We start from the raw sequence: 226,599 nt of genomic DNA, 5'->3' as shown, positions 1-226,599 counted from the left end.
ACCCCCGAGCAGCCCGCGCCGTTGCGCAGCGGCTACACCACCGGCAGTTGCGCCACCGCCACCAGCCTGGCGGCGGCGCGCCTGCTGCTGGGCGGCACGATCAGCGACGCGGTGCAGATCGTCCTGCCCAAGGGCCAGCAGGTGCTGATGCGCCTGGAATTCTGCCGCGCCTGGGAAAGCGGCGCGGAAGCCGGCACCCTCAAGGATGCCGGCGACGATCCCGACGTCACCCACGGCGCCCTGGTGTTCGCCCGGGTGCGCCTGAGCGCCGAGCCTGGCGTGCGCTTCCATGCCGGCCCCGGGGTCGGCACGGTGACCCGCCCGGGGCTGACCCTGGCGGTCGGCGAGCCGGCGATCAATCCGGTACCGCGGCAGATGATCGAACGCCACCTCGCCCAGCTCGCCGCCGAACGGGGCTACGCCGGCGGCTTCGAGGTCGCCATCGGCGTGGAGGGCGGCGCCGAGCTGGCGCTGAAGACCATGAACCCGCGCCTGGGCATCCTCGGCGGGCTGTCGATCCTCGGCACCAGCGGCATCGTCCGGCCGTTCTCCTGCTCGGCCTATATCGCCTCGATCCATCAGGGCATCGATGTCGCTCGCGCCAACGGCGTCCGTCACATCGCCGCCTGTACCGGCAACGCCAGCGAGGACGCCATGCGCCGGCGCTATGCGCTACCGGAGATCGCCCTGATCGAGATGGGCGACTTCGCCGGCGCGGTGCTCAAGCACCTGCGCAGGGCGCCGGTGGAAAAGCTCAGCCTGTGCGGCGGCTTCGGCAAGATCAGCAAGCTCGCCGGCGGCCACCTCGACCTGCACAGCCGCCATTCCAGCATCGACCTGCCGCAACTGGCCGGTTGGGCCGCCGCGCTCGGTGCCGGCACCGCGCTACAGGACAGCATGCGCGCCGCCAATACCAGCCAGCAGGCGCTGGCCCAGGCACACGCCGAAGGCGTGGCCCTGGGCGATGCGGTCTGCGCCCACGCCCTGCGCTTCGCCCGCGGCATCGTGCCCGCCGAGGTGGCGCTGGAAGTCTTCGCCATCGACCGCCAGGGCAACCTGGTCGGCCAGGCCTGCGAGGAGCGCCGATGAAGCGCCTGTTGCTGCTCGGCGGGATCGGTGAGGCCCTGGCCCTCGCCCGCCAGCTCGGTCCGGCGCATCTCTACAGCCTCGCCGGGCTGGGCAAGGTGCCCGGCGACCTGGCCTGCCGGGTCCGGGTCGGCGGCTACGGCGGCGCCGAAGGGCTGGCGGCGTTCATCGACGAGCAGGGCTTCGACCTGCTGGTGGACGCCACCCACCCCTACGCCGCACGGATCAGCCGGAACGCCGTGCGCGCCGCGCGACTGGCCGGAGTGCCCTGCTGGGCGCTGCGCCGGCCCGGCTGGCAGGCCGGGCCCGGCGACGACTGGCGCGAGGTAGCCGACTGGCGCGAACTGATCGCCGCCCTCGCACCCTTCCGCCGTCCGCTGTTCACCCTCGGCCGCGAACCGCTGGAGCATCTCGGCCAGGTCCCGCCGCACCAGCACTGGACCGTGCGCTGCCTGCAAGGCCAGCCGGCCGCGCCGCGCGCCGAGGTGATCGGCGCGCGCGGGCCGTTCAGCCTGGATGGCGAACGGGCGTTGTTCGAGCGCCTCGCCTGCGACGTACTGGTGAGCAAGAACAGCGGTAGCCAGGCCACCGAGCCGAAGCTCCAGGTGGCGCGGGAAATGGGCCTGCCGGTGCTGGTCCTGGCGCGTCCGGCGCTGCCGCCGGCGGACCGCGAGTTCGCCGACGGCGAGGCGCTGCTGACGGCGATCCGCGATTGGGAAAGCGCCTGAAGCGAACGCCCACCCACTCGCCGCGACCTGTCCCGCCTCCGTCTCCGGCGCCGCTCACGCCGCGCCGAGATGCTCGTAGAGAATGGTCGCGCCGACCAGGATCAGCACCAGCCCGCCGACCATCTCCGCGCGCTTGCCGGTCACCGCGCCGAGCGCCCGGCCGAGCATGGTGCCGAGGGTGACCATGGTCATGGTGGCCAGGCCGATGGCACCGGCGGCGAGGAAGATATTGACGTCGACGAAAGCCAGGCCGACGCCCACCGCCAGCGCGTCGATGCTGGTGGCCAGCGCCGTCACCGCGAGAATCCAGAACGAATGCTGGCCGGGCTTTTCCTGTTCCGTCGCATGATCCGCGCGCAGGCCGTTGTGGATCATGTGCAGGCCGAGCAGCACCAGCAGGACGAAGGCGATCCAGTGGTCCCAGTCGGCGACGAACTGGCTGGCGGCCTGGCCAAGCAGCCAGCCGACCAGAGGGGTGATCGCCTCGATCACGCCGAAGATTATCCCGGTGCGCAGCGCCTCCGACAGGCGCGGCCGATCCAGGCTGGAGCCCTTGCCGATGGCTGCGGCGAAGGCATCGGTGGACATGGCGAAGGCGAGGAAGATCAGGGAAACGGGATTCACGCGGATACTCCAGCCGGGCATGAGTCAACGACATGACCCCGCGGCCCGGCTTCGGCGCAGGAATGTCGTTGGTCTCACCAATCCGGTTGGATGCGCTGGCCATGGCAGGTTGCCAAGAATGTTGACCAGCGCGCCGTCAACGGGTGACGGCAGGCTACTCCCCAAGGAAGGCCGGCAGCATAGCAGGCCGGCGTGAAGAAAATGTGATGACCCGGGAAGCCACGCCAGGGCGCGGGGAAGAAAAATTGCACGGACGAATTGTTATACTATAACATTTCATCCAATCCAGATCGTTCAAGGCTTGACTGGAAACGGTGCGGATGTTCCCATCCGGCCCGTTCCAGGTGCCTCCTGCCGCCGCGCAGGAGGTGAAACGGGAAGCCGGTGCGTCACTTCGGTGATCAGTCCGGCGCTGCCCCCGCAACGGTAAGCGAGCGAAATCCTCTTCAGGCCACTGTGCTCCGGCATGGGAAGGCGAGGATTTCACGACCCTCGCAAGCCCGGAGACCGGCCTGCAACGCCCTGTTGGCACACCCGCGGTGGGCGGGAGCGAGCCGGTTGTTCGAGGCGCTGTCGCGCCTGCGATTTCCTGCGCGTTCCGTCCTGCCCGGTCATGAGATGGAACGCCCATGCCCCGCTTCAGCCGTTTGCGCACCGAGCCTTTCGCCCTCGGCCTCTCCACCAGCCTGCTTCTGGTGCCGCCTGCCTTCGCCGAAACCGAAGAAGCCGCCCTTGCCCTGCCCAGCCAGTTGGTCAGCGTTCGCCAGGACCCCGCCGAACTCGACCACATCGACCTCGCCACTCCGGTCGGCGCCGGTTCGCGCCTGGGCCTCAGCGCCCTGGACACCCCGGCGAGCACCAGCAGCATCAGCGGCGAGGAAGTTCGCCGACGCAACAACCCCAGCGTCCAGGCCGCCGTTACCCGCAGCCCCGGTATCAGCTTCATCGGCACCCCCGGAGATGGCGGTACCGGCCTCTCGGCGCGCGGCTTCAGCGGCCATGCGTCGGTGATGCAACTGTTCGACGGCACGCGCCTGTACACCGGCATGGGCACGGTGAACTTCCCCAGCGATCCGTGGATGGTCGAGCGCATCGACGTGATCCGTGGCCCGGCCTCGGTGCTGTACGGCGAAGGCGCCACCGGCGCGGTGATCAACGTAGTGCCGAAGAAGCCTTTCGCCGGCGAGATCCGCAACCACCTGCACCTCGGCTACGGTTCCTACGACAACCGCCAGTTGGCCCTGGACAGCGGCGGCTCGCTGACCGACAGCCTCAGCTACCGGCTCAACCTGAACCAGCAGCAGAGCCACGGCTGGATCGACCGTGGCGACTCGCGCAACCTGGGCATCAGCGCTGCGCTGCGCTGGCAGGCCAGCGACGATCTGGCCTTCACCCTCGCCCACGACTATGGCGACCAGGAGCCGATGAACGACTTCGGCACCCCGCTGGTCGGCGGCAAGTACCACAAGCGCCTGCGCGAGAAGAACTACAACGTGCGCAACGACGTGCAGCGCTACAACGACCAGTGGACCCGCCTGAGCAGCGACTGGAGCCTTTCCGACAACGTCACCGCGAGCAACCAGCTGTACTACATCAAGGCCCGCCGCCACTGGCGCAACGCCGAAACCTACGAATGGGACGTCCCGCGCGAAGAGCTGTTGCGCAGGGACTACCTGCGCATCAGCCACGAGCAGGAGCAGATCGGCGACCGCCAGACCTTCGCCTTCCAGCACGCCCTGTTCGGCCTCGACAGCCGCACCCTGGTCGGCGCCGAGTACAACCGCATCCGCTTCCGCCTGACCAACAACTCACCATACGAGGACGTTGTCGACGGCGGCGAAAGCATCGACCCCTGGCATCCCGCGCCCGGCTATTTCGAAAGCCGCTCGCCCTACCGGCCGCACTCGCGCAGCCAGACCCGCACCTTCGCCCTGTTCGCCGAGAACCGCCTGCAACTCAACGAGCGCCTGTCGCTGGTGACCGGGGTGCGCCGCGACCAGAACCATATCGACCGCGACGACCTGCGCGCCGGCACCCGCAGCGACCGCAGCCTGCGGGGCGGCAACTGGCGCGCCGGGCTGGTCTTCGCGCTGACCCCGGAACTGTCGCTGTACGGCCAGTACTCCACCAGCGAGGACGGTGTGAGCAACCTGATCACCCTCAACGCGGCCCAGCAGCAGATGGACCTGACCCACTCGAAGCAGACCGAGGTCGGCCTCAAGCAGCTGTTCCCGGACGGTCGCGGCGAATGGACCCTGGCCGCCTACCATATCGTCAAGAAGAAGCTGCTCAGCGCCAACCCGCTGCCGCCGCACGACGCGCAGCAGGTCGGCCAGCAGAGTTCGGACGGCCTGGAGGCCAGCCTGGAACTGAACCTGGCCCAGGACTGGCGGCTGTCGGCGAACGCCGCGCTGGTGCGTGCCGAATACGACGACTTCGACGAATCGATCGCCGGGCAGACCTACTCGCGCAACGGCAACCGCCCCAGGAACGTGCCACGGCGCACCGCCAACCTCTGGCTGGACAAGTCCTTCGCCGATACCCTGCGCGTCGGCGCCGGGCTGCGCTACGTCGACCGGCGCTACGCCGACGCCGCCAACCAGGCCAGCCTGCCCGGCTACACGGTGGTCGACGCCAACCTGGGCTGGCGGGTACGGCCGGACCTGACCCTCGGCCTTGAGCTGTACAACCTGTTCGACCGCCAATACGCCCTGGCTGACAACAACAACGGCCAGCAATGGATCATGGGCCAGCCGCGCTCGTTCAACGTCACCGCCGACTTCAGTTTCTGAAGCCGGCGCCGCGGCAATCGTCTCTGTTGAACCACCGGACCTGCGAGTAGCCATGTCGTCCCTTCACCTCGATGCCCTGCACTGGTCGCCCGACGCCTCCACCGAGCTGCTGCGCGGCGTGCACCTGGAAGTCCCGGCCGGCAGTTTCGTCGGCCTGATCGGCCCCAACGGCAGCGGCAAGACCAGCCTGCTGCGCTGCGCCTTCCGCTATGCGCGACCGCAGCGCGGTCGGGTGGTGCTCGACGGCGACGACCTCTGGCGCCAGCCGCCGCGCTGGGCCGCACGGCGTATCGCGGTGGTGTTGCAGGAATTCCCCGAGGACTTCGGCCTCGCCGTCGAGGACGTGGTCGCCATGGGCCGCACGCCGCACAAGGGCCTGTTCGACGGCCACGGCGCGGACGACCGCCAGCGGGTCCGCCAGGCGCTGCTCCAGGTCGGTCTCGAAGGGCGTGCAGCGAGCCCCTTCGCCAGCCTCTCCGGTGGCGAGAAGCAGCGTGCCCTGCTGGCTCGCGCGCTGGTCCAGGAGCCGCGCCTGCTGATCCTCGACGAACCGACCAACCACCTCGACCCGCGCTACCAGCTGGAGCTTCTGCACCTGCTGCGCGGCCTCGGCCTGAGCACCCTGGCGAGCTTCCACGACCTCAACCTGGCGGCAGCCTTCTGCGACCGCCTCTACGTGCTCGACGGCGGCCGCATCGTCGCCCAGGGTACGCCGGCCGAGGTGCTCGACGCCGACCTGTTATTGCGGGTGTTCGGCGTCCGCGCCCTGGTCGACCGCCACCCCCTCGCCGACCACCCACGCCTGACCTGGATTACCCAAGCATGAAGCACCCGATCCTGCACCACCTGCTGCTCGGCGCCCTGCTCGCCTGCACCGATGCCGCGCTGGCCGAGCGCTACCCGCTCAGCGTGCGCAGCTGCGAGCGCGAGGTGACGTTCGAGCGCGCGCCGTCGCGCGCGGTCAGTCACGACATCAACCTCACCGAGATGATGGTCGCCCTCGGCCTGCAGACGCGCATGGTCGGCTATACCGGCATCAGCGGCTGGTGGAAGAATGCCGATCCCGGACTGATCGCCGCGCTCAAGCCGCTGCCCGAGCTGGTGGCGCGCTACCCCACGGCGGAAACCCTGCTCGATGTCGACGCCGACTTCTTCTTCGCCGGCTGGGGCTACGGCATGCGCGTCGGCGGCGACCTCACTCCGGCCAGCCTGGAGCCGCTGGGGGTGAAGGTCTACGAGCTGAGCGAATCCTGCGCACAGATCGCCGCGCCGCGCCGCGCCAGCCTCGACGAGCTGTACCGCGACCTGCGCAACCTGGGACGGATCTTCGACGTCGAATCGCGCGCCGAGCGCCTGGTCGCCAGTCTCCAGGCACGCATCGAGCGCGCCCGCGCCGGCATCCCGGCGAACGCCGAGGCGCCGCGGGTGTTCCTCTACGACAGCGGCGAGGACCGCCCCTTCACCTCTGGCCGCCTGGGCATGCCGCAGGCGCTGATCGAGGCCGCCGGCGGTCGCAGCGTGACCGACGACGTGGCGGCCAGTTGGACCCAGGTCAACTGGGAAAGCGTGGTCGCCCGCGATCCGCAGGTCATCGTCATCGTCGACTACGGCGAGACCAGCGCCGCGCAGAAACAGCGCTTCCTCGAAGAGAACCCGGCGCTGCGCAGCCTGACCGCGATCCGCGAGCGACGCTTCATCGTCCTGCCCTATAACCAGGCCACGCCCGGCATCGGCAACGCCGCGGCGATAGAAACCCTGGTCGCCGGCCTCCACCCTCGGGCGCCACGTCCATGACCCTGTTCCGCAGCCCCCGCGCCTATTGCCTGCTGCTGGGCGGCCTGGTCATGTTGCTCGGCCTGTCCTGCGTGGTCGCCCTCGGCTTCGGTCCGGCGCGACTCGACAGCGGCCTGGTCGGCCGCATCGTCCTCCAGCGCCTGTTCGGCGTGGCGGCGGAGCCCGGCGCCTGGAGCGCCGGCCAGGAGCACATCGTCTGGCTGATCCGCGCCCCGCGGGTACTGCTCGGCGCCTGCGTCGGCGCCGGCTTGGCGCTGGCGGGAGCGGCGCTGCAGGCGGTCACGCGCAATCCGCTGGCCGATCCGCACCTGCTCGGCGCCACCTCCGGCGCGACCCTCGGCGCGGTGTTGGTGGTGCTCTACATCGGCGAGGTAATCGGCCTGCTGACCCTGCCGCTGGCGGCCTTCCTCGGCGCCCTCGGCAGCATGCTGCTGGTGCTCGGCGTGGCCAGCCGCGGCGGCCGCCTGGGCAGCGACCGGCTGCTGCTGGCGGGGGTCGCGGTGTCCTTCGTGCTCCTGGCGCTGGCCAACCTGCTGCTGTTCCTCGGCGACCACCGCGCCGCCTCCTCGGTGCTGTTCTGGATGCTCGGCGGCCTCGGCCTGGCGCGCTGGTCGTTGATCTGGCTGCCGGCGCTGTGCGTGGCCGGCGGCCTGCTGGTGCTGCTCGGGCTGGGCCGTGCGCTGAACGCGCTGATGGCCGGCGAACAGACCGCCGTGACCCTCGGCCTGGACGCCCGCCGCGTACGCCTGTGGGTCTTCGTCTGCTGCTCGCTGCTGACCGGCGTGCTGGTCTCGGTGAGCGGCGCCATCGGCTTCGTCGGTCTCATGCTGCCGCACGCCGCGCGCCTGCTGGTGGGTGCCGAGCACCGCCGACTGCTGCCGGTGTGCGCCCTGCTCGGCGCGCTGTTCCTGGTCTGGATGGATGTCGCCGCGCGCACCCTGATCGCCCCCCAGGATCTGCCCATCGGCATCGCCACCGCGGCCATCGGCGGGCTGTTCTTCATTCTCCTGCTGCGTCGCCGCAACTGATCAGAACAGATCCAGCGGGATCTTCAGGTAGCGCACCCCGTTGCTTTCCACCGGCGGCAGGTTGCCGCCGCGCATGTTGACCTGGATCGCCGGCAGCATCAGGGTCGGCATGCCGAGGGTGGCATCGCGCTGCTGGCGCATGGCGACGAACGCCTCCTCGTCGACGCCTTCGCGGACGTGCACGTTGTGCCGACGCTGCTCGCCGACGCTGGTTTCGCAGCGGTGCTCGTCGCGGCCGGGAGCCGTGTAGTCGTGGCACATGAACAGGCGGGTCGCGTCGGGTAGTGCGAACAGGCGCTGGATCGAGCGATAAAGCTGGCGCGCGTCGCCGCCGGGGAAATCGCAGCGGGCGGTGCCGTAGTCGGGCATGAACAGGGTATCGCCGACGAAGGCACTGTCGCCGACCAGGTAGGTCATGCACGCCGGGGTATGCCCCGGGGTATGCAGCGCGCGGCATGCCAGGGCACCGATGCGGAACGACTCGCCGTCCTCGAACAGGTGCTCGAACTGGCGGCCGTCCACCGGGAACGCCTCGCCGAGGTTGAACAGGCCGGAGAATTTCGCCTGCACCTGGGTGATTCGCGCGCCGATGGCCAGGCGCCCGCCCAGTTCGCGCTGCAGGAAGATGGCCGCCGACAGGTGGTCGGCGTGCACGTGGGTCTCCAGCAGCCACTCCACCTGCAGGTCGTGCTGGCGAACGTGGGCGATCAGGCGTTCGGCGCTGGCATGGCTGGTACGCCCGGCGGCCGGGTCGTAGTCCAGCACCGGGTCGACGATGGCGCAGGCGCGGCTGGACGGGTCGCGCACCACATAGCTGTAAGTGGAGGTGGCCGGATCGAAGAAGGCGGTGATATCGGGTTTCAGCATGGGGGTTCCTTGCGCGGCGTGCTGACGGCGGCCGCGCCATGGCTACGGATCGTCCCACCATAGCCAACCCGGGCCTCGCGTACCAACCCACAGGTTTGTCAGGAAGCTACCGGACCGCCTCAGAGCAGCAGGGCGGCCCAGGCCGATGCCAGCAACAACAGCGCCATGCCCTGGTTGAAGCGCTTCATCAGCGACGGCGAGCGCAGCAGCCGCGCGCTGCCGACGCCGAGCAAGGCCCAACTGGCCAGGCACGGCAACGAAACCAGGAAGAACAGCAATGCCAGCAGGCCGATCCGCCCGGCCTGTCCGGCCCCCTCCCCGGCGAACAGCGCCAGCGCGGCCAGGGCCATCATCCAGGCCTTGGGATTGACCAGTTGCAACGCCGCGCCGCCGAACACGCCGAGGCGCCGCGGCGGCTCCGTGCCGTCGATGCCGCCAGCGCTGCGGAACAGGCTCCAGGCCAGGTAGCTGAGCCAGCCGACGCCGAGCCAGGCGAGCCCCTGCTGGAGCAGCGGGTGGCGTCGCAGCAGCTCGCCCAGGCCGAGCCCGAGCAGCAGGATCAGCGCCGCCACCGCCGCGCAGGCGCCGAGTACGATCGGCCAGGCGGCAGCCAGGCCGTGGCGCTGGCTGTTGCTCAGGACCAGGATGTTGGTCGGTCCGGGGGTGATCGAGGCAACGACGGCGAACAGCAGGAAAGGAACGAGGGATTGCATGGACAGGCTCCTGTGGCGGGGGAAGCCTTCATCCTGGCGGCGCGCCGGGCCTCAGTCTGGAAGCTGGGTGCACTGCCTGCGGTAGGCCGCCGGGGTCATCCCGTAGGCGCGCCGGAACCAGCGGCCGAGATGGCTCTGGTCGGCGAAGCCGAGGGCGCCGGCGAGGTCCGCCGGTTGTCCGCCGACAGCGAGCATCTGCCGCGCCTTGGCCAGGCGCAGCTGGACCAGGTAGGCGTAGGGCGGCAAGCCGTAGGCGGCCTTGAATGCACGGTTCAGGCGGAAGCGGTCGGTGCCGCAGGCACTGGCCAGTTCGTCCAGGCCGATGTCCTGGTAGAAGTGCGCGTGCAGGTAGTCGCGGGCTTTCTGCGCTACCAGCGGCAGGCGCGGATCGAACGGCTTCGCCTCGCGCCAGCCCAGGTGCACGCGCAGCCGCTCCAGCACCAGCTCCAGGGCGGTCTGCCGCAGCAGCCGCAGCTCGCGGCCATGCAGGACGCGGAAGGCCTGGGCGATAGCCAGGGTCAGGCGCGGGTCTTCGGTGAGGTTGGCGTGGAAGCCGGGGTCACGGTCGCTGGGCGCGTCGTCGAAGGTCGCCCGCAGTTCGCGCCGCAGCCAGTCAGGTTGCAGGTACAGCATCGAGTAGGTGAAGCCGCCGGCGATCGGCGCGCGGCCGTCGTGGATCTCTCCCGGTTCGACCAGGAATACCTGGCCGGCGGTGCTGTCGTGTCGGCGTCGGCGACAGTTGAATTGCTGCACGCCGATCTCGGTGTAGCCGATCAGGTAGCTGTCGTGCCAGTGCGGATCGTAGGCGTGGCCCTCGAAATGGGCGCGCAGGGTCTCGATCCCGGTCTCGGCGTCGCGGGCCAGGTCGATCCAGTCTCGGCTGCCCATCGTGCGTCAGGTCTTCCCACTCGTTGGTTTCGTCGCCGCGACTATAACGCGCCCGCCCCGGGGTTCTAGAAGATTCGTGCAGTTGGCTGCGCTCCTCCGGAGGCGGGAATTGATCGGCGTTTCTGGACAATCTATCCAGGTCGCCGCGATTACTCCGCAAGGCCGCCCTCCCTAGACTGGGTTCTCCACTCACCGCAGGAGAACCACCCCATGGTCGACCACTCCATCCAAGGCAAGACCGTCCTCATCACCGGCGGCGCCAAGAACCTGGGCGGGCTGATCGCCCGTGATCTCGCCGCCCACGGAGCGAAGGCGATCGCCATCCACTACAACAGCGCCGCGAGCAAGGCCGATGCCGACGCCACCGTCGCCGCGCTGCAGGCAGCCGGAGCCAAGGCAGTAGCGCTGCAGGGCGATCTCACCAGCGCCGCAGCCATGGAAAAGCTGTTCGCCGACGCCATCGCCGCGGTGGGCAAGCCGGACATCGCCATCAACACCGTTGGCAAGGTGCTGAAGAAACCCATCACCGAGATCAGCGAGACCGAATACGACGAGATGAGCGCGGTCAACTCCAAGTCTGCGTTCTTCTTCCTGCGCGAAGCCGGCAAGCACGTCAACGACAACGGCAAGATCTGCACCCTGGTGACCTCCCTGCTCGGCGCCTATACCCCGTACTACGCCGCCTACGCCGGCACCAAGGCGCCGGTGGAACACTTCACCCGCGCCGCCTCCAAGGAATTCGGCGCGCGCGGCATCTCGGTCACCGCGGTCGGCCCGGGCCCCATGGACACGCCGTTCTTCTATCCCGCCGAGGGCGCCGACGCGGTGGCCTACCACAAGACCGCAGCGGCGCTGTCGCCCTTCTCCAGGACCGGCCTGACCGACATCGAAGACGTGGTGCCGTTCATCCGCCACCTGGTCAGCGAAGGCTGGTGGATCACCGGCCAGACCATCCTCATCAACGGCGGCTACACCACCAAGTGACCCAGGTGCCGGTCGCCGCCACGGCGACCGGCACCTACCCGGGAAGTCTCCATGCACGTGACCCTGGTAATCGCCGGCGGCATCGTCCTGCTCGGCCTGTTCCTGCTCTTCGGCAAACTCTGGGATGCCGGGCCGGCGCTCGCAGCCGGCCTGTTCCTGCCGACCTGGCTGGCCGTCGCGCTGGTCAACCTGTGGGTCGGCGTCCAGCACGCCGGCTATGGCTTGCGCGAAGAACTGCCGATCCTGCTGCTGGTCTTCCTGGTCCCGGCGGCCCTGGCCGGCGTGGCGATCTGGCTGGCGCCGCGCTAGGCGGCGGCGCTTCAGACGCGGAAACGCCCGACCAGCCGCGCCAGTTCCGAGGACAGCTCGGACAGCCGACGACTGGCCCCGGTACCCTGCTCCGAATGTTCCGCCGCCTGGGCGGAAAGCTCGCGCACCTCGCTGATGTTGCGGGCGATTTCGTCGATCACCCGGCTCTGCTCCTCGCAGGCCGAGGCGATCTGCGCGGCGAGGTCGTTGATCCGCCCCACCGCGTCGCCGGTGGCGGCCAGCACACCGTCGACCCCGGCGGCGCGCTCGACGCTGTCGCGCGCCTTGAGACTGCCCGACTGCATGGCCCGCACGGCGTTCTGCACCCCGGCCTGGAGGCGCTCGATGCGCGCCTGGATGTCCTTGGTCGAATCCTGGGTGCGCGCCGCCAGCGCCCGTACCTCGTCGGCCACCACGGCGAAACCGCGACCCTGCTCGCCAGCCCGAGCGGCTTCGATGGCGGCGTTGAGGGCAAGCAGGTTGGTCTGTTCGGCGATGCCCTTGATCACCGTCAGCACCGCGTCGATGCTGGCGGTTTCCTGGGCCAGTTGCTGGATGCTCTCGGAACTGCTCTCCACTTCCTGCGCCAACTGGCGGATCACCTCGATGGTCGCTTCCACCACGTTGGCGCCCTCGCGCGCCTGCCGGCGAGCGTCATGGGCCACCTGCGCGGCGCTCTGGGCGTTGCGCGCCACTTCGTGGACGGCGCTGCTCATCTGCGTCGCGGCGGTGCTGACCTGGTCCACCGACGCGTGCTCGCTGTTGATCAGACGATCGTTGGCGGCGGTCATGCCGGCCAGCGAACCGGCGGAATCGGCGACCTCGCCGGTGACCCGGCCGACCTCGCGGATCAGCGGCTGCAACTTGTCGAGGAAGGCGTTGAAGGCGCTGCCGAGGCGGCCGGGTTCGTCGCGCGAAGTGACCTCCAGGCGCACGCGCAGGTCGCCATCGCCGTTGGCGATCTCTTCCAGGCGTTGCAACAGGCGCTGCAACGGACGGGTCACCAGGCCGGGGAACATCAGCACCAGCGACAGGCAGACCAGCAGGCCGAACGCCACCAGCGCCACCTGCTGCCAGCGGTGGCGCTCGCCCAGCGCGGAGGATGCCTCGCCGTCGGCGGCCGCGGCCGCCTCTTCCATTTCGTCGAGCTGGTTGATCACCTCGCGCATCGCCCCGAACTGGCGATCGCTGTCACCGTAGCTGAGCTGCGCCGCGGCGCTCGGATCGCTGGCCGCCAGGCTCAGCACCCGCGCCGAGGTCGCGCTCCAGAGGGCATAGCCGCGCTCGAACTCGGCGACCTTGGCCAGTTCCGCCTCGCCCGGCTGCATCGCCGCGTACTGGCGCACCCGATCCAGGGCCTGCTGCAGGTTTTCCGCGTGATCGTTCCTCAGGCCGGCGATCTGCTCGGCGCTCAGGTGACCCTCGAGCAGGCTGCGCTCGGCGACGAAGGCCTGGTAGAGATCGCGGTCGGCGTTGAGCAGCAGGGCGATGCCGGGGAGAAAACGCTTGCCCAGGCGCTGGTTGGATTCGTTCAGCTGGGCGATGCCATGCACGCCGAGCGCGCCCACCAGCAGCAGAAGCACCGCCAGCAAGAGGATAGGCAGGGCGATTTTCCTGCGGAACGACAGGTTAGCGAACCATTGCAGCATGCCGGCATCCTCGCTCGTGGCTTTCCAGGCTATCGGTCGCAGCACGACCGATCTTGAGCGACCGTACATCCGTGCCAGTAGGAATCAGACTAGCAGGCGCAGGGTTTCGAACAGGCACCGGTCATCCTTCTTCGCCGAACGGGCGCGGCGCCGGATTGCTGAGGGCGCCGCCGCGCCGGGTAACGCCGGACCAGGTGTTCGGCGCGCCGCGCAGCGAGCGCCTGCGCCAGTTCCTCGCCGGCAACCTGACATGAGCCCGGGCTCAGCGCGACGGCGCGAGGAAACGCACGAAGACCAGCTCCGGATCGCCTTCGTCGAGGTTGTCGATCACCCCGCTCGGCTGGAATCCCTCGCGCTCCAGCAGGCGCCGCATCGGCAGGTTGGAGCGGTTGCAGGAAGTGAACAGGCGGTCGCCGCGACAGTCGTCCCGCGCCTGCCGCAGCAACGCGCTGGCGATGCCGCGCCGGCGGCAGTCGGGCGCGACCATCAGCAGGGAAACGAAGTCGCGGCCGAAGAAGCTCCGCTCCAGCACCGCGTAACCGAGCAGCCGCCCGTCCTCCTCCGCCACGCGGCACTGCTCCTGGGCGAGCCGCTCGACCAGAAAGCCACGGCGCCCGGCCTGCTCGCGGGCGATCGGGTCGATGGCCAACAACCCGGCGAAGTCGGCCGGGCGGCCCGTACGGATGGAAAGCGCTGACGACGACATGCGACCTCCGGATGGCGACCGCCGCATCCTAGACGTTTTCACAGGTCAGGGCACGTCGCCGCGGCGCATGATCTATAGTCGCCCGGATCAGCCCCAGAGGATGCCGGACATGCCCCGTTCGATCGTCATCATCCACGGCTGGAGCGACGATTCGAAGTCGTTCCGCCGCCTCGCCGAACAGCTGGAAGCCTGGTTCGGCAGCGCGCCGACGCAGATCCGCCTCGCCGACTGGATCTCCCTGCAGGACGACGTCACCTACGCCGACCTCGCCGCCGCCCTGGATCGCGCCTGGACCGCCCAGGGACTGTCGCGGGCGCCGCGCACGGTTGACGTGGTGGTGCACAGCACCGGCGCCCTGGTGCTGCGCGACTGGCTGACCCGCCATTTCGACCCCGCCAGCGCGCCGGTCAAGCGCTTCCTGATGCTCGCCCCGGCCAACTTCGGCTCGCCGCTGGCGCACAAGGGACGCTCCTTCATCGGTCGCGTGCTGAAAGGCTGGAACCGCTTCGTCGGGCAGACCGGCACCCAGGTGCTGAAGGGACTGGAACTGGGCTCGCCGTACTCCTGGCAACTCGCCGAGCGCGACCTGTTCGGCGCCGAGGCCTGGTACGGCGCCGGCCGCCTGCTCGCCACGGTGCTGGTGGGCAATGTCGGCTACAACGGCGTCGAAGCCATCGCCAACGAGGCCGGCGGCGACGGCACGGTGCGGATCGCCACGGCGAACCTCAACGCCTGCCGCCTGAGCCTCGAACTGGATGTCCGCCAGCGCGCCAGGCCCGGCTGGCGCCTGGAAGAATCGCGCGGCGAGATCGCCTTCGCCATCGTCGATGGCGAGAACCACGCCAGCGTGGCGCTGAAGGACCGCGGGCCGAAGAACCCGCATACCCTGGAGCTGATCCGCGCCGCGCTGGAGGTCGAGGACGCCGATTACCGGAGCAGCGGCGCAAGCTTCCCCTGGCAGCGCCGCATCGATCAGCTCGACCCCGGCATCGAGCGCCGCTCGCCGCGCTACCTGAACCTGGTCAGCCATGTCTGCGACGACCTCGACCAGGAGGTGCGCGACTACTTCATCCAGTTCTTCCGCAAGCTGAACAGCGACCGGCGTTTCGAACAGCGCTTCTACGAGCAGGTCATCGCCGACGTCCATCCCTACGAAGACAACCCCGCCTACCGCTCGCTGTACCTGTCGATCGAGTCCCTCGACGACCTGCTCGCCGGCTTCGCCGTGGACACCCTGTCGCTCAGCGTTTCGGCCCAGCCGCCGTTCGATCCGCCGCGCCAGCCGGTCGGCTATACCGCGGTGGGCCCCGGCGACAGCGAAGGCCTGGCAATTCCGCTGGCGCAGGTGCCGCGCTTCCTCGCAGCCCACCGCACCCTGCTGCTGCGCATCCGCCTGACGCGCCTGGTGGACAGTGGCGTATTCGTCTTCAGGAACCCCTGAGTCGGCGCCCGGCCCTCGCCGCTGGGCAGCCACCCAGGCCGGGCGCAGGCGATCACGGTTGGCCTTCGGGCCACTCGACCCGCTGCAATGGCGCGCCGCCGCGCCCGAGGCGATGGACGATGCCGCTGCCCCGGCGCAGATCGACCCGCACCAACCGCCCGCCTTCCTCTCCACGGCCGCTGAGAAGCAGGTTGTGGGCATCCAGGCGGAACAGCCGTTCCGGACGCTCGATGGGCAGCCCCAGGGTCCAGAGCAAGCTGCCATCGGCGGAAACCGAGCTGAGCAGCAGCTCGCTACGCTCGGCCAGGCTGCGCCGGTGCAGCACCAGCCAGTTGCCGTCGACTCGCCAGGGCCGGCGCGCCAACCTGGAATCGCCGCCCGGCAGCGCCGAGGCATAGCGACGGTACAACGCCTCCTCGCGCGTCTGCTCGTCGCGCCGGCGACGGTACTCGGCATCCGCCGCCGCCTCCAGGTCGGCGACCCGCTCCCGCCAGGCATCGTGCGCGGCGATCCAGCGTCGCCGTTCCTGGCGGTAGGCGTCGCGCGCCGCAAGGAACGCACGGGTACTGGGAAAACGCTCCACGCGCTCGTCGAACTCTTCCGGCGGCTGCGGCTCGGGCGGCAGCGACGGACGCTGGCGCTGCCGCTCGGACGGTCGCTCGAGCAGCCGCTGCGGCTCTTCGGCAGCGGCTGGATCGGGCAGCAGGCCAGCCTGCAGGAAGGCCGCGTCGAGCAGCGGACGCAGTCGGTTCTCCGCCGGCGACCGCCAATCCAGGGTGCCCAGTGACAGGCGCTGGCGTCGCGCCCGTTGGTTCGCTGCCGGCAGCGCCTCGCCACGCTCCAGCGCGCGGGCTTCGTGATCGCTGGCGAGGATCAGCAGGCGTCCGTCGGGCAGGCGCGTCAGGCCCGGCGCCTGCCAGTCGATCCCGGCATTCGCCGGCATCGGGTCGCCGTGGAAATACCGCGCGGCATCGACTTCCGGAGCTTCGCGCAGGGCCAGGCTGTCGCCGTCGAGGAACCAGACGCGACCGTCCAGGGCGAGCATCAGCAATCCGCCCCGGCCTTCGTCGTAGCGATAGGCGTCCTTCCCCCAGGGCGCCGACTTCAACGGCAGGCCGCCAGTGCGCTGCTCCAGATCGTCGAACGCCAGCGCAGGGGCGGCGTCGCGCCGGTCGAGTACGTAGAGTTCGTTGCGCAGGAAGAACAGGTAGCGCGACGACTGGCCCAGCAGTTCGCCGGAGCCCCAGTCGTCGCCGCGCTCGTTGTCGGCATCCAGGCGCGTGCTCCAGCGCAGGCTGCCGTCCTCCAGGTCGACCACCTGGGCATAGCTGCGGCTGCTGCCGTGTACCACGCCGTTGTCCACTTCGTTGGCGCGATAGTCGTCGAGGGTGAACGCCAGGTAGGAATGGCCCTGTTCCTCGAAGACCAGTTGCGGCCCGCTGAACCCGGCCTCGTCGTACTGGCCGAGAACGAAATGGATGGCCACCGGCAAACCGACCAGCAGGCCCACGCCGAGTACCGCCCAGAGTACGGCGAAAAGCATCGCTCCCTTCTTCATGCAACTCCCGTGCGTCCCGCGATCCTGGGACCGTCGCCCACAGGCAACGGCATGAACGGCGCATTCTAGGGAGCCGCCGGCCTCGCTTCAAAGGCGGCAAGCGGCCATCAGTGCCCCATGCTCACGGGCTTTTCGCCCCCAGCAGGACGCCGAAACCGACCAGCAGGGCGCCGAAGAACTGGTCGATGCGCCGACGGAAACGCAGGAGCCGGCCGCGCACCGCCGGGCTCGAGAGAAAGCAGGCGACCAGGCCGAACCAGGCCACGTGGGCGACCGCGATGAAGACCCCGTAGCCCAATTGCGCCGGCAACGCGGTATGCGGATCGATCACCTGCATGAAGAGGCTGACCACGAACAGGCAGGTCTTCGGATTGAGCGCATTGGTCAGGAAGCCACTGCGCAACATCGCCCAGGACGAAACCCCGGCGCCGCCCGCCACCTCGTCCGCCACCGCAACCTCCCGCGCCAGCAGCATGCGCAGGCCGAGGAACACCAGGTAGGCGGCGCCCGCCAGCTTCAGCGCGGTGAACAGCGCCAGCGACTCGCGCACCAGCACGCCGACGCCGAGGATGCTGTAGCCGACATGTACCGTTACCCCCGCGCCGATGCCCAGCGCGGTGAGCAGGCCGGCGCGGCGGGAATACAGCAGGCTGTTGCGCGAGACCATGGCGAAATCGGCGCCGGGGCTGATCACCGCGAGTACGGTGATGGTCAGGAAAGCTAGCAACTCTGTCATGCCTGGAAGGCTCCAAGGTAGAATGGACGACACAATCTACCGGTCTCCAGCGCCGAGCGAGAACGATGAATACTGACAATCATGGTGAGGAAAACTCACCATTCAGGCGCCGTCGCCTGCCCTCGCTGAACGCCCTGCGCTGCTTCGAGGCCGCCGCCCGCCTGGAGAACTTTTCCCGTGCCGCCGAGGCCCTGTGCCTGACCCACGGTGCCATCAGCCGCGCCGTGCGGACCCTGGAGGAGGAACTCGGTTGTGCGCTCTTCGAACGCCGCGGCCAGCGGGTTTTCCTCAGCGAGGCCGGCAGGCGCCTGCTCGCCGGCACCGGCCCGGCCCTCGACCTGATCGAGCGCACCGGCGAGACCCTGCGCGCGGAGGCCGGCCCCACCGCGCTGGTGCTGTCCTGCGAACCGACCTTGCTGATGCGCTGGCTGATCCCGCGGATCGCCGGATTCATGCAGGAACAGCCACGACTGTCGATCCAGCTGGTCGCCGGCGGCGGGCCGTTCGCCTTCGGCCGCGGCATCGACCTGGCGATCCGCCGCAACGACTTCCCCTGGCCGCCCGGCAGCCATGCCCACTGGTTGTTCGACGAGCAGGTCGGGCCGGTCTGCCGGGCGAGCGACGTCGAACGGCATTTCCACCTCGATGCAGGCCCGCCCGGGCTTCGCGCCGTCGCACCGCGCCTGCACACGGCGACCCGCCCGCAAGCCTGGAACACCTGGACCCGTCTCGCCGGACAGGCGCCGGCGACGACCGAAGGGCAGCGCTTCGAGCACTTCTACCTGAGCCTGCAGGCGGCCGGCGCCGGACTCGGCGTGGCCATCGGTCCCTGGCAACTGGTGCGCGACGATCTGGCCGCCGGCCTGCTGGCGGCGCCACTGGGATTCCTCGCCGACGGCAGCAGCTATCACCTGCTGACCCCGCGACCGTTGCAGGCCGGAGAGCCTGCCACGCTGCTGCTGGAATGGCTGCGCCGCAGCGCGGCGGCCTGATGCGGCCCGCTCAGGGCCAGGCGCGTAGCGCCCGTTCGACCACCGCCAGCAGGCGCTCGCAAGGAACCCGGTCCTTGGCCTGCACACTGAGGCCGAACAGCACGGTGGCATAGAAGGTCGCCAACTCCTCCACGTCGGTGTCCGCCGCCAGGTCGCCGTCAGCGATGCCGCGCCGCCGGCGACGAGGCGCCGATCGCGCCCTCGCCGATCCAGGCCAAGGCCCAGGTGTTCATCGCCGCACTGGCGAGCGTCGAACGCAAGCGGCTGTTCGTCGCCTGCCTGCTGCTGTTCGCCGCGGCCAATGCGCTGGCCGGCCCCTCGCGCGAAGGACGCGCCGTGGCGCTGGTGTTCTTCGACATCGTCGCCGCCACCGTGCTCGGCATTCCCATCGGCACGCTGATCGCCGACGCCTGGGGTTGGCGCCTGGCATTCGCCGCACTCGCCGCGCTGGCCCTGGCCAAGGCGCTGCTGCTGGCCGCCCGGCTGCCGCGCATTCCCGGACGGCCGGGCATCTCGCTGCGCAGCCAGGCGAGCGTGTTGCGCCAACCGCTGGTGCTCGGCCACCTGTTGCTGTCGCTGCTGGTCTTCACCGGCATGTTCACCCGCTACACCTACCTGGCCGACATCCTCCAGCGCCTGGCCGGCTTCAGCGGTTCGCTGGTCGGCTGGACGCTGATGGGCTTCGGCGCGGTAGGCCTGCTCGGCAACTGGCTCGGAGGGCGCCTGGTGGATCGCAGCCCGCTGGGCGCAACCCTGCTGTTCGTCCTGCTGATGGCGCTGGGCATGCTCGCCCTGGTGCCGCCCCTCGGCAACGCCTGGCTGCTCGCCGCCGCCCTGGCGACCTGGGGCGTGGCCCAGGCAGCACTGTTCATCGTCGGCCAGGTGCGGGTGATGAAGTCCGCGCCACGGGCCCCGGCGTTCGCCGCCTCGCTGAACATCTCCGCCTGCAACGCCGGGATCGGCATCGGCGCCCTCGCCGGCAGCCTGGTGATCGACTTCCTCAGCCGCGTTCGCTGAGTCGTGCCGGTCCGGGCGATCAGAACTGCTCGCCCGGGCAGAACAGGCAGCGCAGCAGCAGGGTCATGAGCACGACAGCGCCGGAAACCAGCAGGTAAGGCAACGGGGAGAACAGGTCGTCCTGGTCCTGGCCATCGTGCTCACTACTCATGCTCACCTCGAGAATCGTCATGGCGGAAAAGACACAGGATATGCACTTGCCGTCCTTGCAAGTGCACGGCGAAGTGTTCGAAGACTATAGAAACGAAGCGATCGAGTTCAATTACATCTGTGTCAGCTTGCTGTCGGTAAAACGTCAGCGGAAAGACAACGGAATATATTTCCGATAATGCTTGCGAGGTCTGCCGCGCCCCGCTCCAGGCTCTGCCGGCGTGGCGCGAGCGCTGCGGCGAAGGAAAAACCAACTTATAATGATCCCGACCCGGAATTATTCCGCCAAGTGGCTTCCGTTTCGGGAAAAAGCCACTCGCAGCACTGTTTCGGTGCAATAACGTCACATTTGAAAGTTTCGATTAAGTGCTCCGTTATCGATTAGCCATAAATACGTTTGATCGCTCTCCGGACGCTTCATAATTGCACGCCTTCACTCTCTGCGAGGCATCCCGTGAGGCATCCAGCGACCGTCTACAGCCCGCCTGCCCACCGACTTCGGCCTGTTCGTGGTACCCAGCTTCAAGGACACCGCGCTGTTCGCCTGGATTTCGCAAACCTGGAACCTGAGCTGGGAGGCATTCGAGAAGCCCTTCGACGCCGTTCACCGCGTGGTCGGCCTGTGGCTGAGCACCTCGGTGGTGCTGCTCCATGCGCTCGCCGCCGGCTACCACCAGTGGGTCCGCCGCGACGGCACCCTGGAGCGCATGCTCGGCCGTCGCCAGCGCCGCTGAGCGGGGCCCTTCGTCGGCTCTCGCGGCGGACCGGCGACGATCTGCTATAGGGATAGGGACACGCAGGAAAAACCTCGCCGCCCCGAGGCTCCTCCGTGGCAACCACAGGCGTCGCGCAGGTAGCCGGGTCGGCCTCCGACAGAGAGGAGCATGCCATGGCCAGCCTGCACTGCCAGCACCGCAGCTACACCATCACCGCCGACGTCGTCGAGCATCCGGGCATCCCTACGCCCTGGGCCGGTGGCTGCCACATCACCGATCCCGAAGGCCACACCAGCAAGCGCATCGCCCTGCCCGTGCGCTTCGCCTTCCTCGCCGACCTGGAAAACGCCCAGCGCGCCTCCATCGCCCACGGCAAATGGCTGGTGGACCAGCGCCTGGACCGCGGCAAGGCGCTGTTCTGAAGCGCACAACGAAAACGGCCCTCGCGAGGAGGGCCGTCGTTCAGCACGGCGCGGCTCAGGCGCTGCCGGCTTCAGCGGTTTCGCTGCGCCGTCGCGACGGCGCGCCATGGCTGTCGTCGCCGGCCAGCGGCACTTCGTTGCCCTGGGCGTCGTACAGCTTGCCGTCGAGGAAATAGTCGCCTTCGTGCAGGGCGGCGATGTCCTGGTAGCGCAGGGTCCGCTCGCTGGCGGCGACGAACACCGACTGCTGGTCGGAGTTGCCGGCGGTGAAGTGGTTGAACGCCAGGTTGAGCAGGATCGCCATGATCGCCGAGGAACTGATGCCGGAATGGAAGATGGTGGCGAACCAGCTGGGGAAGTGATCATAGAAGGTCGGCGCGGCGATCGGGATCATGCCGAAGCCGATCGAAGTGGCGACGATGATCAGGTTCATGTTGTTGCGGTAGTCCACCTTCGACAGGGTGCGGATGCCGCTGGCGGCGACCGTGCCGAACAACACGATGCCGGCGCCGCCGAGCACGGCGGTGGGTACCGCGGCGATCACCCGGCCCATCACCGGCAGCAGGCCGAGGATCACCAGGAACAACCCGCCGGTGGCGACCACGTAGCGGCTCTTGATCCCGGTCACCGCCACCAGGCCGACGTTCTGGGCAAAGGCGCTCTGGGTGAAGGAGCCGAAGATCGGCGCCAGCATGCTGGAGAACATGTCCGCGCGCAGGCCGTTGCCCAGGCGCCGCGAGTCGACCTTGGTGTCGATGATCTCGCCTACCGCGAGGATGTCCGCCGAGGTTTCCACCAGGGTCACCATGATCACGATGCACATCGAGATGATCGCGGCGACCTGGAAGGTCGGCATGCCGAAGTGGAACGGCGTGGGAAACGCCACCAGCGGGCCTTCGGTGACCTTGGAGAAGTCGGCCATGCCGAGGAACACCGCGATGACGGTGCCGATGACCATCGCCAGGAGGATCGACAGGCGCGAGATCGAGGCGCTGCCGAGCTTGCTCAGCAGCAGCACGATGACCAGGGTGATCGCCGCCAGGCCGATGTTGGCCATGCTGCCGAAGTCCGGCGCGTGGCTGTTGCCGCCCATCGCCCAGCGCGCGGCGACCGGCATCAGGGTCAGGCCGATGGTGGTGATGACGATGCCGGTCACCAGCGGCGGGAAGAACTTGGTGATGCGCGAGAAGATCGGCGTGATCAGCAGCCCGATCAGCGAGGCCGCCATCACCGCGCCGAGCACCGCGGGAATGCCGCCGCTGCCACCGCTGCCGATGATCGCCACCATGGTCGCCACGCCAGCGAAGGACACCCCCTGGACCAACGGCAACTGGCAACCGAAGAACGGCACGCCGAGCGTTTGCAACAGGGTCGCCAGGCCGCCGGCGAACAGCGAAGCGGCAATCAGCAGGCCGATGTCGCCGGGCGCGAGGCCGGCGGCCTGGCCGAGGATCAGGGGGACCGCGACGATACCGCCATACATGGTCAGCACATGTTGCAGGCCGTAGGCCATGTTGGCGCCGACACCGAGGTTCTCGTCTTCAGGCCGTGGAACGGGTGGGGTTCCGGAGGACGTCGTTTTCATGGTGCGCTGTTCTCGCTTTTATTGTTGTGCGCACACTGTAGACAATTCGATCCGAAAATATCCAGACAAATGTATACAAAATTTCCGACAAATCTGTGACAGCGCTGGTGCCAGCCACTTCCGCTCGCGCGCTTATCCGCGCGCCAGAGGGTTTCCTTCCTGCTGCACCATCCTCCCAGCCCCGACCAACGGCCATGGGCCCGAGCCGAAGGGCATTAACGATAGAAAGCCGCCCTCCATCCCGCCAGCGAGCTATCAGCAACTCTTCCGCAAAAAGTTGATGAAATTCACATTTCAGGAATTACGCCAGGACAGCCCGGAAAGCGCTCCTAGTCTGGCAGTCAGGCCGTGCCCGAGGCGGCATTTCGGGCAATAGCGCCATGCCATCAACGGCTTATCGATCATCGCCTCACAAGGAACGGAGTCTCATGAGCAACAAGAACAATCTCAGATACGCACTCGGCGCCCTCGCCCTCTCGGTTTCCGCCGCATCCCTGGCGGCACCTTCGGAAGCGCAACAGTTCACCGAGTTCTGGACCCCCGGCAAACCCAACCCGTCGATCTGCAAATCGCCGTTGCTGGTCAGCACCCCGCTCGGCCTGCCGCGTTGCCTGCAGGCCAGCAACGTGGTCAAGCGCCTGCAGAAGCTGGAGGACATCGCCAGTCTCAACGACGGCAATCGCGCCGCCGCCACGCCGGGCTACCAGGCCTCCGTCGACTACGTGAAGCAGACCCTGCAGAAAGCCGGCTACAAGGTCAGCGTGCAGCCCTTCCCGTTCACCGCCTATTACCCGAAGGGCCCGGGTAGCCTGAGCGCCACCGTGCCGCAGCCGGTCAGCTACGAATGGGAGAAGGATTTCACCTACCTGTCGCAGACCGAGGCAGGCGACGTCACCGCCAAGGTGGTCCCGGTGGACCTGTCCCTCGGCGCCGGCAACACCTCCACCAGCGGTTGCGAGGCGGAAGACTTCGCCAACTTCCCGGCCGGCTCGATCGCGCTGATCCAGCGCGGCACCTGCAACTTCGAGCAGAAGGCCGAGAACGCCGCGGCCGCCGGCGCCGCCGGGGTGATCATCTTCAACCAGGGCAACACCGACGACCGCAAGGGCCTGGAGAACGTCACCGTGGGCGAATCCTACGAGGGCGGCATCCCGGTGATCTTCGCCACCTACGACAACGGCGTGGCCTGGTCGCAGACCCCGGACCTGCAGTTGCACCTGGTGGTCGATGTGGTACGCAAGAAGACCGAGACCTACAACGTGGTCGCCGAGACTCGTCGCGGCAACCCGAACAACGTGGTGATGGTCGGCGCGCACCTCGACTCGGTGTTCGAAGGCCCCGGTATCAACGACAACGGTTCGGGCAGCGCCGCCCAACTGGAGATGGCCGTGCTGCTGGCCAAGGCGCTGCCGGTCAACAAGGTGCGCTTCGCCTGGTGGGGCGCCGAGGAAGCCGGCCTGGTGGGCTCGACCCACTACGTGCAGAACCTCGCCCCGGAAGAGAAGAAGAAGATCAAGGCCTACCTGAACTTCGACATGATCGGCTCGCCGAACTTCGGCAACTTCATCTATGACGGCGACGGTTCCGACTTCGGCCTCCAGGGTCCGCCCGGCTCGGCCGCCATCGAGCGCCTGTTCGAAGCCTACTTCCGCCTGCGCGGCCAGCAATCGGAAGGCACCGAGATCGACTTCCGCTCCGACTACGCCGAGTTCTTCAACAGCGGCATCGCCTTCGGCGGCCTGTTCACCGGCGCCGAGGGCCTGAAGACCGAAGAGCAGGCGCAGAAGTACGGCGGCACCGCCGGCAAGGCCTACGACGAGTGCTACCACAGCAAGTGCGACGGCATCGCCAACATCAACCAGGACGCCCTGGAGATCCACAGCGACGCCATGGCCTTCGTGACCAGTTGGCTGTCGCTGTCGACCAAGGTGGTCGACGACGAGATCGCCGCTGCCGGCCAGAAAGCACAATCGCGGTCGCTGCAGATGCAGAAGAGCGCCAGCCAGATCGAACGCTGGGGTCACGACTTCATCAAGTAACCGCGACTACCCTGCGCCGGGCCGCCGGCGCAGGTTCCCCATCCAGGCCCGGCTCATCCACCGGGCCTTTTTCATCGGCGCGCGATCACTCCGCCGCTTCCAGCAGGGTCGCCACGCCCTGGCCGCCGGCGATGCACTGGGTGGCGATGGCATAGCGCCCGCCGGTGCGCCGCAGCAACGCGGCGGCCTTGCCGGTGATCCGCGCGCCGGTGGCGCCCAGCGGATGGCCGAGGGCCAGGGCGCCGCCATCCAGGTTGATCCTGTCCATGTCCAGCCCCAGTTCGCGGATGCAGGCGATGGATTGGCTGGCGAAGGCCTCGTTGATCTCCACCAGGTCGATGTCGGCGATGCCCAGCCCGGCCCGCTGCAAGACCTTGCGCGTCGCCTGCACCGGGCCCATGCCCATGATTTCCGGCGCACAGCCGGCCACCGCCACCGCCTTGATCCGCGCCAGGATCGCCAGCCCATGACGGCGGGCGAATTCCTCGCTACAGACCAGCAGCGCGGCGCTGCCATCGGTGAGCGGCGACGAGGTGGCGGCGGTGACACTGCCGCCGAACGCCGGCTTCAGCTGGGCCAGGCTCTCCAGGTTGGTACCCGGGCGGATGCAACCATCCTCGGCGACCCGGCCGGCGGGGGTGTCGATGGCGACGATCTCCTCGCGCAGCAAGCCGGCCTCGCGCGCGGCGACTGCCTTGGCGTGGGAGCGTACGGCCATCTCTTCCTGTTCGAGGCGGCTGACGGCGTAGCGCTCGGCGACATTCTCGGCGGTCTGCCCCATGCTCATGTACACCGCCGGATAGTCTTGCAGCAACGCGGGATTGGGCGACAGGTTGAAACCGCCCATAGGCACCCGGGTCATCGACTCCACCCCGGCGGCGATGAAGGCTTCCCCGGCGCCCAACAGGACTTGTCCGGCGGCGTAGTGGACGGCGCTCATGGACGAACCGCAGAAACGGTTGAGTGTCGCGCCGCCGAGGCTCTGCGGGAAGCCGGCGCGGAAACTGGCGATGCGCGCGATGTTCATGCCCTGTTCCGCTTCCGGATAGGCGCAGCCCATGACCACGTCCTCCAGCAGCGCAGGGTCGAGATCGAGTTTCTCCACCAGGCCCCTGAGCACCGCGGCGGCCAGGTCATCCGGGCGGATATCGACCAGCGCGCCTTTCCTGGCGAAGTGGAACGGCGAACGGGCGTAACCGGCGATAACGACTGAAATCGGCGACATGAGGATATCTCCGTGAGAGGGATTGGCTGGATCGCAGGAACATATTACGCGCATAATATTTATTGAATTACAGTCGAAATACAATTTGACCGAAAAAGCCGCAGGGCTCGCCGAAACGCCCTCAGACTTCGTTCAATTCACTGATATGCCGATACTCGGCCCCCAGCTCCCGGGCCAGGCGCTCGGCCTTGCCCAGGCGCAGCGGGCCGCTTTCGAGGTCGATCAGCAGGCTCGGGCAGGCAGCCTCCGGCAGCGCCGGCCAGTCGCGCAGGCGGCCGTCGGTAAGCACCAGCAGACGCTGATGCTCGGCGGGTTTCTGCCGCTGTCGGCGCGCCAGCCAGCCAGCGGCCTGGTGCAAGGCGTCGAGCAGCGGCGTACCGCCGCCGGCGCCCAGCTGGCGCAGCCAGTCCTGCAACTCCCGCGAGGCCTTCTGCCCCTGCCAGAGCCATTGCGCCTGCTGCCCGGTGGCGTGCAGCACGGCCAGGCGGATGCGTTGCCGATAGGCCTCCTCGAACAGCGTCGCCAACACCCCCTTGGCCTGGGCCAGGGCGCCGTACCGGCGGGTGCTGGCGGAGGCATCGACGATCACCAGCCAGAGTTCGCCCGGGCGCCGGCTGCGCGGCTGGCGCAGCAGGTCGCGGCGCTGTCGGGGACGTCCGCGCAGCAGGGTCGGCAACCATTGGATGGCGCCCTCCGCGCCCTGGCTCAGGGCGCCGCCAAGACCGCCGCGCAGGGCCCCGGGTCTGCTCCTGGCATCCGCACCCATGACCGAGCGCGGGCGGATGCTCAGGGCTTTTTTGGCCAGCGCGGCAGCTCGCGGGCGGTCCCCATGGCCACCGGCCGGGCCGGCAATTCGCCCCACTGCCCTTCGCCGTCGCCGGTGCGCTCCGGGAGCGCGGCAGGGGCCGCCGCGGGCGGTGGCGGTGGATTGGCCGCCGATGGGGGCGGGCTCGACCGGCGACGGCGATGCAGCAGGGCGAAATGTTCCACCGCGTCGATGTCCTCCGCCTCGATCCGCTCGCCGCCGCGCCAGGCCGCATGGGCGCGCGCCGCGCGCAGCCAGACCAGGTCGGCACGCAGGCCGTCGACAGCCGCCTCGAAGCAGCGTCGGGCGATGCTGTCCAGCGCCGCATCGTCCAGGGGAATCCGCGCCAGTTGCCGGCGTGCCTCGGCGCAACGGCGGCGCAGGGTGTCCTGCTGGCCTTCCCAGCGTTCGACGAAGGCCTGCGGGTCGGCATCGAAGGCCAGCCGGCGACGGATGATCTCTGCCCGCTCGGCCGGCGGCGGCTGGGTGTCGAGGCGCACGTTGAGGCCGAAACGGTCGAGCAGTTGCGGGCGCAGTTCGCCCTCTTCCGGATTCATCGTGCCGATCAGCACGAAACGCGCCGGATGCCGGTGGGAAATGCCATCGCGCTCGACCAGGTTGACGCCACTGGCGGCGACGTCGAGCAACAAATCCACCAGGTGGTCCGGCAGCAGGTTCACTTCGTCGACGTAGAGCACGCCGCCGTCGGCCTTGGCCAGCACGCCCGGGGAGAACCGCGCGCGACCTTCGCCGAGGGCGGCGTCCAGGTCGAGGCTGCCGACGATGCGCTCCTCGCTGGCGCCCAGCGGCAGGGTAACGAACTCGCCCGCCGGCAGCAGTTCGGCGACGCCCCGCGCCAGGGTCGACTTGGCCATTCCGCGCGGCCCCTCGATCAGTACCCCGCCGATCGCCGGATCGACCGCGGCCAGGCACAGCGCCAGCTTCAGTTCGTCGGCGGCGACCACGGCGGACAGGGGGTAATGCACGGTAGCGCTCATGGGGATTCCTGCGGCGGACGGACGGAAATACGGACCGCCAAGTCTATCAGGCCGGCGGCGCCGGTATCGAACCGTGAAACAGTCGTTGAACCGGCCGCCTCGCTTGCAGTAAGCTCGGAACTCGTTCACGGGAGAAACCCATGCCGCACACTCGCCATCCGCACCTGCACTCCAGCGCCTCGCGCCCTGGCCTGTCGTTGCGCGCGCGTGCGCCGCAGGCACCCCGTGCCGCGTATTTCTTCGGGTATTGGTTTAGCCACTCCGGCGCCTGATACCCCAACGGCGCCCACGGTATACGGGACGCCTACCCTGCACACGCAAACCCCCGGTCGGCTCCCCGACCGGGGGTTTTGTTTTTCCGGCCCACAAGGCCACAACCACAGACCAACGCACAGGACATCGATCATGACCGCATACCGCTACCGCACTGGCTACCCGCTCAACACCTGGCGATTTAGCGACGGCCGCCAGCCGCTCGCCAACCCACGACATTGCCGAACACCTCGATAGGGCACGACGCGCGCGGGACACCCGCCGCCAGCCCAGGAAGCCAGACCATGAACTCATCCGTATCCGCACTGACCGCCCTTTCGCCGAACGTCCAGGCCGTCGCCCTGCCCAGCGCCACCGCCCGTACCGCCCTGGAACGCCTGCCCAGCCCGCTCGAACTCAAGGCCCGCCAGCCGTTGCCGCTGGAGCTGGCCAGCCAGGTCGCCGCCAGCCGCGACGCCATCCGCGCCATCCTCGACGGCGACGACCCGCGCCTGCTGGTGGTAGTCGGTCCCTGTTCGATCCACGATCCCCGCTCCGCCCTCGAATACGCCGAACGCCTCGCCGCGCTGAGCGACGAACTCGACGGCCAGTTGCTGCTGGTGATGCGCGCCTACGTGGAAAAGCCACGCACCACGGTGGGCTGGAAGGGCCTCGCCTACGACCCGCACCTGGATGGCAGCGACGACATGGCCGCCGGCCTGGCGCTGTCCCGGCAACTGATGCTGGACATGCTGCGCCTCGGCCTGCCGCTGGCCACCGAATTCCTGCAACCGCTGGCCGCCGGCTACTTCGACGACCTGCTGAGCTGGGCGGCGATCGGCGCGCGCACCAGCGAGTCGCAGATCCACCGCGAGCTGGTCAGCGGCCTCGGCCTGCCGGTGGGCTTCAAGAACGGCACCGACGGCGGCGTCGGCATCGCCTGCGACGCGATCCGTTCGGCGGCCCACGGCCACCGCCATTTCGGCCTCGACCCGCACGGTCACCCGGCGCTGATCGAGACCCGCGGCAATCCGGACACCCATGTGGTGCTGCGCGGCGGCCGCCACGGTTCGAACTACGGCCCCGAGCAGGTGCAGGCCGTACGCCAGGCCCTGGAAAGCCAGGGCATCGCCACGCGGATGATGGTCGATTGCAGTCACGCCAACAGCGGCAAGAACCCGCTGAACCAGCCCGGCGTCCTCGCCAGCGTGCTGGAGCAGCGCCTGGCCGGCGCCAGCGACCTGGTCGGGGTAATGCTGGAAAGCCACCTGTTCGACGGCTGCCAGGCGCTCGGCGGCGAACTGCGCTACGGCGTCTCGATCACCGACGGCTGCCTCGGCTGGGAAGGCACCGAGCGGATTCTCCGCGACGCCGCCCGGCGGCTCGCCGAGGGGCGCTGAAAGCGGCGCGAGCGGCCATGCCGCTCCGCTATTCCTCTTCGACGTCCAGCAGCAGGTTCTCCAGGGCCTCGCGATAGGCCCCCGGCTCCTGCCAGAGCCCGCGCCGCTGCGCCTCCACCAGGCGCTCGGCCATGTCGCGCAAGGCTTGCGGATTGTGCTGGCGGACGAACTCGCGGGTCTCCGCGTCGAGCAGGTAGGCGTCGGCCAGCAGCGCGTACTGGTGGTCGTCGATCAACTCGCTGGTGGCATCGAAGGCGCACAGGTAGTCCACCGTCGCCGCCAGTTCGAAGGCGCCCTTGTAGCCGTGGCGCTTCATCCCGGCGATCCACTTCGGATTCACCGCCCGCGCCCGCACCACCCGGTTGAGTTCTTCCTTGAGCGTGCGGATGCGCGGGTTGTCCGGCTGGCTGTGGTCGCCGTGGTAACTGGCCACCGGCGCGCCACGCAGGGTTTCCACCGCCGCCAGCATGCCGCCCTGGAACTGGTAGTAGTCGTTGGAATCGAGCAGATCGTGCTCGCGGTTGTCCTGGTTGTGCAGCACCGCCTGCAGGCGCTCCAGGCGCTGGGCGAAGCGTTCCCGCGCCGGCGTACCGTCGTCGGCGGCACCGTAGGCGTAGCCGCCCCAGTTCAGATAGACCTCGGCAAGGTCGGCGCGGGTCTCCCACAGCCGCTCTTCGATTGCGCCCTGCACGCCGGCGCCGTAGGCCCCCGGCTTGGCGCCGAAGATCCGCCAGCCGGCCTGTCGGCGCGCCTCCGCCGGCGCCGTGCCCTGCGCCTCGAGGCGCTGGCGCTCCAGGCGCACGCGAGCGGCCAGCGGGTTCAGCTCCTCCGCCTCGTCCAGCTCGGCGACCGCCTGCACCGCCGCATCGAACAGGCGGATCAGGTTGGCGAAGGCGTCGCGGAAGAACCCGGAGACCCGCAACGTCACGTCGACCCGCGGGCGGTCCAGCAGGGAAACCGGAAGGATCTCGAAATCGGCGACGCGCTGGCTGCCGGCCTGCCAGACCGGTCGCACGCCGAGCAGGGCCAGGGCCTGGGCGATGTCGTCGCCGCCGGTGCGCATGGTCGCCGTGCCCCACACCGATAGGCCGAGCTGGCGCAGGTGATCGCCATGCTCCTGCAGGTGACGCTCGAGCAGCAGGTTGGCCGACTGGAAGCCGATGCGCCAGGCGGTCGGGGTCGGCAGGTTGCGCACGTCCACCGAGAAGAAGTTGCGTCCGGTGGGCAGCACGTCGAGTCGCCCGCGACTCGGCGCGCCGCTCGGACCGGCCGGCACGAAGCGCCCTTCGAGGGCAGCCAGCAGCCCGTCGATCTCGGCCGCGCCACAGGCATCCAGGGTCGGCGCCACCTGTTCGCACAAGCCGCGCAACACCTCGCCGCTGGCACGCCAGGCGGCAGGCGGCGGCTCGCCGCCCAGGCAGCGTTCTATCCAGTGCAACGCCAGCAATTCCAGGCGTTCGCGGGTATCCCCGAGGGTGCGCCAGGGCTCCCCGCCCCGCTCTTCCAGGCAGGCCGGCCGCGCGCCCTGCCAGGCCTCGCCCATGTCGCAGGCCAGCGGATCGAAGCCCAGGCCAAGGTCGTCCGCCAGGCTCTTCAGCAACCCGGCGTTGGCGCCCTTGCCATCGCCGCGCGGAACCCGCAGCAGGGCCAGCAGGGTATCCAGGCGCAATCGGCCGCTCGGCGATTCGCCGAATACATGCAGGCCGTCGCGGATCTGCGACTCCTTCAGGTCGCAGAGATAGGCGTCCAGCTGCGGCAGCCAGCTGTCCGGATCGTCGCTGAGCTGCAAGCCGATCTCGCGGTCGAGACGGTTGTCGCGCAGGAGGACGAGAATCTCGCCGCGCAACTGTTCGGCGCGGCGCGGGTCGAGCAGCGAAGCATCGTAGAACTCGTCGGCCAGGCGCTCCAGGTCGCGCAGCGGGCCGTAGCTCTCGGCGCGGGTCAGCGGCGGCATCAGGTGGTCGATGATCACCGCCTGGGTGCGGCGCTTGGCCTGGGCGCCCTCCCCCGGATCGTTGACGATGAACGGATAGATGTTCGGCAGCGGACCGAGCAACGCGTCCGGCCAGCATTCGGCGGACAGGCCGACTCCCTTGCCCGGCAGCCATTCCAGGTTGCCGTGCTTGCCGACGTGCAGCAGGGCATCGGCGCGGTAGGCGTGGCGCAGCCAGAAGTAGAACGCCAGGTAGCCGTGCGGCGGCACCAGGTCGGGATCGTGGTAGACCGCCGCCGGATCGAGCTGATAGCCACGCGCCGGCTGGATGCCGACGAAGGTCAGGCCATAGCGCAGGCCGGCGACCATCATCCGCCCGTCGCGGAACATCGGGTCCTGTTGCGGCTCGCCCCAGCGCGCCAGTACCGCCTGGCGATTACGCTCCGGCAGGCGTGCGAAGCAGGCCAGGTAGTCGTCCAGCGCCAGGCTCTGGGCGCAGGGCCGCAGGTCGAGATGCTCCAGGTCGTTGCTGACGCCGCCTAGCAACTGGCGGATCAGCTCGGTTCCGCTGGCGGGCAGTCCGTCGACCGGGTAGCCCTGCTGGCGCAGGGCGCGAAGGATGTTCAGCGCCGCCGCCGGGGTGTCCAGGCCGACGCCATTGCCGATCCGGCCATCACGGGTCGGGTAGTTGGCCAGCACCAGCGCCACCCGCTTTTCCGCGCTTGGCTTGCGCGCCAGCTCGGCCCAGCGCCGCGCCAGTTCGGCGACGAAATCCATGCGCTCGTCGTCGGCGAGATAGCAGACCACGTCGCTCTCGCTGCGTTCGCTGCGCCAGGCCAGGCCCTTGAAACTGATCGGCCGGGTGACGATGCGTCCGTCCAGCTCCGGCAGCGCCACGTGCATGGCCAGGTCGCGCGGCCCCAGGCCTTGCGGGTTGTCCAGCCAGAGCGGGCGGTTGTCCAGCGAGCAGATCGCCTGCAACACCGGCACGTCGCGACGGAACGGACGCAACTCGGGCGCCTCCGGATTGGACTGGGCGAAACCGGTGGTATTGACGATCAGCGCGGCGTCGCTGCGCTCCAGCCAGTCTTCCACCTGCGCCAGACAGGCGCTTTCCTTGAGGCTGGCCAGCGCGATCGGCAACGGGTTGAGCCCCTGCGCCGCGAGGCGTTCGCAGAAGCGTGCGATGAAGGCGGTGTTGGCTGCCTGCAGGTGGGTGCGATAGAACAGCAACGCGACCACCGGACGCCCGGCCTGCCAGTCGGCACGCCAGTGTTCCAGGGTCGCCTCGGTATGCCGTGGATGGAACAGCGCCACCCGCGGCAGCGCCTGCGGTTCGCGCCAGGCGTAGTCGCGGCCGAGGCACTGGCTGGCCAGGCAGCGGTAGAACTGCCCGGCGTTCTCCAGACCGCCCTGGCGCAAGTATTGCCAGAAGCGCTCGGCCTGCTCCGCCGGCAGGTTGCCGAGGGCGCTCAGCTCCGGGTCGGGGCGGTCGTCGCCGGGCACCGGGATCAGCAGCGCGCCGCACTCGGCCAGCGCCACCAGCTGCTCCACGCCGTAGCGCCAGTAGCCGATGCCGCCGTGCAGCGAAAGCAGGATCACCCGCGCGTGCCGCAGCACTTCGTCGACGTAGAGGTCCACCGAGGCGTGGCTCTGCAACTGCATGGGGTTGGCCAGGCGCAGGCTCGGATAGTCGTCCGGCAGAGCGCGGGCGGCCTCGGCCAGCAATGCGAGGTGCGAATCGCCGCTGCAGAGGATCACCAGCTCGGCGGGAGTCTGGGCCAGGTGGGCGATGCCGTCGTCGGGAACGAAGCCGCCGGGTTGGGTGCGCAACAGGTGCATGGACGCTCTACCGGTAGGACGCAAGAAGCTGGGTGCCGGCGAATCGCCATCGCCGGCACCCAGCCAGGGATCACGGATCAGGCAAGCGCTGTGCGCAGCTGGTTGGCGATGACGGCCTGGTCCAGCTCCTGGCCGATCACCACCAGCCGGGTACTGCGGGCTTCGTCGGCCAGCCACTTGCGGTCGAAATGCCTGTCGAAGCGCTTGCCGACGCCCTGTACCAAGAGGCGCATGGGCTTGCCCGGAATGGCGGCGAAACCCTTGATGCGAAGTATGTCGTGACGCTCCACCAGCTCGCCGAGGGCCTCGAGCAGCGCAGCTTCCTCCACCTCGGGGAGATCGACGTGGAAGGAGTCGAACTCGTCGTGGTCGTGGTCCTCGTGGCCTTCGTGGTCGTGGTGGGTCGGCCGGCCGTCGATGTGCAGCTCGGCCTCGGCGTTGAGTCCCAGCAAGACCGGGAGCGGCAGCTCGCCCCGGCTCGCCTCGACGATCTTCACCGCCGCCGGCAGCTCCCCGGCGATCTCCGCGCGGACCCGTGCCAGGGCCTCGGCGTCGAGCTGGTCGGCCTTGTTCAGGATCACCAGGTCGGCACTGGCCAACTGGTCCTCGAACAGTTCGTGCAGCGGCGATTCATGGTCGAGGTTGGGGTCCTGGCGGCGTTGCTGGTCCACCTGCTCGGGATGGGCGGCGAAGGTGCCGGCCGCCACCGCCGGGCTGTCGACCACGGTGATCACCGCGTCGACCGTACAGGCGTTGCGGATTTCCGGCCACTGGAAAGCCTGCACCAGCGGCTTGGGCAGGGCCAGGCCGCTGGTCTCGATGAGGATCTGGTCAAGGTCGCCGCGGCGCGCCACCAGCTCGCGCATCACCGGGAAGAACTCTTCCTGCACGGTGCAGCACAGGCAACCGTTGGCCAGCTCGAAGACCCGCCCCTGCGCCTCTTCTTCGCTGCAGCCAATGGAACATTGCTTGAGGATCTCGCCATCGATACCGAGTTCGCCGAACTCGTTGACGATCACCGCGATGCGCCGGCCTTCGGCGTTGTCCAGCATGTGCCGGAGCAAGGTGGTCTTGCCGGCGCCGAGGAAGCCGGTGACGATGGTGACGGGGAGTTTCGCCAGGGTTTTCATGGGCAGCCCTTGTTCAGCTCGGCGGGCATGCGGACGAGTGGCGCGGACGCAGGGGCCGCGCAACGGATTCGCCACCGGATCACCCCGCCCGGTTGTATGGAAGTCTTGTCCCCGGGTATCGCGCCACGGGATCGACGAGGCAGGTCTCCTGGCTCACGGTCTGGCGTCTCCGCCGGTTCCCCGCCTTCCCGCGTCACGCAGTGGCATTGGGGAACGATCGCCGTTCACAGTTGCGGGGGCAGCCGCGGCATCGACCGCGTTCCCTCTTAGCCCCGCCGTCGCCGGCGAGGAACCTCGAACCGGCAAGGCTACGCAGTGCGCGGGCCAGGGTCAATCGGGCCGGTTGACGCCCGGCGGTCCTTCATGCTGTCCTAGGCAGGTTGTCCCAGGTGTCTCGTGCCGGCGCGCACGAGGTGAAACGGGAAGCCGGTGACGCTCTCCGAGCCAGTCCGGCGCTGCCCCCGCAACGGTAAGCGCATCGCGCGCGAGCCCGGAGACCGGCCTGGAACCTTTCGTTTGATTCACCCGCGGTGGGCGGGCGCAAGCGTGAAGCGGGCCGTCCGGGCCCGTTCCTCGTGCGTACTCCTCTGCCACGCCCATGCCAATCCAGAGGGAACGCACCATGTCCAGCAGCACCCTGGCGCACGCCAGCTCCACCACCTCCCTGTCGAAGCGACTGAGCCTGGCCATCGGCGCCGGCCTGCTCGGCGCGCTGCTGGTCTATTTCGCCGGTTTCTCGCACATCGACGCGGTACACAACGCCGCCCACGATACCCGGCACAGCTCCGGCTTCCCCTGCCACTGAGTCGCGAGGGAACCAGGATGATCAAGCGCATCGCCCAGACCGCCGGCTTCGCCGGCCTGCTCGCCGCCCTGCTGCTGACCCTGCTGCAGATTCTCTGGGTCACCCCGCTGATCCTCGAGGCGGAGACCTACGAGAAGAGCGAGCCGGTCGCGACCCAGCCCCACGAACACGCCCCCGGCGTCGCCGCCCATGTCCACGACGAGGAGGCCTGGGAGCCGGAGGACGGCTGGCAGCGTACCCTCTCCACCACCGGCGGCAATCTGGTGGTGGCGGTCGGCTTCGCCCTGATGCTCGCCGGCCTCTTCACCCTGCGCGCGCCGGGCCAGACCTGGCAGGGCCTGCTCTGGGGCCTGGCCGGCTACGCGGTGTTCTGCCTTGCGCCGTCGCTGGGCCTGCCGCCGGAGCTGCCGGGTACCGCCGCGGCCGACCTGGTGCAACGCCAGTACTGGTGGATCGCCACCGCCGCCGCCACCGCGGTGGGCCTGGCCCTGCTGGTGTTCGGCGGCAACTGGCCGCTGAAGCTGGTCGGCGCCGTCCTGCTGGCGCTGCCGCACCTGTTCGGCGCGCCGCAGCCCGAGATCCATGCCAGCCTGGCGCCGGAAGCCCTGGCCCAGCGTTTCGTGGTCGCCTCGCTGGTCAGCAATGCGCTGTTCTGGGCCGCCCTCGGCCTGGCCGCTGCCTGGCTGTTCCGGCGCAACCGTGCCGGCGTCGACGCCTGACCCCTTCCGCCCGCGACCAATGCCGGTCGCGGGTCCATAGTGTCTCTCCTTCCATCTCCTCCGGTCCGCGCATGCCCCTGCCCATCCCCAGTCTGCTGATCGCCGGCATCGGCTGCCGCCGAGGCTGTAGCGCCGAGCATCTGCGCGCGCTGCTGGAGCGAACGCTGGGCGAACACGGGCGCGACCTGGCCGAGCTGGACGCCCTCGCCAGCATCGACGGCAAACGCGACGAACCCGGCCTGCGGCAACTGGCCACGCTGCTCGAACGCCCCGTGCATTTCCTGGCGCCCGCCGTCCTGCACGACTACGAGCCGCGCCTGCTCAGTCCCTCCGCCGTCGCGCTGCGCGAAACCGGCTGCTCCAGCGTCGCCGAGGCCGCCGCCCTGGCCCTGGCCGAACGCCTGGGCGGCGGTCGCGCCGATCTGCTCGGGGCGAAACGCAGCGACGACCGGGCGAGCATTGCCCTGGCACGTCTTCTCACCGAACGAGAACTCCCATGACCGTCTATTTCATCGGCGCCGGTCCCGGCGACCCCGACCTGATCACCGTCAAGGGGCAGCGCCTGATCCGCCAGTGCCCGGTGATCCTCTACGCCGGCTCACTGGTTCCGCAGGCGCTGCTCGAGGGGCACCAGGCCGGCCAGGTGGTGAACACCGCCGAGCTGGACCTCGAACAGATCGTCGAGTTACTCGCGCAAGCCCATCGCCGCGGCCTCGACGTAGCCCGCGTGCATTCCGGCGATCCCTCCCTGTACGGCGCCATCGGCGAGCAGATCCGCCACCTGCGCGAACTCGGCATCCCCTACGAGATCGTCCCCGGGGTCACCGCCACCGCCGCCTGCGCCGCCCTGCTCGGCTGCGAGCTGACCCTGCCCGAAGTGTCCCAGACGCTGATCCTGACCCGCTACGCCGCACGCACGAAGATGCCGGAAGGCGAGAGCCTGGGCGACCTGGCGCGGCACCGGGCGACCCTGGCGATCCACCTGGGCGTCGCCCACCTGGCGAAGATCGTCGAGGAACTGCTGCCGCACTACGGCGCCGACTGCCCGGTCGCGGTGATCCACCGGGCCAGTTGGCCGGACCAGGAACAGGTTCGCGGCACCCTCGGCGACATCCTGCCCAAGGTCGCCGCCAGGAATTTCCGCCGCACCGCGCTGATCCTGGTCGGCGAGGTGCTGGCCGCCGAAGGCTTCGCCGATTCTTCGCTGTACCGCGCCGAGCATCGACACCTCTATCGACCCGGCGAATGAACCGCCGTCCTTAGGTTCGGCGCCGACCACCGGCAGCACGCCTAGACTCGTCGCAAGGCTTGCGACAGCGGGCCGGCACGGCTAGCGTACAGCGCTGGCCCCTTTTTCCCCGAAAGCCTTCGGACACCCATGAAACGATTCCTCCTCGCTCTGGTTCTGCTGCTGGCGGTCGCCTCCGGCGTCCTCTACTTCGTCCCGGCTACCCTCCTCGCCAGCGTACGCACCGTCGAGCGCGGTCTCGCTGGTCTCAGCGAGCACAGCGTGCAGGTCGACAACCTGGAGATCGCCTACCTGGAAGGTGGCTCGGAAAAGAACCCGACCCTGATGCTGATCCACGGCTTCGGCGCCGACAAGGACAACTGGCTGCGCTTCGCCCGGCCGCTGACCGAGCGCTACCATGTGGTCGCCCTCGATCTGCCCGGCTTCGGCGACAGCAGCAAGCCGCAACAGGCCAGCTACGACGTCGGCACCCAGGCCGAGCGAGTCGCCAACTTCGCCGCCGCCATCGGCGTGCGCCGCCTGCACCTGGCCGGCAACTCCATGGGCGGGCACATTGCCGCGCTCTACGCGGCGCGCCATCCGGAACAGGTGCTATCGCTGGCGCTGATCGACAACGCCGGGGTGATGCCGGCACGCAAGAGCGAACTGTTCGAGGACCTGGAGCGCGGCGAGAATCCCCTGGTGGTGCGCCAGCCGGAAGACTTCCAGAAGCTGCTCGACTTCGTGTTCGTCCAGCAACCGCCGCTGCCGGCGCCGCTCAAGCGCTACCTCGGTGAACGCGCGGTAGCCGCGTCGGCGTTCAACGCGCAGATATTCGAACAACTGCGCCAGCGCTACATCCCGCTGGAGCCGGAACTGCCGAAGATCGAGGTACCGACCCTGCTGCTGTGGGGCGACCGCGACCGCGTGCTGGACGTCTCCAGCATCGAGGTGATGCGTCCGCTGCTGAAGCGGCCCAGCGTGGTGATCATGGAAAACTGCGGACACGTGCCGATGGTCGAACGCCCGGAGGAAACCGCGCAGCACTACCAGGCCTTCCTCGACGGCGTACGGAACGCCCAGGTGGCCGGTCGCTGAAAACGCAAACCGGCGCCTGGGCGCCGGTTCGGGGGAGCGGGAGCCGTCGCGAGGGCGGCTCGGATACAGGCCTCAGGCCTGGATCAGGTTGGCGATCTGCACGTCCGGGTTGACGTCCTGCTCGTAGTCGACCCCAGCGACCTCGAAACCGAACAGGTTGAGGAACTCGCTCTTGTAGCCGGCGAAGTCGGTCAACTCGTAAAGGTTCTCGTTGGTTACCTTGTCCCACAGCTCCTCGACACGGGACTGCACTTCCGGCTGCAGTTCCTTGTAGTCGGCACGCAGGCGGCCTTCCTCGTCGAGGCGCGGCTCGGCGCCGTACAGGCTCTCCCGGTACAGGCCGTCGACCTGCTCGATGCAACCTTCGTGGGTACCCTGCTCCTTCATCACCTTGAACAGCAGCGACAGGTACAGCGGCATCATCGGGATCGCCGAGCTGGCCTGGGTCACCACCGCCTTGAGCACCGAGACGCGCGCGTCGCCGCCCAGCGGGGCGAGCTTGTCGCGGATACCGAGGACCTTCTGGTCGAGATCCTTCTTGGCCGCGCCGATGGAACCGTTCCAGTAGATGTCGTGGGTGATCTTCTCGCCCAGGTAGGTGAACGCGGTGGTCTTCGCGCCGTCGGCCAGCACGTCGGCCTCCAGCAGCGCGTCGATCCACATCTGCCAGTCTTCGCCGCCCATCACCGCAACGGTATCGGCGACTTCCTGGTCGCTGGCCGCCTCCAGGACCACGTCCTTGATCACTTCCTTGTCGGTGTCCAGGCCACGGAAGCTGACCGACTTGCCGATCGGCTTGAGGGTCGAGGAGAACACTTCGCCGCTCTTCGGATGGGTACGGCGCGGCGCGGCCAGGCTGTAGACCACCAGGTCGACCTTGCCGAGATCGCGCTTGATGGTCTCGATGGTCAGCCGCTTCACCTCGTCGGAGAAAGCGTCGCCATTGATGCTGCGGGCATACAGGCCTTTCTCGTGGGCGAACTTCTCGAAAGCCGCCGAGTTGTACCAGCCGGCGGTGCCCGGCTTGCTCTCGCTGCCCGGACGCTCGAAGAACACCCCGAGGGTATCGGCGCCGGAACCGAACGCGGCGGTGATGCGGGCAGCCAGGCCATAGCCGGTGGAGGAACCGATGACCAGGACCTTCTTCGGTCCGTTGACGACGGGGCCCTTGGCCTCGACGTAGTCGATCTGTTGCTTGACGTTGGCCTCGCAGCCTGCCGGATGGGTAGTGACGCAGATGAAGCCACGCACGCGCGGTTTGATGATCATGAAAACCTCGGTTGCTAGATGCCGGAAAAGCACATTCAGGAGCTAGAGACGTCGCGCATTGTAAATGAGACACCTCCGCTTGGGCGGACCGAAGGCAGGAATCGTGACCAAAGGGTCACGCGTCGCAGCCCGGACATAAAAAAACCCGCTCCGGGGAGCGGGTCTTGTCGGCTTGGAATCAGGCTCAGACAGCCTTTTCCAGCTCCGGTATGGCGTCGAACAGGTCGGCGACCAGGCCGTAGTCGGCGACCTGGAAGATCGGCGCCTCTTCGTCCTTGTTGATCGCGACGATCACCTTCGAGTCCTTCATGCCCGCCAGGTGCTGGATGGCACCGGAGATGCCCACCGCGATGTACAGCTGCGGGGCGACGATCTTGCCGGTCTGGCCGACCTGCATGTCGTTCGGCACGAAACCGGCGTCGACCGCGGCGCGGGAGGCGCCGACTGCGGCACCCAGCTTGTCGGCCAGGGCGTAGAGGATCTTGAAGTTGTCGCCGTTCTGCATGCCGCGGCCGCCGGAGACCACGATCTTGGCAGCGGTCAGTTCCGGACGGTCGGACTTGGCCAGCTCTTCGCCGACGAAGGCGGACTTGCCGGCATCGGCCGGGCCGGAAACCTGCTCGACGGCAGCCGAACCGCCTTCGGCGGCGGCGGCGTCGAAGCCGGTGGTACGCACGGTGATCACCTTGACCGCAGCCGAGGACTGCACGGTAGCGATGGCGTTGCCGGCGTAGATCGGACGCTTGAAGGTGTCGGGGCTGACCACTTCGACGATCTCGGAGATCTGGTCGACGTCCAGCAGCGCGGCGACGCGCGGCAGGAAGTTCTTGCCGTTGGTGGTAGCCGGGGCCAGCACGTGGCTGTAGTTCTTGCCCAGCTCGGCGATCAGCGGTGCGACGTTTTCCGGCAGTTGGTGGGCGTAGGCGGCGTTGTCGGCGACCAGCACCTTGGAGACGCCCTCGATCTTGGCGGCGGCGTCGGCCACGGCGGCAACGTTCTGTCCGGCGACCAGCACGTGGATGTCGCCGCCAATGGCCTTGGCAGCGGCAACGGTGTTCAGGGTGGCAGCCGCCAGGGCCGCGTTGTTGTGCTCAGCGATAACCAGGATAGCCATTAGATTACCTTCGCCTCGTTCTTCAGTTTCTCTACCAGTTCAGCCACGGACTTGACCTTGATGCCAGCGGAGCGCGCAGCCGGCGCCTCGACCTTCAGGGTCTTCACGGTGGAAGCGGTGGAAACGCCCAGGGCGTCCGGGGTCACCACATCCAGCGGCTTCTTCTTGGCTTTCATGATGTTCGGCAGCGACGCGTAGCGCGGCTCGTTCAGGCGCAGGTCGGTGGTGACGATGGCCGGCAGGTTCAGCGCGACGGTCTGCAGACCGCCATCGATCTCGCGGGTCACGTTGACCTTGTCGCCAGCGACCTCGACCTTGGAGGCGAAGGTGCCCTGGGCGTAGCCGGTCAGCGCGGCGAGCATCTGGCCGGTCTGGTTGTTGTCGCTGTCGATGGCCTGCTTGCCGAGGATCACCAGCTGCGGCTGCTCCTTGTCGACCACGGCCTTGAGCAGCTTGGCCACGGCCAGGGAGTTCAGATCGTCGTTGCTCTCCACCAGGATCGCACGGTCAGCGCCCAGCGCCAGCGCGGTGCGCAGTTGCTCCTGGGCGGCGGTCGGGCCGACGGAGACAGCGACGATCTCGGTAGCCACGCCCTTCTCTTTCAGGCGCACGGCTTCTTCCACGGCGATTTCGCAGAAGGGGTTCATGGACATCTTGACGTTGGCGAGGTCGACGCCGGAGTTGTCCGCCTTGACGCGGACCTTGACGTTGTAGTCGACCACTCGTTTGACTGCTACAAGAACCTTCATGGATTCCTCGTTATTCTCCGGTGAATAAGGATGTCGCCAGACAGGCCTGGCCGGTGATGCTCGCCGGCCGGAAACCGACACTCTGCTAGACAGCGACCGCAAAACCGCCCGTATCTTGACCGGATCACCCTTTTCGGTCAATACGGCAAAAGGGTGGTTTTCCCCCCTCGAATGCCGATTCTATCAGGCTTCCAAAGAATTCAAACAAACGTTTGTATTGGACCTGCCCATGCAGCTATATATAATGCGCCCGCTCTGATCAGGGAAAGATCTCAGCCACCAATAAACAGATACCGTGAGCCTTGAGTAGGAGATCGATAGTGGAACGCGAATACATGGAATTCGACGTCGTCATCGTCGGCGCCGGCCCCGCCGGTCTGTCCGCCGCATGCCGACTGAAGCAGAAGGCCGCCGAAGCCGGTCAAGAGATCAGCGTCTGCGTGGTCGAGAAGGGTTCCGAAGTGGGCGCCCACATCCTCTCCGGCGCGGTGTTCGAGCCGCGCGCGCTGAACGAGCTGTTCCCCGACTGGAAGGAACTCGGCGCGCCGCTCAATACTCCGGTGACCGGCGACGACATCTACGTCCTGAAGAGCGCCGAGAGCGCTACCAAGGTGCCCAACTTCTTCGTGCCCAAGACCATGCACAACGAGGGCAACTATATCATCTCCCTGGGCAACCTCTGCCGCTGGCTGGCCCAGCAGGCCGAAGGACTGGGCGTGGAGATCTACCCGGGCTTCGCCGCCCAGGAAGCGCTGATCGACGAGAACGGCGTGGTCCGCGGCATCGTCACCGGCGACCTCGGCGTCGACCGCGAAGGCAACCCGAAAGAAGGCTACTACACCCCCGGCATGGAGCTGCGGGCCAAGTACACCCTGTTCGCCGAAGGCTGCCGCGGGCACATCGGCAAGCAACTGATCAAGAAATACAACCTGGACAGCGAGGCCGATGCCCAGCACTACGGTATCGGCATCAAGGAAATCTGGGATATCGACCCGTCCAAGCACAAGCCCGGCCTGGTGGTCCATACCGCCGGCTGGCCGCTGAACGACGAAAATACCGGCGGCTCGTTCCTCTACCACCTGGAGAACAACCAGGTGTTCGTCGGCCTGATCATCGACCTGTCCTACAGCAACCCGCACCTGTCGCCGTTCGACGAGTTCCAGCGCTACAAGCACCACCCGGTGGTCAGGCAGTACCTGGAAGGCGGCAAGCGCGTGGCCTACGGCGCCCGGGCCATCTGCAAGGGCGGCCTGAATTCGCTGCCGAAGATCGTCTTCCCCGGCGGCGCGCTGATCGGTTGCGACCTCGGCACCCTGAACTTCGCCAAGATCAAGGGCAGCCACACCGCGATGAAGTCCGGCATGCTCGCCGCCGACGCGATCGCCGAGGCCCTGGCCGCCGGCCGCGAAGGCGGCGACGAGCTGTCCAACTACGTCGATGCGTTCAAGGCCAGCTGGTTGTACGACGAACTGTTCCGCAGCCGCAACTTCGGCGCGGCCATCCACAAGTTCGGCGCTATCGGCGGCGGCGCGTTCAACTTCATCGACCAGAACATCTTCGGCGGCAAGATCCCCGTCACCCTGCATGACGACAAGCCGGACTACGCCTGCCTGAAAAAGGCCAGCGAAGCGCCGAAGATCGACTACCCGAAGCCGGACGGCAAGCTCAGCTTCGACAAGCTGTCCTCGGTGTTCCTCTCCAATACCAACCACGAGGAAGACCAGCCGATCCACCTCAAGCTGGCCGATGCGAGCATTCCGATCGAGAAGAACCTGCCGCTCTACGACGAGCCGGCCCAGCGCTACTGCCCGGCAGGCGTGTACGAAGTGGTGGCCAACGACGACGGCAGCAAGCGCTTCCAGATCAACGCGCAGAACTGCGTGCACTGCAAGACCTGCGACATCAAGGACCCGGCGCAGAACATCACCTGGGTGGCGCCGGAAGGTACCGGCGGGCCGAACTACCCCAACATGTAAGGCAAACGAAAAAGGCTCCCTCGGGAGCCTTTTTTCATGCTGCGCCTGTCAGTCCGGCTGCGGACCGATGGGAAAGAACTCGCCGTGGCTCCAGACGCCGAGCCATTCGATGCCGTCGATCCGGCGCGGCACCGCCAGCTCGACCAGCTGGTAGAACACGTTGCGATGCACCAGCGCCTCGAGGTTGTCGCGCACCCGCAGGTAGGGCGTGGGCTCCTGGGTGCGGGGGTCGATCTCGACGCGCAGCGGATGCCCGGCGTCCGCCTCGACCTCGTCCTCGACGTTGGTGGCGAAGCGCAGCACCTGCGCCCCACCCTCGCCCTGCACCTGCAGGGTCACCGCGACGAAGGGCGCGTCGTCGACGCGGATACCGACCTTTTCCACCGGAGTCACCAGGAAATAGTCGTCGCCGTCGCGGCGAATGATGCTGGAGAACAGCTTCACCATCGGCTTGCGTCCGATCGGCGTGCCCAGGTAGAACCAGGTGCCGTCGCGGGCGATGCGCATGTCGATGTCGCCGCAGAACGGCGGATTCCACAGGTGCACGGGCGGCAGGCCCTTCTTTTCGTCCCTGGGGATCTGCGCCAGCAGGTCGTTGGCCTTGCCGGTATCACTCATAGCCTGTTCCTCGACTGTTCAGGCCCAGCAATTCCTGGGCGTACTGCTCCAGCGGCGGACGCAGCAGGTCTTCCGGGGTGGCATCGTAGAACGTCAGGAAACCGCCGCGGCTGCGGATGGTCGCGCTGTCCACCAGGAAACGGGTGCTGGTCTCGATCAGCATGACCTGGATGACACTGCGATCGCGCCCGACCCGGCCGAGTTCCTCTTCGTCTTCCCACTCCTCCCAGTTGCCGATCCTGTTGTCGCCCCGGGCGAAACGGCAGTACAGCAGGTAGTGGGCGCCGGCGGCACGCGCCTCGCGCATCGCGTCGTCCAGGCCGAGCGGCGCCTTGGCGCGGCGCACCAGCGGGAAATACTCGACGAAACCTTCGAAGGCCTGCTCGGCCACCACGTTCGGCCGCGCGTACCGGTAGCCCGGCGGCACGAACGGGCCCTGGCCGATGTAGATGAAGGAGTCGGCCTGGATCCGCCGGTTGTTGCTGCGCTGGCTGGCGCTGTGATCGAGCACCCCGGCGTCGCGCAGGTAGTAGTCGGCGCCGTCGGCCAGGTCGCTGGGCTTCATGCAGGCGGACAGGCTGCCCAAGAGGAGCATCGCCAGGGCGATACGGAACAGGTGCAACATCGGTCATCTCCCCTGCCGGCGTCGGAAAACCGGCGAATGACGAGCCGATGCAGCTTCCGCGCCATCACAGACCACGCTGCCACTCCTGGCGCAGGGCAGCGTGCTGCGGCTGCTCGATGGCCTGGCGGACCTCGGCCAGCAGGCGCGCCTTGTCGGCACCCAGTTCGCCCTTGAGCACCAGATAGTTGGAAGCGTGGTCGCTGCGAAATACCGTGTCTTCGAGCTCCAACCCTTGCAACAGGCGTTCGACCTCGACGAACAGGGCACGCCGATCCAGCGCCTCGAAATCGGCGAAGCCAGCACGGAAACGCTGCTCGCCGGTAGGGAAACTCACCACCAGGGTCGACAGATACTCCGGCTGGGCGGCGTTCATCAGGCGCGCGGAGTTGTCCGCGTGCTGCGCGCTCAGGGTCATTCCGCCAAGACCGTTGAGGATCATCACCGAACGACTGATCCCCGCCTCGCCAAGCTTTTCCAGCGCATCCAGGGTAGAGGAATAGGTCTCGCCCTTGTTCACCCGCGCCAGCACTTCGTCGTCGCCGGACTCGGCGCCGACATAGGCCATTCGTAGCCCGGCGTCGGCCAGTTCGCGCAACTCGTCGACCGACTTCCTGCGCAGGTTGCGCGGCAGGCAGTAGCTGGATACCCGCTCCACCTCCGGCAAGTGCTCGCGAATCGCCTGCAGCACCGCGAGCAGCCGGCGGGTCGGCAATACCAGGGCGTCGCCATCGGCGAGAAACACCCGCTTGACGATCAGGCGCTCGCCGCAGCGGCGGATCTCCTCCAGTACCTCGTTCTCGTCGCGGGCGCGAAATTTCTTTTGCGGCTGGGTATACATCTCGCAAAAGCCGCATTTGTTCCAGGAACAGCCATTGGTCACCGGGAGGATCAGCGAATGCGCCTCGCTCGGGGGCCGGAACACCGGTTCGATGTAGTGGATAGGGAATTCACGGACACTCATCGGAGAACTCCTGAACGAACGTGGAGCCGCCACCGGGACGGTGCCACCGGCGGATTCGCCGGAAATGGACAGCCGACGTCCCGCCGGCGGATCGATGGGCGACGAGTATATCCCTGCCGGCAAAGAGTGCGCGGGGCGCAGTGACTGCGTCCCGGCACCACAGGCATCAGGCGCTGGGAGCGTCGCCTTCGCGCTTGCGCTTGTTGCCCATGCGCACGCCGATATCCATCAGGAAGTGGAAGAAACCTTCCTGGTCTTCCAGCACCTCGCGCCAGAACGGCGAGTGGTACAGCGCCACGGCGCCATGCACCAACGCCCAGGCAGCGCAATAATGGAAGTACGGCGGAACGTTCTCCAGCTTGCCGTCGGCGATACGCTCCTTGATCAGCTGGGTCAGGCGTTCGAAGTTGGAGGCGCGGATCTTGTGCAGTTCCTCGACCATCTCCGGCACCTGGCTGGTCTTCACCACCTTCTCTTCCAGGCGGTCGAACAGGCGGTAGCGCTGCGGATCGCGCATGCGGAACTCGAAGTAGGCGCGCGACAGGGCTTCCTTGTCGCGGGCTACGTCTTCGGAATGGAACAGGGCGGCGAGATCGCGCTCGTAGTCCAGCATCAGGCGCAGGTAGATCTCCGCCTTGGACTTGAAGTGCTTGTAGATCGTGCCTTTGCCGATGCCGACGGCATCCGCGATCATCTCGACCGTTACGCTGTCTTCCCCCTGTTCGAGGAACAGCTTGAGGGCGGTATCGAGAATCTCCTGTTCACGGCGACGAAATTCACGAACTTTGCGAGGCTCTTTCTGCATAAAAAGACTGTCAGGTCAAAATGAGTCAAAAATCGAAGCCGCGTATTATGCCTATTCAGCACGAAAATGCACGGAACATCCGACGATGAATTGTTACCAGGACGAATTCGACCAGACCAACGGTCTGCGCTACCTCAACCACGCAGCGGTCGCACCCTGGCCTAGACGCGCCGCCGACGCGGTGAGCGCCTTCGCCCGGGAGAACGTCGCCCACGGCGCCAGCGACTATCCGGAATGGCTGAAGATAGAACATCGCCTGCGCGAGCGCCTTGCCCGACTGCTCAATGCGCGCGCCGGCAGCGACCTCGCACTGGTCAAGAACACCTCCGAGGCGCTTTCCTTCGTAGCCTTCGGCCTGGATTGGCGAGAGGGAGACCAGGTCGTCATCGGCAACGAGGAGTTCCCCTCCAATAGAGTGGTCTGGGAAGCCTTGCGTCCGCGCGGCGTCGAAGTGGTCGAGGTCGGTCTCGCCGGCGACGATCCCGAGGGCGCCCTCCTCGCCGCCTGCGGCCCGCGCACCCGCCTGCTGTCGATCAGCGCGGTGCAGTACGCCAGCGGCCTGCGCCTTGACCTGGAGCGCATCGGCGCGGAATGTCGCCGCCGCGGCGTGCTGTTCTGCATCGACGCGATCCAGCAGCTCGGCGCCCTGCCCTTCGACGTACAGGCCTACGATTGTGCCTTCGCCATGGCCGATGGGCACAAGTGGATGCTCGGCCCCGAAGGGCTGGGCGTCTTCTATTGCCATCCCGAGCAGCGCGAGCGCCTGGCGCTGCACGAATATGGCTGGCACATGCTGGAACATGCCCTCGATTACGAGCGTCGCGACTGGCGGCCGGCGCGCAGCGCCCGGCGCTTCGAATGCGGCAGCCCGAACATGCTCGGCGCGATGGCCCTGGAGGCCAGCCTGGGGCTGTTGGAGGAGGTCGGCATGGAGCGGGTCGGCAGAGACATCGCCGAGCGCGTCCAGTGGCTACAGGACGGTCTGTCGGGAATTCCCGGGGTACGCCTGCACAGCCCGCGGAACCCGAGCCGACGCGCGGGCATTCTGACCTTCAGCCTGGACGGCCGGGACAGCCGGACACTCTTCGAAACGCTTCGCCAGGAGCGGGTCATTTGCGCCCAGCGTGGCGGAGGTATCCGTTTTTCCCCGCACTTCTACACGAGTTCGACGGTGATCGACGACACCCTGGCGATCTTGCGCCAGGTCGCAGGCACCTAGGTACTCAAGGACGGCAAGGGTATTCCAAATCTGTTTAAAAAACCGCCAGCCCTGTCTGGACGCCCCACGAACATGACCAATACTGAAAGGTACTGGCGCGTGGTATCTCCCCCCAAGTACCCAGCCAGTGAAGGTACCGAGGAATGCGTACCTTTGTTCCACTCCTAATGGTCTTGACCCGGATTCATCCCCCAGAACCCGGGTTTTTTTTATCCGTGCGCCGGCCTAGCGGGCCAACGGAAACAGCCGATGGAAATTGGCGGTAGTCTGCTCCGCCAGGGTTTCCAGGCTGACGCCACGCAACGTCGCGAGGAATTCGGCGACATCGCGCACGTATTCCGGCAGGTTCGGCTTGCCGCGATGGGGAATCGGCGCCAGGTAGGGCGAGTCGGTCTCCACCAGCAGCCGGTCGGCCGGTACCTGGCGAGCCACCTCGCGCAGGGCATCGGCATTGCGGAAGGTGACGATGCCGGACAGGGAAATGTAGAAGCCCAGGTCCAGCGCCGATCGCGCCATTTCCCAGTCCTCGGTGAAGCAATGCAGCACGCCGGCCTGCGGCAACGCCGCCTCGCGCAGCAGCGCCAGCGTGTCGGCGCGCGCCTCGCGGGTGTGCACGATCACTGGCTTGGCGGTGATTCGCGCGGCTTCCAGGTGCAGGCGAAACGCCTCCTGCTGCAACTCGGCGGCTTCCGGTTCGTAGTGGTAGTCGAGGCCGGTCTCGCCGATCGCCACCACCCGCGGATGCGCCAGTTCGCCCAGCAGCCAGTCCAGCGCTGGCGCGCTTCCAGGCTCCAGGTCCAGCGGGTGCACGCCGACCGAACAGTGCACGTCGGCATAGCGCTCGGCCAGGGCCTTCACCGCCTGGGCATTGTCGGCGCTGACGCCGATGCAGAGGAATTGAACGACGCCACGCGCTCGCGCGGCATCCAGCGCCGCATCGAGCGAGCCACCATGGGCGGCCAGGTCGAGGCGATCGAGGTGGCAGTGGGAATCGACCAGCATGATCCTGTCTAGCGTTACATCGTGTGGGTCGGCCGATCCGACTTCAGCGCCCCGGCCAGGTAGGTTTCGATCTTGTTGCGGGCGGTGTTGTCACCGTCGTTGAACTGCACGCCGATGCCCGCCGCACGGTTGCCCTGGGCGCCCTTCGGGGTGATCCAGACGACCTTGCCGGCCACCGGGATCTTCTCCGGCTCTTCCATCAGGTTGAGCAGCATGAAGACTTCGTCGCCGAGCTTGTAGTTCTTGTTGGTGGGAATGAACAGCCCGCCGTTCCTGATGAACGGCATGTAGGCGGCGTACAGCACGGACTTGTCCTTGATGGTCAAGGACAGGATGCCGTTACGCGGCCCCAGATTGGGTGGCAAACTCATGCAGGTTCCTGCCAGTCGAATATCAGCGGGATTCTAGCCCGGCCCGGGCAGGCTTGCCCACTGCACCAGCAGGGCTTCGAGAAGCAGGACACGGTTGAGGTTGGCCTTGTTCAACACTTTCTGCCGCTGTTGCAGCAGCCAGTCCTGCATGGCCAGCACCTTGGCCTGCCCGGATTTGTCGCCCAGGTACTGGATCACCTTGCGCATGTCGGCCAGCCCCAGCCCCTCCTCGTCGTGGGTCAACTGGTAGCGCAGGATGCCCAGCGTCCAGTCGCAGAACCAGTCGAACAGCAATGGCAACGGCACGCTGTTCCAGCTTTCGGCCAGTGGGCTGGCGGCGATCTGCTGCTTGAGCAGCTTCTTCACCCCCTCGACCACCTGCGCGCGCTGCTCGCGCACGCCCTGGCCGTGCAGGCGCTGGGCGGTGAGCGGCGAGCCGCCGGAAAGCGCCAACAGTTCCTCCAGGGCCTCGGCCGGCTCGTCGGGCAGGGCCCGCGCCAGCCATTCCAGACTCGCCGCCGCGCCCGGCAAAGGGCAGGCCTGCTGCACGCAGCGGCTCTTGATGGTCGGCAACAGGCGGCTGGGCTGGTGGCTGATCAGCAGCAGCACGGTATCGCCCGACGGCTCTTCGAGGCTTTTCAACAGGGCGTTGGCGGCGTTCACGTTCATCGCCTCGGCGGGCTCGAGCAACACGACCTTGCGCCCGCCCAGTTGCGCGGTCTGCACCACGAAGCCAACCAGGTCGCGGACCTGATCGACCCGGATCGGTTTCTCCGCCTCCTCCGGCTCCAGCACGAAGTAGTCCGGATGGGTACCGGCGGCGAGCAACTGGCAGGCCTTGCACTCGCCGCATGCGCCAGCGGCGGCGGGCCGCTGGCAGAGCAGTTGGGCGGCCCGATGCTCGGCCAGGGCACGCTTGCCGATCCCGGCGGGACCGTAGAGCAGATAGGCGTGGGCGTGCTGGGCGCGGCCGCCCAGTTGGCTCCAGAGCGCCTGCTGCCAGGGATAGATATCAGCCATTCAGACGCTCCAGCAGATTCGGCAGCAGCCGATCCAGGCCAGCCTGCACCTCGGCCAGCGGCAACCCGGCGTCGAGCACCTGGTAACGCTCCGGGGCCTGCGCGGCGCGCTGCAGGTAGGTCTGACGCACGGCCTCGAAGAAGCGTCGGTCCTCCTGCTCGAAACGGTCGAGCCGGCCACGCGCCGCCGCCCGCGCCAGGCCGATTTCCACCGGCAGGTCGAAGACCAGCGTGAGGTCGGGCCGCAGGTCGCCCTGGACGAAGCTTTCCAGCGCGGCGATGCGCGCCTCCGGCAAACCGCGCCCGCCGCCCTGGTAGGCATAGGTGGCATCGGTGAAGCGATCGCAGAGCACCACGGCCCCGCGCGCCAGCGCCGGGCGGATGACCCCGGCGATATGCTGGGCCCGCGCGGCGAACATCAGCAACAGCTCAGTATCGGCGGCCATCGGCTCGTCGCTGGGCGCCAGCAGCAGTTCACGGATGCGCTCGGCGAGAGGCGTGCCGCCAGGCTCGCGGGTCAACTGCACCTCGATGCCGCGCTCGCGCAGACGCTCGGCCAGGTAGTCGCGGTTGGTGCTCTTGCCGGCCCCTTCCGGGCCCTCCAGGGTGACGAACAGGCCGGTCACACGGCACTCCTTATCTTGGCTGCGCCGCTCATTGTGGCGGCGTGGTAATGGGCGCGGGGCTGGAGCGATAGTCCGAGCGACGCTTCAACTGGTACTCGCGGACCGCCTTGTTGTGTTCGTCCAGGCTGCTGGAGAACACATGGCTGCCATCGCCGCGCGCCACGAAATACAGGGTCTCGCCCTCGGCCGGATGCAGCGCGGCGCGAATCGCCTCGCGCCCGGCCAGGGCGATCGGGGTCGGCGGCATGCCCGGCACCACATAGGTATTGTAAGGGGTCGGTTCGCGCAGGTCGGCGCGGGTGATCTTGCCGTTGTAGCGCTCGCCCATGCCATAGATCACCGTCGGATCGGTCTGCAACAGCATGCCGCGCTGCAGGCGGCGGACGAAGACGCCGGCGATCTGCGAACGCTCTTCCGGCACGCCGGTTTCCTTTTCCACCAGCGAGGCCATGATCAGCGCCTGGTAGGCGTCGCGATAAGGCAGGTCCTGGCTGCGGCCATCCCATTCCTTGGCGAGGATGGTCTGCATGCGCTGGTAGGCCTTGCGCAGTATGTCGATGTCGCGCATGCCACGGGTGTAGCGGTAGGTATCGGGGAAGAAGCGCCCTTCGGCCACTTCGTCGGGCTTGCCGAGGCGTTGCATGATCTCGCCGTCGCTCAGGCCGGCCAGGGTCTGCTCCAGCTTGCCCTGCCTGGCGAGCGCTTCGCGCACCTGGCGGAAACTCCAGCCCTCGACCAGGGTCAGGCTGTACTGCACCACCTCGCCTTCACGCCAGAGTTCCAGCAGGTCGGCGCCCTTCATCCCCGGCAAGAGGCGGTATTCGCCGCTGTGCAGGGCCTGGCCCGGCAGGTTGAAACGCCAGTAGAGGCGCAGCCAGAACGCGCCATGGAGCACCTCTTCCTGCTCCAGACGCGCGAGCATGCCGCCCGGCGTGGAGCCCGAGGAAACGTCCAGCAGGCGCTCCTCGGTCAATTGCAGGGGCTGCTCCAGCGCCCGCTGCTGCTGCCATGCAGCCAGGCCGACGCAGAGGCCAACGAACAACAGGCCACTCTCCAGCAGCACCAGCAGTTTGCGCATCAAAGTCAGAAATCCAGGTCGTCGCGAAGTTGGTCTTGCAGTTTACGGGTCAGCTCGCCGACCGGCCAGACGTGCTCGTCCAATGCCCGGACCGGCCAGATGCCGAACTGGCTGTTGCACAGAAAGACCTCGTCGGCCGTCGCCAGTTCAGCCATGGAAACATCCCGTATCGCCAGCGGGACGCCGATTCCTTCGGCGCGTTCGAGCAATTCCGCGCGCATCACTCCCGCGACGCCGCAGCGCCGCAGGTCAGGCGCCACGAGGGTGCCGTCGAGAACCAGCAGCAGGTTGCTGAACACGCCCTCCACTACCCGCTCGTGCACGTCCAGCATGAGCCCTTCGGCATGCCCGGCGTCGCTCCACTCGGCACGGGCGAGAACCTGCTCCAGGCGATTGAGGTGCTTGAGGCCGGCCAGCAGGGGCTGCTCGGCCAGGCGCGTACGACAGGCGAACAGGCGCACGCCTTGCTGCCAGTGGCGCTCGGGATAGGCCGGAGGCGGCGATCCGGAGAGGATTCGCCGCGGCGAGGCCTCGGCAGGCGGCGCGTAGCCACGCAAACCCTCGCCGCGGGTGACGATCAGCTTGGCGACACCGTCGCCCAGCGCCGCGCAGAACGCCAGCAACTCCTGGCGCAACGCCGCGGCGTCGAGAGGGATCGCCAGGCGCCGACACCCCTCTTCCAGGCGCGCCAGGTGGCGTTCCAGGAGACGCGGCGTGCCGGCGCGCACCGCCAGGGTCTCGAACAGCCCGTCGCCATAGGCCAGTCCGCGATCGCGCACGGACAGCTCGGCGGCGGGCCGGCCGTCGACCCAGTCCAGCATCAGTCGGCGAACCTGCGGAACACCAGAGTGCCGTTGGTCCCGCCGAAACCGAACGAGTTCGACAGGGCCACGTCGATCTTGCGCGGCTTGGCTTCGTGGGCCACCAGGTCGAGGTCGCAACCTTCGTCCGGGTTATCCAGGTTGATGGTCGGCGGGGCGACCTGATCGCGCAGGGCCAGCACGCTGAAGATCGCCTCCACCGCACCGGCGGCCCCCAACAGGTGGCCGGTCATCGACTTGGTCGAGCTCATCGACAGCGCATGGGCATGCTCGCCGAACACGCTCTTCACCGCGGCGATCTCGGCGATGTCGCCGGCCGGGGTGGAGGTGCCATGGGCGTTGATGTAATCGACCTGGCGAGGATCCAGGCCGGCATCGCGCAGAGCGTTCTTCATGCAGCGGGCGGCACCGGCACCGTCTTCCGGCGGCGCGGTCATGTGGAAGGCGTCGCCGCTCATGCCGAAGCCAACCAGCTCGGCATAGATGCGCGCGCCGCGGGCACGGGCGTGCTCCAGTTCTTCGAGCACCAGGGCGCCGGAACCGTCGGACAGGACGAAGCCGTCGCGATCCCGGTCCCACGGACGGCTGGCACGGGTCGGCTCGTCGTTGCGAGTGGAGAGCGCGCGAGCCGCGCCGAAACCGCCCAGGCCGAGACCGCAGGCAGCCATTTCGGAACCGCCGGCGACCATCACGTCGGCTTCGCCATAGGCGATGTTGCGAGCAGCCATGCCGATGCTGTGGGTACCGGTGGTGCAGGCGGTGGTGAGGGCGTAGTTGGGCCCCTGCAGACCCAGGTGGATCGACAGGAAGCCGGAAACCATGTTGATGATCGAACCGGGCACGAAGAACGGCGAGATGCGCCGCGGCCCCTGCTCGAACAGGGATCGGCAGTTGTTCTCGATATTGGTCAGGCCGCCGATACCGGAACCCATGGATACGCCGATACGCTCACGATTGGCGTCGGTGACCTCCAGGCCGGAATCGCGAACGGCCTGGAAGCTGGCGGCGAGACCGTACTGGATGAACAGGTCGAGCTTGCGGGCTTCCTTGGCGGACAGGTATTCCTCGACATTGAAACCCTTGACCGAACCACCGAAGCGGGTGGAATAGGCGGACAGGTCCATATGCTCGATCGGGGCGATACCGCTGCGACCGGCGAGGATACCTTCCCAACTGCTCGGGACATCCAGGCCCAGCGGCGACAGCATGCCCATGCCAGTAATGACGACGCGTCTACGCGACACTACGACTTCCTCTTTCTCATTTCACGGGGTTGCGCCGAAAGACTACCAGAGTAGGTAAGGCGCTAAAGAAAAGCCGCACGCCCTTACAGGCTGTGCGGCTTTTCCACGTCGGAAAATCCGACGACTACTTATTGCTGGTGAGCAACGATGTAGTCGATGGCTTCCTGAACGGTGGTGATCTTTTCAGCTTTCTCGTCAGGGATTTCGGTCTCGAATTCCTCTTCCAGAGCCATCACCAGCTCGACGGTGTCAAGGGAGTCGGCGCCCAGGTCTTCGACGAAGGAAGCGCTGTTGGTGACTTCTTCTTCCTTCACGCCGAGTTGTTCAGCGACGATCTTCTTAACGCGTTCTTCGATGGTGCTCATACCTTGTTTTCACTCCTATGGAAAATCCGAGCAGCTGGGCTGCGGGTAAGTGTATAGAAAGGGTTTTCTGCTTTTCAAGCTGAACGCCTCACCTTCCCACGGCCACTTCGATAATTCTATCTAATAACCCGGCTGCAATTCCGCAACGAATTCTAGACAGCGCTTATGACAGACCCGAGAAAGGTAACGTCACATTCAGCTCATGTACATCCCACCATTGACCGGCACGGTGGCCCCGGTCACATAGGCTGCGCCGTCCGAAGCGAGGAAGCCGACCACCTTGGCGATCTCTTCCGCCTGCCCCAGGCGACCCAGCGGAATCTGGCCCAGCAGCGCTTCGCGCTGGGCTTCCGGCAGCTCGCGGGTCATGTCGGTGTCGATGAAGCCCGGTGCCACCGCATTCACGGTAATGGCACGCGAACCGACTTCCCGGGCCAGCGCACGGGTGAAGCCCTCCAGGCCGGCCTTCGCCGCGGCATAGTTGGTTTGCCCGGCATTGCCCATGGCGCCGACCACGGAACCGATGTTGATGATGCGCCCCCAGCGGGCCTTGGTCATACCGCGCAGAACGGCTTTCGACAGACGGTAGAGACTGTTCAGGTTGGTGTTGACCACATCGAACCACTCGTCGTCTTTCATGCGCACCAGCAGATTATCGCGGGTGATGCCGGCGTTATTGACCACGATCAGCGGTTGGCCGAGATGCTGCTGGATGTGCTCCAGGGTCGCGGCTACGGATTCGTCGCTGGAAACGTCCAGGACCAGGCCCGCACCCTCGACGCCATTGGCCTTGAGGGTTTCGGCGATCTTCTCGGCGCCGGACGCGCTGGTCGCGGTGCCGATGACCACGGCACCCAGGCGCCCCAGTTCCAGCGCAATCGCCTGGCCGATGCCACGGCTGGCGCCGGTTACCAATGCGACCTTACCTTGCAGACTCATGGGATTCTCTCCTTTCTCTCTCTCAGGCCAGGGCGGCGCGCGTGGCGGCGAACGCCTCGACGCCATCCAGGCCATGGGTATTGATGCCCTTCGCACAGCGCCTGTTGAGGCCTGCCAGGACCTTGCCCGGCCCGCACTCGACCAGCTCGGTGACACCCTTTTCCGCCAGCAGCTGGACGCTCTCCACCCAGCGAACCGGGCTGTACAGCTGCGCCAGCAGGTCGCGGCGCAGCGTATCGAGATCAGCCGGCACGGCGGCGCTGACGTTCTGCACCAGCGCAATCTTCGGCGCCTGCCACTGCAGGCTTTCGACCGAGGCGGCGAACTGCTCGGCGGCCGGACGCATCAGTTCGCAATGCGACGGCACGCTGACCGGCAGCGCCACCGCGCGCTTGGCGCCGCGTGCCTTGCATGCCTCGATGGCACGCTCAACGGCAGCCGCGGCACCGGCGATCACTACCTGCCCCGGCGCGTTGAAGTTGACCGCGCTGACCACTTCGCCCTGGGCCGCCTCGGCACAGGCCGCCAATACATCGGCGTCTTCCAGGCCAAGGATCGCGGCCATGCCGCCCTGCCCCGCCGGAACCGCCTGCTGCATCAGTTGGCCCCTACGCTCGACCAGCTTGACCGCATCGGCGAACGCCAGGCTTTCCGCCGCGACCAATGCGGAATATTCGCCCAGGCTGTGCCCGGCGACGAACGCCGGGCGCGCCCCGCCCTCGGCCAGCCAGAGGCGCCAGAGCGCGATCGAAACCGTGAGGATGGCCGGCTGGGTCTTGTCGGTCTGGTTCAGGCGCTCTTCAGGTCCATTCTGGACCAGCGCCCAAAGGTCGTAACCGAGCGCCTCGGAGGCCTCGGCGAAGGTATCGCGCACCAGCGCCTGCTGGGCGCCCAACTCGGCCAGCATGCCGAGGGATTGCGAACCCTGGCCGGGGAAGACGAATGCGAGGGATGCAGACATTGAATAGGTCCCTTGTGGTCTTTTGCTCGTCGGAGATAACGCGCCAGCCGCGACTGGCGCAGGAAACTGAGTGTTGGATGGCTGCCTGGACCGCCCGGTCACACATTAGAGCAGCAGATGCTCCAGACGGCCATGCAATCGTTGCGGCAGGTTTTCCCGGACTTCCAGTGCCGCGCGACGCAAGGCGCTCTGGAAACCCTCCTCGGCGGCAGACCCATGGCTTTTCACCACTATCCCCTGCAATCCGAGGAAACTGGCGCCGTTATAACGTGCCGGAGCGATGTCGCCGCGCAGCCGGCGCAGCAGCGGCAACGCCAGCGCACCGACCAGCTTCGCCGCCAGTCCATCGCGGAAGCGCTGTTCGATCCGCGCCGACACCATGGCCGCCAGGCCTTCGCTGGCCTTCAGCAGGATGTTGCCGACGAAACCGTCGCAGACCACCACGTCGGCCTCGCCGCGATACAGGCCATCGCCTTCTATATATCCGCTGAAATTCAACCCCTGGGCCTTCTGCAACAGGCTCGCCGCCAGCTTGACCTGCTGGTTGCCCTTGATCTCCTCGACTCCCACGTTGAGCAGGGCGACCCGGGGCGAGACGCAGCCCAACGCCTCTGCCGCCACCGCGCCCATCACCGCGAACTGGTAGAGATGCTCGGCACTGCAATCCACGTTGGCGCCGAGGTCGAGCAGATGACAATGCCCCTTCTCGGTCGGAACCGCCGTCACCATCGCAGGGCGGTCGATACCGGGCAGGGTCTTCAGCAGGTGCCGGGACAGCGCCATCAACGCCCCGGTATTGCCGGCACTGACGCACGCGTGCGCCCGGCCGTCGCGGACCAGCTCCAGCGCCACGCGCATGGAAGCGTCCGGCTTGCCACGCAAGGCCTGGGAGGGACGTTCGTCAGAACCTATCACTTCGCTGGCCGCATGCACGCGCAGGCGCTGCCGGTCGAGCGACGGATAGCGGGAAAGGAGTTCTTCGAGGAGGGCAGGCTGACCGACGAGGATCAGTTGCGAAGAGGAATTCTCGGCCAGGAAGGCAATAGAGGCCGGAACAACGCAGTGGGGACCGAAGTCCCCACCCATTGCATCAATCGCGATGATTGGTGCGGACAAGGATTACTCGTCGGAACCCTTGTCTACTACCTTACGGCCGCGATAGAAGCCGTCCGGGGATACGTGGTGGCGCAGGTGGACTTCACCGGTGCTCTTTTCCACGGACAGAGCATTGGACTCGAGCGCATCGTGGGAACGACGCATGTCACGAGCGGAACGAGACTTTTTGTTCTGCTGAACAGCCATGATTGATTAACTCCTAAACGTTTGGGTCACGCTTCAACTGTGCCAGTACGCTGAACGGATTAGGACGCTTGTCCTCGACTTCGCTCGACTCCGGCTCGTCTTCGACGACGAATCCAGCCGGGTGCTGACATACTTCGGGGTCATGGGCCGGAACGATGGGTAAGGCGAGCAACAGCTCGTCCTCGACCAGCGCCAGCAGGTCCAGGGGTTCCTCCCCCACTTCCAGCGCATCGTACCCCTTCGGCAGACCGTCGGCGGACTGACCTTCCCGAAGAATGGCGTAGGTATATTCGCCATGCACGGGAATGGCCGCCGCATCCAGGCAGCGTTGGCATACCATGCTCACCTCGGTATCGAGCTGCATATGCATGACCGCCAGCTTCTGGTGGTCGCGCTCGAAGGAAACCTTCACGCGCACCTCACCGGCATCGCTGATCAGTTGCTCGCATACACGCGGCATATCGGCGAGCGCGTACACACCCTCGAGGGTGGCGCCGCGGTCGACCAACTTGCGCGGATCGATATGAGGTGGAATCGGCCCATTCAACATAAGCGCGCCATTATAGGGACGCCCCCGCGCCTGTCAAAGGAAATTAGCCATAAACCGCTGTAAGGACGAGTCTTTTCGTTAAAATCGGCCGCTCGCCATGGAGAACCTCATGCCCGACCTGATCCTCGCCTCCAGCTCCCCCTACCGACGCGAACTCCTGACCCGCCTGCGCCTTCCCTTCGAAAGCGCCAGCCCCGATATCGACGAAAGCCATCGCCCCAAAGAAAGTGCCGAGGAACTGGTGCGCCGCCTTTCCGCCAGCAAGGCCGAAGCGCTGGCCGGACACTATCCGCAACACCTGGTGATCGGCTCCGACCAGGTCGCCGTGCTCGACGGCGACATCCTCGGCAAGCCGCATACCCCCGAACGCGCCATCCAGCAGCTACGGAACGCCAGCGGCAAGAGCGTGACCTTCCTCACCGGACTGGCCCTTCTCAACAGCGCCAGCCGGCACATCCAGGTGGCGTGCGTGCCGTTCACCGTGCACTTCCGCCACCTCGACGAGAGCCGCATCCGCCGCTACGTCGAAGCGGAACGCCCGCTGGACTGCGCCGGCAGCTTCAAGGCGGAAGGCCTGGGCGTCAGCCTGTTCCGCGCCACCGAAGGAGAGGACGCCACCAGCCTGGTGGGACTACCCCTGATCCGCCTGGTCGACATGCTCCTCGAGGAAGGCGTCGAAATCCCCTGAGCCGGCATTCCCATATTAAAGAAGCCCGGCTTCGGCCGGGCTTCTTTATATAAGGAAGGGAAACGCTCCGCTCTCAGCGCAATACCGGGCCCTGCCAACCCATCCACAGCGCGAGGCGCTCCGCCACACTGGCACCGAACTTCTTGGCGAAGCGATCGAACGGCGACTCCTGCACGGTGTAGTCCTCGATCTTCTTCTCCTTCACCACTTCGCGCGCCACATAGCTGGCATTGCCCAGGCCGTCGATCAAACCCAACTGCAATGCCTGCTCGCCGGACCAGACCAGACCCGAGAACAGCTCCGGGTGCCCCTCGACCTTGAGCCGGTCGCCGCGCCCTTTTTTCACGCTGTCGATGAACTGCTTGTGGGTAGTATCCAGCACCTGCTGCCAGAACTGAGTCTCCTCGGGCTTTTGCGGCTGGAAAGGATCGAGGAACGACTTGTGCTCGCCGGAGGTATAGACGCGCCGCTCGACACCGAGCTTCTCCATGGTGCCGACGAAACCGAAGCTGGCCGCCGTCACGCCGATGGAGCCGACCAGGCTGGCCTTGTCGGCGTAGATCTGGTCGGCGGCGCTGGCGATGTAGTAGGCGCCGGAGGCACCCAGGTCGCTGATCACCGCATAGACCTTGACGTTCGGGTGCTCGCCGCGCAGGCGACGAATCTCGTCATAGATATAGCCCGACTGCACCGGACTGCCGCCCGGACTGTTGATCCGCAGGACGATCCCCTTGGTACCCTCGTCCTTGAACGCCGCGCGCAGGGCCGTGACGATATTGTCGGCACTGGCCGGCTCATCGTCGGCGATCATGCCCTTCACCTCGATCAATGCCGTGTGGCTACCGCTGCGCGAGGCCGACTTCTCCAGGCTGCCGAACGGACTGAAGGCCAGCAGCACGACAAAGAGATAGATGAAGGTCAGCGACTTGAAAAATATCCCCCAGCGCCGCGCCCGCCGCTGCTCCTGGACCCCGGCGAGGACCGCCTTTTCCAGCAGCTTCCAGCTCTTGTCGTCATTCGCCTTCGGCGTTTCCGACTTCCACTCGTCAGACATGCTCAACCACTCCTGAAACCGCCTCACGTCGAGCACCGCCCAACCAGGCGCGCAACTCGGTGAAATGCTCAACTTCCAGCCGCGGCGCATAAGGCCGCAACTGCTCCAGCGATTGGGCGCCATAGGCCACCGCAACCGAATCCATCCCCGCCCGTCGCGCCATTTCCAGATCGAACGGCGAATCACCGATCATTAGCGCCCGCCCCGGCTCGACCCGGCAGTGCGCCAGGATCTCGTGGAGCATCAACGGGTCCGGCTTGCTGGCCGTTTCGTCGGCGCAGCGGGTGATATCGAAGAAATCGCTCCAGCCATGCCCCGCCAGCACCCGGTCCAGGCCGCGCCGACTCTTGCCGGTGGCGACCGCCAGGCGGAACCCGGCCTCGCGAAAATGCATCATGGCTTCGGCCACGCCGGGGAACAACCGCGACGGCTGCGCCTCCTGCGCCAGGTAATGCTCGCTGTAGGCGCGCCGGAAACGCTCGACCAGGGCAGGATCGCCAACCTCCGGATAGAGCGAAGCGATCGCCTCGGGCAAGCCGAGGCCGATGATGCCCTTGATCCGGGTATCGTCCCGCTCCGGCAGAGCGGTTTCCCGCGCCGCCGCCTTCATCGAATCGACGATGCGCGCGATCGAGTCGACCAGGGTGCCGTCCCAATCGAATACCAGCAACGCATAGTCAGTCATTCAAACGCTCCAGCGAACGCTGCCACATCTCGTCCACCGACGCCTCCAACTCCAGCACCTGCCCGTCGGGCAGCGGCACGCGCAACTGCGCGGCATGCAGGAACAGGCGCTTGCCGCCCAGCTCGCGGATCTCGCGGGAGAAATCCTCGTCGCCATACTTCGGGTCACCGGCGATGGCATGCCCGGCATGCTTGGCATGCACGCGGATCTGGTGGGTCCGCCCGGTGATCGGGCGCGCTTCCACCAGGGTGGCGAAATCGCCGAAGCGACGCAGCACCCGGAACTCGGTCAGCGCGTCCTTGCCCTCGACGTTCACCTCCACCATCCGCTCGCCCGAACGCAGGTTGTTCTTCAGCAGCGGCGCGCGCACGTTCTTCTTGCCAGCCGGCCAGTGGCCACGGACCAGGGCGTGATAGCGCTTGTCGACGATCTTCTCGCCCCGCAGGGCCTCATGCAGGTGACGCAACATGCTGCGCTTCTTGGCGATCATCAGCAGACCGGAGGTATCGCGATCGAGACGATGCACCAATTCGATATCCTTGGCATCGGGGCGCAACTGGCGAAACACCTCGATGACCCCGGCGCTCACGCCACTGCCGCCATGCACGGCGATCCCGGCGGGCTTGTTGAGCACGATCAGCGCCTTGTCCTCGTAGACGATCGCCGCTTCCATCCGCTCCAGCAGCCCCTGCGCCAGGGGCGCAGGCTCATCGCGCTCGGCCAGGCGCAGCGGTGGCACGCGCACCTGGTCTCCGGCCTGGAGCCGATAGTCGGGCTTGATCCGCCCCTTGTTCACGCGCACTTCGCCCTTACGCAGGATGCGATAGATCAGGGTCTTGGGCGCACCCTTGAGACGGGCGATAAGGAAATTGTCGATACGTTGACCAGCCAGTTCCGGCGGCACATCGAGCAGCTGGACACCGGTGGTCGGAGAGGCGGGAGTAGTCATCCGTACATCATAACAATTTTTCATTCAATTGAAGCACTTAATCATTGCTGCTATAGTCGGGAAGCCGCCATAAGCGGCCTGGCCTGCGGATGATTGCCAACCTGCATTTCCCCCTCGCCTGCAAACACTTTGAACGGACGTCAGGCCGTCCTACAGAGGCGTTTCAGCGGAAATACGAAAATTTCCAACCCGCTAACGACTCGAAACCAAAGCCTTGAAACATGAGCCGCGACCACTTCGGTGAGCGCGAGATGCCAACCCGCTCCGGATACTGCGAGCGGCGCCCGATTCTTAAGGAACATGTGTAGGGTGGAGATGTACGGCTGTTGGACTGCGTAGCTTCTAGCTTGATCGAGACGCATTTTTCGTCCGCCTCCGACAGCCGATTCCTCCTCCTGACTCAAGTGCTTCTGAAACACAGGAAGCAGGAGACGTAGTCGCGGACCGGCACCCAGTGCCGAGCGCCGCTGGACACGGGAATGGCCCGCCATTCCTGAATACGCGCCCGAGCACCGACCGTGAGAGTCGTGTGTGCCGATCGCCGTTTCCGGTAGCCCCGGAAACCATTGGTACTACATGAAAAGAATGCTGATCAACGCGACTCAACCCGAGGAGTTGCGTGTTGCACTGGTCGACGGCCAACGCCTGTTCGACCTCGACATCGAGTCGGGCGCCCGCGAGCAGAAGAAGGCCAACATCTACAAAGGCCGCATCACTCGCGTCGAACCCAGCCTCGAAGCCGCCTTCGTCGACTTCGGCGCCGAACGCCACGGCTTCCTCCCCCTCAAAGAAATCTCCCGCGAATACTTCAAGAAATCCCCCGAAGGCCGGATCAACATCAAGGAAGTCCTGAGCGAAGGCCAGGAAGTCATCGTCCAGGTCGAGAAGGAAGAGCGCGGCAACAAGGGCGCCGCCCTGACCACCTTCATCAGCCTGGCCGGCCGTTACCTGGTGCTGATGCCGAACAACCCGCGCGCCGGTGGCATTTCCCGCCGCATCGAAGGCGAAGAGCGCAACGAGCTGCGCGAGGCCCTGAACGGCCTCAACGCACCGGCCGACATGGGCCTGATCGTGCGCACCGCCGGCCTCGGCCGCAGCACCGAGGAACTGCAGTGGGACCTCGACTACCTGCTGCAACTGTGGAGCGCGATCAAGGAAGCTTCCGGCGAACGTGGCGCACCCTTCCTGATCTACCAGGAAAGCAACGTCATCATCCGCGCCATCCGCGACTACCTGCGCCAGGACATCGGCGAAGTGCTGATCGACAGCATCGACGCCCAGGAAGAAGCCCTGAACTTCATCCGCCAGGTGATGCCGCAGTACGCCAGCAAGGTGAAGCTGTACCAGGACAGCGTTCCGCTGTTCAATCGCTTCCAGATCGAGAGCCAGATCGAGACCGCCTTCCAGCGCGAAGTGAAGCTGCCGTCCGGCGGCTCCATCGTCATCGACCCGACCGAGGCCCTGGTTTCCATCGACATCAACTCGGCGCGCGCCACCAAGGGCGGCGACATCGAGGAAACCGCCCTGCAGACCAACCTGGAAGCGGCCGAGGAAATCGCCCGCCAGCTACGCCTGCGTGATATCGGCGGCCTGATCGTCATCGACTTCATCGACATGACCCCGGCGAAGAACCAGCGCGCCGTGGAAGAGCGTGTCCGCGAAGCCCTCGAGGCCGACCGCGCGCGCGTCCAGGTCGGTCGCATCTCGCGCTTCGGCCTGCTGGAAATGTCCCGCCAGCGCCTGCGTCCGTCCCTCGGCGAGACCAGCGGCATCGTCTGCCCGCGCTGCAACGGCCAGGGCATCATCCGCGACGTCGAGTCGCTGTCGCTGGCCATCCTGCGCCTGATCGAGGAAGAAGCCCTGAAGGACCGCACCGCGGAAGTCCGCGCCCGCGTGCCCTTCCAGGTCGCCGCCTTCCTGCTCAACGAGAAGCGCAACGCCATCACCAAGATCGAACTGCGTACCCGCGCGCGCATCTTCATCCTGCCGGACGATCATCTGGAAACCCCGCATTTCGAAGTCCAGCGTCTGCGCGATGACAGCCCCGAACTGGTTGCCGGCCAGACCAGCTACGAAATGGCCGCCGTCGAGCACGAAGAAGCCCAGCCGGTCAGTTCGACCCGCACCCTGGTCCGCCAGGAAGCAGCAGTCAAGACCGTCGCTCCCCAGCAGCCCGCACCGCAACACACCGAAGCACCGGTCGAGCCGGCCAAGCCGATGCCCGAGCCGAGCCTGTTCCAGGGCCTGGTGAAGTCCCTGGTCGGCCTGTTCGCAGGCAAGGATCAACCTGCCGCCAAGCCTGCTGAAACCAGCAAGCCGGCTGCCGAGCGCCAAACCCGCCAGGACGAGCGTCGCAACGGCCGCCAGCAGAACCGCCGCCGCGATGGCCGCGATGGCAATCGCCGCGACGAAGAGCGCAAGCCCCGCGAGGAACGCGCAGAGCGTCAACCGCGCGAAGAGCGCGCCGAACGCCCGAACCGCGAAGAGCGCAGCGAACGCCGCCGCGAAGAGCGCGCCGAGCGCCCGGCTCGAGAGGAGCGCCAGCCGCGCGAAGGCCGTGAAGAGCGCGCCGAGCGGACGCCCCGCGAAGAACGCCAGCCGCGCGAAGGCCGCGAAGGTCGCGAGGAACGCAGCGAACGCCGCCGCGAAGAGCGCGCCGAACGCCCGGCTCGCGAAGAGCGCCAACCCCGCGAAGGCCGTGAAGAACGCGCCGAGCGCCCGGCCCGCGAAGAGCGCCAGCCGCGAGAGGATCGCCAGGCTCGCGACGCCGCGGCCCTGGAAGCCGAGGCGCTGCCGAACGACGAGAGCCTGGAGCAGGACGAGCAGGACGATACCGATGGCGAGCGCCCGCGCCGCCGCTCCCGCGGCCAGCGTCGTCGCAGCAACCGCCGCGAACGCCAGCGCGAGGTCAGCGGTGAGCTGGAAGGCAGCGAGGCGACCGATAACGCCGCCGCGCCGCTGAACACCGTCGCAGCCGCCGCCGCTGCCGGTATCGCTGTCGCCAGCGAAGCCGTAGAAGCAAACGTGGAGCAAACCCCGGCCACTACCAGCGAGGCTGCCAGCGAAACCACGGCAAGCGATGAAACCGACGCGCCGACCAGCGAAGCCGTCGAAACCCAGGGCGCGGACACCGAGGCCAATGCCGGCGAAACCGCCGACATCGAAGCGCCGGTGACCGTCAGCGTGGTCCGGGACGAAGCCGACCAGAGCACTCTGCTGGTCGCGCAAGCCACTGAAGAAGCTCCCTTCGCCAGCGAAAGCGTGGAAAGCCGCGAAGACGCCGAGAGCGCCGTGCAACCGGCAACGGAAGCGGCCGAAGAAGTTGCCGCCCCGGTGACCGTCGAAGCAGCAGCCCCTAGCGAGCCCGCAGCCACCGAGGAGCCGACCCCGGCCATCGCGGCGGTGCCGGCCAACGCGACCGGCCGCGCCCTCAACGACCCAAGGGAAAAACGTCGCCTGCAACGCGAAGCCGAGCGTCTGGCACGCGAAGCCGCAGCAGCAGCCGAAGCGGCAGCTCAGGCCGCTCCCGCTGCCGAGGAGATCCCGGCTGTAGCGAGCGAGGAAGCGTCGACCCAGGAGGAACCTGCCGCACCCCAGGTTGAAGAAACCGCCCAGGCCGACGCTCCGTCCCAGGCGGACGAAGCCCAGGAAGCGGTACAGGCCGAGCCTGAAGCTTCCGGCGAAGATGCCGCCGACACGGAGCACGCGAAAAAGACCGAGGAAAGCGAAACCTCGCGCCCGCATGCCTGAGTGACAGGCTGAAAAAAGGGATGCCATGGCATCCCCTTTTTTTTGCGCGCCATTCCGCGCCCGTCATGACCAGAGCCGCCGAACACGCACAATGAAAAAGGGATGCCGCCGGCATCCCTTTTTCATTCTCCAGCCGCACCCTCAGTAGAGATTGGGCTCAGGCTCCAATTCGACACCGAAACGCCGACGGACGTCCTCCTGGATACGCTCCGCCAATGCCTGGACCTGAGCACCGGTGGCGCCGCCATGGTTGACCAGGACCAGCGCCTGCTGCGCGTGCACCCCCACCGGGCCATCGCGGAAACCCTTCCAGCCGCCCTTATCGATCAGCCAGCCTGCAGCCAGCTTCAGCCGACCGTCCGCCTGCGGATAGCCGACCAGATCCGGGAAGGCCTGACGCAAGCGTTCGGCCTGCGCCGCATCCACCAGCGGGTTCTTGAAGAAGCTGCCGGCATTGCCCAACACGGCGGGGTCGGGCAGCTTCTCCCGGCGAATGGCGCAGATTACCCGGCTTACGTCCCTGGCCGTCGGACTGGCGATGCCCTCCTCCTCCAGGCGCTGGCGTACCGGCCCGTAGTCCAGGTGCAGCCTCTCCCGCCGCGTCAGGCGCAGGCGCACGCGGAGGATCAGCCAGCGATCCGGCTCCTGCTTGAACAAGCTGTCGCGGTAGCCGAAACGGCAGGCCTGGCGATCGAACTCACGCAGGGTTCCACCCTGGCGATCCAGCGCCGTCAGGCTGTCGAAGACATCCTTCAGCTCCACGCCATAGGCGCCGATGTTCTGCATCGGCGCCGCACCCACGGTGCCGGGAATCAGGCTGAGATTTTCCAGACCGGCCAGGCCCTGTTCCAGGCTCCATTGCACGAATGGGTCCCAGGCCTCGCCCGCCTCCGCCTCGACCAGCACCGAATCCGCGGCATCGGAAACAATTCGCCGCCCCTGGCTGGCCATGCGCAATACCAGCGCCTCGACGTCACGGGTCAGCAGCAGGTTGCTACCACCACCGATCACCAGCAGCGGCAATCCACGCGCCCGAGCCAGGGCCAGGGCTTCGCGCACATCGGCCTCGTCCCGGGCGTGAGCCAGCAGGCGGGCGCGCACGTCGATGCCGAAGGTGTTATAGGGCTTCAGCGAGCAATGCTCTTGCAGTTCCAGGCTCACAGTCGCCCCTTGGCTTCGATCAACAGACGGTCGCAGGCATGTTCGATCAGGTCGAGGACCTGCTCGAAGCCTTCTTCGCCGCCATAGTAGGGATCGGGTACTTCGTCCCGCTCGGATCCGTAGCGACGCAGGAACAGATCCAGTTCGGCGGCACCGCGCCCGGCACGCAGGATCTCGAGGTCGGCCAGGTTGGACAGGTCCATGGCCAGGATCAGGTCATGGCAGGAGAAATCCTCGATGCCGACCTGGCGTCCACGCAGTGCCGACAGATCGTAGCCGCGCCTTTGCGCGGCCAGGCGGGTGCGCTGGTCAGGTGCCTTGCCGACATGCCAGCCGGCGGTGCCGGCGGAATCGACATGGATACGGGAGGCCAGACCGGCCTCCTCGACCTTGCGCCGGAACACGCCTTCGGCGGTGGGCGACCGGCAGATGTTGCCCAGGCAGACGAACAGGACGCGCATCAGCCCCCCAGCACGCGGCGAACGCGTTCGAGGTCTTCCACCGTATCCACGCCCGGAAGCATGGTTTCGCGGGCATCGGCCACATGGATTCGCACCCCGTGCCAGAGAGCGCGCAACTGCTCGAGGCTCTCGGCGTTCTCCAGCCAGCACGGTCCCCAGGCGACGAAATCGGCAAGGAACCCCACGCGGTAGGCATAGATGCCGATATGGCGACGATAGGGCACGCCCTCCGGCAGGCTGTCGCGATCGCGGGCGAAGGCGTCGCGAGCCCAGGGCAAGGGCGCACGACTGAAAGTCAGGGCCAGGCCGTCGATGTCGGTGGCGACCTTGACCACGTTCGGATTGAACAGCGCGGAGACCTCATGGATCGGCTCGGCCAGGGTAGCGATGGCAGCTTCCGGGTGCGCAGCCAGGTTGGCCGCCACCTGGTCGATGAGCGCTGGAGGGATCAGCGGCTCGTCGCCCTGGACGTTGACCACGATGGCATCGCTGGCCAGGCCGAGCCGGGAAGCGACTTCCTCCAGGCGATCGGTGCCGGAGTTGTGCTCGGCACGTGTCAGCAGCGCCTCGGCGCCGAACCCCTGGCACGCCGCCAGGATGCGTTCGTCGTCGGTGGCGACGACCACGCGGCTGGCGGCGCTCTTGCGGGCCTGGTTCCAGACGCGCTGGATCATTGGCTGGCCGGCGATATCCTGCAATGGCTTGCCGGGCAGGCGAGTGGAGGCGTAGCGGGCGGGAATGACGACAGTGAACGCCTGGGTCATTACTTGTCCAGCCGCTCGTCCACGTTCAGGGAGCGAGCCTCGCTCTCCAGCATCACCGGGATGCCGTCGCGGATCGGATAGGCCAGGCCGGCCTGCTTGCTGATCAGTTCGGTCTTGTCTTCGCTGAGCACCAGCGGGCCCTTGGTCAACGGGCAGGCAAGGATATCGAGGAGTTTCGGGTCCATGGCGGAGTCCTTCATACAATGGCGGCACGGCCGCCGGTCAGCGCGCCAGGAGATGCTCGAGTCGGGCGTCGAACCAGGCGACGAATGCTGGGGAAGGCACCGCATCGACCGCCAGGTACCACCAGTCGGCCGCTGCGAAAGCCCGGCATTTAACGGCATCCTTCTCGGTCATCAGCAGCGGCAGTGGCGGGCTGAACGCCAGTTCGGCCGCCGTGTAGGTCGCGTGATCCGGGAAGGCATGCGGAATCGCCCGCCAGTGTAGCGCCTCGAGCGTCCTGAAGAAACGCTGCGGATTGCCGATCCCGGCCAGGGCATGGACCTCCTGGCCCGCGGGAAAATGCTCCAGCGGTCGGCGCTCGCCGCTCTGCAGGTTGATCAGCGCGGTAGGCTGCAAACGGAATGCGTAACCGCCGTCGGGATCCTCGTCGGCGCCGTTGTAAAGCAGCGCGTCGACGCTTTCCAGACGCTCCGCCGGTTCGCGCAACGGACCGGCCGGCAGGCAACGACCATTGCCGAGACCGCGCGCGGCATCGATCAGCACCAGCTCCAGATCGCGCGCCAGGCGATAGTGCTGCAAGCCATCGTCGCAGAGGACCAGGTCCAACTGCTCTTCGGCGAGCAGCGCCTGCAGGGCGCGCGGACGATCCGGGTCGATCATCAGCGGCACGCCGCTGCGCCGGACGATCATCAGCGGTTCGTCGCCGGCCTCCGCGGCGTCCTGCTCGGCCCGCACCCGCCACGGCGTGGTGGGCGGCCGGGCACCATAGCCGCGGCTGATCACGCCAACCCGCAAGCCACGAGCCCTGCAGTGCTCGATCATCCAGAGGATCATCGGCGTCTTGCCGGTTCCGCCGACGGTGATGTTGCCTACCACCAGCACCGGCAGCGGTGCCCGGTAAGCGGGCTTGCGCCCGGACAGGAAGTCCGCCCGGCGGCCGTTCGCCACCCGGCGATAGAGAGCCTCCAGCGGACGCAGCAGCGCCAGCGCCGGATGCCCCTGGTACCAGGCGGCGAGCAGTCGCTCGGAGAACGACATCAGGGCTTGGCCGCCGTGTTCTCGACCGTGGTGATGCGCAGGTGGACGAAGCCCAGCTTACCCGCTGCGTCCATCGCCGTGACCACCGACTGGTGGGTGGACTTGGCATCGGCGCTGATCACCACCGGCAGGTTGTTGTCGCCCGCCGATTCACGCTGCATCGCCGCCATCAGGGTGGCTAGGTCGCTCTTGGCCAGCGCCTGCCCGTTCAGGGCGTAGTGCCCCTCGGCATCCACCGAGAGTTCCAGTTGCTTCTGCTCGGTGCCGGCGGTTTCGCCGCTCTCCGCCGATGGCAGCTCGATGTTGAGCTGCTCGGGGCGGGTGAAGGTGGTACTGACCACGAAGAACAGCAGCAGGACGAAGATCACGTCGATCAGCGACGCCAGGTTGATGAAGACGTCTTCACGGGCGGCACCCGCCCGTCTGCGGCGGAATTTCACGCTTTGCCTTCCTCGACGTAGTCGACTTCACGATCGCCCTGCACCACTTCCACCAGCTTGATGGCCTCCTGCTCCATGGCGATCACCAGTTCGTCGACCCGCCGCAGCAGGTAGCGATGGAAGAACACCGCCGGAATCGCCACCAGCAGGCCGGCGGCGGTGGTGATCAATGCCTTGGAGATGCCCGCGGCGAGCATCGGCGAGTTGGCCATGCCGTTGTCCATGAAGGCGCCGAAGATCTGGATCATGCCGAACACCGTACCCAGCAGGCCCAGCAGCGGCGCCATCGCGGCGATGGTGCCGAGGGCGTTGAGGTAGCGCTCCAGCTCGTGGATGACACCGGAAGCAGCCTCCTCGATGCACTCCTTCATGATCTCGCGACCGTGCTTGGAGTTGGCCAGGCCGGCGGCGAGGATCTCTCCCAGCGGCGAGTTGGCGCGCAGGTCCTTGAGCTTCTGGGCGCTCAGTTGCTTGCCCTTGATCTGCTTCCACACCTGGCCGAGCAGCTCGGGCGGCGCGACGCGGCTCTTGCGCAGCGTCCACAGGCGCTCCGCGACGATGGCGGTGGCGGCGATCGAACTCAGAATGATCGGCAGCATCATCCAGCCGCCGGCTTGAACCAGTTCCCACACAGTGGCATATCCCCGAAAAAAAAGTGGCGCCACTCTAGCACAGCGACCCTTTTCCGCCGACCGCCACGGTTCTCATTTTTCCCGCCAGAAGTGCGCCGAATCACGCTCCCGGCGTGCACCGCCACGGCTTCCGAGGAGAAACGTCAGGGCACCGTCGCGTGCCGTGTCGTGGACCTGCGCGGCGACCCTCGCGTAACGCTCCATCACTTCGCCATGGGGATGGCCGAAGGCGTTACGCCAACCTCGCGAGACCAGCACATGGCGAGGCCGCGTACGCAACACGAAGGCGACTCCGGAGGAGCTGCGGCTGCCGTGGTGCGGCGCCAGCAACCAGTCGACCCGCGGATCGGCCTGTCGCGCCAGCCAGGCATGCTCGGCCGCACGCGACATGTCCCCGGTCAGCAGCAGGACTTCGCCATCGGCCTCGACCCTCAGCACGCAGGAGCGGTCGTTGCTGTCGCCGGCCTGCGCCCATGCCCACTGTTCGAAAACCACGCCATCCCAGGACCAGCTCCGCTCGTCGCAGCTGTCCGCGAACAACGGCGAAGGCAGGCGCGCGGGTTCGCCGCTGACCAGCCAACCCGGCGGGAATCGGGAAGCGACCGTAGGAGCACCGCCTGCATGGTCGCTGTCGGCATGGCTCAGCAACAGGCCGTCCAGGCGTCGCAAGTCCAGGCTACGCAGCACCGGCACCACCACCCGCTCGCCCATGTCTAATGCCCCCTGCCGCGCACCGCTGTCATAGAGCAAGGCATGCTCCCGGGTACGCACCAGCACGGCCAGCCCCTGGCCGACGTCCAGCACCCGCACTTCCGCCCGCCCCCATTCGACAGGCGGCGATGACGGCAACAACGCCGGCAGTAACAACGCGGCACCGAGGGCACGCAACGGCAAGCCAGCCGGCGCCAGCCAGCAGAGCGCGCCGAGCATGCCCAGCGCTACGCTCCAGGCCGCTGCGGCGGGTGGCTGCCAGGCCTCGGCCAGGCCCGCCAGCAGGCCAAGCGCACGAAACAGCAGGTCCAGCGAAACGCCAGCGGCGCGAAGCAGCCCCTCGCCCAGCCCGGGTACCCACAGCAGCAGGCTCCCCGCCAGGGCCGGGGGCACTACCAGCAGTTCGATCCAAGGTACCGCCAGCAGGTTGGCCAGCGCTCCGCTCAGGCTCAACGGCAGGCCCAGCGCCAGCAGCGGCATCGCCAGCCCCAGCGCCATCCCCCACTGCGCACGCCCCCAGGCCGCCCACCAGCGCCAGCGCCCAAGGCGCCCGGCGAACAGCCAGAGCAGCAGGGCAACCGCCAGGAACGACAGCCAGAACCCCGCCTGCAGGCTGGCCAGCGGCTCGACCAGCAAGACCAGCACCAGCGTTCCCAGCAGCGGGGTCAGCAAGCCCAGGTGGCGGAAACGCAGGCGCCAGACCAGCGCCAGGCTGACCATCAGGCAGGCACGCCGCACCGGGACCTCGAAACCCGCCATCAACCCGTAGCTCCAGGCACCAAGCAAACCCAGGGCGCAGGCACAGGGCAGCCAGGGCAGGCGCCGCGGCCAGCAGCCCAGGCGATGCAAGGCCGCCACCAGGCCATAGAGCATCCCCGCCAGCAACGAGATATGCGAACCGGAGATGACCATCAGATGCACGGTGCCGGTGTCCTGGAACATGCGCCACTCGGCCGCGCTCAATCCAGAGCCATCCCCCAGCACCAGCGCCGCCAGGGCGGCGCCGCGCCCCTGCGCGTCGACCGCCAGGAGGCGCTGGCGCCAGGCGTCGCGCCAGGCATCCAGGCCACTGGCCGGCTGCAGGCGCTGGCCCGCCTTCACCATTCCAACGGCACCGACCCGCTGCCCCAACAACCAGGCTTCGTAGTCGAAACCCGCCGCGTTCACCAGGCCGCGAGGGCGTTTCAGGGTCACCGCCAGGCGCCAGCGTTCGCCGCCCATCAGCGGCGGCGCACCACGCCAGCTCAGGCGCAGACGCTCGGGAAGAAGGACGCCCCGCGCGCCACTGACCTCCTCCAGCCGGAAGCGCGTGATGCCCTCGCCGCTCGCCGGCAGATCGACCACACGCCCCTCCAGCCAAAGGGTGCGACCATCCAGCTCGGCGGCCAGGCGTCCGTCCAGGGCGACTTGCGCCGAGCCGCAGGCCCAGGCGAACCCGAGCAGGAACAACCCCAGCCAGTACAGCCGGCCGAACAGCAGCAACAGTCCGGCGGCGGCCATGCCCAGCAGCCAGCCGAGCGACGGCAATTCCACCAGGAAGCGCAGGGCCAGCAGCCCCGCGGCGAGGGCTGGCAATCCCAGGCGCATGAACGGTTCCTCCCATCCCCGTGACGTGCCCTCCGCTCCCCGACATGTCACATGGGGTCATACAATGGGCAACGAAATCCTGTCATCTTGCTTGGCATAATACGCAAGCCTATATCCACCGAGAGCCCACATGCCGCGTCGCCTGTTCAAGCGCTACATGCCCGATCCGGAAAGCATCCGCTCGCAGAAGTCGCTGCGCTTTCTCGGCAAATTGACGCACGATCCCAACCTTTGGCATCTCAATCGCCATTCGGTATCGCGCGCCATGGCCGCCGGGCTGTTCGCCGCCTTCATCCCGATGCCGATGCAGATGCTGCTGGCGGCCGGTCTGGCGGTGTGGATTCGGAGCAATCTGCCAATCTCCGTCGGATTGGTCTGGCTGACCAATCCGATCACGATGCCCCCGGTCTTCTATTGCACCTACAAGCTGGGCGCCTGGTTGATGCAGGTGCCGCCGCGCACCCTGCCGGACCATCTCACCTGGGAATGGATCAGCCAGGAGTTGTCCAGCCTCTGGCAGCCCTTCCTGCTCGGTTCGGTGGTCTGCGGCATCATCGCCGCCATCCTCGGCTACGCGCTGACGATGCTCTACTGGCGCTGGTGGGTGCAGCGCAGTTGGAGCCGACGCTGCCGGCAACGTCGCGAACGGGTCGCCGCGAAGTGATCCGCCGGACATGAAAAAGCCGCCTCGAAGGCGGCTTTTTCATGGGCCTTGTCCGCTCCGTGCAGGGACTGGCGCAGGCCTTCTCGCTCACTCGTAGCGCAGCGACTCGGCCGGTTGTGTCCGCGCCGCGCGCCAGGATGGGTACAGGGTGGCGAGGAAGCTCATCAGCAATGCAGCGCTGCAGATCAGCACCACGTCCAGCACCTGCAGATCGGAAGGCAGGTAGTTGATGAAGTACACATCCGAGCTGAAGACCTTGTGCCCGACCAACCGCTCGATGCGGTCGATCATCCCGGTGATGTTCAACGCCGCGAACACCCCGAGCACCCCGCCGATGACCGTCCCGATCACGCCGATGACGGTGCCCTGGACCATGAAGATCGCCATGATCTGCCGCGGCGTGGCGCCGAGGGTACGAAGAATCGCGATGTCGGTGCGCTTGTCGGCGACCACCATGATCAGGGTGGCGATGATGTTGAAGGCGGCGACCGCGATGATCAGCAGCAGGAGCAGGCCGATCATGGTCTTTTCCATCTTCATCGCGTTGAACAGGCTGCCCTGGGTCCTGGTCCAGTCGCTGGACCTGAAGCCCTGCCCCAACTCCTTGACCACCTTGGCGGCGACCTGCGGCGACTGGTAGAGATCCTTCAGCTCCAGGCGCACGCTCGGCACCTGGCCCGGTTGCAGGCGCAGCAACTGGCCGGCATCGGCGATGTCGACCAGCGCCAGCGAGTTGTCCAGTTCGGCGCCGACCTTGAACAGGGCGACTATGGTGAAGCGCTGCATGCGCGGAGTGATGCCGCCCGGCGCACTGGTGGCCTCCGGGACGATCAGGGTCAGCTTGTCGCCGACATTGACATGGAAGCGCCGCGCGGTGATCTCGCCGAGGACGATGCCGAACTCGCCAGGCTTGAGGTCGTCCAGGCTGCCCTGGACGATGTGTTCGCCGACGATGGAGACCTTGCGCTCCTCCTGCGGATCGATGCCGTTGACCAGCACCGGCAGCATGTTGCCCTTGTACGACAGCATGCCCTGCAGTTCGGCGAACGGCGCCGCGCCGACCACCTCGCGGTGCCGCAGCGCCGCGTTGGCGACGGTCTGCCAGTCGTCCAGCGGCTGCGCCGCGCTGATGGTGGCATGCGGCACCATGCCGAGGATCCGCGTGCGCATTTCCTTCTGGAAGCCGTTCATCACCGAGAGCACGATGATCATCGCCAGCACGCCCAGCGCCAGGCCGATCATCGAGGTCAGCGAGATGAACGAGATGTAGTGGTTGCGGCGTTTGGCGCGGGTGTAGCGCAGGCCTATGAAGAACGGTAACGGTCTGAACATGTCGCGGATGCACCGAGTCGATGGGGGATTCGCCGGACGGGAGCGGACGGCGGGCACGCCGTCGCCCCGCTACGCGGCGATCAGTCGGCCTTCTTCCAGGCGCAGGATGCGATCCATGTGCCCGGCCAGCTGGAGATCGTGGGTTACCACCAGGAACGAGGTCTGCAACGAACGGCTCAGTTCCAGCATCAGTTCCTGGATACCCTGGGCGGTATGCTGGTCGAGGTTGCCGGTGGGCTCGTCGAGCAGTACCAACTGCGGACGGTTGACCAGCGCGCGGGCGATCGCCACCCGCTGGCGCTCGCCGCCGGACAGCTCGGCCGGCTTGTGCGACAGGCGATGCCCCAGCCCGACCCGTTCCAGCAGCTCGGCCGCCCGCTGGCGGGCTTCCGCGATCGGCGTGCGGCCGATCAACAGCGGCATGCAGACGTTCTCCAGGGCGGTGAACTCCGGCAACAGGTGGTGGAACTGGTAGACGAAGCCCAGCGCGCGGTTGCGCAGCAGCCCGCGGGCCGTCTCGTTCAGCGCCGAGAGCTCCTCGCCGGCGAGCCAGACGCTGCCGGCGGAGGGCGTATCCAGGCCGCCGAGCATGTTCAGCAAGGTGCTCTTGCCCGAACCGGAGCTGCCGACGATAGCCACCCGCTCCCCAGGCAGCAGGTTCAACTCGACGCCGGACAGCACCTGCACCGATTGCGGCCCCTCGTCGTAGCTCTTGCTCAGGTTGCGGCAACTCAGCACCGACTTGTCATTCATAACGCAAAGCCTCCGCAGGCTGGGTGCGCGCCGCACGCCAGGCTGGATACAAAGTGGCGAAGAAGCTGAGGACCAGGGCCGCGCCGCAGACCAGCACGACATCGTCGAGCATCAGCTGCGACGGCAGGTAATCGATGAAGTACACGTCGGACGCGAGGAACTGGTGGCCCAGCAGCTTTTCCAGGGCGGAAATCCAGGCGCTGACGTTGAGCGCCGCGACCACCCCGAGGACCCCGCCGACCAGCGTGCCGATCACCCCGATCACCGTACCCTGGACCATGAAGGTAGCCATGATCTGCCCCGGCGTGGCGCCGAGGGTACGAAGGATGGCGATGTCCGACTTCTTGTCGGTGACCACCATCACCAGGGTGGAAATGATGTTGAACGCGGCGACCGCGACGATCAGCAGCAGCAACAGCCCGATCATGGTCTTTTCCATGCGGATGGCCTGGTACAGGTTGCCGTGGCTGCGCGTCCAGTCGCGGGCGTAGAAGTCGTTGTCGGTCAGGGTCCGGGCGATCTCCCAGGCCACCCGCGGCGCCTGGAACAGGTCGTCGAGCTTCAGGCGCAGCCCCTGTACCTGATTGGTCTTCCAGTGCTGCAGGCGCGCGGCGTCTTCCAGGTGGATCAGCGACAGGCCGCCATCCAGTTCGCCGGCACCGACGCGGAAGGTGCCGACCACGGTGAAGCGCTTCATCCGCGGGAACACCCCGGCCGGGGTGACCGCCACCTCGGGGAGGATCAGGGTGACCTTGTCGCCGATGCCGACGCCGAGCTTCTGCGCCGCCAGTTGGCCGATGACGATGCCGAAGCCGCCGGCCTTGAGTTCCGCCAGCGAGCCCTGCTTGAAGAAATCGGGAATGATCGAGACCTTGGCCTCTTCCAGCGGATCGACCGCATCGACCATCACCGTCTGCACCGCGCCATTGGCGCTGAGCATGCCCTGCATCTGGGTGAACGGCGCTACCGCGGTGACATGCTCGTGGGCCTTGACCTTCTCGGCCAGGGCGCGCCAGTCATCGATGGGCTGGTACGACTCGACGGTGGCCTGCGGCACCATACCGAGGATGCGGGTACGCATTTCGCGATCGAAGCCGTTCATCACCGAGAGCACCACGATCATCACCAGCACGCCCAGTGCCAGGCCGATCATCGAGGTCAGCGAAATGAAGGAGACGAAATGGCTGCGACGTTTGGCCCGCGTATAGCGCGTGCCGATGAAAACGGACAGGGGTCTGAACATGTCGCCCTTAGCTGGCAGAAAATGGATGCGTCGGGATGGCGAAGTGGCGAGGCATCGCCGGCGGCCTTACACTCTGACCATCACTGCCGCCGTGGGTTCGCCATGTCCACTCGTGACGCGGATGACCGCCGCGAATACTACCGTATCGAAGATACCCTCGCACTGGAATTTCGCCCTGCCGGGGCCGTCGAAGACGGCCTGGAGAGCGAGCCGGGGGCCACCCTGTTCAGCCTGCTCAGCGACCTCCACCTGATGGATTACGAGTCGCAGCACCTGCTGCGCCACATCAGCGAACGCGACCGCTCGCTGGCCAACTACCTGAAGGTGATGAACAAGCGCATCGACCTGCTTGGCCAGGTCATGGTGCAGAGCCTGCTCAAGGAGATCGGCGAACCGCGCAAGGTCAGCCTGTCCGAGGGGGGCGTCAGCTTCCGCCACGACCGCGCATTGCCGGTCGGCCAGTTGCTCGTCCTGCGCATGGTCCTGTTGCCGCAGGGTTTCGGCCTCGAACTGCGGGCCCGGGTAATCCACGCCCAGCCACACGACGACGAATTCGAGATCGGTACCGAGTTCGAAGCGTTGAGCGACGCACAGCGCCAGTTGCTGGCCCGGCATATCCTCCAGAAGCAGGCCCAGCAGCGCCGCCTGGCACGGGCCGGACAGGGCCCGCTCGGCGAGCCGGGCCAACCTTCTTCGACCTGAGATGTGCCGATGCTTCGTTCGCTACTGCTGTGCTCCCTCCTCCTCGCCCCGCCGCTGTTCGCCGACACCCTGAGCATTCCGCTGGGCGCCCAGGGCGATACCCGGGTCGCCCTGCCCGCGCGCGGCGAAAGCCGCGAAGCCGTGCTGCAACGCTTCGGCCTGGCCGACGAGGAACATCCCGCGGTCGGCCAGCCTCCCATCGTGCGCTGGGATTACCGCGACTTCTCGGTATATTTCGAAAGCGGTCGGGTGCTCGACAGCGTTCGCCATCATCGGCCGCGGAATCCCGCGCAACCCTCGAACAAGGAGCCACAGTGACTCTCATCTATGGACATCGCGGCGCCAAGGGCGAAGCGCCGGAAAACACCCTGGCCAGCTTCCAGCGCTGCCTGGAGCATGGCGTCAAGCATTGCGAACTGGACCTGCACCTGTCGCGCGACGGCGAACTGATGGTGATCCACGACCCGACCCTGAAGCGCACCACCGGCCGCCGCGGCAAGGTCGCCGAACACGACGCGGCCACCCTGGTCACCTACGACGCGCGCGAGGGCGGCCCCGGCTGGGTACGGCCGACGCCGATCCCGCGGCTGGAGGAGTTGTTCGAGAAGTGCCCGTTCGAGCACTGGCAACTGGAAGTGAAGAGCGCCTCGCGCGAACGCGCGGCGCGGACGGTAACGCGGATCAGGGAGCTGACCGAGCGCTTCGGCAACCGCGACAAGGTCACCGTCACCAGCGGTTCGCGGACCGTGCTCAAGGCCCTCAACGAACTGACCCCGGAACTGTCGCGCGGGCTGGTCGCCGAATACGCCTGGCTCGACCCGCTGAAGGTCGCCCAGCACTATGGCTGTGCCCTGCTCGCCCTGAACTGGACCCTATGCACCCCGGAGCGCCTGCTCAAGGCCCAGCGCCTGGGGCTTCACGTCTCGGTGTGGACGGTCAACGAACCGGCTCTGATGCGCCGGCTCGCCGACTTCGGCGTGGACAGCCTGATCACAGACTTTCCCGGTTTGGCCAGCGCCACCCTCGGGAATCGCTGAGCACATCCCCTCCGGCCGGCTCAGGCCGCCGGCCGGAGTCCTTCAAAAAAGCCGGTTGAGGCCGTCGAACGCCGCCACCCGATAGGCTTCCGCCATGGTCGGGTAGTTGAAGGTGGTGTTGACGAAGTACTTCAGGGTATTCAGCTCGCCCGGCTGGTTCATGATCGCCTGGCCGATGTGGACGATTTCCGAGGCCTGGTCGCCGAAGCAATGCACGCCGAGGATTTCCAGGGTCTCGCGATGGAACAGGATCTTCAGCATGCCCACCGGCTCGTTGGAAATCTGCGCCCGGGCCATGCCCTTGAAGAACGCCTTGCCCACTTCGTAGGGAATCTTCGCCGCGGTCAGTTCGCTTTCGTTCTTGCCGATCGAACTGATCTCCGGAATGGTGTAGATGCCGGTCGGCACGTCGTTGACGAAGCGCCAGCTGTCGCTCTCGACGATGTTGCCGGCGGCCGAGCGGCCCTGGTCGTAGGCAGCGCTGGCCAGGCTCGGCCAGCCGATCACGTCGCCGGCGGCGAAGATGTTGCTCACCGAAGTGCGGTAGTTCTCGTCCACCTCGATCTGGCCACGGCTGTTGACCTTGATGCCGACGTTCTCCAGGCCGAGCTTGTCGGTGTTGCCGGTCCGGCCGTTGCACCAGAGCAGCGCGTCCGCCTTGATCTTCTTGCCCGACTTCAGGTGCAGGATGACGCCGTTGTCCAGCCCCTCGACGCGCTCGTACTCCTCGTTGTGGCGGATCAGCACGTTGTTGTTGCGCAGGTGGTAGCTCAGCGCATCGGAAATCTCGTCATCGAGGAAGCTGAGCAACTGGTCGCGCGTATCGATCAGATCCACCAGCACGCCCAGACCGCTGAAGATCGACGCGTATTCGCAGCCGATCACCCCGGCTCCGTAGATGATCAGCCGGCGCGGGGTGTGGCTCAGGGACAGGATGGTGTCGCTGTCGTAGACCCGTGGGTGGTTGAAATTGATGTCCGAAGGACGATACGGGCGCGAGCCGGTGGCGATCACGAACTGGTCGGCGACCAGGCGTTCCACCGCGCCGCTCGGCGTCACCACTTCGACGGTGCGTTCGTCGACGAAGCTGGCGGTGCCGGTGAACATGTCGATGCGATTGCGCGCGTAGTAGCCGGTGCGCGAGGCGACCTGCTTGGAGATCACCCGGTCGGCGCTCTTCAGCACGTCGGGGAAGGAGAACCAGCGCGGCTCGCCGATCTGGCGGAACATCGGGTTGGTGTTGAACTCGATGATCTGCTTCACCGAGTGGCGCAGGGCCTTGGAAGGAATGGTGCCGAGGTGCGTGCAGTTGCCTCCGACCACGCGACGGCTGTCGACTACCGCCAGCTTGCGTCCGTACTTGGAGGCGTTCATCGCCGCCCCTTCGCCCGCCGGACCCGTGCCCAAAATCACCACGTCGTAGTTGTAGACAGCCATGCGTACTCCTCAGAACAGGCCGAGGCGCCCACTGGCGCCTCCGGCAAAGCCGCTGCACAACATGTGCGCGGCGGATCGATTCGATCATCGGGTCGGTGCGAACGACGGCATTCGCCGGGCAAGGCTCGGTCCGACCTCGAGGCGGGCATATGTTACGCCCTGTGCGAAATGTCGCACATTAGCGTTTGGTCGCGTCGTAGGCGAGTTTTCCGGGCACTACAGATTCGTCGCGGTTCGCCTCCTCGCATTTCTGCCGATCGCCGCCGCAGATCGAGCATTCCTTCTCGATCCCCAGGTTGGCGATGCCGCCGCAGGAACCGGCGATCGGCTTGCGGCCCATGATGACGCCGATGGACATGCCGAAGACCACCAGCAGCATGATGACGAAGACCAGTAGCCAGGTCATGGACGTTCTCCTTGGTTGCCGAACAGTTGCTCGTAGCGTGGCGTGGTGCGGCTGTCGAAACCGTTGCCCTGGCGACTGACGAACAGCGCCGCCAGTCGGTGCTTCTCGGCGAAACGGTAGCCTTCCTCCGGGCCGAGCACCATCAGCAGGGTCGACAGGCCGTCGGCGTTGCGCGTCGATGGATCGATCACCGTGACCGAAGCCAGGTGATGGTCGATCGGCGCACCGGTGCGCGGGTCGAAGGTGTGCGAATAGCGCTGGCCGTTCTCTTCGAAATAGTTGCGGTAATCGCCCGAGGTCGAGACGCCGTAGCCGTCCAGCGCCAGCACCTGCTGGGCGACCCGCTGGCCCTCGCGCGGCGCTTCGATAGCGATGCGCCAGGGCGTGCCGTCCGGCTTGCGCCCTTCGGCTTTCAACTCGCCGGTGATTTCCGCCAGGTAGCTGCGCACGCCGAGCTCCTTCAGGCGTTCGCCTACCGCGTCCACCGTATAGCCAGCGGCGATGCTGTCGAAGTCCAGCTGTACGGCGGCGTCCTTGCACAGGCGCTGGCCGTCGATGCGCAGGTGTCGATGGCCGACGTCACGGCGCACCGCGGCGATCTGCTCGGCGCTGGGAACCTTCTCCACCCGCGCCTGCGGACCGAAGCCCCAGAGGTTCATCAGCGGCTCGACGGTCATGTCGAAGGCGCCCTGGCTCTGTTCCGACAACTCGCCGCCGTAGCGCAGCAACTCCAGCATCGGTGGCGGCAGCTCCATGCAGGACTGCGCCGGCAGCGCATTGAAACGCGAGACCAGGGAGTCGTCGCGGTAGGTGGACATCTGCCGGTCGACCTCGGAGAGGATCGCTTCCACCGCCGCTCTCGCCGTCTGGACGTCGGGCGCCGAGGCGCCGCGCACGTACTTGATCGAATAGGTGCTGCCCATGGTCGGGCCGCTGAAGCTTTCCAGGGTGTCGCCGCAACCGGCCAGGACCAGCGCCAGCGCTGCCAGTCCGGCCATGGCAAGCGGCCGGAAACGCTCAGCCACCGAAATCGTCCAGCAGGATATTCTCGCGCTCCACGCCCAGGTCGGTGAGCATCTTGATCACCGCGGCATTCATCATCGGCGGGCCACACATGTAGAACTCGCAGTCCTCGGGCGCCGGGTGGTCCTTCAGGTAGTTCTCGAACAGCACGTTGTGGATGAAACCGGTCAGGCCGGTCCAGTTGTCCTCCGGCTGCGGGTCGGACAGCGCCAGGTGCCACTGGAAGTTGGGATTCTCCGCCTGCAGCTGGCCGTACTCCTCGGTATAGAAGGCCTCGCGCAGCGAGCGCGCGCCGTACCAGAAGCTGATCTTTCGGTTCGACTTGAGCCGGCGCAACTGGTCGAAGATGTGCGAACGCATCGGCGCCATGCCGGCGCCGCCACCGATGAAGACCATCTCGGCCTCGGTGTCCTTGGCGAAGAACTCGCCGAACGGTCCGTACACGGTGACCTTGTCGCCCGGCTTGAGGTTGAACACCCAGGACGACATCTGCCCCGGCGGCAGGTCGCTGCCTGGCGGTGGCGAGGCGATGCGGATGTTGAACTTGACCACGCCCTTCTCTTCCGGGTAGTTGGCCATCGAGTAGGCGCGGATCACCGTCTCGTCGACCTTCGACACGTAGCGCCACATGTTGAACTTGTCCCAGTCGCCGCGATATTCCGGCTGGATATCGAAGTCCTTGTACTCGACCACGTGCGGCGGGCATTCCAGCTGCACGTAGCCGCCGGCACGAAAGTCCACGCTCTCGCCGTCCGGCAGGCGCAGGGTGAGTTCCTTGATGAAGGTGGCGACGTTGGGGTTGGACTCCACCGTGCACTCCCATTTCTTCACCCCGAAGACCTCTTCAGGCACACGGATCTGCATGTCCTGCTTGACCGGCGTCTGGCACGACAGGCGCCAGCCTTCCTTCGCCTGGCGCCGGGTGAAGTGCGACTCCTCGGTGGGCAGCATCTCGCCGCCGCCCTCGACCACCACGCACTTGCACTGCGCGCAGGTGCCGCCGCCGCCGCAGGCGGAAGACAGGAACACGTTGTTCGCCGCCAGGGTTTGCAGCAACTTGCCGCCGGCCGGCACGGTCAGGCTGTGCTCGCCGTTGATCTGGATGGTCACGTCGCCACTCGACACCAGCTTGGCGCGGGCGACCAGGATGATCGCCACCAGGCCCAGGACGATGGCGGTGAACATGCCGATGGCCAGGAAAATCTCGAATCCGATCACGGGCCTCTCCTTACAACTGCACGCCGGAGAACGACATGAAGCCCAACGACATCAGGCCGATGGTGATGAAGGTGATCCCCAGGCCCTGCAGGCCCTCGGGGACGTCGCTGTACTTGAGCTTCTCGCGGATACCCGCCAGCGCGGCGATCGCCAGCGCCCAGGAAAAGCCCGAGCCGACGCCGTACACCGTGCTCTCGGCAAGGTTGTAGTCGCGCTCGACCATGAACAGCGAGCCGGCCATGATCGCGCAGTTCACCGTGATCAGCGGCAGGAACACGCCCAGCGCGTTGTAGAGGCTGGGCACGTACTTGTCGAGGAGCATCTCGAGGATCTGCACGATGGCGGCGATCACCCCGATGTAGCTGAGCAGGCCGAGGAAGCTCAGGTCCACCTCGGGCAGCCCGGCCCAGGCCAGCGCGCCGTCCTTGAGCAGGTAGGTGTAGATCAGGTTGTTGGCCGGCACCGTGATGGTCTGCACCACGATCACCGCGATACCCAGGCCGATGGCGGTCTCCACCTTCTTCGAGATGGCGATGAAGGTACACATGCCGAGGAAGAACGCCAGCGCCATGTTCTCGACGAACACGGCCTTCACGAACAGGCTGATGTAGTGCTCCATCAGTAAGCCTCCTTGCTGGATACCTGCGGGGCCATCTTGTAGGCCGGGGCCTCGACCTGGTCTTTCTTCCAGGTTCGCAGGGCCCAGATGATCAGGCCGATCAGGAAGAACGCCGAAGGCGGCAGCAGGAGCAGGCCGTTCGGCTGGTACCAGCCACCATCGTTGACCGTCGGCAACACGCTGATGCCGTAGAGCTTGCCGGCGCCGAACAGCTCGCGGACGAAGCCCAGCACCAGCAGCATGACGCTGTAGCCGAGACCGTTGCCGATGCCGTCGAAGAACGACACGAGCGGCGGGTTGGCCATGGCGAAGGCTTCGGCGCGGCCCATCACGATGCAGTTGGTGATGATCAGCCCGACGAACACCGAGAGCTGCTTGCTCAGGCTATAGGCATAGGCCTTGAGCACCTGGTCGACGACGATCACCAGCGAGGCGATGATCACCATCTGCACGATCATCCGGATCGAGCTGGGAATCTGCCGGCGGATCATCGAGATGAACAGGTTGGAGAAGCCGGTCACCAGGGTCAGGGCGATGGCCATGACGGTAGCGGTCTTCAGGTTCGAGGTTACCGCCAGCGCCGAGCAGATCCCGAGGATCTGCAGGCCGATCGGATTGTTCTGGAAGACCGGATTGAACAGGACTTCGCGGATCGTGGGTTGAGCAGCCATCACGCCTCCCCTTTGCGCAGATTGGCGAGGAAGGCGTCGAAACCGTCCTTGCCGAGCCAGAAATGCAGCAGGTTGTCGACCCCCTTGCTGGTCAGGGTGGCGCCGGCCAGGCCGTCGACCTGGTGGGTCGCCTTCGCCGACTGCGGGTCCACCGAGCCCTTGATGATCTGTACGGCAAGATCGCCCTGGGCGTCGTAGAGGGTCTTGCCGACCCACAGCGCCTTCCATTTCGGATTGTCGACCTCGCCGCCGAGACCGGGGGTCTCGCCATGCTGGTAGAAGCCGAAGCCGGCGACCGTATTGAGGTCGCCCTTGAGCGCCAGGAAGCCGTACAGGGTCGACCACAGACCGTAGCCGCGCACCGGCAGGATCAGGGTGTCGAGCTTGCCGTCGGTCTCCACCAGGTAGACCGTGGTATAGCGCTCGCGGCGCTTGATCGAGGCGATGTCCTCGGCGGCGGGCAGCGCGTCCGACAGCGCCGGGTCCTTGGCCGCTTTCAGCGGGTCGTAGCCGAGCGGGTCCTGGGCATCGCTGAAGGTGCCGCTCTGCAGGTCGACCACCTTGGCGGTGATGCGACTGTCGAACAGCGCCTTGACCTCTTTGCCGGACATGCCCGGCTCGCCGAGACCGGCGATGGCGAGGATGCTGCGCTGCTTGTCGAGCAGGCGGTTTTCCGCCTGGGTCGGCTTCAGCGCCACCGCCGCGCCAGCGACGAACACCGAGCTGACCAGGCACACCACCAGGGCTACCAGCAGTGTGCGGGTGGTGGATTCTTGATTAGCCATTGCGCGCCAGCCTCCGCTTGATGTTGGCCTGAACGACGAAATGGTCGATCAGCGGTGCGAACAGGTTGGCGAACAGGATCGCCAGCATCATGCCTTCCGGGAACGCCGGGTTGACCACCCGGATCAGCATGACCATCACGCCGATCAGGGCGCCGAAAAGCCACTTGCCGGTATCGGTCATGGACGCCGAGACCGGGTCGGTGGCCATGAAGATCATGCCGAAGGCGAAGCCGCCGGTGACCAGGTGCCAATACCAGGGCATGGCGAACATCGGGTTGCTGGCCGAGCCGATGGCGTTGAACAGGTAGCTCATGGCGACCATCCCCAGCATCACCCCGGCGACGATGCGCCAGGAGGCGATGCGGGTCAGCAGCAGCACGGCGCCGCCGATGAAGATCGCCAGGGTGCTGGTCTCGCCCATCGAACCCTGCATGTGGCCGAGGAAGGCATCCATCCAGGTCAGGCCGTGGCCGAGGATGTTGTCCACCCCGCCGGCGGCGGCCAGGCTCAGCGAGGTGGCGCCGGCGAAGCCGTCCACCGAGGTCCATACCGCGTCGCCGGACATCTGTGCCGGATAGGCGAAGAACAGGAAGGCCCGGCCGACCAATGCCGGATTGAGGAAGTTCTTCCCGGTGCCGCCGAACACTTCCTTGCCCAGCACCACGCCGAAGCTGATCCCCAGGGCTACCTGCCACAGCGGGACGGAAGGCGGCAGGGTCAGGGCGAACAGCACCGAGGTGACGAAGAAGCCTTCGTTGACCTCGTGGCGGCGGATGCTGGCGAACAGCACCTCCCAGAAACCGCCGACGATGAAGGTGGTCAGGTACACCGGCAGGAAATACGCGGCGCCCTGGACCAGGCAATCCCACAGGCTGTTCGGGTCGAACCCGGCCAGCGCGCCGATCAGGGCGAAGCGCCAGCCATCCTGGGCGCTCAGCAGGTCGGGGCTCTGGGCGAAGATCAGGTTGGCCTGGTGGCCGACGTTGTACATGCCGAAGAACATCGCCGGGAAGGTGCACAGCCAGACGATGATCATCATGCGCTTCAGGTCGATGCCGTCGCGCACGTGTGCAGTGGTGCGGGTGACGCTGCCGGGACGATAGAGGAAGGTGTCCACGGCTTCGTACAGTGGGTACCACTTCTCGTAGCGCCCGCCCTTCTCGAAATGATGCTCGACCTTGTCGAGCAGGTTACGCAAACCCATGGCTCAGCCCTCCTGCTCGATGCGTGCCAGATTGTCCCGCAGAATCGGGCCGTATTCGTACTTGCCGGCGCAGACGTAGCTGCACAGCGCCAGGTCCTCTTCGTCGAGCTCCAGGGCGCCGAGCTTCTGGGCCATTTCCGTGTCGCCGACGATCAGGTAGCGCAGCAGTTGGGTCGGCAGGATATCCAGCGGCATCACCGCCTCGTAGTTGCCTACCGGCACCATCGCTCGTGGGCTGCCGTTGGTGCTGGTGGTGAAGGCGAAGCGCTTGCCGCCGAGCAGCCTGGAGACGAACACGTTGAGCAGCGAATGCTTTTCCACCCCGGCGCGCAGGTAGTGGAGGAACTCGCGCTGGTCGCCCTCCTTGAGGCAGGACAACTGCAGGTGGTAGCGCCCCAGGTAGGCGTAGGCGCCATGGGCGGTGCGACCGCCCAGCACGGAGCCGGAGATCAGCCGGTTGTTGCCCGGCTGCAACTGGCCGGCGGCCAGTTCGTCGAGGCTGGCGCCCAAGCGGGTGCGCACCAGACGCGGCTTTTCCACCACCGGACCGGCCAGGGCGATCACCCGCTCGGTCCACAATTGCCCGGTCGTGAACAGCTTGCCGATGGCGATCACGTCCTGGTAGTTCAGGTTCCACACGCTCTTGCCGGCACCCACCGGGTCGAGGAAATGGATATGGGTGCCGGGCAGGCCCGCCGGATGCGGACCGGCGAAGGCTTGCGCGGTCACGCCGGAGAGCGCCTCGCCGGGTAGCGAAACGCCTTCCGCCTTGCACAGGAACACCCGGGCCAGGCGCCCGAGCACTGTCAGTCCGGCCTGGAAGGCCTCGCCCTGCTCCGCGATAACCACCTGCGGATCGGCGGCCAGCGGCTGGGTATCGATGGCAGTGACGAAAATCGAACTGGGGCTGGACTCGGGATCGGGCACCTTGCTGAACGGCCGGGTCCGCAGCGCGGTCCACAGGCCCGACTGCAACAGGTTGTCGCGGACCTGCTCGGCGCTCAGCGTGGCGAGTTGGTCAGCGGGGTAACGGGCGAACTCCAGTTGCTCGTCGCCGTCGAGATCGATGACCACCGATTGCAGGACGCGCTTCTCGCCACGATGGATGGCACTGACCACACCGGCGCCGGGTGCGGTATAGCTGACGGAGGGATTCTTCTTGTCGGTGAACAGCACCTGCCCCAGCTTCACCCGGTCGCCTACCTGCACCGCCATGGTCGGCTTCATGCCGTGGTAGTCGAAACCGATCAACGCCACGCTGCGTACCGGACGTGCTGCCTCGATGCGCTGTTCGGGGGCGCCGCTGATGGGCAGGTCCAGGCCACGTTTTATCTTGATCATGTCTAGTGCCTAGTGGTCGTGGACAGAAAAGACGAGGCCCAAGTCAGAAAATGACCATCATCGCGCGCAACGTACTGAATTGGCACGATTGATGAATGGCCCCGCAAGGTAACCCCGGGATTATAAAGAGCCACCTCCCCGGGAGCCACCCAAGCCGCACACCGGGTCTTGAAACGCGTAACAGAACACGACAGAAAAACATGCCCGTGCGAAATGAAAAACGGGAGCCGAAGCCCCGTCCCGCGCCACCCGCAGGCTCAGGCCTGCTGGCCGAGCCCGCGCCTTTCCGCCAGCGACAGCTTGACCCGGTAGCACAACCACATCAGCAGCAGCCAGAATGGAATGGCGTACACCGAGATGTTGATCCCGGGGATCATCAGCATGATGCCAAGGATGAACACCACGAAGGCCAGGCACAGGTAGTTGCTGAACGGCGACCAGAGCGCCTTGAAGAAGGTGTCCACGCCCTGGCGCTTCATCGCCGCGCGGAACTTCAGGTGCGACAGGCTGATCATCGCCCAGTTGATCACCAGCGCCGCCACCACCAGCGACATCAGCAGTTCCAGCGCCTTGTGCGGCAATACGTAATTGACGATCACGCAGAGGAAGGTGATCAGCGCCGAGACCAGGATCGAGAGCACCGGCACGCCCCGGCGGTCCACCGACATCAGCGCCTTCGGCGCGTCACCCTGGGCGGCCAGGCCGTAGAGCATCCGGCTATTGCAGTAGACGCCGCTGTTGTAGACCGACAATGCCGCGGTGAGTACTACGAAGTTGAGGATGTTGGCCGCGGTACCGCTGCCGATCAACGAGAAGATCTGCACGAACGGGCTGCCGCTGTAGTCATCGCCGGAAGCGTTGATGGTCTCCACCAACTGGTCCCATGGATACAGCGAGAGCAGCACCGCCAGGGCGCCGATATAGAAGATCAGGATCCGGTAGATCACCTGGTTGATCGCCTTCGGGATCACCTTCCGCGGCTCGGACGCCTCGGCGGCGGTGATACCCACCAGCTCCAGCCCCCCGAAGGAGAACATGATGATCGCCAGGGTCATCACCAGGCCGCTGAGACCGTTGGGGAAGAAGCCGCCGCGGTCCCACAGGTTGCTCACCGAGGCTTGCGGCCCGCCACCACCGCCGACCAGCAGGTAGACACCGAGCAGGATCATGCCGATGATCGCCGCTACCTTGATGATCGCGAACCAGAACTCGGTCTCGCCGAAGGCTTTCACGTTGGCCAGGTTGATCGCGTTGATCAGCACGAAGAACGCCGCCGCCGTCGCCCAGGTCGGCACGTCCGGCCACCAATACTGGATGTACTTGCCCACCGCCGTCAGCTCCGACATGCCCACCAGGATGTACAGCACCCAGTAGTTCCAGCCGGAGAGGAAACCGGCGAAGCCGCCCCAGTACTTGTGTGCGAAGTGACTGAAGGAGCCGGCCACCGGCTCCTCGACGATCATCTCGCCGAGCTGGCGCATGATCAGGAAGGCGATGAAGCCGCCAATGGCGTAACCGAGGATCATCGACGGGCCGGCCGTCTTGATGACGCCCGCCGAGCCGAGGAACAGCCCGGTGCCGATCGCCCCGCCCAGCGCGATCAACTGGATGTGGCGATTCTTCAGGCCACGCTTCAGCTCGCCCTGGTGCAGATGTTGACCATCCATTGAAAAACCCTAAATCGAAGTGAGTAGTTTCTTGTTCTGGTTATCCACAGAAATGAAAAACGGGAGCCCGAGAGCTCCCGTTTTCCTCTACGCCTTGCGCATCAACGCGGGAAGGCCGGCGGGTTGACCCCAGCCATGTCTTCCATCACGCGCACTACCTGGCAGCTGTAGCCGAACTCGTTGTCGTACCACACGTACAGGACGACACGGTTGTCGTTGCAGATGGTCGCCTCGGCGTCCACCACGCCGGCATGGCGCGAACCGACGAAGTCGGTGGAAACCACTTCCTGGGAACTGACGAAGTCGATCTGCTTCTGCAGGTCCGAGTGCATGGCCATCTGGCGCAGGTACTCGTTGATCTCTTCGCGGGTGGTGGACTTTTCCAGGTTCAGGTTGAGGATCGCCATGGACACGTTCGGCGTCGGCACGCGGATCGCATTGCCGGTCAGCTTGCCTTTCAGCACCGGCAGGGCCTTGGCCGCGGCGGTGGCGGCACCGGTCTCGGTGATCACCATGTTCAGCGGCGCGCTGCGGCCACGACGACTGCCCTTGTGGAAGTTGTCGATCAGGTTCTGGTCGTTGGTGTACGAGTGGACGGTCTCGACGTGACCGTTGACGATGCCGTACTGGTCGTTGACGGCCTTCAGCACCGGCACGATGGCGTTGGTGGTGCAGGAGGCGGCAGAGATGATCTTGTCGTCGGCGCCGATGTCGGTGTGGTTGATACCGTGCACGATGTTCTTCAGCGCACCCTTGCCCGGAGCGGTAAGGACCACGCGATCGATCCCCGGGCACTTCAGGTGCTGGCCGAGGCCTTCGGCGTCGCGCCACTTGCCGGTGTTGTCGACCAGTAGGGCGTTCTTGATGCCGTACTGGGTGTAGTCGATCGACGCCGGATCGTTGGAGTAGATCACCTGGATCAGGTTGCCGTTGGCCGTCAGCGTGTTGTTTTCTTCGTCGATGGTGATGGTGCCGTCGAACGGACCGTGCACCGAGTCCCGACGCAGCAGGCTGGCCCGCTTGACCAGGTCGTTCTCGGCGCCCTTGCGCACGACGATCGCGCGCAGGCGCAGGCCGTCGCCGCCGCCGGTCTTCTCGATCAGGATGCGCGCCAGCAGGCGGCCGATGCGGCCGAAGCCGTAGAGCACGACGTCGGTGCCTTCGCGGGCATCGCCGTTCTGCTTGCCGACCACCTCGGCCAGCTCGGCCTTGACGAAGTCCTCGATGCTGCGGCCATTACCTTCTGCCTTGAACTTGGCGACCATCTTGCCCAGATCGACGGAAGCGGCGCCCAGCTTGAGCTCGCTCATCGCCTTGAGGATCGGGAACGTCTCGTGAACCGACAGCTCGGCGTCATCAGCCATGCGATGACGGGCGAAACGATGCGCCTTCATGATCGCGATCACCGAGCGGTTGATCAGACCACGGCCATGGATCGAGGTCACCACATTGTTATTGCGGTAGAGCTGGCCAATCAGCGGGATCATGGCTTCCGCGATGGCTTCACGATCGATCCATTCACCGAGACACTGGTCGGGCTTCTGAGTCACGGGCAATACCTTCCACATGTAGGGGATGAAAAAAGGGGCTACATTATGACCGTGCCGGCCAGGCTCGGCAATCTGCAGCAGTCGGAAGACTGACATCCAGCAGTCGGGAAAGTTACAATCCGGCGGGTCAAATTCCCGACCGGAGCCCAGCTTGCCCGTGTCCGTACTGCGTCTTCCCAGCCTGCCGGCCAGCGCCGGCAAGCAACACTGGGGCAACCTCCCCGGTGCCGCGCTGAGCCTGGCTGTCGCCGAGGCCGCCAGTTCCGCCAAGCGCTTCACCCTGCTGCTGACCGCCGACAGCCAGAATGCCGAACGCCTGGAACAGGAACTGCGGTTCTTCGCCCCCGACCTGCCGGTACTGCATTTCCCCGATTGGGAAACCCTGCCCTACGACGTCTTTTCGCCGCACCAGGACATCATTTCCCAGCGCATCGCCGCCCTCTACCAGTTGCCGCAGCTCAAGCACGGCGTGCTGGTGGTGCCGATCTCCACCGCCCTGCACCGCCTGGCGCCGACCCGCTTCCTGCTCGGCAGCAGCCTGGTCCTCGACGTCGGCCAGAAACTCGATGTCGAGCGGATGCGCTTGCGCCTGGAAGGCGCCGGCTACCGCTGCGTCGACACGGTCTACGAGCACGGCGAGTTCGCCGTCCGCGGCGCGCTGATCGACCTGTTCCCGATGGGCAGCGAGTTGCCCTTCCGTATCGACCTGTTCGACGACGAGATCGAGACCCTGCGCACCTTCGACCCGGAGACCCAACGCTCCATCGACAAGGTCGAGTCGATCCGCCTGCTGCCGGCGCGCGAATTCCCCCTGAACAAGGAAGCGGTCACCGGTTTCCGCGGCCGCTTCCGCGAGCGCTTCGACGTCGACTACCGGCGCTGCCCGATCTACCAGGACCTCGCCAGCGGTTTGACACCCTCGGGAATCGAGTACTACCTGCCACTGTTCTTCGAGGAAACCGCGACGCTCTTCGACTACCTGCCGCAAGACACCCAGGTGTTCTCCCTGCCCGGCATCGAACAGGCCGCCGAGCAGTTCTGGAACGACGTACGCAGCCGCTACGAGGACCGCCGGGTCGATCCGGAACGACCATTGCTGCCGCCGGCGGAAGTGTTCCTTCCGGTGGAAGACTGCTTCGCCCGGCTGAAGAACTGGCCCCGGGTGGTCGCCAGCCAGGAGGACGTCGAGCCGGGCGTCGGGCGCGAGCGCTTCCCGGCCCTGCCGCTGCCGAACCTGGCGATCGAAGCCAAGGCCGCCGAGCCGCTGGCCGCGCTGCGCCGGTTCGTCGAAGAGTTCCCCGGCCGCGTACTGTTCTGCGCCGAATCGGCCGGACGCCGGGAAGTCCTGCTGGAACTGCTGGCCCGACTGAAGCTGCGCCCTGAGGAAGTCGACGGCTGGCCGGCCTTCCTCGCCAGCCAGGCACGCCTGGCGATCAGCATCGCGCCGCTGGACGAGGGCCTGCTGCTGGACCACCCGGCACTCGCCCTGGTCGCCGAAAGCCCGCTGTTCGGCCAGCGCGTCATGCAGCGCCGGCGCCGGGAAAAGACCCGCGACGGCGGCGACGCGGTGATCAAGAACCTCACCGAGCTGCGCGAAGGCGCGCCGGTGGTGCACATCGACCATGGCGTCGGCCGCTACCTGGGCCTGATCACCCTCGAGGTGGACAACCAGCAGGCGGAATTCCTCATGCTGCAATACGCCGAGGACGCCAAACTCTACGTGCCGGTCGCCAACCTGCACCTGATCGCCCGCTACACCGGCGCCGACGACGCCCTGGCGCCGCTGCACCGACTCGGCTCGGAAACCTGGCAGAAGGCCAAGCGCAAGGCCGCCGAACAGGTTCGCGACGTCGCCGCCGAACTGCTCGACATCTACGCCCGCCGAGCCGCCCGCGAAGGCTTCGCGTTCAAGGATCCGCAGGCCGACTACGCGACCTTCTCGGCCGGCTTCCCGTTCGAGGAGACGCCGGACCAGCAAGGCGCCATCGAGGCGGTGGTCGCCGACATGCTCGCGCCCAGGCCCATGGACCGCCTGGTCTGCGGCGACGTCGGTTTCGGCAAGACCGAAGTGGCGATGCGCGCGGCGTTCGTCGCCGTGCATAGCGGCAAGCAGGTGGCGGTGCTGGTGCCCACCACCCTGCTCGCCCAGCAGCACTACAACAGCTTCCGCGACCGCTTCGCCGACTGGCCGGTAAGCGTCGAGGTGATGAGCCGCTTCAAGAGCGCCAAGGAAGTCGAGAACGCCGCGCGGCTATTGGCCGAAGGCAAGATCGACATCCTCATCGGAACCCACAAGCTGCTCCAGGAAGACGTGAAGTTCGCCAACCTGGGGTTGGTCGTGATCGACGAGGAACACCGCTTCGGAGTGCGCCAGAAGGAGCAGCTCAAGGCCCTGCGCAGCGAAGTGGACATCCTCACCCTCACCGCCACGCCGATCCCGCGGACCCTGAACATGGCCGTCTCCGGCATGCGCGACCTGTCGATCATCGCCACGCCGCCGGCACGCCGCCTGTCGGTGCGCACCTTCGTCATGGAGCAGCAGAACGCGGTGATCAAGGAAGCGCTGCTCCGCGAACTGCTGCGCGGCGGCCAGGTGTACTACCTGCACAACGAAGTGAAGACCATCGAGAAGTGCGCCCGCGACCTCGCCGAACTGGTCCCGGAGGCGCGCATCGGCATCGGCCACGGACAGATGCACGAGCGCGAGCTGGAACAGGTGATGAGCGACTTCTACCACAAGCGCTTCAACGTGCTGGTGGCCTCGACCATCATCGAGACCGGCATCGACGTGCCCAGCGCCAACACCATTCTCATCGAGCGCGCCGACAAGTTCGGCCTGGCCCAGTTGCACCAGTTGCGCGGGCGCGTCGGTCGCAGCCACCACCAGGCCTACGCCTACCTGCTGACGCCGCCGCGCCGGCAGATGACCCCGGACGCGGAGAAGCGCCTGGAAGCCATCGCCAACGCCCAGGATCTGGGCGCCGGCTTCGTCCTCGCCACCCACGACCTGGAGATCCGCGGCGCCGGCGAGTTGCTCGGCGACGGCCAGAGCGGGCAGATCCAGGCGGTCGGCTTCACCCTCTACATGGAAATGCTCGAACGGGCGGTGAAGGCCATCCGCAAGGGCGAGCAACCGAACCTCGAGCAGCCGCTGGGCGGCGGGCCGGAGGTCAACCTGCGGGTGCCTGCGCTGATCCCCGAGGATTACCTGCCCGACGTACATGCCCGGCTGATCCTCTACAAGCGCATCGCCAACGCCCCTGACGAGGAAGGTTTGCGTGAGTTGCAGGTGGAAATGATCGACCGCTTCGGGCTCCTGCCCGATCCGGCGAAGAACCTGATGCGCCTGACCCTTCTGAAGCTGCAGGCGGAAAAACTTGGAATACTCAAGGTCGATGCCGGACCGCAGGGCGGTCGTATAGAATTCGCCGCCGATACCCAGGTCGACCCGCTGGTATTGATCAAGCTGATCCAGGGCCAGCCGAACCGCTACAAGTTCGAAGGCGCAACCCTGTTCCGCTTCCAGGTGCCCATGGAACGACCGGAAGAACGCTTCAATACCCTGGAGGCGCTGTTCGAGCGCCTGACACCGCAAACCACCTAAGGATTAGCCTATGCGCTTGTTCCGTTGCCTTGCCCTGCTGCTCTCACTGGCCGCCCCCGCGGCATTCGCCGGCGGTCCCTACCAGGTGGAACTGGTGGTGTTCCGCCAGGCCGGCGATGCCGTGCCGTCCAGCCAGCCGGCGCCGGACGACTGGGCCACCGGCGCACAGCCGCTGGCCAGCGACGCCCTGCGTGCCACCGCGCTCGACAACCAGCTCGCCAAGCTCAGCCAGGACAACGGCTACACCGTGCTGCTGCACAAGGCCTGGCGCCAGGACATCGGCGAAACCCCGGTGAAGATCGCCCTCAGCGAAGGCCAGGAACAGGATCATCATTTCCCGGTGGAAGGTACGCTGACCCTCAGCCAGGTGCGTTTCGTCGACATGGAGGCCGACTTCTGGGTCAATCGCTTCGGCGACGACGGTTTCCTCGCCGGCAGCCAGCACATCAGACAGGGCACGCGGCTGAAGAATGGCGAACTGACCTATCTCGACCATCCGAGCCTGGGCATCCTGATCAAGGTAGTGCCGGTCGGCGCCCGTCCCGCCGCCCCCAATCCCATGGAAATGGAAGAACAGCAGGCACCGGCGGACGCGCCTCCCGTCGAAGGCGGCTTCGACGCCGCACCTCCTGCGCAATAGCGAAAAAGGCCGCAATAGCGGCCTTTTTTTTCGTTGCGATGACCGCCTAGCCGGCCAGGACCCGCGCCAGCACCTCGCGCACCTTGCCGATGCCATCGTGCAACGCCTGTTCGATTTCGGCCATGGTGATGATCCCCGCAGTCTTGCCCGCCGCGGGATTGACCACCAGCGCCAGGCAGGCGTAGGGCAGGTCCAGCTCGCGGGCCAGTGCCGCCTCGGGCATGCCGGTCATACCGACGATATCGTTGCCGTCCCGCTCCAGCCGAGCGATTTCCGCCACCGTTTCCAGGCGCGGCCCTTGGGTGCAGGCGTAGACCCCATGGCTGCTGTGCGCCAGCCCCAACGCACGCAACGCCTCGATCAGGCGCTGGCGCAACGGCTCGTCATAGGGGTGGCTGAAGTCGATATGGGTGACATGCTCGATATCGCCGGCGAAATAGGTGTGCTCGCGTCCGGAGCTGTAGTCGATCAGTTGGTGCGGCACGCACAGGTGCCCCGTTCCCATCGCCGCATGGATGCCACCCACCGCGTTCACCGCGATCACCGCCTCGGCACCCGCCTGCTTCAGCGCCCAGAGATTGGCCCGGTAGTTCACCTGGTGCGGCGGGAAGCGGTGCGGATGACCGTGACGTGCCAGGAACAGCACCTCGCGCCCGGCGTAGCGGCCACGCTGGAGCGGCGCGGACGGCGCGCCATACGGCGTTTCGATCGGCAGGGACTCGCTCAGGGTCAGCCCATCCAGCTGGGTCAGGCCGGTTCCTCCGATAATCGCGTAGACACTCATCGACAGCTCCCTCAATCAATCAGTTGCGCGGCGCGCAACGCGGACAGTGCTTCCAGCCAGCGCGGCTGCTGGCGATAGTCGGTATTCGCATAGCCCTTGCCGCGCATGCGTTGCAGGCGCGACGGCGGCGTCACCTTCAGGCGTTGCAGGGCTGCCAGGGCCAGCTCGGCCGAAGCCCGGTCGTTGCACACCAGGCCCATGTCGCAGCCCGCGGCCAGGGCGGCCTCGATGCGGCTGGCGGCGTCGCCGACCACATGGGCGCCGGCCATCGACAGGTCGTCGCTGAAGATCACCCCGTCGAACTTCAGCTCGCCGCGCAGGATCTCCTGCAACCAGCGCCGGGAAAAGCCGGCGGGCTGCGGGTCGACCTGCGGATAGATCACATGGGCCGGCATCAGCGCGTCGAGCTGTCCGGCCAGGCGGGCGAACGGAACCAGATCGCTGCGCCGGATTTCCTCGAGGCTGCGCTCGTCTTCGGGAATCGCCACATGGGAATCGGCCTCGGCCCAGCCGTGACCGGGAAAATGCTTGCCGGTGGCGGCCATCCCGGCGGCATGCATGCCGCGAATGAAGGCGCCGGCGAGCAACGCGGCACGCTCCGGGTCGCCCTCGAAGGCGCGGCTACCGACCACGGCGCTGCGCTGGTGATCGAGATCCAGCACCGGCGCGAAACTCAGGTCGAGGCCGACCGACTGCACCTCGGTCGCCATCAGCCAGCCACAGTGCTCGGCCAGCTCTTCGGCATTGGGGTTGTCGGCGATCGCGCGCATCGCCGGCAAGCGCACGAATCCCTGGCGCAGGCGCTGCACGCGCCCTCCTTCCTGGTCGACGGCCAGCAACAGGTCGGGACGGATGGCGCGAATGGCCGCACACAGTTCGCGAACCTGGGCAGGATGCTCGATGTTGCGAGCGAAGATGATCAGTCCGCCCACCTCGGGGTGGCGCAGGATTTGGCGGTCCTCGGCGGTCAGCCAGGTGCCGCCGATGTCGAGCATCAGAGAGCCTTGCATGAAAAGTCCTATGGCCTGGAAATCAGCGAAGCCCGCCGTCACGGGCCTCAGACAGCGCACACTGTACTGCACCCGGCAGAAAGACTTAAGTCCCGGGGCAGTACCACGCGCCTGCCAATGGAGCCGGCCCGGCGCATGGAGTTCCGCCCGGAACATAGAGAAAGGAGGAAGGAAAACGGCGCCCTGGGGCGCCGTCTGCGATCAGGCCTTGGCGGGCGTCTTGTTCCGCGGGCGCAGTTGCGCCCCGGCCAGCAGCGGATCGTCGATACCGCTCTCGGCGCGCATGCCGGCAGCGAAGAACGGCACCATCAGGTGCATCACCTGCTCGGTGGAAGTGTTCACGCCGAAATCGGTTTCCGCCATCGCCCGCAGGGCCTTGATCCCCGACATGCTGAAGGCGGCCGCGCCGAGCATGAAGTGCACGCGCCAGAACAGCTCGATGGGCGGCAGCTTCGGCGCCGCCTCGTTGACCAGCAGCATGTAGCGCCGGAAAACCTTGCCGTAGACCTCTTCCAGGTACTTGCGCAGGTGCCCCTGGCTCTGGCTGAAGGCCAGGCCGAGCAAGCGCATGAAGATCGACAGGTCGTTGCCGCTGCGCGGCTTCACCGCCATCGCCTGGGACACCAGCAGGTGCAGGAGGTCCTCCAGGGTGGCGTGCTGGGCTTCGGGCTTGGCCTGGCGACGATCCAGTTCCTTTTCCAGACTGGCGCAGAATGGCCCGAGGAAGCGCGAGAACACCGCCTGGATCAGCGCCTTCTTCGAACCGAAGTGATAATTCACCGCCGCCAGGTTGACCCCGGCCTTGCTGGTGATCAGACGCAACGAGGTTTCGGCGAAGCCTTTTTCCGCGAACAGCTGTTCCGCCGCATCGAGAATGCGTTCGACGGTTTCCGACTGGGCCATGGTTTCTCCGCCTGACAAACACTTGTTTGAAACATACGTTTCAGCCACATCCCTTGTCAAGCGGCAGATGACGCACCAGTCAGGAAAATTACAGAGAAGTCCCGAAAAACGGAAGCAAGACACTGGCCAACTTCATCGTGACGCAGGGCGAAATGTCATGCGGAAAATCATTGCCACGCCTCGCTCACTGTATATAATCCCAGTCACTGGATAAAAACACAGAGCGACGACATGCAGAAGCTGACGCCCCGCCAAGCCGAGATCCTCTCCTTCATCAAGCGCTGCCTGGAAGACCACGGCTTTCCGCCGACCCGGGCGGAAATCGCCCAGGAACTCGGCTTCAAGTCGCCGAACGCCGCCGAGGAGCACCTCAAGGCGCTCGCGCGCAAGGGTGCCATCGAAATGACTCCGGGCGCCTCTCGCGGCATCCGCATTCCCGGCTTCGAACCGCATGCCGCCAACGACGATGAGGGCCTGCCGGTGATCGGACGCGTCGCCGCCGGCGCACCGATCCTCGCCGAACAGAACATCGAGGAATCCTGCCGGATCAATCCCGCCTTCTTCAATCCTCGCGCCGACTACCTGTTGCGCGTGCGCGGCATGAGCATGAAGGACATCGGCATCCTCGACGGCGACCTGCTGGCTGTCCACGTCACCCGCGAAGCGCGCAACGGCCAGGTGGTAGTCGCGCGGATCGGCGAGGAGGTCACAGTGAAACGTTTCAAGCGCGAAGGCAGCAAGGTCTGGCTGCTGGCGGAAAACCCTGAGTTCGCTCCGATCGAAGTCGATCTGAAGGAGCAGGAACTGATCATCGAAGGCTTGAGCGTCGGCGTGATCCGGCGCTGACAGGAGATACCATGCAGACCTCCCACTCGCTGCCCAGCGCCCAGTTGCCACTGTTCCAGGAAGCGTTCTGGGCCAGCAACGGCGCTCCCTTGCTCGACGATGTCATCGACAGCCCTTCCAGCTCCATCGAGGAACCCGCTGCCTTTAGCGAACTTTCGCTCAGCGGCCTGCCGGGGCACTGCCTGACCCTGCTCGCGCCGATTCTCCGCGAGCTCAGCGAGGAACAGGATGCCCGCTGGCTGACCCTGATCGCTCCGCCGGCGAGCCTGACCCATGAGTGGCTGCGCCGCGCCGGCCTGAACCGCGAGCGCATCCTGCTACTACAGGCGAAGGACAACGCCGCTGCCCTGGCGCTCAGTTGCGAGGCCTTGCGCCTGGGCCGCAGCCACACCGTGGTCAGTTGGCTGGAACCGCTGAGCCGGGCGGCGCGCAAGCAACTGTCCCGCGCCGCCCAACTGGGCCAAGCACAGAGCCTGAATATTCGTCTGGGTTGAAAAACGGCGGGGGACAGCGTTCAGTGCAGGACGCGGGGGCCTTCGTCGTGCTCCATCTCGCCCTCGGCAAGACGACCGGCCATTTGCACGCCGACATTGAACATGGCCTTGGCCACTTCGACATGCTGGCCTTGCAGGAAATTCTTCGCGTCCCCGGAGAACTCCAGGGTCACCAACGCCTCCTCGTCATCGGCGCGACGCAGCACGATGCGCCCGTCGGGCATTTCTACGATTTCAAGGAAGGATGTTGGCATGACAGACGCTCTCTACGAAGACGCGACATTGTAACAGCCCATCCAGTGCATCCCTAGCCCGCAACCGCCTTCCGGTTCCGCTCTCGCGCCTGTAACGGCGGTTCCAGAGCGCCCGGACGGCATCCGCTAAATTTTTTTGCTGGCAAATCAACCGAGTGGAACGGTAGGAAAATTTCCTACCGCTGATCGGCGAATGACGACGGCGTTACAGCTCCGTCAGGCTCTCGCGAAAACGCAGGACCAGTTGCTTCAACGACTGCCGCCATTCCTCGAGGGTCTCGCGAGAAAGCAAGGGAGCGTCTTCGTCGATACTCACGGCAACGATCAACGGTGTGCTGGGGTCGATCTTCGCTGCCTTGGTCGGTCGCGGCGGCAGGAACAGCTCGGAGTAGGCGCCCAGCAACTGGCCCAGCCAGGTTTCCGGCTGCGACGCCAACTCCACCAGTTCAGCCAGCTCGGGGCTGGGCGCGGCCGCCAGCACTTCGGCATTCAGCAATGCATCCACGCGAGGAGCGGCAGCCTGCGGCAGACGGTAGTAACCGGCGATCTCATGGCATACGCCGAGCACTGCGCCATAAAGGTGAAACAGCGCCGACTCGCGCTCCGCCTGAATGATCGCCTGGGCATTCATCGCCCGCTCGGCATCGGCTCGCTTCCAGGCCTCCAGAGCCAACCCGGCGAAATACAGCTTCTGGTTGGTGCGGGTATAAAGCTCTTGGGCCATGCCGGTACTCCCGGTTAAAACTGGAAGGAATGCGGAGCGCAGGCCAGGTCAGCGCCCGGCCTTCGCGCAGTATAAGCGCGCCCCATGCAAGCGGGCGCGCCATCCATCAGCGCTTGTCTTCGACCTTCCACTTGCCTCCATCGTAGAAGGCGCGCCAGCCGGTGGGCTTGCCATCGACCTCGGACTGCACGTACTGCTCCTTGGTCTTGCGGCTGAAACGGATCACCGCGGGACGGCCGTCCGGGTCTTTCTGCGGGGCGTCGCAGAGGTAATGGTACTTGGGATCCAGCTCGGCCTTGTGCGGGATGATCTCGCTCACCAACGGCGCGCGGGTCTCGCGGTTCTTCGGGAACTGGCTGGCGGCCAGGAACATGCCCGAAGCGCCGTCGCGCAACACGTAGATATCGTCCACCTTCTCGCACTTCAATTCAGGCATGCGGATGGCGTCCATCTTCGGCGGCGCCGCCTCGCCATTCTTCAGCAGCTTGCGGGTGTTCTTGCAGGTCGGATTGGTGCAACCGAAGAACTTGCCGAAACGGCCGGTCTTCAACTGCATCTCGCTGCCACACTTGTCGCATTCCAGGCTCGGCCCTTCGTAGCCCTTGATCCGGTACTGGCCTTCCTCGATCTCGTAGCCCGGACAGTCGGGGTTGTTGCCGCAGATATGCAGCTTGTGTTTCTCGTCCAGCAGGTAGGCGTCCATCGCGGTACTGCAGATCGGGCAGCGATGCTTGCCACGCAACACCCGCGACTCGGACTCGCCCTCGTCGTCCGCGGCGATCTCGTCGCCGGGAATCAGATTAACGGTCGCCTTGCAACGCTCCTTCGGCGGCAGGCTGTAGCCCGAGCAGCCGAGGAACACGCCGGTGGAGGCGGTACGAATCATCATCGGCCGGCCGCACTCGCGGCAGGGAATGTTGGTCAGGGTCGGCTGGTTGGCGCGCATCCCCTTCTCGCTGACTTCGGCCACCTCGAGCTTCTTCTTGAAATCGCCGTAGAACTCGTCGAGCAGGTGCTTCCAGTCGCGCTCGCCCTGGGCCACGTCGTCGAGATGCTCCTCCATCCCGGCGGTGAAGCCGTAGTCCATCAGGTTGGCGAAGCTCTCGTTGAGCCGATCGGTGACGATGTCGCCCATCTTCTCCGCATAGAAGCGGCGGTTGTGGGTGGTTACGTAGCCGCGCTCCTGGATGGTGGAGATGATCGCCGCGTAGGTCGAGGGGCGGCCGATACCGCGCTTCTCCAGTTCCTTGACCAGGCTCGCTTCGGAGTAGCGCGCCGGCGGCTTGGTGAAGTGCTGGCTCGGATCGAGCTTGATCAGTTTGAGGTTCTCGCCTTCCTTCATTTCCGGCAGGACGTCGTCCTCGCCCGGCTTGCTCTGCTGCGGCAGTACCCGGGTATAACCGTCGAACTTGAGGATGCGGCCCTTGGCGCGCAGCTCGAAATCGCCGGCGGTGACGCTCACGCTGGTCGAAAGGTATTCGGCCGGGGTCATCTGGCACGCCACGAACTGGCGCCAGATCAGGTCGTACAGGCGCTCGGCGTCGCGCTCCATGCCGGACAGCTGGGTCGGCTTGAGGTTGACATCGGAAGGACGGATCGCCTCGTGCGCTTCCTGGGCGCCCTCCTTGCTCGAGTAGACGTTGGCCTTGCCCGGCAGGTACTTCTGGCCGAACTCGTCTTCGATGAAACCGCGGACCATGCCAATGGCATCGGCCGACAGGTTGGTCGAGTCGGTACGCATGTAGGTGATGTAGCCGGCCTCGTAGAGACGCTGGGCCATCATCATGGTCTTCTTCACCCCGAAACCCAGGCGGTTGCTCGCCGCCTGCTGCAGGGTGGAAGTGATGAACGGCGCCGAGGGACGGCTGGAGGTCGGCCGGTCCTCGCGCTTGGCGACGCTATAGGCCGACGCCTTGAGCTTTTCCAGGGCCGCCATGGCCTGGGCTTCGTTGAGCGGCTTGAAGGCCTCGCCCTTCTCGCGGGTAACCTCGAAGCGCACGTTGGCGCCCTTGGCGGTACCGAGGTCGGCATGCACTTCCCAGTACTCTTCCGGGACGAAGGCGCGGATCTCGCGCTCGCGCTCCACCACCAGCTTCACCGCCACCGACTGCACGCGGCCGGCGGACAACCCGCGGGCAATCTTCTGCCAGAGCAGCGGCGAGACCATGTAGCCGACCACGCGGTCGAGGAAACGCCGCGCCTGCTGGGCGTTCACCCGGTTGATATCGAGCTCGCCGGGCTGGGAAAAGGCCTCCTGGATGGCCTTCTTGGTGATTTCGTTGAACACCACGCGCTTGTAGCGGCTTTCGTCGCCGCCGATGGCTTCCCGCAGGTGCCAGGCGATGGCCTCCCCTTCGCGGTCCAAGTCGGTCGCGAGATAGACGGTGTCGGCGTCCTTGGCCAGGCGGCGCAGCTCGTCGATGACCTTTTCCTTCCCCGGCAGGATCTCGTACTTGGCCTTCCAGCCATGCTCGGGGTCGACCCCCATGCGCGAGACCAGTTGGCGCCTGGCCTTCTCCTTCGGTGACAGCGCCGGCGCCTCGGAGGCGCTCTTGCGGCCCTTGGCCGCCGGCTCCTTGGAACTCGACGAACCACTGGTGGGCAGGTCACGGATGTGGCCGATGCTCGACTTCACCACGTACTGGCTGCCCAGGTACTTGTTGATGGTCTTGGCCTTGGCCGGGGATTCCACGATGACCAGCGATTTACCCATGGATCGGAAGGTTCCTGCGTCGAAAAGATGAATATAAAGGAGGGAGCGACTAGCGCGGCACCGCTATATATAGTGGCGAACGAGCCAAGGTCAAGCGCGGTCTTCCCCGTCGGGAGCTTTCTGCAAGCCCAGGGGATCGGCCTCGGGACTCACCAGGACGAAGCGCGGCACCCACTCACCATCGACCTCCACGGCCTCGGTGAACATCTCCAGCGGACGCACCCAGAGACCGAATTCGCCGTACAGCGCCTGGTAGATCACCAGCGCCTCTTCCGTCTCCGAATGTCGAGCGACACCCAGGACCCGGTAGTTCTGTCCCTTGTAATGACGATAGAGCCCAGCCTGCAGGTCCATGTTCCTTACCTTGTCTCGAAAATCGGAAAACAACGGCACAATGCCGACATACAACAGCCCGGTATAGGCACGGATCGCACAATAGGCAAACCCGCGCTCCCGGGGCGTCATTTGCTCGATGCAGCCGGAAACGGCTGACACTGAAAAACGAAAGCCGGGGCACGAGGCCCCGGCTTTCCCCTTCTACGAACGCTTAGATGCGCTCGAAGACGGTGGTGATACCCTGTCCCAGGCCCACGCACATGGTGGACACGCCAAGGGTACCGCCGTTCTGCTTCATCACGTTCAACAGGGTGCCGGAAATGCGCGCACCGGAGCAACCGAACGGGTGACCCAGGGCGATGGCGCCGCCGTGGAGGTTGACCTTCTCGTCCATCTTGTCGAGCAGCTTGAGGTCCTTCAGCACAGGCAGGGCCTGGGCGGCGAAGGCTTCGTTGAGTTCGACGAAGTCGATGTCGGCGATGGTCAGGCCGGCGCGCTTGAGCGCCTTGTTGGTCGACGGCACCGGGCCGTAGCCCATGATCGCCGGATCGACACCCGCCACGGCCATGGAGCGGATCACCGCCATCGGCTGGATGCCCAGATCCTGGGCGCGCTGGGCCGACATCACGATCATGCAGGAGGCGCCGTCGGTGATCTGCGAGGAGGTCCCCGCGGTCACGGTGCCGCCTTTCGGATTGAACGCCGGCTTCAACTCGGCCAGGGTCTCGACGGTGGTTTCCGGACGAATGGTCTCATCGAAGTCGAAGACTTTCAGGAAACCGTTCTCGTCATACCCTTCCATCGGGATGATCTCGTCCTTGAACTTGCCTTCCTGGGTGGCTTTCCACGCCAGTTGGTGCGAACGCGCGCCGAACTTGTCCTGCGCCTCACGGCTGATACCGTGCATCTTGCCGAGCATTTCCGCGGTCAGGCCCATCATGCCCGAGGCCTTGGCCGCGTACAGGGACAGGTGCGGGTTCGGGTCGACGCCATGCATCATGCCGACGTGGCCCATGTGCTCCACGCCGCCGATGACGAATACATCGCCATTGCCGGTCTGGATCGCCTGGGCGGCGGTGTGCAGCGCGCTCATCGACGAACCGCACAGGCGGCTGACGGTCTGCGCGGCGCTGGTGTGCGGGATCTGGGTCATCAGCGACGCCATGCGCGCGATGTTCCAGCCCTGCTCCAGGGTCTGGTTGACGCAGCCCCAGATCACGTCTTCCACTTCGGCCGGGTCGACCTTCGGGTTGCGCTCCAGCAGCTTGCTGATCAGGTGCGCCGACATGGTCTCGGCGCGGGTGTTGCGGTGCATGCCACCCTTGGAACGACCCATCGGGGTGCGGCCGAAGTCGACAATGACGACGTCTCTCGGATTCAGGCTCATAAATTCACTCTCGCTCTAGTCGTTCCGCGATTAACCGAAGAATTTCTGACCGTTCTTGGCCATTTCACGCAGCTTCGCGGTCGGGTGGTACAGCGCGCCCAGCTCGGCGTACTTGTCGGCCAGGGCCACGAACTCGGCGACACCGATCGAATCGATGTAGCGCAGAGCACCACCACGGAAGGGCGGGAAGCCGATGCCGTAGATCAGGCCCATATCGGCCTCGGCAGCGGTCTCGACGATGCCGTCTTCCAGGCAACGCACGGTTTCCAGGCACAGCGGGATCATCATGAAGTTGACGATGTCCTCGTCGGTCACTTCGCGCTGCTCGACCACGATCGGCTTGAGCACTTCGTAGGCTTGCGGATCGGTGACCTTCTTCGGCTTGCCGCGCTTGTCGGTCTCGTAGGCGTAGAAGCCCTTGCCGTTCTTCTGGCCCAGGCGGTTGGCCTCGTACATCACGTCGACGGCGGTCTTGCCCTCGACCGCCATGCGGTCCGGGAAGCCCTCGGCCATGACGTCGCGGCCATGGTGGCCGGTGTCGATGCCGACCACGTCGGACAGGTAGGCCGGGCCCATGGGCCAGCCGAACTTCTCCATCACCTTGTCGATGCGCACGAAGTCGACGCCGAAGCTCAGCAGCTTGGCGAAGCCGCCGAAGTACGGGAACAGCACACGGTTGACCAGGAAGCCAGGGCAATCGTTGACCACGATCGGGCTCTTGCCCATCTTCTTGGCGTAGGCGACGGTGGTGGCGATGGCGGTTTCACCGGTCTTCTCGCCACGGATCACTTCCACCAGCGGCATCATGTGCACCGGGTTGAAGAAATGCATGCCGCAGAAGTTTTCCGGACGCTTCAGCGCCTGGGCCAGCAGGCTGATGGAGATGGTCGAGGTGTTGGAGGCGATGATCGCGTCTTCCTTCACCGCGCCTTCCACTTCGGCGAGTACGGCTTGCTTGACCTTGGGGTTCTCGACGACGGCTTCGACGACGATGTCGACGTTGCCGAAGTCGCCATAGGACATGGTCGGACGGATGCCATTGAGCGCCTCGGCCATCTTCGCCGGGGTCAGGCGACCCTTCTCGACGCGCTTGCCGAGCAACTTGGCGGCCTCGTTCAGGCCCATCTGGATACCCTCTTCGCGGATATCCTTCATCAGGATCGGGGTGCCCTTGAGCGCCGACTGATAGGCGATGCCGCCGCCCATGATGCCGGCGCCGAGCACGGCGGCCAGTTTCACGTCCTTGGCGACTTCGTCGTATTTCTTGGCTTTCTTCTTCAGTTCCTGGTCATTCAGGAACAGGCCGATCAGGCTCTGCGCGACCGAGGTCTTGGCCAGCTTGACGAAGCCGGCGGCTTCGACTTCCAGCGCCTTGTCGCGGCCGAAGTTGGCGGCCTTCTGGATGCTCTTGATGGCTTCCACCGGCGCCGGGTAGTTCGGACCGGCCTGGCCGGCGACGAAGCCCTTGGCGGTTTCGAAGGCCATCATCTGCTCGATTGCATTCAGCTTCAGCTTTTCCAGCTTCGGCTGGCGCCGTGCCTTGTGGTCCAGCTCGCCGGCGACGGCGCGCTTGGCCAGGTCGAGGGCAGCGGCCTGCAGTTGCTCGGGAGCGACCACGGCGTCGACGGCGCCGACCTTCAGGGCGTCCTCCGCCTTGTTTTCCTTGCCCGAGGCGATCCACTCGACGGCGTTATCGCAGCCGATCAGGCGCGGCAGGCGGACGGTGCCGCCGAAGCCCGGGTAGATGCCCAGCTTGACTTCCGGCAGGCCGACCTTGGCGGTCGCGCTCATCACGCGGAAGTCCGCGGCCAGGCACATCTCCAGGCCGCCGCCGAGGGCGATGCCGTTGATCGCGGCAACGGTGGGTACGTCCAGGTCTTCGAAGTCGCTGAAGATCTTGTTGGCTTCGAGGTTGCCCGCCATCAGTTCCTCGTCGGGCAGCTGGAAGTTGTCAACGAACTCGGTGATGTCGGCACCAACGATGAACACGTCCTTGCCGCTGGTCACGATCACGCCCTTGACCGATGCATCGGCCTTGATCGCATCGACTGCCGCACGCAACTCACTGAGGGTGAGACGGTTGAACTTGTTGACGGACTCGCCCTTGAGATCGAAATTCAACTCGACGATGCCGCCCTCAAGAGGCTTAACCGTGATGGCTTTACCTTGGTAAATCATCAACTGATCTCCACGCTATTATGGAAGCTTGAACTTACACATCGGACGCCGTGTCGGGACCCTTTCGGCAACCGCCGAGCATAGTCCCAAACCCTTCGGCACACCCGCCGACGCGATAACCGGGTCTCTATTGTCGAGGCCTGCGCGAGGCAAACGCTCGATTCATACGCCCGTTTGACTTGGGTGCGCACACATTCCGGCAAAAGCCGGGAATTGTCAATCAGCCATCCGGAAAACACCTGCCCTCCTCCAGACCCTCTGCGCAGGGCCATTCAGCCAGCCTCTGTCGGACCATTCAGATGTTCGATGATCGGTGCCGTGGGCGCTTGTCCCGGCGCGGAAAGGCAGGCTAGAGTCGCCGCAGATCGCCATGCATGATCGACCACGGGCCGTTACAAAAGAACAACAAGAAGGCCTCCAGGGCCACATGGAGATGGAACCCATGACCTGCCGTCCGTTCACTCTTTGTCTGGCCCTGCTCGGCCTGCTCAGCCTGCCCGCCTTCGCGGCAGGGACCGCCGATGACCTGCTCGCCCTGCACCAGATGCGGCTCGCCACGCAGAAATCCCTGAACGCCTTCTTCATGTACGTCGGCCAGGAAGGCGATCAGCGCTACGCCAGCCTGATCGAAAGCTCGGCGCATACGGCGCAGGCCCGCCTGCAGCGACTCGACGGCGTGAACGGCAGCGAATCCCGGCGCCTGCTGGGCCAGCTTCGCGAGCAATGGCAGGACTATGCGCGAGACCTCGACAAGCTGACCGGCGCGGTGCGCAACAAGGGCTACAGCGACCTGCAACCGGTCGCCGACCTGGCACGGCGCAACCAGCAACTGATGGACCTCGGCGGCCAGCTGTATCGCAGCCTGCAACGGGAAAACGCCGCCACGGTGCCGACGCTCACCGAGCAGAGCCGCGAACAGAGCCTGCTGATGCAGGGCATTGCCTTGGACTATGCCTCGCGCAACGCGTCGGTGGGTGCCAGCTTCTTCGGCGGCGGCGAGGAGCGTCCACTGGACGACCTGGCCAGCCGCTTTTCGGTCAACCTGTTGAAGCTGCAGCAGGCGCCGCAGAACGACGAGGAGATCGCCAGGGCGCTGCGCAGCGTGGCGATCAAGTGGCACTACATCGAGAAATCCCTGCGCAACTACAACCAGAACAGCGTGCCGTTCCTGGTCAACAAGAATGCAGACCGGATCATCGATGGCCTGGAGAAGGTCGCCGCGCTGTATGCCGCGCGCAACCAATGAACCTCGGCGCGCAGCCTCAGGCGCGCTGGCGGAGAAATTCGGCGATGCGCCCGAGGTCGGCGCTATCGCCGCCCTCGCCCCAATACAGGGCAAGGAACTGGGCGGTCGCCTCCACCTTGTAGACATCCCCGGGGAGGCTGTGCAGGGCGTCCAGCAACTCATCGTCCGCGCACGGCTCGCGCCACTGGTTCAGCCACTGGCCCGGGGTATTCTGCCAATAGCACCAGGCCTCCCGGCCGCGTCGGCGCGGGCAGTGGAACTGCGCGCAGGACGTCGGCGGAGAGCTCTCGAGCCAATGCGGCCAATCCTGGCGCGCGAGCTGCATGGCCAGGCCGAGACGGCGCGCCTCGAGGCGCAGGGCCATCTTGCCGCGCTGCCTGTTGGACGGCATCAGCCAGGCCAGGGGACTGAGCATGACAGCCAGCAGCAGGATCACCAGCCAAGTGGTCATAAGGAACGGACACTCGAAAAACGGTTAAGGCATTTGCCTCGATCCGCGCGCACAGGCAGGATCGGTCGCAGTCGCCAAGGGAGGCGCAGTTTACAGGCGAATGCAGCCACGGCGGAGCAGCTTTTTGCCCAGCGCAACGGAACAGGTTCCACGCGCGGCGCGAAAGTCCATAATGAAAACACTATCCCCTTCTGGGAGGAGACGTTCATGCCCTATCAACACATTCTGGTCGCCGTCGACCTGACCGACGAATGCGACCCGGTGATGAAGCGTGCGGCGGCCCTGGCCACCAGCAACCAGGCCCGGCTCTCGGTGGTGCATGTGGTCGAGCCCATGGCCATGGCTTTCGGTGGGGACGTGCCGATGGACCTGTCGATGTTGCAACAGCAGCAGTTCGACCAGGCCCGTGAACGCCTGGATGCCTTCGCCGTGCGCTATCCGAACCTCGGCAGCGAGCAGCGCCACCTGGTCTACGGGCAACCGCGCCAGGAAATCCACCGCCTCGCCGCGGAGCAGGCCTGCGACCTGATCGTGGTCGGCAGCCACGGTCGCCATGGCCTGGCGCTGCTGCTCGGCTCCACTGCCAACGACGTGCTGCACGGCGCGCCCTGCGACGTGCTCGCGGTGCACCTGAAGAAAGCCTGATCTCTCCCGCTCGGCCGGGGCTTGCGCCTCAGCCGAGCGTTTCCTCGGCGCTCATCACCAGCGGGCGGATCTTCTGCAACTGGGTTTCCAGCGAATAGCTGATGCTCGACGACAGCGAGAAGAAGGTCAGGAACGCCTTCAGGTTGGAATCGCTGACACAGGTGTCGTGGATTCGCTGCCAGAACGCCTGGTTAACCAGTTGCAACTGCTGGAACAGCCGCACCAGCCCTTTCAGTTCCCAATCGGCATGCCGCCCCTCGCGGAAATTGAAATACTGGCGCATCAGGTACAGCGGCACCACCCGCAGCACGAACTCCTGGTTGCTGGCGAACGGCAGGTGCTGCATGGCCATCGGCCTCAGCGGCGCCAGCAGCGGACAGGCGCTGCTGGCCATGATCAAGCCGATCAGCGCGCGCAGTCCTTCCTCCAGGCCCGCCTGCTTGATGTACTCGCGCTCCGGCGTGCGCACGCAAATGCCGGCCTTGCGGAACGCCGGCAGGTTGCGGAAATCCTCGATCACCCCGTGCAGGTCGACCGCCGCCGGACAATGGCTGTAGCGTTCGCGATCGAGCGGGCAGTTGCTGCAGCGATTGTGCTCCAGGCGCGTCCAGCGCGGCGCCGCGGCCGCCGCCTGCGGGTCGTAGTGCCGCTCCAGCTCGATGCGATAGTTGAGCTGATGCTGGTCGTCCAGCGTGATGCGGTACTCGATTGCCATGGACTGATCCTTTCTCGGGAGACGGCCGGCCCGTCAATGACGCCAGCCAGAGGAACCGGCGGGAGACTGCACCCACCGCCGGCAAGGCCCGCAAGGATCATCGAGATGAGCCGCTATCACATTGATGCAGCTCACTTTTTCGAAATGGATCAGTCTTCCAGTTCGGCCCAGCGCTCGAGCAAGGCATCGAGTTCCTGCTGCAACGCGTCCAGCCGCGCCAGGGTTTCGCGCTGCTCGTCCTGCGGGCGCAGATAGAAATCCTGCTGCGCGATGGCTTCCTGGACACCCGCCAGCTCCGCCTCGACCGCGTCGATCTGCCCGGGCAAGGCCTCCAGCTCGCGCTGCAACTTGTAGCTGAGCTTTTTCTTCACCGGCGCCTCGCTCGGCGCCGCGGCAGCCGGCACGGGTTCGGCGGCGGGCGCCAGCGCGGTATTCAGCTCGGCCTTGCCGCTCTTCGACTCGCTCACGCCGAGCAGGCGCGGCGTGCCCCCTTGGCGCAGCCAGTCCTGGTAGCCGCCGACGAATTCGCGAACCTTGCCCTCGCCCTCGAAGACCAGGGTGCTGGTCACCACGTTGTCGAGGAAGGCCCGATCGTGGCTGACCATCAGCACGGTGCCCTGGAAACCGAGCAGGACTTCCTCCAGCAGTTCCAGGGTTTCCACGTCGAGGTCGTTGGTCGGTTCGTCGAGCACCAGCAGGTTGGCCGGCTTGCTGAACAGCTTGGCCAGCAGCAGGCGCGCGCGCTCGCCGCCGGACAACGCCTTCACCGGGGTGCGGGCGCGCTGCGGACTGAACAGGAAGTCGCCGAGATAACTGAGCACATGCCGGTTCTGGCCGTCGATGGTGATGAACTCGCGGCCTTCGGAGATATTGTCGATCACCGTCTGCTCGGGTTCGAGCTGATGGCGCAACTGGTCGAAGTAGGCCACTTCCAGCTTGGTGCCCACCTCGATCTTGCCCGAGGTCGGCTGCAGGTCGCCAAGCAGCAGCTTGAGCAAGGTGGTCTTGCCGGTACCGTTGGCGCCGAGCAGGCCGATACGGTCGCCGCGCTGCAGAACCATGGAAAAGTCGCGTACCAGCGGCTGGCCGCCGGGATGGGCGAAGCTGACGTGCTCCACCACGATCACCTGCTTGCCGGACTTGTCCGCGCTTTCCAACTGGAAGCTGGCCTTGCCCTGGCGCTCGCGGCGCTCGGCGCGTTCGCGACGCATTTCCTTCAGCGCCCGAACCCGCCCTTCGTTGCGCGTGCGGCGGGCCTTGATGCCCTGGCGGATCCACACTTCTTCCTGGGCCAGGCGCTTGTCGAACAATGCGTTGGCAGCTTCTTCGGCGGCCAGTTGCTGTTCCTTGTGCACCAGGAAACTGGCGTAGTCGCCGTTCCAGTCGATCAAGTGGCCACGATCCAGCTCGAGGATGCGGGTCGCCAGGGATTGCAGGAAGGCGCGGTCGTGGGTAATGAACAGCACCGCGCCGTTGAAGCCCAGCAGCGCTTCCTCGAGCCAGGCGATGGCGCCGATGTCCAGGTGGTTGGTCGGTTCGTCCAGCAGCAGCAGGTCCGGCTCGGCGACCAGCGCCTGGGCCAGCAGCACGCGCCGACGCCAGCCGCCGGAGAGTTCGGCGAGGGTCTTGTCGGCCGGCAACTGCAGGCGGCTGAGGGTGCTGTCCACCAGTTGCTGCAGGCGCCAGCCATCGCGCGCCTCGAGTTCCTGCTGGACCCGCGAGAGGCGCGCCAGGTCGTCGTCGGTATGGATGTTCAGGCTCAGGTGGTGGTACTCGGCGAGCAGCTTGCCGACTTCCGCCAGGCCTTCGGCCACCACGTCGAACACTGTCCGCTCGTCGGCACGCGGCAGTTCCTGGGGCAATTCGCCGATCTTCAGCGCCGGTGCGCGCCAGACTTCGCCGTCGTCGGCCTGCTGTTCGCCCTTGACCACCTTGAACAGGCTGGACTTGCCGGTACCGTTGCGCCCGATCACGCAGACCCGCTCGCCACGGCCGATCTGCCACGACACCTTGTCCAGCAAGGGAGTGGTGCCAAAGGCAAGGGATACATCGGTGAACTTGAGCAGGGTCATGGGCGCCTCCGGAAACAGGGCGCGCATTTTACGCCGGATAGGCATCGGATGGCACGGCGCTTTCACCGCCATGCCGCAACGGCTAAGCTTAGGCGAGCCATCCGCCCGGCTTCGGGCGCGCCCCGCGACAGCGGTCGCGCGCCAGTCCCGCGAGCGGTCGAAACGCCCGTAGGCAGCCGTTGCGGACCTGCCGACGTTACCCGACATCACCTGCCCGGATAAGTCATGCGCGGTCGCCTGTTCACTCTCGTTTCCTGCTTTTTGCTCGGTATTTCCTCCGTCGACGCGGTCCACGCCGCTTCCCTGACCGAACAACGCCGTCTCTACGACCAGGCCAAGGCCGCCCTGGCCAAGGGCAACAGCGCGCCCTACATGGCCTCGCGCAGCGCCCTGCGCGATTACCCGCTGGAACCCTACCTGGCCTACGACGAACTGACCCATCGGCTGAAGTCCGCCAGCAACGAGGAGGTCGAGCGCTTCCTCACCGAACACGGCGACCTGCCGCAGATCGGCTGGCTGAAACTGCGCTGGCTGCGCTTGCTGGCCGATCGCGGCGACTGGAAGACCTTCGTCAACTACTACGACCCGAAACTGAACTTCACCGAGCTCGACTGCCTGTATGGCCAGTACCAGTTGGGCCACGGCCAGAAGGCCGAAGGCTATGCCACCAGCGAACGCCTGTGGCTGGTCGGCAAGTCGCAGCCGGCTGCCTGCGACACCCTGTTCGGCCTCTGGCAGGGCGAAGGCCAGCTCACCGAGGAAAAGGTCTGGAAACGCCTCAAGCTGGCCGCCGAAGCCCGCAACTACAGCCTCGCCTCGCACCTCGCGCAGCGCCTGCCGACCCTCGGCAACCAGGGCGCGCTGATGGTCAGCGTGGCGCAGAACCCCGCACAGCTGAGCCAGACCGGCCGCTTCAGCCAGCGCGACCATGCCACCGCCGACGTGGTCGGTCTCGGCCTGCGCCGCCTGGCGCGGCAGGACCCGGAAAAGGCCCTGAGCCTGCTCGACTACTACAGCTCGGCGCTACCCTTCTCCAGCGACGAGAAGGTCGCCATCGCCCGCGAGATCGGTCTCAGCCTGGCCAAGCGCTTCGATCCGCGCGCACTGCCGCTGATGACCCAGTACGATCCCGGTCTGCGCGACAACACCGTCACCGAATGGCGCACCCGCCTGCTGCTGCGCCTGGGCCGCTGGGACGAAGCCTATGCGCTGACCCGCAAGCTGCCCCAGGATCTCGCCGCCACCAGCCGCTGGCGCTATTGGCAGGCACGCACCCTGCAACTGGCACAGCCGAACAGCAAGGAGCCGATCGCGCTGTACCAGAAGCTCGCCGGCGAGCGCGACTTCTACGGCTTCCTCGCCGCCGACCGCCTGAGCGTGCCGTACAAGCTCGGCAACCGCCCTGCACACATCGACCCGCGCGTCCTGCAACGCGTACGCAACGCCGCCAGCACACGCCGGGCCATGGAGTTCTTCAACCGTGGCGAAGTGATCAACGCCCGCCGCGAGTGGTACCACGCCGCGCGCCTGTTCGACCGCGACGAGCTGATCGCCCAGGCCAGGCTGGCCTACGACATGCAGTGGTATTTCCCGGCGATCCGCTCGATCAGCCAGGCGCAGTACTGGGACGACCTGGACATTCGCTTCCCGATGGCGCATCGCGCCACCCTGGTGCGCGAAGCGAAGAACCGCGGCCTGCACTCCAGCTGGATCTTCGCCATCACCCGGCAGGAAAGCGCGTTCATGTCAGATGCCCGTTCCGGAGTCGGCGCCACCGGGCTGATGCAGCTGATGCCCGGCACCGCCAAGGAGACCTCGCGCAAGTTCGGCATCCCGCTGGCCTCGACCCAGCAACTGATCGTGCCCGACGTCAACATCCGCCTCGGCGCCGCCTACCTGAGCCAGGTGCATGGCCAGTTCAACGGCAACCGGGTACTCGCCTCGGCCGCCTACAACGCCGGTCCGGGTCGCGTCCGCCAGTGGCTGAAAGATACCCGCCACCTGGCCTTCGACGTGTGGATCGAAACCATTCCGTTCGACGAGACTCGCCAGTACGTGCAGAACGTGCTGTCCTATGCGGTGATCTACGGGCAGAAGCTCAATGCGCCGCAGCCCATCGTCGACTGGCACGAACGCTACTTCGACGATTTCTGACCCCCACCCGGCCCGGACACCCGGGCCTTTCCAGTACCTTGAAAAGGACCTCAAGATGAACAAGCCCCTCGCCACCGCCCTGCTCGCCGCCTCCAGCCTGCTGCTCGCCGACGGCGCCCTGGCCGCCGACGCCTGCGGTACGCCGCGCAACGCCTTCGACAGCGTGTACTGCCGCAGCGGCGAGTTTTCCCAGGCCGACCGCGAGCTGAACCAGCAGTTCGGCACCCTGCGCAAGCACCTGAACGACGGCCAGAAAGCACTGCTGAAGAAAAGCCAGATCGCCTGGATCAAGGAGCGCGACGCGGCCTGCAGCGAAAGCAAGGACAACGGTTATTTCGTCAACCTCGACTGCGCCACCGAGAAGACCCGCCAGCGCCTCGACTTCCTCCGCGAACGCGAGCGCGAGTGCCTGAGCACCGGCTGCGTCGACGCCAAGCTCTGATCGCCGGCAATGGTCGCCCGCCGCAACGGCGGGCGACCGTTCCTCAGTCTAGGATTTCCACCGGCATCCCCACCTCCAGGCTGCCCTGTCCCAGCGCAATCAGGTTCTGCCCGAACAGCACCGCGCCATCCTTTTCCCGGTAGGTCTTCAGGGTCGTCAGCGGCTCGCGGTCCTCGTTGCGCTCGCCGGTCGCCGGATCCAGGGTGGTGAGGATGCAGCGGGAACAGGGCTTGGCCACGACGAACTCGACCGAGCCGATGCGGATGCGTTTCCAGCCGTCCTCGGCGAACGCGGCGCTGCCTTCCACCACCAGGTTGGGACGGAAGCGTAGCATCTCCAGCGGCCGACCGACCCGCTGGCTGAGGTCGTCGAGCGAAGCCTGGCCGATCAGCAGCAGCGGGAAACCGTCGGCGAAATGCACCTTCTGCCCCGGCTCGGCATAGCCGGTATCGACCTGCCGCGCGCGCGCCTCGGGAATGTGCACCAGGCGCGTCGGGCGGCCGAGGAAGCGTGTCAGCCAGTCCGCTGCGGCGTCGCCGGCATCCGGCGCCTGCAAGGTATCGCGCCAGACCGTGACGCCACGCAGGTTGGCGTCGGGTGCCGGTACTTCGAGGCTCAGCTCGGACATTCCCGGCGCATTCAGCCGCAGGACCTCCGGCGCCGCCCAGCGTGCCTGGATACGCCCCAGCTGCGGCAGCAGGCGCTGGGTGAAGAAACGTCCGGTTTCGGTGTCCACCGCCATCCAGCGTCGGTCGCCGACCACGCCCAGCGCATCGAGCGCGACGCGCTCCAGGGACTCGGCGGCGGAAGACTTGATCGGATAGCGGTACAGCGCGGAGAGACGGAACATGGAACCAGCATCCTTGGTGGAAAGATGCTGTTATACGGTGTCGCGGGAAAGGCCGACAAGACACAGACGCCACTCCAGGCAGCGGATCAGTCGGCTCCGCCCTCAGTCCTCGCGCGGCGGCTCGCACAACAACGGCGAATCGGCCGGCAAGTGCACGCGCAGCGCGCCCGGGGAAACCGAGAAACGCAGCTTGCGTCCTTCCAGCGGCTCGCCGTCGAGATTGACGTCGAGACCTTCCGCCGCCTCCACTTCCAGCCATGGCACCCGCGCGCGGACGAACAGGCTTTCCACTCCGTTGCCACCGCCGAGCAGGGTGCCCAGGGTACCGACCATGTCCTGCGGCGTCGGCAGGATGCTCACGTCGAGCAGGCCGTCGTCCACTCGCGCTTGCGGACACAGTACGTGCCCACCGCCGGCCTGGCGCCCGTTACCGATGCCCAGGGCGAGGAACTCGCCTTCCCACTGGAAGTCCGGGGCGCTGAAACGGCCCTGGGCGGCATGCACTTCGGAAAAACGGGTCAACCCGGTCAACAGGTAGGCGGCACCGCCGAGAACCTTCTTCAGGTCCTCCGAGGTATTCGCCGTGACCTTCGAACCGAAGCCGCCAGTGGCCATGTTGAGGAACAGCTTGTCGTTCACCTCGCCCAGGTCGATCGGCCGCGCCGTCTGATCGAGCAGCGCCAGCGCCGCGGCCGGCTCCAGGGGAATCCCGGCGGCGCGGGCGAAGTCGTTGGCGGTGCCCAGCGGCAGGATCGCCAGGCTCGCCTCGCCTCGCCCGCGCGCCAGCGCTTCGGCCACCTCGCGCAGCGTGCCGTCGCCACCGCCGGCGACCAGCGTCGCATACCCGGCCGCCAGCGCCTCTTCGACGATGCGCCGGGCGTCGCCGTCCTCCCAGGTTAGCCGCACCGCCAGCTCCCGTCCGGCCTCGCGCTGCGCCGCAACCGCGGCACGAACCTCTTCGTTGCCCGCCTGCTTGCCGTGCAGGACCAGCAGAACCTTGCCCTTGTCCATCGAACCGCCCCCCTCGTCGTGGCCTTGTCTTTGCCTATTGACCGCGCATCCGGGACGGAAGTGCGGCGCCCGGTTCAGGCAGGGTAGCCGGTAATCTCGCGAATGCTGCGGTAGAGCGGGCGCAACTGGCGATACATCCGCAGGTAGACCTCGCCATAGAGCCGCTGGTAGATCTGCCGGGCCTCCGCCTGGGGCAGGAAAACCCGGCCGACGCGGGTCATCCCGGCCACCGCGCTGGCGACGTCCGGATAGAGACCGAGCCCCACCGCACAGTCGATCGCCGCACCCAGGCCGGACGCCTCGTAGACGTGCGGGCGCTCGGCCGGCAGGCCGAAGATGTCGGCGGTGAGCTGCATCGCCGCGTCGCTCTGCGAGCCGCCGCCGGCCACGCGCAGGCGCACGATCGGCGTGCCCGAACGCTTCTCGATGCGCTCCTTGCCCTGGCGCAGGGCATAGGCCAGGCCCTCGAGGATGGCCCGGTAGATGTGCGCCCGGGTATGCACGTCGCCGAAACCGATCATCGCTCCCTTGGCCTCCAGTCCCGGTTCGCGGATTCCCGGCGACCAGTAGGGTTGCAGGGTCAGGCCCATCGAGCCGGGCGGCACGCCGTTGACCAGTTCGTCGAACAGTTGCTCCGGCTCGACCCCCTGCTCGCGCGCCTGCTGCATCTCGCGCAAGCCGAACTCGCGCTTGAACCAGCTGACCATCCAGTAGCCGCGATAGATCATCACCTCGGTATTGAAATGATCGGGAATCGCCGCCGGATAGGGTGGAATCAGCGGCACGGTTTCCAGGTAGCGGGCGCGAGTGGTGTTGATGGTCGCCGTGGTGCCGTAGGAGAGGCAGGCGATGGTGGGCTCCAGCGCACCTGCGCCGAGCACCTCGCAGGCCTTGTCGGCCCCCGCGGCGATCAACGGCAGGCCTTGCGGAATGCCGGTGTGCCGGCTGGCTTCGGCGCTGATCTCGCCGAGCCGCTCACCCGGCTTGAACAGCTCCGGCAACTGCTCGCGGCGTACCGCCAGTGCCTGCCATTTCCAGTCCCGCGGCGCGGCCCAGCGCAGGCGCTTGTAGTCGAACGGCAGGTAGGCAACGCAGCACCCCACCGAGTCGACGAAACGGCCGGTCAGGCGGTGGCTGAGAAAGCCGGAAAGCAGCAACACCTTGTCGGTCTTCGCGGCGATCTCCGGCTGCTCCTGGGCCACCCAGTTGACCTCGGCCTGGGCGCGGAAATGCTCCACCGCACCCTCGGCGCCGACCAGCTTGAACAGCCAGCCCCACGGCCCCCTGATACGCTCGCGGACCTCCGCCCGGCGCTGGTCGAGCCAGAGGATCGCCGGACGCAACGGCCTGCCCTCGGCATCGACATGGATCACCGTGCCGCGCTGGGTGGTCAGCGACACCCCGCGGATGAGCCCGCGATCGATGTCCACTTGTGCCCAGAGCCGCCGACAGGCCTCGCCGAGCATCGCCCAGTAGTACTCGGGGTCCTGTTCGGCCCAGCCCGGATGTTTCGAGTAGTAGGCCTCCAGCTCCACCTTGCCCTTGCCCAGCAGGTTGCCCTGCAGGTCGAACAGCAGGGCGCGCACGCTCTGGGTGCCATTGTCGATCGCCAGCAGATAGTTCTTGTCGTTCATCTCGTTCTCGTCTCGGCTGGTCAGACGGGCAGGCTGTAGTGCCGGCGCCAGAGGTCCAGATAGGCCTGTTGCTCACGTTCCCAGCGCGGGTCGTCCCAGCCCAGTCGCGCTTGGCAGAGCGCGCGGATACGCGGCAGGTATGCCGCGCCGCCTCCGGGCAACAGCAGGCCGAGGCGGGTACGGCGCAACAGCAGGTCGTCGAGATGCAGCACCATTTCCGCCTCGGCGGCGAACGCCAGTTCGGCCCAGAGCGTTTCGCTGGCACCCACGCAGTCCGTTCCGAGGGTGTCCACCAGCCGCTTGAGGCGGACCAGGTCGCGTCCGTAGCGACCGGCCAGGCGGCGTCGCTGGCCGCAGCCGAGCCCGTCGATGAGCGGGTCTTCACAGGCGCCGAAGACCGCCGCGCCATCGTCCGTGACCGTGCGCCCGAGCAGCGGCGCGCAGGCTTTTAGCACCTCCACCGCCAGCGGACGGAAGGTGGTCAGCTTGCCACCGGCCAGGGTCACGCAGCCCGGCTCGCGCCAGAGCACATGCTCGCGTTTCTCGTCGGAAGGCTTGCCGCTGTCGTCGCCGCTGCTGACCACCGGTCGCACGCCGGCCCAGGTCGACAGCACGTCGCGCGCCTCGATGGCCGCGGCGGGAAACTGCTGGGCGCAGGCCGCCAGCAGGTAGTCGAGTTCGGCGCGGCTGATCCGCGCATCCTCCCCAAGGCCGTCGCGATGGTCGAGATCGGTGGTGCCGACCACCGTCGCGCCCTCCCAGGGGAACACGAACACCGGTCGCCGGTCCGTGGCGTGCATGAAGCTGAAGGCATGGGCTACCGGCAGGCGCCAGGCCGGCAGCAACAGATGGCTGCCGCGCAGCGGGCGGATGTGTTCGCTTCCGCCGGGCTGGCGCAACTCATCGGCCCAGGCCCCGGTGGCCACCGCCAGGGCGCGGCAGCGAAAGTCGAGAAGCTCGCCGCTCTCGCGGTCCTCGGCACGCAGGCCGACCACCTGGCCGCCCTCGCGCAGCAATTCGCGCACGCGCATGCCGTTGAATGCCTCGCCGCCGTCGTGACGCGCCTCGGCCAGCACCCGCAGCACCAGGCGCGCATCGTCGGTCACCGCATCGAAGAATCGCGTGCCGCCGAGCAGCCGTTGTTCCTTCAGGCCCGGCGCCAGGTAGCGCAACGCGGCGGCGTCGTAGAAACGGTGGTTGCGCCGCCCGGCAAGGGCGTCGTAGACGCTCAGCAGGCCGCCGAATACCCGCGGGCCGGGAAAGCCGCCGCGGTAGTGGGCCATCACGAAGCTCAACGGCTCCACCAGTCCAGGCGCCTCGCCGAGCAGGCGCTGGCGCTCGCGCACCGAGTCGCGGGTCAGCCGCCACTGGCCCTTGGCGATGTAGCGCAGGCCGCCATGGACCATCTTCGACGAGCGGCTCGAGGTGCCCCAGGCGAAGTCCCGCTGCTCCAGCAGCAGGCAGCGCCAGCCGCGCCGTGCGGCTTCGCGGAGGATGCCGGCACCGCTGATGCCGCCGCCGACCACGATCAGGTCCCACTCCTGCCCCACCAGCGCCGGCAGGCGGCGGCGACGCCACTCCTCGTTCCAGGCTGAAGTCATTCCGCTCAGTCCTGCAGCAAGGTGCCGCGATTGAGCCGTCCAGCCGGATCGAAGTGACCGGCCATGGCACGCAGCGCGGCGACGCCCAGTTCGCCCTTCTCGCGGGGCAGGTAGGGTGCATGGTCCTTGCCGACGCCATGCTGGTGGCTGATGGTGCCGCGATTGTCGACGATCGCCTGGCTGGCCGCATGCTTGAGACGCTTCCAGCGTTCCAGCGTCGCCGCATAGCTCGCGGCCGGACGGAACACGTAGGTGGTATAGATGCTCGACCCCTCGCCATAGACATGCGAGAGGTGGGTGAACACATGGACCTTCTCGCCCTCGGCGGCCAGGCCGTCGCGCAGGCTGGCCTCGATCTTCTGCAGCAGGCCGTCGACGTTGCTCCAGTCGGTGGCGGTCTCCAGGGTGTCCACGGCGTAGCCCGCCTGCCACAGGGCCTCGCGCAGGTAGGGGAAGCGGAAGCGATTCTGCGCCCACTTGCGCCCCAGCAGGGTGCCGGTGAAGACCCCGCCGAAGCGTTTCAGCAAGGCCTTCGCCTGGCTCAGCGATAATCCGTTCTGCCGGCGGTTGCCGGTCACGCCGAAGGTCAGCATGCACTTGCCCTCGCCCGCGCCGCGCAGCGCCAGGTATTTCTCCAGCCAGGCGATCTGTCCGGGATGGCCGGCCAGGGCCAGTTGGGTCATGGTTTCCACGGCGTTGGACAGGCGCAGCATCGACAGCGGCACGCGCGCCTGGGCCAGCTCGCGGGTGGCTTGCAGGGCCTGCTGCCAGTTCGGCAGGAAGACGCTGTAGAAGCGCTCGTCCTCGGCCAGCGGCGAGACCCGCACCTTCACCGAGGAAATGATCCCGAAGCGCCCCTCAGAGCCCAGCACCAGTTCGCGCAGGTCCGGTCCCGCCGCGGATGCCGGGAAGGTGGCGATCTCAAGCGGCCCGGCGAAGGTCTCCAGGGTCCCGCCGGCGAAAAGTTGTTCGATCCGCCCGTAGCGCAGCGACTGCTGGCCGCTGGAGCGGCTGGCGACCCAGCCACCGAGGGTCGACAACTCCCAGGACTGCGGGAAATGCCCGAGCGTGTAGCCCAGCGCACGCAACTGGCTCTCCACCTGCGGGCCGGCGGCGCCGGGGCCGAAGGTCGCGACCAGGCTCTCGCGGTCCAGGTCGAGCAGGCGGTTCATGCGCTCCAGCGAGACCGTCAGTACCGGCCGCCGCGAGGCTTGCGGATTGATATGGCCGGCCACGGAAGTACCGCCGCCATAGGGAATCAGTTGCAGGTCGCGGGAGTCGGCCAGGGCCAGCAACTCACGGATCTGCTCGGCGGTTTCCGGATAGGCCACGGCGTCCGGGTAGACGCCGAAGTCGCCCTCGCGCATCGCCAGCCAGTCCGGCAGGCTCTGCCCGCGGGCATGCAGCAGCCGCTCATGGGGGTCGATACTGTAGCGCGGATCGGCCTCCAGGCGTGACGCCGGGACCTTCGCCAGCGCCGCCTCCAGGCTGGCGTCCGGCAAGCGTGCGCCCTGCCCGACCAGTTCCGCCAGGAACCCACGGGCGCTGTCCGGCAATTCGACCACGGTGCTTTCTTCGCCCCAGCCATTCCAACGGCGCATGAACCTCTCCCCTCGCTTGTCGCGGCAACCTGTTTATCGGAACCTTTCTGGCTGCCTATACTAGCCAGCCGCCCTCGCCTGTCACTGTCGGATCGAGACACTCCCTGTGACCGATCAAGACAGCCGGCACGCACGCCGGACGGCCTGTTCCACCCGCCACGACAAGAACAACGACCATGCAGACCCTTGGCTCCACCTCGGTTCCGGCCCTGCTGAAATACCTGCGCCACGCCGAACGGCTCGGCCTGGACATCGCCCCTGCCCTGGCCGCCGCAGGCCTCCAGGCCGACCAGCTCAACGACAATCGCCAGCGCCTGCCGGGCGAAGCCCACGAGCGCCTGCTCGGCTATTTCTGCGAACATTCCGGCGACCCCCTGTTCGGCCTGCATTCGGCGCGCTTCGTCCAGCCCGGCTCCTGGAGCGTGCTCGGCTACATCACGATGAACTGCGCCACCCTGGGCGAGGCCATGAGTCGCATCACGCCCTACGAGAAGCTGGTCGGCGACATGGGCACCAGCCGCATCGAGGCGGCCGGCGGGCAGGTCCGGCTGATCTGGAACTGCCGCCACCAGACACCCCTGGTACGGCGCCACATGGTCGAGCACGTCCTGGCTTCCTGGGTCCTCTACGCGCGCTGGATCGCCGACCTGGAAGGTTCGCCGGACGAGGTCTGGCTGGAACACGAACTGCCGGACGGAACCCGCGTGGAAGACTACGAGACCTTCTTCGGTTGTCCGGTGCGCTTCGCCCGACCCTGCTCCGCGCTGCTGGTACCGCTGGACTACCTGGCGCTGCCGCTGCGCCAGGCCGACGCGACGCTGCTGCGCACCCTGGAGGAACATGCCCTGGCGCTGATGGCCGAGCTGGACGATGACGAGCCACTGCCGCTGCGGGTGAAGAACGCCCTGCGCCAGCTACTCAAGGACGGCCTGCCGCGCAAGGAACGGGTGGCGGAAAAGTTCGGCATGACCGTACGCACCCTGCAACGCCACCTGCAGCAAGCCGGCAGCAGCTACCAGCAGACCCTCGACGAACTGCGCCGCGAACTGGCCGAGCACTACCTTCTGCATAGCGAGCTGCCGATCCAGGACATCGCCCAGTACCTGGGCTTTACCGAGTCCCGCTCGTTCCATCGCAGTTTCAAGGGCTGGACCGGGCAGACGCCCGGCGAGTACCGGCAACGGCGGCGCAAGGAGCCGGCGGCGCAATGAGAACGGCGGCCATCCGGCCGCCGTCGGCTCAATCGAGCAATTCGCTCAGCGGAATGAACGCCACGCCCTCGCCCTCCACGAGGGTACGCCCCTCGCGGACCTCCACCAGCCCCTCGGCCCAGGAAGCGCTGCGCAGTACCCCGGAACTCTGGTTCGGATAGAGCACCGCGCGGCCCAGCTCCAGACGGCCACGCAGGTACTCGCGACGCTGCCCCGCCTTGGTCCAGGCGAAGCCGGCCGGTACCTCCACCCGCAGCGGCGCGACCTGCGCCACGCCGAGCCGGCGCAGCAGGTAGGGACGCGCCAGCAGGGCGAAGGTGACCAGGGTCGAAGCCGGATTGCCCGGCAGGCCGATCACCGGAATATCCTGGAACTGGCCGACGGTCAGCGGCTTGCCGGGTTTTATCGCCAGCTTCCAGAGGGTCAGCTCGCCGGCTTCGCGCAGCGCCATGCCGAGGAAGTCGGCCTCGCCCACCGATACGCCGCCAGTGGACAGGATAAGGTCAACCCCGGCCAACCCGGCCAGGCGCTCGCGGGTACGTGCCAGATCGTCGGGAAGGATGCCAGCGTCGATCACGTCGCAGCCCAGGCGTTGCAGCCAATCCTTGAGCAACGGACGGTTGCTGTTGTAGATCTGCCCGGCCTGCAGCGGCTGGCCCGCCTCGACCAGCTCGTCGCCGGTGGACAGCAGCGCCACCCGCGGCTTGCGTCGCACCTCCAGGGCCGCGCAACCGAGCGAAGCCGCCAGCCCCAGTTCGATGGAGCGCAGGCGCGTGCCGGCCGGCAGGACAAGGTCGCCCTGGCGGGTTTCCTGGCCACGCGGGCGCACATGCTGGCCCGCGCGCAACGGCTGGGTGAAGCGCACGCGGCCATCGTCGAGCGCTTCGGCGTTTTCCTGCATCTCTACCAGATCGGCGCCTTCCGGCAGCGGCGCACCGGTGAAGATCCGCGCACAGGTACCCGCTTGCAGCGGCTCCGGCGCCTGTCCGGCAAAGATCTTCTGGCTGACCGGCAATGGCTCGCCGCTCCAGTCGGCGAGGCGCAAGGCGTAGCCGTCCATGGCGCTGTTCGGCCACGGTGGCAGGTCCAGGCCGGCCAGCAGGTCGACCGCCAGCACGCGGCCGCCAGCACGCTCCAGGGGCACCTGCTCACACATATCGATAGGCGTTTGCGAAGCCAGTTCGAGGAGCCGTTCCAGCGCCGTCTCGACCGGCATCAGCCCGGGATGTTCGCAGCAGCCGCTCACCCGCGGCTCTCGCAGGGCGCCGCCTGTTTCAGGTGCGGGACGAAGTTGCACGGGCGATGACGGGCGTCCAGTTGCTCGACGAGGATGCCTTCCCAGGCAGTGCGGCAGGCGTTGGTGGAACCCGGCAGGCAACAGACCAGGGTACCGTTGGAAAGCCCGGCCAGGGCCCGCGACTGGATGGTGGAGGTACCGATGTCGGCCAGCGAAATCTGCCGGAACAGCTCGCCGAAGCCGTCCACCTGCTTGTCCAGCAGGCAGGCCACCGCTTCCGGGGTGCTGTCGCGGCCGGTGAAACCGGTGCCGCCGGTGATCAGCACGACCTGCACGCTATCCTCGGCGATCCAGGTCGCGACCTGTGCGCGGATCCGGTACAGGTCATCCTTCAGCAGCACGCGAGCGGCCAGGTTGTGCCCGGCCTCGGTCAGGCGGTCGACGAACAACTGGCCTGAGGTATCGGTTTCCAGGGTACGGGTATCGCTGACGGTCAGGACGGCGATGTTCAACGGCACGAATACCGTTTCGGCCTTGTGGCTCATGGGGTTGGCCCTTGCTTGTGGACGTGATCGCGGTGTTATATCACAGGCCCGACACGGAGACCCCAGATGCCCGATAGCGCCCTGCCCCCCTGCTCCATCCTTCTCCTGGCGGGAGGCCGCGGCCAGCGCATGGGCGGTCGCGACAAGGGCCTGATCGAGTGGCAGGGCCTGCCCCTGATCGCCCACCTGCATCGCCTGGTACGCCCGCTCACCGATGACCTGATCGTCTCCTGCAACCGCAACCAGGAACACTATGCGGTATATGCCGACCGCCTGGTGAGCGACGACAGCCGGGACTTCCCCGGCCCGCTCGCCGGCATCCGCGCCGGCCTGGCGGTGGCCCGGCATCCCTGGCTGCTGGTGCTGCCCTGCGACGCGCCGCGCATCGACCGCGCCTTGCTGGAAACCCTGCTGCAGGCCGCCGGCCGCACACCGGCGCGCCCCTGGATGCTGCGCTGCGGCGGTCAGTGGGAACCGCTGTTCAGCCTGATCCCGACGCACCTGGCCGAAGAGATAGAACACGCCTGGCGCCAGGGCGACCGTAGCCCACGCCACGTCCTGTTGCCGCTTGGCGCGGAGGCCATCGAGCTGGCCGCGGGCGATCCGCGGCTGGCCAACCTGAACACCCCCGAGCTGTTGGCTAATCACCGCGAACTGAAGTAAAACGGAAGAGACGTCGAGTCGAATTTTCTCGAAGGTGGGGGGAACACTCGTTTTTAGGGGGAACTCTTCCTAGAACTCGTCTGTCAGAAACTCGTAACTTCAAAGTCTGACCGCACAGGAGAACTGCGCAATGATCAAGCGGATGCTACCCGCCTTCCTCCTCGCCGTAGGCCTCGGCGCCCTCGCGGGTTGTTCCAGCCCTACCGTGATCACCCTCAACGACGGACGTGAAATCCAGGCCGTAGACACTCCTTCCTATGACGAGGATTCCGGCTTCTACGAGTTCGAACAGCTCGACGGCAAGCGCGCCCGCGTGAACAAGGACCAGGTCCGCACCGTCAAGGAACTCTGATACCGTCGCGTAACAGGTTTTCCTGAAGACCCCGTCGACTCGAACGAGCGACGGGGTCTTTGCTTTTCCGCCCGAGAAAACCGGGGCTCGAAAAAAAATTCATCTAACCCCTTGTGTACCAAAACTTTTTCTGTAGAATGCGCCCCAACAAAACGGAGCGTAGCGCAGCTTGGTAGCGCGTCTCGTTCGGGACGAGAAGGTCGCTGGTTCGAATCCAGTCGCTCCGACCATATCCCGAAAAACCCGCCTCAACGGCGGGTTTTTTATTGCCTGCGATCCGGTCTTTCTCACAGGGTACGCAGGTAGGCCACCAGGTCGCCCTTCTCTTCCGCGGACAGCTTGCGGTCCAGCACCAGGTTGAAGAACTCCACCGTGTCCTCCAGGGTCAGCAGGCGGTCGTCGTGCAGGTACGGCGGCGAATCCTTGATCCCGCGCAACGGGAAGGTCTTGATCGGCCCGTCGGCGGACGCCATCACGCCATTGACCAGTTTCGGATCGTAGAAGCGCTCCACCTTCAGGTTGTGCATCAGGTTGTCGGTGAAGTAAGGCGGCGCATGGCACCCGGCGCAGGCCGCCTTGCCGTAGAACAGCTTTTCGCCACGCAATTCCTGCTCGCTGGCCTTGCGCGGATCGAGCCGCCCCTCCACATCCAGCTTCGGTGCCGGCGGGAAGTCCAGCAGCGCCTGGAACTCACCCATGAAATGCACCTGACTGCCACGCTCGAGCACGTTCACGCCCTTCTTGGTGGCGATTACCGGATCGCCGTCGAAGTAGGCGGCGCGCTGCTCGAACTCGGTGAAGTCCTCGACGGTCTTCAGGGCCCTCTGCGAGCCGAACAGCCGCTGGATGTTCACGCCGCGCAGCGTCGGCGTGTCGATGCGGTGGCGGAACGGTTGCGGGCGCACGTCGCCGGCAAGGTGGGTAGCGGCATTGGTGTGGCCGTTCGCATGGCAGTCGAAGCAGGCCACGCCGCGGCTCGGATGCTCGCTACGGCGATCGTCGGTGAGGTTGAACTGCTGCTGCGGAAAGGCCGTTAGCAGCAGGCGCAGCCCTTCCAGCTGCTTGGGATTGAGAATCCCGTTGAACAACTCGAAATAGTTGTCGATGGTCACCAGCTTGCCCTTGGACACATCGCCCAGGTCAGGCCGGGTGGTAAGGAACATCGGTGCCGGGAATTCCGGCAGGAAGTGGTCCGGCAGGTCGTAGTCGAGGTCGAAACGGGTCAGGTCGCGGCTTTCCTGGCGCTTGATCTCGTCGATGAGGAACTTGGGAAAGACCATCCCGCCTTCGGCATGGTTGGGGTGCGGCAGCGGCAGGAAGCCGCCGGGGAACAGCCCCTGCTTGCGGATTTCCTCGGGGCTCAGCCTGGCCAGTTCCTCCCAGTTGGTGCCGGCCGGTAGCTTCACCCGGACCCCTTCCTGCAGCGGCTTGCCGCGCGTCATGCTGGCGCCCTTGGCCGGCCTGTCGCTGAGATCGTAACGCTGTTCGAGAAGCGTCTTGTGGGCCTGCTCGATCGACGGCTTGTTCGCTGTCATGCGCTTCATGATGGTGGCGAAGTCCTCGTTGATCACCACCGGCGAATAGCTGGAAGTCTTGCTTGGCTGCTCATCCCCCGCGACCACGGCGGATTGCAGCCCCAGGGCGAACGGCATGACCCAGAGGGCATGGCGCGTCCAGGCGGGCGTTTTCATCAGGCGTCCTCTTTCGTTATGAGGAAACGCCGAGCCTCGTCGTCCCGACCCCACACCCCGGCGGTCCGCGACAGCGGACCGAACGACCTGCAACGCGTCCTGCGCCACGCGGGTTCCCGGCTGTTTCCAGTCAGTCCTGAAGGGAACTCAGGGTTTATCCATCGCCCTTCAGGCCTAGCCGAGCGCAGCCTGCCGAGCCAATAGGCTCAGGCTATGAAAACCATTGAGAAATACCTATGCATCGCTTCGCCAGCATCGCCGAAGCCAGGTATCGCGCGGCATGAGGGAAGGAGGCGGAACGCAGCCCGGTTTGCGCATAGAGCGCGGGGTTACCAGCAGTGCCGCGCTTAGCGCGAATGAATAGGCATCAGCGGCTGAGGAAGGCTGCGACCTGCTCGGCCTCGAACGGCCAGTTCAGCTCGGCGCCATTGTCGCAGCGGCGCAGCACCGGGATCCGCAGACCATAGCGCTCGACCCAGGCTTCGTCGTCGGCGATCTCCACCAGCTCGACCAGCAGGCCATGTTCGACGAAGGGCATCAGCACCGCCTCCGCGACTTCGCAGAGGTGGCAACCGAGGGTTCCGAAGAGTTGGCATTCCGGTGGCATCGAAAGGACCTGTGCAGTGTTTCGCGGCGATGGTAGCACCCGCGCTCAGATGCCAGCGACCTGCAACAGACTTTCGGCCGCCTGCCGGGCCTCGCGAGCCTGCTCCGCCGGCCCGTGGATGTGCGCCATCACCAGGGCGCCCTCCATCAGGTATTGCAACTGCCGCGCAAGCAGTGCCGCCGAACGCACGCCCAGTCGCTCCAGCTGGCGCTGGAAATAGGCTTCGACGAAGGCCTTTTGCTCGGCCGCCTGGCGATGGATCGGATGCGAGCGCTCATGGAACTCGGCGGCGGCATGGATGAAGGCACAGCCACGGAACGCCTCGTCCTGGAGGAACTCCTCCAGTCCATCGAACACAGCCAGGATCGCCGCGCGCGGCTGCAACCGCGCCTCGGCTTCGAGCATGCGTTCGGCGGTGCGCTGCCGACGCACCTCCAGGGCGGCCATGATCAGTTCGTCCTTCGAGCGAAAATGCTTGTACAGAGTCATCTTCGCCACCCCGGATTCGGCCAGGATGCGGTCGATGCCGGTGGCGTGGTAACCCTCGCGATAGAACAGGTCGACGGCGGTGCTGAGCAGTTGCTCGCGTTTGCGGGATGTCATGGAAAGCCTCCTGAGCGGTCCATTATGCGCGACCCTGCCGCCCCCTTGAACCGCTCTGCGTCGCTCCCCGGACGAATACCGACGGAAAAGGGCGAACGCACCCCTTGAAATATACAGACCTGTCTGTCTAATATCCAGACACCCACTCCCCTGCCAGGAACCCTCAGATGAAACTCCATGACCTGGATCTCTCCGGCAACGCCTACAAGGTCCGTCTGTTCCTCTCCCTCATCGGCCGCGAGGCGACGCTGCGGCCGGTCGATTTCCTCAACCGCGAGCACAAGACCCAGGCCTTCCTCCGCATGAATCCCCGCGGGCAGGTCCCGGTGCTGGAAGACGGCGATCTGCAACTGGGCGACTCCCACGCCATTCTCGTCTATCTGGCGCGACGCCATGCCGGCCCCGAGTGGTATCCGCTCGACCCCGTCAGCCAGGGCCGCATCGCCTACTGGCTCAGCTATTCGGCCAACGAGGTGCAGAACGGCCCGGCCAGCGCCCGGCTGATCACTCGCTTCAACCTGCCGCTGGATCGCGAGCAAACCCACCAGCGAGGCCTGGAAGTGCTGCGCCTGGTCGACCGGCACCTGGCCGAGCATCGCTGGCTGGCCCAGGGCGAACAGCCGAGCATCGCCGACGTGGCCCTCTACCCCTACCTGGCCCTGGCCCCCGAGGGCGGCCTGGCGCTGGACCACTACCCGGCGCTGAACGCCTGGATCGCCCGCATCCGCGCGCTGCCCGGCTACATCCCGATGCCCGGCCTGTAGCTCGGCAGGAGGCAGCATGAGCCAGGAACAGAGTCCCTTCCACGCCGGCGAACTGGCGATCCAGGAACGCGCCGGCGTTCGCGAACAGGTCGCCGGCTTCGGCAGCCGCGCGATCCGCGCCTTCATGCCGGACCAGCACCGGGAGTTCTTCGCCCTGCTATCGCTGTTGCTGGTGGGCAGCCTCGACGCCGACGGCTACCCCTGCGCCTCGGTGCTCTGGGGCCCCCCCGGCTTCGCCCGTTCGCCGGAACCGACCCGCCTGCGCATCGACAGCCTGCCGCAAGCGGACGATCCGCTGGCGGCCAATCTCGAGGCCGGCAACCGCCTCGGCATCCTCGGCCTGGAATGGCCAACCCGCCGCCGCAACCGCATGAATGGACGGGTCCTGGCGTGGGACGGAAAGGGTTTCACGGTCGGCGTCGAGCAATCCTTCGGTAACTGTCCCAAGTACATCCAGGCGCGCAGCCATCAGCCCGTCTCCAGGGTCGCAAGTCCCGCGTTGCAGGGCGAAGGACTCGATCCGCGCTGGCTGTCGCTGGTCTCGCGCAGCGATACGCTGTTCATCGCCAGCCAGCATGCCGACCCGCTCAGAGGCGGCGTCGACGTCTCCCACCGCGGCGGGCCGCCGGGCTTTCTCCGGCTCGGCGCGGATGGCCGCCTGTGGTTGCCCGACTACGCCGGCAACCGCCTGTTCAATACCCTCGGCAACCTGCTCCAGGAGCCTCGCTGCGGCCTGCTGTTCATCGACTTCGACAACGGCGACTTGCTGCACCTGCACGCCGAGGCCGAGCTGTTCTGGCCGGGTTCGCAGCCATCCATCCCCTGGCCCGTCGGCGCCGAGCGCCTGCTGGCGTTGCGCCCCGCAGGCTGGCGCTGGCGGCGCGGCCGCCTGCCGCTGGCATTCGGCGAGTCCCAGCCATCCCCTTTCCTTCCTGCCGGTGAATCTTGATGCCTTTCCTGTATCGCCTTGCCTCGTTGTTGATCGCCCTCCTCGTCCTGCCGGTGCAGGCGGCGGAAATGCGAGTCGCCCTGCTGCGCACCTCGGGAGTGGAAACCCTCGATGCGCTCACCGTCGACGGCGGCTCCTGGGTACGCCGGGTGCCGCTCAGCCATACCGCGGTGCTGATCGAGCACCATGCCGCCACCCTACTCTTCGACACTGGCCTGGGGCGCGACATCGACGCCCAGTTCCGCGCCGACATGCCCTGGTGGGCGGCGCCGCTGTTCGCTTACCAGAAAGTCGTCCCGGCGCGCGACCAACTGGACGCCGCCGGTATCCGCGTCGATCGCATCCTGCTGTCCCACGCACACTGGGATCATGCCTCGGGCCTGGTCGACTTCCCCGAAGTACCGGTCTGGGCACCCTACGAGGAGATCGCCTTCAGCCGCATCGCCACCCCGCCGGCCGCCTTCCCCAGCCAATTCCGCCATGGCGTGCGCTGGCGACCTTACAGCTTCGATCCGCAGCCGTTCATGGGCTTCGACGAAAGCCTCGACCTGTTTGGCGACGGCCGCCTGGTGCTGGTCCCCCTGCCCGGCCATACGCCCGGCTCGGTCGGTCTGTTCGTCACCCTCGACAGCGGGCGTCGGCTGTTCTTCAGCGGCGACACCAGTTGGCGACTCGAAGGCGTCGAAGGCCCGCGGCAGAAATTCTTCGCCGGCCGCGCCCTGGTCGATCGCGATCCCGCGCGCACCCTCGCGCAACTGGCGAAGATCCGCCTGCTGCTCCGCAGCGACCCGCGCCTGAGCGTGATTCCGGCGCACGATGCGCGGGTCCAGGCCGCCCTGGGCTACTTCCCGCACTGGTTGGAATAGCGGGAAAGCCCGTCCTAGACAGGGTTCGTGCCAATTCTCGGCCACCCTCGACTAATGTCTAACAGTGACCGTCTTCCCGTAGTGCTTAAGTAACCGGGCTGTCACAGGCCGACGTGGCGTCACGCCGCCGCCATCGGCCTGCCCCAAGCGCTCGAGGAGACAATAACAATGAGCATGACCCCGATCGCCCGTGCCGTGGCTTTTGCCACGCTGGGTTCCAGCATTACCGTCCCAACCCTGGCCCATGCCGAGTTCATCAAGGACAGCAAGGCCAGCATCGAACTCCGCAACTTCTACTTCAACCGTGATTTCCGCCAGGAAGGCGCCAGCCAGTCCAAGGCCGAGGAATGGGCCCAGGGCTTCCTCCTGCGCTACGAGTCCGGCTACACCGAGGGCACCATCGGTTTCGGCGTCGACGCCATCGGCCTGCTCGGGGTGAAGCTCGACTCCAGCCCCGACCGCAGCGGCACCGGCCTGCTCAAGCGCGACCGCGAAACCGGCCGCGCCCAGGACGACTATGGCGAGGCAGGGATCACCGCCAAGCTGCGGGCGTCGAAGAGCACCCTGAAGATCGGCACCCTGACCCCCAAGCTGCCGGTGATCATGCCCAACGACATCCGCCTGCTGCCGCAGACCTTCCAGGGTGGCGCGCTGAACTCCATGGAGATCGACGGCCTGACCCTCGACGCCGGGCGCCTGAAGAAGGTCAACCAGCGCGACTCCTCGGACAACGAGGACATGACCATCACCGGTGGCGGCAAGCGCAACATCGTGGTCCGTTCCGGGCTGACTTCGGACAAGTTCGACTTCGCCGGCGGCAGCTACAAGTGGACCGACAACCTCAGCACCAGCTACCACTACGGCAAGCTCGACAACTTCTACAAGCAGCATTACCTCGGCCTGGTGCACACCCTGCCGATCGCCGACAAGCAGTCGCTGAAATCCGACATCCGCTGGGCGCGCTCCACCGACGACGGCTCCAGCAACGTCGACAACAAGGCGCTCAACGCCATGTTCACCTATAGCCTCGGCTACCACGCCTTCGGCGTCGGCTACCAGAAGATGAGCGGCGACACCGGCTTCGCCTACATCAACGGCGCCGACCCCTACCTGGTGAACTTCATCCAGATCGGCGACTTCGCCAACAAGGACGAGAAATCCTGGCAGGCGCGCTACGACTACAATTTCGCCGGCGTCGGCATTCCCGGCCTGACCTTCATGACCCGCTACGTCAAGGGCGACAACATCGACCTGCTGACCACCTCGGGCGAAGGCAAGGAATGGGAACGCGACATGGACATCGCCTACGTGTTCCAGAGCGGCCCGTTGAAGAACCTCGGGGTGAAGTGGCGCAACGCGACCATGCGCACCAACTACACCAACGACTACGACGAAAATCGCCTGATCGTCAGCTACACGCTGCCGCTCTGGTAACGGCAGGACCGGCGGATAGCCGCGGTACGGCCATCCGCCCCTCCCCAGGGCCCCGCGGCAGAACGAAGAGGCCACCCTTGGGTGGCCTCTTTCATGACGGGATGCCTCGCTCGCAACGTGCAGGACGGATAGCGCCTGGGGCGTTATCCGCCGATACCCCACCGGACCAAGGAAGTCCGCCCTCTCATTCGTGGCTGATCGCGCCGATCTTGTGGATCGACAGGTCCGCGCCGTAGTACTCCTCCTCCTGGCTCAAGCGGATGCCCAGCAGCGCCTTCATCAGCCCATAGACCAACAGGCCGCCGGCGAAAGCCACCGTCACCCCCAGCAGGCTGCCGAGCGCCTGGCTGGCCAGGCTCACCCCGCCGAGCCCCCCCAATGCCTGCTGGCCAAAGATGCCGCAGGCGATCCCGCCCCAGACCCCGCAAAGGCCGTGCAACGGCCAGACACCGAGGACGTCGTCGATCTTCCAGCGCACCTGGGTCGCGGTGAACGCCCAGACGAACAGGGCCCCCGCCACCAGGCCGGTGGCCAGCGCGCCGATCGGATGCATCAGGTCGGAACCGGCGCACACCGCCACCAACCCGGCCAGCGGACCGTTGTGCAGGAAGCCCGGGTCGTTGCGGCCGATCAGCAGCGACGCCATGGTGCCGCCAACCATCGCCAGCAAGGAGTTGACCGCCACCAGCCCGCTGACCCCGGCGAGGGTCTGGGCGCTCATCACGTTGAAGCCGAACCAGCCGATGATCAGGATCCACGACCCCAGCGCCAGGAACGGGATGCTCGACGGCGCCATCGCCACCAGCTTGCCGTCGCGATAGCGACCGTTGCGGCTGCCCAGCAATAGCACCGCCGCCAATGCCAGCCAGCCGCCCAGCGCATGCACCACCACGGAGCCGGCGAAATCGTGGAAAGGTGCGCCGAACTCCAGCTTCAGCCATTCCTGCAAACCGAAATTGCCGTTCCACACCAAGCCTTCGAAGAACGGGTACACGAAGGCCACGATCAGCGCCGTGGCGCACAACTGCGGACCGAACCGGGCACGCTCGGCGATGCCACCGGAAATGATCGCCGGGATCGCCGCGGCGAAGGTCAGCAGGAAGAAGAACTTCACCAGCGCATAGCCACTGTCCACGGTCAGCGCCGCCGCCGGGTGGAAGAAGGTCACGCCATAGGCAATCCAGTAGCCGACGAAGAAATAGGCCAGCGCCGAGATGGCGAAGTCGGACAGGATCTTCGACAGGGCGTTGACCTGGTTCTTCAGGCGCACGGTGCCCACCTCGAGGAAGGCGAAGCCGGCGTGCATCGCCAGCACCATCACCGCTCCGAGCAGGATGAACAGGGTATTGGAGCCGTGGATCAGGACTTGCACCGCACTATTCAGGTTATCCATGGATTGAGGCAGCCTTCGCGCATAGAGAGAGAAAGCACCAGAAACGCCCACGCCCCTCCTTCAACGCACCAAGACGAAGCAGTAGTCGTCGTGCGAACCGCCGCTTTTCTTCGGCGGACGTTTCGCAAGGTGCCTGAGGCAGCATGGAAAGCTCACGGACTTTCCTTGGTTTTCATTGGGTTGGACGTTCATCCCGAAGTACCCTCCGGGAGCGCCTGGCGCCCTCGCAAGGGGCATTCCGGCCGACGTGCGCACCAGGGAATTGCAAGCGCCATACCAGTTCGCGCCCCGTTGCGAGGCAGCCGGATGGGCGTCATCTCGCCGCAGCCGCGCCGACAGGCACGCTGTGGCAGTCTTTAATGAAAGGAGCGCCGGGAGCGACCGGCAATGCGCGGAAATTACCCACCGGTTGAACCTTCCGCCCCGCGCTCGGCTCGAAAAAACACACCCCATGACCAGAGGAGCTCGTCATGCCCCGCAAGACCACTGCAAACGCTGCAAAGGATGAACTGTTGGCTGAATTCCAGGCACTGGTCGCCGATACCGAGAAACTGCTGCAAAGCACCGCCGACGTGGCGGGCGACCAGGCGGAGGAAATCCGCGGCAAGATCCACGACAGCCTCAAGCGCGCTCGCGACACCTTGCGCGACACCAAGGACTCGCTGAAGGACAACGTCCGCGAACGCAGCCAGGCCGCGGTGGACGCCACCGAGGTGTACGTCGGCGAACACCCCTGGCAGAGCATCGGCATCGCCGCCGGCGTCGGCTTCCTGCTTGGCCTGTTGGTCAGCCGGCGCTGAGCCATGAGCGAAGGAAAGGACCCGGCGGACGGCCGCCCCTCCCTGCGGCGCTTCGGCGCCGCCTTCCTCGGCCTGTTGCACGGTCACGTCGAGCTGTTCGGCATCGAGCTGCAGGAACAGAAGGCCAACACCCTGCGCCTGCTGCTGTTCGCCGGGCTGGCCCTGGTATTCGCCCTGCTCCTGCTGGTCGGCCTGTCGCTGCTGGTGCTGATCGTGTTCTGGGACACCAACCGGCTCGCAGCGGCGCTCGGGTTGTGCCTGTTCTACGTGATCGGCTCGCTGTTCTGCGGCTGGCGCCTGTACCAGTCGATCAACGACGAAAGCTCGCCGTTCAGCGCCACCCTGGAAGAACTGGCCAACGACCGCGAGCGACTGCTGCCATGACAAGGAAACGCGCATGAGCCAACTACCGGTGAACGCGACCGGCCTGTCGCGTCGCGAATTGCGCAAGGCGGTGATCCGCCTGCGCCTGGAAATGCAGCGCCAGCAATTGCGCCGCGAAAGCCAACTGCTGGTGCAGCCCTTCCGCCAGGCCCAGGGGCTGGGCCACAACCTCAGCCAGCAACTGTTCGGCGGTGGCAATGCGGCGCTCTGGGGCGCCGGCGGAGCCGCACTGCTGGGCGTACTGCTTGGCAAGGGCGGACGCTGGCAGCGTCTGCTGCGCCTGGGCGTCGCCCTGGCCCCGCTGTTGCTCGGCCTGCGCAAGCAGAAAGGCCGTTGAAGGATGCGCCGACCGGCAACGGTCGGCGCCCTCCGTTTCCCCAACGCGACGATTGAGCTTGCCGAGGCAAACCGTTAGCGTGTCCGCATCGCCTCAGCGCATCCCTGGAATTCCCGATGGACTGGCAGACCCTGCTCACCCGCGAACGGCTCGGAAAGCCGGTACACAGCAACGATGAACTGGGCCGCAGCGCCTTCCACAAGGACCATGACCGGATCATCTTCTCCGGCGCGTTTCGCCGCCTCGGACGCAAGACCCAGGTCCATCCGGTCTCCAGCAACGATCACATCCACACCCGCCTGACCCACTCCCTGGAAGTCGCCTGCGTCGGCCGCTCGCTGGGCATGCGGGTCGGCGAGATCCTCCGCGAGGAACTACCCGAGTGGTGCGACCCCAGCGACCTCGGGGTCATCGTCCAGTCGGCCTGCCTGGCCCACGACATCGGCAACCCACCGTTCGGGCACTCCGGCGAAGACGCGATCCGCAACTGGTTCCAGCAAGCCGCCGGACGTGGCTGGCTGGACGAGATGAGCGACGCCGAGCGTTCCGACTTTCTCCACTTCGAAGGCAACGCCCAGGGCTTCCGGGTCCTCACCCAACTGGAATACCACCAGTTCGACGGCGGCACGCGGTTGACCTACGCAACCCTGGGCACCTACCTGAAGTACCCCTGGACCTCGCGCCACGCCGAAGCGCTGGGCTACAAGAAGCACAAGTTCGGCTGCTACCAGAGCGAACTGCCGCTGCTCGAGCAGATCACCCATAAGCTCGGCATGCCGCAACTCGACGACGAGCGCTGGGCTCGCCATCCGCTGGTCTACCTGATGGAAGCGGCGGACGACATCTGCTATGGCCTGATCGACCTCGAAGACGGCCTGGAAATGGAGCTGCTCGAATACAGCGAGGTCGAGGCGCTGCTGCTCGGCCTGGTCGGCGACGACCTGCCCGACACCTATCGCCAACTCGGCCCCAGGGACTCCCGCCGGCGTAAACTGGCGATCCTCCGCGGCAAGGCCATCGAGCACCTGACCAATGCCGCCGCCCGTGCCTTCGTCGACCAGCAGCAGGCCCTGCTCGCCGGGCAGCTTGCCGGCGACCTGGTGGAACACATGCACGGCCCGGCCAAGCTCTGCGTGCAGCGGGCCAAGGCCATCGCCCGGGAAAAGATCTTCCAGGACAAGCGCAAGACCCTCCACGAGATCGGCGCCTACACCACTCTGGAGATCCTCCTCAACGCCTTCTGTGGCGCCGCGCTGGAGCAATACGGCGGGCATGCGCCGTCGTTCAAGAACCGGCGCATCCTCGACCTGCTCGGACGCAACGCGCCCGACCCGCAGTGGCCGCTGTACCGCGCCTTCCTCCAGGTGATCGATTTCATCGCCGGCATGACCGACAGCTACGCCACGGAAATGGCCCGGGAAATGACCGGACGCTCGAGCCCCTCCTGAACGGAAGGGCTCATACCGCAGCGGCCGCCAATTGCTCCTGGAGTTCCTCCTGCAACGCCTCCAGGGCCAGCCGGAGTCTTTCGCCAAGCGCCTGCAGGCACTCCCCGTCGCCACTTCGCCGGCAGGCGTCCTCCAAGACCTCGCAGGCCTCCAGCAGGGTACGCGCCCCGATCATCCGCGCGGCGCCCTTGATGCGGTGTGCATGCTCGGCGAGCCGGGTCCTGTCACCCTCGCGCAGGAGGATGGCAAGGCGCTGGAGGTCCTGACGGTTGCTGCCTAGCAGGGTCTCCAGCAGTTCGCGCAGCCGTTCCGGGCGGCCGCCGCCGAGGCTGCTGAGGGCGTCCGCGTCATAGAGCCCCCGGGGCTGCGCGGCGTCGCGGCCGAAAGAAGTCGCGAGGTAGTTGCGCAGGGTCTCCAGGCCGAGCGGCTTGAACAGGCAATCATCCATGCCCGCGTCGCGGCAGCGCTGTACCTCGTCCGGCTCGGCATCGGCGGTATAGCCGAGGATCAGGATCGGCGCGCGCCGCTCGCACCGTTCCTGGATGCGTATCCTGCGTGCCAGCTGATAGCCGTTCAGGCGCGGCATGTTGCAGTCGCTGATCAGCACCTCGAAGCGCTCGTCGGCCCAGAGTTCCAGAGCCACCTGGCCATCCTCCGCTTCCGCCACCCGATGGCCGAGAAACTCCAGTTGCTGGCGCAGCAGTACCCGGTTGGGCGGATAGTCGTCGGCGATGAGGATATGCAGGCGGCGAGACGGCTCCATGGATGCTGCCAGTGGGTCCTGGCCGGATTCAGGCATTTTCGGCCCGCACTGGCGCAATAGCAGGTCGAGCGACACCCGGGTGCCTTTGCCCGGCTCGCTGTGCATCTCGACATCGCCACCCATGAGGTCCACCAGCTTGCGACAGATCGCCAGCCCGAGGCCGGTCCCGCCCTGCACCGTGCGTCCCTTGGCCACCTGGATGAAAGGCTGGAACAGGCGCGCCTGGTCCGCCGGAGCGATACCGATACCGGAATCCTCCACGGCCACCCGGACGATCGCCCTCCCCTCGTCCAGGCTCCTTTCCTGGAGACGGATCGTCACCTGTCCCCGCTCGGTGAACTTGATCGCATTGCTCACCAGGTTGGAGAGCACCTGCTTGAAACGCAGGGGATCGATCAGCACGTCCCGTCCCGGGGCATCGTCCAGCTCCACAACGAGTCTCAGGCCTTTCTGCCGGGCCAGGCCTTCGAACATACGGCGCACCGATTCCACGACATGGCGCAGGCGAACCCGCTCGGGCGTGAGGGTCAGGTGGCCGGACTCGATCTTGGCGACGTCGAGGATGTCGCCGATAAGCAGTTGCAGCGACCCCGCAGCCTCGTAGGCGACCTCCAGCGAGGCGCGTTCGCGCTGCTCCGGCGCCAGGCGCTGCAGGACCAGTTCGAGGATGCCGATGACCGCATTCATCGGCGTACGGATCTCGTGGCTCATGGTCGCCAGGAAGACGCTCTTCGCCCGATTCGCCTCGTCCGCCTGGCGCATCGCCTCGCGCAACTGGCGGGCCAGGCGCTCCCGTTCGGTGATGTCGATCCAGCCGTTCATCAGGCCGAGCACCCGTCCCTGGCGATCCCTGTAGGGCGTGACCCAATGGTGGATCTCCAGCAATTGCCCACCGATGCGCACCGCCATGTCGGTGAAGCTCGCCGTTCCTCCCCGAGCCACCGCCAGGCACTGCTGGTGCATGAGCCGTGCCTTGCTGCCCTCGACCCAGTCGGAATCGGTCAACAGGGTGCCGCGGGCCTGCTCACGGGTCATCCGCAGGCTTTCCAGGTAATTGCGGTTGCAGGCCAGCAGGCGACCGTCGAGCGTGCGGATGCTCACCGGGTAGGGAATCCCGTCGACCAGCGCCTGCTTCAATGCCAGGCGGCCGCTCAGGTCGGCTTCGGTACGTTGCCAGCGCCTGAGCTTGAGCTGCAGGACGGTATTCCAGCCCAGGCATCCGACGCAGACCAGGCAGGCTACCAGCAGGCCGAGCACAAGGCTGGAAGGGGATGGCGAGCGCAGCCCGTCGGCAGCCTGGCGTAGTGGCGCTTCGACGACCGCATCGGCGTCCTCCGCACGATCCGGAGCGGGAATCCGGGGCATGGAAGAATATTCGCCACCCGTCGCCCTCGCCGGAACGGCATATCCCGCCATGCAGGCGAATATAAGAAGCAGGCCGAGCATGCACGCACTGCGTTTCTGGAACTTCATTCGGTTCCGGCCCTTAGATAAGCGTATTGCGTTTGGCGAACTCGATGAGATCCACCAGCGAACCGGCGTTCAACTTCAACAACAAGCGCGCCTTGTAAGTGCTGACGGTCTTGTTGCTGATAAACATCTGCTCGGATATCTGCTTGTTCGAATAACCCTGGCTGAGATATTGCAATACCGATACTTCGCGATCGGACAGGCGTCCGAGCAATTCCACATCGTCGGAATAGGCGCCCTGTTGCACAGGACGCATGGCCGAGCTGGGAAAGTAACTGTATCCCGAGGCGACCGCATTCACCGCCGTCACCAGTTCGGCCAGTCCGCCCTGCTTGCAGACGAACCCGGCGGCGCCCGCCTGCATGCTGCGCAGGGCGAAGAGCGAGGCGCTCTGGCCGGTCAGGACGAGGATCTTCAGGGGCAACGCCAGCACCATCAGGCGGCTGATGACCTCGAGGCCGTCCAGCCTGGGAATGCCGATATCGAGGATGACCAGGTCCGGCTTCAGCTCCCGCCCGAGGCTGATGGCATCCACGCCATTATCGGTATCGCCGACGATCTGGTGCCCTTCGGCTTCCAGCAACATCTTCATGGCCATGCGAATCACGGGATGATCGTCGACTATCAGAATACGGCTCATTGTCTGATTTCCTTGCCAATAAAAATTCAGAAAAAATTCCTCCTGAGCAAGATATAGACGGGAGCCATATTGTCGAGATATTCGATGGCAACTCATATGCTTTAAGGAATATTCTCACGGAAACTTAATTTATTTCTTACGGCGAATTCAAAACCTCGTATATTGCCAAGCAATTGCCCTGGTTATCTGCATGAAAAACACCCGCATATATACGCGCCCTCCCGGCTCGTTATCTGCCAGAGCGAGTTGAATAGTTCGTCAGGGGCTTCGAAGTATTGCTATCCGCATGTACGGCCACAAGCCGCGACATGCCTTGGGCTGGGCAAAGGAAAGCACGACGGGCGCCAGGCCAGATGGCGCCGGGGCAGGATTGAAGAGAGGGAAAACGCGACCGCCATCCTCGGGCGGGATGGCGGCGCTATCGCTTAGAGCTTCGGCAGGACAGGCTGTTCCGGGTACCAGGCGTCGACCAACGCGCCGACCTCGACGCTGGCCAGTTCCGGTTGCTGCTTCAACCAGGCCTCGATCAGGGTCCGCTGCTCTTCATTGACCGAGCCACGGCGCGCCAGGCAGACGAAACCGAATTCGTCACAGCCGCCATAGGTCAGTTCGTTGGCTTCGATCGCCTGATCGATGAAGCGCAACATGAAAGCGTTCACCGCATCGGCATCCACGCCTTCCTTGTAGTGGAAGTTCAATTCGAAACCCAGCTCCTGGAATTCATCGACGCACAATTTCTTGCGCAGGCGGCGGGAACGATTAGTAGCCATGGCGGCATCTCCTGGATTGACGCTCCATTGGCGGAGCCTCGCATTACAGACAGTAGCCGACGCCGCTGGAGCCGCGGGCGAACCCCGGCAAGCTCCGCGCGGCGCGGCCGGATTGCCGGCGCACTCTACCAGTTCCGACCATTCGGCGATATGACGGCGAACTCCGCGAAACTCCAGCGCATCGTTATCCGCCTTGCGGCATAATGAGCAAGACGGCCTCTTCGCGTGATGCCCGTCTCTTTTTTCAGGTTCGCTTCGTTTTTCATCTTCATTTCATTTTCTACCCTCCGTCTTCAAGGGTTCTTCATTAATGTTCAAGTCGCTGCGTACTCTTGCCTTCGCCACGCTCCTGCCTTTTGCCCTTCCCACCCTCGCCCAGGTCAACGCCACCCTGCCGGCCAACGTGCAGAAAGCCCTGCAGACCAACAAGCTGACCGGCAACGATCTGTCGCTGGTGCTGATTCCGCTCGACGGCCCGGGCAACCCCACCTACTACAACGCCGACGTATCGGTGAACCCGGCCTCGACCATGAAGCTGTTCACCACCTATGCCGCCCTGGAAATGCTCGGCCCGACCTACCAGTGGAAGACCGAGTTCTACACCGACGGCCAGCTCAAGAACGGAGTGCTCAACGGCAACCTCTACCTCAAGGGCGGCGGCGATCCGAAACTGAACATGGAGAAGCTCTGGCTGCTGATGCGCGACCTGCGCGCCAATGGCGTGACCAAGGTCACCGGTGACCTGGTACTCGACCGCAGCTACTTCAACATCCCGCAGTTGCCGGTATTCAACGACGACGGCGGCGACGACACCAAGCCGTTCCTGGTCGGTCCGGACTCGCTGCTGGTCAACCTGAAGAGCGTGCGCATGGTGGTGCGCACCGACGGCAACAAGGTCAACGTGCAGATGGACCCGCCGCTGGCCAACGTACGCATCGACAACCAGGTGAAGATGACCGCGCCGGCCACCTGCCCGGCCTGGCCGAAGCTGCGCTTCAGCCCGGTGACCCAGTTCGACGGCACCACCCTGCTGGCCACCGGACAGATTCCCCAGGGCTGTAGCGCGCAGACCTACATGTCGCTGCTCGACCACCCCGGCTACACCGCCGGCGCGGTGCGCGGCATCTGGCAGGAACTGGGCGGCAGCATCCTCGGCAAGGATCGCCAGGGCAGCGTACCGCGCAACGCCACGCTGATCGCCAAGGCCTTCTCGCCAGACCTGGTCGAAATCATCCGCGACATCAACAAATACAGTAACAACACCATGGCCCGGCAGTTGTTCCTCTCCATCGGCGCGCAGTTCCGCAACAGTGCCGACGGCGACGACGCCCAGGCCGCGCAGCGGGTGGTGCGGCAGTGGCTGGCGCGCAAGGGCATCACCGCGCCGCGCCTGGTGATGGAGAACGGCTCGGGACTGTCGCGCCAGGAACGGGTCAGCGCCCGTGAGATGGCGGCGATGCTGCAAGCCGCCTGGCACAGCCCCTATGCACCGGAGTACATCTCCTCGCTGCCGCTGGCCGGCCTCGACGGCACCATGCGCAAACGCCTGCGGCGCACCGCACTGGTCGGCGAGGCGCACGTGAAGACCGGCACCCTCAACACCGTGCGCGCCCTCGCCGGCTTCAGCCGCGACGCCAGCGGCCACAACTGGGTGGTGGTGGCGATCCTCAACAGCCCGCGGCCGTGGGGCGCTTCGGCGATCCTCGACCAGGTACTGCTGAGCCTGCACGCGCGGAAATAAGGCGCAGCACGAAAAAAGGCCGCCAGCGGTTGTCCGCCGGCGGCCTTTTTCATGAATACCGCTCGCCTCAGCGAACGGTGATTCTCCAGGCCCGATGGATCTTCGGATTACGCGCGAAATCCGGATCGAGGGTTTCGCCAGTGATCTCTTCGACCGCATAGCGGGCCTGCACGCTCTCGTCCAGTTCGAACTTGCGGAAGTTGTTGGAGAAATACAGCACCCCGCCTGGCGCCAGCCGCGCCATGGCCAGGTCGAGCAGCTCGACGTGGTCGCGCTGCACATCGAATACGCCTTCCATGCGCTTGGAGTTGGAGAAGGTCGGCGGGTCGATGAAGATCAGTTCGTACTGGCCATCGTCTTCCCGCAACCACTCCATCACGTCGCCGTGCACCAGGCGCTGCTTGTCGGAAAAGCCGTTGAGCGACAGGTTGCGCCGCGCCCAGTCCAGATAGGTCTTCGACAGGTCGACGCTGGTGGTGCTGCGCGCGCCGCCCCTGGCCGCATGCACGGTGGCCGTGGCGGTATAGCAGAACAGGTTGAGGAAGCGCTTGCCGGCCGCCTCCTTCTGGATGCGCAGGCGCATCGGCCGGTGATCGAGGAACAGCCCGGTATCCAGGTAATCGGTCAGGTTCACCAGCAGGCGCACATCGCCCTCGCCCACCTCGAGGAACTTGCCCTCGCTGCTCTGCCGTTCGTACTGCTTCTTGCCGGCCTGGCGCTCGCGGCGCTTGACCACCACCCGCTCCTGGGCAACGCCCAGGGTCTGCGGAATAGCCGCCAGGGCGTCGAACAGGCGCGCCTGGGCTTTTGCCGGATCGATCGACTTGGGCGCGGCGTATTCCTGGACGTGAACCCAATCGCCGTAGATATCCACCGCCAGGGCATACTCCGGCATGTCGGCGTCATACAGGCGATAGCACTCGATCTTGTCGCGGCGCGCCCATTTGCCCAGTTGCCGGAGGTTCTTCTGCAGGCGATTGGCGAACATCTGCCCGCCCTCGCTCAGCCGTGCCGGCTCGCTCGGCGCCCGCGCCAGGCCTTCGTCGTTGCGTTCGCCACGCTCGCCGGTGACGAACTGGCGCGGCTCGACCTGGATCATCAGCAGCTTGCAGGCCAACGCGCCGTTCCAGAACGCGTATTGCTTATGGCTGCGGATACCCATGCGCTTGCCCAGTTCCGGCGCCCCGGTGAACACCCCGGCGCTCCAGCCGATGCAGCTCTGGCGCAGGCGCTCGCCGAGGTTCTGGTAGAGATACAGCAGGCTGGCTTCGTCGCCGAGGCGCTCGCCATAGGGCGGGTTGCAGATCACCAGGCCGGTCTGGCCCTTGTCCGGGCGCGGCTCGAAAGTCGCCAGTTCGCCCTGGTAGATCTTCACCCAGTCGGCCACTCCGGCACGCTCGATATTGTTGCGCGCCGGCTGGATCAGGCGCGGGTCGGCCTCGTAGCCGCGAATCCACAACGGCGGCCTGGCCAGGCCGGCCGCCGCGCGCTGCTGGGCTTCCTCGTGGAGCTTGCGCCACAGCGCCGGCACGTGACCCAGCCAATTGCTGAAGCCCCAGCGCTCGCGCCTGAGGTTCGGCGCGATATCGGCAGCCATCAGCGCCGCCTCGACCAGGAAGGTGCCGACGCCGCACATCGGGTCGGCCAGGGCACCGCCCTCGGCGGCGATCTTCGGCCAGCCGGCACGGATCAGCACCGCCGCCGCCAGGTTCTCCTTCAGCGGCGCGGCGCCCTGCTGCAGACGATAGCCACGCTGGTGCAGGCTATGCCCGGAGAGGTCCACGGAGAGGGTCGCCTGGCCGCGGTCGAGGTGCAGGTGGACGCGCACGTCCGGATTGACCTTGTCCACCGACGGGCGCCGGCCGGAGCGCTCGCGCAGGTTGTCGACGATCGCATCCTTGACCTTCAGCGCCCCGAAATGGGTGTTGTCGATGCCCGAGCCCTTGCCGCTGAACTCCACCGCCAGCGTGCCGCCGGCGTCCAGGTGGTCTTCCCAGTTCACCGCGTGGACCGCCATGTACATGGACTCGGCGTTCTCCACCGGGAATCGCGCCAGCACCAGCAAGACCCGGTTGGCCAGGCGCGACCACAGGCAGAGGCGATAGGCCACCTCCAGGCTGCCCTGCCCGCGCACCGCCGACACCTGGGCGCGCGCCTCGTCCAGGCCGAGCCCCTGCGCCTCTTCGAGAAGCAGGCTTTCCAGGCCTTTCGGGCAGGTCAGAAACAATTCGTAAACATCAGCCATATCGCCTTCCCGGGCCGTAGCCCTTGTCAGTGGAAGCACCCTCATGGGCACTTCTTTGGCACCAGGTGCCGTGGTTCGATTGCCGGAACGCTCCCGGCGTTGCTCGCTGCGACCCCGAGTCGCAGTCTGGGCGACCCTTCGTCGGAATGCGAGGAAATCTCAATTGGTGGGGGTGCAAAACGTTATAAGGCGCAACCCCGCGACCCTACGGCGTTAGCGCCGGAAACCAGGCGTCATGAGCCTGCAACATATGGCCCTATCGACGAAAGCGTTAAGTCTTTATGACAAATCGGTCATTCACACACCTGAACGCTTTGGTTAGAACTCCAGTTAATCCGCCACCGCAACGGTGTCGGGCGAGGGTCGTCACGCCGGCAACGACCCCTTTCGGCGAAAGCTTCGCCAGGCCTCCCCTGGGGGCCAACGGGACATAACAGTCAACAAGTGAGGGCAACACCCTATGAGAAGACTTAAGCGTGATCCGTTGGAAAGAGCCTTCTTGCGTGGTTATCAGAACGGCATAACCGGTAAATCTCGTGATCTTTGTCCGTTCACCCATCCTACGACGCGGCAGTCCTGGCTCAACGGCTGGCGCGAGGGCCGCGGCGACAACTGGGACGGTCTCACTGGTACGGCCGGCTTACAACGTCTCAATCAACTCCAGCACGTGTAAGCGACAACACGGATAGCACCGATTTCCCCAAGGCACGCCCCATCCGGGCGGCGGGCGCAAGCCCAAGGGCTCCGCAAGGAGCCCTTTTCAATTCCGCCGCGGCAATGCGGCGATGGCGTCCACCGCTTCGCGGATCAACGCCGGCCCCTTGTAGATGAAACCCGAATAGATCTGCACCAGGCTCGCCCCGGCAGCGATCTTCTCCGCCGCGTGCGCGCCCTCGGTGATACCGCCGGCGGCAATGATCGGCAGCCGTCCGCCCAGCTCGCCGGCCAGCACCTTCACCGTGTGCGTGCTCTTTTCCCGCACCGGCGCGCCGGACAAGCCACCCGCCTCGTCGCCATGCGGCAGGCCTTCCACGCCTTCGCGGCCGAGAGTGGTATTGGTCGCGATCACTGCGTCCATCCCCGCCTCGACCAGCGCCGCGGCGACCAGCGCGGTCTCTTCGTCGGTCATGTCCGGGGCGATCTTGATCGCCAGCGGTACCCGCCGGCCATGCCGCAGCGCCAGCGCTTCCTGGCGCTGGCGCAGTGCCTCCAGCAGTTGCTTGAGCGAATCGCCGAATTGCAGGCTGCGCAGGCCGGGTGTGTTCGGCGAGCTGACGTTGACGGTGACGTAGCTGGCGTCGGCGTAGACCTTGTCCAGGCAGGTCAGGTAGTCGTCGACCGCACGCTCCACCGGGGTATCGAAGTTCTTGCCGATGTTGATCCCCAGCACGCCGCGATACTTCGCCGCGCGCACCCGCGCCAGCAGGTGGTCGACGCCGTGGTTGTTGAAGCCCATGCGATTGATGATCGCGTTGGCTTGCGGCAGGCGGAACAGGCGCGGCTTGGGATTGCCCGGCTGCGGTCGCGGAGTGACGGTGCCGATCTCGATGAAGCCGAAGCCGAGCTGGCCGAACCCGTCGATGGCGTCGCCGTTCTTGTCCAGGCCCGCGGCCAGCCCCACCGGGTTGGGAAACTCCAGGCCCAGCACAGAGACCGGTAGACTGGCCGGCTTGGGCGTCAGCAGGCGGTTCAGGCCCAGGCGGCCGCCGGCCCCGATCAGGTCGATGGACAGTTCGTGGGAGGTTTCCGGGGACAGTTTGAACAGCAGCTGGCGGGCCAGGGTGTACATGGTCGGGTATCGGTCGGCAGAATGAAGGGTGCCGATTATAGCCGTCGAGCGCCCGCTCAGGCGAGGCGTTGCAGCGCCAGCAGGCGGCCATCCTCGCTGAAATCGAGGCGGAACGTGCCATGTACGCCATCGTGGCCGATGAACGGACGCAGGTGATGGGCCGGCAGGTTCACCCGGCGACCGTCGCGACTGCGCAGCAGGACCCGATTGGCCCTGCCGCCGTAGATGGCCTGCAGGCGTTCGCCGGACAGGGCGATATCCATGATGAGACTGGGCATGGAGCCCCCCGCTTGAATGAACCACGACAGCTTGCCACAAACCACGCGGTTGAATGTCACGCCCGAACCTGTGCTTCAATGGACGGACCGTCGCCGTCCCCTCCCGCCCCTTTCCGCGTCGGTCGCCGAGCCCGAGGAGCCCTCCGTCGATCATGAGTTCCAACTCGCGTAGCAACAGTACCTTCACCGGTCGCCTTTCCGCACTCGCCAATCGCCTGCGCCTGGGTGCCGCGCGAAGCGATGGCCGGGAGCTGCGCGAACGGGCAGCCGCCCTCGAGCTGCCGTTCCAACCATTGCGACGGCCGGAGCCGAGCGTCTGGTGGCAGGCCGGACCGCCCCTGCACACCCTGGTCGACCTGCCGCGCGGCGCGCTGTCCGGCCCGGTCCAGGAAGACAAGGCGGAAGCCCACGCGGTCCTCAAGCGCCTGGTGCGGGTCAGCCACTCCACCCTGGAGTCGGTCGACCTGAAGACCATCGAAGGCGTATGCAGCCGCGAGATCCTCGTCCAGGCACCTTGCCCACGCCTGGAGGACCTGGCCACGGCCGAGGTCTGCCGGGGCGTACGGATCATCAGCTACAAGGATTTCGTCAAGGCCCTGAGCCTGGCCCTGCCGCGTTTCACCAACGGCGACAGCATCCGCCTGCGCCAGGCCGCCTGGCATGGCGAACGCCTGTTCTGGGCGGGCGAACGCCAGGCCTGCGCCTTCGCCGCGGCGATCGTCTACGCCCGCCGCCGCGAACTGGACCTGAAGCTGCCGGCCCACCTGGAACACTACGAACTGGAGCCCGGCGCGCTGGACGAACTGGAACAGCGCTACCACATGCTGCGGATTCCGAGCGAGGCCTGGTCCGAACCGACCTTCATGAGCCTGCTGCTGGATACCGGCCTGCCCTATGCGCGACTCGCCCTGTTCACCCCGGAAACCCCGGAATGCCTGTTGCTGCCCCGCAACGACGAACGCGCCGATGCCCTCGGCGAAGGTCTGCGGGCGGCTGGCGCGGCAGACGTGGTGAAGTATCTGAAGCAACTGTAGGCAACCGGCCAGGACTGGCCAGCTCGCGCCCTGACGTGCATCCTCCGGCAGACCCACACAGGAGCGATCGCATGTCCCTACCCCGCCTCAGTCTCTGTCTCGCCCTCGCCTGCGGGCCGGCGCTGGCCAGCCAGGCGCCGGTCTACGGCGAACGCCTGGAAGGCTTCGACTACGCCTATCCGGTGCATTATCTGGACTTCACCTCCCAGGGACAGCCGCTGAGCATGGCCTACCTCGACGTCGCGCCGGAGAAAGCCAACGGCCGCACCATCCTGCTCATGCACGGCAAGAATTTCTGCGCCGGGACCTGGGAGCGCACCATCGACGTGCTCGCCGATGCCGGCTACCGGGTGATCGCCGTCGACCAGGTCGGTTTCTGCAAGTCGAGCAAGCCGGCCCATTACCAGTACAGCTTCCAGCAACTGGCAGCCAACACCCACGCCCTGCTGGAACGGCTCGGCGTCGCCCGGGCCAGCGTGATCGGCCACTCCATGGGCGGCATGCTCGCTACCCGCTACGCCCTGCTCTATCCGCGGCAGGTCGAACGACTGGTGCTGGTCAACCCCATCGGCCTGGAGGACTGGAAGGCCCTGGGCGTGCCCTGGCGCAGCGTCGACGACTGGTACAGGCGCGACTTGCAGACCAGCGCCGAAGGCATTCGCCAATACCAGCAAGCCACCTACTACGCCGGCGAATGGCGCCCCGAATTCGATCGCTGGGTACGGATGCAGGCCGGTATGTATCGCGGCAAGGGGCGCGAGTCGGTGGCCTGGAACTCGGCGCTGACCTACGACATGATCTTCACCCAGCCGGTGGTCTACGAACTGGATCGGTTGCAGATGCCGACCCTGCTGCTGATCGGCGAGAAAGACAACACCGCCATCGGCAAGGACGCCGCGCCGGCGGAACTGAAAGCCAGGCTGGGCAACTACGCGCAACTGGGCAAGGACGCCGCCCGACGGATTCCCCAGGCGACCCTGGTGGAATTCCCCGACCTTGGCCATACCCCGCAGATACAGGCTCCGGAACGCTTCCACCAGGCACTGCTGAAGGGTCTGCAAACCCAGCCCTGAACCATCCACCGGCGGCGCTCTCGCCATCGGCTTCGCCGCGCCTTGCCCGGCGTCAACACCGATGCCTGCCGTCGGCGTTTCACTGCACTGGCTGCGCGACGACGCGTGGCTCGCGTCGCGCAAGCTCGCCCACGCCGCGGCCGTTCCCATCCACATGGAGGTTCATCGTGTTCCCTTGCCAACCCCGTTCGCTACTCGCCGGCGTCCTGCTGGCGAGCGTCCTGCCCGCTCACGCGGAGCTGCCCCACGCGCCCGCCTATATCGATGACAGCGCCTACCCGGCCGCGGCCCGCCAGCGCATCCTGCCGCCGATGTTCGAGCAGAGGCTGGGCAGCCTGCGCTACCTCGCCAAGCCCGGCGACCCTTTGATCACCCAGGCCGAGAGCAGCGACTTCCAGCGCACCAGCGACTACCGCGAGACCCGCGCCTACCTGGAGAAACTGGTGGCCGCCTCCTCCGGCCGCATCGCCCTGCGCGAGTTGCCCGAGCGCAGCGCCGAGGGCCATCCGATGCTGCTGGTGACCGCCTCCACCGAGGCCGACAAGTCCGCCGCCGGCCTGAAGCGCTCCGCCAAGCCGACCTTGCTGGTGGAAGCCGAGATCCATCCCGGCGAGGCCAACGGCAAGGACGCCATGTTCATGCTGCTGCGCGACATGAGCGCTGCCGATCGTCCGCTCGCCGGGCTGCTGGAGAAGATCAACCTGCTGTTCATTCCGGTGGTCAACGTCGACGGCGACCTGCGCCGCAGCGCCTACGGGCGGATCAACCAGAACGGCCCGCGGGAAACCGGCTGGCGGGTGAACGGCCGCAATCTCAACCTCAACCGCGACTTCACCAAGCTCGACAGCGCGGAGATCCGCAACGTCGCCTGGGTGTTCAACCACTACGAACTGAGCTTCTTCGCCGACACCCACTCCACCGACGGCGCCATGTATCCCTACGACAGCTCCTACTGCCACAATGGCAACGGCTGGTCACCGGCGAGCAGCGCCTGGATGGACCAGGTCATGCGCAAGCCGGTGTACCAGGCGCTGGAAAGCCTCGGGCACATGGTCCATGAATGCATCAGCCTGAACGACAACCAGGATCCGACCCAGGGCTACTACCCCTACCGCACCGATCTGGCGCGCTTCTCCAACCAGTACGGCGACATCCGCAACGTGCCGTCGATCCTCATCGAGCAACACGCCCTGCATCCGTACAAGACCCAGGTGCTGGGCAACTACGTGATGCTCAAGGCGATGTTCGAGGTGATCGGCGAGCAGGCCGCCAGCCTGCGCCAGGCCATCGCCAGGGACCGCGAGCGCCTGCTGCGGCAGAAGGAGGTGATCCTCACCTGGAAGCCGGGCGAGGCCGCCGAGACGCCGTTCGTGGTGGGCGACTACCGCTACGAGCAATCGCCGGTCACCGGGGCCCGTACAATCGTCTGGAGCAACCGGCCGAAGACGCTGAAACTACCGGTGACCGACAACGGCGTACCCGACCTGGTGGTGCCGCGTCCCCAGCGTTTCATCGTCCCGGCGCAGTGGCACGAGGTGATCGCCCGGATCAAGGCCCACGGCATCCGCTATACCACCCTGGAGCGTCCGACCGAAATCGCCGTGACCCTGTACCGCATGGACGACATCAAGCTCGCCGATGGCTTCGAACCGGATCGCGTGCAAGGCAACCGGATTCCGGGCTACGAAGGTCGCCTGCTGGTCAGCGGCACGCCGAAGCCGTTCCAGCGCCTGCAGACCTTCCCGGCCGGCTCGCTGTCGATCGACACCGCCCAGCCGCTGGGCGTCCTGGCCATCGACCTGCTGCAACCGCAGAGTCCGGATTCCTTCTGGTCCTGGGGCTTCTTCAATTCCACCCTGGTGGCCGCCGAGGAGCCGGAGGAATACGTGATGGAGCCGATGGCGCGCAAGATGCTGGCGGAAGACCCGGCGCTGAAGGCCGCCTTCGACAAACGCCTGCGCGAGGACAAGGCCTTCGCCGCCGATCCGCAGGCGCGCCTGCAATGGTTCTACCAGCGCACGCCGTTCTACGACGTGAACGCCTTCGTCTATCCGGTAGGAGTGGTGTTCTGAGGCCCACCTGGGGCTGACGGCGGATAACGCGGGGCTTCGGGAGCCCCGTTCCCTCTCCCGCTTGCGGGAGAGGGCTGGGGAGAGGGGGCCGGTCTCAGGTACCGTCGGTGGGTATGGGCAGGTTGCTTCTCGGCTTGCGCTTGCGCCTGGGTTTCAGCGGTTTTTCAGGTGGTGGCGACAGCTCCCGCTTGCGCACCTTCTTGAGGATTTCCCGATGCTTCTCGCGCCAGGCCGGCACGTCGAGACCGTGGAGCTCGAGCAGCTCGGGGTTGCGCTCCACCAGATAGACCGCCGCTTCCTGGGCGGCCTCGGCGATCTTCCAGGCGATCGACTGCGGTTCGATGCTGCCTTCATAGGCGATCCAGTCGCTGAACTCCGGGAAGGTCCCGCAGACCTTCTCGAAATCCTCGTCGTGCATGCGCTGCCGGCCACTCTCGATGTTCTCCAGGCGCTTGGGGTCCATGCCGACCACCTCGGAAAACTGCGGTCGGTTCAAGCCCGTCAGCCCGCGCAACCCGAACAGGCGCTCGCCGGCGCGAAACAGGCAGCGCTTCCTCACTACATAGACCATGTACAGATACTTCCCTTCGTTTCTGGCGCGATGCGCCTCAGTCGCCCTTGCCGCTCGCGGGCGTTTTCCTCTTCCGCTGGCGCCTGGGTTCCGGCGGCTCTTCCAGGGGCGCCGGCTCCGCCTCCGGCGCCTGTTCCGCCGCCAGCAGCGCCTCGCGTATCTCGCGGTGGCGTTCGCGCCAGGCCTGCATGTCGATGCCGTGCTGCTCAAGCAGCACCGGGTTGCGCTCCACCAGGTAGACCGCGGCCGCCTGCGCCGAATCGGCGACCTTCCAGGCGATCGACTGCGGCTCGATGCTGCCTTCATAGGCGATCCAGTCGCTGAACTCCGGGAAGGTTCCGCAGACCTTCTCGAAGTCCTCGTCATGCATGCGCTGCAGCTCGTTCTCGATGTTCTCCAGGCGCTTGGCCGTCATCCCCACCAACTCGGCGAACTGCGGACGGCTCAAGCCCATCAGCTCGCGCAGGGCGCGCAAGCGCTTGCCAGCAGTGAACAAACGTCGATTCTTTACCATGTGTAGTCCGCGTCTGATGGTTCCCTACTCATATTGATTCACTAACTGTTAGTAGATCAATATGAATCCAAGCCCTCTAGACCGAGGGTGCCCCTCCAACATCGGACCATGGTGCAGGACGCCTGATGAAAGTGGAAGAACTCCCCCAAGAGGGTTTCGCCGAGTGCCCCCGCTATATAACCCTGATGCGTTTCGCCTTCCTGACCGGCCTCAGCGAGCGGCCGGACCTGCTCTATGCCTGGATAGAGAGCGGCGACCTGCCGATGCGAACCTTCGGCACGCAACGCCTGGTGGATATGCAGAAGCTGCAAAAACGCATCGAGGAAGCAAAAAAAGGGGCCGATTCAACCGGGTGAATCGGCCCTTTCTGAAAGACCCTGCCGCCGGCGAAACCCTTCAGCGATTGAGCATGAAGGTCTCGTACTCCAGGTCGTCCAGCGCGGTGGTCAGGCGGTACAGCCCGACCAGCACGCAGACCAGCAGCGACAGGGTGAAGCCGTAGCCGAAGAAGCTCGGCCCGAGCAGCAGGCTGACGAAGGTCAGGGCGCCGTTGACGATCACGAACAGCACGCAGAGTTCGAGGACGATGCGGCGCTTGTCCAGGTAGAAGAAGACGTTGAGCAAGGCCATGAACACTACCTGGATGCTCACCCCGATCAGGTCGATGTAGAACAGCGGCAGGTAGTAGCGGGAAATTCCCAGCCAGCCGAGCAGTTGTGGCGCCAGCAGGAACAGCAGGACCACCGCCAGCCCCTGCACCTTGCAGATTTCCAGCAGGCCCTGGCGGATGGCGAGGATCATCTGCTCCTTGAGCAGGCCGATGTGCTGCAGGGTTTCGCCACCGCGGATCGCCTCGTAGACCCGCTCGTACCATTCGGCGAAGTCGGCCTCGATGCGCACCAGGAACACCGCCATGCCGGGAATGATCGACAGGTAGGCGAGGAAGATCGGCAGGTCGTAGAGGATCGAGGCGCGCAGCGGGCCGATCACCAGGTCCGAGGTGGATGGGTTGAACCAGAAGATGAACTTGTCGATCCAGATTCCCAGGTTGTAGCAGAGGCCGGTCAGCAGCAGACTGACGAAGACCTGCCGGCGGTCGAGGAAGTCGAAGGCCACCATGCGCCTGGCCGGGTACTCGCGGAGGATGTCGTAGAGGAAGACGAACAGCAGGCTGGCGTGGCCGATCAGCAACGCCAGCAGCAGGCCGTCCATCTGCATGAAGCGCAGCAGGTAGGCACAGGCGACCATCAGCGCGTAGCCGATCAGCATCACCAGCAGGATGCGCTTGTAGGCCTTCATTCCCGACAGGAAGATGATCACCAGCCACAGGTTGCAGAGCACCACGAAGTTGGCCATCACCAGCAGGCGGTAGGCGAACGGCTCATCGAACAGGGTCGCCAGCAATATCGCCGAGAGCAGGCCCGCCGCCAGTGTCACCAGCAACAGCACGCCCACCAGGTTGGGCAGGATCGCCTCGTGCTTGCGCTCGAACAGGCGATCGGAAATGAAGCGGGTGAAGAACAGTTGCAGGCCCCCGGTGAAGATCAGCGACAGCGCCATCAGGTAGGTCACCGTGATCAGGAACTGCCGGACCAGCACGTCCGGCACCACCACGCCGAGGCTCAGCACGCCGATCAGCATCACGCTGACGATCGACAGCACCCAGGGACCGGAGCTGATCAGCCCGGCGTAGAGGTAGGCGCGCAGGGTCGCCGTATAGGAATCGCGGGAAAGGATCTTCCGCAGTTCGAAGCCGATGCCGGCCATGTCATGCAATCTCCGTGGCTTCGCGGTACAGCCCGCGGTAACGTCCGAGCATCAGCGCCTCGGTGTAGTAGCGTTCGACCCGTTGCAGGCCGACCGCCTGGGCCGCCTGCCAGCGCTGCGGATTGCGCAGCAGGGCGAGGATCGCCCGCGAAGTGGCCTGCGGGTCGGCGATCGCCACCACCTCCCCGGCGCGGCCCAGGACGCGATCTTCGGCGCCGGCGCCTTCGATCAGTTCGCGGCAGGAACCGACGTCGCTGCTCACCACCGGCGCGCCGGCTGCCCAGGCCTCGAGGATCACCAGCGGCTGCGCTTCGCTGATCGAGGTGAGGACCATCAGGCCGAGTTGCGGCAGGACCTCGCCGATCCGACGAAAACCCAGGAACTTCACCTTGTCCTGCAGGCCGAGACTGGCCACCAGGCTGCGGCATTCGCTGGCATAGTCCGGGTCTTCCTCCTCCGGACCGACGATCCAGCCCTCCGCCTCCGGCATCGCGCTGACCACCCCGCGCATGGCGCGGATGAAGGTCTTCACGTCCTTGATCGGCACTACCCGGCCGACCAGCCCGACCACCGGCGGAATCCCCGGCGGCCGCCGTTCGAGGGCACCGGCCCAGGCATCGAGGTCGATGCCGTTGGGAATCACCCGGGTGCGCCGTGGCTCGGCGCCATCGAGCACCTGGCGCTGGCGGTTGCCTTCGTAGAGGGCGACGATCGGATCGGCGGCGCGATAGGTGAGCAGGCCGACACGCTCGAAGAAGCGGATCCACAAGCGACGGATGTAGCTGACCTCGGCATCCAGTCCGGTACTCAGTTGCTCGTCGGGGTTCTCCGCGATCCAGTTGGCCTGGGCCAGGTCGATCTTGCGCTCCTTGGTGTAGATGCCGTGCTCGCTCAGCAGGTAGCGGCAGCCCCAGCGACGTTGCAGGATGCAGCCCAGCAGGCCGGCGTAGCCGGTAGAGATCGAGTGCAGCATGCGCGCCCGCGGCATCCGCCGGGCCGCCTCGGCGAGCATGAACACCGGCGCCTGCATCGAGCGCAGGGTCCAGAAGTAATTGACGAAGGACGGATCGGTGCAATAGCGCTCGTAGCCTGCGGTGATCGCCTCCCAGCTGGCCTTGCTGTGGAGAAAGTCCTCGCGGCCGATGCGGCCCTCGGCGAGCAGGTCGAGCAGCGCGTCGCCCTCCTCCACGTCCGGCGTCTCCGGGTAGTGGAAGAAACGGTGCAGGTCGCGCAACGCCTTTTCGGTCTCGCCACTGCCCTGTCGCGTCTGCGGGTTCGGCGAACTCCAGGCGGTTTCCAGGAAGTGTTCCTCGATGTGCAGCACATTGTCCGGGATCGGGTAGTGGCGCTTGCCGTAGGCATCCTTCTGGCCGCCGATGAAGAACACCGAGAAGGTCAGGTCGGGGAGACCGAGGATCAATTGGTTGACCCAGCTGGAGACGCCGCCGCGGACATAGGGCCAGGTGCCCTCCAGCAGCAGGCAGACATCGGCGACGGGCGCCGTCGGAGCGGTGTGTTCGGTCATGTCCAGTATCTCGCCAGGGCCGCGAAGGGCGGCCGTTGCAGCATGTCGTCGGGCATTCCGGCGAGAAGCCGGGGGATGTCCCGGTAACGCCGCTGGAAGAACGCCACCTCGGCGCGGAACGGCGCCAGCTGGGCGCTGTCGATTCCCGCCTCCTCGGCGGCCTGGAGGGCGCGCCCGGCATCCTCCAGGCGGCCTTGTTCGAGGGCGATGCGCCCGGCCAGCAGGTGCAGGTCGGCCGAGGGTGTGCCGCGCAGCGCCTGGTCGGTATGCTCGCGCGCCTGCTCGAGGATGTGCTCCAGTACGCTGCCCTGGGCCAACCCCAGGTAGGCCAGTTCCCAGTACCAGCGCGCCAGGGTCCCGTGCAGCGCGCCGCGTTGCGTCGGCGTGGCGCCGGCGAGGCGGCCGAGGGCGGCTTCGATGCGCTGGTTGATCCGGCTTTCCTTCTGGTCGAGCATCGAGTAGGCCAGCAGGCGGACGTCGTCGGCGGGGTCGCACAGGGCCAGCTTGAGGATCGGGATCGCCTCCTTGCCGGGCATCCGCCGGGTGGCGAAGATCGCCGTGAGTCGCTGGTTCGGGTCCGGCGCATGGCGCAGGACATCCTGCAGGCCGCCGTCGCTGAACATCATGTCGAGGCGCTTTTCCTTCGGCCGGAACGGCAACTCGGGGACGCCCATCGCCTGCCAGGCCTGCTCGCCACGCTGGCGCGGCAGGTATAGCGCCGGGAACACCGCCGCAGCGACGCCGACCGCTCCGATCAACGGCACGAAGAAGGCCAGGCTGAAGAGGAACAACGGGCTCCACGGCAGCGGAAACTTGTAGCGCCGTGGCAACAGCAGCCATACGCCGACGCACAGCAGCGCGCTGCCCAGGCCGTGGGCGAACAGGTAGAGCGCCAGCGCCTGGCCGAACGGCAGGTCGGCGAAGACGCTCGCCCAACTGCTCAGCTCGAACAGGAAGGCGCCGCTAAACAGCCACTTGCTGATCATTCAGGCCGCACTCGTTGAAAAGGAAATGTCCCAGCGCCTGCCGATCGTTGCCGGCGTCCAGTTCGTACTGGCGGATGCGCACGCCCAGCGACTCCAGCTCGCTGGCCTGGCCGAAGCGTTCGGCGAAGAGAATCCTCAGGCGCTGCAGATACCCCTGGGAGCCTTCGGCGGAAGTCAGCGGCAACAACACCAGCAGGACCCGCCGGCCCTCGTCGTTGCGCAGTCGCAACTGCACGTCGAGGCCACGCTGGCTGCCTTCCAGCAGACGCTGGACCTCTTCGCCGTAGCGCGCATCGGTCAGCTCGAAGGCATACAGGCAGGCCGGCAACCCATGGTCGCGGGCGTCCAGCAGGGAGCGCTTGAGGTACTGGGAGAAGCGCTGGGCGTCGATGTCGGCCAGTTGCAGTGCGCGACGGTCGCTCTGCAGCAAGTCGGCGACGTGCCCGGCGAGGATCGCCAGCAGGCTGAAGGTACGTTCGTTGAAGACGAAGAACGGCATCTGCTCCACCGCCAGCAGGGCAAGGATCCGCCCATCGGTGTCGACCAGCGGCACGCACACCTGCAGCGCGCTGTGCGCACGCTGCTCGCCGCGCTCCAGCAGTTCCTGGCGCACGCTGACCAGTTCGCCGCGCTCCAGGCAGGTGCGCACCAGCAGATCGTCGCCGTCCAGCGCCTGCATCTCGCCGAGCGTCGCCAAGGGTTGCGGCTCCGGGGTCCGGTCGTGGCGCACCCGGTAGAGTCCGGCGATGCGCAGCGAACCGTACTGGGCCAGCAGCGCCAACACGGTTTCCGCCAGCGCATCGAGCGGTGCCTCCTCGCCCGGCAGCTCGCGCAGCAGTTGTCGCAGACCGAGCAGCGAACTGCGCAGGCTCTGGTCGTTGCCGGCGACCCGCTGTTCCAGGCGATCGTGGGAGATGCGCAGGATGTGATGGGCGCGGGTGAATTCGTCGAGGCGCAACTGGCGGTACTCGTTCGCCAGCTCCAGGCGCTCCAGGCGGCGTTCCCAGATGTCGCGGAACTCGCCCACCAACATGGCGCAGAGCAGCACGCCGACGATGAAGGCCGCCGGTACCTGGGCATAGGCCTCGACGCCCTGGACGCGGAACGCGAACAGCGCCGCCACCAGCAGCGCCGCGCTGGCCAACCCGCGGACGAAGCCGTAGCGCATGCCCAGCAACAGGGGCGCGAGGATCACCCAGGGAAAGGTGGCGTTGACCTGCAGCGGGTCGTCCGGGCTGAACCACCAGCCCAGGCCCAGCGCGAGCGCGCTGATGACCAGCGTCTCGACCCAGGAGACACTGCCGCTGGCGCGCGGTGCGAGGGCGAAATCCTTGTGCGCGGACATCGCCGTCACTCGAGCCGCAGGTCGCCGACCAGCTCGCGCAGGACTTTCTGCGCGGCGCCCGCCAGGCTTTCCCGGGACCAGCCGGCGCGCGCCCCGCTGGTGCTCCAGAGCACCCGCCCGGAGGCCGGCTCCAGCACCTGCAGGCTGACGCCCACCGCCGGCTCGCCGTCCAGGCCGTTCTTGTACTGCCACTCCTCGACGCTGCCGGTGACCACGTAGGCCAGCTTCTGCTGGCGTGCCCAGACCAGCGCGCGCTGCTGGCGCTCGCGGTCGTCGACCAGTTGCAGGTCGCCTTGCGGCTGCGCCGGGTACAGGCGCGGCCGCACGCCCTCCTCGGCCAGCACGCTGAGCAGGATCTGCTCGGCACGCTCGCCGGCCTGCGGCGCCTGGGAATAATTGAGCAGCGGCACCAGGCCCCACTGCGCGCCACGCGCCAGCGGTGTAGCGCTTTCGCTGGTGAAGCTGGAGCAGCCCGCCATGAACAGGGCGACGGCCGCGAGAGCCAGGCAGCGGATGGATTGCATGTTGTGTTCCTCCTGTTGAATTCCGTATCCGGGCCGCGTTCAGCGGCCGAAGCGCGTGCTGTAGGTCACCCCGAGCGTGCCGCCGGCATCGCCGCCCCCGCCCTGGGGAGCCGACTGGTAGCCGAAGGTGAACGCCAGTTCGTCGTCGCCCAGCAGTTCCATGCCGATGCCGAGATCGATGCCGTAGTTGAACTCCTTCTCTGTCCACTGCCAGCCGGCCAGGGTGTCGACGATCCAGGTGTATTGCGGACGGCTGCGGTTCAGCGCGCCAGGGAAGCCACGGCGCCAGGTGCTGCCGAGGTAGACCTGGCCATAGCGGTCCTGCAGCAGGTCCTGGCTGCGCGCGCCATCGAGCGCCAGCGCACCGCCATGGGCCGCCAGCAGGTCGTCCGGCACGCGGTTCTCCAGGCGATTGCGCTGGTAGTCGATGCCGCCGCGCAGTTGCCAGGCCGGGCCGTCGAAGAACAGTGTGTGGGCCCACTCCAGGGACAGCGCCTCGCCGTTGCCGAGGTCGTCGCCCTGGCGGGTGGAGAAGCGGTTGTGCGCCAGCGACCAGCTCAGCTGGTCGCGCCCGCTGAGGGTGTGGCGGCCGCCGAGCCGCAGGCTGTCGCGCATGCCGAGGGCACGCATCAGGCCGGTCTCGTCGGTCTCGCGGTGCCAGTCGAGGCCCGCTTCCAGTTCGTCGCGCGAGCTCAGCCGCCAATTGCGCAGCAGCCCCAGGCCGTGGCGGTCCTCGTCGTCGCGCCAGCTACCATCGAACGTCGCCGCGGCGAAGCCATCGGCCAGTTCGCGCCGCAACGTCAGCCTGGCGTTGCGTTCGCTACCGAGGAGCGAACTATCCAGGGCGTCGCCGCGATAGCGACCGCTGCCCAGTGCCAGGTCGGCGTACCAGTCGTCGCCAAGATGGCGTGCCGCGCGCAGCGTCGGTCCCTTGAAGTCGAGACCGCCGAAGTCGCGCTTGTTCCAACCCAGTTGCAGGCCCTGGGGCGTGCGTTCGAGGATTTCCGCCGCCTGCCGCCGCAGTTGCTCGCGGTTGTCGCGCGAGTGGCCGTCACCCAGTGCGCCCAGGGCCTCGCCCAGCGCTTCGCCGCCATGGCCGAGACGCACCAGCGCCTCGACCCGCTGCGCCGGGTCCAGCTCGCCGCGCTCCAGCAGGCGTTGCAGGGCGGCGCGATTCTGGCTGCGCAGGGCGGCCTGGATCTCTTCGTTGCGCCCGATCTTCAGACCCTGGCCGCGCGCCCAGGCCAGCCAGTCATCCTTCAGCGGCTCCTGGTTGGTGGCGGCGAGTTGGTCGAGGAACTGCTCGAACCACAGCTGCAGCATCGCCGGCTCGCCATTCCAGGCCCGCCGCGCCTCGCCCTGGGCGAGCAGCGGCCCCTGGGCCACGGCGAGCAGGCGCAGGTAGGCGGCGAAGCTGTCCGGGGTGGCCCTGACCGCCTCGCGCTCGAGCCGCCGGAGCAGTTGCCGGCGCAGGCGCAGGGCCTTGTCCTGGTAGCCGCTGGCATCCAGTGCGTCGGCATAGGCGGCCTGCACCAGCCAGTCGTTGGGATTGGACTTGAGGTACAGGCGGAACCAGGCCAGCGCCTGGTCGTTACGCTCGAGCAGCAGGCTGGCGCTGGCGAACGGCAGCCACAGCGTGCTGTCCCGTAGCGCCAGGCCATGCCATTGCGCCAACAGGGGTGCCAGGCTGTCGCGACGGCCACGGTCGATGTAGAACCAGAGCAGGCGTTCGCGCACCAGGTTCTCGCCGGGAAAACGCACCAGGGCTTCCCGGTACAGGCGCTCGGCGACGTCGCCATGGCCTTCCTGTTCCGCCAGCCGCGCCCTGGCCACCCAGTAATAGGGGCTGCCCTGCGCTTCCGGCAGGCCTTCGGCCTCGGCCAGCAGGCTCTTCAGGGCCGGCCAGTCGTGGAGGCTCTCCGCCAGTTGCAGGGCGCTGGCCAGGCGCCGCGGATCGCGGCTGCGCTGCCAACTGCCGATAAGCACCTGCAAGGCCTGCTTCGGATTGCTGTCCCGGTACAGGGCGACCAACTGGTCCTCGTCGCTGCTGTTCAGGCGGATGTCCAGGGCCAGCATGCGCTCGTAGGCGGCGCGGGCATCGTCGTCCTGCTCCAGGGCCCAGGCTAGCGCCGCGCGCAGGCGCCAGAACTCCGGCTCGCGGATCGCGCGGGTATCCACGCCGGCGAGGACCTTCCAGGCCTGGCGCGGATCGAACAGGTTCCAGTGGGTTTCCGCCCACTGCATGCGTTCCTTGACGCTCAGCGGGAAATGCCGGGCCATCCGCGCCCAGACCCCGGTCTCTTCCTGCAACTGCTGGGTGTGTTCGAGGATCTGTTGCAAGCGCTGCCAGGCCAGGCGCTGTTTCGGATAACGCTGCACGTAGCCGCGCAGCCATGCCTCGCCCTCTTCCGGCGTGCCGCGGGTTTCATGGCTGTAGACCAGCGCATCGAGTTCCTCGTCGGTCATCCGTCGCTGCGCACCGATGGGCGCCAGCAGCTCGATGGCGCTGTCGAAATCGAACATCTGCAGCGACAGGCGCCAGGCATGCTCGCGCAGGGCCGGGTCATCGGCGCCGGCCAGCAGTTGCTTCCACAGGCCCAGCGCCCGCGGGCCGTTGCCGGTCCATTCGCCAAGGCGCGCGAGATCGGCCAGCAGCGTCCTGTCCTCCGGGCGCAGGGCCAGCAGCTCCTGGCCGACCTCCCAGGCCCGCTCGACCCGCCCGGCGGCCATGTTCAGACGCAGGTCGGCGGTCAGCGCCTCATGGTCCTCGGGGCGCAATTCGCGCCAGCGCCGGATGAAGCGTTCGGCCAGGTCGTAGCGCTGGCTGCCTTCGGCGGCGCGTACGCCCTCGGCGAGCCAGGCCAGGGTCGATTCATCCTCCGGCAAGGCGTCCAGCCGCTGGTCCAGCAACAACGCCGCCTGTTCGCCGCGCTCGCCAGCGAGCAGGCTGGCGAAGGCCTGGCGCAGATAGGCCAGGCGCTTCGCCGGCTCGGTTTGCGCTTCGGCCAGTTGCCGCTGGATGTCCGCCGCCGGCAGCGGCTCGCCGGAAGCCAGGTACCAGCGGGCCGCCTCGTCCAGCCAGCGCTGCCGGCCCTGCGGGTCGCGGCCGGCCAGCTCGGCAAAGGTCCGCGCCGCCAGGTCCGGCGCGTCCAGGGCCAGGGCATGACGGGCAAGTCGTTCGAGCATGGCGTCGCTCAACGAAGCGTGCTCGATCTTGCGCAGGCGCTCCAGCAATCGGCGCGTCTGCTCCTCATCCATACCCTCGGGCCTGGCCAGGGCGCCAAGGATGTCCAGCTCCACCTCGTAGAACGGCGTTGCCAGGCGGTCCTTGCCGCGCAGAAGGGCCAGGTGATGACGCGCCTGCCCGAAGTCGCCGAGCTTGACCAGCAGATCGATCAGGGTCAGGCGCAGCGCGTCGTTCTCCGGGTGCGCCTGCAACAGCAGTTCGGCGTAGTTCACCGAGACCGCGTCGGGCTCGCCATCGCCGCTGGGCATGAATACCTCTTCGCTGTTGAAGGTCAGCCACAGCACCAGTGCCACCCCGAGAGCGACCGGCAGCAGGGCCCAGGGATTCAGCAGGCGCGCCTTGGGATGCTTGTCAGCGGCAGACGAGTTGGCCATCGCGCACCTGCTCCATCGGCAACTCGAACGTCCAAAGGCCGTTGCCGGCCTTTCCCGGGAAGGCCTTGCCGGCCGCGCTCAGCCGGCAATCGCCCGCCGCGCGCACCACCAGGCGCAATGGCAGGTGCCCGGCGAAGGCGAACTCGACGCGGCCATCGTCGCGGTAGCGCCAGTGCTTCAGCGGCAGGTTGGCCTCCTCCAGCGCCGGCCGCGGATCGCGGCTGTCGCGCAGGACCAGGCGCGCATTCGCCGCACTCAGGTGTACATAGCGCCCCTGGGGCAGGTCGCGCACGCCCGCGACTCCCGTGGAGCGACCGAGGTCCGGCCAACCCAGCGCCGGGTCCAGGCGCACCGTGCGCAAGGCGGCGAAGCCGCGCAACTGCCAGCTGCCATCGGCACGCTTGGCCAGGCTGGCGCGATGCAGGCCTTCCAGGCGCGGGATGTAGTCACTCATCCACAGCGACAACGGCTGCTCCGCCTGCATCGCCGCGTAGATCTGGTGCATGGTGCGGATCGAGGCCTGCTTGGTCCCCGAATAGAAGTGGTAGTACAGGTGCAGGCCGCGCAGGCGGCGCGGGCTGTCGGTCAGGGCGAAGGTATCGATGACGCCGCGGAAGCCGTAGTACGGCCCCTGCCAGAGATTGGTGTAGACGTTCTCGTTGATGATCGGTGCGTAGTACTGCACGCCGCCGCGGGTGGGCCGGATCAGCGGGTAGAGTCCGGTCAGCGAGGGAAAGGCCCGGGTCAGCGCGGTATTGCCGCCGTTGACGTTCATCAGCCCGGCGTCGTAGGCGAGCTTGATGGTGGCGGCGTCGGGCAGCGCGTCGCCGGACCAGAAGATCATCTTGACCGGTTTCCGCGGGGTGGTCAGGCGCTGCTCGATGTAGTCGCGGGCGCCGATCACCTCGCGTACGAAGTCGACCTTGTCGTAGCCCGGGATGGCCATCTTGTAGCCATACTGGGCCTCGAAGTTCTCGCCCTGCTCGGCCAGTTGCGGCTGCCAGAAGAACGGATGGCTGAAGGTATGGCTGGCGACCTCCACCTTGTCGTCGGCGAAGATGCGCCGGGCAATCGGCTCCAGTTCCCTGGCCAGGTGCGGATACATGCCCTTCGGTCCGACCTCGCCTTCGATCACCGAGACCGAGGTGAGGAACGGATAGGGCTTGATGAAGTCCTCCAGCACCTGCTGGCCGGCATAGGGACTGCCGGGCACCTCGGCTCGGGAGACGAAGCCATCGCCATCGATGTGCACGGTGGCGATGCGCCGGCCATTCTCGGTGGTTGCGTCGGGACTCGGCAGCGGCGCAAGACGCAAGGCCTTGCGCAGGAAGGCGAACGGATCGAGGATCCAGCGCCGGTGCTCGCTACCCTCCTCCAGCACATAGGGCGCCAGGGCGAAGCCACCCCAGTCGGCGGTCGCCACCGGCACGTACGCCTTGCCGTCGCCCTTGAGCTTGAGCGCCGGGATCACCCGCGCCGGATCGAGTACGGTGAGCGCTGGCAGGTCACGGATCCGGATCACCAGCGGCGCCTCGAAGGAACCAAGCAGCGCCTGGTCGTGGGTCTCGGTACTCGGCTTGACCTTGAGTTTCTGCGACAGCCGGCGAATACCCAGGCGCTGCAACAGGCCGTCGTTCTCGGTGGGCAGGCCGGCGAGGAACGCCACCGGCACCTTTTCGTCGAGACGTGCAGCGATCCAGTTGTCGAAGGCGTCGCTGGCCAGCGGCGGTCCACTGGTCATCCAGGTCACCACCCCGGCGTAGAGACCGCTCAGCGGACGTTCGGGCAGCGGCTGGTCGGTGGGCAGGTAGTCGACCCGATAACCGAGGTATTCGAGCAGGCCACCGAGGTAGACGTGACCGGGGCTCAGGGTCAGGTCGCCCTCGCGCGGATCGTAGAGCAGCGCGATGCGCCGCGGTTGCACCTCGACGTCGCTCACTCCCAGGTAGTCCAGCGCCGGGGTGCTGACGAACGGCACGTAGCCTTCGCTACGCAAGCGCACAGCGAGCTTGCGCGCCTCGTCGCGCCGCTCCGGAGGCAGGTAGTCGATGGCGACGATGGGCATGCCCTGGGCGCGCAGGGCATCCAGGTGGCCCTTCAGCCAATCGCGATCGTCCTGGGGCACCTCGCGGTATTGCCCGGCAGCGGCGTCCCAACCGGCATGGATCGACTCCACGGCCACCGCCGACGCGACGCCGGGCAACTCCGGCAGCACTTCGAAACCGCGATTGAAAAACAGCTTGAGGCCCGGCTCCTGGCGATGCAGCTGGGCGAGGAAACTGGCCAGCGCCCGGCGCTGGCCCTCGCGGCGCTCCTCGGCCTGTAGCTGGAAGCTATCCAGGGTATCGAGGAACAGGCCGGCGTAGCCCTGCTTGCGCAGCTCCGCGGCGCGCTTGAGCAGGTGTGCCCGCCAGCTCGGCGCGGCGAGGTCCATTACCTGGCTGTTCCAGGCTTCGTTGCGGACCGCGCTCTTGCCCCGGGCCAGGCCGCTGTCGGCGATGGCGGCGGCGTCGCCGTCGAACTCGCCGACCGACAGATAGGCGAAGGGCGTGCTGCCCTGCTCCTTCAGATATCCGACATCGGCTGGCTTGAGATGCGCCGCCTCGAGCACCACCCAGTCGAACTGGGAAAGCTCGGCCAGCGGCGGCCGCTCGGCGTACCAGAACGCCACGCTGGACGGCCCGCCGGCAGCCCCTGCGGCAGTGCCGGCACAAAGCGCCAGCGCCAGGCCGGCAAGCCAGGCGAGCGGGCGCTCGATGGGTCGAAGGGTGTTACGGCAGAACGGCAGACGCAGCACGGCGATTCCTTTCTTGCTGAACCGCATGCCCAGCCTACGCGGCAGGGTCGATACCGACCGAGGCGGCAGGTCGGAAGCATGGATGCGGTTTCCGGTGGCAACGTCGAATCCCTGGCAGTGCGGGCACGGCCAAAGCAGCCGCAGGCGATTAACGTCAATATAATGACTAAATATGCTAATTGCTAAATTTTTAAGCGGAAACTGTCAATTTTTAGGCACATCACTGACACCCTAGTGTCCTTTTGCCTGCTCTTGCCTGCCGCGTGACCGCCCCGACGTCACCGGAAAACTCTCCGGGCGGGGAAGGAAGTACGGCTGCCGGGGGTTTATGCGATCGACAGGATCCCGGCCAAGGCATACGAAGCGGAGAAGTCATAGATCCATATGAACCTATGAATAGAATTTCTAATAACTAAATATTTATTAAATCTGTGAGCCAGGTTGTCCTTTCCAGGCCAACTTCGGGCGCCGGACATTTGTCGCCGCACGGCGCCTCAGCCACCTCAAACGCCGCAGGTTTTCGCCGCGCCAGAATGAAAGAGCCCCGCACTAGGGCGGGGCTCTTGCTTGCCGTCAGTCCGCTCGCATCAGGGGATGCAGACGCCGTGCTGGCTGCTCTGCGCCAGGTCCATCAGCTCGCGGTTGGCCACGGCGTACATGGCGTAGTCGGTACCCGACGCGGCACGCAGTTCGACCAGCATCGCCCGCCAGCGCTCGACCAGCGGCAGGTGCTGTTCCAGCCACAGGCCGACGCGAGCCTCGACCTCCTTCGGTCCGTCCTGCATCTGCAACACCGAGACGGTGATCGCCCGCTGCTGCCAGTCGAGGTCGTCGCGGAACGCCTCGCGGGCCAGCGCCTGCCAGTTGTTCTCCACCGGCAGGTTGGTGATCTGTTGCAGGTACCAGGTCAGGTCCAGCGCACTGCCCACGGCGAAATAGGCCTTGGCCACTTCCGCGGTGTCCTGGCCGGTCACGTCGGACGCCTCGATGATCGGCAGCAGCGTGTACAAGTGGCTGGTACCGGCCACCATGCGTGCCAGCAGTTCCGGTACGCCGGCGTCGACGTAGGTCTGGTAGCGCGCCTGCCACAGCTCGCGGGTCGGCCCTTCGAGCAGCTCGTTGAGTTTCAGGCCGAGGGCGGCGATGCGCGGGCCGAAGTGGGCCACGTCGCGCGCCGCGTCCAGCTCGTTGCGGCGGCTGCGGAGGAACCAGCGGGTGGCGCGGCGGCCGAGGCGCATCAGTTCGTCCATCAGGGTCAGCTGGATATCAGCGGGCACCTGGTAGTCGAGATTCTCGATCTGGCGGAACCAGTGCGGCAGGTGGAACACGTCGCGGACGATCACGTAGGCCCCGGCGACGTTGGCCGCGCTCATGCCGGTGGACTCCTTCAGGCGCTGCACGAAGGTGATGCCCATGTGGTTGACCAGGTCGTTGGCGATCTGCGTGCTGACGATCTCGCGCTTCAGGCGATGACGGCGCATGGCGTCGCCGAACTTCTCCGCCAGCAATGCCGGGAAGGCGGTCTCCATGTCGCGGGTCAGGTAGTCGTCGTCCGGCACCAGCGATTTCAGCAGCGATTCCTTGAGATCGATCTTGCTGTAGGAGATCAGCACCGACAGCTCGGCGCGGGTCAGCCCCTGGCCGGCACTGATGCGTTCCGCCAGCTCCTCGTCGGAAGGCAGGAACTCCAGGGCGCGATCGAGCTTGCCACGCGCCTCGAGGTCGCCCATCAGCCGCTTGTATTCGGCGATCCGCTCGCGGGCGCGACGTTGCGCCAGGGACAGCGCCTGGGTCTGCTTGTAGTTGTTGCCCAGCACCAGGGCGCCGACCGCGTCGGTCATCTTCACCAGCAGCGCGTTGCGCTGCTTCTCGGTCATGTCGCCGGCCTGCACCACTTCGTTGAGCAGGATCTTGATGTTGACCTCATGGTCGGAGCAGTCCACGCCGCCTGCGTTGTCGATGAAGTCGGTGTTGTTGGCACCGCCGTGCAGGCCGAACTCGACCCGCGCCAGTTGGGTCATGCCCAGGTTGCCGCCCTCGCCCACCACCTTCGCGCGCAGCTCGCGGCCATCGACGCGCAGACCGTCGTTGGCCTTGTCGCCGACATCGGCGTGGGTTTCCTTGCTCGACTTCACGTAGGTGCCGATACCGCCGTTCCAGAGCAGGTCGACCGGCGCCTTGAGCAGCGCATGGATCAGCTCGGTGGGCGCCAGCCTGTCGGCGTGGATGTCGAAACGCGCCTTCATTTCCGGGGTGATGGCGATGCTCTTGGCGCTGCGCAGGAAGATCCCGCCGCCGGCGGAGATCAGCTTGGCGTCGTAGTCGGCCCAGCTCGAACGTGGCAGGTTGAACAGGCGCTGGCGCTCGACGAAGCTGCTGGCGGCGTCAGGGTTCGGGTCGATGAAGATATGCATGTGGTTGAAGGCGGCCACCAGTTGCAGCTTGTCCGACATCAGCAGGCCGTTGCCGAACACGTCGCCGGCCATGTCGCCGATGCCGATGACGCTGATGTTGTCCTTCTGCACGTCGATGCCGCGCTCGCGGAAATGCCGCTGCACGCTGACCCAGGCGCCCTTGGCGGTAATCCCCATGCCCTTGTGGTCGTAGCCGGCGGAGCCGCCCGAGGCGAAGGCGTCGCCGAGCCAGAAGCCGTACTCGGCGGCGATGCCGTTGGCAATGTCGGAGAAGGTCGCCGTGCCCTTGTCCGCGGCGACCACTAGGTAGGGATCGTCCTCGTCGTGGCGGACCACGTTGGCCGGCGGCACCACTTCGCCTTCCTTGAGGTTGTCGGTGATATCGAGCAGGCCGGAAATGAAGATCCGGTAGCAGGCGATCGCCTCGGCCTGGATCTCGTCGCGGCTACCGCCAAGCGGCAGGCGGCGCGGGACGAAGCCGCCCTTGGCACCGACCGGCACGATCACCGCGTTCTTCACCTGCTGAGCCTTGACCAGGCCGAGCACCTCGGTGCGGAAGTCCTCCTCGCGGTCCGACCAGCGCAAGCCGCCGCGAGCCACCTTGCCGCCGCGCAGGTGCACGCCCTCGACGCGCGGCGAATAGACGAAGATCTCGTACTTGGGCACCGGCCTGGGCAGCTCCGGGATGGCCTTCGGGTTGAACTTGAAGCTGAAGTAGCTCTTGTTCTGGCCGTTGCCGTCGGGCTGGTAGAAGTTGGTCCGCAGGGTCGCCTTGATCAGGTCGAGGTAGCGCCGCAGGATGCGGTCCTCGTTGAGCACCTGGACTTCGTCGAGGGCACCGAGGATCGCCTGCTCCAGCTTCTGTTGCTTGTCTTCCAGGTCTTCCGCTGTGAGTTTGCGCGCCAGGTAGAAGCGGGTCTTGAACAGCCGCACCAGCTCGCGGGCGATGTCGGTGTGGGCATTCAGCGCGCTGGCGATGTAGCCGAGGTCGAAGCCCAGGCGAATCTGCTTCAGGTAGCGCGCGTAGGCACGCAGCAGGGCAACGTCGCGCCACGGCAGGTTGGCGGTCAGCACCAGGCGGTTGAAGGCGTCGTTCTCGGCGTCGCCGCTGACGATGTGGACGAAGGCGTCCTGGAGGATCTCGTTGAGCTGCTGGATGTCCACGTCCAGCCCTTCGGCGTAGGTGAAGGCGAAGTCGTGGATCCAGTATTCGCGACCGCTCTGGTGGCGCAGGCGGTAGGGGAATTCGCCGAGCACGCGCAGGCCGAGGTTCTCCAGGATCGGCAGGACGTCGGACAGGGCCAGCGGGGTATCGGCGTGGTACAGCTTGCAGTGCAGTTGCTGCTCGCCCTGCGCCAGCGGCTGGTAGAAGCTCATCACCAGCGGGCGCTGCTCGGACAGGCTGAGCAGGTGCTGCAGGTCGACCACCGCGAAGTGCGGGGCGAAGCGCTCGCGGTAGCCGGCCGGGAAGCCTTTCGGGAAGTCGGCCAGGACATTGGTGCCCTTGGCCTCGCCGAGGTTTTCCACCACCAGGCTGCTGTAGTCGTCCTGCCAGGAACGGCAGGCCTGGATCACTTCTTCCTCCAGGCGCGCCGGGTCGATGTCGATGCGCGACTTCGGGTCGACGCGGAGGATGAACTGCACGCGGGCCAGCACCGACTCGGAGAAGAAAGTCCAGAACTCGCAGTCGCTGGCCTGCAGGCGCTCCATCAGGACCTGCTGGATCTTCAGGCGCGTCTCGGTGGAATACACGTCGCGCGGCACATAGGCCAGGCAGTAGCAGAAGCGGCCGTAGGGGTCCTTGCGCAGGAACACGCGGATCTTGTTGCGCTCCTGGATGCGGACGATCGCCAGGGCGGTGCTGAACAGCTCGTCCACCGGGGTCTGGAACAGGTCGTCGCGCGGCAGCACTTCCAGCACCTGGGCCAGTTCCTTGCCGAGGTGGGCCTTGGTGTCGAAACCGGAGCGCCGCATCACTTCGGCGACCTTGCCGCGTATGAAGGGGATGTCGTTGACGCTCTCGTTGTACACCGAGGAGGTGAACAGGCCCATGAAGCGGCACTCGCGGATCACCCGGCCCTTGCCGTCCAGCTCGCGGATCGACACGTAGTCCGGGTAGGCCGGGCGGTGCACGCGGCTCGGATGGGCGGCCTTGGCGAAGGACAGCAGGACCGGTTCGCGCAGGTAGGCGACGGCATAGTCCTCGATGTGCAGGTCATCCTTGCTCAGGCCGGCGCGCAGCAGACGGGTCAGGCCGAGGAAGGATTTCTCGTCGTAGACCATGCGTCCGCCGTCGGCCTCGTCGGCGACGCTGAATTCCTCGTAGCCGAGGAAGGTGAAGTGGTTGTCCAGCAGCCATTCGAGATAGCTGCGCACTTCCTTCAGTTCCTCCGCCGGCACCTTCAGCTTGGCCTTGCCGAGCCAGGTCAGCAGTTCGCGGGCCTTGGCCTTCATCGGTTCGAAGTCGGTGACGGTCACGCGTACTTCGCCGAGCACTTCCAGGATGGCCTTCTCCAGCGCGCGCAGTTCGCCGGCGTGGGCGCAACGGTCGATCTCCAGGTACATCAGCGATTCCTGGCTGACGTCCTTGCCCTGGCTACCCTTGGGCAGGATTTCCTTCAGCTCGCCCTTGGCCGAGCGGCGCACGCTGAGGACGTTGGTCTGCAGGGTATGGATGCTGTAGCCGCGGCGGTTCAGTTCCATGCGCACCGAGTCGACCAGGAACGGCAGGTCCGGGTGCAGCACTTCCACCGCGGTGTGGGTGGATTGCCAGCCGTGCTTCTCGTAGTCGGGGTTGTATACGCGGACTTCGGGCTGGTCGCGGTCGAAGCGCTCCAGCAGGCGCCAGGCGGAAAGGGTACAACCGACCAGGTCGGAAAGCCGACGCTGGGTCAGTTCATCGAGGGAGATCAGGCTGAAGAACTGTTCGGCGAACAGCGTGACTTGTGGTAACGCCTTGTCGCCGAGGTGCTGCGCCAGTGCCGTCTGCAGTTGATGCTGGAAATCGGCTTTGCTGGCCGCGGTGAAGAACGCCATGGTTGTACTCCGCTTGGCTTGTTATTTCATGGAGGCGAGCGGTTCGCGGGAAAGGTCGCGAGCAACGCACCTTCGGACCGACCCTCGCTGCGTCCATGAAGTTCAGCAGAAGCTGAGCATTAATCCAGGCAGGCAGGCGCACAGCAAAGGCTGACCGGGAACCGCCCTTTTCGGCGAGCGACCCGCCGGTCATATCCGACAGAGCTTAACGAGCCGGCAAGGCAAAACACTTACCGTGCTGCGACATATTCGTTCACCCCGGGAGCATCGACTCACTGCACCGGCAGGAAATGCATGAACAGCAGTCCCTGGGCGTAGTTCACGCTGATCCGCCGGTAGCGTTCGCCGAGCACCTCGGCGAGCAGGTCCAGGCGCGCGACGATCTTGGCGAACTCGCGGGCGTAGCTGAGGTTGCTGGCGTCGTCGGTGAGGGCGTTGGAAAGCAGCAACGGGGCGCCCTTGTCGTCCTTGCGGGTAGCCAGCATCCAGGTGGCGACCTCGACGTTGCGCGCGGCGTTGTAGACGTACTGCGCGTCGATCCCCTGGTAGACGTAGAACTCGGTACGCCCGCCATGGGCGGTGATCAGCATGCTGGCCAGGGCATAGATGAAGGCGCCGACGCGGTCGCCCTTGAACGCCGGATCGAGGGAATAGGACAGCGCGGCGATGTCGCGGCGGCCGCCCAGGTCGCTGAGTTCGCGGTTCTGCTCGATGGCCCGGCGGATCGCCAGCTCGGCGTCGGCCTGGCTCGGCAGGCCGGTCTTCTTCCATTCGGCGGGATTGCGCTTGTACAGCTTCCAGAGCAACTGGTAGAGGCTTTGCAGGTTGTCGCGCATGGCCAGGGTAGCCATGCGATCGGCATCGGTCTGGAGGAATTCGCCGGCGCGCATCGAGCCCTGGCTGGTGTCCTCGCCGGCGGCGTTGCGCGGCGCGTTCGAACATCCGCTGGCGAGCGCGCCGAGCAGCAACAGCAGCCCGCCGACCCAGCGCCGCCACCCACGCCGGGCGCGGCCCTCCCCCTTGCGCCGGGCAAGCCCCGGCAATGTCGCTCCTGACAAACGCTCTGTCCATTCGCTGTTCGCATCGCGGAAACCGACCCGCCTGAGCCGGCGAAGTTCCCCGGGCGCGTCGATCCGCCGCGCTTCGCGAGGCAGGTCACGGCGAGAGGCGGAGGCTTTTCACCGGCATACCCGCGCGGGTTCACGAATAGGCGCGGCACGAGCGTCGGAGAGTACGCTAGGCAGTCGCCGTGCGCTAACATGTGCGGGATCGGGGGGCGTCATCCGCCGCAGAGCGGAGCCTTCTCCCCGCCCGCCCGCGCCGGCCTCGCCGTGCGCCACCGAGCGACACCCCAGCAGGCCTTGGAACCGGTAGTCCAGACAATGAGCAACGAGCCAGAAAGCACGCAGCACAAGAGCGCCCTGCAGGGACTGAAGGGCTACCTGTCGAGCCAGATCCTCGGCCAGGAAAAACTCGTCGACCGTCTGCTGATCGCGCTGCTAGCCGACGGCCACCTGCTGGTGGAAGGCGCGCCGGGACTGGCCAAGACCAAGGCCATCAAGGACCTCGCCGAAGGCCTCGAAGCCGAGTTCCACCGTATCCAGTTCACTCCCGACCTGCTCCCCGCCGACATCACCGGCACCGAGATCTATCGACCGGAGACCGGCACCTTCGTGTTCCAGCAAGGCCCGATCTTCCACCACCTGGTACTGGCCGACGAGATCAACCGCGCCCCGGCCAAGGTGCAATCGGCGCTGCTCGAAGCCATGGCCGAGCGCCAGGTTTCGGTCGGCCGCAGCACCTACGACCTGCCACAGCTGTTCCTGGTGATGGCGACACAGAACCCGATCGAGCAGGAAGGCACCTACCCGTTGCCGGAAGCCCAGCTCGACCGCTTCCTCATGCACGTCAAGATCGGCTACCCGGAGGCCTCGGTGGAACGCCGCATCCTCCAGCAGGCGCGTGGCGAGGCACTGAACGGCGAGGCCCGGCCGGAGCGCCGGGTGACCCAGGAAACCATCTTCGCCGCGCGCCAGGAAATCCTCGGCCTGTACATGGCCGACGCGGTGGAGGAATACCTGGTGCAACTGATCATGGCCACCCGCACCCCGGCCAAGCACGACGCGGAACTCGCCGAATGGATCTCCTACGGCGCCAGCCCGCGCGGCTCCATCGCCCTCGACCGCTGCGCGCGCGCCCACGCCTGGCTGGGCGGACGCGACTTCGTCAGCCCCGAGGACATCCAGGCGGTGCTGTTCGACGTGCTGCGCCATCGCCTGATCCTGACCTTCGAGGCGGAAGCCGCCGGCATCGACCAGGACCGGGTCGTGCAGCGCATCCTCGACGTGGTCGCCGTGGCCTGAGGCCGCCGCCATGCTGAGCGCCGCCCCTGGCGTCGAACTGGGCCTCGACGAGCTTCTGGAAATGCGCCACCGGCTCCACGAAGCGCGCCTGTTCTCCTCGCAGAACCGCCGCAGCCCGCTGGTCGGCCTGCATCACTCGCGCCTGCGCGGACGCGGTGTGGACTTCGACCAGGTGCGCATCTACCAGCCCGGCGACGACGTACGGACCATCGACTGGCGCGTCACCGCGCGCACCCGCGAGCCGCACACCAAGCTGTTCCACGAGGAACGCGAGCGGCCGGTGTTCGTCCTGGTCGAACAGAGCCAGCGCCTGTTCTTCGGCTCCGGCCTGTGCTTCAAGGCGGTGCTGGCGGCACGCGCGGCGGCTTTCATCGGCTGGTCGGCGCTGGCCCACAACGACCGTATCGGCGGCCTGGTATTCGGCGACCGCGACTGCCACGAAATCAAGCCGCGACGCAGCAAGCACAGCCTGCTGCAACTGTTCAACCAGCTGTTGCGGGCCAATCGCGAACTGCGCGAGACGCCGGCCGAGCGGCCTGGCGAACTGTTCGGCCTGGCCCTGCGCCGCGCCCGCGAAGTGCTGCGCCCGGGCAGCCTGATCCTGGTGCTGTGCGACGAGCGCACCCTCAATGACGTCGCCGAGCAGCAACTCAGCCTGATCGCACGCCATACCGACCTGGTGCTGCTGCCGCTGTCCGACCCGCTCGACCATGCCCTCCCCGCCGCCGGGCTGCTGCGCTTCCGCGAAGGCGCCGCCGACCTCGAGCTGGACACCCACGCCGACGAGCTGCGCCAGGCCTATCGCGAGCTGGCCGAGGCGCGCCGCGCGCGCTGGCAGCGGCTGGCCCAGCGACTGGGCGTGCCGCTGCTGCCGCTGTCCACCCAGGAAGACCTGGTGGAGCAGTTGCGGGACCTGCTGGAACAACACCAGCCGGGGTATCGCGCATGAATCCGCTCGACCGGCTGGAACCGCTGATCGCCCCCCCGCCCGTCGGCTGGTGGCCGCCGGCGCCCGGCTGGTGGCTGCTGGCCGCCCTGCTGCCACTGCTCGGCTGGGGGCTCTGGCGACTGCGCCGGCACCTGCCGCGGCGCACCATCGCCACCCGCGGCGAAGCGCCGCTGGATCCGCTGCGCGAAGCGGCCCTGGCCGAACTGGCCGCGCTCGCCAAGCCCTACGGCAGGGCTTCCGCCGGGCCCTGGCTGCAAGCCATCAACGGCCTGCTCAAGCGGGTCTGCAGGGCGCGCTGGCCAGATAGCGGCAGCCACGCCCTCAGCGGCCGCGCCTGGCTGGCGTTCCTCGACAACCGTTGCCCGGCCGCCGGCCTGACCCGCTGGATGATCCTGGTGGAAGGCGGCTACCGCGCCGACTGCACCCTCGACGACAAGGCCGTGGACGGCCTCGACGCCGCCGTCGCCACCTGGATTCGCAAGCATGTTTGAGTTCGCCTGGCCCTGGGTCTTCGCCCTCGCCCCGTTGCCCTGGCTGCTGCGCCTGGTGTTGCCGGCCGCCGACAGCGGCGAGGCGGCGCTCAAGGTGAACTTCCTCGACGAACTCGAAAGCCTCGCCGGACGCCGTGCCCGCGCACGCCTGCCGGCCTGGCGGCAGCAGGTGCGCTTCGCCCTGCTCTGGTTCCTCCTGCTGCTCGCCGCGGCCCGCCCGCAATGGGTCGGCGACCCCCTGCCGCTACCCGCCAGCGGCCGCGACCTGCTGCTTGCGGTGGATGTCTCCGGCTCCATGGACTACCGCGACATGCGCTGGCAGGACGACGAGATCAGCCGCCTGGAACTGATCAAGAAACTCTTCGGCGACTTCGTCGAAGACCGTCGTGGCGACCGCGTCGGCCTGATCCTGTTCGGCAGCCAGGCCTACCTGCAGGCGCCGCTGACCTTCGACCGGCACACCGTGCGGGTCTGGCTGGACGAGGCGCAGATCGGCATCGCCGGCAAGAACACCGCGATCGGCGACGCCATCGGCCTGGCGGTCAAGCGCCTGCGCCAGCGGCCTGCGGAAAGCCGGGTGCTGGTGCTGATCACCGACGGCGCCAACACCGGTGGACAGATAGCCCCGCGGATCGCCGCGCAACTGGCCGCCGAGCAACAGGTGAAGATCTACACCATCGGCATCGGCGCCGATCCGCAGCAAGGCGGCGTGCCTGGCCTGTTCGGCTTCAACCCGGGGCTCGATCTCGACGAGCCGACCCTGCGCGGTATCGCCGAGAGCACTGGCGGCGAATACTTCCGCGCACGCTCCAGCGCCGAGCTGGAAAGCATTTCCGCGACCCTCGATCGCCTCGAACCGGTCGCCCAGCAGACTACCCGGGCGCGCCCGGCCCTGGCGCTGTACAGTTGGCCGCTGGCCGCCGCCCTCGGCCTGAGCGTACTGCTGGTGGCGCTGGAACTCTGGCCACGGGAAAACCGGACCTGGCCGCGCCGCCGCTCCGGGAGGCAACCATGAACCTGTTGCTGGACGCCTGGCCGCACTGGCTGCGCCCCTACTGGCTGCTGCTGGCGCCGCTGCTTGGCTGGTTGCTGTGGAAGCTGCTGCATCGCCAGCGTCGTGCCGGACGCTGGCAATTGCTGCTGCCGACGGCCTTCCAGCCCTGGCTGCTGGTCGGCGGCGCCGGGCGGCAGAACCGCATGCCCTGGATCTGCCTCGGCATCGCCTGGCTGCTGGCCCTGCTGGCCTTGCTCGGGCCCAGTTGGCAGCAACTGGAACAGCCCTCGATGAAGCGTAGCGACCCGCTGGTGGCGATCCTCCAACTGACTCCCGGGATGCTTGCCGGCGACCTGTCGCCGACTCGCCTGGAGCAGGCCCGGCGCAAGCTGCTCGACCTGCTTCGCACGCGCAACGACGCGCAGACCGCGATCGTCGTCTACGCCGGCAGCGCGCATACCCTGGTGCCGCTGTCGGACGACCAGCTCACCGCGCGCAACCTGCTCGACGTCCTGAAACCTTCGATCATGCCCGAGCCCGGCCAGCGCGCCGACCTCGCCGTGCGCCAGGCCCTCGACCTACTGGAACAGGGCGCCCAGGGCCGCGGCCGCCTGTTGCTGCTGACCAGCGAGCTGAGCGAACCCGAGCGCCAAGGCATCCGCAGCGCCCTCGAGCACCGGGCGGCGCGCCTCGCCGTGCTCGGCGTCGGCACGCCGAAAGGCGCTCCGGTGCAGCAGGAGGATGGCAGCTTCCTCAAGGACGACCAGGGCGGCATCCTCCTGCCCAGGCTCGACGAAAGCGGGCTGCGCCGCTTCGCCGCGGAGATCGGCGCCGGCTACCAGCGCCTGCGGCCGAACGACCGCGACCTCGACAGCCTCGGCCTGCTGGCTCGCGGCGGCACGCTGGAGGAAGACCGCGAGAACGCCCTGCTGCGCCTGCAGCGGCGGGCCGACCAGGGTTACTGGCTGCTCCTGCCGCTGCTCCTGCTGGCCGCCTGTGCCGGACGGCGCGGCTGGCTGTTCTGCCTGCCGCTGTTGATGCTGAGCCTGCCGCAACCGGCCATGGCCCTCCAATTCGAAGACCTCTGGCTGCGTCCGGACCAGCAGGGCCAGCGCCTGTTGCAACGGGGCCAGGCGGAAGAGGCGGCGAAGCGCTTCGAGGACTTCCGCTGGAAAGGCCTGTCGCTCTACCAGGCCCGCGACTACGCCGCCGCGGCCCAGGCCTTCGCCCAGGGCGACCAGGCCGCCGATCACTACAACCGTGGCAACGCCCTGGCCCGCCAGGGCGAACTGGAAGCCGCCGTCGACGCCTACGAACAAGCCCTGGAGCGCCAGCCGCAACTGGTCGCCGCGCAACGCAACAAGGCCCTGGTCGAGGAACTGCTGCGCCAGCGCCAGGAACAGGCGGCGCAGCAGCAGGCCGGCGAGAACAAGGAGCAGCGCCAGGAAGCGAGCCAGCAGAGCCCGCCATCCGGAAGCAGCCAGCGGCCGCCGCGCGACGCGGCGACCGTCGATGCGCAGAAGGCCCAGGCCGCGGCGCCCTCGACCAGCCTGCCGGAAGACGAAGGCGAGAAGACCGCCGGAGCACCCGACCAAGCGCAGCCGCAACCCGACGCCGAGGACGAGCGGACGGGCGACGAGGAAGCCGGCGACGGACTCGATGACGAACGTCGCCAGGCCCTCGAGCAATGGCTGCGACAGATTCCCGACGATCCCGCCGAGTTGCTGCGGCGCAAGTTCTGGTACCAACAGCAGCAACGCCAGGAAGCCACGCCATGATCCGCCTGTTCTGCAGCCTGCTTCTCGCGCTCCTCTGCGTCTCCGCCCACGCCAGCTTCAGCGCCAGCGTCGACCGCGCCCGCCTGACCGAAGGGGAAAGCGTCGAACTGACGCTGGAATCGGACGACCCGACCCTCTTCGGCAAACCCGACCTGAGCCCGCTGGACGCCCTCTTCGAGGTCCTCGGCACGCGCCAGGTCAACCGTCTCGCCACGCAGAACGGCCGGGCCCAGGCCACCACCCGCTGGATCGTCACCCTCCTGCCGAAGCAGAGCGGCTACGTGGCGATCCCGCCGATCAGCCTCGGCGCCAGCAGCACCCAGCCGATCAGGCTGCACGTACTGGAGGCGCGCGACCGCGCCAAGAGCAGCAAGCTGGCGCCGGTCTTCATCGATGCCAGCGTCGACCAGGAGAAGGTCTACGTGCAGGCCCAGGCGATCCTCACCCTGCGCATCTACCACTCGGTGTCGCTATACGACGACAGCAGCCTGACCCCGCTGGTGATGAACGACGCGAAGGTCGAACAACTCGGCGAGGCGCGCACCTACGAGAAGGAGATCAACGGCATCCGCCACGGCGTGATCGAGGTGCGCTACGCGATCTTCCCGCAGAAGAGCGGCACCCTGGAGATTCCTGCGCAAACCTTCAGTGCGACCCTGGTCGACCGTGGCAGCGACGACTACAACCCCTTCGGCCCGCGCCCCGGCCGGCAGATGCGGGTGACTTCGCCGAGCATCCCGCTGCAGGTCCGGCCCAAGCCTGCCGACTATCCGGCCGACGCGCCCTGGATGCCGGCCCGCGCGCTGAGCATCAGCGAAAGCTGGAGCCCGCAGCCGGAGCAGGCACAGGTCGGCGAATCGCTGACGCGCAACGTGCTGCTGAAGGTCGAGGGGCTTTCCGGCACCCAGCTTCCGCCGTTGCCGCTGCCCGACGTACAAGGCCTGCGGCGCTACCCGGACCAACCGCAGCTGGCCGACCAGAGCACCGACCAGGGCCTCATCGGCAGTCGCGAGGAGCGCGAGGCGCTGGTGCCCGAGCAAGCCGGGCGCATCGAGTTGCCGGCGCTCGAAGTGGTCTGGTGGAACACCCGCGAAGACCGCCTGGAGCACACCAGCCTGCCACCGCGCACCCTGGAGGTGGCCGCCGCGCCGCAGGCCGAGGCTGAGCCGCCGGCGGCGGCGCTGCCGCTCGGCGAACGCCTGGAGCCGACGCTCTGGCCCTGGCAACTGGCTACCGCCGTGCTGGCCCTGACCACCCTGCTCGGCTTCGGCCTCTGGTGGCGCGCCCGCCAGCTGCCGGCGGTGATCCGCGCCGCGGCCAACGGCCCGAGCAGCCGCAGCCTGCTCGACGAGCTGCGCCGCGCCTGCCTGGCCAACGACCCCCAGGCGACCCGCCAGGCCCTGGACGCCTGGGCCCGTCAGCAACCCGATACCCTGGCCGACATGGCGGCCCGCTTCGTACCGCTGTCCGACGCCCTGGATGGCCTCAACGGCGCGCTGTACAGCGAGAGCGGCCATTCCTGGCAGGGCGAGGACCTGTGGCGGGCGATCCGCGCCCTGCCCACCACGGAACAAGCGCCGGCGGGAGCGGTCGACAATGGCGGCCTGCCACCGCTCTATCCGCGCTGAACGGCGCTATGGTTAGGACTGGCACGACATTCCGATTCCGCAAGAGGGCCCGCATGCGCTTCCGTACCCTGTTCCTCGTCCTGTGCGGCCTGCTCCTGGGCCACGCCGCGACGGCCGCCGAACCGCCGACCGCGCCCACGCCGCCGACGCAGCCGGCCGAAGGGCCGGGCGGCGCGGCCTATCGCCATGCCAGCGTGCATCAGTGGCATTTCGGCGAAGGCGCTCGCGAATACTGGGTGTTCACCCCCGAGCAACCGGTCCCCGGCAACGCTCCGCTGGTGATCTTCCTGCACGGCTGGAGCGTGATGCAGCCGGACCTCTACCGCGCCTGGATCGACCATATCGTCCGCCGCGGCATGGTGGTGATCTACCCGCGCTACCAGCCGGACCTGAAGACGCCCAACGCAGACTTCCTCGACAATGCCGCCGGCGCCCTCGGCGACGCCCTCAGGCGCCTGCAGGCCGGCGAGCTGGGCGTGCGCCCGCGGCTGAACCAGGTCGCCTACCTCGGCCACTCCGCCGGCGGACTGCTCGCCGCCAACCTGGCGGCCGCCAGCGAACGCCTGAAGCTGCCGGCGGCGAAGGCGCTGATGGTGGTCGAGCCCGGCAAGAGCCAGGGCAAGCGCTGGGACGGCGTGGCCCAGGAACGCCTGTCGGGGCTGGCCAAGGGTACCCTGCTGCTGGCGGTCTGCGGCGACGAGGACAGCCATGTGGCCTGCACCGACGCCAAGCGCATCTACCGCCAGAGCCGGCACATTCCGCCCAGCGACAAGAACCTCCTGCTGCTGCGCAGCGATCGCCACGGCGCTCCGCCGCTGCTGGCCAACCACGCGGCGCCCACCGCGCCGGTATTCGGCCCGCAGTATCCGAAGGAAGAAGACAGCGACTGGTTGCTCGACCGCGTCGAGAAGCGCCTCGAAGTGCAGCAGGCCGAAGGCCGCTATACCGGCCACGACCCGCTGGTGATCGACGCCCTCGACTGGTACGGCACCTGGAAGCTGTTCGATGGCCTCACCGACGCGGCGTTCTACAACCGCAACCGCCAGTACGCCCTGGGCGCTACGCCGGAGCAGACCGGCATGGGCCAGTGGAGCGACGGCACCCCGGTGAAGCCGATCAAGGTGCTCAAGTAGCCAGCGCTAGAAGTCGTAGCTCAGGCGCAGGTTGACGGCGCTGCCGCCGACCCGCTCGCCTTTCGTCCCTTGCAGCTCCAGGCTCCCCTGCAACGGACCGCGGCGGGCGTGCAGCGCCATCCCCGCGCTGAACAGGTCGCGCCCCCGATGGGCCGAAACCTGCTTCAGGTCGACGCCCTGCAGGCTCGCCTCGGTGTGGCTCGCCGGCACTCCCAGGGCACGCTCGTAGCCCAGGTTCAGCTCCGGCTCCAGCGACCAGTCGGCCACTCGCAGGCTGCGCGCGACGCTCAGCTCCAGGGTGGCGAAGGTCGCATCCCTGGCCGCGCGGTCGACGTCCAGCGCCAGCTCGCTGTGCTTTTCGCGGAAACCTTTCCATTCCGTACGGGTCGCCAGCAGGCCGACCCGCGGCTCGACCCGCCAATCGTCCTTGCGCCAGCGGTAGCCGCTCTTGACGCTGGCGTGGTAGAGCCAGCCCTCGCTGTCGCCCTTGGCCGTGGCAAAGCCCGGCAGGCGCCGCTTGCTGGCGGCGTCGAGGTAGCCGGCGCCGAGCATGGCACTGACGTAACCGCCCTGTTCCAGGCTGTCGAAGGCGTGGACCAAGCCCACGGCGAGCTGGGTGATGTCCAGCTCGACCTTGCCGCCGGCGCTGTTGACCCGTCCCTTGGTCTGCGCCAGCGTCGCGCCGCCCCGGGTTCGTTCGTCGAGCGCCTGGACCAGGCCCAGGGCAATGCCGTCGCTGCGCTCGCGACTGCCGCTGACGCCTGAGCGCCCCTCGTTGCGCAAGCCGGAAGCGAGCCTCTGGAACCACAACCGCGGCGCCTGCCCGGGCTGCGCCCAGGAAAGCTCGCCGAACATCGCGCGATCCACTTGCGACGGCTGCCGACTCAGGTAGGCCAGGCTGTCGGCGTACACCTGGCCGCCGGCGCTGCGCGGCAGGCCAGCGAGATCGCCGCGCGCCAGGCTGGCCTGCAGCCAATCGTTGTAGGCGCCGGCGCGCAGGGCGATGGGCCGGTCACGGAGCGCGTTCAACGCCGCCGCGGAACGCCCGGCATTGCCTTGTAGGTTGACCTGCCCCGGCAGGTCGAGCGGAGCCAGGGCCAGGGCGATGCCATCCGCAGCGAAGCGCAAGTCGTGGCGCAGGCCTCGCGCGGCCAGGCCCGGTGCCTGTTGCAAGGCGTCGAAACCGCCCTGGTAGGTGGCACCTCGCGCGACCGTCAGGAACTTCTGCCCCGCCCCCGCCGCATCGGCCGCCGTCAGTTGCAGCCGCCCGCCCAGCCGGGCGAAAGCGGCCGCGCCGTCGAGGCGGATCGGCGGTTGCCCGCCCAGCGCCACCCGGGTCGTGCTCGACGGCGACAGTTCGAGCGAGCGGGTGAAACTCGGCGCGCCCGCGAGGCGGTCGGCGGCGAGCACGCCGTCGATCCGGGTCGGCGCGGCAATGGTGCCGCCGCCGCCCAGCTCGCCGGCCCGGCCTACCCTCAACCCCGGTCCTTCGAGCGTGCCGTCCACCACCAGGCGTCCACCACGAACCTCACTGCTGGCAGAGAACCGGTTGCGCCCGGCGAGCGCCAATTCGCCGGCCTCGACCGCGACCCCGGCGAAACGGTTGTCGCCCGACAGCCGCAGCGCGCCGCTGCCGGCCTTGCCAAGCATGCCGCCGGCGCGGATGTCGTTGCTCCAGACATCCCTGGCGTTCCAGCCGCCGCGCGCCGCGTCCAGCGTCACCCGCTGATCGCCGAACAGCTGGCCCGGTCCACCTACCGCCCGGGCCAGGTCCAGCAACCCCCAGCCGAAACGCGCGTCGACCCCAGGCTCGCCAAGATCGACGGCGGTGCTCAACATGGTCATCCGCACCTGCGCCATGTCCATGTAGGGAAAGCGCTCGGCCAGCAATGCCGCGCTGGCGCTGACCAGCGGCGTGGCGTAGGAGGTACCGCTCTGGTCGGCATAGGTGTAGGTCAAGCGTTCGGCCGAGGCGCCGTTCGCCGCGGCCACGTACATATCGCCGGGCGCCGCCAGGCACCAGTCTTTCGCCACCCCGCACTGGTTGGAGTAGTCGGTGAGGTCGCGGTCCGGACCCAACGCGACCACGCTGAGGAAACCGCTTTCCAGTCCAGGCATGAAGCGCGGCAAGGTGGCGAGCAAGCCGGGCTGCGCGCTGCTTTCGTTGCCGGCCGCGAATACCAGCAGGCGCCCGTCGCGCACGCCGTCGGCCAGGGCATTCAGGTAGGGATGCGGCGCTGCGGGATCGATCGCCGCATAAGCGGCATCCACCGCGGCGGCGTCATTGCCGACAGGATCGTCGTTGTAGCTGTTGTTGATGATCCGCACCGTCGGCGCGCCCCGGTAGAGGGTGCTCAGGGCGCCATGGACGAGTTCCTCGCTGCCCGGCTGCAGCAGGCTGGCCTGGCTCGCCGCTTCGTCTTGTTCCTCCTCTATGTCGGTATCCTCGTCATCGGCTTCGTCGCTGGGCCTGATTTGCGTCTGGAAAAGCCCGACCTTCGGCGCCACGCCACCACGGTAGGTGAAATCGGCAATGACCTCCGGCCTGGCCGCGATGATTCCGCTGACATTCGCGCCATGGCTGGCGACCTGGACTTCTCCGCTTCGCTCATCGCGATCGAAGAGCGGCCGGGAGGGATCGGCGATCGCTTCCTCGCCGTCGATGGCCACTCGGTTGGCCAGCGGAGTGATCGCCTGGCCGGCGAACGCCGGATGCTGCGGAAGGAAACCGCCATCGATCACCCCGACATCCACGCCTTTGCCGGTCAGGCCCAACGTGCGCGCGACCGGCACGCCGATGAAATCCTGCTCCCAGCCGCTGGACCGGGCTTCGGCCAACGCACAGGGCGACAGCGATAGCGAAACGCCCAGCGGCACCAGTGTGCATATCCCGCACTTTCGAACATCTTTCCAACGTGTCGTCCGCGACATGGCAAAAAATCCCCCAAAAACGAAAGGCACCCGCACTCTTCGCGGATGGCACCCGGCAATAACCTGGCGGCTAGCGTTCCGAGCAGGGGCACGCTAGCTCCCGGGGGGTTAAAAAAGGCTTAACGCGGGCACGCCGACGGAAGCGACCGGGGTCACAGCGCAGGCGCAAACCGGGTGGGCAACTGGACAGCCCGCGCCCCGATCGACGAACATCGCTGCCCGACTCGCGAAAACCGCCGCCCGCCCGCCTCTCCCGAACCGCCCATGGCGCGACGGCCACCCACCGCCAGTCGACCAGCCCATTCGTCACGCGACCCAGGCCATGCATATCCACGTACTCGTCGTCGAAGACAACTTCGATCTCGCCGGCACCGTCATCGACTACCTCGAGGCCGCCGGGGTGGTCTGCGATCACGCCCGCGACGGCCAGGCCGGCCTCAACCTGGCGCGCGCCAACCGCTACGACGTGATCCTGCTGGACATCATGCTGCCGCGCATCAACGGCCGGCAGGTCTGTCGCCAGCTGCGCGAAGCCGGCCTGCAGACCCCGGTACTGATGCTCACCGCCCTGGATACCCTGCAGGACAAGCTCGACGGCTTCGACGCCGGCGCCGACGACTACCTGCTCAAGCCCTTCGAACTGCCGGAGCTGCTGGTCCGCCTGCAGGCCCTCAGCCGGCGCCGCAGCGGCCAGGCCCAGCGCCTGCAAGTCGACGACCTGGTGATGGACCTCGACAGCCGCCAGGCCAGCCGCGGCGGCACGCCCCTGGCGCTGTCCCCCACCGCCTGGAAGATCCTCGAGTGCCTGATGCGCGCCAGCCCCGCGCTGGTCACCCGCGAACAACTGGGGCGCAGCGTCTGGGGCGACGACCCGCCGGAAAGCAACACCCTCAACGTGCACATGCACCACCTGCGCAGCACCGTCGACAAAGGTTTCGCCACCCCTCTGATCCATACCCTGCACAGCGTCGGCTTCCAGCTGGAGCGCAAATGAAACGCGGCCTGAGCCTGATCCCCATCGTCGGCGGCGGCGTCACCCTGATCCTCGCCGGGGTGCTGCTGGTCTACACGCGCATGCTCGGCGACTACGGCGAGACCGGCGCCCTCTACCTGCTCAGCATGATGATGGAAGAGGAAGGGCTGTACTTCGCCCAGCGCTACCAGGAAGACCCGGCCACGCCGGCGCCGGACAGCTACTACTTCAAGGGCAGCGTCGGCACCGCGGGGCTGCCGCCGAAACTCAGGGAGATGCTCGACACCCCACCCTACAAGAGCATCGGCGCCATGCAACTGCTCGGCAACTGGGACGACGATGACGAAGACGAGGATGACGACGCGCCCAGCGACGATGCCTACGTGGTGGTCCGCCAGCCACTGGCCGACGGCAAGACGCTCTACCTCTACGACAACGACGCCGCCGGCAGCATCGACACGCCGCTGTCCGACGCCATCATCGACGCCCGCGTCAGGCAGACCTGGATCGTCACCCTGTCGGTCACCCTGCCTTCGCTGGTCGCCGTCGGCCTGCTGGTCTGGTTCATCGTCGCCCCGCTGCGCAAGCTGACGCGCTGGTCGATGACCCTCGACGACCTCGCCCCGGACAGCCAGCGGCCACGCTTCCACTACCGCGAACTCAACGTGCTGGCGGAAACCCTGTGGAACAGCGTGACCCGGATCAAGGATTTCAGCCAACGCGAGGAGCGCTTCCTGCGCTACGCCAGCCACGAGCTGCGCACCCCGCTGGCGGTGATCGGCATGAACCTGGAACTGCTCGATCAGCCCGGCCGCGCGCCCTCCCCGCATGCCCTGCAACGCATCCGCCGCTCGGCGCTGGGCATGCAGCAGATGACCGAAACCCTGCTCTGGCTCAGCCGCGAGAGCGGCGAACTACGCGACGACGGCCACATCGAGGTCGGCCGCCTGCTGGAGGAGCTGCTCGAGGAACAGCAGGCGCTGAGCCAGCGCCGCGGCCTGAGCTTCCACCTCGACGTGGAGCCGCACAGCCTGCCGCAGACCCGCGCGCGGATCATCATCGGCAACCTGCTGCGCAACGCCCTGCAATACAGCGACGAAGGCGTGGTGGAGATCGTCGTGCGCGACCGCAGCCTGCTGATCAGCAACCCTATCGGCGCGGCCCAGGGCACCGACGAGTCGATGGCCTTCGGCTACGGCCTGGGCCTCGACCTGGTCCAGCGCCTGTGCCAGAAGAGCGGCTGGCGCCTGCATTACAGCAGCGACGAGCAGCGCTTCCGCTGCGAGCTGCTGTTCCCCGCCACGCCGGACTGAAGCGCGACGGCCTTCCTCCGCGCGAAAAAAACCGCGGCCTGGGCCGCGGTCTTGGCGAGGCTCGGCGCGACTCAGTGAGCGAACACCGAGGCCTTCCTGGCCTGCAGCTTGGCCGGGTTGATCAGGAAACGCGCCAGGGCCGGCAGCAGCCAGAGGGCGCCGAACATGTTCCAGAGCAGCATGAAGGTCAGCATCAGGCCCATGTCGGCCTGGAACTTGATCGCCGAGAAGATCCAGGTGGCCACGCCGATCGCCAGGCACAGGCCGGTGAACAGCACCGCCTTGCCGGTGGAGCGGAGGGTCTCGTAGTAGGCCTCCTGCAACGGCAGGCCCATGCGCAGGAAAGACTCCAGGCGGGTGTAGATGTAGATCCCGTAGTCCACCCCGATGCCGACGCCGAGGGCGATCACCGGCAGGGTCGCGACCTTCACGCCGATGCCCAGCGCCGCCATCAGCGCGTTGCCGAGAACCGAGGTGAGGATCAGCGGCAGGACGATGCAGAGGGTCGCGGCGAAGGAACGGAAGGTGATCATGCACATGGCCGCCACGCAGATGTACACCAGCACCAGGATGATCAGTTCGGACTGCTTGATCACCTCGTTGGTGGCGGCCTCGATCCCGGCGTTGCCGGCGGCCAGCTGGAACTGCAGGTCGTCCTTGTCGTTCTCCGCGGCGAAGGCCTGCACCGCCGCCACCGCGCGGTCGAGGGTCTCGGCCTTGTGGTCGTTGAGAAAGACCAGCAGCGGCGCCAGCGAGCAGTCGGTGTTGTAGAGACCGTCGGCACGGGCGATGGAGTTGTTCAGCACGTCCTGGTTGCGCGACAGGGTCTCCCATTTCAGGTTGCCTTCGTTCATCCCCTTGATCACCTGCTTGGACACGGTGACCATCGAGATCGCCGACTGCACGCCCTCGGTGTTCTCCAGCTTCCAGGCCAGCTCGTCCATGGCTGCCAGGGCCTGGTGGGTGGAACAGCCTTCCGGGGAGGTCTTGACCATCACCACCAGCACGTCCGAACTGGTCGAGTAGTTGCGGATGATGAAGTCGTTGTCGAGGTTGTAGCGCGAGTCGGGACGCAGTTCCGGCGCCCCCTGGTCGAGGTCGCCGATCTTCAGGTGCTTGCCGTACCAGAGGCCGCCGCCGAGCATCAGCAGGGCGATGGCGATGGAGACCGGGGCCACCTTCGGGCTGGCGAAGTTCGACAGCAGGCGCCAGAACGGGTGCTCGCGCACCGCGTCGTCCTTGCTGCGCTGCACCGCCTTCTTGCTGATGCCGATGTAGGAGATCGCCACCGGCAGCAGGATCAGGTTGGTGAAGACGATCACCGCCACGCCGATCGAGGCGCCGATGGCCAGCTCGCGGATCACCCCGATGTCGATCACCAGCAGGGTGATGAAGCCGACGGCGTCGGCGAGGATCGCGATCATCCCCGGCAGGAACAGCTGGCGGAAGGTCAGCCGCGCCGCCATCAGCGCGTTATCGGCGCCGCTGGACCACAAGGCGATGCCATTGATCTTCTGCACGCCGTGGGAGATGCCGATGGCGAAGATCAGGAACGGCACCAGCATCGAGTAGGGATCGAGGCCGAAACCGACCAGGTTGAGCAGGCCGAGCTGCCAGAGCACCGCGACCAGGGTGGTGATCAGCACGGCGATGGTGCTGCGGATGCACTTGGTGAACCAGTACAGCAGGACCAGGGTGATCAGCAGGCAGATACCGAAGAAGCCGACCACCATCACCAGCCCGTCGATCAGGTCGCCGACCTTCTTCGCGAAGCCGACGATGTGCACCTTCACGTTGGGATTCTGCAACTGGTACTTGTCGCGGATCTTCTCTTCCAGCTCATGGGAGAACTGGCGGTAGTCGAGCTTGATCAGTTCGCTCTGGTTCTTCGGATTCGGGTACATCTCCAGCAGCGGCACGTCGACGATGCTCGACTTGAAGTTGTTCGCCACCAGGCGGCCGATCTGCCCGGACTTGAGCACGTTGTTGCGCAGTTCCTCCAGCGCCCGCGGCGAACCGTCGTAGGTCTGCGGGATCACCTCGCCGCCGGCGAAGCCTTCCTCGGTCACTTCGGTCCAGCGCACACTGGGGCTCCACAACGACTTCAGGCCGGAACGGTCGACGCCGGGGATGTAGAACACCTCGTCATGGATCTGCCGGAGCGTCTCCATGTACTCCTTGGTGAAGATGTCGCCGTTCACCGCCTCCACCGAGATGCGCACGGTGTTGCCGAGGTTGGCCAGGTCGTTGCGGTGCTCGAGCATTTTCTGGATGAACGGGTGCTCCAGCGGGATCATTTTCTCGAAGCTGGTGGACGGCCGCACCTGGGTAGCCTGGTAGAACAGGAAGACGCTGACCAGCAGGCAGAGGAAGATCACCACCGGCCGGTTGTTGAAGATCAGGCGTTCGAGCAGGCTCGCCTTGTTTTGCTGATGCTGGTTCATGGCACTCATGCGACCCCCGACTTATTGTTGTTGTTCGAGCGCGGCACCGTTCGCCGCAGCGAGGTGCACGCCGCCCTGGCCGACCAGGATCAGGTGGCCGTCGCCGGTGGCGCTGACGCCGGCCAGGGACAGCCGGTCGGGACGGTTGAACACGCTGAAGCTGCGCCCGCCGTCGGTGCTTTCGAGGACACTGCCGCCGTGGCCGACCACGACGATCCGTCCGTCCGCCAGCAGCGCGCCGTCGGAGAGACCGAATTCCAGGTCGCCGGACGCCGCCTTCAGCGGTATCTCTTCCCAGCTGTCGCCGAAATCGGCGGAGCGGAACAGGTGGCCGCGCAGGCCGTAGACCAGCACGCCGCCCGCATCGGCGGTACCGATGGCGCCGAACAGCGAGCCCTCGTAGGGGCCTTCGAGTTTTTCCCAGGTGGCGCCCCAGTCCTTCGAGCGGAACAGGCTGCCGGCTTCGCCGACCACCAGCAGGCCGTTGTCCTTGACCGCGGCGATGGCGTTGAGGTGGAACTGGTCCTCGTTGTCCAGCCGCTCGCTGACGTCTTCCCAGTGTTGGCCGCCGTCGCGGGTCTCCAGCAGCGCGCCATAGGCGCCGACGGCCAGGCCGTGCTGTTCGTCGGCGAACCAGATGTCCAGCAATGGTGCTTCGCGGCCGAGGTCCTCGAACTGCCTGGTCCAGGTGCTGCCGGCGTCGTCGCTGACGAGGATCTGCGCATCGTGCCCGACCGCCCAGCCCTTGCGCTCGTTGACGAAGAACACCGAGGTGAGCAACTGGCGGGTCGGCACCTTGGCCTGGGTCCAGGTCTTGCCGTCGTCGTCGGAGAGCAGGATATGCCCACGGTCGCCGACCGCGACCAGGCGCTTGCCGGCATGGGCGACGCCGAGCAGCAGACTGCTGGCGGCCTTCGGCGATTCCACGGCGAATTGCGGCGGCGCGGCGGTTGGCGTCGACTCGGCCAGGACCGGGGTGGCGGCGAGGGTCAGAAGAGAAAGCGCCCCGAGAAACGACAGGGCCCTGCTGGCCAGGGGCGATCTGGAAGGAATGGCCGGATGCCGCGAAGCGTCCGCGGATTGGCCGGGCGAAGTGCGCCACGTCATGGGCTCACGCATGGATACCGTCCCCGTTGTTGTTATTAGTGGTTCGTGGTGAGCGTTATATAGCCAGCGTTTGGCGACGGAGACAATTGAAGCCACGTTATCTTTTGTTAAGCGTGTAAGCCGTCTGTAACGGGGGATCGGCGCCGCCCTCCTCCCCGGAGGGAAGCGATCGGCGCCGGCGAGCGGAGCGATCAGCGGGTGCCGCGGCGGCGCAGGGCCGAGGGCTTGAAGTAGGAGTCGTCCGGTACCGCCTGGGTGAAGTCGATGGTGCCCGGCTCCTCGTTGTCCAGGTTCTGCACGTGGTAGCGACGCGCCTGCAGGTCGTGGAACACATCCAGCGCGCTCCAGGTGTACGGCAGGTCGTAGAAGTTCTTCAGGTAGGCCATGGACACCCGCCACAGTTCGCCGCGACCGTCGTACTGGTCGACCACCGCCGCGCTCCAGCTGTCCTCGTCGAGGTACAGGGTGCGCTTGGAGTAGATATGCCGCGCGCCCGGCTTCAGGGTGCCTTCCACCACCCACACGCGGTGCAGTTCGTAGCGGGTGTATTGCGGATCGAGGTGGCCCGGCTTGAGCAGTTCCTCGTACTTCACCTCGGGGCTGCTGACCTTGTAGTTGTTGTAGGGGATGTAGATTTCCTTCTTGCCCAGCAGCTTCCAGTCGTAGCGGTCCGGCGCGCCGTTGAACATGTCGGTGTCGTCGGCGGTGCGCAGGCCGTCGGCGGCGGCGATCGGCGTGTCGTAGGCAAGGTTCGGCGCACGCCGCACACGGCGCTGGCCGGCGTTGTAGCCCCAGGCCTGGCGCGGCTCCTTGACCTGGTCGAGGGTCTCGTGCACCAGCACCGCGCCGCCGGCCAGGCGCGCCGGGCTCTTGGTGAACGACAGGTAGTAGAACATCAGGTTGTTCAGGTCGGCGAAGCTGCCGCCCTTGAGGTAGTACTTGAACAGCGCTTCCTGCTGCGAGGTCACCAGCGAGTAGCTACCGTTGCGCTGTACCGCGACTTCCGAGGCGCGGCGCACGACATAGGTGCCGCGGTAGCGGGCGACGTGGTTCCACAGCGCCTCCACGCCGCTCTTCGGAATCGGGAACGGCACTCCGCCATAAGCGTCGGCGAACCCGTTGCCGCCGTCCAGCAGCCTGGCGCTGGTGGCATTGGCGAAGGTGTTGTCGTACAGCCACTGCGGCGCCGAGCCGGAACGGCGGCTGGGGTAGACCGGCATCCGGAAGCTGTCCGGGTAGGTCTTGAACAGCGCCAGCTGGCCCGGGGTCAGGTGTTCCCTGTACTGCTCCAGGTTGGCCTTGTCGATGGTGAACAGCGGCTTGTCCGCGGCGAACGGGTCCGGGTGGTGCTGGCCCGGCTTGTAACCGGCCGGCGCCTGGGTGATGCCGCCGGACCAGGCAGGAATGCTGCCAGCGGCGTTGCCGGCCTTCTCCGCGCCCAGCGGGGTGAGGCTCGACTTCAGTTGCGCCGCCTCGCCGGCGGAAACGCCGGCCAGCGCGCCGCTGCTGCCCAGTGCCAGCGCCAGGGAAGCGCCGATCAGCAGGTGCTTGTTCAACATGAGGGTTCTCCGTGTGAGGTGCCGGGCGCTCGCGGCGCCCGTGTCGTTATCGGTTCGGTCAGAAGGAGTACTTGACGGTCAGGCCGATGTTGTCGCGGTCGCGGATGTTGTTGTTCTGTCCGCCGCCGTAGAACTCGGTGTACTGCAGTTCGCCTTCCAGGCTGTTCAGGTAGGTGGCCTTGATCCCCAGGGTGTAGGCCTTGCGACCTTCGATGAAGTTGCCGGTCTGGTAGGAGTTGCCTTCGAAGTCATCCTTGTAGACCACGTAGGGCGACACGTTGACCCCGGCGAACACGTCGTTCCAGGTGCCGCTGAGCAGCAGGGTGTAGCCGTAGGCGTTGCGGTTCACCTGGTCGCCACGGTCGCCGCCGGAAACGTACGAGTTGTTGCCGCGCCCGGCGTAGTAGCGGGTGCTGCCGTCGTAGGCGGTGTACTTCAGGCTGCTGCCGCGCAGGTGTTCCGAAGCCAGCTCGGCGACGCCTGTCAACGAGTCGAAGCTCAGCGACGGGCCGAAGTTGTAAATGGTCCCGAGGGAGGTGTTGAACGCCTCGACCCGCTCGTAGTTGTGGATCTGCCCGCCGAGGCCGACCATCTGCCCGCCGACGTTGATCTGCCCGCCGTTGGCGGCTTCCGCCGCACCGTGGGCGAGGTCGCCGATCAGGTCGTTGGTGGCGGCGATGCCGATCGGCAGGTTCGGCCGATAGGCCAGCTCGCCGAACACCGAGGCGTCTCCCACCGTGGTGTTGAAGCTGAAGCCGTACATGCGGATGTCTTCGGCGAACTCGCGGCGGGCATTGATGTTGCCCATCACGTCGGCGGTCACCAGGCCGTTGGCCAGGGCTTCGGCGAGGTTGCCGGCGATCGGCCGCAGGGTATTGGCCAGCGCCGCCAGGTCGGCCCCGGCATAGTCGCCGATGTCGGCGTACAGGGTCGGCTCCTTGGAGTGGTAGTTGACGAAGTAGAAGCCGAACTCGGTGCTGTTCAGTTCCTCGGCGATGTAGCGGAAGGCCACGCCGAACTGGCCGTCGTTGCGCGCGTTGAGGTCCTTGCCGATGGACGACACCTTCATCACGTTGCCGTAGGCCGGGGTCACGCCGTTGGCATAGAGGCCGGTGTTCTTCAGCGCGCCGCTGAGCAGCGGATTGTTGCCCAGCGCCTGGTACAGGCCGATGACGTTGCCGAAGCCGGGCACCGGGGTGTCCAGCGCGGTGCCGGTGAAGTCGCTGTAGCCGGTGTTGCCGCCGTCGGCGAACAGGTCGGTCTCGGAGAAGTAGGTGCCGACCGGGTCGAGGCGGGTTTCCTTCCAGTTCCACTGGTAGAAGGTTTCCATCGACAGGTTGTCGGTCAGGCCGATGTTGAAGCTCAGCGCTTCCACCGGCATCAGCACTTCCTTGAGCTCGGAACCGGGCAGGCGGTACTTGGCGGCGTCCACCGGGTTGGTGGTGTTGACCCCGCCGCGGTAGAAGATGCCCTCGCCCCAGTTGAATACCTGGCGGCCGAAACGCGCGCTCAGCGGCATGTTGCCGATGTCCCAGCTGCCGTAGACGTAGGCATCGAGGATTTCCACCTTGTGCCCGGCGATGTCGCGGGTCTGGCTGGTGAAACGGTCGTCGTGGGGATAGCTCTGGCTCGGCTGCGATGGATCGTTGTGGCTGTAGTAGTCGTTGCGCTTGTCCATGATCTGGGTGTCATAGAACGCCGTACCGCGGATGAACACACCATAGTTGCGCCAGGTCGCCTCCAGGTCCGAGGTGATCTTGTAGACCTCGGAAACCAGGCCGGTATCGAAGTTGCGGTTGCCGTCGTTGGTGTTGATGTCGTTGTTGCTCTTGTCCTGCCCCTGCACCCGCCACAGGGTGCCGTAGGACAGGGTGGTATCGAGCGAACCGGACACCTCGTTGTCGAGGAAACTGAATTCGACGGCCTGGGCCTGGCCGCCCAGCAGCGGCAGCAACCCGGCGAAGGCGAAGCCGGCCCGGGCCGGCGCGGAGCGCAGCCGGGGCTGGCGGTTGGGGATGTACATCGGGAACTCACTCCATGTGGTCATGCGTTGGGCGCCGCCACTGCGGGCGGTTCACCGTTCGGCCGTTTCTCTGCGGCCTTGTTATGGGTGGTCGCGGCGTCACCGGCCTCGCATCGACGAAAGGGAACCGCGCGACGAGGCAGTGCAACCGGGATGCCAATTCAACGGAATCCTCCAGGCAATTCAATGGATTGCAAAAAAAACAGGACTTCCTGCGGGATGACTGTTCATTCACTGACCAGAAAACAGGAAGTGTCCGACAAAACGCGCCAGGCGAATTTCGCCGGTGGCGCGAAAAGTCCCTTCGCAGAGCCTGCGCAGGGAGGTTCGCGAAACACGATTAAGCGGACTCCATCAATGGAAAACAGTGAAGCGATTCCCAGAAGTAACAAAGGGCGTTACCAGCCAGTGGCCAGTAACACCCTCTTCCGGGCGAAGCTGGCGGATCAGGCCAGGCTCTTGCTCACCACTTCGTAGACGTCGCTGGACAATTCGCCGGAGGCCAGGATGCGTTCCAGCTCGCCGCGCATCAGCGCCTGCCGCGCCTCGTCGTACTTGCGCCAGCGGGTCAGCGGCACCAGCAGGCGCGAGGCGATCTGCGGGTTGAGTGCGTTGAGCACGATCACCTGGTCGGCGAGGAAGCGATAGCCGGCGCCGTCAGGACGATGGAAATTGACCAGGTTCTGGTTGGCGAACGCGCCGATCAGCGCACGCACCTTGTTCGGGTTCTTCAGGGTGAAGGCCGGATGCTGCATCAGCGCCTGGACCCGCTCCAGCCCGCCCGGCAGCGGCGAGCCGGCCTGCACGCTGAACCACTGGTCCATCACCAGCGGGTCGTCCTTGAAGTAATCGGCGAACATGGCCAGGGCCTTGCCCTTCTCCGCCTCGAAGCCGGAGTTGACCAGCACCGCCAGGGCGGTCAGGCGCTCGGTCATGTTGTCGCAGCCTTCGTACTGCTCCAGGCAGGCGGCGAGGATTTCCTCCCGGCCCGACAGCGACAGGTAGGACAGCGCGATGTTCTGCAGGCTGCGCCGGGCTATGTGCGAGGCCTCGGCGAGGTAGGCGGTGTCGCGGGAAATCTTGCGGTTGGCCTGGTAACGCTGCCACAGCGGCTCGAACAGCGCTTCGCCGATACGCTGGCGGGCGAATTCGCGGGCGGCATGGATCGCGTCGACATCGGCGACTTCGCTGATCTCGGTGAGATAGGCCTCGCTGGGCAGCGAGAGCATCTCGGCGACCATCGCCTGGTCCAGCGCCTCGTCCGCCAGGAGGGTGCGGTAGGCCTCGATCAGGCGAGGGTCGAGTACCAGTTGCTCGCCGCGCTGGTGCTGGCCGATCAGCTCCTGCAGGACCTGCACCGAAAGCTGTTGGCCGGCCTCCCAGCGGTTGAAGCCGTCGCTGTCGTGCTGCATGAGGAACAGCAACTGGTCGCGGCTGTAGGGGAAGCTCAGTTTCACCGGCGCGGAGAAGCCGCGCAGCAGCGATGGCAGCGGCTGCTCCGGCACCTCGACGAAGACGAAGCGCTGCTCGGCCTCGGTCACCGCCAGCACGCGGTTGCCGCCCTGGGCCGCGGCCTCGCCCTCCAGGCGCAGCGGAAGTTCGTTGCCCTGGCCATCGAGCAGGCCCAGCTCCAGCGGGATGACGAAGGGTTCCTTGCTCGGCTGGCCGGGAGTCGGCGGGCAGCTCTGGCGCACCGTCAGGGTGTAGCGGCGGGCGGCGGCGTCGTACTCGCCTTCCACCGCCAGGCGCGGAGTGCCGGACTGGCTGTACCAGCGCTTGAACTGGGTCAGGTCGACGCCATTGGCGTCTTCCATGGCCTTGACGAAATCGTCGCAGGTCACCGCCTGGCCGTCGTGGCGCTGGAAGTACAGGTCCGAGCCCTTGCGGAAGCCTTCGGCGCCGAGCAGGGTGTGGATCATCCGCACCACTTCCGAGCCCTTCTCGTAGACGGTCAGGGTGTAGAAGTTGGAAATCTCGATGAACGAGTCGGGGCGCACCGGATGCGCCATCGGCCCGGCGTCCTCGGCGAACTGGTTGGTGCGCAGGAAGGCGACGTCCTCGACGCGCTTGACCGTGCGCGAGTTCATGTCGGCGGAGAACTCCGAGTCGCGGAATACGGTGAAGCCTTCCTTGAGCGACAGCTGGAACCAGTCGCGGCAGGTCACCCGGTTGCCCGACCAGTTGTGGAAATACTCATGCGCCACCACGCCCTCGACCCGCTGGTGGGCGGCGTCGGTGGCGGTTTCGGCGCGGGCCAGGACGCAACTGGAGTTGAAGATGTTGAGGCCCTTGTTCTCCATCGCGCCCATGTTGAAATCGTTGACCGCGACGATCATGAAGATGTCCAGGTCGTACTCGCGGCCGTAGACCTCCTCGTCCCAGCGCATCGACTTCTTCAGGCTGTCCATGGCGTGCTGGACCTTGTCGATGTTCTCCGGCTCGACGTAGATGCGCAGCGCCACGTCGCGCTGGCTCATGGTGCGGAAGCTGTCCTCGACGCACCAGAGGTCGCCGGCGACCAGGGCGAACAGGTAGGCCGGCTTCCTGAACGGGTCTTCCCAGGTCGCCCAGTGCCGGCCGTTGCCTTCGGAACCGCTGGCCACCGGGTTGCCGTTGGAGAGCAGCACCGGGTAGCGCTGCTGTTCGGCGCTGACGGTGGTGGTGAAGCGACTCATCACGTCGGGACGGTCGAGGTAATAGGTGATCTTGCGGAAACCCTCGGCCTCGCACTGGGTGCAGAACATCTTGCCGGACTTGTACAGGCCTTCCAGCGCGGTGTTGCTCTCCGGATGGATACGCACCGTGCTCCTGAGGACGAACTCGGCCTGCCGCGGTTGCACCGCGAGCTGCTCGTCGTCCAGTTGGTAGTCGTCCGCGCCGAGCGCCTGGCCGTCCAGTTCGAGCGCCAGCAGCTCCAGTTGCTGCCCATGCAGCAGCAGCGGCGGCAGGCCGGCGCCGCGCTCGGGGTTGCGCCGCAGCTTCAGCTCGGCGTGTACCAGGCTGTGGTCTTCGAACAGTTCGAACTTCAGGTGGGTCTCGTCGATCAGGTAGTCCGGCGCCTGATAGTCCTTGAGGTGGATGACTTTCGGTTGCTCGGTGCGCATGGCTTGTGGCCCTTCTGCTCAGTGATGCACGGCGATCTGGTAGGCCGTGTATTTGCGAATGTTGATCACCCCGGTGTCGAGGATCAGGTACTGGCCCTTGATACCGCGAAGCGTGCCTTCGACGATAGGCGTTTTTTCCAGGTCGAGGCTGGCGACCTTGCTCGGATAGGCCTCGACCGGGTAGGCGATCTCGAGCGGATCGAGGTCGGTAACCGGTTGGATCGCCTGCAGGCCGAAACGTTGCTGCAATTCGCGCAGGCCGTCGGCGCACTGGTCGAACAACTGCTCGCGGACTGCCGCCAGGTCGACCGGCTCGGCTTCGCCCTTGAGCATGGCCCGCCAATTGGTGCGGTCGGCGACCTGGCTGCGCAGCAGGTCTTCCACCAGGCCGGACTGCTGGCGGGTTGCCACGCGCAGGATCGGCAGCGCCTGGCGCGCGCCCTGGTCGATCCAGCGGGTGGGAATCTGGCTGGCGCGGGTGATGCCGACCTTCACCCCGGAGGAGTTGGCCAGGTACACCACGTGATCGGTCATGCAGAACCGCTCGCCCCACTCCGGTTCGCGGCAGGTGCCCTGCTCGTAGTGGCACTTCTCCGGGCTGACGATGCAACTGTCGCACTGCGCCAGCCGGGTGAAGCAGGGATAGCAATAGCCCTGGCTGAAACTCTTCTTCGTCTTGCGGCCGCAATGGGTGCAGAAGATGCTGCCGAGGTACTCCAGGCGCAGCGGCCGGCCGATCAGCGGGTTCACCGCGACTTCGCGGTCGTCGAGGCGGAAGGCGTATTGCACGGGGGCATTGCTTTCCAGGCGCGCCGTCATCTTGCTCAGCGCGCCGCGGGCGATTTCTTCCATCAGTGCACGGAGTCCGACTTGAACAGGATGTTCGGGATCGGCTCGTCGGAATGCGAGGAGCAGTGCTGCGGGCCCATGTAGCCGGTGCGCTCCTCCTCGGGGAGGTTCTGCAGCTCCCAGGCGATCACCGCCTGCAGGCAGAGTTCCTTCTGCTCCTGGGTCAGCTTGCGGCCGTCCGGCCACTTGCCGATCTCGATGGCCAGCTTGAGGTTCTGGTAGATCTCTGGAGTGATGTTCTCGATCGCTTGGTTGAAGGACGACATGGCCGGCTCCGGTGAAAAGGCGTACCGGCCATTCTACCGGGCCGGGGCCGGCGGCGCACATCGAAGCTGCCGCAGCCCCTCGCTCAACGGCGCCGCCGCGCCAGCAGGCCGCCCAGCAAACCGCTGAGGCAACCGGCCAGCAGCCCGCCGACGTGCGCGCCGTTGGCGATGGAGCCGAAGCCGAGCAGGTCGATCACCCCGGACAGGCACACCAGCAGCCAGATCAGCATCATCGCCACGACGCCCCTGGGCAGGCGATAGGCCTGGTTCGGCGCCAGGTACTGGAAGATCCAGCAGTGCCCGAGCAGGCCATAGAGCACCCCGGACAACCCGCCGAACAGGCTGGCGCCGCTCACCGCGTACTGCACCACGTTGGACACCAGGCCGAACAGCAGGGTCAGGCCGAGCAGCATCGGGCGGCCCTGGCGGAATTCGATGCGCCGGCCCAGCTCCCAGAACCACATGGCGTTCATCGCCAGGTGCAGCCAGCCGAAGTGGATCAGCATCGGCGTGAACAGCCGCCACCATTGACCCGCCGCCAGGCTCTCGGCCAACGGCGTGAACAGCGCGTACTGGCCCTGGATACGGAAGTCCTGGAAGGTCAGCCAGCGCATCGTCGCGAAGTTGTCGCCAAGGTAGGTGACGGCGGCGACGACGAAGGTCAGCAGCAACACCGCGGCGGTCATCGGGCTCATCCGCAGTTGCCGGACGAAACCCTGTCCCGCCGGTCGCGGCGCGGCCTCCAGGGTCGCCTGCGGATCGCCTTCGGGATAACGCCGGTACAACTCGCGGACCTGCTCGGCGAGCCGCTCGTCGGGCACCCAGAGGACCTGCTGGCCGGATTCCTCGCTGACCCGGTGCGGCACGTTCAGACGCCGCAGCAGGCCGACGAAGCCGGCCAGGTCGACCGACAGGGGAAACTTCAGGACCTGCACCGCGCTCACTCGTCAGCCTCCGGCCGCTTCACTTCGACCCAGACGAACTTGTGCCGGTCCAGGCGGGTTTCCTCATCCAGGCGGTAGGCCGCCAGCTTGCCGTACATCACCGCGCTGTAGTCCAGGCAGGCCAGGTTCGGCCGGATCGGCGCCGGCGTGCCGCGTCGCCAGTAGTGGCCGACGAACAACAGCGGTTCGTCGGCGCCGTAGGTCAGCAGGCTGGACTTCTGCTCCTCGCTGAGCGGCTCGCGGGCGATCGCTTCGGGCAACGCGTCGGGCTGGAAGACGATATCGCCGTAGGTGCGCGGCGCCTCGTCCTCGACCCAGAACTTGGTGCGGAAGAAGGCGCGCGTATAGCCATCGCTGCTGGTCAGGGTGGCGCCGTGCGGCAGGCGCATGTCGGTGCCGCGCAGCAGGCGGTTGCAGGCCAGGTCGGCGAAGCTGCCGGGCTCCGCCGACTCCTGCAGGAAGGCTTCGCTGATCCGCCCGTCGGGGAACTGCCGGCGCAGGGTCGCGATCAGCTCGCCATCCCAGCAGGCATGGACCATGCGGAAGCGCCCGGCATCGAGGAACAGCGGCAGTTGCTGGAACCAGCCGAGGAAGTCGCGCCAGTCGGCATCGTGGCCCTCGAACTGCTCGAGGGTCTCCTTGATCAGCCGGGCATGCCGCGGCGTATGCTCGCGGACGTACTGGCGGCCGCTGCCGGGCGCCGCCGGGGTGCTCCAGCCGAGCGCGTTGAATTCGTGGTTGCCCATGATGCACAGCGCCTCGCCGGCGTCGACCATCGCGTGCACCCGGTGCAGGGCCTCGCGGATGCGCGGGCCGCGGTCGACGATGTCGCCGAGGAACAGCGCCTGGCGCCGCGGATGGCGCCAGACGCCGCCCTGCAGGCGGTAGCCGAGCAGGTCGAGGAGGCGGTCCAGGGTATGCGCGCAGCCGTGGACATCGCCGATCAGGTCGTAGCCACGTCCGGGGTCGAGTTGCATCAGTCGCCTCCGCCCAGGCGGCTGCCCCAGCCGAGCTTGGTCCGGCAGATCTCGTAGTAGTTGTGGTCGATGGGGTGGATCAGGCGCAGCTTCTGCGGCTTCTTGCTGATCGTCACGGTATCGCCGGGGGCGCAGGTGAAATGGTTCTGCCCGTCGCAGGAGACCTGCGGGTAGATCTGCATGTTCGGCGACACGACGATCTTCAGCTCGCTGTTGCCGTCCACCACGATCGGGCGGCTGGAAAGCATGTGCGGGTACATCGGCACGATGACGATGGCATCCAGCTTCGGATGCATGATCGGACCACCGGCGGACAGCGCGTAGGCGGTGGAGCCGGTGGGCGTGGCGACGATCAGGCCGTCGGCCTTCTGGCTGCAAACGAACTGGCCGTCGATATACAGCTCGAACTCGATCATCCGGGTCGACTTGCCCGGGTGCAGGACCACGTCGTTGAGCGCATCGCCCTGCCCCATCGAGTCGATACCGCGACGCACCTGGGCATCGAGGAGGAAGCGGCTCTCGACGATGTACTGGCCGTCCAGCACCTCGCCGACCTTGGCCTCCAGTTCATCCGGGCGGATGTCGGTGAGGAAGCCCAGGCTGCCGCGGTTGATCCCCAGCACCGGCACCTTGTGCCGGGCCAGCGCGCGGGCCGCGCCGAGCATGCTGCCATCGCCGCCGACCACCACCACCAGGTCGCAGATCTCGCCCATGATCTTCCGCGAGCAGGTCTGCAGGCCGTGTCCGGGCAGGACTTCGGCGATGGTGTCCTCGAGGATCACATGCAGGTGGCGATCGATCAGGAATTTCTTCAGCCGGCGGATGGTGTCCAGCACCTGGGTGCTGCCGAGGCGGCCGATGATGCCGATATTGCGAAAGGGTTCCATGCGGTTCCTGCGAAAAGCTGGCGGGCGGGATAGAGCGGATTATGGGCGAAAGCCGCGGACAGCGGCAAACCCGCGCATGTGCGGGAAATCGCCGCGAACGGCGCAACCCGGCTAACCTCTGGGTATGACGCTGCTGACCGAACTGCTCGACGAATTGCGCCAACCGGCCGTCCGCGACCTGGCCTGGACCCTGCTCGCCCCGCCGTTGCTGTGCCGGACCCCGGAGCCGCAGCGCCATCCGCTCGCCGCCAGCCGCTGGCGCCAGGAGCCGGAGCGCCTGGCCGCCTGGTTGCGCGAACAGGAGCGACAGCCGCAGCACCTCGCCGCCTGGCTCGCGCAATGGCCACGGCAGCGTCTCGGCCTGTACTACGAACATCTCTGGCAATTCGCCCTGGAACAGGCCCCGGACGTGCGCCTGATCGCCGCCAACCTGCCGGTGCGCGACGGCGGGCATACCCTTGGCGAGCTCGACCTGCTGCTGCGGGACGACGACGGCATCCACCACCTGGAACTGGCGATCAAACTCTACCTGGGGCCCCAGTCCGGCCCCGGCGACTGGCTCGGGCCCGGCGGCCAGGACCGCCTGTCGCGCAAGCTGGAACACCTCTGCCGACACCAGTTGCCGCTGGCGGCGACCCGCGAGGGTCGCCAGGTGCTGGCCGCCCATGGCGCCGAGTCGGCCGTTTCCGCATTGTGGCTGAGCGGCTACCTGTTCCATCCCTGGCCCGGGCCGGGCAGCCTGCCCGCCGACATCGAGCCACGGCATCTGCGTGGCCGCTGGCTCCGCCAGCGCGACTGGCCGGCGTACCTGGCCAGCCTGGCCGGACCGCAGGCCGGGCAGCATTGGCTGCATCTGTCGCGCGAGCACTGGCTGGCGCCGGCCATGCGGCGGCAGGACCCGCTCGACCCACCGCGCGACGGCGCCTGCTGGAACATCGCCTTGGCCGGCGAGGCACGTCCGCAAATGCTGGTAAGGGTGGTGCCGCGCGACGGCTACTGGGTAGAGGCCGAGCGCCTGTTCCTGGCCAGCGACGACTGGCCGCCGGGGCTCAGCCTGTGGGGTAGCGCGCGCCAGGCCGCGGATGCCTGATCAGAGCAACGCCAGCAAACGCTCCTGCAATGCCCGGCGGCCCTGCAGGCCTCCGCTGTGCAGCGCCACCAGCCGGCTGCCGCGAGCCACCGCGCCGCTCTCCACGGCCTCGCGCAGGGCGAGCAGTAGCTTGCCGGTGTACAGCGGTTCGAGGGCGACGCCGCTGGCCGTCTCGAACTCGACGATGAACCGCGCCAACCCCCCATCGAGGCGGGCGAAACCGCCACGACTGGCATCCAGCAGGCGATAGCCGGCATCGGCCCAGCCCGCCTCGGCAAGGGTCGCCGCGACCTGGGCGGCGACGCCGTGGTCCTCCGGCACCGCCAGCGCGCCCACCACGGGATGCCGCCCGGCCTCGCCGAGCACCAGGCCGGCCAGTGTCGTACCGGTACCGGCGGCCACCCAGATCGCGTCGTAATCGTCCCAGCCGAGCGTCGGCAACTGGGTCGCTATGCGCTCCACCAGCCCGATGCAACCGCGCGCGCCCAGCAGCCCGCCACCGCCTTCGGCGACCGGCAGCAACCCTGGGTATCGTTCCCGCCAGGGAAGCCAGAAGCCGGCGACATGCCGCTGGCGATAGCCGCCGTAGCCGAGCCAGTGCAGTTCCATGCCGAGACTGCGCAGGTCGCGCACCGTCGGCGTATCGGCTTCATGTCCGCGCAACAGGCCGACGCAACGGAAACCGAAACGCGCGCCGGCGCCGGCCAGCGCGTGCAGGTGGTTGGAATGGGCGCCGCCGAGGCTGATCAGGCCGTCCAGACCCTGCTCGCGGGCCAGCGCCAGGTGTGGCGCGAGCTTGAACCCCTTGTTGCCGGAGATCAGCGGATCGGCCTGGTCCAGGCGCAGCAGCGCCAGTTCGACCCCGGCCCGTTGCAGCCAGTCGAGTTCGAGACGCTGCAAGGGTGTATGCGGTGACCAGTGGGGAAACGGCAAGGAGTCAGCTCACGGTGCGCAGGCGCCCCGTGGTCTTGTGCCGGGCGCAGCAGTTGGTGTCGCCGGCGACGAAGCGCGCCGGGTTGTCGACCCGGTCGAGCGGCAGGTTGCAACGTTCGCCGCCAGGCAGCAGCGCCTCGCAGCGCGGCTGCTGGAAGTGGTCCAGCCACTGGCGGTACTGGCTCTCGGAGACGAAGCACTTGGCCGCCGCGTAGGCCAGCGGATTGTCCTGGTAACGCGGGATGTCCTGCAAGGGGATGGTCAGGTGCCCGGCGCCGGGATGGTAGGCGACGAATACCACGCCCTGGCCGGATAGACGCTCCAGCAGTTGCTCCGGCCCCTGGGCGGCCAGACGGTCGCGCTCGGCGCGCAGCTCGGCCAGTTCCTGCTCCAGTTGCTGGTCCAGCTCGTTGCGGTAGGCCAGTTCGACGTCGCGGATCGAGACCTGCTCCTTGTAGCCGGCTACCGCCGCCGCCACCCGGGCCTCCAGTTCGTCGGCGAACTCCGAGCGCAGCAGGTCGGTCTCGTTGCGCCCCTGGTTCTCGATGAAACGCAGTTGCCGGGTCAGTTCCTCGCGGTTGCGCTGGAACTGCTCGCCCTGCTCCAGCAGACGCTGCTGCAACTCGGCGTTCTCCCGCGCCTGGCGCTCCAGTGCCTGTTGCAGGCTGAGCACTTCGCTGCGCAGGATGTCCAGTTGCCCGCGGGCGTCCTGTTCGCGCCTGGCCAGTTCCTCTTCGTGCTGCCGGGCGAGCCCGGCCAGGCGCTGCTCCTGCTGCCGGGCCAGGGCGGCGAGCTGTTGCCGCTGCTGCTTGACCAGTTGCGCCAGGCGCGCCGTCTGCTCGTCCTCCTGCTTGCGCGGAGGCTCCGCGGGCGGCGCCTTCGCTGCGGCGGGACCGGCGGCGTACCATTGTTCTTCGGCGGCCATCTGCAGCCGCTGCGGCTCCACCGCGGCAGGCTCTTCGTCCACCAGCAGGCCCAGCTGGTTGCGCCTGAGCGCGTCGCGGATGAGCACGAAATGGTTGCGTCCGGCGCTGCTCTCCGGGTCCCAGAGGTGCATCTGGTGCCAGGACACCGGGCACTGGCTGCGACAGGCCAGGCGGATCGGCCCGCCGCCCATGTCGGGGCCGCGTCCGGCGCGTTCGGCGAGGTTGCGCAGAGGCAGGTTCCAGCCGGTGTCGGCGCCGCCCTGCTCGTCGAAATCGAGATAGAAGAACACCGCCGCCCGCGCCTGCAGGCGCGGATTGATCAACACATAGGCCAGGTGCATCTGCCGGTCGGCGTATTCCGACATGCGTACCAGGCCATCGAGCAGCGCCTCGAATTCGGGATACAGCATTTCCTTGCAGACGCCGCTGTCGTTGAAGAACAGCACGGCCTCCGCCATCTGTGGCTTTTTCTGCATGCTCATCGCTAACCCTCGAACGCCTGGCGAGGCGGCCCGCATCCGGCAGTACCCATCTGGCATGTCACCTGAAAAACAGGCGCTATCTCGTTGTTCGGGCAAGTCTAGGGGAAAAAATGTCGCGGGCAATGTGACTGGGTTGGCAGACACCCGGGCGATGCCGGACGGCCCGCCGAGCGGTAGGGGAAATTGTGAAGCGGTCGGGTTTTGAGCGGACGGAGATCACCGTGGCAGAGCGCCACCGTTCACCGAACCGGTGCGCAGCGCCCCGCCGCGCCGACGAGCGCGGACAAGGGCGATACGCAGAACCTGTGCGAGCTGGAGAAAAGCCGTTTTCAACGCAGTTTCTCCGCTACGCAACAGATCGCGGAAAGGTTCTCAGAGTTCGGCGGCCAGGCGCGAACCCTGGTTGATGGCGCGCTTGGCATCCAGCTCGGCGGCGACGTCGGCGCCACCGATCAGGTGCACGCTCTGGCCGGCCGCCAGCAGGCCGTCCTGCAACTCGCGCAGCGGGTCCTGGCCGGCGCAGACGATCACGGTATCCACCGGCAGCACCTGCGGCTCGCCCTCGGCGACACGGATATGCAGGCCGGCGTCGTCGATCCCGAGATACTCCACGGCATTCACCATCTGCACCTGCTTGTTCTTCAGGCCGGCGCGATGGATCCAGCCGGTGGTCTTGCCGAGGCCGTCGCCGACCTTGCTCTTCTTGCGTTGCAGGAGGAACACCTGGCGCGCCGCCGGATGCACCTCGGCCTTGACCCCGGCGATGCCGCCGCGGGCCTCCAGGCGGGTATCGATCCCCCACTCCTTCCAGAACGCCTCGCGCTCCAGGCTGGTGGACGGACCGGCATGGGTGATGAATTCGGAGACGTCGAAGCCGATGCCGCCGGCGCCGATCACCGCCACCTTGCCACCCACCGGCTTGCGCTCGAGGATCGCATCCAGGTAGCTGATCACCTTCGGATGCTCGATACCGGGGATCGCCGGCGTGCGCGGAACGATGCCGGTGGCGAGGACGATCTCGTCATAACCGCCCGCGACCAGGTCGTCCACGTCGACCCGGCGGTTCAGGTGCAGTTCGACACCGGTGCTCTCCAGCTTGTTGCGGAAGTAGCGCAGGGTCTCGTGGAACTCTTCCTTGCCGGGAACCCGCTTGGCCACGTTGAACTGCCCGCCGATCTCGCCGGCGGCGTCGAACAGGCTGACCCGGTGCCCACGCTCGGCGGCCACGGTGGCGGCGGCCAGGCCGGCCGGACCGGCGCCGACCACGGCGATCTTCTTCGGCCTGGTGGTGGGGATGTAGTTCAGCTCGGTTTCGTGGCAGGCGCGCGGGTTGACCAGGCAACTGGTCAGCTTGCCGCCGAAGGTGTGGTCGAGGCAGGCCTGGTTGCAGCCGATACAGGTGTTGATCCGTTCGGCGTGGCCGGCGGCGGCCTTGTTGACGAAATCCGGGTCGGCGAGGAACGGCCGGGCCATGGAGACCATGTCGGCATCGCCCTCGGCCAGGACCTTCTCCGCCACCTCGGGAGTGTTGATGCGGTTGGTGGTGATCAGCGGGATGCCGACCTCGCCGCGCAGCTTGGCGGTGACCTTGGTGAAGGCCGCGCGCGGCACCTTGGTGGCGATGGTCGGGATACGCGCCTCGTGCCAGCCGATGCCGGTATTGATCAGGGTCGCGCCGGCCTTCTCGACGGCCTTCGCCAGCAGCACGATCTCGTCCCAGCTGCTGCCGCCCTCGACCAGGTCGAGCATGGACAGGCGATAGATGATGATGAAGTTCGGCCCCACCGCCTCGCGCACCCGGCGGACGATCTCCACCGGCAGGCGCATGCGGTTCTCGTAGCTGCCGCCCCAGCGGTCGGTGCGCTGGTTGGTGTGCCGCACGAGGAACTGGTTGATGAAGTAGCCTTCCGATCCCATGATCTCGACGCCGTCGTAGCCGGCGACCTGGGCCAGGCTGGCGCAGTTGACGAAGTCGGCGATCTGCTTCTCGATGCCTTCCTCGTCGAGTTCCTTGGGCTTGAACGGATTGATCGGCGCCTGGATCGCGCTCGGCGCCACCTGCTTCGGGCTGTAGGCGTAGCGGCCGGCATGCAGGATCTGCATGCAGATCTTGCCACCCGCCTCATGCACCGCCTGGGTCACGATCCTGTGCTTCTCCGCCTCTTCCGGCGTGCTCAGCTTGGCCGCGCCGGAATACACGCCGCCCTCCTCGTTCGGGCCGATGCCGCCGGTGACCATCAGGCCGACGCCACCGCGGGCGCGTTCGGCGAAGTACGCCGCCATGCGCTCGAAGCCCTGCGGCTTCTCTTCCAGGCCGGTGTGCATGGACCCCATCAGGGTGCGGTTGCGCAGGGTGGTGAAGCCGAGGTCCAGCGGGGCGAGCAGGTGCGGATAGGGAACGGCGGCGGTCATCGGGGGTCTCCACATCGGGCGAAACGCGTTCACGGATATGCCGCGGCCTCGGGCGCAATGCGCGGGACGGGCAGCGGTCGGTATGGCGACGACTCTAAGGAGCGCCACCGGAGCGCTCAATGATCCTAAATGACAAGTTACTGATCGGAATGCACAGGGATGCTTGGCAAGCCGACGCCACTCCCCTACCCTGTGGGCTGCCTTGGAGACCCGCATGCGCAAGCTGATCTTCCTGATCCTGATCACCCTCTTCGCCGCCTACGCCGGCTGGGCCGAACGCCGCCCGGTAGGCCACTACCTGTCCGACCTGCGCAGCCAGGTCAGCGTGGTCCAGGGCCAGCCCGGCGAGCGCGGCAACCTGCTGGCGGTCCAGCCGGAACTGTTCACGCCGGACTACCAGAGCGCCGAACGGTTGCAGCTGAAATTCCACGCCTACCTGGAAAATGCCCGCCGCCAGGGCCTGCTCAACGAGCGCACGGTGGTGGTGTTCCCCGAGCATGTCGGCACCTGGCTGGTGGCCAGCGGCGAGAAGCCCGAGGTCTATGCCGCCGCCGACTGGCCCACGGCGATGGACTGGATGGCCGCGAGCAACCCGCTGAAGGTGGCGCGCGGCTGGATCACCGCGCGCGGCGAACAGCGTCTCACCGACACCCTGTTCCGGATGAAGGCGGTGGACATGGCCCACGACTACCAGACCCTGTTCGGCGGGCTCGCCCATGATTTCAAGGTGACGGTGGTCGCCGGCTCCATCGTCCTGCCCGACCCCGAGGTCGAGGACGGCGAACTGCGTCCCGGCACCGGCCAGCTGTACAACGTCAGCCTGACCTTCGGTCCCGACGGCCGGCCGCTCGGCCAGCCGCAACGCAAGGTGTTCCCGACCCGCCACGAACTGAGCTACCTCAACAACGGTCGCGGCGAGCGCCTGCAGGTGCTGGATACGCCGGCGGGACGCCTGGGCGTGCTGATCGGCACCGACAGCTGGTACCCGGACACCTACGCCACCCTGGTCGAACAGCGCGTCGAACTGCTGGCGATCCCCGCCGCCCTGAACCAGAGCGGTCGCTGGCAGCAGCCCTGGCCCGGCTTCGATGCCGAGCTGGTTCCCGGCGACGTGCGCCTGGCGCCGAACAGCCTGAGCAACGCCGAGGCCTGGCAGCGCCTGGCGGTCGGCGAGCGCCTGCTGGCCAGCGGTGCGCGCGGCGCCGCCGTAGCCTTCGCCCATAGCCGCCTGTGGAACGTCACCGAAGACGGCCAGAGCCTGCTCGGCTCGGCGCAGGGCATGCGCCAGGCCAATCCCGGCGGCGGTGCGCAACTGGTCAATCTCTGGCTATGAGCGCGCCCCGGGTTCGCCTCGGCGACCTCTCGGTCGGCTTCGTCCAGGCGCTGGCCGATGCCCTGCTCGCCGCCGGCGTCGAGCCCGCGCCGCTGCTCGAACAGTACGGGCTCGACCAGCGGCGCCTGGCCGAACCCGGGGCGCGCCTGTCGATCCCCCGCTACATGCGTCTCGGCCACGCTGCCATCCAGCTCAGCGGCGACCCCGCCCTTGGCCTGCAGATGGGCCGCCTGAGCCGTCTCGGACAGATGGGCCTGGCCGGCGTCAGCGTCGCCCAGGCGCCCAACCTGCGCGCCGCCGCGCGGGCGATGATTCACCTGGAACCGCTTTACGCGCAGAACTACCGGGGCCAGTCGAGCCTGGTGGAAGACGCCGGCGGCGCCTGGCTGCGCTTCTATTCGATCAGCCCCTACAACGCCTACAACCGCTTCGTCGTCGATTCAGTGCTGGCGGGCTGGATCAGCCATCTCGGCGCCCTGGCAAGGCAGCCGTTGAAAGCGGAGCGAGTGGAGATCGAATATCCAGCGCCGCCTTGGGCCGAGCGCTACGAGGCATTCTTCGGCTGCCCGGTGGAATTCGGCGCGCCGACCAACCAGTTGCGCCTGAGCCAGGCCAGCCTGGCCCTGGCGAACGCAGAGCACTGTCCGAGCACCTGGAACCAGATGCTGGAACTCTGCAATCGCGAACTGGAGCAGTTGACCCGCACCCGCAGTTGGCGCGAGCGCGTCAGCCGCCTGCTGGGGCCGATGCTCAATGGCCGCGAGCCGGACCTCGAGGAAATCGCCGCGCGCCTCAAGTTGCCGACCTGGACCCTGCGGCGCAAGCTGGCCGAGGAAGGCACGCAGTTCCGCAGCATCCTCAACGACACCCGCCGCGACCTGGCGATGGTCTACATCCGCGAGACCGACCTGGCTTTCGGCGAAATCGCCTACCTGCTCGGCTTCGCCTCGGCGGAAGCCTTCCAGCGCGCCTTCAAGCGCTGGAGCGGGCAGACGCCCGGCGAATTCCGCCGCGCCCAGCGACAGAGCGCCTGATCACATCTCGGTGGCGTCGTCCGCCGGCTCCGGCAGGTCGCATTCGGCGGCATGCTGCTCCAGCAGTTCTTCCTGGTAGTCGTCCATCGCGGATCACCTTTCGTTCGTCTGTGTCTTACAGCTGTAGACGAGGAAGATGACAGCGGGATTACCGCGCGCGGACCGACGGAGCAGGAAATCCGGCAAACAAGGAGAAAACGGAAGACGCAGGGGACGACGGAAACGAAGAAAGCGGCCAATGGCCGCTTTCTTCGTGGCTCACCCCGCCTCGGCGTGGTGAAGATGTATGGCGCAGCGGACGGGACTCGAACCCGCGACCCCCGGCGTGACAGGCCGGTATTCTAACCGACTGAACTACCGCTGCGCGTCGGCTGGGCAAGATGCCCGGTAAAGTGACTTCCACTCGTTGCAGCCAGGCTGCCCGCCTTCTAGCGGAAGACGGCGAGTTCGGGGTGGTGAACTCGGGAGGGGAAGTGAATGGCGCAGCGGACGGGACTCGAACCCGCGACCCCCGGCGTGACAGGCCGGTATTCTAACCGACTGAACTACCGCTGCGCGTAACTTGCGAGATTGGTGGGTGATGACGGGATCGAACCGCCGACCCTCTGCTTGTAAGGCAGATGCTCTCCCAGCTGAGCTAATCACCCTTCACTCTCGAAGTGGGGCGCATTCTACCGACCGAAAAACCTAAGTCAATGCCCTGATTGAATTTTTTTTGAAATTTCGGCGATCGCCTGTCGCCACGGTCGGCGCCGGGGCCCATGCCGGCCCCAGCCACGGGCCGCTCACTCGACCCGCAGGCTCAGGCGCGCCGAGACCCGGCCGTCGACCTGGCGGTCCAGGCCGGCCTCCGCCACCTGCACGCCCTGCCCGTTCAACTGCTCCAGCCAGGGCAGCAGCTTGGCGAATGGCGCCGGCTGCAGGGCCACCTGCACGGCGCCCTCGCCTTCGTTGTCGAGGCGCTCGACACTCAGTCCGGCCTGGGCCGCCGAAGCCGTGACCATGCCCTGCAGCGCCGCCGGGTCGATCTGCGCCTGCGGCGCCGCGGCATCGGCCTGGCGCACGTTGGGCGCCTGCTGCTGGATGTAGGCATGCAGCGCGCGCTGTTCGGTGAAGTACTGCCGCGCCGACTGCAAATGGCGCTCGGCCGGGCGCCACAGCGCCAGATAGAGCACCACCAGCAGGAGGAACGCGCCGAGCCAGAGCAGCGCCAGGCGGTCCCGCGCCGGCAGCCCGCGCCAGCGGATCGCCAGCTGCGAGGTTTCCGCCTGGGCCCTGAGGCGCTCGTGGAATTGCGTCATCACCTTCATCTCAACCTCCTATCACCAGGCGCGCACTGACCGTCGAGCCATCGCGGCTGGCCGAACCCAGTTGCACCGCCAGCCCGGACTCGCTGAGACGCGAACGCAGCCGTTCCAGCACGTCGAAACCGGGAGCCCGCACCTGAAGGGCGACGTCACCGCGAGCGGCGCTGAAGTCCAATTGCTCGACGCTCACCGTCGGTTCGCCGCCGATCACCGTGGCGGCCTGGCCAAGCAGGCCGAGCAACTGGCCCTCGCCACCGCTGCTGGCGCTGTCGGCCAGGTGTTGGTCGAACTGCGCGCGCAGGTTGATCAGCTTGCGGTCCTCGGGAAACAGCTGGCAGTAGAGTTCTGCGCTCTGCGCCGCGTAGCGGTCGCCTTCGCGCTGCAACTGCCAGGCCTGGACCAGGGTGAAGCCCCATTGCAACACCAGCCACAGCCCGACCAACCCCAGCAGCGGCCGCCAGCGGCGCCACTGGCTGCTCTGCTGGCGCGCGGCGAACTCGGCCTGGGCCAGGTCGGTGCCCAGCGGCTGCTCGCTCAGCCAGACGTGCGGATTGCCCGCCAGGGGCTGGACTGCCACCCCTTCCGGGGGCGCCACCTCCTGCGCGGCGAAGGCCCGCTGCGGCGGCGGGCAACTGTCGCGCAGTACCGGCCAATCCTCGCTGCCGCAGGCCAGGCGTACGGCGCCGCTGCCGCCGAGCAGCCAGCGCTCTTCCAGCCAGAACAGGCAACTGCCCTCGCCCGGCAGGCAATCGGCATCGACATGCAGCGAAGCCGGCGCCTTGCCCGCGCCCTCGGCCAGAGCCAGCCAGGCGGCGAGCCAGGTGCGCTGCACGGCGAATACCCGGTGGCGGCCGTCGGCCAGCGCCGGACCAAGGGCAAGGTGCATCTGCTCGACATCGTCGGCCAGTTGTTCCTCCACCGCGAACGGCAGCGACTGGCGCAACCAGCGCGCCTTCTGCGTAGGCAGGTTCACCGCGCAGGCGGTCACCGCCTCCACCGGCAGGTACAGCCGCCAGGGCGCGCGAATCTCCGCCAGCGCCTGGGCGAACGGCGCGCGCCGGCACTCGCCGTCCTGCACCCACCATACCGCCAGTTCCCCATCGGCCCCCGCCGTACCGGCGGGCGGCAGGAACAGCGCACTCACTCCACTCATCGCTCGTCCTTCTTCCAATCGTCGCCGCCCGTCGACGGGATGGGCAGGCCGCCCTGTCCCATGTCGCGGGCCATCACGCGTATCTTGCCGTCCTTGCCCCGCTGCAAGGTACTCACCAGCACCTGCCGGCGGTCGCCCAGGCTGACCTCGCTGATCACCTGGAAGTAGCGGGTGCCGACGGCAAAGTTGACGTTACTCGCCTTTGATCCCAACTCGTTCAGGTGCTTACTGAACTCAGTCTTCTCCTGGAAGCCTTCTCGCCCACGAGCCGCCACGATGTTTTCCGCCTGTCCCGGATCGATCTCGAACATGGCGGCCAGCACCGGCACGCTGGCGGTGTTCACGTTCAGCGGCGCATCTTCGGGCAAGGCGCTGACGAACGGCAGCAGGCGTCGATAGTCGGCTTCCGACAATTTCAGCAGGCGCAGCTCGGACACGTCCTTGAAACTGCGGTTGGCGGCGCGGTAGGCCGGCGCCTCCAGCAGGTACTGGTTGTCCTCGGCGCCTTGTTCGCCCTGCGGATTCTGGTCGGCGTCGAGCCAGTCGGCCAGCCGGTCCGGCAAGCCTTGGACGATCTCTTCCTTCATGCCCAGGGTGGCCAGCAGGCGACGGAACTGCTTCACCGAATCCGGCTTGACCTTGCGCTTGCGCACCAGTCCGTTGAGGTTGAAACGCCCGCTGGGGTCCTCGATCCGCACCCGCAGCTCGCCGCCGTCGTCCAGCTTGAACGGCGTCATCGGTCGCGCCCAGGCCTCGCCCAGGTGGTCCACCGGCTCGCGGGTATTCTCGCCGCCCTGGCGCAGGTCGCGGCGCAGCACCGCTTCCGCCAGGCGTTCGCCGCCCAGCGCATAGTGCCAGGCCTGGCGCACGTGCAATTGGTTGGCGCTGCTGCGTATCGCCAACTGCTGGCGGATGATCAGCCCGGCGCAGACGATGGTCACCACCGCCACCACCAGCAGCACGGTGATCAGCGCGACGCCGTTCTGCCCGCGCCTCATTCCGGCGCCCCCGGCATGCCTTCCGGCGGCTGCGGCACTCCGCCCTCGCCGTTCTCGCCATTCTCGCCGCCCGACTGGCCCTGCGGCTGGTCCTGCTTGAGCGGCGCATCGAGCAGACGCCAGACGCGCACCAGCTTGCCGTAGTGGCGGTGCTCCAGGGTCATCTCCACCGCCAGCGGCAGGCTTTCCAGGCGCTCCTCCTCGCTGCCTTCGTCGGTCGGCCAGTGGCCCTGCCAGTTGTGCTCCTCGTCGAGGAAGCGCCAGCTCAGCGCGGTAACCCCGTCCAGCACCTGCTGCACCCGTGGCTTGCTGTCCTGGGCGCGGTCCAGAACCAGCCAGTAGCGGCGTTCGAGGGTCTCCCCGGACAGCGACCAGCGCACCCGCTGCAGGCGCGAGCGCGCCTGGCCGAGCGGGTTGCGCCAGCCGCCACGGGTGAATTCGACGATCCGGTCGTTCTCGCCCTCGCTGAGGAAGGCGCCACGGTTATCGCCCAGTTCGTCGCGTACCGGACGTTCGACCGCCTGGGTCAGGTCGCGCTCCAGCGCGCCCATCGCCCGCACCAGCTCGCGCATACGCTGCTCCTGCACGCGAGTCGCCTGGTCGGTCTGCATCACGCTGTCGAACATGCGGTAGGTGGCCAGGGCCAGCAGGGCGAAGATGGCGATGGCGATCAGCAGCTCGAGCAGGGTGAAGCCCCGCTGTAGCCTCATGGCTGGCTCCCGAGGAAACCGACGAGGCGCGCCGCGGCGCGCTCCTCGATGCTGCCACGCTCGCGGCCGAGGGGCTTCGCCGCGACCCAGACGATCACCCGCCGCATATCCTGCTCGGCGGTGCTGTCGACCTGGGTGCGCCACTCCCAGCGACGCCCGGCGAACTCCAATTCACCCTGGTTGCGGCCACTGGAGGGCGGCGTCTGTTCCAGTTGCAATTCGTTGAGACGGTTGTCGGCGATCCACATCGCCAGGGTCTTGTCTTCCAGCCGCGAGGCGTTCTGCAGGCTGCGCGCGCTGGCACTGAGCACGCTGGCCGCGACCATGGCGAAGATCGCCAGGGCCACCAGCACTTCCAGCAGGGTGAAACCGCGCGCACGCTTCATCGCCGCGCCACCTCGACCCGTGGCAGGCGGAAACCGTCGCTGCTCAGCGACAACGCCCGCCCCTCGGGTCCGCGCTCGGCCAGGCGCAGGCGGAACGGGCTGAGTTCGCCACTGGAGAGGATCAGCAATTGCGGCTGGTCGGTACCTTTCTTCTGCTCCTTCTCGCCCTTGCTGCCGGCCAGCACCAGCGGCTGGCCGTCCAGCTCGAAGGTCAGCTCCGCCCACTCCGGCAGGCGGTGGCTGTCGCGCGCCACCGGCAACCAGCGCGCCTTCGCTTCGTCGTAGCGCAGTACCTGGTAGGCATCGCGCTCCAGGCGCAGGCCGTACTCGCGGTTGTCCAGCACGGCCTCGTCGGTCAGCACGCCGATCAGCCCGGCGAGCCGCTCGGCCTCGCTGTCCAGCTCCCGCGAGGTGCTGGCGAAGCCGGTGCTGAGCACCGCCAGGCCGATCAGTACGCTGATGATGACCATCACCACCATCAGCTCGATGAGGGTGAAGCCGCGCGAAGCCCGCATGTCCGGTCAGTTGTCCCAGTTACCGATGTCGGCGTCGTTGTCGCTGCCACCTTCCTTGCCGTCGGCGCCCAGCGAATACAGGTCGAACGGGCCCTTGGTTCCCGGCGCCAGGTACTGGTAGGGATTGCCCCACGGATCGACCGGCAGCTTCTTCAGGTAGCCGTCCTTGTTCCAGTTCTTCGGCTGCGGATTGCCGGTGGGCTTCTTCACCAGCGCCTCGAGGCCCTGCTGGGTGCTCGGATAGGCGAAGTTGTCCAGCTTGTACATGTCCAGCGCGGCAGCGATGGCCTTGATGTCGCCCTTGGCCACGGTGACCTTGGCCTGGTCGGGACGGCTCATCACCTGCGGCACAACCAGGGCGGCGAGGATACCGAGGATGACCACCACGACCATGATTTCGATCAGGGTGAAGCCCGACTGTTGGCGACGCTGCAATGGGCGGCTCTGATTCACGCGATTACCCCACGAGTTGGTTGAGAGAAAGGATCGGAAGAAGAATGGCAAGGACGATGACCAGCACCACCGCGCCCATGAATATCAGCATGAACGGTTCGAACAGGCCGACCATCAGGCCGATCTGCGCCGCCAGGTCGTTCTCCTGGTTGCGCGCGGTGCGCGCCAGCATCTGGTCCAGCTCGCCGGAGCGCTCGCCGCTGGCGATCATGTGCAGCATCATCGGCGGGAACTGCCCGGTGGCTTCCAGCGAGCGGGTCAGGCTGGCGCCCTCGCGGACCTTCTGCGCGGCCTTGACCACTTCGTTGCGGATGATCCGGTTGGCGATCACCTCGGCGGCGATCGCCAGCGCCTCCACCAGCGGCACGCCGCTGCGGGTGAGGATCGCCAGGGTCGAGGCGAAGCGCGCGGTGTCGGTGGAACGCACCAGCCGACCGACCAGCGGCACGCGCAGCAGGAAGCCATGCCAGCGCTCGCGAAAGGCATCCTTGCGCAGCGCGTAGCGGAAGCCGATCACGCCGCCGATCGCCGCGACGAAGGCCAGCGCGCCCCAGGCCTTGACCCAGTCGCTGACGCCGATCAGCACGCGGGTCAACAGCGGCAGGGTCTGCCCGCTGTCGATGAACACCCGGACCACGTCGGGCACCACGTAGCCCAGCAGGAAGCCGACGATGGCCAGCGAAGCGACCATCAGGATCACCGGATAGAGCAGCGCCAGCTGGATCTTCTGCCGCGACTGCTGGCGCTGCTCGGTGTAGTCGGCAAGTTGCTCCAGCACCGGGCCGAGGTGCCCGGCATGCTCGCCGGCAGCCACCGTCGCCCGGTACAGCTCGGGAAAGGCGGTGGGAAACTCGCGCAGGCTGCCGGCCAGGCTATGGCCTTCGAGGACCTTGGCGCGCACCGCGAGAAGCATCGACTGGATGCGCTGCGAGGTGGACTGCGCCGCGGCGGCGCGCAGCGCCTCCTCGATCGGCAACGCGGCCTGGACCAGGGTCGCCAGTTGCCGGGTCACCAATGCCAGGTCGCGCGCGGACAGTCCGCGGGCAAACGTCAGGCGCCCGCCCTGCCCGCTCTGCTCGCGGGTACGGGTGGGCTTTACGTCGAGCGGCGCCAATTGGCGCTCGCGCAGCAACTGGCGGACCTGGCGCGCGCTGTCCGCCTCCAGCACGCCCTTCTGCTGGCGACCGCTGGGGTCGAGGGCGAGGTATTCGAAGGCGGCCATTATTCTTCCCGGGTCACGCGCAGGACTTCCTCGACCGTGGTGACGCCTTCCAGCACCTTGCGCCGACCGTCGTCGCGGATGCTCGGTCCGCTGGTGCGGGCATGCCGGGTCATTTCCTGCTCGGAGGATTCGTTGTGGATCAGCGAGCGCATGTGGTCGTCGAACACCACCAGTTCATAGATACCGGTACGCCCGCGATAGCCATGCTGGTGGCACTCGCCGCAGCCGCGGGCGCGATGCAGGGTCGGCGGCGCGGCGGGATCGACGCCGAGCAGCGCGCACTCGGCCTCGTCGGCGCGGTAGGGCTCCTTGCACGCCGGGCAGAGCACCCGCACCAGGCGCTGGGCCAGCACGCCAAGCATGGAGGAGGACAGCAGGAACGGCTCGATGCCCATGTCTACCAGGCGGGTGATCGCGCCGATGGCGCTGTTGGTGTGCAGGGTCGAGAGCACCAGGTGGCCGGTCAGCGAAGCCTGCACCGCGATCTCGGCGGTCTCCCGGTCGCGGATCTCGCCGACCATCACCACGTCCGGGTCCTGCCGGAGGATCGCGCGCAGGCCGCGGGCGAAGGTCATGTCGACCTTGGCATTGACCTGGGTCTGGCCGATGCCTTCCAGGTGGTATTCGATCGGATCCTCGACGGTGAGGATGTTCCGCGTGCGGTCGTTGAGCGTGGTCAGGCTGGCGTACAGGGTGGTGGTCTTGCCCGAACCGGTGGGCCCGGTGACCAGCAGGATGCCATGCGGCTTGCGCACGGTTTCGTCCATCAGCCTGCGGTCGCGCTCGCTCATGCCCAGGTGCTGCAGGTTGAGGCGCCCGGCCTGCTTGTCGAGCAGACGCAGCACCACGCGCTCGCCGTTGGCCGAAGGCAGGGTCGAGACGCGGATGTCCACCTCGCGCCCGCCGACCCGCAGGGAAATCCGCCCATCCTGGGGAATACGCTTTTCGGCGATGTCCAGCCGCGCCATGACCTTGATCCGCGATACCAGCAGGGCCGCCAGCTCGCGCTTGGGCTCCAGCACCTCGCGCAGCACGCCGTCGACGCGGAAGCGCACCACCAGGCGCTTCTCGAAGGTTTCCAGGTGGATGTCCGAGGCGTTCTCGCGGATCGCCTCGCCGAGGATCGCGTTGATCAGGCGAATGATCGGCGCGTCGTCCTCCTGCTCCATCAGGTCCTCGGTTTCCGGGACCTGGTCGGCCAGCGCGGCGAGGTCCAGGCTGCCGCCGAGGTCCTCGGCGAGCTGCATGGCCGCCGAGGAGTCATGCTGGTAGGACGCCGCCAGGGCCTGGTTGAAGGCATCCTCGCCGAGCGCCTTGAGCGGCAGGCGGCGACCGGCGAAGCGCTGCGCCTCGGCGATCGCCGCCAGCTCCACCTGCGGCCGGCAGGCCAACCAGTACTGCTCCTCCAGGCACAGGAACAGCAGGCCCTGGCGCTTGGCGAAGCTGAACGGCAGACGCCGTGGCGGTGCGGCCGGCTCGGCGATATCGGGTAACGGGGCTGTCATCATGGATGCCTTATAGCGGTAACCTTACAGAAGTATCTTGGTCGTATATGACCACTGAACGGTTACCGTCAGTATTGTTAGTTGTTAGTCATTTTGTGCGGCCGGTCCCGGGTTCCTCTTGCAGAAATATCCTGGCGAACCGTTATCTTAAGCACAAGCGTGCCTGGCCCGGCCAGTCACACCTATTGATAGAAGTAGGTAGCCTACCGGCAACGAACTGCTATGATCCCTCGGCGATCTTCAGACATAACGATAAAGACCAGGAGTGATGTATTGCCTTTCTCCGGCGCCTCTTCCCGCTGGCTGCAGCGGTACGCCCCGGCCCTTCTGGCTGTTGCCCTGATCATCGCCATGAGCATCAGTCTCGCCTGGCAGGCCGCCGGCTGGTTACGCCTGCAACGCAGCCCGGTGGCCGTCGCCGCCTCGCCGGTCAGCCACGAATCGACCCGCAGCGACCCGACCCGCCTGGCGCGCCTCTTCGGCACCAGCGCCCAGGACCCCAACGCCCCGCCACCGGCCACCAACCTCGACCTGGTGCTCAAGGGCAGCTTCGTCCAGAGCGATCCCAAGCTGTCCAGCGCGATCATCCAGCGCCAGGGCGACAAGCCGCACCGCTACGCGGTCGGCGGCGAGATCAGCGACGGCGTGAAGCTGCACGCGGTCTACCGCGACCGCGTCGAACTGCAGCGCGGCGGGCGCCTGGAAAGCCTGCCCTTCCCGCACCGTTCCGGGGGACTGCTGGCCAGCGCGGACGACATTACAAGCGAGAACGACTCGATCGAACAACTGCAAAGCCTGCAGGATGAGAACGCTGCAGCATTGCGCGAGCGCCTGGACGCCTTGCGCCAGCAGATGGAAGCCACGCCCATCGCAGAACCCGCCGAAGAAGACTCGAGCGAGCCCACGACCACGCCTACGGAAAGCGACTGACCCGATGTCCCAGCCTTTGCTCCGCGCCCTGTTTGCCCCTTCCAGTCGTTCGTACGTTCCCGCCGTCCTTCTCAGCCTGGCCCTCGGCATCCAGGCGGCGCACGCCGAAAACAGCGGCGGGAACGCCTTCGTCCCCGCCGGCAACCAGCAGGAGGCGCACTGGACGATCAACCTCAAGGATGCCGACATCCGCGAATTCATCGACCAGATTTCCGAGATCACCGGCGAGACCTTCGTCGTCGACCCGCGGGTCAAGGGTCAGGTCAGCGTGGTCTCCAAGGCCCAGCTCTCGCTGAGCGAGGTCTACCAGCTGTTCCTCTCGGTGATGAGCACCCATGGCTTCACCGTGGTCGCCCAGGGCGACCAGGCGCGCATCGTGCCCAACGCCGAGGCCAAGACCGAGGCCGGCGGCGGCCAGAGCGCGCCGGATCGCCTGGAGACGCGAGTGATCCAGGTGCAGCAGAGCCCGGTATCGGAACTCATCCCACTGATCCGTCCGCTGGTCCCGCAATATGGCCACCTCGCCGCGGTGCCCTCGGCCAACGCACTGATCATCAGCGACCGCAGCGCCAACATCGCGCGAATCGAAGACGTGATCCGCCAGCTCGACCAGAAGGGCAGCCACGACTACAGCGTGATCAACCTGCGCTACGGCTGGGTGATGGACGCCGCCGAGGTGCTCAACAACGCCATGAGCCGCGGCCAGGCCAAGGGCGCGGCAGGCGCCCAGGTGATCGCCGACGCGCGCACCAACCGCCTGATCATCCTCGGCCCGCCGCAGGCGCGCGCCAAGCTGGTGCAACTGGCGCAGTCGCTGGACACCCCGACCGCGCGCTCGGCCAACACCCGGGTGATCCGCCTGCGCCACAACGACGCCAAGACCCTCGCGGAAACCCTCGGCCAGATTTCCGAAGGCATGAAGAACAACGGCGGCCAGGGCGGCGAACAGACCGGCGGCGGCCGACCGAGCAACATCCTGATCCGAGCCGACGAAAGCACCAACGCCCTGATCCTGCTGGCCGACCCGGACACGGTCAACGCCCTCGAGGACATCGTTCGCCAGCTCGACGTGCCGCGCGCCCAGGTATTGGTGGAAGCGGCCATCGTCGAGATCTCCGGCGACATCCAGGATGCCGTCGGCGTGCAATGGGCGATCAACAAGGGCGGCATGGGCGGGACCAGGACCAACTTCGGCAATACCGGGCTGTCCATCGGCACCCTGCTCCAGGCGCTCAAGGAGGACAAGCCGCCAGCGCTTCCCGACGGCGCCATCGTCGGTATCGGCAGCAGCAGCTTCGGCGCGCTGGTCACCGCGCTGTCGGCGAACAGCAAGAGCAACCTGCTGTCGACCCCGAGCCTGCTGACCCTGGACAACCAGAAAGCGGAAATACTGGTCGGTCAGAACGTCCCCTTCAATACCGGCTCCTACACTACCAACAGCGAAGGTTCGAGCAATCCTTTCACCACGGTCGAACGCAAGGACATCGGCGTCAACCTCAAGGTCACCCCGCATATCAACGACGGCGCGGCCCTGCGCCTGGAGATCGAGCAAGAAATCTCCTCCATCGCCCCCAGCGTGCAGCAGGTCAGCAACACCGACATCATCACCAACAAGCGCTCGATCAAGAGCACTATCCTCGCCGAGAACGGCCAGGTCATCGTGCTCGGCGGCCTGATCCAGGATGACGTGGTGCAGGCAGAGTCCAAGGTACCGCTGCTCGGCGATATTCCCTGGCTGGGCAAGCTATTCCGCTCGACCAAGGACACTCACACCAAGCGCAACCTGATGGTCTTCCTGCGCCCGACCGTAGTGCTCGACGGCGCAGGCCTGGCGGCGATTTCCGGGAAGAAGTACAGCGACATCCGCGTGCTCGACGGCCGTCGCAGCCCAGAAGGCCGTGGGAGCATCTTGCCGAGCAGCGCCGGACAATTGTTCGACGGTCAGACCGTCGACCTGCGCGACCTGAAAGCGGAGTAACGTTCCTCGGGCTCTCCTGCGAGACAGCGGAGGACAGCAAAAAAGGCGCGGCCCCTTGCGGGTCAGCGCCTTTTTCACATCGACATGGCAACACTCAGTCGAGGTAGACCATTTTCCGGGTCATGCCGCCATCGACCAGGAATTCCTGGCCGGTGACGAAACCGGCGTCCTCGGAGAGCAGCCAGGCCACCAGCGACGCGACATCCTCCACCGTTCCGACCCGGCCGACCAGGTGCTGGTCGTGGTCCAGCTCGGTCAGCGGCGCAGCCTCGCGCTCGGTGGCCTCGCGGGTATCGATCCAGCCGGGGCTGAGCGCATTGACACGGATCTCCGGGCCCAGGCTGGCGGCCAGGGCATGGGTCAGCGCCAGCAACCCGCCCTTGCTCGCGGCGTAGGCCTCGGAGTCAGGCTCCGACTGGTGGGCACGAGTCGAGGCGATGTTGACGATGGCGCCATTGTGCGCGCGCAGATAAGGCGTGCAGTACTTGGCCAGCAGCATCGGACCGGTCAGGTTGACCGCCAGGGTGCGGGTCCACTCGCCGAGGCTCAGCGCCTCCAGCGGCGTATTGCGCGGATTGGCGATGGCGGCGTTGCAGACCAGGCCGTCGAGGCGGCCGAACTGACCGAGCACCTCGGCCACGCTCATCGCCACCTGGCCCTCCTGGGCCACGTCCATGGCCACGAACCAGGCGTGCTCGCCCAGCGCCTCGGCCACCCTGGCCCCGCGTTCACGGTCGTTGTCGGCAAGCACTACCTGCCAGCCCTCGGCGATCAGCCAGGCACTGATGCCCAGGCCAATGCCCCGGGCCGCCCCGGTGACCAGGGCGACCTTGCCGTTGCCTCGCAGGTTGGGTTCGATCACAGCGCGGCCAGCCCCCGGGCCATGTCGGCCTTGAGGTCGTCGAGGTCTTCCAGGCCGACCGCGACCCGGATCAGGCTGTCGCCGATCCCGGCGCGCGCGCGGTCCTCGGGGGACAGTCGACCGTGGGAGGTGGTCGCCGGGTGGGCGATGGTGGTCTTGGTGTCGCCCAGGTTGGTGGTGATCGAGACCATCCGGGTAGCGTCGATGAAGCGCCAGGCGGCATCGCGCCCACCCTTCACGTCGAAGCTGACGACCGCGCCGAAGCCGCTCTGCTGGCGCCGGGCCAACTCATGCTGAGGATGGCTCTGCAGGCCCGCATAGTAGACCCGCTCGATGCCCGGCTGGCGCTCCAGCCATTCGGCCAGGGCCAGGGCACTGGCGCTGTGCGCCTGCATGCGGATACGCAGGGTTTCCAGGCCCTTGAGGAACAGCCAGGCGTTGAACGGGCTGAGGGTCGGTCCGGCAGTGCGGAGGAAGCCGACCACTTCCTTCATCTGCTCGCCGCGACCGGCGACCACCCCGCCCATGCCCCGGCCCTGGCCGTCGATGTACTTGGTCGCGGAGTGGATCACCACGTCCGCACCGAGCTTCAGCGGCTGTTGCAGGGCCGGCGTGCAGAAGCAGTTGTCCACCGCCAGCAGCGCACCCTTGGCGTGGGCGATCTCGGCCAGCGCAGCGATATCCACCAGCTCGGCCAGCGGGTTGGATGGCGACTCGACGAAGAACAGCTTGGTATTCGGCTTGCACGCCGCCTCCCAGGCCGCGAGATCGCTCAACGGCGGATAGTCGACCTGGATGCCGAAGCGCTTGAAGTACTTGTCGAACAGGCTGATGGTCGAGCCGAACACGCTGCGCGAGACCAGCACGTGGTCGCCGGAACTGCACAGGCTCATCACCAGGGCGAGGATCGCCGACATGCCCGACGCCGTGGCCACCGCCTGCTCGGCTCCTTCGAGGGCGGCGATGCGCTCCTCGAAGGTGCGTACCGTGGGGTTGGTGTAGCGCGAATAGACGTTGCCCGGCACTTCGCCGGCAAACCGCGCGGCCGCGTCGGCGGCGGTGCGGAAGACGTAGCTGGAAGTGGTGAACAGCGCCTCGCCGTGCTCGCCCTCCGGCGTCCGCCGTTGCCCGGCGCGAACCGCCAGGGTGTCGAAGGCCGCGCCTTCCAGGTCGCTGTCGAGACGCCCGGCATCCCAGTCCTGAGTCATGCCGCTCTCCCCTTTGTCAGTCGTTATACAGATCGATGATCGCGCTGACCGCCTGGCTCTTGGCCTTGGTCGCATCGTTGCGCGCCTGTTCGATCCGGTTCAGGTAGGCCTCGTTGACGTCACCGGTCACGTACTCACCGTCGAACACGGCGCAGTCGAAGTGATCGATCTTGATCTTGCCGCCGCCGACCGCATCGATCAGATCGGGCAGGTCCTGGTAGACCAGCCAGTCGGCGCCGATCAGCTTGCTGACGTCCTCGGTGCTGCGATTGTGCGCGATCAGCTCGTGCGCACTCGGCATGTCGATGCCGTAGACGTTGGGGTAGCGCACGGCCGGCGCGGCGGAGCAGAAGTAGACGTTCTTCGCCCCGGCCTCGCGGGCCATCTGGATGATCTGCTTGCAGGTGGTGCCGCGGACGATGGAGTCATCCACCAGCATCACGTTCTTGCCGCGGAACTCCAGCTCGATGGCGTTGAGCTTCTGCCGCACGGATTTCTTCCGCGCCGCCTGGCCGGGCATGATGAAGGTGCGGCCGATGTAGCGGTTCTTGACGAAGCCCTCGCGGAACTTCACGCCGAGCCGGTTGGCCAGTTCCAGCGCCGCGGTGCGGCTGGTGTCCGGGATCGGGATGACCACGTCGATGTCGTGGTCGGGACGCTCGCGGAGGATCTTGTCGGCAAGCTTCTCGCCCATGCGCAGGCGCGCCTTGTACACCGAGATGCCGTCCATGATCGAATCCGGACGCGCCAGGTAGACGTGCTCGAAGATGCACGGCGCGTATTTCGGCGCCTTGGCGCACTGGCGGGTGTAGAGCTTGCCTTCCTCGGTGATGTACACCGCCTCGCCCGGCGCCAGGTCGCGGATCAGGGTGAAACCGAGTACGTCCAGGGCCACGCTCTCGGAGGCGATCATGTATTCGACGCCGTTCTCGGTATGCCGCTGGCCGAAGACGATCGGACGGATCGCATTGGGGTCGCGGAAACCGACGATGCCGTGGCCGGTGATCATCGCCACCACCGCGTAGCCGCCGACGCAACGGTCGTGCACGCAGGAAACCGCGGCGAAGATGTCCTCCTCGGTGGGCTGCAGCTTGTTGCGCACCGCCAGCTCGTGGGCGAACACGTTGAGCAGCACTTCCGAATCGGAGTTGGTGTTCACGTGGCGCAGGTCGGATTCGTAGATTTCCTTGGCCAACTGCTCGACATTGGTCAGGTTGCCGTTGTGCGCCAGGGTGATGCCGTAGGGCGAGTTGACGTAGAACGGCTGCGCTTCCGCCGAGCTGGAGCTGCCGGCGGTCGGGTAACGCACATGGCCGATGCCGACGCTGCCGATCAGGCGCTGCATGTGGCGCTGCTGGAAGACGTCGCGGACCAGGCCGTTGTCCTTGCGCAGGTACAGCTTATCGTCATGGCAGGTGACGATACCGGCAGCGTCCTGGCCGCGATGTTGGAGGACGGTGAGCGCGTCATACAGCGCCTGATTGACGTTCGACTTGCCCACGATACCGACGATGCCACACATGTGACGCAACCCCTACTTGGCTCAAGCTGGAAAGATGGGAAGCGCGATCGGCCCGTCCCGGACCATCGAGCTGACCAGGGCCTCGTGGGCCACTGGCTCCCGCGAATCGGCGACCTTCGCCGCCGACTGGCTCGCGGCACGTCCTGTGCCGCCGGCGCCGCGCCATCGACGCGCCGCCCTGGAAAACCGCGGGACCCGGCCTCGGCCAGTGTCCCGCCAAAATCACTGGCTGGGAAGCAGCCCGCCGATGCCGCTCGGCGGCGTTATCGGCGCGGCCGGCAACCACTGGCCGGCGAAACCGAGAATGAAGTTCTTCGACCAGTCGGCGACCATCAGGAAATGCGGCATCAGCACCGACTGCTGCCACCAAGGGTCCTGCTGTACCGGGGCCAGGCTGAGCAGGCCGACCAGCAGCACGACCAGCAGTACGCCGCGCGCACCGCCGAAGACCATGCCGAGGAAGCGGTCGGTGCCGGACAGGCCGGTGACCCGGATCAGTTCGCCGATGAGGTAGTTGACCAGCGCCCCGAGCAGCAGGGTGGCGATGAACAGCAGCGCGCAGGCTGCGATGATGCGGGCCGAGGGGGTCTGGATGTATTCACCCAGGTGCTGCGCCAGCGCCCCGCCGAACATCCAGGCCACCGCGCCGGCGACTATCCAGGTAAGCAGGGACAAGGCTTCCTTGACGAAGCCGCGACTCAGACTGATCAGGCTGGAAACGACGATGATGGCGACCATCGTCCAATCGACCCAGGTAAATGCCACTATGCAGCCCACAAGCAGAAAAGGCGCTGCATTTTAGCAGAGCGCGCCCGCGACGGTAAGCCGCGGGTCGCGGTCAACCGCGTTCCGGCTGGAAGCGCACGACGAAGCCGTTGAGCTTCTGCTGCTTGCTCAACTGGTCGCGCAGGCGATCCGCCTCGGCGCGCTGGATCACCGGCCCGACGAAGACCCGGTTCATCCCGTCGAAGCTGCGGATATAGGCGTTGTAGCCCTGGGAGCGCAAGGTCTTCTGCAATTCCTCGGCGCGCGCCCGGTTGGACAGGCTGGCAAGCTGTACCGACCAGCTCTGCGGCAGGTTGTTGGCGTCCAGGCGCTTCTCCGCGGGCGGCGGGCTCGGCGGCGCAGCGGGCGGTTGCGGCTGGCTTGGCGGCTGGCTGGCGGCCGGCGCCTGGGTCTGGGCCTGGGCCTGGGCCTGGGCCTGGGCCTGAGCCTGGGCCTGGGCCTGGGCGGGCGGCTGGGTGGCGGGCGGGGTCGTCGGCAGGCCGCCGATCGGCTGGCTAGGCTGGCCGGCGGCGGCCGGGGAGCCTTCCTGGACGATCTCGGGAGCGATGTCTTCTTCGCCGGGCTGCAGTTCCGGCACCTCGGTCGGCTGCACCTCGACACTGGGCATGGCCGGCGATTGCGGGCGCGGCGGCGCTTCCACCACGACCTGGCGCGACTCGTCTTCGCGGGTGAACAGCATCGGCAGGAAGATCACCGCCAGGGCAATCAGCACCAACGCCCCGACGATGCGCTGCTTCAGCCCTCTTTCCAGCAAGGCCATGATTTACTCCCCCTTATCCGTTCTACGGGCCAGCCATTCCAGGCCTTCGGCCACGCTATAGAACGATCCGAACAGCAGAATGACATCATCCGCGGTAGCCTTGGCGCACTGCGCGTTCAGGGCGGCGGCGATATCCGCATGGCTGCTCGCCGGAACCTGGCGCAGGATCAGCGCCGCCTCCAGCTCCGCGGCCGGCCGCGAACGCGGGGTCGGCAACGGTGCAACGGCCCAATCCTGCACCAAGCCAGTCAAGGGTTCCAGTACGCCATCCAGGTCTTTGTCCGCCAGCAGGCCGAAGACCGCCAGGTAGCGTCCTCGTGGCGCTGCGGCACGCAGGCGTTGCGCCAGGTACTGGGCGGCCTGGGGATTGTGCCCGACGTCCAGCAGGAGCTGGCGTGGCTGGCCGTTCCAGGACAGGTCGCGGCGATCGAGGCGACCGGTCACCCGGGTCCGCCGCAGCGCCTCGGCCAGCCGCTCCGCCTGCCAGGGCAACTCGAGCAACGCGTAGGCCTGCAGGGCCAGCGCGGCGTTTTCCATGGGCAACTCGAGCAACGGCAGATCGTGCAGCGCCAGCGCCTGGCCGTCCGCGGCCAGTCCGCGCCAGTGCCAGCCATGATCGGCGAGCGCCAGGTCGTAGTCGCGACCACGCAGGTAAAGCGGTGCCCCCAGCGCAGCCACCTGCTCCAGCAATGGCTGCGGGGGATCGAGATCGCCGCACAGGGCCGGTTTGCCGGCGCGCAGGATACCGGCTTTTTCGAAAGCCACGCTTTCGCGGGTATCGCCCAGCCAGTCGGCATGGTCCAGGCCGATGCTGGTGATCAGCGCCAGGTCGGCGTCGATCAGGTTGACCGCATCCAGGCGCCCGCCAAGGCCGACTTCCAGCACCGCGAAGTCCAGCCCGGCGCGCTCGAACAGCCAGAAGGCGGCCAGCGTGCCCATTTCGAAATAGGTCAGGGAAATCTCGCCGCGTGCGGCCTCCACCGCGGAGAAGGCGTCGCACAGTTGCGCATCGCCGGCCTCGACGCCGTCGATCCGCACCCGCTCGTTGTAGCGCAGCAGGTGCGGCGAGCTGTAGACCCCGACCGACAACCCCTGCTCATGCAGCAGTTCGGCGAGCAGGGCGCAGGTAGAGCCCTTGCCGTTGGTCCCGGTAACGGTGACCACGCGTTTCGCCGGCCTTCCCAGGCCGAGCCGGCGCGCTACCTCGCGGGAACGCTCCAGGCCCATGTCGATGGCCGTCGGATGGAGTTGTTCGAGATAGCTCAGCCAATCGGCCAGGGAACGCTGGGTCATGCGGATACGGGGCTCGGCGAATGAGTGAAGGCCGACAGCAGATTGGCCAGGCGCGGCCGCAACTCGGCACGATGCACGATCATGTCGATGGCGCCATGCTCGAGGAGGAACTCGCTACGCTGGAAACCTTCCGGCAGCTTCTCGCGGACGGTCTGCTCGATCACGCGGGGACCGGCGAAGCCGATCAGCGCCTTGGGTTCGCCGACGATCACGTCGCCGAGCATCGCCAGGCTGGCGGAAACGCCGCCGTAGACCGGATCGGTCAATACCGAGACGAACGGGATGCCTTCTTCGCGCAGGCGCGCCAGGACCGCCGAGGTCTTGGCCATCTGCATCAGCGAGATCAGCGCTTCCTGCATGCGCGCGCCGCCGGAGGCGGAGAAGCAGATCAGCGGGCAGCGCTTCTCCAGGGCGACGTTGGCCGCGCGCACGAAGCGCTCGCCGACGATGGCACCCATCGAACCGCCCATGAAGGAGAACTCGAAGGCGCAGGCGACCACCGGCATACCCTGTAGCTTGCCGCTCATGGCGATCAGCGCGTCCTTCTCGCCGGTATCCTTCTGTGCCGCGGCGAGGCGATCCTTGTACTTCTTGCTGTCGCGGAATTTCAGGCGGTCGACCGGCTCGAGGTCGGCGCCCAGTTCCTCGCGACCGTCCTCATCGAGGAAGATGTCCAGGCGGGTACGCGCGTTGATGCGCATGTGGTGATCGCACTTCGGGCAGACATCCAGGGTCTTTTCCAGCTCCGGACGGTACAGCACGGCTTCGCAGGACGGGCATTTGTGCCACAGGCCTTCCGGCACCGAACTCTTCTGGGACTCGGAACGCATGATGGAAGGGATCAGCTTGTCTACCAGCCAGTTGCTCATGCTCTTTGTTCTCCAGTGCAAGGTCGGGATGGCCGCACCGATACGGTGACGGCGTCCCTGAGCAAATTCATCTTCGTGACCGCCGGCAACGGTGGGCCCCACGGCTGCGAAGCGTTTCGCGGCCTGTCCCATCCCCCGCCTGCGCGGTCACCTGGGCGATACCCGGCGAGCGGCTATCGCGAAATATCTGGGCCCCCTATCGGCGGCCGGGCGTTGTCGCGGAAACGGCGACACGCTAGTGGACGGCGGCAGGCCGCCCGTCGTCACATCATGTCTCGTCGCGGTGCCGCGAACGCACCGCGTCCACGAACGCGCGGACCCTGGCCGCATCCTTGATTCCCTTGCTCGCCTCGACGCCACCGCTGACGTCCACCGCGTAGGGCTTGACCTGTTCGACTGCCCTGCCGACGTTATCCGGCGTCAGACCACCGGCCAGCACCAGGGGTTTGCCCAGGTCGGCCGGCACCAGCGACCAGTCGAACGCCGCCCCCGTGCCGCCGGGCACGCCTTCCACATAGGTATCCAGGAGAATCCCGGCAGCTCCCGGATATTCCGCCGCACGCCCGACGATGTCGTCGCCGGGCTTCACCCGCAGGGCTTTCAGGTAGGGTCGCCGATGCCCCTCGCAGTCCTCGGCGCGCTCGTCGCCATGGAATTGCAGCAGGTCCAGCGGCACCGCATCGAGAATCTCGCCCAGTTCGCAGCGGCTGGCGTTGACGAACAGGCCGACGCTGGTCACGAACGGCGGCAGGGCACGAACGATCTCCCGCGCCCGATGGATATCCACCGCCCGCGGGCTCTTCGCATAGAACACCAGGCCGATGGCATCGGCGCCCGCCGCGGCGGCGGCCAGGGCGTCCTCGACTCGGGTGATACCGCAGATCTTGATGCGAACGGCTGGCAACGACGGAGAATCCTCGGCGAGTGAGCGACGAACCGCCGGACGGCCGGTCCGGCGGGAATTCTCGATGGTAGCAAAAGCCCGATTCGACGTCAGCCGACGATATCGGGCAATCCGGAAAGGAAATGCGGCCCCAGGTAGCGCTCGGGCAACTCGAACTCCCCGGGGTACTCCACCCGCACCAGATAGAGTCCGTAGGGGTGAGCGGTGACCCCACCGGCGCGCCGGTCGCGCGCCTCGAGCACCTCCTTCGCCCATTCGATCGGCCGCTCGCCGGCACCGATGGTCATCAGGACGCCAGCGATGTTGCGCACCATATGATGAAGGAAAGCGTTACCGCGGATGTCCAGCACGATCAACCGACCATGCTCCAGCAGGCGCACGTGATGCATGGTCTTGACCGGCGACTTGGCCTGGCACTGCACCGCACGGAACGAGGTGAAGTCATGGGTGCCGACCAGTACCTGGGCCGCCTCGCGCATCCGCCCGATATCCAGCGGCCGATGATTCCAGGTGACCTCCTCGGCCAGGTGCGCCGGACGGATCGGATCGTTGTAGATGGCGTAGCGATAGCGCCGGGCCATGGCCGAGAAGCGCGCGTGGAAATGCGCCGGCATCACCCTCGCCCAGGTCACACTGATATCCGCGGGCAGGTTGGCGTTGGTGCCCATCACCCATGCTTTCAACGGGCGCTCCACCGCGGTGTCGAAATGCACCACCTGGCCGCTGGCGTGAACGGCAGCGTCGGTACGTCCGGCGCAGATCACCCCGACCGGCTCGGCGGCAACCTTCGACAAGGCGCGCTCCAGCGCTTCCTGCACGGAAGGCACGCCGGCTTCCTGGCGCTGCCAGCCACGATAGCGGGAGCCCTTGTACTCGATGCCGAGGGCGATTCTGGAAACGCCAGCGGCAGCCGATTCGGCTGCCGCTGGCGGAACAACATCGTTCATGAGGGTCGCTTCATTTCCGGATCAGGCCAGGCGCTCCAGCAACTCGCGGGCTTCCGCCTGCTGGCTGTCGTTACCTTCGGCCAGGACTTCGTCGAGGATATCGCGCGCGCCTTCGCTATCGCCCATGTCGATGTAGGCGCGAGCCAGATCCAGCTTGGTCGCTGCTTCGTCGGCACCGGAGAGGAAGTCGAAGTCATCGTCGGCGTCTCCGTCCAGTGCGGAGGCGACCGCTGCATCCTCGGCGGAGAAACTCGGCGCCGCGCTCTTCGGCTCGTCAAGGTTGCTGGCCAACTCGTCCAACTGCGCACTCACCTCATCCAACTGGGCGGCGAAACTATCCTCGCTCTTTGCCGGGGCGGCCGGCTCCGCCGGCTCGTCGGCCAGCGACAGGTCGAAGTCGTCCGGCAGGGACAACGCCGGCTCTTCGGCAGCCTCGGTATCGAGGGTGAATTCGTTGTCGGCGGGCGTCGCGGCGGGCACCTCGTCGTTCAGCGAAAGCAGGAAATCGTCGTCCGAAAGCTTGTCTTCCGGCGCGTCGAGATCCAGGGAGAAATCGCCCAGGTCGTCATGCTTGGGTTGGCTCGGAGTCTCTGCCAACTCCGCGAAATCCAGGCCGAAGTCGAGATCGTCGACAGGCTTGTCCGCCGCGGTCGAAGCCGCCAGGTCCAGATCGCTGTCCAGGGTCAGGTCGTCCAGCGCCCCGCTGTCGGACTTGAGGTCGGCCTGCACGTCGTCGCCGCCCAGGTCGTCCAGGCTCAGGTCGAAGGCGTCGTCGAGATCCTGTCCTGCCGCATCCGGCTTGGCCGCGTGACCGCTGTCGTCGAGCGACAAGTCGTCGAGGCTGAAGCTATCCAGTTCGTCCTGCGCCAGCTTGGCGCCGGCCAGGCCGGCAACCGCGGCGACCGCGACCATTGCCGGGTAGCGCGACTTGAGCTGCTCGACCTGCGGCTGTGCGCCGCCGATTTCGCGCAGCTCGTTTTCCTGGCGAGCGAAACCTTCGCGATCGCCCATCTCGGCATAGACTTCCATCAGCTTGAGGCGCAGGTCGGTGCGCTGCGGCTCGTCGTAGATGGCGTTCTGCAACAATTCGGCGGCCTGGTTGAAACGCCCGTAGGCGATATAGATGTCGGCCTCGCCCAGCGCATCGGAAGTCTGCGCGGTGGTCTTCTCGACCTGCGGAGCGACG

Annotated in this window: 198 protein-coding genes, 4 tRNA genes, 5 pseudogenes and 4 riboswitches (2 of these 211 running past the window's edge); of the genes and pseudogenes, 69 read left to right on the top strand and 138 right to left on the bottom strand. The window is 66.8% G+C overall.

Annotated elements, in window-relative coordinates:
* On the top strand, positions 1-1,089 hold the 3' portion of the coding sequence (locus tag LE197_RS04075; RefSeq protein ID WP_057388835.1) for a cobalt-precorrin-5B (C(1))-methyltransferase. The gene continues 12 nt to the left of window position 1, outside the view; the window shows 1,089 of its 1,101 coding nt (coding positions 13-1,101); its start codon lies off the left edge, out of view; it ends in the stop codon at positions 1,087-1,089.
* Positions 1,086-1,814 (top strand): cobalt-precorrin-6A reductase, encoded by a 729-nt coding sequence (locus LE197_RS04070; protein ID WP_033976012.1) that lies wholly within the window; start codon positions 1,086-1,088, stop codon positions 1,812-1,814. Before LE197_RS04075 ends, LE197_RS04070 begins: the two co-directional genes overlap by 4 nt.
* A 54-nt stretch (positions 1,815-1,868) precedes the next feature.
* On the opposite strand, the gene mntP is transcribed toward LE197_RS04070, so the two are convergent.
* A complete protein-coding gene (mntP, locus tag LE197_RS04065; RefSeq protein ID WP_057388834.1) occupies positions 1,869-2,438 on the bottom strand; it encodes a manganese efflux pump MntP in 570 nt (189 codons plus the stop codon).
* A gap of 9 nt (positions 2,439-2,447) precedes the next feature.
* A riboswitch (yybP-ykoY riboswitch) is annotated at positions 2,448-2,613 on the bottom strand.
* A gap of 150 nt (positions 2,614-2,763) precedes the next feature.
* Positions 2,764-2,969: riboswitch (cobalamin riboswitch) on the top strand.
* A gap of 98 nt (positions 2,970-3,067) precedes the next feature.
* Here mntP and LE197_RS04060 point away from each other — a divergent pair.
* The 4 genes from LE197_RS04060 to LE197_RS04045 are packed head-to-tail and all read left to right on the top strand — an operon-like array spanning position 3,068 to position 8,052.
* Complete coding sequence (locus LE197_RS04060; RefSeq protein ID WP_121348280.1) at positions 3,068-5,230, top strand: TonB-dependent receptor; 2,163 nt, start codon at positions 3,068-3,070, stop codon at positions 5,228-5,230.
* Between the two features lie 52 nt (positions 5,231-5,282).
* Positions 5,283-6,056 (top strand): ABC transporter ATP-binding protein, encoded by a 774-nt coding sequence (locus LE197_RS04055; protein WP_083556300.1) that lies wholly within the window; start codon positions 5,283-5,285, stop codon positions 6,054-6,056.
* Positions 6,053-7,024, top strand: coding sequence for an ABC transporter substrate-binding protein (locus LE197_RS04050; protein ID WP_110193727.1), 972 nt, complete (start codon positions 6,053-6,055; stop codon positions 7,022-7,024). The genes LE197_RS04055 and LE197_RS04050 overlap by 4 nt, the downstream gene beginning before the upstream one ends.
* On the top strand, positions 7,021-8,052 hold the full coding sequence (locus LE197_RS04045; protein WP_033970377.1) for a FecCD family ABC transporter permease: 1,032 nt from the start codon (positions 7,021-7,023) through the stop codon (positions 8,050-8,052). Before LE197_RS04050 ends, LE197_RS04045 begins: the two co-directional genes overlap by 4 nt.
* Here the strand turns inward: LE197_RS04045 and LE197_RS04040 are convergent, their stop codons facing one another.
* From LE197_RS04040 to LE197_RS04030, 3 genes are all read right to left on the bottom strand, one after another.
* Complete coding sequence (locus LE197_RS04040) at positions 8,053-8,919, bottom strand: MBL fold metallo-hydrolase (RefSeq protein ID WP_196752263.1); 867 nt, start codon at positions 8,917-8,919, stop codon at positions 8,053-8,055.
* A gap of 119 nt (positions 8,920-9,038) precedes the next feature.
* The gene (locus tag LE197_RS04035) at positions 9,039-9,632 is read right to left on the bottom strand and encodes a LysE family translocator (RefSeq protein WP_033976002.1); all 594 of its coding nucleotides are present in this window, start codon (positions 9,630-9,632) and stop codon (positions 9,039-9,041) included.
* Between the two features lie 51 nt (positions 9,633-9,683).
* Positions 9,684-10,520 carry an AraC family transcriptional regulator gene (locus LE197_RS04030; protein WP_033976001.1) on the bottom strand — a complete coding sequence of 279 codons (837 nt, stop codon included), beginning with the start codon at positions 10,518-10,520 and terminating at the stop codon, positions 9,684-9,686.
* Between the two features lie 210 nt (positions 10,521-10,730).
* Here LE197_RS04030 and LE197_RS04025 point away from each other — a divergent pair, with 210 nt between their 5' ends.
* Together LE197_RS04025 and LE197_RS04020 are read left to right on the top strand one after the other, a co-directional pair.
* Positions 10,731-11,504, top strand: a complete 774-nt coding sequence (locus tag LE197_RS04025) for an SDR family oxidoreductase (RefSeq protein WP_033970380.1) — start codon at positions 10,731-10,733, stop codon at positions 11,502-11,504.
* 51 nt (positions 11,505-11,555) lie between these two features.
* A complete protein-coding gene (locus LE197_RS04020; RefSeq protein ID WP_003101434.1) occupies positions 11,556-11,813 on the top strand; it encodes a hypothetical protein in 258 nt (85 codons plus the stop codon).
* A gap of 11 nt (positions 11,814-11,824) precedes the next feature.
* Here LE197_RS04020 and LE197_RS04015 read toward each other — a convergent pair whose 3' ends face one another.
* Together LE197_RS04015 and LE197_RS04010 are read right to left on the bottom strand one after the other, a co-directional pair.
* On the bottom strand, positions 11,825-13,462 hold the full coding sequence (locus tag LE197_RS04015) for a methyl-accepting chemotaxis protein (protein ID WP_033975998.1): 1,638 nt from the start codon (positions 13,460-13,462) through the stop codon (positions 11,825-11,827).
* A gap of 84 nt (positions 13,463-13,546) precedes the next feature.
* Positions 13,547-13,621 (bottom strand): annotated as a pseudogene (locus LE197_RS04010) (hypothetical protein); the annotation flags it as partial.
* Between the two features lie 23 nt (positions 13,622-13,644).
* Here LE197_RS04010 and LE197_RS04005 point away from each other — a divergent pair.
* Positions 13,645-13,716: pseudogene (locus LE197_RS04005) on the top strand (hypothetical protein); the annotation flags it as partial.
* A gap of 8 nt (positions 13,717-13,724) precedes the next feature.
* Here LE197_RS04005 and LE197_RS04000 read toward each other — a convergent pair.
* Positions 13,725-14,168 (bottom strand): GNAT family N-acetyltransferase, encoded by a 444-nt coding sequence (locus LE197_RS04000; protein WP_071535570.1) that lies wholly within the window; start codon positions 14,166-14,168, stop codon positions 13,725-13,727.
* A gap of 109 nt (positions 14,169-14,277) precedes the next feature.
* Here LE197_RS04000 and LE197_RS03995 point away from each other — a divergent pair, with 109 nt between their 5' ends.
* The gene (locus tag LE197_RS03995; protein ID WP_196752264.1) at positions 14,278-15,609 is read left to right on the top strand and encodes an esterase/lipase family protein; all 1,332 of its coding nucleotides are present in this window, start codon (positions 14,278-14,280) and stop codon (positions 15,607-15,609) included.
* 52 nt (positions 15,610-15,661) lie between these two features.
* Here the strand turns inward: LE197_RS03995 and LE197_RS03990 are convergent, their stop codons facing one another.
* Together LE197_RS03990 and LE197_RS03980 are read right to left on the bottom strand one after the other, a co-directional pair.
* Positions 15,662-17,167 (bottom strand): PA2928 family protein, encoded by a 1,506-nt coding sequence (locus LE197_RS03990; RefSeq protein ID WP_318840980.1) that lies wholly within the window; start codon positions 17,165-17,167, stop codon positions 15,662-15,664.
* A gap of 121 nt (positions 17,168-17,288) precedes the next feature.
* The gene (locus LE197_RS03980) at positions 17,289-17,903 is read right to left on the bottom strand and encodes a LysE family transporter (RefSeq protein ID WP_033970386.1); all 615 of its coding nucleotides are present in this window, start codon (positions 17,901-17,903) and stop codon (positions 17,289-17,291) included.
* 65 nt (positions 17,904-17,968) lie between these two features.
* Between LE197_RS03980 and LE197_RS03975 the strand changes: the two genes are divergently transcribed.
* The gene (locus LE197_RS03975; protein ID WP_003122498.1) at positions 17,969-18,895 is read left to right on the top strand and encodes a LysR family transcriptional regulator; all 927 of its coding nucleotides are present in this window, start codon (positions 17,969-17,971) and stop codon (positions 18,893-18,895) included.
* Positions 18,896-18,905: 10 nt separating this feature from the next.
* Here the strand turns inward: LE197_RS03975 and LE197_RS03970 are convergent.
* A pseudogene (locus LE197_RS03970) lies at positions 18,906-19,076 on the bottom strand (TetR/AcrR family transcriptional regulator); the annotation flags it as partial.
* A gap of 53 nt (positions 19,077-19,129) precedes the next feature.
* Here LE197_RS03970 and LE197_RS03965 point away from each other — a divergent pair.
* A pseudogene (locus LE197_RS03965) lies at positions 19,130-19,891 on the top strand (MFS transporter); the annotation flags it as partial.
* A 40-nt stretch (positions 19,892-19,931) separates the two neighbouring features.
* On the opposite strand, the gene LE197_RS36755 reads toward LE197_RS03965, so the two are convergent.
* On the bottom strand, positions 19,932-20,063 hold the full coding sequence (locus LE197_RS36755) for a hypothetical protein (RefSeq protein ID WP_033976105.1): 132 nt from the start codon (positions 20,061-20,063) through the stop codon (positions 19,932-19,934).
* Between the two features lie 481 nt (positions 20,064-20,544).
* On the opposite strand from LE197_RS36755, the pseudogene LE197_RS03960 reads away from it, so the two are divergent.
* Together LE197_RS03960 and LE197_RS03955 are read left to right on the top strand one after the other, a co-directional pair.
* Positions 20,545-20,796: pseudogene (locus LE197_RS03960) on the top strand (cytochrome b/b6 domain-containing protein); the annotation flags it as partial.
* Positions 20,797-20,951: 155 nt separating this feature from the next.
* Positions 20,952-21,200, top strand: coding sequence for a hypothetical protein (locus LE197_RS03955; protein WP_003091048.1), 249 nt, complete (start codon positions 20,952-20,954; stop codon positions 21,198-21,200).
* A 55-nt stretch (positions 21,201-21,255) separates the two neighbouring features.
* On the opposite strand, the gene LE197_RS03950 is transcribed toward LE197_RS03955, so the two are convergent.
* Positions 21,256-22,785, bottom strand: a complete 1,530-nt coding sequence (locus LE197_RS03950; protein WP_033970391.1) for a nucleobase:cation symporter-2 family protein — start codon at positions 22,783-22,785, stop codon at positions 21,256-21,258.
* Between the two features lie 428 nt (positions 22,786-23,213).
* Here LE197_RS03950 and paaP point away from each other — a divergent pair, with 428 nt between their 5' ends.
* Positions 23,214-24,824 (top strand): aminopeptidase PaaP, encoded by a 1,611-nt coding sequence (gene paaP / locus LE197_RS03945; protein ID WP_033970394.1) that lies wholly within the window; start codon positions 23,214-23,216, stop codon positions 24,822-24,824.
* Between the two features lie 85 nt (positions 24,825-24,909).
* Here the strand turns inward: paaP and LE197_RS03940 are convergent, their stop codons facing one another.
* The 3 genes from LE197_RS03940 to LE197_RS03930 form a co-directional block, all read right to left on the bottom strand.
* Positions 24,910-26,049: a thiolase family protein gene (locus LE197_RS03940; RefSeq protein ID WP_039027677.1), complete on the bottom strand. Its 1,140-nt coding sequence runs from the start codon at positions 26,047-26,049 to the stop codon at positions 24,910-24,912.
* A gap of 121 nt (positions 26,050-26,170) precedes the next feature.
* The gene (locus tag LE197_RS03935; RefSeq protein WP_033970397.1) at positions 26,171-26,815 is read right to left on the bottom strand and encodes a vWA domain-containing protein; all 645 of its coding nucleotides are present in this window, start codon (positions 26,813-26,815) and stop codon (positions 26,171-26,173) included.
* 20 nt (positions 26,816-26,835) lie between these two features.
* Entirely contained in the window at positions 26,836-27,852 is a 1,017-nt protein-coding gene (locus tag LE197_RS03930; RefSeq protein WP_121290556.1) for an ATP-binding protein, read from the bottom strand.
* Positions 27,853-28,409: 557 nt separating this feature from the next.
* Here LE197_RS03930 and LE197_RS03925 point away from each other — a divergent pair.
* A complete protein-coding gene (locus LE197_RS03925; RefSeq protein WP_196752265.1) occupies positions 28,410-29,504 on the top strand; it encodes a 3-deoxy-7-phosphoheptulonate synthase in 1,095 nt (364 codons plus the stop codon).
* 28 nt (positions 29,505-29,532) lie between these two features.
* Here LE197_RS03925 and cobN read toward each other — a convergent pair whose 3' ends face one another.
* Both cobN and cobW read right to left on the bottom strand, forming a co-directional pair.
* Positions 29,533-33,279, bottom strand: coding sequence for a cobaltochelatase subunit CobN (cobN, locus tag LE197_RS03920; RefSeq protein ID WP_155680913.1), 3,747 nt, complete (start codon positions 33,277-33,279; stop codon positions 29,533-29,535).
* 77 nt (positions 33,280-33,356) lie between these two features.
* On the bottom strand, positions 33,357-34,409 hold the full coding sequence (gene cobW, locus LE197_RS03915) for a cobalamin biosynthesis protein CobW (protein WP_033970407.1): 1,053 nt from the start codon (positions 34,407-34,409) through the stop codon (positions 33,357-33,359).
* Positions 34,410-34,529: 120 nt separating this feature from the next.
* Positions 34,530-34,721, bottom strand: a riboswitch (cobalamin riboswitch).
* A gap of 58 nt (positions 34,722-34,779) precedes the next feature.
* Positions 34,780-34,930, top strand: a riboswitch (cobalamin riboswitch).
* Between the two features lie 101 nt (positions 34,931-35,031).
* Between cobW and LE197_RS03910 the strand changes: the two genes are divergently transcribed.
* From LE197_RS03910 to LE197_RS03890, 5 genes are all read left to right on the top strand, one after another.
* The gene (locus LE197_RS03910; protein ID WP_003091059.1) at positions 35,032-35,214 is read left to right on the top strand and encodes a CbtB domain-containing protein; all 183 of its coding nucleotides are present in this window, start codon (positions 35,032-35,034) and stop codon (positions 35,212-35,214) included.
* A 17-nt stretch (positions 35,215-35,231) separates the two neighbouring features.
* Positions 35,232-35,933, top strand: a complete 702-nt coding sequence (locus LE197_RS03905) for a CbtA family protein (RefSeq protein WP_039027681.1) — start codon at positions 35,232-35,234, stop codon at positions 35,931-35,933.
* Positions 35,934-36,004: 71 nt separating this feature from the next.
* Positions 36,005-36,433 carry a cobalamin biosynthesis protein gene (locus LE197_RS03900; RefSeq protein WP_033970411.1) on the top strand — a complete coding sequence of 143 codons (429 nt, stop codon included), beginning with the start codon at positions 36,005-36,007 and terminating at the stop codon, positions 36,431-36,433.
* The gene (cobM, locus tag LE197_RS03895) at positions 36,430-37,182 is read left to right on the top strand and encodes a precorrin-4 C(11)-methyltransferase (protein WP_003102926.1); all 753 of its coding nucleotides are present in this window, start codon (positions 36,430-36,432) and stop codon (positions 37,180-37,182) included. Before LE197_RS03900 ends, cobM begins: the two co-directional genes overlap by 4 nt.
* Before the next feature lie 129 nt (positions 37,183-37,311).
* Positions 37,312-38,259 carry an alpha/beta fold hydrolase gene (locus tag LE197_RS03890; protein WP_124119725.1) on the top strand — a complete coding sequence of 316 codons (948 nt, stop codon included), beginning with the start codon at positions 37,312-37,314 and terminating at the stop codon, positions 38,257-38,259.
* Positions 38,260-38,331: 72 nt separating this feature from the next.
* On the opposite strand, the gene fabV is transcribed toward LE197_RS03890, so the two are convergent.
* From fabV to LE197_RS03875, 3 genes are all read right to left on the bottom strand, one after another.
* Positions 38,332-39,528 carry an enoyl-ACP reductase FabV gene (gene fabV / locus LE197_RS03885; RefSeq protein WP_003102929.1) on the bottom strand — a complete coding sequence of 399 codons (1,197 nt, stop codon included), beginning with the start codon at positions 39,526-39,528 and terminating at the stop codon, positions 38,332-38,334.
* A 184-nt stretch (positions 39,529-39,712) separates the two neighbouring features.
* Positions 39,713-40,642 carry an electron transfer flavoprotein subunit alpha/FixB family protein gene (locus tag LE197_RS03880; protein ID WP_124119726.1) on the bottom strand — a complete coding sequence of 310 codons (930 nt, stop codon included), beginning with the start codon at positions 40,640-40,642 and terminating at the stop codon, positions 39,713-39,715.
* On the bottom strand, positions 40,642-41,391 hold the full coding sequence (locus LE197_RS03875) for an electron transfer flavoprotein subunit beta/FixA family protein (RefSeq protein ID WP_033970419.1): 750 nt from the start codon (positions 41,389-41,391) through the stop codon (positions 40,642-40,644). Before LE197_RS03875 ends, LE197_RS03880 begins: the two co-directional genes overlap by 1 nt.
* A 320-nt stretch (positions 41,392-41,711) precedes the next feature.
* Between LE197_RS03875 and LE197_RS03870 the strand changes: the two genes are divergently transcribed.
* Positions 41,712-43,367, top strand: a complete 1,656-nt coding sequence (locus tag LE197_RS03870) for an electron transfer flavoprotein-ubiquinone oxidoreductase (protein WP_226033861.1) — start codon at positions 41,712-41,714, stop codon at positions 43,365-43,367.
* 48 nt (positions 43,368-43,415) lie between these two features.
* Here the strand turns inward: LE197_RS03870 and LE197_RS03865 are convergent, their stop codons facing one another.
* The 4 genes from LE197_RS03865 to LE197_RS03850 form a co-directional block, all read right to left on the bottom strand.
* Entirely contained in the window at positions 43,416-43,985 is a 570-nt protein-coding gene (locus tag LE197_RS03865) for a DUF1285 domain-containing protein (protein WP_033970424.1), read from the bottom strand.
* Positions 43,978-44,610 (bottom strand): DUF4823 domain-containing protein, encoded by a 633-nt coding sequence (locus LE197_RS03860; RefSeq protein ID WP_003091112.1) that lies wholly within the window; start codon positions 44,608-44,610, stop codon positions 43,978-43,980. The genes LE197_RS03865 and LE197_RS03860 overlap by 8 nt, the downstream gene beginning before the upstream one ends.
* A gap of 64 nt (positions 44,611-44,674) precedes the next feature.
* The gene (locus LE197_RS03855; RefSeq protein ID WP_003091113.1) at positions 44,675-45,571 is read right to left on the bottom strand and encodes a radical SAM protein; all 897 of its coding nucleotides are present in this window, start codon (positions 45,569-45,571) and stop codon (positions 44,675-44,677) included.
* 166 nt (positions 45,572-45,737) lie between these two features.
* A complete protein-coding gene (locus LE197_RS03850; protein ID WP_003091114.1) occupies positions 45,738-46,376 on the bottom strand; it encodes a TetR/AcrR family transcriptional regulator in 639 nt (212 codons plus the stop codon).
* Positions 46,377-46,461: 85 nt separating this feature from the next.
* Between LE197_RS03850 and LE197_RS03845 the strand changes: the two genes are divergently transcribed.
* Positions 46,462-47,595, top strand: coding sequence for an aminotransferase class V-fold PLP-dependent enzyme (locus LE197_RS03845; protein ID WP_033975973.1), 1,134 nt, complete (start codon positions 46,462-46,464; stop codon positions 47,593-47,595).
* Between the two features lie 225 nt (positions 47,596-47,820).
* Here the strand turns inward: LE197_RS03845 and LE197_RS03840 are convergent, their stop codons facing one another.
* The 13 genes from LE197_RS03840 to LE197_RS03780 all read right to left on the bottom strand — a co-directional run bounded on the left by LE197_RS03840 (position 47,821) and on the right by LE197_RS03780 (position 57,873).
* Complete coding sequence (locus LE197_RS03840; RefSeq protein ID WP_033970427.1) at positions 47,821-48,597, bottom strand: TatD family hydrolase; 777 nt, start codon at positions 48,595-48,597, stop codon at positions 47,821-47,823.
* Between the two features lie 14 nt (positions 48,598-48,611).
* The gene (locus LE197_RS03835) at positions 48,612-48,968 is read right to left on the bottom strand and encodes a PilZ domain-containing protein (RefSeq protein WP_003091119.1); all 357 of its coding nucleotides are present in this window, start codon (positions 48,966-48,968) and stop codon (positions 48,612-48,614) included.
* A 33-nt stretch (positions 48,969-49,001) separates the two neighbouring features.
* Positions 49,002-49,988: a DNA polymerase III subunit delta' gene (locus LE197_RS03830; RefSeq protein WP_196752267.1), complete on the bottom strand. Its 987-nt coding sequence runs from the start codon at positions 49,986-49,988 to the stop codon at positions 49,002-49,004.
* Positions 49,981-50,613, bottom strand: a complete 633-nt coding sequence (gene tmk / locus LE197_RS03825; protein ID WP_003122486.1) for a dTMP kinase — start codon at positions 50,611-50,613, stop codon at positions 49,981-49,983. Before tmk ends, LE197_RS03830 begins: the two co-directional genes overlap by 8 nt.
* A 28-nt stretch (positions 50,614-50,641) precedes the next feature.
* Positions 50,642-51,691, bottom strand: coding sequence for an endolytic transglycosylase MltG (mltG, locus tag LE197_RS03820; RefSeq protein WP_057389467.1), 1,050 nt, complete (start codon positions 51,689-51,691; stop codon positions 50,642-50,644).
* A 5-nt stretch (positions 51,692-51,696) separates the two neighbouring features.
* Complete coding sequence (pabC, locus tag LE197_RS03815; protein ID WP_033970430.1) at positions 51,697-52,512, bottom strand: aminodeoxychorismate lyase; 816 nt, start codon at positions 52,510-52,512, stop codon at positions 51,697-51,699.
* The gene (fabF, locus tag LE197_RS03810) at positions 52,512-53,756 is read right to left on the bottom strand and encodes a beta-ketoacyl-ACP synthase II (RefSeq protein ID WP_003104132.1); all 1,245 of its coding nucleotides are present in this window, start codon (positions 53,754-53,756) and stop codon (positions 52,512-52,514) included. Before fabF ends, pabC begins: the two co-directional genes overlap by 1 nt.
* 128 nt (positions 53,757-53,884) lie before the next feature.
* Complete coding sequence (gene acpP, locus LE197_RS03805; RefSeq protein WP_003091135.1) at positions 53,885-54,121, bottom strand: acyl carrier protein; 237 nt, start codon at positions 54,119-54,121, stop codon at positions 53,885-53,887.
* A 195-nt stretch (positions 54,122-54,316) separates the two neighbouring features.
* Positions 54,317-55,060 (bottom strand): 3-oxoacyl-ACP reductase FabG, encoded by a 744-nt coding sequence (gene fabG / locus LE197_RS03800; RefSeq protein ID WP_003091137.1) that lies wholly within the window; start codon positions 55,058-55,060, stop codon positions 54,317-54,319.
* 22 nt (positions 55,061-55,082) lie between these two features.
* Complete coding sequence (fabD, locus tag LE197_RS03795) at positions 55,083-56,021, bottom strand: ACP S-malonyltransferase (protein WP_058017670.1); 939 nt, start codon at positions 56,019-56,021, stop codon at positions 55,083-55,085.
* A gap of 105 nt (positions 56,022-56,126) precedes the next feature.
* Positions 56,127-57,137 carry a phosphate acyltransferase PlsX gene (gene plsX, locus LE197_RS03790; protein ID WP_071546725.1) on the bottom strand — a complete coding sequence of 337 codons (1,011 nt, stop codon included), beginning with the start codon at positions 57,135-57,137 and terminating at the stop codon, positions 56,127-56,129.
* Positions 57,138-57,140: 3 nt separating this feature from the next.
* Positions 57,141-57,323, bottom strand: coding sequence for a 50S ribosomal protein L32 (gene rpmF, locus LE197_RS03785; protein ID WP_003091143.1), 183 nt, complete (start codon positions 57,321-57,323; stop codon positions 57,141-57,143).
* Positions 57,324-57,336: 13 nt separating this feature from the next.
* Positions 57,337-57,873: a YceD family protein gene (locus tag LE197_RS03780; protein WP_033970434.1), complete on the bottom strand. Its 537-nt coding sequence runs from the start codon at positions 57,871-57,873 to the stop codon at positions 57,337-57,339.
* 109 nt (positions 57,874-57,982) lie between these two features.
* Between LE197_RS03780 and LE197_RS03775 the strand changes: the two genes are divergently transcribed.
* Positions 57,983-58,561, top strand: coding sequence for a Maf family protein (locus tag LE197_RS03775; RefSeq protein ID WP_226033860.1), 579 nt, complete (start codon positions 57,983-57,985; stop codon positions 58,559-58,561).
* A 73-nt stretch (positions 58,562-58,634) separates the two neighbouring features.
* On the opposite strand, the gene sppA is transcribed toward LE197_RS03775, so the two are convergent.
* Genes sppA through rluC form a run of 3 tightly spaced genes read right to left on the bottom strand, consistent with a single transcriptional unit; the run spans position 58,635 to position 61,249 of the window.
* Positions 58,635-59,615: a signal peptide peptidase SppA gene (sppA, locus tag LE197_RS03770; protein ID WP_003091146.1), complete on the bottom strand. Its 981-nt coding sequence runs from the start codon at positions 59,613-59,615 to the stop codon at positions 58,635-58,637.
* Complete coding sequence (locus LE197_RS03765) at positions 59,608-60,300, bottom strand: HAD-IA family hydrolase (RefSeq protein ID WP_033970435.1); 693 nt, start codon at positions 60,298-60,300, stop codon at positions 59,608-59,610. Before LE197_RS03765 ends, sppA begins: the two co-directional genes overlap by 8 nt.
* On the bottom strand, positions 60,293-61,249 hold the full coding sequence (gene rluC / locus LE197_RS03760; protein ID WP_033975969.1) for a 23S rRNA pseudouridine(955/2504/2580) synthase RluC: 957 nt from the start codon (positions 61,247-61,249) through the stop codon (positions 60,293-60,295). Before rluC ends, LE197_RS03765 begins: the two co-directional genes overlap by 8 nt.
* A gap of 576 nt (positions 61,250-61,825) precedes the next feature.
* Here rluC and rne point away from each other — a divergent pair.
* The gene (gene rne / locus LE197_RS03755) at positions 61,826-64,999 is read left to right on the top strand and encodes a ribonuclease E (protein WP_128685567.1); all 3,174 of its coding nucleotides are present in this window, start codon (positions 61,826-61,828) and stop codon (positions 64,997-64,999) included.
* A 141-nt stretch (positions 65,000-65,140) separates the two neighbouring features.
* On the opposite strand, the gene murB is transcribed toward rne, so the two are convergent.
* From murB to LE197_RS03715, 8 genes are all read right to left on the bottom strand, one after another.
* The gene (gene murB / locus LE197_RS03750) at positions 65,141-66,160 is read right to left on the bottom strand and encodes a UDP-N-acetylmuramate dehydrogenase (protein WP_033968886.1); all 1,020 of its coding nucleotides are present in this window, start codon (positions 66,158-66,160) and stop codon (positions 65,141-65,143) included.
* Complete coding sequence (locus LE197_RS03745; RefSeq protein ID WP_033968891.1) at positions 66,157-66,621, bottom strand: low molecular weight protein-tyrosine-phosphatase; 465 nt, start codon at positions 66,619-66,621, stop codon at positions 66,157-66,159. The genes murB and LE197_RS03745 overlap by 4 nt, the downstream gene beginning before the upstream one ends.
* Entirely contained in the window at positions 66,621-67,385 is a 765-nt protein-coding gene (gene kdsB, locus LE197_RS03740) for a 3-deoxy-manno-octulosonate cytidylyltransferase (RefSeq protein ID WP_033968892.1), read from the bottom strand. The genes LE197_RS03745 and kdsB overlap by 1 nt, the downstream gene beginning before the upstream one ends.
* Positions 67,385-67,570: a Trm112 family protein gene (locus tag LE197_RS03735; protein ID WP_003091157.1), complete on the bottom strand. Its 186-nt coding sequence runs from the start codon at positions 67,568-67,570 to the stop codon at positions 67,385-67,387. The genes kdsB and LE197_RS03735 overlap by 1 nt, the downstream gene beginning before the upstream one ends.
* 37 nt (positions 67,571-67,607) lie before the next feature.
* Positions 67,608-68,606, bottom strand: coding sequence for a tetraacyldisaccharide 4'-kinase (gene lpxK / locus LE197_RS03730; RefSeq protein WP_003091159.1), 999 nt, complete (start codon positions 68,604-68,606; stop codon positions 67,608-67,610).
* Positions 68,606-69,046: an ExbD/TolR family protein gene (locus LE197_RS03725; RefSeq protein WP_003091161.1), complete on the bottom strand. Its 441-nt coding sequence runs from the start codon at positions 69,044-69,046 to the stop codon at positions 68,606-68,608. The genes lpxK and LE197_RS03725 overlap by 1 nt, the downstream gene beginning before the upstream one ends.
* A complete protein-coding gene (locus tag LE197_RS03720) occupies positions 69,043-69,678 on the bottom strand; it encodes a MotA/TolQ/ExbB proton channel family protein (protein ID WP_003091163.1) in 636 nt (211 codons plus the stop codon). The genes LE197_RS03725 and LE197_RS03720 overlap by 4 nt, the downstream gene beginning before the upstream one ends.
* A gap of 72 nt (positions 69,679-69,750) precedes the next feature.
* Entirely contained in the window at positions 69,751-71,976 is a 2,226-nt protein-coding gene (locus LE197_RS03715) for a DNA internalization-related competence protein ComEC/Rec2 (RefSeq protein ID WP_114232315.1), read from the bottom strand.
* Between the two features lie 130 nt (positions 71,977-72,106).
* On the opposite strand from LE197_RS03715, the gene LE197_RS03710 reads away from it, so the two are divergent.
* Positions 72,107-72,640 carry a DUF2062 domain-containing protein gene (locus tag LE197_RS03710; protein WP_003091165.1) on the top strand — a complete coding sequence of 178 codons (534 nt, stop codon included), beginning with the start codon at positions 72,107-72,109 and terminating at the stop codon, positions 72,638-72,640.
* A gap of 87 nt (positions 72,641-72,727) precedes the next feature.
* Here the strand turns inward: LE197_RS03710 and LE197_RS03705 are convergent, their stop codons facing one another.
* The 3 genes from LE197_RS03705 to LE197_RS03695 all read right to left on the bottom strand — a co-directional run bounded on the left by LE197_RS03705 (position 72,728) and on the right by LE197_RS03695 (position 75,968).
* Positions 72,728-73,972: a lipoprotein-releasing ABC transporter permease subunit gene (locus LE197_RS03705; RefSeq protein ID WP_033975958.1), complete on the bottom strand. Its 1,245-nt coding sequence runs from the start codon at positions 73,970-73,972 to the stop codon at positions 72,728-72,730.
* Between the two features lie 69 nt (positions 73,973-74,041).
* A complete protein-coding gene (lolD, locus tag LE197_RS03700) occupies positions 74,042-74,725 on the bottom strand; it encodes a lipoprotein-releasing ABC transporter ATP-binding protein LolD (RefSeq protein WP_003091168.1) in 684 nt (227 codons plus the stop codon).
* A complete protein-coding gene (locus LE197_RS03695; protein ID WP_226033859.1) occupies positions 74,718-75,968 on the bottom strand; it encodes a lipoprotein-releasing ABC transporter permease subunit in 1,251 nt (416 codons plus the stop codon). The genes lolD and LE197_RS03695 overlap by 8 nt, the downstream gene beginning before the upstream one ends.
* A gap of 102 nt (positions 75,969-76,070) precedes the next feature.
* Between LE197_RS03695 and LE197_RS03690 the strand changes: the two genes are divergently transcribed.
* Genes LE197_RS03690 through LE197_RS03680 form a run of 3 tightly spaced genes read left to right on the top strand, consistent with a single transcriptional unit; the run spans position 76,071 to position 77,707 of the window.
* Positions 76,071-76,670 carry a PilZ domain-containing protein gene (locus LE197_RS03690; RefSeq protein WP_196752268.1) on the top strand — a complete coding sequence of 200 codons (600 nt, stop codon included), beginning with the start codon at positions 76,071-76,073 and terminating at the stop codon, positions 76,668-76,670.
* A gap of 9 nt (positions 76,671-76,679) precedes the next feature.
* Positions 76,680-76,988 (top strand): hypothetical protein, encoded by a 309-nt coding sequence (locus tag LE197_RS03685; protein WP_057389227.1) that lies wholly within the window; start codon positions 76,680-76,682, stop codon positions 76,986-76,988.
* Entirely contained in the window at positions 76,985-77,707 is a 723-nt protein-coding gene (locus tag LE197_RS03680) for a glycerophosphodiester phosphodiesterase (protein ID WP_196752269.1), read from the top strand. The genes LE197_RS03685 and LE197_RS03680 overlap by 4 nt, the downstream gene beginning before the upstream one ends.
* 42 nt (positions 77,708-77,749) lie before the next feature.
* Here LE197_RS03680 and sthA read toward each other — a convergent pair whose 3' ends face one another.
* The 11 genes from sthA to LE197_RS03625 all read right to left on the bottom strand — a co-directional run bounded on the left by sthA (position 77,750) and on the right by LE197_RS03625 (position 89,646).
* The gene (gene sthA / locus LE197_RS03675) at positions 77,750-79,144 is read right to left on the bottom strand and encodes a Si-specific NAD(P)(+) transhydrogenase (RefSeq protein ID WP_003091177.1); all 1,395 of its coding nucleotides are present in this window, start codon (positions 79,142-79,144) and stop codon (positions 77,750-77,752) included.
* A gap of 178 nt (positions 79,145-79,322) precedes the next feature.
* Complete coding sequence (gene nqrM, locus LE197_RS03670) at positions 79,323-79,550, bottom strand: (Na+)-NQR maturation NqrM (RefSeq protein ID WP_003091178.1); 228 nt, start codon at positions 79,548-79,550, stop codon at positions 79,323-79,325.
* A complete protein-coding gene (locus LE197_RS03665) occupies positions 79,547-80,575 on the bottom strand; it encodes an FAD:protein FMN transferase (RefSeq protein ID WP_079754049.1) in 1,029 nt (342 codons plus the stop codon). Before LE197_RS03665 ends, nqrM begins: the two co-directional genes overlap by 4 nt.
* On the bottom strand, positions 80,568-81,791 hold the full coding sequence (nqrF, locus tag LE197_RS03660; protein WP_196752270.1) for an NADH:ubiquinone reductase (Na(+)-transporting) subunit F: 1,224 nt from the start codon (positions 81,789-81,791) through the stop codon (positions 80,568-80,570). Before nqrF ends, LE197_RS03665 begins: the two co-directional genes overlap by 8 nt.
* A gap of 10 nt (positions 81,792-81,801) precedes the next feature.
* On the bottom strand, positions 81,802-82,410 hold the full coding sequence (gene nqrE / locus LE197_RS03655) for an NADH:ubiquinone reductase (Na(+)-transporting) subunit E (RefSeq protein ID WP_003091182.1): 609 nt from the start codon (positions 82,408-82,410) through the stop codon (positions 81,802-81,804).
* Positions 82,410-83,084, bottom strand: coding sequence for an NADH:ubiquinone reductase (Na(+)-transporting) subunit D (nqrD, locus tag LE197_RS03650; protein WP_079385187.1), 675 nt, complete (start codon positions 83,082-83,084; stop codon positions 82,410-82,412). Before nqrD ends, nqrE begins: the two co-directional genes overlap by 1 nt.
* Positions 83,081-83,866 (bottom strand): Na(+)-translocating NADH-quinone reductase subunit C, encoded by a 786-nt coding sequence (locus tag LE197_RS03645; protein WP_003105182.1) that lies wholly within the window; start codon positions 83,864-83,866, stop codon positions 83,081-83,083. The genes nqrD and LE197_RS03645 overlap by 4 nt, the downstream gene beginning before the upstream one ends.
* Positions 83,859-85,070, bottom strand: coding sequence for an NADH:ubiquinone reductase (Na(+)-transporting) subunit B (locus LE197_RS03640; RefSeq protein WP_003109478.1), 1,212 nt, complete (start codon positions 85,068-85,070; stop codon positions 83,859-83,861). Before LE197_RS03640 ends, LE197_RS03645 begins: the two co-directional genes overlap by 8 nt.
* A gap of 3 nt (positions 85,071-85,073) precedes the next feature.
* Positions 85,074-86,411, bottom strand: coding sequence for a Na(+)-translocating NADH-quinone reductase subunit A (locus tag LE197_RS03635; protein WP_033968903.1), 1,338 nt, complete (start codon positions 86,409-86,411; stop codon positions 85,074-85,076).
* 257 nt (positions 86,412-86,668) lie between these two features.
* On the bottom strand, positions 86,669-88,078 hold the full coding sequence (locus tag LE197_RS03630; protein ID WP_039027691.1) for an amino acid permease: 1,410 nt from the start codon (positions 88,076-88,078) through the stop codon (positions 86,669-86,671).
* A gap of 101 nt (positions 88,079-88,179) precedes the next feature.
* Positions 88,180-89,646 carry a glyceraldehyde-3-phosphate dehydrogenase gene (locus LE197_RS03625; protein WP_033968904.1) on the bottom strand — a complete coding sequence of 489 codons (1,467 nt, stop codon included), beginning with the start codon at positions 89,644-89,646 and terminating at the stop codon, positions 88,180-88,182.
* Positions 89,647-89,785: 139 nt separating this feature from the next.
* Here LE197_RS03625 and mfd point away from each other — a divergent pair, with 139 nt between their 5' ends.
* Positions 89,786-93,232 carry a transcription-repair coupling factor gene (gene mfd / locus LE197_RS03620; protein WP_033968905.1) on the top strand — a complete coding sequence of 1,149 codons (3,447 nt, stop codon included), beginning with the start codon at positions 89,786-89,788 and terminating at the stop codon, positions 93,230-93,232.
* A gap of 10 nt (positions 93,233-93,242) precedes the next feature.
* Positions 93,243-93,872 carry a CsiV family protein gene (locus LE197_RS03615; protein WP_003091190.1) on the top strand — a complete coding sequence of 210 codons (630 nt, stop codon included), beginning with the start codon at positions 93,243-93,245 and terminating at the stop codon, positions 93,870-93,872.
* A 46-nt stretch (positions 93,873-93,918) separates the two neighbouring features.
* On the opposite strand, the gene LE197_RS03610 is transcribed toward LE197_RS03615, so the two are convergent.
* The 3 genes from LE197_RS03610 to psrA form a co-directional block, all read right to left on the bottom strand.
* On the bottom strand, positions 93,919-94,656 hold the full coding sequence (locus LE197_RS03610; RefSeq protein ID WP_033975949.1) for an S-methyl-5'-thioinosine phosphorylase: 738 nt from the start codon (positions 94,654-94,656) through the stop codon (positions 93,919-93,921).
* Positions 94,657-94,667: 11 nt separating this feature from the next.
* The gene (gene nagZ / locus LE197_RS03605; protein WP_033968908.1) at positions 94,668-95,666 is read right to left on the bottom strand and encodes a beta-N-acetylhexosaminidase; all 999 of its coding nucleotides are present in this window, start codon (positions 95,664-95,666) and stop codon (positions 94,668-94,670) included.
* A gap of 201 nt (positions 95,667-95,867) precedes the next feature.
* Positions 95,868-96,569 carry a transcriptional regulator PsrA gene (gene psrA, locus LE197_RS03600; protein ID WP_003091195.1) on the bottom strand — a complete coding sequence of 234 codons (702 nt, stop codon included), beginning with the start codon at positions 96,567-96,569 and terminating at the stop codon, positions 95,868-95,870.
* 231 nt (positions 96,570-96,800) lie between these two features.
* Between psrA and lexA the strand changes: the two genes are divergently transcribed.
* Positions 96,801-97,415: a transcriptional repressor LexA gene (lexA, locus tag LE197_RS03595; RefSeq protein WP_003091196.1), complete on the top strand. Its 615-nt coding sequence runs from the start codon at positions 96,801-96,803 to the stop codon at positions 97,413-97,415.
* An 11-nt stretch (positions 97,416-97,426) separates the two neighbouring features.
* On the top strand, positions 97,427-97,909 hold the full coding sequence (sulA, locus tag LE197_RS03590) for an SOS-induced cell division inhibitor SulA (RefSeq protein WP_033968910.1): 483 nt from the start codon (positions 97,427-97,429) through the stop codon (positions 97,907-97,909).
* Between the two features lie 20 nt (positions 97,910-97,929).
* On the opposite strand, the gene LE197_RS03585 is transcribed toward sulA, so the two are convergent.
* The 6 genes from LE197_RS03585 to fadB all read right to left on the bottom strand — a co-directional run bounded on the left by LE197_RS03585 (position 97,930) and on the right by fadB (position 105,501).
* The gene (locus tag LE197_RS03585; protein WP_003109483.1) at positions 97,930-98,163 is read right to left on the bottom strand and encodes a hypothetical protein; all 234 of its coding nucleotides are present in this window, start codon (positions 98,161-98,163) and stop codon (positions 97,930-97,932) included.
* Between the two features lie 205 nt (positions 98,164-98,368).
* Positions 98,369-98,887 carry a DUF6586 family protein gene (locus tag LE197_RS03580; RefSeq protein ID WP_033975946.1) on the bottom strand — a complete coding sequence of 173 codons (519 nt, stop codon included), beginning with the start codon at positions 98,885-98,887 and terminating at the stop codon, positions 98,369-98,371.
* A gap of 106 nt (positions 98,888-98,993) precedes the next feature.
* Positions 98,994-101,600, bottom strand: coding sequence for a type I DNA topoisomerase (gene topA / locus LE197_RS03575; RefSeq protein ID WP_003091201.1), 2,607 nt, complete (start codon positions 101,598-101,600; stop codon positions 98,994-98,996).
* 90 nt (positions 101,601-101,690) lie between these two features.
* Positions 101,691-101,954, bottom strand: coding sequence for a DUF1653 domain-containing protein (locus LE197_RS03570; protein ID WP_033968913.1), 264 nt, complete (start codon positions 101,952-101,954; stop codon positions 101,691-101,693).
* Between the two features lie 193 nt (positions 101,955-102,147).
* Complete coding sequence (gene fadA / locus LE197_RS03565; protein WP_003113978.1) at positions 102,148-103,323, bottom strand: acetyl-CoA C-acyltransferase FadA; 1,176 nt, start codon at positions 103,321-103,323, stop codon at positions 102,148-102,150.
* Between the two features lie 30 nt (positions 103,324-103,353).
* A complete protein-coding gene (gene fadB / locus LE197_RS03560; protein WP_003091204.1) occupies positions 103,354-105,501 on the bottom strand; it encodes a fatty acid oxidation complex subunit alpha FadB in 2,148 nt (715 codons plus the stop codon).
* A 427-nt stretch (positions 105,502-105,928) separates the two neighbouring features.
* On the opposite strand from fadB, the gene LE197_RS03555 reads away from it, so the two are divergent.
* Positions 105,929-106,747 (top strand): F0F1-type ATP synthase subunit beta, encoded by an 819-nt coding sequence (locus LE197_RS03555; protein WP_042168980.1) that lies wholly within the window; start codon positions 105,929-105,931, stop codon positions 106,745-106,747.
* A 16-nt stretch (positions 106,748-106,763) separates the two neighbouring features.
* Here the strand turns inward: LE197_RS03555 and LE197_RS03550 are convergent, their stop codons facing one another.
* On the bottom strand, positions 106,764-107,198 hold the full coding sequence (locus LE197_RS03550) for a hypothetical protein (RefSeq protein ID WP_033968915.1): 435 nt from the start codon (positions 107,196-107,198) through the stop codon (positions 106,764-106,766).
* 207 nt (positions 107,199-107,405) lie between these two features.
* Here LE197_RS03550 and LE197_RS03545 point away from each other — a divergent pair, with 207 nt between their 5' ends.
* A complete protein-coding gene (locus LE197_RS03545; protein ID WP_059309676.1) occupies positions 107,406-107,843 on the top strand; it encodes a universal stress protein in 438 nt (145 codons plus the stop codon).
* Between the two features lie 28 nt (positions 107,844-107,871).
* Here LE197_RS03545 and LE197_RS03540 read toward each other — a convergent pair whose 3' ends face one another.
* Both LE197_RS03540 and LE197_RS03535 read right to left on the bottom strand, forming a co-directional pair.
* Positions 107,872-108,558, bottom strand: coding sequence for a DUF6901 family protein (locus LE197_RS03540; RefSeq protein ID WP_003091213.1), 687 nt, complete (start codon positions 108,556-108,558; stop codon positions 107,872-107,874).
* A gap of 149 nt (positions 108,559-108,707) precedes the next feature.
* Entirely contained in the window at positions 108,708-110,630 is a 1,923-nt protein-coding gene (locus LE197_RS03535; RefSeq protein WP_033968916.1) for an ATP-binding cassette domain-containing protein, read from the bottom strand.
* 225 nt (positions 110,631-110,855) lie between these two features.
* Between LE197_RS03535 and slt the strand changes: the two genes are divergently transcribed.
* Together slt and LE197_RS03525 are read left to right on the top strand one after the other, a co-directional pair.
* On the top strand, positions 110,856-112,784 hold the full coding sequence (slt, locus tag LE197_RS03530) for a lytic transglycosylase Slt (RefSeq protein WP_033968917.1): 1,929 nt from the start codon (positions 110,856-110,858) through the stop codon (positions 112,782-112,784).
* Between the two features lie 55 nt (positions 112,785-112,839).
* Positions 112,840-113,226, top strand: a complete 387-nt coding sequence (locus LE197_RS03525; RefSeq protein ID WP_003091225.1) for a lysozyme inhibitor LprI family protein — start codon at positions 112,840-112,842, stop codon at positions 113,224-113,226.
* A gap of 43 nt (positions 113,227-113,269) precedes the next feature.
* On the opposite strand, the gene LE197_RS03520 is transcribed toward LE197_RS03525, so the two are convergent.
* The 5 genes from LE197_RS03520 to LE197_RS03500 form a co-directional block, all read right to left on the bottom strand.
* Positions 113,270-114,076, bottom strand: coding sequence for an MOSC domain-containing protein (locus LE197_RS03520; RefSeq protein ID WP_033968921.1), 807 nt, complete (start codon positions 114,074-114,076; stop codon positions 113,270-113,272).
* Between the two features lie 102 nt (positions 114,077-114,178).
* On the bottom strand, positions 114,179-115,087 hold the full coding sequence (yegS, locus tag LE197_RS03515) for a lipid kinase YegS (protein ID WP_039027205.1): 909 nt from the start codon (positions 115,085-115,087) through the stop codon (positions 114,179-114,181).
* Between the two features lie 74 nt (positions 115,088-115,161).
* Positions 115,162-116,721: an FGGY-family carbohydrate kinase gene (locus tag LE197_RS03510; RefSeq protein ID WP_033968924.1), complete on the bottom strand. Its 1,560-nt coding sequence runs from the start codon at positions 116,719-116,721 to the stop codon at positions 115,162-115,164.
* A 20-nt stretch (positions 116,722-116,741) separates the two neighbouring features.
* Positions 116,742-118,322 (bottom strand): glycerol-3-phosphate dehydrogenase/oxidase, encoded by a 1,581-nt coding sequence (locus tag LE197_RS03505; RefSeq protein WP_033968925.1) that lies wholly within the window; start codon positions 118,320-118,322, stop codon positions 116,742-116,744.
* A 5-nt stretch (positions 118,323-118,327) separates the two neighbouring features.
* Complete coding sequence (locus LE197_RS03500; RefSeq protein WP_057388395.1) at positions 118,328-119,923, bottom strand: FAD-binding oxidoreductase; 1,596 nt, start codon at positions 119,921-119,923, stop codon at positions 118,328-118,330.
* 176 nt (positions 119,924-120,099) lie between these two features.
* Here LE197_RS03500 and LE197_RS03495 point away from each other — a divergent pair, with 176 nt between their 5' ends.
* Positions 120,100-121,134, top strand: a complete 1,035-nt coding sequence (locus LE197_RS03495) for an AraC family transcriptional regulator (RefSeq protein ID WP_033968927.1) — start codon at positions 120,100-120,102, stop codon at positions 121,132-121,134.
* A 28-nt stretch (positions 121,135-121,162) separates the two neighbouring features.
* Here the strand turns inward: LE197_RS03495 and glp are convergent, their stop codons facing one another.
* Together glp and moaB are read right to left on the bottom strand one after the other, a co-directional pair.
* A complete protein-coding gene (gene glp, locus LE197_RS03490) occupies positions 121,163-122,380 on the bottom strand; it encodes a gephyrin-like molybdotransferase Glp (RefSeq protein WP_033975933.1) in 1,218 nt (405 codons plus the stop codon).
* Positions 122,377-122,916 carry a molybdenum cofactor biosynthesis protein B gene (gene moaB, locus LE197_RS03485; protein WP_033975931.1) on the bottom strand — a complete coding sequence of 180 codons (540 nt, stop codon included), beginning with the start codon at positions 122,914-122,916 and terminating at the stop codon, positions 122,377-122,379. Before moaB ends, glp begins: the two co-directional genes overlap by 4 nt.
* Before the next feature lie 66 nt (positions 122,917-122,982).
* On the opposite strand from moaB, the gene mobA reads away from it, so the two are divergent.
* The 3 genes from mobA (at position 122,983) to LE197_RS03470 (ending at position 124,161) form a co-directional block, all read left to right on the top strand.
* Complete coding sequence (gene mobA / locus LE197_RS03480; RefSeq protein ID WP_033975930.1) at positions 122,983-123,579, top strand: molybdenum cofactor guanylyltransferase MobA; 597 nt, start codon at positions 122,983-122,985, stop codon at positions 123,577-123,579.
* Between the two features lie 130 nt (positions 123,580-123,709).
* Entirely contained in the window at positions 123,710-123,931 is a 222-nt protein-coding gene (locus LE197_RS03475; protein ID WP_024917588.1) for a YgdI/YgdR family lipoprotein, read from the top strand.
* Between the two features lie 153 nt (positions 123,932-124,084).
* A tRNA-Pro gene (locus LE197_RS03470) sits at positions 124,085-124,161 on the top strand.
* Between the two features lie 57 nt (positions 124,162-124,218).
* Here LE197_RS03470 and LE197_RS03465 read toward each other — a convergent pair.
* From LE197_RS03465 to LE197_RS03455, 3 genes are all read right to left on the bottom strand, one after another.
* A complete protein-coding gene (locus LE197_RS03465) occupies positions 124,219-125,622 on the bottom strand; it encodes a cytochrome b6 (protein ID WP_033968932.1) in 1,404 nt (467 codons plus the stop codon).
* 367 nt (positions 125,623-125,989) lie between these two features.
* Complete coding sequence (locus LE197_RS03460; protein ID WP_033968933.1) at positions 125,990-126,229, bottom strand: glutaredoxin family protein; 240 nt, start codon at positions 126,227-126,229, stop codon at positions 125,990-125,992.
* A 45-nt stretch (positions 126,230-126,274) separates the two neighbouring features.
* On the bottom strand, positions 126,275-126,832 hold the full coding sequence (locus LE197_RS03455) for a TetR/AcrR family transcriptional regulator (protein WP_033968934.1): 558 nt from the start codon (positions 126,830-126,832) through the stop codon (positions 126,275-126,277).
* Positions 126,833-126,999: 167 nt separating this feature from the next.
* Here LE197_RS03455 and LE197_RS03450 point away from each other — a divergent pair, with 167 nt between their 5' ends.
* The 4 genes from LE197_RS03450 (at position 127,000) to opdQ (ending at position 130,845) form a co-directional block, all read left to right on the top strand.
* Entirely contained in the window at positions 127,000-127,596 is a 597-nt protein-coding gene (locus tag LE197_RS03450) for a glutathione S-transferase family protein (protein ID WP_039027623.1), read from the top strand.
* 16 nt (positions 127,597-127,612) lie between these two features.
* Complete coding sequence (locus tag LE197_RS03445; RefSeq protein ID WP_059309677.1) at positions 127,613-128,545, top strand: pyridoxamine 5'-phosphate oxidase family protein; 933 nt, start codon at positions 127,613-127,615, stop codon at positions 128,543-128,545.
* A complete protein-coding gene (locus tag LE197_RS03440; protein WP_003109616.1) occupies positions 128,545-129,411 on the top strand; it encodes an MBL fold metallo-hydrolase in 867 nt (288 codons plus the stop codon). Before LE197_RS03445 ends, LE197_RS03440 begins: the two co-directional genes overlap by 1 nt.
* Positions 129,412-129,579: 168 nt before the next feature.
* Positions 129,580-130,845: a porin OpdQ gene (gene opdQ / locus LE197_RS03435; protein WP_226033858.1), complete on the top strand. Its 1,266-nt coding sequence runs from the start codon at positions 129,580-129,582 to the stop codon at positions 130,843-130,845.
* Between the two features lie 184 nt (positions 130,846-131,029).
* Here the strand turns inward: opdQ and LE197_RS03430 are convergent, their stop codons facing one another.
* Complete coding sequence (locus LE197_RS03430) at positions 131,030-132,238, bottom strand: ammonium transporter (RefSeq protein ID WP_003091258.1); 1,209 nt, start codon at positions 132,236-132,238, stop codon at positions 131,030-131,032.
* Positions 132,239-132,708: 470 nt separating this feature from the next.
* On the opposite strand from LE197_RS03430, the gene LE197_RS03425 reads away from it, so the two are divergent.
* The 4 genes from LE197_RS03425 to LE197_RS03410 all read left to right on the top strand — a co-directional run bounded on the left by LE197_RS03425 (position 132,709) and on the right by LE197_RS03410 (position 135,207).
* Entirely contained in the window at positions 132,709-133,038 is a 330-nt protein-coding gene (locus LE197_RS03425) for a DUF883 family protein (RefSeq protein WP_003091262.1), read from the top strand.
* A 3-nt stretch (positions 133,039-133,041) separates the two neighbouring features.
* Positions 133,042-133,422 carry a phage holin family protein gene (locus tag LE197_RS03420; protein ID WP_003091263.1) on the top strand — a complete coding sequence of 127 codons (381 nt, stop codon included), beginning with the start codon at positions 133,042-133,044 and terminating at the stop codon, positions 133,420-133,422.
* 13 nt (positions 133,423-133,435) lie between these two features.
* Positions 133,436-133,759: a hypothetical protein gene (locus LE197_RS03415; protein WP_003103249.1), complete on the top strand. Its 324-nt coding sequence runs from the start codon at positions 133,436-133,438 to the stop codon at positions 133,757-133,759.
* Positions 133,760-133,875: 116 nt separating this feature from the next.
* Positions 133,876-135,207 carry a deoxyguanosinetriphosphate triphosphohydrolase gene (locus LE197_RS03410; RefSeq protein WP_033968937.1) on the top strand — a complete coding sequence of 444 codons (1,332 nt, stop codon included), beginning with the start codon at positions 133,876-133,878 and terminating at the stop codon, positions 135,205-135,207.
* A gap of 10 nt (positions 135,208-135,217) precedes the next feature.
* Here LE197_RS03410 and LE197_RS03405 read toward each other — a convergent pair whose 3' ends face one another.
* From LE197_RS03405 to LE197_RS03395, 3 genes are all read right to left on the bottom strand, one after another.
* Positions 135,218-137,443, bottom strand: coding sequence for an ATP-binding protein (locus tag LE197_RS03405; RefSeq protein WP_033968939.1), 2,226 nt, complete (start codon positions 137,441-137,443; stop codon positions 135,218-135,220).
* Positions 137,444-137,456: 13 nt separating this feature from the next.
* Positions 137,457-138,080 (bottom strand): response regulator transcription factor, encoded by a 624-nt coding sequence (locus LE197_RS03400; protein ID WP_003091268.1) that lies wholly within the window; start codon positions 138,078-138,080, stop codon positions 137,457-137,459.
* 425 nt (positions 138,081-138,505) lie between these two features.
* Positions 138,506-138,850, bottom strand: coding sequence for a YggL family protein (locus LE197_RS03395; RefSeq protein ID WP_033968940.1), 345 nt, complete (start codon positions 138,848-138,850; stop codon positions 138,506-138,508).
* Positions 138,851-139,160: 310 nt separating this feature from the next.
* Here LE197_RS03395 and dacB point away from each other — a divergent pair, with 310 nt between their 5' ends.
* Positions 139,161-140,591 carry a D-alanyl-D-alanine carboxypeptidase/D-alanyl-D-alanine-endopeptidase gene (dacB, locus tag LE197_RS03390; protein ID WP_003160657.1) on the top strand — a complete coding sequence of 477 codons (1,431 nt, stop codon included), beginning with the start codon at positions 139,161-139,163 and terminating at the stop codon, positions 140,589-140,591.
* 67 nt (positions 140,592-140,658) lie between these two features.
* Here dacB and rlmKL read toward each other — a convergent pair whose 3' ends face one another.
* Positions 140,659-142,836, bottom strand: a complete 2,178-nt coding sequence (gene rlmKL / locus LE197_RS03385; RefSeq protein ID WP_058179046.1) for a bifunctional 23S rRNA (guanine(2069)-N(7))-methyltransferase RlmK/23S rRNA (guanine(2445)-N(2))-methyltransferase RlmL — start codon at positions 142,834-142,836, stop codon at positions 140,659-140,661.
* Between the two features lie 460 nt (positions 142,837-143,296).
* On the opposite strand from rlmKL, the gene rmf reads away from it, so the two are divergent.
* Positions 143,297-143,509, top strand: coding sequence for a ribosome modulation factor (gene rmf, locus LE197_RS03380; protein WP_003103238.1), 213 nt, complete (start codon positions 143,297-143,299; stop codon positions 143,507-143,509).
* An 87-nt stretch (positions 143,510-143,596) separates the two neighbouring features.
* On the opposite strand, the gene LE197_RS03375 is transcribed toward rmf, so the two are convergent.
* Positions 143,597-144,625: a quinone-dependent dihydroorotate dehydrogenase gene (locus tag LE197_RS03375; RefSeq protein WP_033968942.1), complete on the bottom strand. Its 1,029-nt coding sequence runs from the start codon at positions 144,623-144,625 to the stop codon at positions 143,597-143,599.
* Between the two features lie 56 nt (positions 144,626-144,681).
* Complete coding sequence (locus LE197_RS03370) at positions 144,682-144,903, bottom strand: DUF2835 domain-containing protein (RefSeq protein ID WP_003103227.1); 222 nt, start codon at positions 144,901-144,903, stop codon at positions 144,682-144,684.
* A gap of 152 nt (positions 144,904-145,055) precedes the next feature.
* Here LE197_RS03370 and LE197_RS03365 point away from each other — a divergent pair, with 152 nt between their 5' ends.
* The 3 genes from LE197_RS03365 to LE197_RS03355 all read left to right on the top strand — a co-directional run bounded on the left by LE197_RS03365 (position 145,056) and on the right by LE197_RS03355 (position 149,082).
* Complete coding sequence (locus LE197_RS03365) at positions 145,056-145,937, top strand: DUF6685 family protein (RefSeq protein ID WP_033968943.1); 882 nt, start codon at positions 145,056-145,058, stop codon at positions 145,935-145,937.
* 71 nt (positions 145,938-146,008) lie between these two features.
* Positions 146,009-147,010: an alpha/beta fold hydrolase gene (locus LE197_RS03360; protein ID WP_058179047.1), complete on the top strand. Its 1,002-nt coding sequence runs from the start codon at positions 146,009-146,011 to the stop codon at positions 147,008-147,010.
* 167 nt (positions 147,011-147,177) lie between these two features.
* A complete protein-coding gene (locus LE197_RS03355) occupies positions 147,178-149,082 on the top strand; it encodes a M14 family metallopeptidase (RefSeq protein ID WP_033975919.1) in 1,905 nt (634 codons plus the stop codon).
* Positions 149,083-149,176: 94 nt separating this feature from the next.
* Here the strand turns inward: LE197_RS03355 and LE197_RS03350 are convergent, their stop codons facing one another.
* Complete coding sequence (locus LE197_RS03350) at positions 149,177-149,653, bottom strand: helix-turn-helix domain-containing protein (RefSeq protein ID WP_058179048.1); 477 nt, start codon at positions 149,651-149,653, stop codon at positions 149,177-149,179.
* Between the two features lie 37 nt (positions 149,654-149,690).
* Positions 149,691-150,167, bottom strand: a complete 477-nt coding sequence (locus LE197_RS03345) for a helix-turn-helix domain-containing protein (RefSeq protein ID WP_003143634.1) — start codon at positions 150,165-150,167, stop codon at positions 149,691-149,693.
* A 125-nt stretch (positions 150,168-150,292) separates the two neighbouring features.
* On the opposite strand from LE197_RS03345, the gene LE197_RS03340 reads away from it, so the two are divergent.
* Entirely contained in the window at positions 150,293-150,523 is a 231-nt protein-coding gene (locus LE197_RS03340) for a hypothetical protein (RefSeq protein WP_042169023.1), read from the top strand.
* Positions 150,524-150,563: 40 nt separating this feature from the next.
* Here the strand turns inward: LE197_RS03340 and pelG are convergent, their stop codons facing one another.
* The 9 genes from pelG to LE197_RS03295 form a co-directional block, all read right to left on the bottom strand.
* Complete coding sequence (pelG, locus tag LE197_RS03335) at positions 150,564-151,934, bottom strand: exopolysaccharide Pel transporter PelG (RefSeq protein WP_059309678.1); 1,371 nt, start codon at positions 151,932-151,934, stop codon at positions 150,564-150,566.
* 1 nt (position 151,935) lies between these two features.
* Positions 151,936-153,459, bottom strand: coding sequence for a GT4 family glycosyltransferase PelF (gene pelF / locus LE197_RS03330; RefSeq protein WP_124138262.1), 1,524 nt, complete (start codon positions 153,457-153,459; stop codon positions 151,936-151,938).
* On the bottom strand, positions 153,456-154,445 hold the full coding sequence (locus LE197_RS03325; RefSeq protein ID WP_059309680.1) for a tetratricopeptide repeat protein: 990 nt from the start codon (positions 154,443-154,445) through the stop codon (positions 153,456-153,458). Before LE197_RS03325 ends, pelF begins: the two co-directional genes overlap by 4 nt.
* Positions 154,423-155,790 carry a PelD GGDEF domain-containing protein gene (locus LE197_RS03320; RefSeq protein WP_033968957.1) on the bottom strand — a complete coding sequence of 456 codons (1,368 nt, stop codon included), beginning with the start codon at positions 155,788-155,790 and terminating at the stop codon, positions 154,423-154,425. Before LE197_RS03320 ends, LE197_RS03325 begins: the two co-directional genes overlap by 23 nt.
* Positions 155,791-155,795: 5 nt before the next feature.
* Positions 155,796-156,314: a hypothetical protein gene (locus LE197_RS03315; protein ID WP_033975916.1), complete on the bottom strand. Its 519-nt coding sequence runs from the start codon at positions 156,312-156,314 to the stop codon at positions 155,796-155,798.
* Positions 156,315-156,353: 39 nt separating this feature from the next.
* Positions 156,354-159,935, bottom strand: a complete 3,582-nt coding sequence (locus tag LE197_RS03310; protein ID WP_059309681.1) for a tetratricopeptide repeat protein — start codon at positions 159,933-159,935, stop codon at positions 156,354-156,356.
* Positions 159,913-162,759, bottom strand: a complete 2,847-nt coding sequence (locus tag LE197_RS03305; RefSeq protein WP_033968961.1) for a bifunctional glycoside hydrolase 114/ polysaccharide deacetylase family protein — start codon at positions 162,757-162,759, stop codon at positions 159,913-159,915. Before LE197_RS03305 ends, LE197_RS03310 begins: the two co-directional genes overlap by 23 nt.
* 560 nt (positions 162,760-163,319) lie before the next feature.
* Positions 163,320-168,182 carry an NAD-glutamate dehydrogenase GdhB gene (gene gdhB, locus LE197_RS03300; protein ID WP_196752271.1) on the bottom strand — a complete coding sequence of 1,621 codons (4,863 nt, stop codon included), beginning with the start codon at positions 168,180-168,182 and terminating at the stop codon, positions 163,320-163,322.
* Between the two features lie 272 nt (positions 168,183-168,454).
* Positions 168,455-169,225, bottom strand: coding sequence for a hypothetical protein (locus LE197_RS03295; RefSeq protein ID WP_033968964.1), 771 nt, complete (start codon positions 169,223-169,225; stop codon positions 168,455-168,457).
* Positions 169,226-169,564: 339 nt separating this feature from the next.
* Between LE197_RS03295 and LE197_RS03290 the strand changes: the two genes are divergently transcribed.
* From LE197_RS03290 to LE197_RS03260, 7 genes are read left to right on the top strand one after another with little or no spacing between them, the layout of a single operon-like run.
* Positions 169,565-170,545 (top strand): AAA family ATPase, encoded by a 981-nt coding sequence (locus LE197_RS03290; protein ID WP_003091294.1) that lies wholly within the window; start codon positions 169,565-169,567, stop codon positions 170,543-170,545.
* Between the two features lie 10 nt (positions 170,546-170,555).
* Positions 170,556-171,494, top strand: a complete 939-nt coding sequence (locus LE197_RS03285) for a DUF58 domain-containing protein (RefSeq protein ID WP_033968968.1) — start codon at positions 170,556-170,558, stop codon at positions 171,492-171,494.
* Positions 171,491-171,985 carry a DUF4381 domain-containing protein gene (locus LE197_RS03280; RefSeq protein WP_003107434.1) on the top strand — a complete coding sequence of 165 codons (495 nt, stop codon included), beginning with the start codon at positions 171,491-171,493 and terminating at the stop codon, positions 171,983-171,985. The genes LE197_RS03285 and LE197_RS03280 overlap by 4 nt, the downstream gene beginning before the upstream one ends.
* Positions 171,978-173,000 (top strand): VWA domain-containing protein, encoded by a 1,023-nt coding sequence (locus tag LE197_RS03275; RefSeq protein ID WP_042169043.1) that lies wholly within the window; start codon positions 171,978-171,980, stop codon positions 172,998-173,000. The genes LE197_RS03280 and LE197_RS03275 overlap by 8 nt, the downstream gene beginning before the upstream one ends.
* The gene (locus LE197_RS03270; protein ID WP_059309683.1) at positions 172,997-174,757 is read left to right on the top strand and encodes a VWA domain-containing protein; all 1,761 of its coding nucleotides are present in this window, start codon (positions 172,997-172,999) and stop codon (positions 174,755-174,757) included. Before LE197_RS03275 ends, LE197_RS03270 begins: the two co-directional genes overlap by 4 nt.
* Positions 174,754-176,385 (top strand): BatD family protein, encoded by a 1,632-nt coding sequence (locus LE197_RS03265; protein ID WP_059309684.1) that lies wholly within the window; start codon positions 174,754-174,756, stop codon positions 176,383-176,385. Before LE197_RS03270 ends, LE197_RS03265 begins: the two co-directional genes overlap by 4 nt.
* A gap of 53 nt (positions 176,386-176,438) precedes the next feature.
* Positions 176,439-177,518 (top strand): chlorophyllase/cutinase-like alpha/beta fold protein, encoded by a 1,080-nt coding sequence (locus tag LE197_RS03260; protein WP_033968974.1) that lies wholly within the window; start codon positions 176,439-176,441, stop codon positions 177,516-177,518.
* A 6-nt stretch (positions 177,519-177,524) separates the two neighbouring features.
* On the opposite strand, the gene LE197_RS03255 is transcribed toward LE197_RS03260, so the two are convergent.
* Positions 177,525-180,395, bottom strand: coding sequence for a S8 family serine peptidase (locus tag LE197_RS03255; protein ID WP_226033857.1), 2,871 nt, complete (start codon positions 180,393-180,395; stop codon positions 177,525-177,527).
* Positions 180,396-180,771: 376 nt separating this feature from the next.
* Between LE197_RS03255 and cprR the strand changes: the two genes are divergently transcribed.
* Together cprR and cprS are read left to right on the top strand one after the other, a co-directional pair.
* Positions 180,772-181,443: a cationic peptide response regulator transcription factor CprR gene (gene cprR / locus LE197_RS03250; RefSeq protein ID WP_033968110.1), complete on the top strand. Its 672-nt coding sequence runs from the start codon at positions 180,772-180,774 to the stop codon at positions 181,441-181,443.
* Entirely contained in the window at positions 181,440-182,735 is a 1,296-nt protein-coding gene (gene cprS, locus LE197_RS03245) for a cationic peptide sensor histidine kinase CprS (RefSeq protein ID WP_033968111.1), read from the top strand. The genes cprR and cprS overlap by 4 nt, the downstream gene beginning before the upstream one ends.
* Before the next feature lie 71 nt (positions 182,736-182,806).
* On the opposite strand, the gene LE197_RS03240 is transcribed toward cprS, so the two are convergent.
* The 10 genes from LE197_RS03240 to LE197_RS03195 all read right to left on the bottom strand — a co-directional run bounded on the left by LE197_RS03240 (position 182,807) and on the right by LE197_RS03195 (position 196,895).
* Positions 182,807-185,188, bottom strand: a complete 2,382-nt coding sequence (locus LE197_RS03240; RefSeq protein ID WP_073650257.1) for an efflux RND transporter permease subunit — start codon at positions 185,186-185,188, stop codon at positions 182,807-182,809.
* 12 nt (positions 185,189-185,200) lie between these two features.
* The gene (locus tag LE197_RS03235; RefSeq protein WP_033975902.1) at positions 185,201-186,298 is read right to left on the bottom strand and encodes a WD40/YVTN/BNR-like repeat-containing protein; all 1,098 of its coding nucleotides are present in this window, start codon (positions 186,296-186,298) and stop codon (positions 185,201-185,203) included.
* Positions 186,299-186,477: 179 nt separating this feature from the next.
* Complete coding sequence (locus LE197_RS03230; protein WP_059309685.1) at positions 186,478-187,845, bottom strand: DUF1329 domain-containing protein; 1,368 nt, start codon at positions 187,843-187,845, stop codon at positions 186,478-186,480.
* Between the two features lie 58 nt (positions 187,846-187,903).
* A complete protein-coding gene (locus LE197_RS03225) occupies positions 187,904-189,868 on the bottom strand; it encodes a DUF1302 domain-containing protein (RefSeq protein WP_033968114.1) in 1,965 nt (654 codons plus the stop codon).
* 446 nt (positions 189,869-190,314) lie between these two features.
* Positions 190,315-192,972, bottom strand: coding sequence for an aminopeptidase N (gene pepN / locus LE197_RS03220; RefSeq protein WP_033968115.1), 2,658 nt, complete (start codon positions 192,970-192,972; stop codon positions 190,315-190,317).
* Positions 192,973-192,990: 18 nt separating this feature from the next.
* Positions 192,991-193,824 (bottom strand): DUF2797 domain-containing protein, encoded by an 834-nt coding sequence (locus LE197_RS03215; protein WP_033968116.1) that lies wholly within the window; start codon positions 193,822-193,824, stop codon positions 192,991-192,993.
* The gene (locus tag LE197_RS03210) at positions 193,824-194,087 is read right to left on the bottom strand and encodes a YeaC family protein (RefSeq protein ID WP_003104989.1); all 264 of its coding nucleotides are present in this window, start codon (positions 194,085-194,087) and stop codon (positions 193,824-193,826) included. The genes LE197_RS03215 and LE197_RS03210 overlap by 1 nt, the downstream gene beginning before the upstream one ends.
* A gap of 83 nt (positions 194,088-194,170) precedes the next feature.
* On the bottom strand, positions 194,171-195,031 hold the full coding sequence (locus LE197_RS03205; protein WP_033968117.1) for a rhomboid family intramembrane serine protease: 861 nt from the start codon (positions 195,029-195,031) through the stop codon (positions 194,171-194,173).
* Positions 195,028-196,008, bottom strand: a complete 981-nt coding sequence (locus LE197_RS03200; RefSeq protein ID WP_003091336.1) for a metallophosphoesterase — start codon at positions 196,006-196,008, stop codon at positions 195,028-195,030. Before LE197_RS03200 ends, LE197_RS03205 begins: the two co-directional genes overlap by 4 nt.
* Positions 196,008-196,895 carry an NAD(+) kinase gene (locus LE197_RS03195; RefSeq protein ID WP_003091343.1) on the bottom strand — a complete coding sequence of 296 codons (888 nt, stop codon included), beginning with the start codon at positions 196,893-196,895 and terminating at the stop codon, positions 196,008-196,010. The genes LE197_RS03200 and LE197_RS03195 overlap by 1 nt, the downstream gene beginning before the upstream one ends.
* Positions 196,896-197,019: 124 nt before the next feature.
* Here LE197_RS03195 and LE197_RS03190 point away from each other — a divergent pair, with 124 nt between their 5' ends.
* Positions 197,020-197,985: a DUF1853 family protein gene (locus tag LE197_RS03190; protein WP_033975895.1), complete on the top strand. Its 966-nt coding sequence runs from the start codon at positions 197,020-197,022 to the stop codon at positions 197,983-197,985.
* Here the strand turns inward: LE197_RS03190 and LE197_RS03185 are convergent, their stop codons facing one another.
* From LE197_RS03185 to LE197_RS03175, 3 genes are all read right to left on the bottom strand, one after another.
* On the bottom strand, positions 197,986-198,885 hold the full coding sequence (locus tag LE197_RS03185; RefSeq protein ID WP_049239344.1) for a 1-aminocyclopropane-1-carboxylate deaminase/D-cysteine desulfhydrase: 900 nt from the start codon (positions 198,883-198,885) through the stop codon (positions 197,986-197,988). It lies immediately after the preceding gene.
* A 37-nt stretch (positions 198,886-198,922) separates the two neighbouring features.
* A complete protein-coding gene (locus LE197_RS03180) occupies positions 198,923-200,362 on the bottom strand; it encodes a chromosome partitioning protein ParA (RefSeq protein ID WP_079456322.1) in 1,440 nt (479 codons plus the stop codon).
* 336 nt (positions 200,363-200,698) lie between these two features.
* Complete coding sequence (locus LE197_RS03175; protein WP_033975889.1) at positions 200,699-202,738, bottom strand: NADPH-dependent 2,4-dienoyl-CoA reductase; 2,040 nt, start codon at positions 202,736-202,738, stop codon at positions 200,699-200,701.
* Between the two features lie 214 nt (positions 202,739-202,952).
* Here LE197_RS03175 and LE197_RS03170 point away from each other — a divergent pair, with 214 nt between their 5' ends.
* On the top strand, positions 202,953-204,071 hold the full coding sequence (locus LE197_RS03170) for a carbon-nitrogen hydrolase family protein (protein ID WP_033968123.1): 1,119 nt from the start codon (positions 202,953-202,955) through the stop codon (positions 204,069-204,071).
* Entirely contained in the window at positions 204,068-205,105 is a 1,038-nt protein-coding gene (locus LE197_RS03165) for an AraC family transcriptional regulator (RefSeq protein WP_012613883.1), read from the top strand. The genes LE197_RS03170 and LE197_RS03165 overlap by 4 nt, the downstream gene beginning before the upstream one ends.
* Before the next feature lie 287 nt (positions 205,106-205,392).
* Here LE197_RS03165 and LE197_RS03160 read toward each other — a convergent pair.
* From LE197_RS03160 to xcpR, 12 genes are all read right to left on the bottom strand, one after another.
* Positions 205,393-205,469 (bottom strand) — tRNA-Asp (locus tag LE197_RS03160).
* Positions 205,470-205,583: 114 nt separating this feature from the next.
* A tRNA-Asp gene (locus LE197_RS03155) sits at positions 205,584-205,660 on the bottom strand.
* Positions 205,661-205,676: 16 nt separating this feature from the next.
* Positions 205,677-205,752: transfer RNA gene (locus LE197_RS03150), tRNA-Val, on the bottom strand.
* Positions 205,753-205,890: 138 nt separating this feature from the next.
* On the bottom strand, positions 205,891-206,415 hold the full coding sequence (xcpZ, locus tag LE197_RS03145; RefSeq protein ID WP_003091369.1) for a GspM family type II secretion system protein XcpZ: 525 nt from the start codon (positions 206,413-206,415) through the stop codon (positions 205,891-205,893).
* Between the two features lies 1 nt (position 206,416).
* A complete protein-coding gene (xcpY, locus tag LE197_RS03140; RefSeq protein ID WP_059309686.1) occupies positions 206,417-207,565 on the bottom strand; it encodes a GspL family type II secretion system protein XcpY in 1,149 nt (382 codons plus the stop codon).
* Complete coding sequence (xcpX, locus tag LE197_RS03135; protein ID WP_003119753.1) at positions 207,562-208,563, bottom strand: GspK family T2SS minor pseudopilin variant XcpX; 1,002 nt, start codon at positions 208,561-208,563, stop codon at positions 207,562-207,564. The genes xcpY and xcpX overlap by 4 nt, the downstream gene beginning before the upstream one ends.
* A complete protein-coding gene (xcpW, locus tag LE197_RS03130; protein ID WP_059309687.1) occupies positions 208,560-209,273 on the bottom strand; it encodes a GspJ family T2SS minor pseudopilin variant XcpW in 714 nt (237 codons plus the stop codon). The genes xcpX and xcpW overlap by 4 nt, the downstream gene beginning before the upstream one ends.
* The gene (xcpV, locus tag LE197_RS03125; RefSeq protein ID WP_003103528.1) at positions 209,270-209,659 is read right to left on the bottom strand and encodes a GspI family T2SS minor pseudopilin variant XcpV; all 390 of its coding nucleotides are present in this window, start codon (positions 209,657-209,659) and stop codon (positions 209,270-209,272) included. Before xcpV ends, xcpW begins: the two co-directional genes overlap by 4 nt.
* Positions 209,656-210,174, bottom strand: a complete 519-nt coding sequence (gene xcpU / locus LE197_RS03120; protein WP_003103530.1) for a GspH family T2SS minor pseudopilin variant XcpU — start codon at positions 210,172-210,174, stop codon at positions 209,656-209,658. Before xcpU ends, xcpV begins: the two co-directional genes overlap by 4 nt.
* A 6-nt stretch (positions 210,175-210,180) precedes the next feature.
* Positions 210,181-210,627 (bottom strand): GspG family T2SS major pseudopilin variant XcpT, encoded by a 447-nt coding sequence (xcpT, locus tag LE197_RS03115; RefSeq protein WP_003119751.1) that lies wholly within the window; start codon positions 210,625-210,627, stop codon positions 210,181-210,183.
* 4 nt (positions 210,628-210,631) lie between these two features.
* The gene (xcpS, locus tag LE197_RS03110) at positions 210,632-211,849 is read right to left on the bottom strand and encodes a GspF family T2SS innner membrane protein variant XcpS (protein WP_003091376.1); all 1,218 of its coding nucleotides are present in this window, start codon (positions 211,847-211,849) and stop codon (positions 210,632-210,634) included.
* Positions 211,849-213,357: a GspE family T2SS ATPase variant XcpR gene (gene xcpR, locus LE197_RS03105; protein WP_073648892.1), complete on the bottom strand. Its 1,509-nt coding sequence runs from the start codon at positions 213,355-213,357 to the stop codon at positions 211,849-211,851. The genes xcpS and xcpR overlap by 1 nt, the downstream gene beginning before the upstream one ends.
* A gap of 219 nt (positions 213,358-213,576) precedes the next feature.
* Here xcpR and xcpP point away from each other — a divergent pair, with 219 nt between their 5' ends.
* Together xcpP and xcpQ are read left to right on the top strand one after the other, a co-directional pair.
* Positions 213,577-214,284 carry a type II secretion system protein N gene (gene xcpP / locus LE197_RS03100; protein WP_042173362.1) on the top strand — a complete coding sequence of 236 codons (708 nt, stop codon included), beginning with the start codon at positions 213,577-213,579 and terminating at the stop codon, positions 214,282-214,284.
* Positions 214,285-214,288: 4 nt separating this feature from the next.
* On the top strand, positions 214,289-216,262 hold the full coding sequence (gene xcpQ, locus LE197_RS03095) for a GspD family T2SS secretin variant XcpQ (RefSeq protein ID WP_057389308.1): 1,974 nt from the start codon (positions 214,289-214,291) through the stop codon (positions 216,260-216,262).
* Positions 216,263-216,356: 94 nt separating this feature from the next.
* Here the strand turns inward: xcpQ and LE197_RS03090 are convergent, their stop codons facing one another.
* The 10 genes from LE197_RS03090 to fimV all read right to left on the bottom strand — a co-directional run.
* Complete coding sequence (locus tag LE197_RS03090) at positions 216,357-217,124, bottom strand: SDR family oxidoreductase (RefSeq protein WP_033968127.1); 768 nt, start codon at positions 217,122-217,124, stop codon at positions 216,357-216,359.
* Positions 217,121-218,332 carry an O-succinylhomoserine sulfhydrylase gene (locus LE197_RS03085; protein WP_003110062.1) on the bottom strand — a complete coding sequence of 404 codons (1,212 nt, stop codon included), beginning with the start codon at positions 218,330-218,332 and terminating at the stop codon, positions 217,121-217,123. Before LE197_RS03085 ends, LE197_RS03090 begins: the two co-directional genes overlap by 4 nt.
* Before the next feature lie 16 nt (positions 218,333-218,348).
* Positions 218,349-219,854, bottom strand: coding sequence for an amidophosphoribosyltransferase (gene purF, locus LE197_RS03080; RefSeq protein ID WP_003091383.1), 1,506 nt, complete (start codon positions 219,852-219,854; stop codon positions 218,349-218,351).
* 222 nt (positions 219,855-220,076) lie between these two features.
* On the bottom strand, positions 220,077-220,619 hold the full coding sequence (locus LE197_RS03075) for a CvpA family protein (protein WP_003113932.1): 543 nt from the start codon (positions 220,617-220,619) through the stop codon (positions 220,077-220,079).
* A 73-nt stretch (positions 220,620-220,692) separates the two neighbouring features.
* Positions 220,693-221,400 carry an SPOR domain-containing protein gene (locus tag LE197_RS03070; RefSeq protein ID WP_196752415.1) on the bottom strand — a complete coding sequence of 236 codons (708 nt, stop codon included), beginning with the start codon at positions 221,398-221,400 and terminating at the stop codon, positions 220,693-220,695.
* Positions 221,401-221,403: 3 nt separating this feature from the next.
* Positions 221,404-222,693 carry a bifunctional tetrahydrofolate synthase/dihydrofolate synthase gene (gene folC, locus LE197_RS03065; RefSeq protein WP_226033856.1) on the bottom strand — a complete coding sequence of 430 codons (1,290 nt, stop codon included), beginning with the start codon at positions 222,691-222,693 and terminating at the stop codon, positions 221,404-221,406.
* Positions 222,690-223,562, bottom strand: coding sequence for an acetyl-CoA carboxylase, carboxyltransferase subunit beta (gene accD, locus LE197_RS03060; protein ID WP_003104199.1), 873 nt, complete (start codon positions 223,560-223,562; stop codon positions 222,690-222,692). Before accD ends, folC begins: the two co-directional genes overlap by 4 nt.
* Positions 223,563-223,830: 268 nt before the next feature.
* The gene (locus LE197_RS03055) at positions 223,831-224,466 is read right to left on the bottom strand and encodes a phosphoribosylanthranilate isomerase (protein ID WP_058017423.1); all 636 of its coding nucleotides are present in this window, start codon (positions 224,464-224,466) and stop codon (positions 223,831-223,833) included.
* Between the two features lie 89 nt (positions 224,467-224,555).
* Positions 224,556-225,413 (bottom strand): tRNA pseudouridine(38-40) synthase TruA, encoded by an 858-nt coding sequence (gene truA / locus LE197_RS03050; RefSeq protein ID WP_003091390.1) that lies wholly within the window; start codon positions 225,411-225,413, stop codon positions 224,556-224,558.
* A gap of 21 nt (positions 225,414-225,434) precedes the next feature.
* On the bottom strand, positions 225,435-226,599 hold the end of the coding sequence (gene fimV, locus LE197_RS03045) for a motility hub landmark protein FimV (RefSeq protein WP_058017422.1). The gene runs 1,595 nt beyond the window's last position; the window shows 1,165 of its 2,760 coding nt (coding positions 1,596-2,760); its start codon lies beyond the right edge, outside the window; its stop codon occupies positions 225,435-225,437.

Origin of the sequence: Pseudomonas sp. PS1(2021) (genome assembly GCF_020405165.1) — a bacterium.
Classification (GTDB): Bacteria; Pseudomonadota; Gammaproteobacteria; order Pseudomonadales; family Pseudomonadaceae; genus Pseudomonas; species Pseudomonas aeruginosa.
Note: the sequence above shows the minus strand (reverse complement) of the source record. Positions and strands in the feature narration are given on the sequence as shown.

What these genes read in the sequence shown, in the direction of transcription:
- LE197_RS04070 (WP_033976012.1), top strand. Translation starts at nt 1,086, where the DNA reads ATGAAGCGCCTGTTGCTGCTCGGCGGGATCGGTGAGGCCCTGGCCCTC.
- LE197_RS04060 (WP_121348280.1), top strand. Translation starts at nt 3,068, where the DNA reads ATGCCCCGCTTCAGCCGTTTGCGCACCGAGCCTTTCGCCCTCGGCCTC.
- LE197_RS04055 (WP_083556300.1), top strand. Translation starts at nt 5,283, where the DNA reads ATGTCGTCCCTTCACCTCGATGCCCTGCACTGGTCGCCCGACGCCTCC.
- LE197_RS04050 (WP_110193727.1), top strand. Translation starts at nt 6,053, where the DNA reads ATGAAGCACCCGATCCTGCACCACCTGCTGCTCGGCGCCCTGCTCGCC.
- LE197_RS04045 (WP_033970377.1), top strand. Translation starts at nt 7,021, where the DNA reads ATGACCCTGTTCCGCAGCCCCCGCGCCTATTGCCTGCTGCTGGGCGGC.
- LE197_RS04040 (WP_196752263.1), bottom strand. Translation starts at nt 8,919, where the DNA reads ATGCTGAAACCCGATATCACCGCCTTCTTCGATCCGGCCACCTCCACT.
- LE197_RS04035 (WP_033976002.1), bottom strand. Translation starts at nt 9,632, where the DNA reads ATGCAATCCCTCGTTCCTTTCCTGCTGTTCGCCGTCGTTGCCTCGATC.
- LE197_RS04030 (WP_033976001.1), bottom strand. Translation starts at nt 10,520, where the DNA reads ATGGGCAGCCGAGACTGGATCGACCTGGCCCGCGACGCCGAGACCGGG.
- LE197_RS04025 (WP_033970380.1), top strand. Translation starts at nt 10,731, where the DNA reads ATGGTCGACCACTCCATCCAAGGCAAGACCGTCCTCATCACCGGCGGC.
- LE197_RS04020 (WP_003101434.1), top strand. Translation starts at nt 11,556, where the DNA reads ATGCACGTGACCCTGGTAATCGCCGGCGGCATCGTCCTGCTCGGCCTG.
- LE197_RS04015 (WP_033975998.1), bottom strand. Translation starts at nt 13,462, where the DNA reads ATGCTGCAATGGTTCGCTAACCTGTCGTTCCGCAGGAAAATCGCCCTG.
- LE197_RS04000 (WP_071535570.1), bottom strand. Translation starts at nt 14,168, where the DNA reads ATGTCGTCGTCAGCGCTTTCCATCCGTACGGGCCGCCCGGCCGACTTC.
- LE197_RS03995 (WP_196752264.1), top strand. Translation starts at nt 14,278, where the DNA reads ATGCCCCGTTCGATCGTCATCATCCACGGCTGGAGCGACGATTCGAAG.
- LE197_RS03990 (WP_318840980.1), bottom strand. Translation starts at nt 17,167, where the DNA reads ATGAAGAAGGGAGCGATGCTTTTCGCCGTACTCTGGGCGGTACTCGGC.
- LE197_RS03980 (WP_033970386.1), bottom strand. Translation starts at nt 17,903, where the DNA reads ATGACAGAGTTGCTAGCTTTCCTGACCATCACCGTACTCGCGGTGATC.
- LE197_RS03975 (WP_003122498.1), top strand. Translation starts at nt 17,969, where the DNA reads ATGAATACTGACAATCATGGTGAGGAAAACTCACCATTCAGGCGCCGT.
- LE197_RS36755 (WP_033976105.1), bottom strand. Translation starts at nt 20,063, where the DNA reads ATGAGTAGTGAGCACGATGGCCAGGACCAGGACGACCTGTTCTCCCCG.
- LE197_RS03955 (WP_003091048.1), top strand. Translation starts at nt 20,952, where the DNA reads ATGGCCAGCCTGCACTGCCAGCACCGCAGCTACACCATCACCGCCGAC.
- LE197_RS03950 (WP_033970391.1), bottom strand. Translation starts at nt 22,785, where the DNA reads ATGAAAACGACGTCCTCCGGAACCCCACCCGTTCCACGGCCTGAAGAC.
- paaP (WP_033970394.1), top strand. Translation starts at nt 23,214, where the DNA reads ATGAGCAACAAGAACAATCTCAGATACGCACTCGGCGCCCTCGCCCTC.
- LE197_RS03940 (WP_039027677.1), bottom strand. Translation starts at nt 26,049, where the DNA reads ATGTCGCCGATTTCAGTCGTTATCGCCGGTTACGCCCGTTCGCCGTTC.
- LE197_RS03935 (WP_033970397.1), bottom strand. Translation starts at nt 26,815, where the DNA reads ATGGGTGCGGATGCCAGGAGCAGACCCGGGGCCCTGCGCGGCGGTCTT.
- LE197_RS03930 (WP_121290556.1), bottom strand. Translation starts at nt 27,852, where the DNA reads ATGAGCGCTACCGTGCATTACCCCCTGTCCGCCGTGGTCGCCGCCGAC.
- LE197_RS03925 (WP_196752265.1), top strand. Translation starts at nt 28,410, where the DNA reads ATGAACTCATCCGTATCCGCACTGACCGCCCTTTCGCCGAACGTCCAG.
- cobN (WP_155680913.1), bottom strand. Translation starts at nt 33,279, where the DNA reads ATGCACCTGTTGCGCACCCAACCCGGCGGCTTCGTTCCCGACGACGGC.
- cobW (WP_033970407.1), bottom strand. Translation starts at nt 34,409, where the DNA reads ATGAAAACCCTGGCGAAACTCCCCGTCACCATCGTCACCGGCTTCCTC.
- LE197_RS03910 (WP_003091059.1), top strand. Translation starts at nt 35,032, where the DNA reads ATGTCCAGCAGCACCCTGGCGCACGCCAGCTCCACCACCTCCCTGTCG.
- LE197_RS03905 (WP_039027681.1), top strand. Translation starts at nt 35,232, where the DNA reads ATGATCAAGCGCATCGCCCAGACCGCCGGCTTCGCCGGCCTGCTCGCC.
- LE197_RS03900 (WP_033970411.1), top strand. Translation starts at nt 36,005, where the DNA reads ATGCCCCTGCCCATCCCCAGTCTGCTGATCGCCGGCATCGGCTGCCGC.
- cobM (WP_003102926.1), top strand. Translation starts at nt 36,430, where the DNA reads ATGACCGTCTATTTCATCGGCGCCGGTCCCGGCGACCCCGACCTGATC.
- LE197_RS03890 (WP_124119725.1), top strand. Translation starts at nt 37,312, where the DNA reads ATGAAACGATTCCTCCTCGCTCTGGTTCTGCTGCTGGCGGTCGCCTCC.
- fabV (WP_003102929.1), bottom strand. Translation starts at nt 39,528, where the DNA reads ATGATCATCAAACCGCGCGTGCGTGGCTTCATCTGCGTCACTACCCAT.
- LE197_RS03880 (WP_124119726.1), bottom strand. Translation starts at nt 40,642, where the DNA reads ATGGCTATCCTGGTTATCGCTGAGCACAACAACGCGGCCCTGGCGGCT.
- LE197_RS03875 (WP_033970419.1), bottom strand. Translation starts at nt 41,391, where the DNA reads ATGAAGGTTCTTGTAGCAGTCAAACGAGTGGTCGACTACAACGTCAAG.
- LE197_RS03865 (WP_033970424.1), bottom strand. Translation starts at nt 43,985, where the DNA reads ATGAGTGATACCGGCAAGGCCAACGACCTGCTGGCGCAGATCCCCAGG.
- LE197_RS03860 (WP_003091112.1), bottom strand. Translation starts at nt 44,610, where the DNA reads ATGTTGCACCTGTTCCGTATCGCCCTGGCGATGCTCCTCTTGGGCAGC.
- LE197_RS03855 (WP_003091113.1), bottom strand. Translation starts at nt 45,571, where the DNA reads ATGAGTGTCCGTGAATTCCCTATCCACTACATCGAACCGGTGTTCCGG.
- LE197_RS03850 (WP_003091114.1), bottom strand. Translation starts at nt 46,376, where the DNA reads ATGCAGAAAGAGCCTCGCAAAGTTCGTGAATTTCGTCGCCGTGAACAG.
- LE197_RS03845 (WP_033975973.1), top strand. Translation starts at nt 46,462, where the DNA reads ATGAATTGTTACCAGGACGAATTCGACCAGACCAACGGTCTGCGCTAC.
- LE197_RS03840 (WP_033970427.1), bottom strand. Translation starts at nt 48,597, where the DNA reads ATGCTGGTCGATTCCCACTGCCACCTCGATCGCCTCGACCTGGCCGCC.
- LE197_RS03835 (WP_003091119.1), bottom strand. Translation starts at nt 48,968, where the DNA reads ATGAGTTTGCCACCCAATCTGGGGCCGCGTAACGGCATCCTGTCCTTG.
- LE197_RS03830 (WP_196752267.1), bottom strand. Translation starts at nt 49,988, where the DNA reads ATGGCTGATATCTATCCCTGGCAGCAGGCGCTCTGGAGCCAACTGGGC.
- mltG (WP_057389467.1), bottom strand. Translation starts at nt 51,691, where the DNA reads ATGCGCAAACTGCTGGTGCTGCTGGAGAGTGGCCTGTTGTTCGTTGGC.
- pabC (WP_033970430.1), bottom strand. Translation starts at nt 52,512, where the DNA reads ATGCTGGACTGGGTCGACGGCCGGCCCGCCGCCGAGCTGTCCGTGCGC.
- acpP (WP_003091135.1), bottom strand. Translation starts at nt 54,121, where the DNA reads ATGAGCACCATCGAAGAACGCGTTAAGAAGATCGTCGCTGAACAACTC.
- fabG (WP_003091137.1), bottom strand. Translation starts at nt 55,060, where the DNA reads ATGAGTCTGCAAGGTAAGGTCGCATTGGTAACCGGCGCCAGCCGTGGC.
- fabD (WP_058017670.1), bottom strand. Translation starts at nt 56,021, where the DNA reads ATGTCTGCATCCCTCGCATTCGTCTTCCCCGGCCAGGGTTCGCAATCC.
- rpmF (WP_003091143.1), bottom strand. Translation starts at nt 57,323, where the DNA reads ATGGCTGTTCAGCAGAACAAAAAGTCTCGTTCCGCTCGTGACATGCGT.
- LE197_RS03780 (WP_033970434.1), bottom strand. Translation starts at nt 57,873, where the DNA reads ATGTTGAATGGGCCGATTCCACCTCATATCGATCCGCGCAAGTTGGTC.
- LE197_RS03775 (WP_226033860.1), top strand. Translation starts at nt 57,983, where the DNA reads ATGCCCGACCTGATCCTCGCCTCCAGCTCCCCCTACCGACGCGAACTC.
- sppA (WP_003091146.1), bottom strand. Translation starts at nt 59,615, where the DNA reads ATGTCTGACGAGTGGAAGTCGGAAACGCCGAAGGCGAATGACGACAAG.
- LE197_RS03765 (WP_033970435.1), bottom strand. Translation starts at nt 60,300, where the DNA reads ATGACTGACTATGCGTTGCTGGTATTCGATTGGGACGGCACCCTGGTC.
- rluC (WP_033975969.1), bottom strand. Translation starts at nt 61,249, where the DNA reads ATGACTACTCCCGCCTCTCCGACCACCGGTGTCCAGCTGCTCGATGTG.
- rne (WP_128685567.1), top strand. Translation starts at nt 61,826, where the DNA reads ATGAAAAGAATGCTGATCAACGCGACTCAACCCGAGGAGTTGCGTGTT.
- LE197_RS03745 (WP_033968891.1), bottom strand. Translation starts at nt 66,621, where the DNA reads ATGCGCGTCCTGTTCGTCTGCCTGGGCAACATCTGCCGGTCGCCCACC.
- kdsB (WP_033968892.1), bottom strand. Translation starts at nt 67,385, where the DNA reads ATGACCCAGGCGTTCACTGTCGTCATTCCCGCCCGCTACGCCTCCACT.
- LE197_RS03735 (WP_003091157.1), bottom strand. Translation starts at nt 67,570, where the DNA reads ATGGACCCGAAACTCCTCGATATCCTTGCCTGCCCGTTGACCAAGGGC.
- lpxK (WP_003091159.1), bottom strand. Translation starts at nt 68,606, where the DNA reads ATGTCGTTCTCCGAGCGACTGCTCGCCGCCTGGTACCAGGGGCATCCG.
- LE197_RS03715 (WP_114232315.1), bottom strand. Translation starts at nt 71,976, where the DNA reads ATGCGCCTGGGATTGCCAGCCCTCGCCGCGGGGCTGCTGGCCCTGCGC.
- LE197_RS03710 (WP_003091165.1), top strand. Translation starts at nt 72,107, where the DNA reads ATGCCGCGTCGCCTGTTCAAGCGCTACATGCCCGATCCGGAAAGCATC.
- LE197_RS03705 (WP_033975958.1), bottom strand. Translation starts at nt 73,972, where the DNA reads ATGTTCAGACCGTTACCGTTCTTCATAGGCCTGCGCTACACCCGCGCC.
- lolD (WP_003091168.1), bottom strand. Translation starts at nt 74,725, where the DNA reads ATGAATGACAAGTCGGTGCTGAGTTGCCGCAACCTGAGCAAGAGCTAC.
- LE197_RS03695 (WP_226033859.1), bottom strand. Translation starts at nt 75,968, where the DNA reads ATGTTCAGACCCCTGTCCGTTTTCATCGGCACGCGCTATACGCGGGCC.
- LE197_RS03690 (WP_196752268.1), top strand. Translation starts at nt 76,071, where the DNA reads ATGTCCACTCGTGACGCGGATGACCGCCGCGAATACTACCGTATCGAA.
- LE197_RS03685 (WP_057389227.1), top strand. Translation starts at nt 76,680, where the DNA reads ATGCTTCGTTCGCTACTGCTGTGCTCCCTCCTCCTCGCCCCGCCGCTG.
- sthA (WP_003091177.1), bottom strand. Translation starts at nt 79,144, where the DNA reads ATGGCTGTCTACAACTACGACGTGGTGATTTTGGGCACGGGTCCGGCG.
- nqrM (WP_003091178.1), bottom strand. Translation starts at nt 79,550, where the DNA reads ATGACCTGGCTACTGGTCTTCGTCATCATGCTGCTGGTGGTCTTCGGC.
- nqrE (WP_003091182.1), bottom strand. Translation starts at nt 82,410, where the DNA reads ATGGAGCACTACATCAGCCTGTTCGTGAAGGCCGTGTTCGTCGAGAAC.
- LE197_RS03645 (WP_003105182.1), bottom strand. Translation starts at nt 83,866, where the DNA reads ATGGCTAATCAAGAATCCACCACCCGCACACTGCTGGTAGCCCTGGTG.
- LE197_RS03640 (WP_003109478.1), bottom strand. Translation starts at nt 85,070, where the DNA reads ATGGGTTTGCGTAACCTGCTCGACAAGGTCGAGCATCATTTCGAGAAG.
- LE197_RS03635 (WP_033968903.1), bottom strand. Translation starts at nt 86,411, where the DNA reads ATGATCAAGATAAAACGTGGCCTGGACCTGCCCATCAGCGGCGCCCCC.
- LE197_RS03630 (WP_039027691.1), bottom strand. Translation starts at nt 88,078, where the DNA reads ATGGATGGTCAACATCTGCACCAGGGCGAGCTGAAGCGTGGCCTGAAG.
- LE197_RS03625 (WP_033968904.1), bottom strand. Translation starts at nt 89,646, where the DNA reads ATGTGGAAGGTATTGCCCGTGACTCAGAAGCCCGACCAGTGTCTCGGT.
- LE197_RS03615 (WP_003091190.1), top strand. Translation starts at nt 93,243, where the DNA reads ATGCGCTTGTTCCGTTGCCTTGCCCTGCTGCTCTCACTGGCCGCCCCC.
- LE197_RS03610 (WP_033975949.1), bottom strand. Translation starts at nt 94,656, where the DNA reads ATGAGTGTCTACGCGATTATCGGAGGAACCGGCCTGACCCAGCTGGAT.
- nagZ (WP_033968908.1), bottom strand. Translation starts at nt 95,666, where the DNA reads ATGCAAGGCTCTCTGATGCTCGACATCGGCGGCACCTGGCTGACCGCC.
- psrA (WP_003091195.1), bottom strand. Translation starts at nt 96,569, where the DNA reads ATGGCCCAGTCGGAAACCGTCGAACGCATTCTCGATGCGGCGGAACAG.
- lexA (WP_003091196.1), top strand. Translation starts at nt 96,801, where the DNA reads ATGCAGAAGCTGACGCCCCGCCAAGCCGAGATCCTCTCCTTCATCAAG.
- sulA (WP_033968910.1), top strand. Translation starts at nt 97,427, where the DNA reads ATGCAGACCTCCCACTCGCTGCCCAGCGCCCAGTTGCCACTGTTCCAG.
- LE197_RS03585 (WP_003109483.1), bottom strand. Translation starts at nt 98,163, where the DNA reads ATGCCAACATCCTTCCTTGAAATCGTAGAAATGCCCGACGGGCGCATC.
- LE197_RS03580 (WP_033975946.1), bottom strand. Translation starts at nt 98,887, where the DNA reads ATGGCCCAAGAGCTTTATACCCGCACCAACCAGAAGCTGTATTTCGCC.
- topA (WP_003091201.1), bottom strand. Translation starts at nt 101,600, where the DNA reads ATGGGTAAATCGCTGGTCATCGTGGAATCCCCGGCCAAGGCCAAGACC.
- LE197_RS03570 (WP_033968913.1), bottom strand. Translation starts at nt 101,954, where the DNA reads ATGGACCTGCAGGCTGGGCTCTATCGTCATTACAAGGGACAGAACTAC.
- fadA (WP_003113978.1), bottom strand. Translation starts at nt 103,323, where the DNA reads ATGAGCCTGAATCCGAGAGACGTCGTCATTGTCGACTTCGGCCGCACC.
- fadB (WP_003091204.1), bottom strand. Translation starts at nt 105,501, where the DNA reads ATGATTTACCAAGGTAAAGCCATCACGGTTAAGCCTCTTGAGGGCGGC.
- LE197_RS03555 (WP_042168980.1), top strand. Translation starts at nt 105,929, where the DNA reads ATGGAGATGGAACCCATGACCTGCCGTCCGTTCACTCTTTGTCTGGCC.
- LE197_RS03550 (WP_033968915.1), bottom strand. Translation starts at nt 107,198, where the DNA reads ATGACCACTTGGCTGGTGATCCTGCTGCTGGCTGTCATGCTCAGTCCC.
- LE197_RS03545 (WP_059309676.1), top strand. Translation starts at nt 107,406, where the DNA reads ATGCCCTATCAACACATTCTGGTCGCCGTCGACCTGACCGACGAATGC.
- LE197_RS03540 (WP_003091213.1), bottom strand. Translation starts at nt 108,558, where the DNA reads ATGGCAATCGAGTACCGCATCACGCTGGACGACCAGCATCAGCTCAAC.
- LE197_RS03535 (WP_033968916.1), bottom strand. Translation starts at nt 110,630, where the DNA reads ATGACCCTGCTCAAGTTCACCGATGTATCCCTTGCCTTTGGCACCACT.
- slt (WP_033968917.1), top strand. Translation starts at nt 110,856, where the DNA reads ATGCGCGGTCGCCTGTTCACTCTCGTTTCCTGCTTTTTGCTCGGTATT.
- LE197_RS03525 (WP_003091225.1), top strand. Translation starts at nt 112,840, where the DNA reads ATGAACAAGCCCCTCGCCACCGCCCTGCTCGCCGCCTCCAGCCTGCTG.
- LE197_RS03520 (WP_033968921.1), bottom strand. Translation starts at nt 114,076, where the DNA reads ATGTTCCGTCTCTCCGCGCTGTACCGCTATCCGATCAAGTCTTCCGCC.
- yegS (WP_039027205.1), bottom strand. Translation starts at nt 115,087, where the DNA reads ATGGACAAGGGCAAGGTTCTGCTGGTCCTGCACGGCAAGCAGGCGGGC.
- LE197_RS03510 (WP_033968924.1), bottom strand. Translation starts at nt 116,721, where the DNA reads ATGAACGACAAGAACTATCTGCTGGCGATCGACAATGGCACCCAGAGC.
- LE197_RS03505 (WP_033968925.1), bottom strand. Translation starts at nt 118,322, where the DNA reads ATGACTTCAGCCTGGAACGAGGAGTGGCGTCGCCGCCGCCTGCCGGCG.
- LE197_RS03500 (WP_057388395.1), bottom strand. Translation starts at nt 119,923, where the DNA reads ATGCGCCGTTGGAATGGCTGGGGCGAAGAAAGCACCGTGGTCGAATTG.
- LE197_RS03495 (WP_033968927.1), top strand. Translation starts at nt 120,100, where the DNA reads ATGCAGACCCTTGGCTCCACCTCGGTTCCGGCCCTGCTGAAATACCTG.
- moaB (WP_033975931.1), bottom strand. Translation starts at nt 122,916, where the DNA reads ATGAGCCACAAGGCCGAAACGGTATTCGTGCCGTTGAACATCGCCGTC.
- mobA (WP_033975930.1), top strand. Translation starts at nt 122,983, where the DNA reads ATGCCCGATAGCGCCCTGCCCCCCTGCTCCATCCTTCTCCTGGCGGGA.
- LE197_RS03475 (WP_024917588.1), top strand. Translation starts at nt 123,710, where the DNA reads ATGATCAAGCGGATGCTACCCGCCTTCCTCCTCGCCGTAGGCCTCGGC.
- LE197_RS03465 (WP_033968932.1), bottom strand. Translation starts at nt 125,622, where the DNA reads ATGAAAACGCCCGCCTGGACGCGCCATGCCCTCTGGGTCATGCCGTTC.
- LE197_RS03460 (WP_033968933.1), bottom strand. Translation starts at nt 126,229, where the DNA reads ATGCCACCGGAATGCCAACTCTTCGGAACCCTCGGTTGCCACCTCTGC.
- LE197_RS03455 (WP_033968934.1), bottom strand. Translation starts at nt 126,832, where the DNA reads ATGACATCCCGCAAACGCGAGCAACTGCTCAGCACCGCCGTCGACCTG.
- LE197_RS03450 (WP_039027623.1), top strand. Translation starts at nt 127,000, where the DNA reads ATGAAACTCCATGACCTGGATCTCTCCGGCAACGCCTACAAGGTCCGT.
- LE197_RS03445 (WP_059309677.1), top strand. Translation starts at nt 127,613, where the DNA reads ATGAGCCAGGAACAGAGTCCCTTCCACGCCGGCGAACTGGCGATCCAG.
- LE197_RS03440 (WP_003109616.1), top strand. Translation starts at nt 128,545, where the DNA reads ATGCCTTTCCTGTATCGCCTTGCCTCGTTGTTGATCGCCCTCCTCGTC.
- opdQ (WP_226033858.1), top strand. Translation starts at nt 129,580, where the DNA reads ATGAGCATGACCCCGATCGCCCGTGCCGTGGCTTTTGCCACGCTGGGT.
- LE197_RS03430 (WP_003091258.1), bottom strand. Translation starts at nt 132,238, where the DNA reads ATGGATAACCTGAATAGTGCGGTGCAAGTCCTGATCCACGGCTCCAAT.
- LE197_RS03425 (WP_003091262.1), top strand. Translation starts at nt 132,709, where the DNA reads ATGCCCCGCAAGACCACTGCAAACGCTGCAAAGGATGAACTGTTGGCT.
- LE197_RS03420 (WP_003091263.1), top strand. Translation starts at nt 133,042, where the DNA reads ATGAGCGAAGGAAAGGACCCGGCGGACGGCCGCCCCTCCCTGCGGCGC.
- LE197_RS03415 (WP_003103249.1), top strand. Translation starts at nt 133,436, where the DNA reads ATGAGCCAACTACCGGTGAACGCGACCGGCCTGTCGCGTCGCGAATTG.
- LE197_RS03410 (WP_033968937.1), top strand. Translation starts at nt 133,876, where the DNA reads ATGGACTGGCAGACCCTGCTCACCCGCGAACGGCTCGGAAAGCCGGTA.
- LE197_RS03405 (WP_033968939.1), bottom strand. Translation starts at nt 137,443, where the DNA reads ATGAAGTTCCAGAAACGCAGTGCGTGCATGCTCGGCCTGCTTCTTATA.
- LE197_RS03400 (WP_003091268.1), bottom strand. Translation starts at nt 138,080, where the DNA reads ATGAGCCGTATTCTGATAGTCGACGATCATCCCGTGATTCGCATGGCC.
- LE197_RS03395 (WP_033968940.1), bottom strand. Translation starts at nt 138,850, where the DNA reads ATGGCTACTAATCGTTCCCGCCGCCTGCGCAAGAAATTGTGCGTCGAT.
- dacB (WP_003160657.1), top strand. Translation starts at nt 139,161, where the DNA reads ATGTTCAAGTCGCTGCGTACTCTTGCCTTCGCCACGCTCCTGCCTTTT.
- rlmKL (WP_058179046.1), bottom strand. Translation starts at nt 142,836, where the DNA reads ATGGCTGATGTTTACGAATTGTTTCTGACCTGCCCGAAAGGCCTGGAA.
- rmf (WP_003103238.1), top strand. Translation starts at nt 143,297, where the DNA reads ATGAGAAGACTTAAGCGTGATCCGTTGGAAAGAGCCTTCTTGCGTGGT.
- LE197_RS03375 (WP_033968942.1), bottom strand. Translation starts at nt 144,625, where the DNA reads ATGTACACCCTGGCCCGCCAGCTGCTGTTCAAACTGTCCCCGGAAACC.
- LE197_RS03370 (WP_003103227.1), bottom strand. Translation starts at nt 144,903, where the DNA reads ATGCCCAGTCTCATCATGGATATCGCCCTGTCCGGCGAACGCCTGCAG.
- LE197_RS03365 (WP_033968943.1), top strand. Translation starts at nt 145,056, where the DNA reads ATGAGTTCCAACTCGCGTAGCAACAGTACCTTCACCGGTCGCCTTTCC.
- LE197_RS03360 (WP_058179047.1), top strand. Translation starts at nt 146,009, where the DNA reads ATGTCCCTACCCCGCCTCAGTCTCTGTCTCGCCCTCGCCTGCGGGCCG.
- LE197_RS03350 (WP_058179048.1), bottom strand. Translation starts at nt 149,653, where the DNA reads ATGGTCTATGTAGTGAGGAAGCGCTGCCTGTTTCGCGCCGGCGAGCGC.
- LE197_RS03345 (WP_003143634.1), bottom strand. Translation starts at nt 150,167, where the DNA reads ATGGTAAAGAATCGACGTTTGTTCACTGCTGGCAAGCGCTTGCGCGCC.
- LE197_RS03340 (WP_042169023.1), top strand. Translation starts at nt 150,293, where the DNA reads ATGAAAGTGGAAGAACTCCCCCAAGAGGGTTTCGCCGAGTGCCCCCGC.
- pelG (WP_059309678.1), bottom strand. Translation starts at nt 151,934, where the DNA reads ATGGCCGGCATCGGCTTCGAACTGCGGAAGATCCTTTCCCGCGATTCC.
- pelF (WP_124138262.1), bottom strand. Translation starts at nt 153,459, where the DNA reads ATGACCGAACACACCGCTCCGACGGCGCCCGTCGCCGATGTCTGCCTG.
- LE197_RS03325 (WP_059309680.1), bottom strand. Translation starts at nt 154,445, where the DNA reads ATGATCAGCAAGTGGCTGTTTAGCGGCGCCTTCCTGTTCGAGCTGAGC.
- LE197_RS03320 (WP_033968957.1), bottom strand. Translation starts at nt 155,790, where the DNA reads ATGTCCGCGCACAAGGATTTCGCCCTCGCACCGCGCGCCAGCGGCAGT.
- LE197_RS03315 (WP_033975916.1), bottom strand. Translation starts at nt 156,314, where the DNA reads ATGCAATCCATCCGCTGCCTGGCTCTCGCGGCCGTCGCCCTGTTCATG.
- LE197_RS03310 (WP_059309681.1), bottom strand. Translation starts at nt 159,935, where the DNA reads ATGGCCAACTCGTCTGCCGCTGACAAGCATCCCAAGGCGCGCCTGCTG.
- LE197_RS03305 (WP_033968961.1), bottom strand. Translation starts at nt 162,759, where the DNA reads ATGCGGTTCAGCAAGAAAGGAATCGCCGTGCTGCGTCTGCCGTTCTGC.
- gdhB (WP_196752271.1), bottom strand. Translation starts at nt 168,182, where the DNA reads ATGGCGTTCTTCACCGCGGCCAGCAAAGCCGATTTCCAGCATCAACTG.
- LE197_RS03290 (WP_003091294.1), top strand. Translation starts at nt 169,565, where the DNA reads ATGAGCAACGAGCCAGAAAGCACGCAGCACAAGAGCGCCCTGCAGGGA.
- LE197_RS03285 (WP_033968968.1), top strand. Translation starts at nt 170,556, where the DNA reads ATGCTGAGCGCCGCCCCTGGCGTCGAACTGGGCCTCGACGAGCTTCTG.
- LE197_RS03280 (WP_003107434.1), top strand. Translation starts at nt 171,491, where the DNA reads ATGAATCCGCTCGACCGGCTGGAACCGCTGATCGCCCCCCCGCCCGTC.
- LE197_RS03275 (WP_042169043.1), top strand. Translation starts at nt 171,978, where the DNA reads ATGTTTGAGTTCGCCTGGCCCTGGGTCTTCGCCCTCGCCCCGTTGCCC.
- LE197_RS03270 (WP_059309683.1), top strand. Translation starts at nt 172,997, where the DNA reads ATGAACCTGTTGCTGGACGCCTGGCCGCACTGGCTGCGCCCCTACTGG.
- LE197_RS03265 (WP_059309684.1), top strand. Translation starts at nt 174,754, where the DNA reads ATGATCCGCCTGTTCTGCAGCCTGCTTCTCGCGCTCCTCTGCGTCTCC.
- LE197_RS03260 (WP_033968974.1), top strand. Translation starts at nt 176,439, where the DNA reads ATGCGCTTCCGTACCCTGTTCCTCGTCCTGTGCGGCCTGCTCCTGGGC.
- cprR (WP_033968110.1), top strand. Translation starts at nt 180,772, where the DNA reads ATGCATATCCACGTACTCGTCGTCGAAGACAACTTCGATCTCGCCGGC.
- cprS (WP_033968111.1), top strand. Translation starts at nt 181,440, where the DNA reads ATGAAACGCGGCCTGAGCCTGATCCCCATCGTCGGCGGCGGCGTCACC.
- LE197_RS03240 (WP_073650257.1), bottom strand. Translation starts at nt 185,188, where the DNA reads ATGAGTGCCATGAACCAGCATCAGCAAAACAAGGCGAGCCTGCTCGAA.
- LE197_RS03235 (WP_033975902.1), bottom strand. Translation starts at nt 186,298, where the DNA reads ATGCGTGAGCCCATGACGTGGCGCACTTCGCCCGGCCAATCCGCGGAC.
- LE197_RS03230 (WP_059309685.1), bottom strand. Translation starts at nt 187,845, where the DNA reads ATGTTGAACAAGCACCTGCTGATCGGCGCTTCCCTGGCGCTGGCACTG.
- LE197_RS03225 (WP_033968114.1), bottom strand. Translation starts at nt 189,868, where the DNA reads ATGTACATCCCCAACCGCCAGCCCCGGCTGCGCTCCGCGCCGGCCCGG.
- pepN (WP_033968115.1), bottom strand. Translation starts at nt 192,972, where the DNA reads ATGCGCACCGAGCAACCGAAAGTCATCCACCTCAAGGACTATCAGGCG.
- LE197_RS03215 (WP_033968116.1), bottom strand. Translation starts at nt 193,824, where the DNA reads ATGGAAGAAATCGCCCGCGGCGCGCTGAGCAAGATGACGGCGCGCCTG.
- LE197_RS03210 (WP_003104989.1), bottom strand. Translation starts at nt 194,087, where the DNA reads ATGTCGTCCTTCAACCAAGCGATCGAGAACATCACTCCAGAGATCTAC.
- LE197_RS03200 (WP_003091336.1), bottom strand. Translation starts at nt 196,008, where the DNA reads ATGCAACTCGACCCCGGACGTGGCTACGACCTGATCGGCGATGTCCAC.
- LE197_RS03195 (WP_003091343.1), bottom strand. Translation starts at nt 196,895, where the DNA reads ATGGAACCCTTTCGCAATATCGGCATCATCGGCCGCCTCGGCAGCACC.
- LE197_RS03190 (WP_033975895.1), top strand. Translation starts at nt 197,020, where the DNA reads ATGACGCTGCTGACCGAACTGCTCGACGAATTGCGCCAACCGGCCGTC.
- LE197_RS03180 (WP_079456322.1), bottom strand. Translation starts at nt 200,362, where the DNA reads ATGCGGGCCGCCTCGCCAGGCGTTCGAGGGTTAGCGATGAGCATGCAG.
- LE197_RS03175 (WP_033975889.1), bottom strand. Translation starts at nt 202,738, where the DNA reads ATGACCGCCGCCGTTCCCTATCCGCACCTGCTCGCCCCGCTGGACCTC.
- LE197_RS03170 (WP_033968123.1), top strand. Translation starts at nt 202,953, where the DNA reads ATGCGCAAGCTGATCTTCCTGATCCTGATCACCCTCTTCGCCGCCTAC.
- LE197_RS03165 (WP_012613883.1), top strand. Translation starts at nt 204,068, where the DNA reads ATGAGCGCGCCCCGGGTTCGCCTCGGCGACCTCTCGGTCGGCTTCGTC.
- xcpZ (WP_003091369.1), bottom strand. Translation starts at nt 206,415, where the DNA reads ATGAAGGTGATGACGCAATTCCACGAGCGCCTCAGGGCCCAGGCGGAA.
- xcpY (WP_059309686.1), bottom strand. Translation starts at nt 207,565, where the DNA reads ATGAGTGGAGTGAGTGCGCTGTTCCTGCCGCCCGCCGGTACGGCGGGG.
- xcpX (WP_003119753.1), bottom strand. Translation starts at nt 208,563, where the DNA reads ATGAGGCGCGGGCAGAACGGCGTCGCGCTGATCACCGTGCTGCTGGTG.
- xcpW (WP_059309687.1), bottom strand. Translation starts at nt 209,273, where the DNA reads ATGAGGCTACAGCGGGGCTTCACCCTGCTCGAGCTGCTGATCGCCATC.
- xcpV (WP_003103528.1), bottom strand. Translation starts at nt 209,659, where the DNA reads ATGAAGCGTGCGCGCGGTTTCACCCTGCTGGAAGTGCTGGTGGCCCTG.
- xcpU (WP_003103530.1), bottom strand. Translation starts at nt 210,174, where the DNA reads ATGCGGGCTTCGCGCGGCTTCACCCTCATCGAGCTGATGGTGGTGATG.
- xcpS (WP_003091376.1), bottom strand. Translation starts at nt 211,849, where the DNA reads ATGGCCGCCTTCGAATACCTCGCCCTCGACCCCAGCGGTCGCCAGCAG.
- xcpR (WP_073648892.1), bottom strand. Translation starts at nt 213,357, where the DNA reads ATGATGACAGCCCCGTTACCCGATATCGCCGAGCCGGCCGCACCGCCA.
- xcpP (WP_042173362.1), top strand. Translation starts at nt 213,577, where the DNA reads ATGATCCCTCGGCGATCTTCAGACATAACGATAAAGACCAGGAGTGAT.
- xcpQ (WP_057389308.1), top strand. Translation starts at nt 214,289, where the DNA reads ATGTCCCAGCCTTTGCTCCGCGCCCTGTTTGCCCCTTCCAGTCGTTCG.
- LE197_RS03085 (WP_003110062.1), bottom strand. Translation starts at nt 218,332, where the DNA reads ATGACTCAGGACTGGGATGCCGGGCGTCTCGACAGCGACCTGGAAGGC.
- purF (WP_003091383.1), bottom strand. Translation starts at nt 219,854, where the DNA reads ATGTGTGGCATCGTCGGTATCGTGGGCAAGTCGAACGTCAATCAGGCG.
- LE197_RS03070 (WP_196752415.1), bottom strand. Translation starts at nt 221,400, where the DNA reads ATGGCCTTGCTGGAAAGAGGGCTGAAGCAGCGCATCGTCGGGGCGTTG.
- folC (WP_226033856.1), bottom strand. Translation starts at nt 222,693, where the DNA reads ATGACCCAGCGTTCCCTGGCCGATTGGCTGAGCTATCTCGAACAACTC.
- accD (WP_003104199.1), bottom strand. Translation starts at nt 223,562, where the DNA reads ATGAGCAACTGGCTGGTAGACAAGCTGATCCCTTCCATCATGCGTTCC.
- truA (WP_003091390.1), bottom strand. Translation starts at nt 225,413, where the DNA reads ATGAACGATGTTGTTCCGCCAGCGGCAGCCGAATCGGCTGCCGCTGGC.